The following is a 230,686-nucleotide window of genomic DNA, read 5'->3' on the forward strand; positions in this document are numbered from 1 at the left end:
AGCAGATATTATTCCCGAAAATCGCCGTGGTGAAGCCCAAGGAATGCTAGGTATTTTTACAGCAACTGGAATGTCTATCGGGCCAAGTATCGGTAGTTATCTTACCAGTTGGATATCTATCAATGGGATGTTTTTTACTTCTTCGGCTTTTGCTTTGCTCTCAATCTTAATATTGTTGAATATGCGAGAAACGCTTCCAACGATACAAAAAAAGGCTTTTTCTTTTAAATTATTTAGAATAGGATGGCAAGATGTATTTGAGCCAAGGGTAATTCCAGCCTTTATTGTGATGATTTTAGTGTCGTTCTCTTCGGGAGTATTGCTTACCTTAGTGCCAGATCAAACCAAACTGTTGGGGATTAGTAATAAAGGACTTTTCTTTACGGTTTATACCGTTGCATCTTTAACAGTAAGGTTATTTTTTGCGAAATCATCTGATAAATATGGTCGAATTCCTATTTTGATGATTTCCTCTATGATATTGGTTATCTCCATGATACTCTGTGCTTTAACTAGCTCTTTTTGGATATTTATTTTATCGTCTATCTTATTTGGTTTTTCTTGGGGATTCAATACGCCTACTTTAATGGCGTGGACAGTAGATTTATCTGACGAGCTTTACAGAGGAAGAGCCGTAGCCACTACTTATATTGCCCTTGAAGCAGGTATTGGTTTAGGAGCATTATTTGCAGGACAAATTTATAAAGGCAAAGTAGAGAACATTGTCATTCCATATTTTCTTGCTGCTTTTTTTGCATTTGCTTCTTTGGTATATTTATACTTTAAACAAAAAGAAAGACCTATTTTGATAGAATCTTAGTTATTAACTTAGAGTCTTTTAAAGATGCATAAAGATATATAGAATATTATTTTAGATTAAATGTGCGTAATTTTTTGAAATTCCGCTGTTTGAGCGAAGCGAGTTTCGGAATTTCTTGAATTTCTTTTGTTACTTTTCTTGTTTCAAGACAAGAAAAGTAAGTAGTGGCGAAAGGAAATTTTCTTTTTCCGATACAAACGAAATAAAATTCTTAAGCATATTATTAAAAATCAATAACCTTTTAGTATTTACATAAATATTCAACCAATTACCATGGTTTTTGAACAATATCTCGAGCAAAAAAACATAGATTCAGAAAAATTTCTTTGGGCAAATCCCGAGGATTTTCAAAGCCTGAAAGTGGTTTTTAATCAAGTAAATCCAGAGAGTTTTACAGCCCAAAAAAAGTTTTTAATTAACAAACTTCGTAGAAAATATCAGTTAAAAACCTTCTAAGTAAATACACTGACTTCGCTTAAATTAGTATCAATGAAATTTAACTGCAAATCAATAAATAGGAATATTTGTAGTATATTTATGATTATTAAAATAAAATAGTCTCACTCCATTTGCTGAAACTCCTTTCTTTTAAACTTTGCCAAGACAAAAATCTAAATCATTGTACTTTTTTAAGAATTAAAATTCATGTCATCTGTAAAAAACTTAGAAACTTTTTTTCCAACCGAAGCACAAATTCCAGCGGAATATAATCTCACAGAGCCAATTGAGCAACGTGAGTATTTAGTTAACGGCGAGATGCGTCAGTGGGCTGGAAAGACCCAAGATGTTTGGTCTCCTGTTTATGTTCAGACTGCCAACGGTTTAGAACAAAAAAGAATAGGTTCGTATCCTATCACCAATCCAGAAGATGCGATGGAAATTTTGGATGCTGCCGTAAAAGCTTTCGACCACGGTCGTGGCGAGTGGCCTTCAATGTCTGTAGCCCACCGTATAGAATGTGTTGAGAAGTTTACGCAACAGATGATTACGAAACGTGATGAAGTTGTGAAATTATTGATGTGGGAAATCGGTAAATCTTTGGGTGATTCACAAAAAGAATTCGACCGTACCGTTCAATATATTTATGATACTATTGGTGCGTTGAAAGACATCGACCGTAACTCTTCAAGATTTATGATTGAAGAAGGAATCATCGGTCAGGTTCGTCGTTCGCCATTAGGAATTGTTTTGTGTATGGGGCCATTCAATTATCCATTGAATGAAACTTTCACTACGTTGATTCCTGCGTTGATTATGGGAAATGTAGTAATGTTCAAGCCACCAAAACATGGTACTTTATTGCACTACCCATTGTTAGAAGCCTTCCGTACATCATTCCCTGCTGGGGTAATCAATACAATTTACGGTCGTGGAAATTCTGTAGTTCCTCAATTAATGGAATCAGGCAGAATTGATGCTTTAACCTTGATTGGTTCGTCGAAAGTAGCGGATAAGTTGAAAAAAATGCACCCGAAAGTTAACCGTTTGAGAGCTATTTTAGGACTAGATGCTAAAAATGCTGCCATCGTTACTGAAAGTGCAGATTTAGAATTAGCTGTGAAAGAATGTATGTTAGGTTCATTGTCGTTCAACGGTCAGCGTTGTACAGCCTTGAAAATGATGTGGGTACATGAATCATTAGTTGATGCTTTTAACAAACGTATGTCTGAAGAAATCGGTAAATTGAAATTAGGATTGATGTGGGAAAAAGGAGTAAACATTACGCCACTTCCTGAGCCTAACAAACCTGCTTACTTGAAAGAATTAATTGACGATGCTATCGCACACGGAGCAAAAGTTGTGAACGAAGGCGGAGGAGAATCATTCAAATCTATCGTTTACCCAGCATTGGTATATCCTGTAAACAGAGAAATGAAAGTGTGGCATGAAGAGCAATTCGGACCTCTTGTTCCAGTAGTAGCTTTCAGTGATATTCAAGAGCCAATTAATTATTTAATTGAATCGTCTCATGGTCAGCAAGTATCTATTTTCAGTAAAGATGTTCATCAGATTTCTGAATTAATGGATGTGGCTGTACACCAAGTTTCGCGTGTAAATATTAACTCACAATGTCAGCGTGGACCAGACGGTTTCCCTTTTACTGGTCGTAAAGATTCAGCAGAAGGAACACTTTCAGTAACGGCTGCTTTGCGTTCATTCTCTATCAGAACAGTAGTAGCCACGAAAGAGACTACAGAGAACAAAGCTATCGTCAACCAAATTGTAGAAAACCAAGAATCAACTTTCCTTTCTACTCGTTTTATTTGGTAGTTTTTTAGCTGTAAGCAGTCAGCCTTGAGCGATGAGCTTTGATTTTTAGATATAATCTCATCAAAAAAAGTAAACCCCTGCAAAAATCACTTTGCAGGGGTTTCTTTTTTCATACCGTGGTCTGTGGCACACAGAACACTCGGACAATTGAATTGTGTTCTGTGTGCCACAGACCACGGTATATTGGAAAAGTTGACAGCTCAAAGCTCATCGCTCAAAGCTAACAGCTAATTAAACTTCAACTCATGTTTCAAACCAGAATACTTTCTAAGGTCTAGTGCCAAAGCACCAATTTTTAAAGAAACCTCTGCTCTTACTGGAATTTTGTTTTCATCATCCGTTACCCACATTTTTACAGATTCCTCGTCTTGAAAGAAATTGTTTTTAGGTAATTGAGGAGTGATTTTGAAAGTACTGATTTTGCCAAACTTCGTATTGATAGTTTCTTTACCACGAAACTTCAATCGCATATTATACACTTCTCCTTCAAAAAAGAAAGTAACAGGTACAGAATCGCCGACATTCATTTTTGAAAAGTCAATCGTTCTGATAAAATAATAACCACTTACCACATCCTGAATATACTTAGGCAGATTATAAGTTTTCTTCTCTTGCGAATCATCCATTTCAAACAATTTCGCAGTATTGTTATTATGGTTAAAAATCACTCTTTGCTCTTTTTTATAACTTCCTTCCTGCTTCTTCATATAGAATTGCTGAGGTAAAATCATAGACGCATCAATGTAGGATGTCCAAGTATCACGTACTTTACTAATCCAATCGGTAACCCCCACAGTTCTAGCTACGATGCCAACTTTATAACAAGGTTTACCATTGGCATTTTGTAGTTTGTTATCTACATCCACAATGGCCTCTGCAGCATTCACAAAACCATAATGCACACGATATTCTATATGTTCGCCAGTAGTAAAACTATCTTGTTCGATTACCCTTTCTTGAAATGACGACTTGAAACTCATCGCCGTAATCAAGAGAATTAATATCAAAAATACTTTTTTCATATATGCGCAGATTACTGATTATGTTTTTTTTTCATGGACTTCAAAAAATGTTCGAAGTTCCCTTTAAATTGCCTTTGAAAGATTAACTCAAACTCATTTTGTTTTGAATTATAGGTTTTAAATCCTACAAAATAAGCATTGTTTGGTAAATCCTTCCTGTCAATTTTAGGTTTAGATAAAGCCGTTGGTTTTTTAAAAATAGTATCTTGACTTATTTCAATTTCTTCAATTAACGCATACTTCAATGAATCCTTGCGTGTGTCAGAAAGTTTTTTGCCTTCAAAAGTTTTATAGAGACTGTCCAATTTCAAAGTCCCTCTGTTTAAGTGCTTTATATATTTGTCTCGCACTTCTTTAGATTGATTTTTCTTTTGGAACTGCGGAGAATCTTTGCCGTATTTATAAATCAAAAAACGCTTGGCACCATAGTCGCCAACAAAATTGGCAAGATTCTCACTCGTCTCATGATCATCTTTTACAAAAATCGTTCCATGTGTCATTTCGTGGATAATCAGGCTCGCCAATTTGCCATCAGAGTAGTAAAGCATACTGCTTAAGATAGGTTCTGGTAGCCAGCCTAAGGTAGAGTAGGCAGCACCTTGTCCCATCTCTGTATCGTAGCCTTGCAATTTCCAAACGTTTTCTTCCTGATAAGCGGCCGTAGAATCAAAGAAACCTTTGTAAGTAAAGTTGCCAATAAAAGGGAAATTAAACATCACTGCTTCCATTTTATAACGCTCTGCTACAGTCAGCAAATATACCAAAGGTCGTCCTTGTTGGTCATACATGGTTTGGTATACCTTTGGGTTATCCTGTAAGCCCAAAGAATCAATGGCAAAACGCTTTATCTCACCAATCAACAAAATGCGTTTTTTTAATGAATCAGGAACACTTTTATCTTTTAGTACGTCGTCAAGCGGACGAGTATTGAAGGCAACATCCAACCCTCCGCTGGCTTGTTGGTATAGATAAACAACCCAAACTCTTTGCCAAAAAAGGACAATAACCAACACTACAATAAACAATAACCAAAAATTATATTTACGACGAATCTTTAATGACATGAATTATATGTTTTAATTTATGAGTGCAAGCAAAGGCAAATTATTGAAAATATCTTGGAATATACAGATAGTCTACGAATTTGCCCCTTACAAAAGTATCATGATTTGAATAAATGCCTTAAAACAGCTAATCATTTTGTAACTTGCACAAAATTTCGGGAAACCAATAAAGATACAAATCAACAATGAAACAAATCATCTTCACTGAAAAAGCACCCGCAGCCATCGGGCCATATTCGCAGGCAGTACTCTCTAACGGAACTTTGTACATTTCAGGGCAAATTGCCTTTGCTTTGGCAGAAGCTGGAGCAAGTATTCAGGATGAAACAAGTCAAGTAATGGAAAACCTAAAAGCCATTTTAGCAGCAGCCGATATGAGTTTCGCTAATGTGGTAAAAGCTTCTATTTTTGTAAAAGACATGAATAATTTTGCAGCCATCAATGCTGTATATGGTGAATATTTTTCAGAGAATCCTCCTGCACGCGAAACTGTAGAAGTGGCACGTTTGCCAAAAGATGTAAATGTAGAGATTTCTTGTATTGCTGTAATTTAATTTTCAAAAAATGTCAAATCAAGTAAGAGTACGTTTTGCACCAAGTCCAACGGGAGCTTTGCACGTAGGTGGTGTAAGAACAGCATTATATAATTATTTATTAGCCAGAAAACTGGGTGGTAAAATGTTACTTCGTATTGAAGATACAGACCAAAATCGTTTTGTAGAAGGTGCAGAAGACTATATCATAGAAGCCTTAGGGTGGGTAGGTATTACGATTGATGAAGGAATAAGCGTAGGCGGTCCGCATGCCCCTTACAGACAGTCGGAACGTAAGGATATTTATATGGATTATGCGATGCAACTCATCAATTCAGGAAAAGCCTATTATGCTTTTGATTCAAGCGAGGAGTTAGATGAAATGCGTCAAACTTTTGAAAGTCAAGGTTCGGCTTTTCAATACAATGCCGCTACGCGTAGTCGTTTAAAAAACTCTCTGACGTTTTCAGAAGAAGAAACACAGGCTAAAATAGTCGCAGGCGAGCCTTATGTAATCCGTTTGAAAGTACCAGCGAAAGAAGAAATTCGTTTTAAAGATATCATCCGCGACTGGGTACATGTACATTCATCAACGATGGATGATAAAGTATTGATGAAGTCGGACGGAATGCCAACATATCACCTTGCCAACGTAGTAGATGACCACTTGATGGAAATCACCCACGTGATTCGTGGAGAAGAATGGTTGCCTTCAGCACCTTTGCACGTATTATTATACCGTGCTTTTGGTTGGGAAGATACTATGCCCTTGTTTGCACACTTACCATTGTTGCTGAAACCAGAAGGCAATGGAAAGCTTTCAAAACGTGATGCTGATTTAGGTGGATTCCCTGTCTTCCCATTGGAATGGAAAAACCCTGACGGTACTATCGCAAAAGGATTCAGAGAAGAAGGTTATTTGAGTGATGCTGTTGTAAACTTCTTGGCTTTCTTGGGATGGAACCCAGGTACGGAACAAGAGTTATTTTCGATGGAAGAATTGATTGAAAGCTTTAGTTTAGAAAGAATCAATAAAGCAGGAGCTAAATTCGATATTAATAAAGCTAAATGGTTCAATCAGCAGTATATAAAATTACGTTCTGACGAAACGTTAGCCAAAGAATATTTACCTAACTTTGAATCAGACAAAGCTTTGAAAATTGTAAGTTTATTCAAAGAAAGAGTTACTTTCCCACAAGAAATTACAAACGAGGCCGAGGCATTATTCATTGCACCCGTTACTTATGACGAAACCATTGTAGCCTCTAAATGGAATGATGATGCCAAGAAAGGTATCACAGCTTTTAAAGATGCTTTACCTGCTTTAGATAATTTTGTAGCGAACGACATTAAACACGTTTTGCATGCAGAATTAGAAAAACTAGGCATTAAAATGGGAAAAGTAATGCAGGCTTTGCGTGTGGCTACCACAGGCGTAGGAGCAGGCCCCGACTTAATGTTATCGATGGAAATCATAGGTAAAGAAGCTGTAATTGCACGTTTAGAGAAGGCTTTGAATACCTTGTAAGTGATGAGTTGTGAATGGTGAGTAATGAGTAATTAATCTATTGAATGCACTAATTTTGAACCTCCAAATTTTCAAATTCAGACAATGGCAAAGAAAAAAGAAACTCCTAAAAAAGAACTCCCAAAAGTTCATAATGAGCTTGATGGATTCGATATTTCAATTAATTCTTTTGGTGAAATCAATAGAAGTATTGACATTGAAAAAATCAATGAGTTTTTGAACAAACACATGGACGATAAAAAATTGAGAGGGAGAGACGAAGCTTAATCTCTCTCAATACATGATAAAGATGAACATAGATAAAGAATTATTACAAAAGATTGCTCATTTGGCTCGTTTGGAAATGCCCGAATCTGCTGAAAAAGAGATGAGAGAATCGTTAGAGTCTGTACTAAACTGGATGTCGGAGCTAGATGAAATAGATACATCAAATGTAAAGCCATTGACCCACATGAGTTTGGAAGTCAATGCTTTGCGTGAAGACAAAGTGGTTCAAAGCATCAGTCGTGAAGAAGGTTTAAAAAATGCTCCAAAACAAGACGGAGAATATTTTAGAGTTCCGAAAGTGATGGAATAGTGCCTTTACAGAAAAACTACAAAACTTATTTGAGGTGGTTCTTCACGTTGATATAACATATTATATCAACGTGAAGAACCACCTCAAAGTGTTAAAAGCTAAGGTTTACTGATAAATGGGCTACCCTTTAAATAAAACCGATAAGGCAATTCAGCTCCTTGCGTAATACCGATTCTAGTAGTTGTAATAATGTCAGCATCGAAATAATCGCTAATAGGAGGGAGCAATCTTAAATCACCGTCCAAAACATGCCAATCGTTCATGCCTTTATGGATGCCCATTGCCTGAACCAACTTCCCTGGGCCAGAACATAAATTCTTCAAAATAGTAGTACTACGCCTTGCCTCCATTAGTGGAATGCCTTCAATAGGTTCTAAAGCTCTTATCAAAACAGCTTCGCCTATATCTTTCTTGTTGGTAGTAATATTTACACAAAAGTGCATGCCATATATTTGATACACATATACAGTACCTGGCACGCCAAACATGGGTGCATTCCGAACACTTTTTTTCCGATAAGTATGACTCGCAGGGTCATCTTGTAAATACGCTTCGGTTTCTACAATAATTCCTGCTGTTATGCCTTCCTCATTTTCATGCACTAAGCGATACCCCAAGAGACCTTTAGCAACTGTTAATGTATCTGATGTTAATAAAATCATTGTTTCTAAATGATATACGAATGATTATTGGTAAGTATTTAAAAATGAATGAATTATCACTAGCGAGGGACTTAAGTCCTTCGCTAGTGATAGGTTGAAATGTCTTATATAGTAGGGTTTGGGGAAACATTTTAAACCTTATCCCTTACAAGAAAAGTACTTCTAAATGTACTTATTAATCCTAATACAGGGCCTACTGCCAAAATTAAGTAAACGTATTCATTCGTAATATATTTGGTCGCAAATTGTAAAATTTGTAAACTAATAATGGTAATAGCGAAACCAATACAGTTTACAATGGTGATGGAAGATGCTCGATATTCAGGATTGGTATTTTGTGAAATTAAGGCAGAAAACTGCGGTGAGTCACCAGCTACGCTCATTCCCCAAACCAACATGATAGTAATGAAGACAAAAGGGCTGACTTGTGAAAAAGAAACAGAAAAAAGACAGCATATTAACGAAAGCGATAAGCAGTAAAAAGCCAATTTGGCACTCCCGAGTTTAGCAGAAAATTCACCTGTCATTACACAGGCTATCAACCCAGAGGCAATAATTAAGAATGACCACAACGAAATATTAAAAGAATGGCTACTATGCTGGTTGTATTGCTGAATGATGATAGGCACATAAGCCCAAAAAGTATATACTTCAAACATGTGTCCGAAATAGCCAAATGAATAGGTTTTAAATGAGGGATTTTTGAAAGAAGCTACAATGCTTCTAGGGTTGAATTGCCCTGCTTTTTTACGAAAAGGACCATCTTTAATGAATAAAAACAGTAATAAAGCCCCAGATGTAGCAATAATTGATGTTGCAATAATGACAGATTGCCAATGGATGCTAAGAGAGAAAAAAGCAATAAAATGTGGAAATGAAGTGCCCAATACCAAAGACCCTACTAAATATCCTAAGGCTCTTCCTAACCCTTTGTCATACCAATCTGCCATGATTTTCATCCCGACAGGATAGACACCAGCTAAGAAAAAGCCTACAACAAAACGAATGAAGAGCAATGTATTAAATCCAACAGGTATCCAGACAATCAACAAATTAAAGAACGCTGCTAAAAGGGTAGAAATAACAAATACCCTGACAGGCGAAAAGCGGTCGCTGATGGTTAAAATAGCATAGACTGCCGTACCAATTACAAAACCCAGTTGAACTGAGGAGGTCATGCTACTCAGAAAATTGGATATGTCAGGATATAATTGATGTAAGTCTTTCAACACTGCATTGAGGGCAAACCATAAGGATGTCCCTGAGAACTGTGCGAAAATGACTACTGGAAGCAAATATTTTGGTTTCAATGTAAATAAATCTAAAGGGTTTCAATGACGGCATAGGCTCTGACAGGGAAAGTCCCCATCCCTTTTACTTTGGGAGGTGTTGCCGAAAATTTGAAAGGAGTATCTGTAGGAATTTCGCCTAAATTACACAAATGTTCTACAATCAAGATTTCATTTTTGAGTAAAATACTATGTACTGGGCGAGCTTTTCCAGCTACATCATCGATATTATGAGAGTCGATACCGACTAATTTTACTCGTTGACTCACCAGATATTCAGCAGCATCAGCCGTTAAAAAAGGATTTCCACTATAATACTCGTCAGTTTTCCATTTTTCATCCCAACGAGTATGTACCAAAACGGCTTTATTTGTTAAATCTAACCCTTCAAAAAATGATTTATCAATGCTCAGTTGTTCGTAGTAGGGAATACTTATCAATACACCCTCTAATAAAGCTGTTTGTTCAATCAGGATTTGAGATAAATCTTTTCCATCCTCATATCGGTGGAAGGGCGTATCTAGGTAAGTACCCGTATTGGCTACCATTTCAATTTTTCCTATCTGAAAAGATGTTCCTTCTTCGTACCAACTTTTCGATTCTTCACGTGTCCAGAAATCACAAATAACAGGTGCAGGTAGACCTTTGTAAGTGACTACGTCCTCCTCAATAATATGGCTTAAATCGATAAATTTCATTTCTTTCTAGCTTTTATAATCGCAATAGCTGCAATAATTACCCAGACTACATTCACAAAAACAGAAGGGTAGGCCTTATGTTCAAGGGTATTAATGATAAAACAGATGGCTCCAAAAAGATTAGCCAATTGGTAATTTATGGAGGTAGACGAAATCTTATTCAAAGCGTTTAAAGCAAATGCTCCGACGATAAGAATGGAACCAATCCAACCAATAATTTCAACAAAGATTAAGTACATCAATTTTAGGTTTTCACAAAGATACATTGATTTATGAAAGCAAGTAAATGATATGAGAATATATCATCACTGCTTTTTAGGGAGAATGATTATACAAATACTATGGTGTATACACACTGTTTAAACCTTCAATAAAACGTTATTAACTTTATATTAAGGTATGTTATTTTGTGAATAATGATAGTATAATTTTAGTGTTTTTGTCTTGATTAGGAGGAATAATTACCAGATGAAAACTAAGTTTTCCATAAAAATTACGACCTTTACCGAAATTTTAAAAAATAATTGATAAAATGGCACAAGCAAAGGCGGGCGATAAAGTTAACGTCCATTACACAGGAAGATTAACGGACGGAACTGTATTTGATAGTTCGGCGGGACGTGAAACTTTAGAGTTTGAATTAGGTACGGGCATGGTTATCCAAGGCTTTGATGAGGGCATCACTGGAATGACTATTGGCGAGAAAAAAACTGTTCATATTCCTGCTGAACAAGCTTATGGACCAGTGAATGCTGACTATTTAGCAGTATTCCCTAAAGCTGAACTTCCTGCTGATATTCCTTATGAAGTAGGTATGCAATTAAATATGCACCAAGATGGTTCTGGACAAGTAATGCCAGTAACAGTAGTTGAAGTAACAGATATCAGTATTACTTTAGATGCTAACCATCCTTTGGCTGGGAAAGATTTGATTTTTGATATTGAATTAGTATCAATTGGATAATAATCATTGCTTAAATGTGAAACATGAGTCATCCCGAATTTTTCTTAAAATAGGAAGTTTAACAAAATAGCCTCATAGAGGCGATATATCGGTAGCCGCATTTGCGGTAAAATGTAAACAAAATTCTCTTCTAAGCCCCATCGGGGCGAAATATTTCGCCCCGATGGGGCTTAGAAGAGTTAATAGATGCTTCTTCTACCGATATAGTGTTCCTAACGGAACTATAATCTGTATCCATAAATCAAGAAAGCAGTCAAAATTAGTTTTTTGACCGCTTTCTTGTGATTTTAAAATTCGGGATGACTCATGTTTAATCGTAAAAATATATCTACAAATTCTTTAAATGCCTTTCTAGCGTTTCAGAGTCTTTTATCAATACTTCTCTTGCTTTAGATCCTTCAAACTGACCTACAATTCCTGCGGCTTCTAGTTGGTCAATTAATCTACCAGCACGGTTATATCCTAATTTTAATCTACGCTGAATTAAGGATGTTGAGCCTTGTTGATGCGTAACAATTAAGCGAGCAGCTTCATCAAAAAATTGATCACGATTACTTGGGTCAAAATCACTTTTTTCGTTACCTCCGCCGTCGCTATCACCTTCAAATTCAGGTAACATATAGGCAGAATCATAACCTTGCTGATTGCCGATAAATTCACAGACATCTTCCACTTCTGGTGTATCTACAAAAGCACATTGTAAACGAATGATATCAGAGCCCATCGAAAGTAACATATCTCCTTGACCCACCAATTGTTCAGCTCCACCCGTATCTAAAATCGTTCTGGAGTCAATTTTTGACGTAACTTTAAACGAAAGACGAGCAGGAAAGTTTGCCTTGATAGTACCCGTAATTACGTTTACCGATGGTCGTTGCGTAGCCACAACCAAGTGAATACCAATGGCACGGGCTAACTGGGCTAGACGAGCGATAGGTTGTTCTACATCTTTTCCTGCGGTCATCATTAAGTCGGCTAACTCATCGATAATCAATACAATATAAGGCATGAAATAATGCCCTTTGTCTGGATTAAGCCTTCTGTTAACAAACTTTACGTTGTATTCTTTCAAATTTCTACAACCTGCATCTTTCAAAAGGTTATAGCGATTGTCCATTTCTATACAAAGCGAATTCAGTGTATGAACCACCTTTTTGGTATCTGTAATGATGGCTTCGGCAGCGTTTGGCAACATTGCCAAGAAATGTCTTTCAATTTTATTGAAAAGTGTTAATTCAACTTTCTTTGGGTCGACCAACACGAATTTTAGTTGAGATGGATGCTTTTTGTATAGTAACGAAGTCAAAATCATATTCAACCCAACAGACTTTCCTTGTCCTGTAGCACCTGCCATCAGTAAGTGAGGCATTTTGGCTAAGTCGGTAATGAAAATATCATTGCTAATCGTTTTCCCTAACACAATAGGTAATTCGGCTGTTGATTTCTGGAATTTCTCAGAGCCAATCACCATTTTTACAGGCACCATCTCACGGTTTTTATTAGGTACTTCAATACCAATCGTTCCTTTTCCCGGAATCGGAGCAATAATACGAATCCCTAGTGCTGCCAGTGACAAGGCAATATCATCTTCAAGGTTCTTGATTTTAGAAATCCTTACCCCAGCATCTGGAATAATTTCATACAACGTAACTGTTGGGCCAATAGTAGCTTTGATAGAAGCAATGCCAATACCATAATTAGCCAATGTCTCCACAATTTTGTCGGAATTGGCTTTCAGTTCTTCTTGCGAAACATTAGGCTTGCCCATATCGTACTCTTTCATTAAATCAAGTGTTGGGTACTTGTAATGAGGTAAGTCTAACATTGGGTCGTATAAACCAAATTTCTTCAATAATTCATCATTCACCGAATCATTTACTTCCAATACTGGCGCGTCTTCCTCAGTATCTTCAATGACTTCTGGCAGATCCTCAATGTTTTCAATAGTCAATGCTACGGGCGCTTTGGCGAGATTACTTTTTGGAAGAGGGGTTTCGATGATAGGAGGAAGGTATGGACGAATATTAGCTTCGTCAAAATTGTCTTCTCGATTTACGACCAAATCATCTTCAGGTTCTTCTTCAGCTACTATCGTTTCAAAGTTTTCTCTAACTCTTTTGATGTTCTTGGCGTCTGCAATATTGTCTTTATCCTCTTCTACTTTACTCATAACCGTATCGTGCTCTTCATCAGTTGGTTTTGCTACCAAACTAGAGGTATCTACTTTGTAGTAATACACCACAAAAACAATCAGCACAAAAGTGATTACAAAAAAAGAAGCCCAACCAATGAATCCATACATATATTCATTGACAAAATATCCAATACCTCCGCAAAGGCTACTCCATTTTTCTTCTGCTTCAAGCATAAAAACAAAAAAGCCAAGGAAAGCACTTAGCCAAATCATATAGAATAATGATTGCCAAGTTAATTTTTCTAATGGAATAACTTCTTTTTTAAAGGCAAGCTTATAGCCAGCAGTCAATAAAATAGGGACAAGCAAAAAGGCAGACCAACCGAACAGTCTAAAAATTAAGAGGTATGCAAGCTTTGCACCATACAAGCCAAATGGATTTTTGGGTTGTTTTTTTAAAGGCTCAATCGATGATTGAAGTGGGTCTTCTACTTCACTTTGGTCAGCATCGCCTGTAAAAAGATGTGATGAAAACGAAAAAAACATAAATACTCCGAGGAGTATAAACAAGATGCCCAAAACGAAATGTAGTTGTTCGCTTTGGATTATTTTTTTTATATTAAAGTCAAACGAAATTTGCGGGGAAGGGTTTCGTTCTTTGGTTCTTTCTGTATTTTTTGGAATATTTCTTGCCATATTAAAATTGGTTCTCGGCGAGTTACAAATGGTTAAGTATTTGAGGATGGATAGTTTCGCTATTGAAGCTCAAATTTTCATAACCATTAGCCTTATGCCAAGTAACTGTATTATTCCAAAGTTCGCAATTTTGAGGTATTTTTTGCGAAAAAAATTAAAAATGTTATTTAAAATCCTGATTAACGCTTTTTAACCATGTATCTCTTCGTTAATTTTATTACTTCCTAAGCAATACTTTTTCGGTAACGATGCCTTTTCCCTCAGCAATTATTCTGATAAAATAAGTACCATTGCTATAATTACTTAAATCGAAAAATACATCTTCGTTCAAACTTGTACTATTTTTTCGAGAGAGCGTTCTGCCTGTAAAGTCGACGAGCTGATATTCTGCTAAATAATTATTTTTGATATAAACAAAATGATTGGTTGGGTTGGGATAAATAACCGCTGTTTTGCTTTCTTCGTTGCCCGTAACAGTAAATTTGGTAGTACCTTTCAAGAATTTCAAACCACCTGCATTGGTGCCAACAATAAAGTCGGGAATAACGTCTCCGTCTAAATCACCTACTGCAATCGAAAGCATACCTCCTAATTTTAAATGAGTATGCTTGCCTGTAAATTCATCTAATACACCTGAAGAATCCTCTTTGAAAAGGTCTTGGTTTTGTTCAATGATATTTTTGAAAACCTTGAATGTCCCATCTCTATTGCCCGTAATAAGCTCAACTTTTCCATCACCATTCAAATCTGCTACTGTCAATGATACATTTCCCGAAAGATAATCTGACGTAAGTCCGCCTAGTTCTTCTTTTGTCAAAGTATAAATTGGACTTGTACTACTTCCTGTATTTTTATAAAACTCAATTCTACCGCTACCTTTTCCAATCAATAAATCCTTTTTACCATCGTTGTCTAAATCAAAAAATAAGGGCGAATCGCCATTGGATAAATTATTGATTTTAGGAAGCGTAACAATTTCAGAAAGCTTTAATGAAAAGGCTTGGTTTCTGGCTGCTCTGTTTGGGATATATTGAATCGTCATGCCATTAAAAGTATTGGCCGTAAAACCAAAATCATCCGTACCATCTCCATTCATATCAGTAACAAATGGTTTGATTTCAAATAGCTGTTGAGATTTTGATAAATCCAGAAAGTCAGTTGTTTTCAGTTCAAAAGTATTGTTTCCTTTGTTTTCATAAAGGGTAATATTGGCTCTGTAGCCATTATCTCCTCGATTCCCTGCATTGCCAACCAACAAATCTTTATCCCCGTCACCATCAATGTCAGCCAGCACTGGACTAGCATTTTCTCCTAAATCCACCATGGTATTTTGTAGGAAATTAGCTTGTTGAAAGGTTAGATTTAGGTTATTGTTTTGCCCATTATTTTTATAAAACCATGCTGCATTCTGATAATCTACCGTTTGTAGCGCATTATCATAGCCATTGGGTGCGGCAATAATGTCTTTGATGCCATCAAAATCTACATCTTCATAGAATATCGCAGGGAAAATAGAGAAGTCAATAGGTTTTTGATTGGGGAAGAAGTAATCTGCTTTTGTAAAAATGGTTTGATTGCTAGTACCATTATTACTCAAAGCAGCTACTCTGTTTGCTGAGATGTGTCCATAAAGGGCATCCTTTAAACCATCTCCGTCTAAATCTAACACCAATAAAGCATTTCCTGAATGTTCAACTTTTTGACCATTCGCTCCATTGTTTGTACTACCGCCCACAGGAACATTCGCTCCACAGTCTTGATTGAAGCGTGCATCATCAAAATGCTCTTTGAAGAAATTTCCCCAACAATCGCCTATTCTTTTGAACTCTAAATGATTATTATCTTTGTAGTTTTCCTGACTAAAATTTTTGTGGAAGAGGAAGAAATTACCAGATGAATCAAATGCTACGATGTCATAATCGCCGTCGTTATCAATATCAACAATTGCTGGAATATCAGTTGAAGCCGTGTATAAATTTATTTTACCCGAATAACCAGTACTATACAATGGGTCGGTGATGAGTTCCCAAGCTATTTTGTTGGTAGAAACATTTCTGTAAACTTTAATCCCTGCGGGGGTATAAGTGAAAATATCTTTTTTGCCGTCGGAATCATAATCTACCAATAACATCCAATGTTGAATAGCTGGAAATGCTGTTTCGTATTCAGGGGCGTATTGCCAATAATATTTACCTGTGTTGTCTTTTTTAGCAAGAAAAGTGCTGAGTTTAGAAGAGGTTCTGTCGAAAACAACTAAGTCTTCAACACCATCATTATCTAACTTACATGTTGAAAATTGCGGAGCATTTAATCCACCCGCAAAGGTATTAGGTAAACTTTGTCCATTTTGGACTACTTTAAAACTATTATTGTATTGAAAGGTAAAATTTTGAGCAAAGCTTTTACCAAGATTTGACAGGAATAAAAGTAAAATTAATTTTTTCATGTAATATTTGTCGAAAAATCATGAATCTCGAATTTGAGACACATACATAACGAATAAAATAATGATTTCGCTTACTGAATTATATCAAAAGTATAAAGAATGTTCTAGTGTATCTACAGATACTCGTAAAATTGGAGAAGACTCAATTTTTTTTGCGTTGAAAGGCCCTAATTTCAATGCTAATGCTTTTGCAGAACAAGCATTAGCCAAAGGAGCAAAATATGCAGTAGTGGATGATGCCCTTTATGTAAAAAACGAGCAATATCTTTTAGTAGAAGATGGGCTAAAAGCATTACAGCAATTGGCTAACTTTCATCGTAAACAGCTCGATATTCCCTTTATTGGATTGACGGGCTCAAATGGGAAAACCACAACTAAAGAGTTAATAAATTGCGTTTTATCAAAAAAATATTGTACTTACGCCACATTAGGAAATTTAAATAACCACATTGGTGTTCCTCTAACCATTTTGGCAATTGATGAAACAATTGAAATTGCTATTATTGAAATGGGTGCCAATAAACAAGGAGATATAAAGGAATTAGTAGAAATTGCCGAACCCACTCATGGCTTTATTACTAACATCGGCAAAGCACATTTAGAAGGCTTTGGAGGAATGGAAGGCGTAAAGAAAGGCAAAGGTGAATTGTATGATTGGCTAAGTGCTAATAATGGAACAGTTTTCGTAAATGTAGCATCTGAACCTACCTACGACATGATTCAGAATTATACTTTTAAAGAAACAATTGTTTATACTTCTAATAAAAACCCAACTTTTGAAAATGTCGTAAATATTCTTGAAGAAAGCCCCTTTGTGATTTTTGAAGATTTATCGGAGAATACCTATACGTCACACTTAACAGGCATTTATAATTTCCAAAATATTTGTGCAGCCATCAGAATCGGACAATTTTTTAATATTGAAACTTCAATAGCTTGCCAAGCCGTTGCTGATTATGTTCCAAACAATAATCGCTCGCAATTTATTCAAAAAGGCACTAACATGGTTTTGATGGATGCTTATAATGCTAATCCTTCATCAATGTCGGCTGCTATTACTTATTTTAATGACCTGAAAGTGGGGAAAAAGATGGTGATTTTGGGTGATATGTTTGAACTTGGTGAAGAAGCAAGTGCAGAGCATGAAGCCATCGGAAAATTATTATTGGCTTGTAACTTCGATTATATCCTTTTGGCAGGACATTTAATGGAAAATGCAGTAAGAGTATTACCGATTATGAAAGTACATTATTTCCCAGATAAATTTGGTTTACACAATTGGTTACAGGACTATCCCGTTACTGATACTCATATCCTCGTAAAAGGTTCAAGAGGAATGGGCTTAGAAAGCGTCTTACAATTTCTAGGATAATCATTAGTAATGAAATATTTAGTGAAAATGTTGTATTATCTTTGACGGATTTTTAAAAACCACAACATTCTTTTAAAAATTTATCCATTTCATCATGAATAACTTATCAAGCGAAGAATTAACCCCAAAGCCCAATACAAATAATATTTTAAGGGCTGTATTAGCATTGGTAGTTTTGATTGCGGGTTGCTTAGCATACATGCTTTTTGAGTCTAAGGAAACATCAGCCAACCAACAAGAGGTAATCAATACTAAAGTAATGGAACTGGCCGAAACCCGTGTAAAGCTAGATTCAATTACGACGCAATTGGAAGCTCAGATTGAAGAAGTTGAAAAACTAGGAGGGGATGTTTCTGAGTTACAGAAAGCTAAAGTCGCTTTAGAAAAAGATAAAAGTGAGTTAACTAAACGTTATGCTACTTTAGAGAACATCAAAGAAAATTATGCGGATAAGATAAAAAATTATGAGTCGATACTTACTGCTAAAGAAGCAGAATTAGTTCAGTTAAGAGACGAAAATTCAAGTCTGACTAACGAAAACTCTACGCTTAAAAACGAAAAAAATGGCTTGACGAAGAGCGTTGAAGAAGCGAGAGCTCAGAACAAGGAAGTATCTTCTATCAATAAGATTCTTACTGAAAAGGTTACTCGTGCGGCTGCACTCAGGGCAGAGTCTATCAAAGTAATCGGTATAACCGAAAAAGGCAAGGAGTTTGAAGACGATCGATATAAGTCTAAAAAATTGGGCAAAATCAAAATTGCAGTTCAATTGAATAGAAATGACCTTACCGAAAAAGGTAAAAAAACGGTTTTAATCAGGATTCTTGACCCTGATGGTTATACGCTTTTTGATGCAGATTTAGGGTCTGGAAATTTTGACTACAATGGACAAGACTTGGCTTTTACCATCAGAAGGGATATGACATTTGATAATGAAAATCTACATGCTGAATTTTATTTTGACCGTGGTGCACCTTATCGCCCAGGAAAATATACCGTGGAAGTCTTTACAGAAGGCTTTAAAATCGGAACAGGAGGTTTTGAAGTAAAATAAAAATAGAGAGGCTGGAAGTACTTCCAGCCTCTTTTTTCTTTAGAGGTCAACAGATAAGTTGTATGCTTTCTTTTTATCTTTCCAGTATAAAGTCATCTGGTTATTTTTAAATGAAACTACTTTGAATACATCATTTTTGATTCCCTTTGCTTTACCTGTTACATATACAAATCCATTTTCCTGATAAAAATCTTCCACCGTAAAGCTTTCAGGTAAAAAAGGATTCCCCTCTACATCTGTACTATTTATTCCTGCATAAAAGTTAGCGTTCACTGCAAAGGTTTTCTTATTGTTTAACGTAGCAGTGATGTCTTCTACCTTAGGTATGTTATTGCTATAAACAATGCCCGTAAGGGTAGTTTCAGTAGCTTTGCCAGCCTGAAAATAAGAACCAGCCTGATTGCCCACCGTGTTTTGGTCTAGCATATAAATTACATTTCCACCTAACAATGCCGCTTGAATTTTTAGCTTTCTAAAAGCTCTTTCTTTCACGGTAGTAATGTTTGATAGGGTAGTAGTTCCCACCGCTTTTGCATATACTTCATCTAGTTTATAAAGTCCTTTGGTTTCAGATTCGAGATGCGTTAAATTAACTTTATCAAAATCATGCGCATAATTTACTTCATTAAGTGCTAATGATTCTTTGAAAAGCTGTACTCTGCCTGAATTAAATCTGATTTTTTGAACATTATTTTTGTAGATAGAATTCACTAACGTTTCAGTAGGAAAGGAATACTTGATGTAATCAGGAGCGATTTCCTTTACTTCTGCAAGGATCAATCCTTCACTAGTAAAGATAGAATCTAAAGGAGTTCGTTGTGCTAGTGATGCATTGCTAATACATGCAATGACTAAAAGGCTTAAGATTTTTTTTAACATAGCTTTATTTTAATGATTCATATACAAGACAAACTAAAAACTTTTTCCCCTATTATTTATTGCATAAAAACTTTTTAATCAAGCATTTTACGTATTCTTTAAAATGTGTAATCAACTATTAGTGTTTAATTATGTAGATAATATTTCTTCTTATTTAATTTAAAAAGATATATTATCTAATTTTATCGAATAAGCAGATAAATCAAAAAAGTTCTTCTTAATCATTTTTAGAATCAAGCATAAAGATGTTAATTTTGTGTTATTCTAAGAAAAAGACTCATAAAGAGTAAAAAACGAAATTTAAAACATAAGAAATAAATGTCAACTGGAACACAACAGTACGTGCCATACAAAGTAAAAGACATTGCTTTGGCAGAATGGGGTCGTAAAGAAATACGTTTGGCCGAAGCAGAAATGCCAGGTTTGATGGCACTTCGTGCAGAATACGGTGAAGCTCAACCTTTGAAAGGTGCTAGAATTGCAGGCTGTCTTCACATGACTATCCAAACGGCTGTATTAATTGAAACACTTACTGCGTTGGGTGCTGATGTTACTTGGTCATCATGTAATATTTTCTCTACACAAGACCACGCCGCTGCTGCTATTGCTGCTGCTGGTGTTCCTGTGTATGCTTGGAAAGGCATGAACGAAGAGGAATTCAACTGGTGTATCGAGCAAACACTTTTCTTCGGAGAAGACCGTCAGCCTTTGAACATGATTTTGGATGATGGTGGTGATTTAACAAACATGGTATTTGATGAATATCCTGAATTGATTGACGGCATCAAAGGTTTGTCAGAAGAAACTACTACGGGTGTTCACCGTTTGTACGAGCGTTTAAAAAATGGTACTTTATATTTACCAGCTATCAACGTAAACGACTCTGTTACTAAATCTAAGTTCGATAACAAATACGGTTGTAAAGAATCATTAGTAGATGCTATCCGTCGTGCTACTGACTTAATGTTGGCTGGTAAGGTAGCGGTTGTAGCAGGTTACGGTGATGTAGGAAAAGGTTCTGCTGAATCTTTACGTGGTGCAGGTTGCCGTGTATTGGTTACTGAAATCGACCCAATCTGTGCTTTACAAGCGGCAATGGACGGTTTTGAGGTAGTACCAATGGACGAAGCGGCTACGCGTGCAAACATCTTTGTAACAGCTACTGGTAACTTACGTATCATTCGTGAGCGTCACTTCAAAGCGATGAAAGATAAAGCTATCGTTTGTAACATCGGTCACTTCGATAACGAAATCGATATGGCTTGGTTGAACGGAGCTTATGGAGATACTAAAGAGCAAATCAAACCACAAGTAGACTTATACAACATCGACGGTAAAGACGTAATCGTTTTGGCTGAAGGTCGTTTAGTAAACTTAGGTTGTGCAATGGGACACCCATCATTTGTAATGTCTAACTCTTTCTGTAACCAAACATTGGCACAGTTAGAATTGTGGACTAATACAGATAAATACGAGAAGAAATTATACATCCTTCCAAAACATTTGGATGAAAAAGTAGCTCGTCTACACTTATCACACATCGGTGTAAGACTAGAAACTTTGGAAGCTGAACAAGCAGAATATATCGGTGTAACTGTTGATGGTCCATACAAAGCAGAACATTACCGTTATTAAGATTTTGCATTTGTTTTAAGATTAAAGCCTCCCTATCAGATTTTTCTGGTGGGGAGTTTTTTTTATTTTTTTGGCGAGAATGCTTTTCGAGATGTTATGCAGTGCATCTCGAATGATAGTAAGGATATTAATCCCTCGCTTGGTATATTGTTTACTACTACAGAGTTATATTAGGTATTCTTAAAACACAACCTATTTTAGGCCTACACTCAAAAGACTAAAGACCAGAGATTGGACATACAAAATTAGATTAAAAGATATGAAAGATATGGAAGAATTTATTAATAGGTGTTTATTAAACTCCTTTGTTGAAAGTTTTGGTATTTTTCACCAGATACTAACATTAGTATTTAGGACTAATGAAAGTAATGCAAAAGATTATAATTTATATTTTTTAGATGTGATTGTAGAGTCGAATATCAAAGACTTTGATAATTTAAGTAGTGATGAAAGAATTTTGTTAATCTTTCTGAAATTAAATTTAAAAACATTATCAAGTTTTAAGATTGAAGAGAATAATACACTTACACTTTACTTTAATGAGCTTTGGATAAAGCTTAGTGCAGGAAATGAGTATGAATTTTTACAAATTGGAATTGATTCAAATGAAAAGATAGATGTATTATTTGCTAATTCTGATGGTACTTGTACTATTTTTTAGGCTTTCTGGGTGATAGTTCATCAATAATAAGGGCGTCAGCAAATCATCAATTATATATTTTACCATATTTCGCAGGTTATTTAGAAGAACAGTAAGAATATTAATCCTCTTTTTCCACTCAGATTGTAAATCCTTTTATCTTTACTTAGACTTGGCATTCCGAAATGTCTTTCAGAAAATTAAGAAGAACAAGTTTACAACCCGATAACAAACACAAAATGAAAAAAGTAACAGGCATTGGGGGCATTTTTTTCAAATGTAAAGATACTAAGAAAATGAGAGAGTGGTATAACACTCACCTTGGTTTAAACACTAATGAGTATGGCGCAACTTTTGAGTGGAAAGAAGAATCAGACGCTACTAAAAATGGTTCTACACAATGGAGCCCATTTGCCGAAACAACAAAATATTTTGAACCTTCTACAAAAGACTTTATGATTAATTATAGAGTAGCTGATTTGGAAGCACTCGTTGAAGAACTAAAAAAAGAAGGTGTAACAATTCTTGATAGCATAGAAACTTATGATTACGGTAAGTTTGTCCACATTCTTGACATGGAAGGAAATAAAATAGAACTATGGGAGCCTATTGACTAGGACTGTAGACAAAATATAAACTTAAGGATTTCGGTTCTAGCTTTATAATTTATGTTTTAATCTAAAGTCAGTCTCAATTTTTCTCAATTGAGGTGCTTATACAAATCCATCCATCTATGTTCCTTGTAAAGTACTTTAAATTCAGGTTGTTTTTTTAATTGAGACTTACTTAGTGCTTGTCGTTGGTATAATAAATTCAAAAAATCAAGGGCAATATCTTTGTATTGCTGTTCATTATTTTGCGAGGCTATCTTTGCAAAGATAATAGCGGCGTTATAGTTGTCTTTGTTGAACATACCACCCAAAACAGTTGAAGCAGTGTTGTAGTAATCGTAAGTTTTTTGAAAATCACTTTTGGTATAAAAGTAATTAGCACTATCTATAAGCTGTTTGGTATAAGCTAAATCGGTAGAATCGTTTTTATATGCTTGTGTTGCCGTTAGGTTATTATATTCAAAGCCATAGGTCAAACTATATATGCTAAGAGGTAACAAACCAATTTCTTTTCTTCTTTTATCAACAAGGTCTTCATTTAGGATAGGTCTAAAACTAGTGGCTTTACCATTATTTACCCAATTGACCTGAGTGCCATAAAGTTGTTTGAAATTGAGATTACATTGAACCCTGTCGTACAGGAAAGCATAATTTTCTAAATTGATTTCATTAGACTTTTTAAGCTTTTTCATAACATTAAGTGCCTTTTGTTGGAAGATTACATCTCCATCAGCGTGTTGAACCATGAGCCAAAAATTATTTTGTCCATCCTTACCTATTTCTGAAAGTTTTGGCCAACCATATTTATTAATAATGGCTTTTGCTTGTACTAAATTGGTAGAGTCTGTTTTATGTATTGCTTGATTAACAAGTTTTCTTGCGTTTTTATCTTTTGTTTGTATTCTTTTATACCTAAGCCTTTGATCATTAATTGCTATTAAATTGATTTGTTTCCGCAAAGCGGGTAATCTTAAAGTTTTTTCATATTCTTTTTCTTTCAGTAAAGCTCGTTGTTTTATTATTTCCCATTTATCGGGTGCAGTGTTTTTTAAATAATCAAAATAATAATCTTCTGCTAACCAATCTGCTTCTGTCCAACCAGTATTCAACGCTAACTCCAAATAAAAAAAGGCTTTATTCGCATTACTATCTAATGAATATACGCCTGCTAATTTGTATGCTGTCAAGGCATCGGGCTGTTCTAGTTTAAACGCTTTTTCGTAAGTAATAATAGCTTTTTTATAATCTTTTTGAAGATGCAAGAGTCCAGCTTCAGCTAATAAAGTTTGATATAAGGTATTATTTGATTGACCTTTTACGCTGTTAATTAAAAATAATATCGAAAAGAGACTTAGCAGTTGTTTCATTGGTATTCAGATTTATATTTTCAGAATATACTTCTCTTTTGAATTAAAGATATTTTAGAAAGACGCCACAAGAAATATCAAAAATATAAATCTAAAGATTTTTCATATTTGTAAGTATAAAAAATGGAATTATTAATTATCTCTATAACAATTGTTTAATTTTTGCTTTTGTTGGTGTTTACTAAAGAGTTGATTACTCCAACATAAAAGTATATTACGTAACTTGCCAAATATCAAGATGGTTTGTTGCTGACGCTCATTTCATTGGAGATAATTCCAACGAAGGCGTAGAATAAAAACAGATGTAAATCGATTTAATATACCCATATGAACAAACACATTTGTACAAAACTAGCTTTTGGAATATTTACGATTGTAGGATTAATAATAAACTCCTTTGGGCAAGTTAATTCAAAGCCAACCATATCATTTACTTTTGATGATGGTTCTATTGATGATATAGGAGCATATAAGTTAGAGGTGTGGAATCAACTACTGCTTGATAATTTGAAAAAACATAAGCTGAAAGCAATTCTATTTTCGGCAGGAGGCAATAAATCAACTGCTAAGGGTAAATATGTATTATCTTCTTGGAATAATGCTGGGCATCTCATCGCTAATCATACCATTTCTCATCCAAATTTCAATAGTAAAAACGTTAGCCTCGAAAGCTTTAAGCTTGAACTCACTCAAAATGATGCAATCATCAATAAGTACTCAAATTACTTACCTTATTTTAGGTTTCCTTATCTGAAAGAAGGCAATACGCCAGAAAAGGTTAATGGCTTTAGGCAATTCTTAAAAGAAAAAGGCTATAAAAATGGACACGTAACAATTGATGCTTCTGATTGGTATATTGATAGTCGATTGGTTAAAAGGCTGAAAGAAAACCCCAAGGCTGATATTGTTGGATTTAGAGAGTTTTATAAAGAACACCTCTTTAACAGAGCCGTATTTTATGATTCGTTATCTTATCAGATGACTAATAGGCACATCAATCATGTGATACTATTACACCATAATTTAGCAGGGGCCTTATTTTTGGGCGACCTAATTCAACATTTTAAAGATAAAGGTTGGGAGGTAATTGATGCAGACAAAGCCTATAAAGACACGATTTTTGAAGCGGATGTTGACAATATTCCAGCAGGAGAGAGTTTAATTTGGGCATTAGCAAAAAAATCAGGAAAATTCAACATTGTATTAAGATATCCTGCGGAAGATGGGGATTACGAAAAACCCCTAATGGACAAATTAGGACTTTGATAAAACTATCTAACTAAGCAATTATCAAAACTAAAAGCGTTGTGAATATGATATTCACAACGCTTTTAGTTTAAAAATTAAATCTCTCCTAAATTATAATCTAGCTAATAATTCAGCTTTTTTGGCTGAGAATTCTTCTTCTGTTAAAACACCTTTTTTAAGAAGATCTGCCAAACGATCAATCTTATTGAAGATGTCATGGTCTTCTGATGTGGCAATTGGAGGAGTTGATGCAGTTGAATCTTTTGTCTCACTCTTTTGTGGTGCTGACTTTTCTTGCGACTGTTCAGTTGCCGCAGAAGTTTTTTCTTTTTTAGCGATGTCCACTCCAGCAATCAGTGGTAGATTCGATATGTCAACCTTCCCTAACTGACTGGTGAATGCAACAGAGAAATCTTTACCTTGTTGTTGAGATACACCAGATATTTGATGATTTAAGGTATCGTAAATTGATAGTTTCCCATTAATTTCAATCGCCAATCTATTGACAGGTGAAGGAAAAAACGCATATTTGATATTATTTTGCGAACCTGATGACGATGGAGAGCCTAAGTCTGCAGGCCACCAGTTCCCTGAAGTTGAAAAACTATTAGTCACCGTTTGTGAATCGTCAGTGGCTGTTTCTGAATCAAATAAGGGTACATCTTTATCTAAAATCAGGTTTGCTAAATCCTGACAAAGATTTTGTACGGTATTTTTTAATTTGTTGTTGAATATATCACCAACCATTGTCATACCCCCACGCATCCATTGTGCACTTCCCCCCAATTCACTAATATTAAATTGAGCCATATTTCCACCACCATTTACAACGGCTTGCAACACGGATAGTACAGTATCCTGACTAAGTTCATAACGTGATGCAATTGAATCAATATGTTGTTTGCCTTCTGGCGTAAGTTTTTTTATCGTGTTATTCATAATATTTGAGTAAGTATGCTATAAGTATACTATTTAACCTATGTGTTTAATCATTATTTACTAGTTATCAAAAAAACGTGCAAGTGTGTATTTTACTTGATTTTTGTTGAAATGAGTAGCATAAACTACAATAATGAGTATTAATAACTACAAGGAAAAACAGTTTTCCACCCTTTTGACATTACTGTAGTTTATTGCTTGGACGTCCAATCCAAGCCAGAGGCTTGAGCCAGTATTTTTTTTTACGCCTCTCACTTATCAGTTTTAGATGCTGATTCCTGCAATTCTTTGATTATTTTACTGTCCTTTGATGTTTCAATTGGGGCATTATAGTATTTCCAAAAATCAGGGTTAAATGGATTTGCTTGTCCTTCTACACTCTTGTTAATATTCATCCGCTGACCTATTGCTGTGTCAATATTATCTTTCACCACATTATTTACAAATAACTCCTTGACAAAGGATTGTCTTATGATAATTTCATTGGTCATTTTGTTGAACAGGTTGTATGAATCTTCCTCACGTTGGTACTTTAAATACATTTTATCATCTAATTTCTGAAATTCGAAGGTCATACCAAAAGATGTTTCTTGCAGTCCGTATGGATCGGGCAGATTAAGAAATCTCCTGTAAAACGCTCCATTGATCATTTGCATTTTCAACTCAAGTTTTAGAATCGAAAAGTCATCGCTGTCTATATACATAACAGTTGACACACTTGGGTTTTTGGTTCCTGATATTTTATAGGCGGTTTGTTTATTATAAGTTAAAACGCTATCAATCACAAACTTCCATCCTTTGATTCCTATAGGGCCAAAGCGGTGTTTTACATAGTTGTCTTCCATCAAGTCGATAATCGAATTTTGCCTGTCATACTTCCCGTTTATTGGATGCCGTTTATTATAGCTTCTCCTTACTTCAATTATTTCCACTTCTTCATAGCCAGGATTATAATCCTTGTACCTGAATCTTAATGCCGCTTCAAGTAATTCCACGGGCTTGTCATTTTCTCTTTGCATATCACGGAAAAAACCTTCCAAGATAAAGGGTTTCATTGGATAGTTTTCAGGAATCTTTGCAACGGCTTTTTTTACGATATCTTTTCCTGTCAGTGCCTTTTTGGGAGCCTGCACAGTTACTTCATTCAGCAGTGTAGTGCTTTGTTTCAATGCTATCACAGTTTCCTGTTGTGTCATAATGCTCACGATAGCCTTGAAGTGGTCGTAGCCAATGGCTGATATTATCAGCGTGTCTTTGCTAAATTGGGAGGGCACATGAAACAAAAATTTTCCTTCATCGTTAGTAGCTGTCCCAAACGATTTGCCTTTAATAAAAATAGAAGCAAAAGGAACAGGTTCTTTTGACTTATTATCAATAACCTTACCTGTTATTGAAATGAAATTCTCTTGACCGTATGTGTTAATTGTCAGAGCAAGGGCAAACAATAAAAGTATTCTCATGATAAGTTAAGAGTTGAGGGTTTAAAGTCTATGAGTTTCCGCCTTTCGCCTTCGTTAGAACTCCAACTAGGGCGAAAAGCTAAAAATCAATTCTTTTGGTTATATGGGATATAGTTTTCCCATTGCCAAGGTGTAAAAATATCACCAATAGCATAGCTCAGTAGCTCTTTAAAAATACTTTCTCCATTATCATTATTTGTCATAATAATGATGGCAATTTTTTTGTCAGGAAAACATACAGAATAATGCCCCCAGCCTTCATCGTGTCCTTCTTTAAAGAATGCTTTTCCATAAGGCGTAGAGAACACCCCAACACCTAATCCGTACCCTAATTGTATATTATCGTTTTGGGTGCTATCAACTTTTGAGAAAGGTCCAAATTGACTTTTAGATTTAATACGAACCTGTAAAGCCGTCATTTCTTGAAAGCTTTGCTTGGTCAAATTTTTACGATTGATTAAGGCACTATAAAATTTTGTAAAATCTGCTAAAGTAGTACTCATAGACCCTCCAGCACTTGCCTCTTTCCATTTCATTAGCTCATAAGGTTCTCCTTTGTCATTGTGTCCATAACAAATATTTTGGTCGAAGCGACTTTGCCAAACCTGACTTGTATTTGCCATTTCAAAAGGTATAAAAACTCTTTCTTTTGAAATCGTTTCGTAGTCTTTCCCCGTTACTTGCTCTATCACAAATTGTAATAAATACAATCCTTCCCCCGAATAACTATAACGTGTCCCTGGCTCAAATTGTATTTTTAGTTTTTTATCTGCTTCAAACCAACGCCAATTCGGAAAACCCGTTGTATGGGTCAGACACATTCTGGCGGTTATTTTTTTATAACGTTCATCATTTTTTATGTCTTGATACCCTCGTTTCCAACCAATAATTTTGTAGTCTGGCAGTGGCTTTGCAAGGTATTCTACCAAAGGTTTATCAAGGTCAATTGTTTTCTCTTGTACAAACTGCATGACAATATACGCAAAGACCATTTTTGCCAATGAAGCACCATACATGACAGAAGTTGTTTGTAAGGGTATGTCTTTTTGAACATTTGCTTTCCCAAATGTCTGGCTAAAAACTGGTTTGTTATTGTTGAAAACCGAAACAGCTACACCAGAAACATTGGCGACGGACATCAAATGTTCAATCTTTGTCTGTAAACTATCTGCACTAGTTTTTGAGCCATCAATTCTTTTTACCTGCTGTCCGAAGGAAATGATAACAGAGAAGAAAAATAGGATAGTTAATAGAGGTTTGAAGTTCATATGAATTGCTAATTATAGGTCTCTTGGTTATTTATACCGCTAATGTATAGCACAATAAAAAAGACAATCGCTATCAATAGCATACAATTGGCTATTAATGGAATTTTAGCTTCTTGTAGCTTTTTGGAAATACCCCCTAAGGTAATAATACCAATAAGAAAAAAGTTGATAAGAGTCAATACATGATTAATTGTATTGAATAGTTCTCTGATTTTCAGTGTCATAGTTTTTTATTTAAAGGTATTTAGAATAATCAGATGGTCAAAATTGAAGCTTATTTTTTTGAAATAACATTTTTCTTTTCATTCTCTGCATTTGTCACTTTTGTGGGTATTAGTAATGGTTTCCCCGAAATAACTCTAACAAGGGCGTAAACTCTTTAAAAATCTCCTTTATGCTCAGTACCATTCAGATTGGCCTTCATGGCATTGATTGGTTTTGTTAGCAAGATAGGAGGGTTGTTATGGTCAAAATTAATGGATTCATAGGTTTTCTTTGAGGTACAGACCGTCAGTTGAGCAATCATTGCACCGTCGTAATACGATTTTGTACTGGGTCTTTTCAACATTGAAATACGGCTTAATTTAACTTTCTCAAGCGTTTTTAGTATTTTCTTCCACTGACTAGCCTTGGTTTTATAACCATGCTTTTCGGCATTGATTGTTACAATAGTGCTATCCGCTGAGATGAATAAATGCTTTTGCGTACCTCTTGTTTGGTAGCTAAGTGCTAGTGATTTAATAGTTTCTTTGGGTAAACTATTCATGCCTAGCATGAAAAATATTAAGATGAGTTTGTTCATAGTATCAAAAGTAGTAAAAGGCTTTATGAAATATGAATATGAGTAACTATTATTTGAATTGTACGCTGCGTCTGTACCCTTCACGGAAGGAGTTTATACGATAGATTTAGGCAATTCAAGTAAAATATAAGTGCCATTTTCAGTTGCACCTTTTCCTTTTTCTTCAAATCCTTTCTTTCTATAAAACTCAACGGTATTGACATTGTTTAATAGGCATTTTAATCTGACAGGTAAACCAAATTTGTCAACTACGGCTTTTAGCAATTTACTTCCAACACCTTTATTTTGATGTTTTTCGTCAATATATAAATGATGAATAAAGTTATCTTCTACCCAAACCGAAATAAAGCCGATTACGATGTTTTCTTCAAGAGCGACTAGAATGTATTCTTCTTCGGTTTCTTCTTCAAAATCCGATAGCCTGAATGATGAAGTATCAAGCCAAGTAAAAGTGTTTCTTCGTTCTTTTAAGAATAAATATCTTAATGCATCAGTATCTATTCCCCTTCTTTCTACGATTGTTAGCATTATTCAATATTTTTTTTGAAACTTCGCCCTCGTGGATATTACATAACTCCACCAAGGGCGAAAGCTCTTTACTACTCCACTACAATCTCATCTACAAACAGCCAAGGCTTATCCCCTGCACCTGTTGAATTAGCAGGAATCGTACCAAACGAACGGGCAATAATTTTGAGATACCTAACCGATTTTTGATTGAAAGATAATGTTACTTTAGCAACCCCTTCTTTAGTAGGAATAGCGATATTCTGTGTTGAAATCTCTTCGAAATTTATGCCATCCGACGAGCCTAATATTTGTACTTGTGAGGGAATCCAAATCCAGCTAGATGGTTTATGAAAGAAACGGAAAGTAGCTTTTTGGATAGCGGTTTCTTTACCAAAATCTAACGTTCCTCCAAAATCTAGCCCATTCCAGCCCAACCATTCTTCATCGCCAAACTGACTTTCTCCGCCGAACATTCCATTCGTTAATGCCTGAGCACCTCCACGCGTGTAGCGTTTATCAGCAGGTATTGCTAAGTTTATCAATACGCCAGTAGCTTTGTTGTAGGTAATGGTTCGGGTTATTTCGTCAACCAGTTTCCCCTTCATTACTGTCGAGGCCTTCATGGTAGTACTATTGGTAATACTAATTGGTTCTTTGTAAACATTGGATGCCAATGTCGGGCTACTTCCATCTAAAGTATAATAAATAGGAGCGTTACCATTGTCACAGCTCAATGCCAACTGAATACTATTGTCTTTCCCTTTCAGCATCTTGGTTTTTATTTCAAAGAAATGCTTGGCATAATTTATTTGACGAATATCCATGCGATTAAGATAAGACCCCAGTCGATTTAAAAAGTCATCATAATTACGTGATGCTTTAGGCGACCAGTCTACTTCTGCCAACGCCACCGCTCTCGGAAATGTCATATATTCAGCATGCGAACCCACAGGAACTTGCTCTGTCCATAAATTTGCTTGTCCTCCTAAAATATAGCTTTCTTCTTCTTTGGTCAAGCCTTCAGGGATAGGTTCAAAACTGTAAATTTTAGGAAGATTAATAAACCCACTAAATGCCAAAGGTTCGTTGGGGTCTTCCGACTGATAATAATCTAAATAACAATGTGAAGTAGGCGAAATAATAGCATGATGCTTTAATTTAGCAGCCGTTCCTCCACTTTCTATACTTCTCCAAGCCATTACAGTGGCGTTCGGAGCTAAGCCACCATCCAGAATTTCATCCCAACCAATAATTTGTCTGCCTTTTTGATTAACGTGTTGTTCGATGCTTTTGATAAAATCACTTTGTAATTCATCAATACTTTTCAGCCCTTTATCTTTCATTCTTTGCTGACAATTTGGGCATTTATGCCAAGCTGTTTTCGAAGCCTCATCGCCACCGATATGAATATACTTACTCGGGAAAATCTCCATTACTTCATCCAAAATATCGTTTACAAAAGCGATAGATGACTCTTTCGGACAAAATTCTCCTTGTAATAACAATTGTTTGCCTGTGCTATCCAAACAAGCAAACTGAGGATAAGCCACTAAAGCAGCGTTTGAATGGGCTGGCACATCTATTTCTGGAATAATGGTAATGAATCGTTCAGCAGCATATTTTACGATGTCTCGCATTTCAGCTTGCGAATAAAAGCCTTCATTGGTTGGCCATTGGGGCGACTTTGCAGTGTGTAATAATGGATATTTCTTACTTTCAAAACGAAAAGATTGTCCGTCAGTAAGGTGCCAGTGAAAGCGGTTGAGCTTTAATGCCGCTAATTCATCAAGGTATTTTTTGATAAAAGTTACAGGCATAAAATGACGAGAAACATCTAGCATAATCCCTCGGTATGGAAATCTTGGCGCATCGTTGATGGTCAGGGAAGGTACTTTACAATCGATAGTTGGCACAACAGTACTTTGCTCAATATCAGTAGGTAATAATTGTAGAATACTTTGTACGGCATAAAATACGCCCGAAGCATTCACAGCTTTGATATTTATTTGGGAAGGACTAATTGTTAGGATATAACCTTCGGTATTTTGAAGACTTTTATCAAACTGAACAACAATACTATTCGTTTTGCTTATTTTTGATTGAAAACCTAACTGAATACCTGCTGATTTTTGTAGTTTTTCGATAAGTGGTTTTAGGGCTAATCTGGTTTCAGCGTGTTTTGTAAGGTCAATAATTTTTGTTGCTTTATTGATTTGAAAGAAACCTTGCCCTTGAGTAATTTGCTGTGGAGCTGGAATAATGTTAATAGGCTCTTGCGCCATTGTTTTACTAAAAATACAAAAGCACGCAAATAATAAAATAATACGATTCATTTTTAATTGGATTGAAGTATTGTTGATTGAACAATTTGGATAATAACTGAATTGAGAAGTAGAAATTATAAAAAAATACTTAAAGAGTTTTTCTTTCAAGCTAAAATTGTTGGCTTCTGACGATTATCTTTAATTAATTAAGATAGAATCGTATTTTTGTAAACTTTATTTTAATTAATCTATATTGAAAACAGACACTTTACATATTTTACCGCAAGTGAAATTTATTTCGCCCAATTTTGATATTAAGAAAATCAATCAATATCAGCTTGGTTGCGAATTATCGGAAACGCATTTTTATTTTTTTGTAAAAGATTCGCTTGATAAGTCATTAATTGCTTTAGAAAGTTATCACTTTCCTGTTGAACCACATTGCCATTCATTGATTGCAAATTTAGAAATGATTTTCGGACAACACGATTTCTTAAAATCTTTGAAATGGAAATCGATTAGTATTGCGATTGATAATCAGTCGTTTACGTTATTGCCAACAGCTTTATACAAAAAGGAATATATCAATAAATATTTACAATTAGCCAAAGGACAAGTGCTGGAGGCAGATGAAGAAGTAAGAACTAATATTCATTCAGACTTAGCGTTAATCAATATTTACAGTAGCAATCGCCAGTTATTTAACTGGTTTGAAGAGGCTTATCCACTCTTGAATTTACAATATCAACACCTTTCAAGTCAGTTGATTGATTTTGCTCTTACGTCAAGTAGAGCACAAACAGCTTTCTTACATTTTGGCGAAACGGCTTTTACTATGGTGGTTTCTATTAATGGTGTATTAAAGTTTTGTAATCGCTTTCATTATAAAACTTCTGAAGATTTAGTATATTTTGTGCTTTTCGTGATGAATGAGCTAGAAATAGAACCCGATGAAATATTTATTAGGCTTTATGGCAACATTGATAAAGAATCAGAAGAGTTTCAGTTATTAAATCAATATTTGCCTAAAGTAAAAATAGGAGATTCATTAAATGAAAATATTGAGGAAAGCCTGATAGAGAAACATCGTTATCTTTGGCTTCTGGTATAATTTTTTTCAGCCTGAATATTATTAAGCAATAAAAACATTATTGGGTAACTATGCATCCGTAATTGTATCCCAATCCCTAAACATAACTCACCAAACCAACAAGATTGTGCAAAAAAAAATCGCTTTCTTTCCTGGCTCATTTGATCCTTTTACAAAAGGACATGAAGATATAGTTGTAAGAGCACTCTCGTTATTTGATGAAGTGATTATTGGAATAGGACATAATAGCAATAAAGCGCGTTATTTCCCTATTGAAAAAATGATTAGTTGGATTGAGGAGACTTTTGAAGGAAATCCCGTAAGAGTTGTTTCCTATAATGGACTAACGGCCAATGTAGCTATTGAAATGGGTGCTAATTTCCTGTTGAGAGGATTGAGAAATACAACTGATTTTGAGTATGAAAACTCAATCGCTCAGGTAAATCGCTACCTAGTAGATGGACTAGAAACAGTATTCCTGATTACTTCTCCACATTTAGCACCCATTAGTTCAACCATTATTCGTGATTTACATCGCTATGGAACTAGCATCGACGCCTTTCTTCCTTATAATATTAATAACTAGAAGGATTAGCATCTGCCAGATTCAATTTCATTAAGCTTTTGTCTGCTGTTGATAGAAAGTTATTCTCGTAATTGGCAACAATAGTAGATAGCGTATCCTTTAGTTGTTCTACCTTTTCAGAACCAATTATTTCAGAAAATTTACTTTCAATATTATTTGTACATTCTTTCCAATGCAACATCGTATTGATGCCTCTATCGCTTAATTTTACAATTAGCGTTCTGGCATCGCTAGGATGTTTTTCAATCGTCACAAAGCATTCGTCTTGTAATTCTTTTACGAGTTTACTCATCGCCTGCTTGGTTACACCTGCCAAATGAGCCAAATTGTTAATATTAGAACCTTCTAAATCAATATGGATTAAAGCTACCATGTGCCCAACCCTAAAATTTGTATATCCTTTTGCCTGTAAAAACTCACCGGCTAATTCTCGTACTATTCTATGCGACTTTGCAATCAATCGCCCAAGATGACGATTTTTATTTTCCTTGAACTCATTGAGTTCCGACAATTTATTATCCATGATTTCCCCTTCAACACGGATTTAACGTGTTTTTGCTTAATTTTTATAATTTTTTGTATTTTCTGTATGTGTGTTAATAGAAATAAATCTACTAAATTTTATACAAAGATAATACAAAAAAAATAATTGTCAATAAACTTGACTAATTTAGTAAACTTAGTTTACCTTTGTGGCATCAAATGGCAAAATTGCTTGATTATCAGTAGAATTTTTTTGTAAAAATCAAATTATTCAACGAATTAACATTAATTATTACCCTAAAATTTTTATAAAAGTATGGCAACTCAGAACTCCATCAAAACTTATCTTCCCCGAATAATACTATTATGTGTTGTAGTACTAGGCTTATATTTCGGGTATACAAAATATAAATATGCACAGTCGCATGAAGATACAGACAATGCACAAGTAGAAACGTATTTTGTGCCAGTGTTACCAAGAATGGCAGGTTATGTAAAATCTGTATCAGTAAAAGATTATGATGTTGTAAAAAAGGATGAAGTAATCCTTGAGATTGATAGTGACGAAGCGAAATTAGCTTTAGACGAAATGGAAGCTGATTTATTCCAAGCACAGACAGATGTAGAGAATGCTAAGGCTAACATTACAAACTTGTCTATGAGTGTTAAATCTAATGAAGCCAATTTGAAAGCTACTTATTTACGTAGAGATAAAGCGAAAAAAGATGCTGACCGTGATGCCGCTTTAGTGGCAGAAAATGCGATTACTCGTAAACAAGGCGATGATAGCAAATCAGCGTATGAAGTGTTGGTAGCTCAATATGAAGCAGGTATCGCTGACATTTCCGCAACAAAATCAAGAATGCCAATTTTACAAGCAGCCTTACACAAAGCGGAAGCTACTTTGGCTGTAAAAAGAGTAAAGATTGAGCAACAAAAATTAAAACTTACTTATTCAAAAGTGTATGCACCAACATCTGGAAGAATTGGTAAGAAAAGTGTAGAACCAGGTCAGTTTATCCAAGCTGGACAGCCATTGATGACCATCGTTCAAGATTCTACTTTCTGGGTAGTAGCCAACTTCAAAGAAACACAAGTAGGTCGCTTAAAAATCGGAAGTGAAGCAGAATTAAAATTAGATGCTTATCCAGACAGAGTAATCAAAGGAAAAGTTATTTCTATTGCAGAATCTACAGGTGCTAAAACATCATTGTTGCCTCCTGACAATGCTTCTGGAAACTTTGTAAAAGTTACACAACGTGTACCAGTGAAAATAGAAATCCTTGATTTAGAAAAGAATAAAGACATTCTAAGAGCCGGACTTTCATTAGAGGTAAGTGTAATTGTAAAATAATTAGTGAATTAGTGATTGAGCGGATGAGTGATTTTTTTATTAAAGTATTATTCACTAATTCACTCAATCACTAACTCACTAATTTTCAAAAAAGTCGAAACATGGCTGCTAAAACAGGATTTGCAAAATATATAATCGTTATCACGACGGTTTCGGCAGCAATTATGGAATTGCTCGACACCACCATCGTGAACGTTGCACTCAATCAAATGGCGGGTTCTTTGGGCTCTACGATTGAGGATGTAGCTTGGGTGATTACTTCTTATGCCATTGCAAACGTAATTATCATTCCCATGACGGGATTTTTAGGAGAATATTTCGGTCGGAAAACCTATTATTTAACTTCCATGGTACTGTTTGGAATAGCCTCTTATTTTTGTGGTGCTTCCGAAGGTTTATGGGAATTGGTATTCTGGCGTTTTATTCAAGGGATAGGCGGAGGAGCATTGCTCTCAACCTCGCAGGCTATCTTATTTGATGCCTTCGAGCCAAAAGATAGAGGTATTGCCTCAGGGCTTTTTGGGATGGGTATCGTACTTGGACCAACATTAGGACCAGCATTGGGTGGTTATATTTTAGAGACCTATAACTGGTCACAAATATTTTATGTAAACATCCCGATTTGTGTGATTGCTACCGTACTCACATTAATTTATATTGATAGAAAGGAAGGAGAGGGAGAGCGGAAAAAAGAAATACAGATAGATTACATCGGTATCATGCTGTTGATTATGGGTATTGGTGCGTTGCAATTTGTATTAGAAAAAGGAGAGTCTGAAGACTGGTTTGAATCAAGAATGATTGTTACTGTAAGCTTAATGGCTGCGATTGGAATCATTGGCTTTGTCTGGCATGAGCTCACTACCGAACACCCCGTAGTAAACCTCAGTATTTTTAAACATAGAATCTTTGCTTTTTCTACTATGTTCAATCTGGTCTCTGGTTTAGGCTTATTTACTTCTGCCTTTGTATATCCCGTGTTAGTGCAAAGAGTAAACGGATTTACCCCTTTTGAAGCAGGGGTTTCGCTAGTAGCACCTACGTTGGCTGCCGTTGTGCTTTTTCCAATTATTGGTAAACGCATGGCTGGTGGAGCATCACCAATTCCTTTTATGGTGGCAGGTATTCTCTTTTTTGTATTTTTTGGTTTTTATAGTGGTACAGCTACGCCCGATATGGGTAAATGGGATTTCTTCCCTATGCAAATTTGTAGAACCATCGGGATTTCATTGTTGCAATTGCCACTTATTAATCAGGCTGTAGCAGGTTTAAAACCTAAAGAATATCCAGCAGGGATTGCCTTATCGAACATGATTCGTCAGTTAGGAGGAGCTTTCGGGATTGCATTGGCCAATAACTTTGCTACCAATCGTGCTGCTCAGCACCGTTCAGACTTAATGGCTAATATGAGTACTGATAATCCGCTATTTAATGAAAGAGTAGCCAATGCTACCAGAAATATGATAGCTTCAACTGGCGACAGTTTTAATGCAGCAGCAATGGCCTATAAACAGCTTGAAGCCGCTGTGTCTCGTCAGGCTTATTATTTGGCTTATTTAGATACTTTTAGATTAATTTCTATCTTCTTTATCTGCTTACTTCCTTGCGTGTTGTTGTTAAGAACTAAAAAACTAACACCAGAAGAAGCCGCAGCAATGGCTAAGGCCGCTGCTGAGAGCCATTAGGAGTGAGGAGTTTGGATTGCGGAGTGAGGAGTATTTTCCTTAAATTTTTCTATCATGAACTTGATTAATTTTTGAAACAATGAAAATAAAATATAATTATATCATTTCGCTTTTATTGCTTGCCGACCTCTTCGTTGGACAAGAAGTATTAGCTCAGGATAAAACCGATGAGTCGCTTAAACAGTTGGTACGTACTGCCATCGAGTATGCTCCTAAAATTAAGGAACAACAGCAAATGATTACCATTGGTGATTATCGTACTAAAATACAAGAGTCAGCTTTGAAACCTCAGATTCAGTCTGAAATTGGGGTAGTCAGAATCGACCCTGTAGCTAAAGCTTCCTTTGCTTTTGGCTCAACTACGACCAATTTGCAGTTTCAACCCAATATGAATTATAACGCTAACATTGGTGCCAACTATGTGTTGTACGATTGGGGCAAGCAAAATATCAATATCGAGAAGTCTAAATTAGAAACAGAACTTTCTAGAACTGGCGTTGAAGGATTGAAAAATATATATGCTTATCAAGTAGCCAATTTGTATTATGGCATCGTGTATACTCAGAAAGCCATTGAAGTACAAAAAGAGCAATTGAAATTGGTAGATGATAACGGAAAAATTATTAGCGACCGCCTAAAGCAAGGTGATGCGTTAGATTATGACCAAGTGTCGATTCAGGTAAGATATAAAAATGCTGAAACCAGACTATCAGACTTACAAAGTCAATTAGAACGTCAGTATATTTATCTTTCTTCTTTAATTGGTAAAGATGCACACGGGACTATTTCACCTAATGCTGATTTTAATTTAGGACTTACCGCATTGAGTGTAGACGAAGCATTGAATCAGGCACAGACTAGTAATACAGATTTGAAAACCTTGAAGGATAGAGATTTGATTGCTGAGCGTGAAGTGAAAATTGCAAAAATGGGTTCTGCCCCTTATATTGCAGCGAATGCTTCTTTAGGACTTAAAAATGGATATTTGCCTAGAATTAATGGCGAAGTTCCTCCCATTTCTGAAGATTTTAAGTTTGGTAGCACAGTAGGTTTAAAGCTTACTATTCCTGTATATTCTGGTAACAAAACGGCTCATCAGACAGAAGTAGCTAGACTAAACCGCGAGATGTTGAAATATACTGCGGAGGTGACGAATCAAAACTTAAAGAGAGATTTAGAAGCCGCTCAGAATGATTATAACGCTGCTAAAAACAAACTAGATTTATCAGAACGTAATGTTTTCCAAGCACAATATGCCTTGAAATTAGCAAACGCACGTTTCAAGAATGGCGTAATTACCAATGTGGAAATAGAGGCTTCGCAAACAGCCTTAAGAGAAACACAGTTAACACAATTACAGTATCAATACCAAATGGCCATTGCTCAATTAGAACTTAATCGTTTGACGGGCATTAAGTTTTGGTAAAAAATATGAGGCTGACTACCACGAATAGTCAGCCTCAATCTCAATGAAAAAACAACTACTCTATTACTTCTTCTTATTATCTTTTTTTCAGAGCCAAGCTGCTGAAACTGATTCTACATCCCTATCTAAAATTTCACAATCCAACATCGTAAAATTCTTTACTGGCCATAAATACCTTGTTTCTCCCTTTGTTTTTTATATGCCTGAAACCAGTTGGGTACTAGGCGGAGGAGTAAAACGCTTTTTTAATGGCGGAGGCGAGGGAGATTCGCTCACTAGGGTTTCTAATACTGCTATTTTCTTACAATATTCCTTGAACAGTCAGATAATGTTTGAGCATAATTATCAGATTTTTACGAACAAGGAAAAATATTATATCGTTGGTTATTATGGTTTTAGTCGCTTTCCTGTGCTTTTTTATGGCGTAGGGGCAGAGGCGAAACCTGAAAACGAAGAGGCTATTACTTTTGACTTAATCAGGTTTGATAATCTGACCTACCGCAAAATTGCTAATCATACTTTTGCAGGGCTAGGCTGGCGATATTTCAAAATGTACAATGTGCATGGTAAAAACAATGGAATATTAGAGACTGGGAAAGATGTTGTCGGTCGCGATGGGTCTACTGTTTCAGGGCTAAATGTCTCAGTACAGTTTGATAATCGAGATAATGTGTTGACTACGTCCAAAGGCTCTTTTGTGCAACTAGAATATTCAGCCCATGAGCAGTGGACAGGCAGTACGCAGTCATTTCATCGTTGGCAACTAGATGCCAGAAAGTTTTTGAAGCCATTTGCCCAACGCAAAGATGTATTGGCTTTTCAAGCCTTTGCCTTTCATTCAAATGGAAATGTTCCTTTTCATGAGCTAGGATTGTTGGGTGGAGATATGATTATGCGAGGATACTATGTGGGTTCACGCAGAGATAAAGATTTACTAGCTTTCCAAACAGAATATCGTTGGCAAGCCTTGAATCGGTGGGGGGTAGTAGGTTTTGGAGGTTTGGGCTGGGTAAACAACAAAATCGGAGACATGAATATCAACAATATTCTGCCAAGTTATGGTGCAGGCTTACGCTTTAAAATAAACCGTAAAGAAAACGTAAATGTTAGGGTAGATTACGGTTTTGGGAAAGGTCAGCAAAACTTGTATTTTTTTATTGCGGAGGCTTTTTAGGGAGTTTGGAGTTGAGAGTTTAGAGTGATGAATTTTCAATTTTAACATAAAAATACCTACTTCTTTACCTTCCAAACAAGAGGTATCGTTTAATTGCTTGGTGCGTTGCTTTCGCACGGGTTGTTGGTGAAAAATACCAATAACGGCAAAGTTGTCTAATCTTCTTCGAATCTCCTTTAACTTAAAAAGGATTTCTTAAAATATGTTAAATTACACCTAATATCTACTTACTTTAAAGCTTCCTGCAACGGTTCTTTTCTTTTGTCGGTCATAATGTTAAATGATTTTGGATGGTACGTCCATTAAAACACCAATATAACAATCATTAATTATGACCAAATACAAATTAATTTATCCACTATTAGTGCTTAGTACAATCGGATTTGTGACTAGCATCTTGTCTTGTAAGACAGCTTCTGAGGAAGAAGTCATTATCACTCCAGTTGTAATTGATGGAGACTTTGATACTAAAACGAAGGATACTACTTTTACCAATGCCGTAATAATTAAATATTCAGGCACTACTGCAACCGTTACAAATCCATTTGAAAGCTCAGGGGTAAAAGTAAGCGTGACGAATGGAAATGTAGTAGTAACTTCTACCACTACAACTACAGAAGTAAACTATGTAATCTCAGGCTCAACTACCGAGGGTAGCTTGAAACTTTACAGTGATTATAAGTTTAATCTTATCATGAATGGCGTTAGTATTATTCATTCGAGCGGACCTGCTATTAATATTCAGTCGGGGAAGAAAGTATCTGTTAATTTATTGAGCGGAACCAATAACCGTTTGGTAGATGGTACTGCTTATGCTACTAGTGCAGAAGACCAGAAAGGAGCTTTCTTTAGTGAAGGACAATTGAATTTTGCAGGTACTGGTGCTTTAACAGTAATTGCAAACTATAAACACGGTATTTGTAGCGACGATTATATCGCTATTAAAGAAGGGACAATTACGGTTACAAATGCCGTTTCAGATGGCATACATGCCAATGATTATTTCAAAATGGAAGGTGGAACATTATCAATAACATCATCTGGAGATGGAATTGATTGTGAAGAAGGCTATGTGGCATTGTCAGGAGGAAATATTACTGTAACGAGTGTTGACGATGGAATTACAGCATCTTATGAGGGAACAGATACAAGTATTACGCCTTATGTATCTATCACGGGCGGGACGATTAATGTAACAACTACAGGAGAGAAAGGCAATGCGATAAAAAGCGAAGGATATACAATAGTAAACAATAGCAGTGCTATTACCCTCAAAGTATCAGGCAGAGCTTCAAAGGGCTTTAAGACTACAGGAAATTTAACGCTTACTAATGCTAATGCCAGTATCACTACCTCAGGAAATGCCTTTTATGATACCAGCGATTCAGATATAGCTTCGGCAGCAGGAATTAATTGCGACGGTAATTTTGTCATGCAACAAGGAACTGTTACGATTAATAGTACGGGTACGGCAGGAAAAGGAATCACCGTTGATGGCACTTCGACGATTAATGGTGGTACAATCAATATCACTACTACGGGAGCGGCCTTTACTAGTAATAACCAAGATAGTGAGGCAAAAGGCATTAAAAGTGATGGAGCTTTGGTCGTAAATGATGGCACGATTACTATCTCGGCAGCGGATGATGGTATCAAGTCGGATGCTTCGATAACTTTTAACAAAGGAAATATTTCTATCACAAAATCAACGGAAGGAATTGAAGCGCCTAAGATTACGGTAAACAACGGTACTATCAATGTATTATCATCCGACGATTGTTTTAATTCAACCAATGGGAACGGCGGAGAATCTAATGATGGTAGCTTGATGACATTTACAGGTGGTTTGGTAATGGTAAGTTCAACAGGAGGAGACCCGCTTGATAGTAATGGAAGTATCAGCATGACAGGAGGAACTGTAGTGGTTCAAGGCCCACTATCACAACCAGAAGTAGCGATAGACTATAATGGAACGTTTAACATTTCTGGTGGTTTACTGATTGCATCAGGGCCAAGTGCTAGTAGGATGGCTCAGGCTACCAGCACTACCTCAGCACAAAATGCAGTATTTGTTAAGTTAAATAGTGTACAAGCTTCTGGTACTTTGTTTACCGTTCAAGATGCCTCTGGCAATAATTTGGTGACTTACGCACCTGCTCGTGCAGCGGGATATTTTGTATTTTCATCGCCTAGCCTTGCTACGAATGCTACGTATAAAGTACTTACAGGCGGTTCTTATGCCAATGGCACAAATACAGGAGGCTATTATTCAGGTGGTAGCTACAGTGGTGGTACACAAAAAGGCACATTTACAGTTTCTAGCAAATTAACCACGGTAACTTATTAGTGAATATACCTTTAAAAGGAAAATCCACTTTTACTTAGTTCATCAAGTAAAAGTGGATTTCTTTTAAAGGCATCTATAAATTATAAAACGCTTTCAAGCGGTGAAAACTCTAAGCCCCAAGCATCTGATACGCCTTTATAAACGATTTTACCAGCTACTACATTCAACCCTTTTTTCAATTCTTCATTATCAGCACAAGCTTTTTTCCAACCTTTATTGGCTAATTGAATAGCATAAGGTAAAGTAGCATTGGTTAATGCCAATGTTGAAGTATAAGGCACTGCACCCGGCATATTAGCAACGCAATAATGTACTACGCCATCGATTTCAAAAGTAGGATTTTCGTGCGTAGTAGGTTCACAAGTTTCAATACAACCACCTTGGTCAACGGCTACGTCTACTAATACTGTACCTTGACGCATTTCTTTTAACATTTCACGAGTAATCAAATGAGGCGCTTTAGCACCAGGAATCAACACCGCACCTATAATCAAGTCAGATAATTTAATAGCTTCACGAATGTTGTATTCGTTAGACATCACAGTATCTACATTAGCAGGCATTACATCTTCTAAATAACGTAAACGAGGCAAACTAATGTCCATAATCGTAACGTTTGCACCTAAACCTGCTGCCATTTTTGCAGCCTGTGTTCCTACAATTCCACCGCCTAACACTAGTACGTTGGCTGGCTTAACACCTGCAACGCCACCTAATAGAATACCTCTTCCACCCATAGGTTTTTCTAAGTATTTTGCCCCCTCTTGAATTGCCATTCTACCTGCTACTTCCGACATCGGTACTAATAAAGGTAAAGAACGATCTGTTTTTTCTACCGTTTCATAAGCCAAACAAATTGCTTTGCGTTCAATCATCGCATGCGTCAACGGTTCTGAAGAAGCAAAGTGGAAATAAGTAAATAACAATTGATTTTCTTTAATCAATGAATATTCAGAAGCGATTGGCTCTTTTACTTTGCAAATCATCTCTGCAATAGCATATACTTCTTCAATCGTGCCCAAAATACTAGCACCAGCTTTTACATATTCTTCATCCGAAAAGCCACTGCCCGTACCAGCTTGGGTTTGTATATAAACAGTATGTCCGTTTTTCTTAAATTCTGCTACGCCAGCAGGAGTTAATGCTACACGGTTTTCGTTATTTTTAATTTCTTTAGGGACACCGATAATCATGGCTTGTTGGGGTTTAATATCTGCTTTCCTGTTATTGAAAAATTTTATTCAATAACAGAGCCACAGATAGTGTTTGTAAATGAAGATGTACAAAGTTAGTAAAACAGGAAATAGTTTTAATTTTTAGAAATAAATAAGGAAAACGTATGTATATTTATACTATTAAAGGGAAAAATTCCTGTATTATGTGAATATTACTATTCTGTAAAGTAAATTTTTCTTTATGACTTTAGATGCGACAGATTTGCGGATTCTTCAATTATTACAGGAGAATGCCCAACTAACAATCAAAGAAATCTCTAAGCAGATTAATCTTTCTATGACTCCCACGCACGACCGTATCAAAAGATTGGAACAGGAAGAGATTATCGAGAAATATGTGACTATTCTGAATAAGAAAAAATTGGGTAATCCACTCGTGGTATATTGTAGCATTACGTTAGATAAGCAACAGAAAAATCATTTTGAAGAATTTGAAGAAGCCATCAAAGAGTTCCCTCAGGTAATAGAATGTAGTGTGGTATCGGGAAGCTATGATTATTTAGTGAAAATCATCGCACGGGATATGGAGGCTTATAATGAATTTTATCAAAAGAAGTTATCAGCCCTTCAAAGTGTTGCGCATATTAGTAGTTCCTTTGTCATGTCGGAGGTTAAGAATACAACTGTTTTACCAATTTGATAGTGGCTAAGTTTAACAGATATGAGTTATACAGATTTCTTCATTATTAATGAGTTATTTATTATTGTCTTGTCCTTACTTTTCTTCACTAGGCATGCCCGTCAGATACAAGAAAAGTAACCGCGCGGCGGACCGCAAAAGAAAATCAAGAATTCCTAATCGCAACGGCGACCCGTCTCGCTCCGCTCAAACAGTAGGAATTCGGCGTTCCCCAATCAAAAAAGCGGTCAAAATTAGTTTTTTAACCGCTTTTTTGATTTAAATTTAGGATGACACATGTTAGTTTAATATAATACTTTACAAAAGTGCTGCACCAAAAACCCCAGCACTATCACCCAATATTGGTTTTACAATAGGGGTTGATATTTTTTTATTATTAAAAATATACTTTTTGATTCTTTCATAGCCTTCCGTATAAAGCAAATCTATATTTCCAACGCCACCACCAATAATAATTAAATCAGGATCAAGTACGTTGATTAAAGTAGAAATTCCTTTGCCATAAAACTCCAGAAGTCTATCAATCGTAGCTGTCGCATAAGCATCACTATCAGCTAAATAACGTTCCAATATTTCTTTCAATCCCAAGGCTGTTCCACTAATTTTTTGATAATACTTTTCAAGGGCAGGGCCTGCAATTACTTTTTCTACACAGCCAGCTTTTCCGCAATAGCATGGCTCGCCACCTTCTTCAATAACGTTATGTCCCCACTCACCGCCAATGCCATGATGCCCTGCAATTACTTTACTGTGTACGACCAATCCTCCTCCGACACCCGTTCCCATGATTACCCCAAAAACTAATTCAGCAGTTGGATATTTTTTGCCAGCGCCCATCAATGCTTCAGCCAAAGCAAAGCAATTAGCATCATTTGCTAGTTTTACGGGTACTCCCAAAGCTTTTTCTAAATCTTCATGCATAGGCTGTCCGTTCATACAGACAGTATTACTATTTTTCATCGTAAGCGTGGCGGGGTCTAATACCCCTGGTGTTGCAAAGCCAATCTGAATCGGTTGTTCGCCTATTTCATCTACTACTAATGATACCAACTTAACAATCTGACTGATAATATGTTCATACCCTTTATCGGCCTCAGTAGGGATACGCTTTCTACATATTACAGCTAAGTCATTTTCCTTATCTAATACGGCACATTCAATTTTTGTACCCCCTAAATCAATACCCCAAAGGTGTGTAGGATTTGTAATTGATGGTTTCAAATTTTTGGATTTATTTAATTTACAGTTTACTAATTTTAACCACTGCAAATTAACTATTTATTCTTACTTTTGGAAGGAAATCATCTTTTGCACTTATTTACCCTGAGAACTGAACAATCTTCCCCAAATGAGTATTTTTTTACTCATAATTTATATTTTTTATTGATTTTTTGAGGAATTAAAATGAATTCCGACTTATTATTCGTGGTATAAGTTTTTTTAAGTTGTAAGAAAGAAAATCTTGTTCAACATTAAACATTTATAACTATGATACGCTGGTCAATCACATTCCTCGTTGTTGCTTTAGTTGCTGCCATTTTTGGTTTTGGTGGTATTGCATCTAGTGCAGCTTATTTTGCTAAAATATTATTTTTTATAGCATTAATACTCGCTGTTTTCAGTTTTCTAAGAGGCGATAGAAACATTTAATTTTAAAGATTACATTTTCAATTATCAGACTATTTTAATCAAATATCTAAACTTAGATTAGAATAAAAGGCTAAAATCATGAGACTTCAAATAAGTTGCCAACTTGATTACGAAGCTTACTCGTCTACTCCATTAATCCTGATGCTCAGGCCAAGAAGTGGCGCTGGGCAATGGATTATTAAGGAAGAGTATATTCTTGAACCAAGTGTACCTATTACTGAATACACCGACATCTATGGAAATTTATGTCAGCGTTTATTAACCCCAGTGGGAAAGTTTACCGTTTTAACTTCATCAATTGTGCAAACGGCTGATGAAATTGATGTGGCTCCTGGTGCTGACTTTGTATTAATTGAAGACTTACCTCCTGAAGAACTTATTTATTTATTACCAAGTAGATACTGCGAGTCTGACCAGTTAGGAAATCTAGCTTTTCAAATTGTTGGAAATGCCTATCCTGGTTATGACCAAGTAGAGGCAATCCGTAAGTGGATTCACCAAAATATATTTTACCAATATGGCTTTAGTAATGCTTCTACTTCTGCTAAGGATACTGCTGCCGCCAAAGTGGGCGTTTGTAGAGATTTCTCTCATTTAGGAATTGCCTTATGTCGAAGTTTAAGTATTCCTGCCAGAATGGTAGTAGGTTATTTACATGAGTTAAATCCGATGGATTTACATGCATGGTTCGAGGCCTTTATTGGTGGAAGATGGTATACTTTTGATGCCACACAAGATACACCAAAAGGTAATAGAGTAGTATTGGCCTATGGTCGAGATGCTGCAGATGTAGCATTAGCAACTCAGTTCGGAAGTATTTATTTATCAGATATGCGTGTTTCGGTGTCGATAGCAGAAGAAGTATCTTCTATTCTTTAGAAGATTATCTTCTGTTATCATCATCGCTCATCATGCTTAAATAACTGTTGTATCGGCTTTCGGCTATTGTTCCCTCAGCTACAGCTTCCAACACCGCACATTTTGGTTCGTTGATATGCTTGCAATTATGATATTTGCATTGACCCAACAATGCTCGCATCTCTGGAAAGAAATGTGATAGCTCTTGTTTTTCAATATCGATTAATCCCAATTCTTTGATGCCTGGTGTATCAATGATAAAAGTGTTTTCCTCTAATTCAAACATGGTTGCAAAAGTAGTGGTGTGCACACCCTTATTAGCAAACGTTGAAATTTCTGTTGTTTTTAAATCTAAGGTAGGGGCAATCTGATTTACTAATGTAGATTTGCCAACGCCTGAATGCCCTGAAACTAAAGAAATTTTGTCTTTTAGGATATCATTAAATGCCTTAATGCCAATATTGCCGACTGCCGATGTGAATACGCAGGGATAACCTATTTCTTCGTACATCGCCGCTAAATCGGCTAAGTAATCTTTTTCTTCTTCTGAAAGTAAATCTATTTTATTAAAAACAATCGTCGTAGGAATTCTAAAGGATTCTGCCGAAACCAAAAAACGGTCAATAAATCCTAAGGATGTTCTTGGGTAGTTTAAGGTAACGATAATAACAGCCTGATCAAGATTGGCGGCTAAAATATGTCCGTGGGCAGTTTTATGAACAGATTTACGGATAATATAATTTTCACGGGCATCTATCTTAAAGATGGTTGCCATGTTTTCTGTTTTATCTTCAATCTCAAATTCTACTCTATCTCCAACTGCAATCGGGTTAGAGGTTTTTAACCCTTGAATCTTAAATTTGCCCTTTAAACGACACTGCCATACGTGCTTGTTTTCATCGAGCACCTCATACCATGAGCCTGTTGATCGTAATACTAATCCTTTCATTCGTGTATCAGAATATTGATAATTCCTTGGTAAATGTTATTATTTTGTCCGTGCACCCCAAATTCTCTTTCACATACTTTTCAATAATTGTTGATTTCTCTTTTCTCAAATCAACATCAAAATATAATGGCTCAAAACTATTTTTAAATTGAGCGGTATCGGCTATGACAAATGCACCCCCAATACTAATTAAATCCATGGCTTCCTGAAATTTCTGATAGTTATTATTACCAAAAAAGATAGGTAAGCCAAAAGTGGCAGCTTCTAGTGTATTATGCAATCCTTTGCGATATGCACCTCCAACCCAAGCAAAATCTGCATATTGATACAAGGAAGAAAGCATACCGATATTATCAATAAAAACCGTATTGGCTGTTGCTATCTCAGTATCCGTCAGCTGTTGAATCTCTGAAAATTTGATAGAGGTCTTTTTCAACACTTTCTGCCAAGCTGTAATTTCCTCGTCATGAATTTCGTGTGGAGCAATAATTACTTTTAAATCATGCTCAAACTCATTTAACATAGGGGCTATTACTTCAAAATCTTGTTGCCAGCACGAACCTACAATAAGTAAAGGTTTTTTATCCTTAAATTTTTCGGCTACTTCAATTTCTTTTTTTGCATCCGCAATTTGTTTTACCCTGTCGAAACGGGTATCTCCACCAATGCTAATTTGTTGAATATTGATACTTTTTAGTAATTCGAAAGATTTTTTATTCTGTACAAATATATGGGTAAAATAAGAAAGGATGTTTCGATAGAAGCCTCCGTAGCTTTTGAAAAATACTTGGTTTGCTCTGAAAATAGTAGAAAATGAAATCACAGGAATTTCTTTTTCAGACAATATTCTCAGATAATTATACCAAAATTCGTATTTCACAAAAAAGGCAACTGAAGGCTGAAACATTTCGATAAACTCGCGTGCATTCTTTGCAGTATCGATAGGTAAATAACAAATAAAGTCTACTCCAGTATAATTTTTACGAATCTCGTAACCAGAAGGTGAAAAAAAAGTAAGTAGGATAAGATGTGACGGAAAGTTTTCTTTATACTTTTCTATGACTGGTCTGGCTTGTTCAAATTCACCCAACGAAGCACTGTGAAACCATGCAAGAGGTGCTAATGAAGTACTTCTTTTTATCCAAAACTGACTTGAATAAACTTGATTTTTAAAGTCTTTTCTGCCTTGAATCCAAAGTTTGGCTTTCGTGTTAAAAGGACTCACTAACCAGACAAAAAACTGGTAAGTATAAATTGAAATATGATAAAGTAGCTTTGACAAATGAAATTTGAATTAATTTTGAATCAAAATTACAGCTAATTAGTTTCATATTAAAACAACGTACTACCATTTACATCATCAGAATAAGCGAAAAGACGCTAAATAATTAAAATGAACTGGAATCAATTAACAGATTTATCTCAATTAGAGGTTATAAAAGAGGAATCGAAACAACAACCAATCTTGATTTTGAAACATAGTACAACGTGTTCAATTTCATCAACTGCCTTGAATCGCTTGGAAAGAAATTGGAAACAAGAAAGCGTAGGAGAATTAAAGCCTTATTATTTAGATTTATTAAAGTATCGCCCAATTTCTGGTGCTATTGCTTCAACTTTTGGAGTAGAGCATCAATCTCCGCAGGTATTAATTATTCAAAATGGCGAGTGTATCTATAATGCCTCACACTTTGATATTTCATTTGCTGAATTAGCAGAAACGGTAGCGTAGGAGTTTTGAGTTGTGAGTGATGAATTTTGAGTTAGTTATTTTTTAGTTGTGAGTTGGTAAATTAGTGAGTTAGTGAATTGTGATTGAGTGATTTTTATATGGTATAATAAATACTTAAAAAAGCACAATTATTAACTCGCAATTTACTAACTCACAACAACTTACTCATGGAATGACTTTTAGTAATCTGTCTATTATCAAGATAATTCCATAGTCATGCCATGAGTAAAGATTCACAACTCATCACTCACAACTCAAAACTCTAGTTGTTCCATTCAAAACTTACAACTTGTTCTAAGTCTGGGTGGAGGCTTAGTGAAACTGGGCATTTATGTGCCGTGTTTTCTAGTTTTTGAATTTGTTCTGCTGTCAGGACAATATTTGTCTTCATTTTTAAGTTAATTTCCAAACGAGCTACTTTTCTTGGAGGTGTTTGAGACATGATTTTTGAGACCTCTACGCTTGAACCCGACAATTCAATTTCATCACGTTGAGCAACAATTGCCATTGTCGTTAGCATACAAGTACCCGTAGCTGTAGCCAATAAATCTGTAGGAGAAAAGGCTTCTCCTTTACCCATATTGTCTGTAGGTGCATCAGTAAGTAATTGTGTACCAGATTGCAAATGTGTTGATTCTGTGCGGAGTTCGCCTAAATAAGTAGTTTTTACAGTTGGCATTATGTTGTTGTTATGTGTTAAAAATTTGATGATTTTTGTCCTAAATTTAAACAAATAGCATCATATTAAGTATTTTTATTGTAATTATATACTTTAAACCGAAAGTGATTCCTAATTGGTAAGCACTCAATCGGAATAGTTGTGTCAATATCAATATTCATTGTATGGTTATTTCATTCATATAAAATTTTTGATTAAAGCATTGTGAAAAAACTACTAAATACATTCTTATTCTTCATTTTTGCTTTGTTATCGTTTTATTCGATAGAAGCTCAGCGTAGAAATTCATCTCCTACTACTGCTACTAAGCCTGCGGCTAGCAGGACTACACAACAACCTCGTGAAGTAGTGGATGAAGAAAATTATCATTCTATTTTGTCATTTGGATTAACTACCAATACTAATTCTGGTTTACTAGGAGGGCTGATGGCTCGTAAAGAAATTTTGATTGAAAACAACTCTTTGCATCGTCAGTTTCATTATTTCAACCTTGAAATCGTGAATGTAAATCATCCTAGAGAAAACACTCTTAGCTTATTAGGAAACGGAGGAAGTTATGTAGAAGAAAAACAAAACTATCTTTTTGCTATTCGTCCACAGTATGGTCGAGAAATAAATTTATTCCATAAATCATCTGACGGAGGCGTAAATGTAAATGGTATTATAGCAGGGGGGCCAACTATTGGGGTTGTAAAACCTTATTATGTACAGGTTTTTTATGGCAGAGGAGTTATTAGAGACGAAGCTTATGACCCAAGCAAACATACTATCAATAATATTTATGGAAGCGGAGGTTTTTTTGAAGGCATTGGGCAGTCGACTATAGTACCAGGAGTAAATTTAAAAGCGGCCTTAAACTTTGAATTAGATGCTTTTCGCCAGTCGAACATTAGCTTAGAGATTGGTTTTTTAGCAGAAGCTTATACTAAAAAAGTAAATATTTTGGCAAAAGGAGATAATAAAAGTGTGTTTACTTCGGGCTATTTAACCATCTTCTTTGGTGGAAAAAAATAGTTAATGCAATGATTTTAGAAAAGATAAGCGTGTTATAAAGGCTTATTATTGATAAATAATACCCGTTATTAAAAAATAGCGTCAGGAAAATGTAAACCAATTTCATTTTCCTGACGTTTTTATTTTATTAGCATTTAACTTTGTAGTGTAATAGCGTTTTGTACAAGGAATAGACAGAAAATGATAGAACTTCCAGTAATAGCTCCGAAAGCGGAGACTGCCTCAAAGCATTCTAAAAAACCAAGTTGGTTAAGAGTAAAACTGCCGATTGGTCAGGAATATGCAAGGGTACGTAATATTGTAGATGAATATAAATTACATACCATTTGTCAGTCAGGAAATTGCCCAAATATGGGTGAATGTTGGGGTGCAGGTACGGCAACCTTTATGATTTTAGGAAATGTGTGTACTCGTTCTTGTACATTTTGTGCAGTAGCGACGGGTCGCCCGAATGAATATGACGCAGATGAACCACGCAGAGTAGCTGAAGCCATTAAATTAATGGGTGTAAAGCATGCTGTAATTACTTCGGTAAACCGCGACGAACTAAAAGACCGTGGAGCGGAGGTGTGGTATCAGACAGTAGTACAAGTAAAGGAGGCATCGCCAACTACAACGATTGAAACCTTGATACCTGATACAAAAGGTAACTGGGATGCGCTTTACAGGATGATTGAAGGAGGGCAAGAGGTAGTATCGCATAATATGGAGACGATAGAACGTCTTTACAGAAATGTTCGTCCACAAGCTAAATATGCGCGTTCTTTAGAACAAACCAAACGTACCAAAGAATTTGGAAAAAGAACCAAATCAGGTATTATGTTGGGCTTGGGCGAAACCAAAGAAGAAGTATTTAAAGCGATGGACGATTTAGTAGAAAATGGTTTGGATGTATTGACATTAGGACAATACCTTCAACCTACTAAAATGCACCATGAAGTAATAGAATGGGTACATCCAGAAACTTTTGCGATGTATAAAGAAGAGGGGTTGAGCCGTGGGTTGAAATATGTAGAATCTGGAGCGCTAGTTCGTTCTAGTTATCATGCAGAGAAACATATCTAAGGATAAAATCTTTTTAAATTTACTAAAGCCTCAGTTTTGCTGGGGCTTTGGTGTTTCTGGACTTATTTTTTGTTTTTTAGGCTGGAAGCCTGATAATAGTCGTCACTCGTTAGAAACGAGCGACTGCTTTAGAGAATAGGACAAATTAGTGTGTTTTACGATAAGTCTCTGAAAATATTTAGTAAATTCGTTTAATAAATGGATGGAATTATTTACTTGATATACAGTTTTTTATAAAAGTATTTTGTCAAGCTATGATTACCAAAATTTATTATCGGTTAGTTAAACATTATCTAAAATTTAACCTAAGTGTCTACCATGTCAAAGAATGTAAATATCACTCCTAGTGGAATAAAAAAAGTACTTAAAAATTATGACTCAAAACTCGCTATTGCTGAATTTATCTGGAATGGTTTTGATGCAAAAGCAGATACTGTTCACTTGAATTTTAAAATTAACGAACTTGGTACCGTTGAAACAATTGAGGTAGCAGATAATGGTTACGGTATTAATTTTGAACAATTAAACACCAAGTTCGATTTGTTTTATTCCTCTGAAAAAGCAATAGAGGTTAATTCAAGAGACGACAAACATATTTCTACTATCCACGGGAAAAATGGAGTTGGGAGATTAACCTTTTTTACTTTTGCTCAAATTGCTCAGTGGCACACAACTTTCCAGAAAAACAGGTTATTATTAGACGGGAATATTACCATCAACACAGAGAACATTAATAACTACAGTGCTTCTGAGGTAACGAAAAGCCAAAAAGATAAAACAGGTACAAATGTTATTTTCTACAATATTACTATCAGCAAAGAAGAATTAGAAGGAGACATTATTCCCTTTCTAAAAAGTGAATTTTGTTGGTTTTTGGAATTAAATAGACCTAAAGGCTTTTCAATTATCATTAATGGTACTCCTCTGGACTATCAGCCGTTTATAGAGGATTCGGAGAGCTTTACGCTTACTTATGAAGAAAGCAATACAAGTTTTTATTGTAAATACTATCAATGGAATAATAAACCGCATAAGGAACTATCAAAATTTTATTATCTCAATGCAAAGCACGAAGAAGTGTATAAAGATTACACTACGCTAAATAATAAAGGTGACGAGTTTTATCATAGTGTGTATATTACAAGTAGCTTTTTCAATGATTTTGATTTTCAATCTCAACAGGATAGCCAGCAAATGAACCTTTTTAGTAAAGCGAAATATTTGTCTGAATATAAATTTCTTCATAATAGTTTAAATGAATTCCTTCGTAAAAAAAGAAAGGATATTCTTCATAAAACATCAACTAAACTCATTGAAAAATACGAACAAGACGGAATTTTTCCAACATACAAAAACGATTTTGATAAGCCTCTGCTTGAAGAAACATTGATAAATCTTTATGAAGTACAACCAAAATTATTTATTTCGCTTAATGTTGAGCAGAAGAAATTTTTTGTACGACTTTTAAATTTACTATTAGCCTCAGAAGAGCGTGAACATATTTTAGAAACGTTAGAAGGAATTATTGAAATAGATAAAGAAGAAAGAGAAAGTCTTTCTCAGTTATTCCAAAAAACAAGCTATGTCTCGTAGGGGCAATCCCTTGCGGTTGTCGTTTTACCACAAGACGGTAACCGCAAGGGTTACCGCTACTTTTTTCAAGGTTCTTTTTTAGGTTGGAAGCCTAATGATAGTCGTCACTCGTTGGAAACGAGCGACGACGTGATGCCATCACTAGCGAGTGACTTAAGTCACTCGCTAATGATTTTTGGTATATTTGCTTAACGAATGATTGCTTCGATTTACTTTAAATGCTTATTTAAGAAAGTTATAATTTCTTTCCTAAGATACTCTGCATCAAACATTTCACCATAATGTGGTGCGTCTTTTACGATAAATACTTGATTGTCGATACCTGAAAGCTTTAACCAAGAACTTAGTAAAACAGATTGTGAATAAGGAACAGATTGATCTTTTTCGCCGTGAATGATTAAGAATGGAGGGTCATTTTTATCTACGTACGTCACTGGACTAGCCCATTTGGCTAAATCTGGTCTTTGTAAAGGGGTATCTCCTAATAAAATACTTTCAGAGGTTTTAACTGCACCTGCTGGTTCAAGGTTTTTGGGAATAGCCAGAAAGTCTGAAGGGCCATAAAAATCCACGACGCCCTTAATCTTGAAAGACATTTTATTGTCTTTGCCATAAAAATCCTTGACCTTGTTATTATTGGATAATGCGAGCAGGGAAGCCAAATGTCCACCAGCTGAAAACCCGACTAACACAATCCGATTTTTATCTAATGAATACTTTTCAGCATTTTGGTACAGAAATTCAATAGCCTGATTACAGTCTTGTATTTGTGCAGGAAATATTGCCTGAGTGCTATAACGATAATCGATAGATGCCAAAGCATAACCATTTTCTACAATAGTACGAATGGTATTTTTCATATAACTCATGTCTGCATACTTGTCATTCAGCATCCATGCACCACCATGTATCCAAACGACCAATGGCGTATTAGGCTTGGCATTAGCAGGCAGATAGATGTCTAAAAGATGATGTTTGGAAGTATCCTTAGCATAAGGCACATTTCCATAAAGTGTAGTATTGGCAGGAAAATAGTTTTGGACTCTATTGGTAGTTTGTCCAATAACTTGATTTGTAAAGTATAATAATATAAAGAAAAAGAGTGATGGATAATATTTATTTTTCATGTTATTAGGGAGGAAAATAGTAGCGTATAAGCTCTAAAGGTTTGGATAATAATCAAGTAAAATATTACTTAAAACTACTATAATTAAAAGAAGTGCTTATCCTTTTTAATCTGCTTTATGTTGAGTATGAGTAAGTGATATAAAATTAAGTGATAAATAAGGTAAGTAATTCAGGAAAACGTGCATCTTTGGTATTATAAAAACACCCTACGAGAAAAACCTAAAACAGCAAATAAATGTCTAATATCAAATTAATCATCGAAGAACGACCAAATAATATTGGGAATTTTATGGTGGGTCGGTTATTACCTTTCAGAGAAAAAAGAATGGTAGGTCCATTTTGTTTTATAGACCACATGGGACCTGCACAACTAAGCGACCATGAAAATTTAGATGTTGGGCCACACCCACATATTGGACTTTCAACGTTAACTTACCTTTTTGAAGGAAGCGTAATGCATAAAGACAGTCTGGGAACAGAAATGGAGATAAAACCTAATCAGGTAAACTGGATGACTGCAGGGAATGGCATTGTGCATTCTGAAAGAACTCCCGAATATTTGCGCCATTCAGATAAAACGTTGCATGGTTTACAAATTTGGGTAGCATTACCGAAAGAGCTAGAACAAATGCAACCAAGTTTTGCACACGTAACAGAAGAAGAGATTCCTACATGGGAAACGGATGGTATTGCCTTTAAATTAATAGCAGGCGAGGCATTTGGCAAAAAATCGGCTGTACCCGTTTATAGTCCTTTGTATTTTATAGAAATCAAAAATACAAGCCCTCAGACTGTAAATATTGGGAATGATTTATTTGGAGAAAGTGCCTTGTATATTTTAGAAGGAAGCATCAGTAGCGAAGGACATACCTATGAGCCAAAGCATATTTTGATAGCGAATGATAGCAAGCTGTGTAGCTTTGAAATGGCAGAAAATACAACAGTGTATATTTTTGGAGGAGAACCTTTTCCAGAAGAAAGATTCATTTATTGGAACTTTGTAGCCTCGACGAAAGAACTAATTGAAGATGCCAAGACTAGATGGATAGAGCAATCTTTCCCGAAAGTAGCAGGTGAAACAACATTTGTACCACTTCCACAACCTTATAGAAAATAATGGAAATAGTAAACGCACACATAGGCAAAGAACTGTATAAAACCACTATTCAGACAGCCACAAATACCATTATCTCGGATGAACCAGAAGAGGTTGGTGGAAAAAATTTAGGCTTTAGTCCTAAAGAACTATTAGCCGCGGCGTTATCAGCCTGTACTTCGGCTACTTTAAGAATGTATGCAGATAGAAAAGGTTGGGATTTAGCAGAGGTGAAGGTAGAAGTACAGCTTGAAAGAGATGTGAAAGAAAACAAGTCTTTTATCACCAGAAAAGTAGAACTTTTGGGTAATTTAGATGACGAGCAACGAGCAAAATTGTTGGTGGTAGCCAATAGTTGTCCTCTTCATAAAATATTGACAAACCCCATAGAAATTACTACGTCGTTGGTTTAAGATGGTTTATAAAAATTTTAGTATGTATCAAATAAGTATAATAACCAATTTTTATCTTCGAATATTAACTCAAATTTTACTATTAGCTGGCGACTTAAGTCGCCAGCTAATAGTAAAATTTGAGTTATCGTTTTTATACAATAACCTTTAGCACGTTTACTTAAAATAGTTTTGCAAACAGCTATTTTAAACAGATTATCCATATATTTATATGGATTTGATTTCATAAATAAAACCCAAAACCGTCACTACCTTTAATTAAAATCAACAAATGAAAAAACAAATACTAACGCTTGTAGGATTATGCCTTTTAAGTACAGCCTCTTTAGCTCAAAAAACACTTATCCATTGTGGAACACTTATCGATGGTGTTCAGAATGAAGCCCAAAGCCAAGTAACCATTGTTGTAGAAGGCAAAAAAATAACGGCTATTCAAAAAGGTTTTATAGCTCCATCTGGAACAGATAAAGTAGTGAATCTGAAAACTCAAACCGTAATGCCGGGACTTACTGATATGCACGTGCATTTAGAAACTGAAACCAGTAAAGGAGGGGAGCTAAAACGTTATCAACAGAATCAAGCTGATATTGCATTTGATGCAGCCAAATATGCTAAAACTACGCTGATGGCAGGTTTTACTGCTGTTAGAGATTTAGGAGGCTCAGGCGTGAATATTGCTTTGAGAAATGCTATTAATAAAGGAACTACTATTGGCCCAAGAATATTTACTGCTGGAAAAACCATCTCTACTACTGGAGGACATGGCGACCCATCGAATGCTTTAGCTGAGAAATTAACGCTTGACCCACAATTTTTAAATGCAGTGGCTAATGGAGTAGACGAATGTCGTCAGGCTGTTCGTCAACGGTATAAGGAAGGATCAGACTGTATCAAAATTACGGCAACGGGTGGCGTATTGAGTTTGGCAAAAAGTGGTAAAGCACCACAATTTACAGAAGACGAAATTAGAGTAATCGTTGAAACCGCTAAAGACTATGGTTTTCATGTGGCAGCGCATGCCCACGGAGCAGAAGGGATGAAAAGAGCCGTAAAAGCAGGCGTTACTACGATAGAACACGGTACATACATGGATGATGAAATAATAGAACTGATGAAAAAGAATGGTACTTATTATGTGCCAACCATTATTGCAGGTAAAACAGTAGGAGATTCTGCAAAAGTACCAGGTTATTATCATCCTTTAGTGGTTCCGAAAGCCTTAGAAATTGGCCCAATTATCCAATCAACATTTGCCAAAGCATATAAAGCAGGGGTGAAAATTGCCTTTGGTACTGACTCAGGTGTTTCTATCCACGGGTACAATGCTTATGAATTTCAATATATGGTAGAGGCTGGTATGCCTGCTATGGAGGCTATCAAGGCTGCTACGATGACTCCTGCTATCATTATGGGAACTCAGAAAGAAGCAGGTTCTATTGAAACTGGTAAGATTGCCGACATCATTGCTACTGATGGAAATCCTTTGCAAGACATTAAAGTAATGCGAAAAGTATCATTTGTGATGAAAGATGGTATAGTGTATAAAACGCTGTAAGCATAAACAAGGATTGAATAATTGACTAAAATGATTAATTTACGAGCCAAATAAAACAATACTATTATTTCAATTCACAAACATGAAAAACATTTTTATAATCATTACGTTGGTATGCACTTCGTTATCAACAATTGCACAGAAGCCTAATACGTTGACTTCTCAAGAAAAAAAACAAGGATGGAAACTTCTTTTTGATGGTAAAACCTTGAATGGCTGGAGAAATTTTAACAAGAAAGACCTTGGACCAGCTTGGAAAATTTCGGATAATGCCATTATGTTAGACAATAGCGAAATGGACGGTTGGAATACTAAAGGTGGTGGAGAGTTGACTACTGATGGTATTTATGAAAATTTTATCTTGGCTTGCGACTGGAAAATCTCTGAAGGAGGAAACTCAGGAATTATTTTCAATGCACAGGAAGACGATGCTACTAAACATCCTTACTCGTGGTATACTGGCCCTGAATTTCAGGTATTGGATAATGAGGGACATGCTGATGGTAAAATCGACAAACACAGAGCAGGTAATTTATATGATTTAATCAAATATGAGCCTGAAAATGTAAAGCCAGTAGGTGAGTGGAACAAAGTAATGATTGAACAAAAGAATGGTCATGTAAAATTGTATGTGAATGGCAGAATGGTCATTGAATATACTATTGGTAGCGAGGAATATAAAAAATTAGTTGCTGTGAGTAAATTCAAAGGAATGGAAAACTGGGGGACTTATACGAAAGGTCATATTGTGTTCCAAGACCACGGTAATAAAGTTTGGTTCAGAAATATCAAAATAAAAGAATTATAGTTTAATAATCTTGATAGTATCAAGCAAAAACTGTAAGTACATGAAAGCATGTCACTTACAGTTTTTTGCTTTATAACACTTTTATTTTCTGTATATTGCACCCTTATATACTAATGATATCACGTTTTCTAAACAATTATATAATGTTAAAATCAATGACTGGTTTTGGCAAATCGGTGATAGAAGCTCCGCATCTGACCGTCACTGCCGAAATAAAAACCTTGAACTCTAAGTTTACAGATATTTATTGTAGAATTCCTAAAAGTCTATCTTTCAGAGAAATAGAAATTAGAAACCTGCTGACACAGAATTTAGAAAGAGGTAAAATCGAACTAAACCTAAGTACAAACTATACAAACGTTGCTAGCTCAGGAACAAGTATCAACCGCCCTTTAGTGGATGCTTACATGAAGGATTTGCAGGATACGGGTAGTGGGTATGGTGTAGAGAATACGACTGAGTTGTTCAAAATAGCCCTTTCTTTGCCTAATGCTTATAATACTGAAACTGTTTCGGAAGAACAAGCAGAGGAGGAATGGAAGATAATTTTGTCGGCTGTAAATCAGGCAATTAGCGAATGTACAAAATTCCGTTTGCGTGAAGGCGATATCGTTACGAATAAATTCATTGAATACATTGATAAAATAGGAGAGTTACTAAAGGAGGTAGAAGTGCAAGATAAACTTCGTATTCCTGCTGTTCGTGAAAGATTGAGAAGGTCTGTAACTGATTTATTAGAAGCAGATGATTTTGATAAAAATCGCTTTGAACAAGAGCTGATTTATTACATAGAAAAATACGATATTTCAGAAGAAAAAGTACGTTTAGGAACACACTTAGTATATTTCAAAGAAGTATTGAAAGAAGGAAACGGCAAAAAGTTAAACTTCCTTTGCCAAGAAATTGGTCGTGAAATCAATACAATCGGTTCTAAAGCAAACGATGTAGTCATTCAAAGAATGGTCATTAATATGAAAGATGAATTAGAAAAAATCAAAGAACAGACTTCTAATGTTCTGTAATAATTAACTTACTCTTAGGGTGTGACTTAAGTCACACCCTAAGAGTAAAGCTACTTCATACTGACCAAAGTAACGCCCGCGCCTCCTCTATCAGCGTGTTCGTCTTGTGTACTCGCTACTTGTTTATACCCTCTGAGATGTTGACGAATTAAATTTCTTAAAATACCATCTCCCTTGCCATGCACAATCCGTAGTTCATTATAACCTACCATGATGGCATCGTTCATGAATTTATCTACTTCTACCAATGCTTCTTCGCCACGTTTGCCTCTTAAATCAAGATTGAATGAGAAATTCATCAACTTATCATTCATATCCACGCCCACAATTTTGGTAACCGACGTTGTTCTTTGTTTGAATTCTTTACGAGAAATTTTTTCTAAACGATTTATCTTCACCGTAGTTTTCAAATCACCAATCGCAATTTCAGCATCTTTTCCACGTAAACTCAATACTTCTCCCAAGGCTTCCTGACCCTTAATTCTCACTAAAGAGCCTACCGAAATTTCCCCCAAAATGACTTCAATCTCTTCGCGTTCTTCTTTCTCTTTTTCTTCTTTTGGACTTGGCTTTTTAGCTGCTACTTTTTCTAGGACTAAACTTTCCTGAAAATCGACTAAATCTTGTCTGATTTCTTTTGTAGCTAATTTTTCAGCGCCTTGTTCACGGATTTCCTTGATAGTCGCTTCAATCTTCTGGTTGGTATTCTTGATTAACTCCTTCGCTTGAACCTTCGCTGTATTTAGAATCGTTTTCTTTTCTGTATCCAGATACGTTTTCAAAGAGTTATACTGTTCTAGCAATTGGTCGAGCTTGCGTTGTTTCTGAGCATTCTCCACATTCTTATCAGCAAAAACTTTCTTCTCAATTTCTAGCTCTTTAATCAACTTCTCGAAACTAACCTGTTGATTACCAATTTTTTGCTTCGATTTATCAATAATTGCTTTTGGTAAACCAATTTTATAGGCAATCTCAATGGCAAAAGAACTTCCAGGCTTTCCTATTTCTAGCTCATACAAAGGCTCAAGGTGTTCGGCATCGTAGCGCATCGCACCATTTACCAAACCTTTGGTACGGTCAGCAAAAGTTTTTAGATTAGTATAGTGTGTATTGATGGCTCCGTACGCGCCTGAACGATTCAAATCTTCTAGGATACTCTCTGCAATGGCTCCACCCAAAGTTGGTTCTGTTCCTGTACCAAATTCGTCAATCAAAAACAATGTTTTTCTATCTGAATTAATCAGGAAATATTTCATATTGGTAAGGTGTGACGAATAAGTACTCAAATCATTTTCAAGACTTTGCTCATCGCCAATATCAATAAAAACACTTCTGAAAATACCAATAGTAGAGTGTTCAGCCATTGGCACTAACAACCCACATTGATACATATATTGCACCAACCCAAGGGTTTTTAATGTAACTGATTTACCACCTGCGTTAGGGCCTGATATTAATAAAATCCTTTGATCGGAATCTAACGTAATGCTAAGAGGCTGTACTTTTTTCCCTTGTTTTTTGAACGAAAGAAAAAGTAGGGGATGTACCGCATTTTTCCAATCGACAATTTGGCTATTCAAGCTCAATGGAGCTATTCCATTAATTTCGATGGCTAAACGTGCTTTGGCACGGATAAAATCAATAATCCCTAAAAATGTATAAGCTTTGCGTAATACTGGCACATGCGGACGAACTCGTGTCGTTAATTCCATCAAAATTCTGATGATTTCACGTCTTTCCGCCGATTCTAATTCCCTGATTTCATTGTTGGCTTCCAATACTTCGGTTGGTTCCATAAATACTGTTTTACCAGTATCAGATTCATCATGAACAAAGCCTTTTATTTTGCGTTTATGTTCGGCTGCGATGGGAATTACCATTCTTCCTCCACGTAAAGTCAACGAAAAGTCATCCGAAATCCAGCCATTTGAACGTGCCATTTTCAGGATACTTTCTAACTTTTTACGTAATTCTATTTCCTGACTTTGAATTCTGCGACGAATAGCCTGTAATTCTGGACTGGCATTATCTTTCAACTTACCGCGGTCGTCGATTACTTTATCCAGAGAGTCTAGAATCTGACGAAGGTTTAAGTCGGCTGAGAAAGCCGTACCAACTAATTCTCTTAATTGCGGATAAGCGTCAGGCTCTTTGTTATCAAAAAAACGTAAGCATTCTTGAATCGTTCTTAAAGAAAGTTTTAAATCAAAAAACTCTTCTTCAGTCAAGAATGCTCCTTCAATAGCAGCTTTAGAAAGTTGATGGTTGACATCAAGATAATTTTGAGCAGGGAAAGCCTGTGGCTCAAACTGCAAAATATCTTTCATTTCGGCTACTTGCCGAATCATCTTTTGAATTAAATCGTAATTATCGGCAAAACGAATTTTATTGACGAAGGCTCTTCCCAGTGAACTCACACACAACTCATTGAGGTGTTCTCGGATACGGTCAAAGCCTAATTTTTGCTCTATATTTTGTGGGTATAACATGTCATATTGATTGCGGAATTTAGAGTACGGATTGTAGCGCTAACAATTGGGTCGTCACATTGTTATTCGATTGATACTGTAGATTCAGCAGGATTACTAAATTTTTAAATAAATATATACTCTTTTATAAAACCCATGAACACAACACAAAGTTCGAAGGTTTAAATACATTGATAACTGACTATTGAGCCGTGAAAGTAAAGGTTCCGTCTGGATTGGGCAGTAATTCTTCAACTTTTAAGATAGCATCTTTGTTTAGCCTTCCGTATAAATGCGGAAAAGTATCGGCATTACGAACAGTTTCAAATCGAAGTTCAGCATTCAATTTGTCCATATCAAGATGAAGTAATAATAGCTGGGCTTTACCTACAAAATAATTGTTTAGGGTACCTTGTACTTGTCCTGAAGTAGAAAGATGAATAAATTTTTCTACTGAAAGTGTTTCTGATTCATAATAATCTAAATCCGAAAACTCAGCCCACCATTCTGGACTCACGATGTGATAAAGTGTTGGTTTCATTGTTTAAATTTACTACATTGTTGTGAGCTAATTGGTAAAAAAATAAAATTATGTATGATATCATCATCGTTGGCGGAGGCTTGGCTGGTTTGGTCAACAGTATTTTGCTCTCCAAAGCTGGCAAAAAAGTACTATTGATTGAGAAGAAACACTATCCTTTCCACCGTGTTTGTGGTGAATACATTTCTAATGAAACACGTCCGTTTTTACAGCAGTTAGGACTTGATTTTAGTCAGTTAGATACCAAAGAAATTACAAGATTTCAATTTACCTCGCCCTCAGGGAAAGTTTTAGAAACAACCCTTGATTTAGGAGGATTTGGCATTAGTCGCTATACTTTTGATGAAGCTTTATATCACTTAGCTCAACAAAATAATGTTCATTGTTTATTAAATAAAAATGTCGAAAATATTGATTTTCAGAATGACCAATTTACAGTAAATACCTCCAATCAAACTTTTCAAGCCCGTTACGTTATTGGGTCATTTGGAAAAAGAACAAAACTAGATGCTACTTTAAACCGTAGTTTTTTTAGTAAAAGAAGCCCGTATATTGGGGTGAAATATCACATCAAAACTGATTTTCCACAAGATTTAATAGCCCTTCATAATTTTAAAGATGGTTATTGTGGCATCTCTGCCATCGAAGGAGATAAATATTGTCTATGTTATCTTACTACCAGAGAAAACCTAAAAAAGCATGGTGCTATTCCTGAAATGGAGAAAAATATTCTTTGGAAAAACCCGCACATTAGAAAGATATTTACAGAATCAGTTTTCCTATACGACAAGCCAGAAGTAATCAACGAAATTTCTTTTACGCAGAAAACAACCATCGAAAATCATATTTTAATGGTAGGTGATTCGGCAGGACTAATTACACCTTTATGCGGAAACGGAATGGCTATGGCTATCCACGGTGCTAAAATTTTATCCGAACACATCCTACAACATTTCGACAACAGGCCATTGCTAGAACAAAATTACCAAAAAGCATGGAAAAAAACTTTTGCTCAAAGACTTTGGGTAGGACGAACAGTCCAACAATTATTTGGTAACGAAGTGCTTTCTGAAATAGCCTTATTAAGTTTGAAAAACTTCAAGTTTGCCCTAAAAGCCATTATCAAAGCCACTCACGGAGAGGTGTTTTAATCCAGAAATGTCATTCAAAAAATGCCTATTTCCTAAACACAATAGATTTGACAGGTTCGATACGGGTAATGACAAAAGTTGGAATAATTAATACGAACAATACCAAAGAAACAGTAGCTAAATTAAGTAAAAGAATCACGGGCCAATTCATCATTATCGGAACGGTATTCATGTAATAATTCACAGGGTCTAGCGGAATAATTTTGTAGTGTTTTTGCAATAAACAGATGCCGATGCCTAACAAATTGCCATAAACAAGTCCTCTAAATATCATAGAAAAGCCACTCCACAAAAATATTTTCCTAATTTGCCAATTACTTCCTCCCAATGCTTTTAATACGCCAATCATTGGTGTACGCTCTAGCATCAATACCAACAGAATTGAAATCATATTAAAGGAAGCTACAAACAAAATTAAGCTTAGGAAAATAACCATGTTTCTATCCAACATACCTAGCCAGTCGAACAAACCCATATAAGTAGCTGTTACTTTCTCTAATTTCATATCTGGCTGGATTTTACGCTGAATCTTCTTGGCAACTGCATCTATTTGCGTAAAGTCGCTGATATAAATTTCATAACTACCCACAGAATCCACTCCCCAATTATTCATTTTTTGAATAAGTCTGATGTCGCCAATGATTAAATTCTTGTCAAACTCCTCCATTTGGGTTTCATAAATACCTTTCACCACTAATTTTCTAGGGCGGTCGGGGGCATTCAAAAAATATATAATTACATCATTACCAACCGCTAAACTCAATTTATCGGCAATAACTTTACTGACAAGAATTTCCTTTGAATATCCACTTGTATCAAAGCTAATCTGTTTGCCTTGAATGATATTCGGTTCAAACCTTTTGAAATCAAAATCACGATTGATGCCTTTCAAAACCACGCCTAAAATATCCTGACGAGTCTTTAGAATGCCAGCCTTTAAAGCTGAGGTCTGGAAATGACTAATTTCCTTGATACTTTTATGGTTTCTGAACAAATCACTTTGTTGCGTAATAGGGTTTTCTTCATACGATTCATTAGCGGAAAACTTAGAAATTTTGATGTGTGGTGTAAGGCTAAATAATTTTTGATGGATGGCATCTTTGAAGCCAAATAACACTGCAAAAGCAATAATCATTACAGACAAACCAATTGCTATACTTCCCACACCGATTTTAGTAACCGTACCCGAAAAAGAGGTAGTTTTAGTATTTTGAATGCGCTGAGAAATGAAATAAGGGAAATTCATGCAGTATTTTGTAATTTTGTTTCTTGACTACAAATTAAGTAGTTTTTACTGGTAAATTGATTAATGAGTCTATTTTCGTGCGATGGAATTTGGTAAAGACCTTGCTTTTATGTCGAAGCTGTTTAAATTTTCCCTTTTGGGTTAAACTAAGTCTTTTAGAATAGCTTGTTCCAAAATTCACTTAACGTAGCGATGCTATGCTTCGTAAATTTTGAAAAAATCAATTCAAAAATACAATACTTTCACCTCAGAAACGGAAAGTTTAAACAGCTTCACCTTTTAAAATGAAATAACAAGTGCAAAAAAACAAAACTCATTACTCAAAACTCATAACTTGCTTTATGCTTCATTCAACAAAAATCTTTTTTATCCTTACAAACTTATTGCTTATTTCTTGTGTAAGCAGTAAAAAAAATACAATCGCTACCCTGCAAACAGGAGCAGAGCAGACAGCAATATACCTGCCCCTTTTGAAAGGCAAAACGGTAGCTTTGGTGGTAAACCATACTTCGGTAATAGGCAAAACACATTTGGCTGATTCGCTAATTAGTTTGGGAGTAAAGATAAAAACGATTTTTGCTCCAGAACATGGCTTTAGAGGAACAGCTGATGCAGGCGAACACATTGCGAATGGCATTGATAAAAAGACTGGTTTACCGATAGTATCCTTGTACGGTGCTAATAAAAAACCTAGCCCTGCTCAATTAGAAGGTATAGATGTCGTAATTTTTGATATTCAGGATGTAGGAGCAAGGTTTTATACGTACACCTCTACCATGCACTATGTGATGGAAGCTTGTGCCGAAACAGGGAAAGCGGTATTAGTGTTAGATAGACCAAACCCTAATGGACATTATGTAGATGGGCCAGTGTTAGATAAGAAATTTGCATCATTTGTAGGCTTAAATACCATACCAGTAGTACATGGTTGTACTGTGGGCGAATTAGCACAAATGATTAATCAAGAAGGTTGGCTAAAAGATGGCGTGAAGGCTAACTTAACTGTTGTAAAGTGTTTGAATTACCATCATTCAATGGTTTATGCACCACCCATTGCACCTTCACCTAATTTACCCAATTTACAATCAATTCTTTTGTACCCTTCCATCTGTTTTTTTGAAGGAACTGACGTAAGCGTTGGTAGAGGAACTGACAAACAGTTTCAAGTGATAGGTTCGCCTAATCAAGCTAACAGAGCTTTTACTTTTACACCTGAGGATAAGCCAGGGGCTAAAAACCCACCTCAAAAAGGTAAATTGTGTTATGGATTAGATTTAAGCCAAATTGATGCTCGCAAACAAGGCTTTACCTTAAAATATGTATTAGACTTTTATCAGCAATCAGTCGATAAAAATAAGTTCTTTAGTAATAACGCTTTCTTTAATCTATTGGCGGGATCAGATGTTTTAAAAAAGCAAATTATAGAAGGGAAAACAGAAGCAGAGATTCGTGCATCTTGGAAAAAAGACCTAGACCAATATAAAGCAATCAGGAAGAAATATTTATTGTATGCAGAGTAATATTTTGATGATTGATTCTAAAGCGATAACATTATAAAATCACATATTTTGAAATTATTAAAGTTTATACTAAAACTGTTTTTGATTGGTTTTTTGCCATTGTTAGCCATTGATAGTGCCAGAAAATTAGATTTGATTTTCGACCCACGCTCACAAAATGCTTACATAGCTACTATTATCGATAAAACAAAAATGCTAGCGACCGTACAAAGCCCTAGATTGGTTTTAATGAGTGGTTCAAGCATGGCATTTGGTGTTGATAGCGATATGTTAGAGAAAGAAATCGGTTTGCCAGTGGTGAATGCAGCATTGCATTTCAATTTCGGAAGTAAGTATATGATGGAAGAGCTGAAAACTTATTTGAAAAAAGGAGATGTGGTGTTGATAACGTTAGAATATATGGTTACGTCCGAAGGAAAATATGAAGAGCAACTGATAGCCGCAGATTTTTTTCCGCCTTCCCAAAAATGGATTCATTTTCCATCTATTACCGAAAAAATAGGCAATTATGCTACCCACCGATTGACTGATTGCAGATTGATGATTGGTGAAGCTTTGAACCATTCAAGAAGTAAACCAATAAGTATAGCTGATACAACTTCTATTTTTTACCGAAATTGTTTTTCACCCAAAGGAGATTTACTTTGCCATTTGAATAATCCTCCGACTAAAATTGTCTATCCAACAATACCATCTGACCAAGATTTCACTCAACAAATAAAGGATTTAAACGATTTTTATGCTTTTGCCCAACAGAAAGGAGCTAAAGTGTTTTTTACCTTCCCTTGTTTAGCACAAAAAAGTTTTGAAGAAAATGCCAGCATTATTAAAAAAATCAGTGGGCAGATAAAGAGCCAACTCAAAATCCCAGTATTAGGTACGCCCCAATATGCTTTGATGGACGATACTTTGTTTTATGATAATGCTTATCATCCAAATAATAAAGGAAGGGAAATATTTACCTCAAGGATTCTACAACTTTTTAAAAATGAAGGGGGTATATAATATTTTTTTATTTTCAATATTACATTAGAAGAACAATAAATCATTCTATAAAAATTTAAATCATTAAATAATGTCCCAATTTTTTAGTAAAATTACTTTATTAATTGTACTGATTGCGATAACTATTTTAGGAATCATATTCATATTCAGCAAAGAAATTCAACAGAATTTCTTTGCTGGAATTGCTGATAAACATAAATGGGCAGCATCTATCAAAGAACCTAAAATCATTTTAGTAGGCGGTTCAAATTTAGCGTTTGGGGTTGCTTCTGATTCAATAGAGAAAGCTTTACACCATCCTGTTATAAATTTAGGGCTTTATGCGGGTTTTGGATTAGACTTTATTCTGAAAGATGCTTTAACTGAAGTGAAAAAAGGAGACTGGGTAGTATTATGCCCTGAATATTATCTTGATAAAGCAGGAGATAACTATAGTAAACAGGCAGCGACTATGTCATATCCAGAGGCGAATAAATATATTAATTATGCAAATCTTAAAGATAAATTTGAAAAAAAAGCCCTTTTTTTTATTCGCTATGCAAGAAACTTGATTTTTTTTCCAAATCGTATTTCAAATCCTTCCATTGAGGATACCATTTCTGATTACTTTAGAAAAGGGTTTTCCGAGCGAGGTGATTTAGTATCTCATTTAAATAATGCCCCTCATAAATTGGATAAATTCGATAAAGTTGAACCACAGGATTATTCTCCTGAGATTGTTTTAATAAATCAATTTATTAAAACTGTAGAAAAAAAAGGAGCTATAGTCTATTGGACTTTTCCATCATATAGTTACAGTGCTTATAAGGGAAATTTACAAGGGTTATCTTTTTTTGAAAAACAAATTATAGAAAAGGTGAATTGTAAAAAAATTAGCCAAATTAAAGATGATATCTATCCAGATGATTGTTTTTATGATACTCATTTTCATTTAAATGGTGATTGTCGTATTCAGAGAACAAACAAATTAATAAGTGCATTAAAGAAAAATATCCACTAAACCTTACTGTTCCATCCTCAAGCTCTTAAAGAGAAATAAAGGGCAAAGAAATTTTCTCAGATATGTTATTTAATTCTATTGATTTTTTAATCTTTTTTCCCATCGTTACGGTACTCTATTTTTTAATACCCTATCGTTTTCGTTGGTTATTATTATTGGTAGCGAGTTGCTATTTCTATATGGCTTTCGTACCTATTTATATGCTTATTTTGGGTTTTACCATTGTAATAGACTACTATGCTGGTATTTATATAGAACAGTCGGAAGGTAAAAAAAGGAAATTATTCTTGACAATGAGCCTTATTGCAAACATCGGTGTTCTGGCAATTTTTAAATACTATAATTTCTTGAACGAAAATATAGGCTTTCTATTAAAAGGCTTTGCCCTTCAAAACCCTATTCCTTACCTCAAAATTTTACTACCCATAGGGCTGTCTTTTCATACTTTTCAGGCGATGTCTTACACGATAGAAGTATATAGGGGCAAGCAGAAGGCTGAACGACATTTTGGGATTTACTCGTTGTATGTAATGTTCTATCCACAATTAGTGGCTGGACCTATCGAAAGACCACAGAATGTATTACATCAATTCTATGAAAAATTTGATTTTGATTATCAGCGCGTAACTGATGGCTTGAAGCTAATGGCTTGGGGAATGTTCAAGAAAGTTGTGATAGCCGACCGTCTTGCGGTGATGGTAAATCAAGTATATGATAATCCTTTTGACCAAAAAGGAATACCGCTGATAGTCGCTACTACTTTATTTTCAATTCAAATTTTCTGTGATTTCTCAGGATATTCTGATATTGCCTTGGGTTCGGCACAGGTAATGGGCTTTGATTTGATGAAGAATTTCGACCGTCCTTATTTTTCAAAAACCATTTCTGAATTTTGGCGTCGCTGGCATATTTCACTTTCTACTTGGTTCAGAGATTATCTGTATATTTCACTAGGCGGAAATAGAGTGTCTAAATGGCGAAGAGAATACAATCTTTTTATCGTTTTTCTGGTTTCAGGTATTTGGCACGGAGCTAGCTGGAATTTTGTTATTTGGGGAGCTATGCATGGTTTTTACTTAATTTTTGCAAACCTTACCGTTGATTTTAGAAATAAAGTAGTTGATGTAATAGGTTTGAAAAAATTGCCATTTCTTTATAAAATTATTCAGATTCTTACCGTTTTCTGTTTGACTAGCTTCGCTTGGATTTTCTTTCGTGCCGTTGATTTCAAATCGGCATATTATATTGCAACACATTTGTTTTCTGGCGTCGGTGAACAACTTTCGCAACTTACTAACAGAAGCTTTATTAATAAAAATATTTTCTTAGGACAAGGCTTTGCCAATTTTGTTATGGTTGTTTTCTCTTTGTTAGTGATGGAAACGGTACATTTTTACCAAAGAGGTCAGCGTTTAAGAACCGTTGTAAGTCAAAAACCACTATTGTTTCGTTGGGTACTTTACTACGGAATAGTATTAGCGATACTCTTTTTAGGAATGTTCGACGCTCCAGCACAGTTTATTTATTTCCAGTTTTAAAAACACTGAAGATATATTTTATAAAAAAGTAAAATTTATTACTTCAAAACCGCAAATTTTCCCGAAATTTGCGGTTTATTTTTTAGCATAGTTTTCGGAAGGCTCAATTTTGCAATCCGAATTCAGCAATCCGAAATCGAAAAATGTCCGAAAAAATTCTTATCCTCGACTTTGGTTCACAAGTCACTCAATTAATTGCCCGCAGAGTTCGTGAACTTAATATTTATTGCGAAATTCATCCTTACAATAAAATCCCATCAATTGGTGAAGATGTAAAAGGCATAATATTGTCTGGTAGCCCATGTTCAGTACGTGATGAAGATTCGCCAAGAGTTGACATGAGTCTTTTCAGAGGCAAACTGCCAGTATTAGGTATTTGCTATGGTGCACAACTATTGGCTTATATGGGTGGTGGAGAAGTATATAATGCTGGACATCGTGAATACGGAAGAGCTAAATTGCAAAAAGTAGCTGAAAATCCGTTGTTGAATGATGTTTCTGAAAACAACCAAGTATGGATGTCGCACGGAGATACAATTATGTCGATTCCAGAAGACTTTGAAATCATTGGTTCAACTGAATCTGTGAAGATTGCTGCTTTTCATATCAAAGGAGAACAAACTTACGGCATACAGTTTCACCCAGAAGTGACGCATTCATTAGAAGGCAAAACGATGTTGAAAAACTTCGTTGTTGGCGTTTGTGGATGTTCGCAAGATTGGACGGCAGATTCTTTTGTAGATACTACAGTGGCTGAATTGAAAGCTCAGTTAGGGGATGACAAAGTAGTTTTAGGACTTTCAGGCGGTGTAGATAGCTCAGTAGCAGCGGTGTTGATTCATAAAGCAATTGGCAAAAACCTTTATTGTATTTTTGTTGACAATGGGTTGTTGAGAAAGAACGAATTTGAAGATGTACTTGAGTCATATAAGAACCTTGGCTTGAATGTAAAAGGAGTGGATGCTAAAGACCAGTTTTATACAGCATTAGCTGGTTTGACTGACCCAGAAGCAAAACGCAAAGCCATAGGTAAAGTATTTATTGATGTGTTTGATCAGGAATCACATTTGATAGAAGATGTAAAATGGTTGGGGCAAGGTACAATCTATCCAGATATTATTGAATCTGTTTCGATTAAAGGACCATCAGCTACAATTAAATCTCACCATAATGTTGGCGGTTTGCCAGATTATATGAAATTGAAAATCGTTGAGCCATTAAAAACACTCTTCAAAGATGAAGTACGTTTGGTAGGTAGAACGCTTGAAATCCCTCAGTTTATACTAGGACGTCACCCATTCCCAGGACCAGGTTTAGGAATTAGGATTTTAGGCGATGTTACTGCTGAAAAAGTACAGATATTACAAGAAGTAGATGCCATTTTTATCAATGGACTAAAAAACAAAGGCTTATACGATAACGTTTGGCAAGCAGGAGCAATGCTTCTACCAATTCAGTCGGTAGGTGTAATGGGCGACGAACGTACCTATGAAAGAGTAGTAGCATTAAGAGCGGTTTCGTCTGTAGATGGAATGACAGCCGATTGGTGCCATTTACCTTATGAGTTTTTAGCAGAGATTTCAAACGAAATTATCAATAAAGTAAAAGGAGTAAACAGAGTTGTTTATGATATTTCGTCGAAACCACCAGCAACGATTGAGTGGGAATAAGCATAGAAAACAAGTAAAGATAGAAAGCTCGGTTGTCAATCGGGCTTTCTATCTTTAATTTTATACCGTTTAATAAATTTTAAGCTTTATTATTTACCATATTTCTTACATTTAAGTCTTGAACGCTAAAAATTATCCTAATGAAAAAAATCGCCTTATTCATCATCACATTGATTTCTATCATTTCTTTTACTGCCTGTGAACAAAAGTTTGGTTCTGATGTTGTGCCTAAAGCACCAGTGAGCATTGTAGGGAAATGGACTGTTTCAGGTTTTGGAACCATTACAAATGCTAAAACGTATGAGGCAACATTACAAGAAATTAAAAGTGCCCCAAAAGCTGATACGACACTAGTTAGTGCATTGGCACAATCTTTTGCATTTGAATTTAAACAAGATGGTACGTTTGGTGGTGGTGCAGGAGGTACTTGGAAATTAAATGATAGTGCCAAAACAATAGATTTAACTAGTAAGGATAAAACTGGAAAAGAATCAGTTCAGACATTTTCTGTGTTGGAGCTAACTGAAAATAGTTTGGTATTAGGCAGTAAGAAATTTACAGCCAATGCTAGTGGTAATATTGAAATTACTAATTTCCAAGACTTACCATTCTATATAATGGGTACTCTAGCTGTTATGGTAAAAGGTAGCGAACAAGAATTGGATGATGCTACTTCTCTTCAAGGTACCCTGATTTTTAAACGATAATGTCAAAAAAAGAGAGTATTTAATTACTTCTACGTTTTGATAAATATACTTTCTTGCTAAGAAATCGTTATATTTCTTTAAGAAATGCGGTTATAATATTTTAACAACTCTAATAAAGCCCAATGAAGATTAAATTCCTGATGTTTTTGGCATTGATAACATGCCTTCCGACTTTCGCACAGAAAGTTACTCAAAATGCCAATTACCAGTTTTTTATTGATTTAACAAAAGTTCAAAACGATAAATTAGAAGTAATATTGACTACTCCTAAAATCTTGAAAGATGAAATAGTGTATAATTTTCCCAAAATTGTTCCTGGTACTTATGCCAACTACGATTTTGGCCGTTATATCACTGCATTAAAAGCTTTTGATGATAAAGGAAAAGAATTGACCGTCAATAAGATTGATGCAAACAGTTATAAAATAAAAGGAGCAAAAAAACTTAGTAAAATCACGTACTTAGTAGATGATACTTGGGATTCACCAGAGATTTCGGGTGAATATGTTTTTGAACCAGCAGGTACTGATATTGAAGAAAATAAGCTTTTTGCCGTTAATACGCATGGCTTTTTTGGATATTTTGATGATTTAAAACGCAGTACTTACGAAGTGACCTTTACCAAACCTACAGGTTTTTATGGTGCATCTTCATTAACGGCTATTAAATCAGATGATACAAAAGATGTTTTCAGTGTTTCAAATTACAATGATTTGGTAGATGCACCAATCATGTATTGCAAACCTGATACAACTATATTAAAAGTAGGAGGGGCAGATATTTTAATTTCGCTTTATTCGCCTAATAAAAAAGCTACTTCTGCTGAAATTGCTGAGAATGTAAAAACATTATTAGAAGCTCAGAAAGAATATTTAGGGGGAACTTTGCCTATTAAGAAATATGCCTTTGTGATTGTACTTTCAGATAATTTGAAAAATGGAAGCTATGGTGCTTTAGAACACTCATACTCATCTTTCTATTATTTGCCTGAATCTTCATCAGACGAATTGGCACAAACAGTAAAAGATGTTTGTTCGCATGAGTTTTTCCATATCGTTACGCCATTAAGTATTCATTCAAAAGAAATAGGTGAGTTTGATTTTAACCACCCCAAAATGTCTAAACACCTTTGGATGTATGAAGGAATTACAGAATATGCAGCGGGACACATGCAAGCAAAATATGGTTTGATTGAGTTGCCAATGTATATGAATATGCTTCGTTCTAAAATTGGCAATATGTATGACCATTATAAAGATGATATCCCTTTTACGGTAATGTCGGCTGATGTATTGGAAAAATACAAGGACCAATACCAAAACGTATATGAAAAAGGAGCATTGATAGGGCTTTGTTTAGATATTAAACTTCGTCAATTATCAGGAGGAAAATATGGAACACAGAATTTGATGAAAGATTTATCTAAATATTATGGTAAAGATAAATCGTTCAATGATGATGAACTTTTCGATAAGATTACTGAAATTACTAAATTCCCAGAGATTCGTCAGTTTTTTGCTAATTATGTGGAGGGGAAACAACCTTTACCTTTAATAGAAACCTTGAATAGTGTAGGTATCAACTTCCAAAAAACTAACAAGAAGCTAGAAAAAACGTTAGGCTTTTCAGTATATAACTTAGGAATCAATCCTGAAACAAAAGGAATTTTTATCATTGATGATGAAGGAATTGATGCTTTTGGTGCAAAAATTGGGTTTAAAGCAGGGGATGAGTTAGTTTCTTTAAACGGAAAACCATTAGACCTGAATACGTTCAGAAATACTCGTTCTGATTTTATCAACAACACTAAAGAAGGTGATAATGTTGAATTTGTTGTGCTTAGAAAAGATGGAGATAAAAAAGTAGAAACCAGACTTGTATCTAAAATCTTTATTCCAGAAGTAATTGAGAAAAACCTTCTTTCTCCAGCAGAGAATCCGACAGAAGCACAAATTGCTCTACGCAAAGCTTGGTTAGTACCAGCAGAAGAAAAATAAATCATTAATATTATTTAAAAGCCCGTCAGGAATAATTCCTGACGGGCTTTTAAATAATGCTATCATGCAACTGAAAATCACCTAAATTTGTCTAATTATTAGCTAACTATATCTGGTCAATAAGATTGAATAAGAACAAGTTTTATCATGAAGACTATGGAAAAGATGAATACCAATCACTTTAGTGTGAAAGTTATAATATTAAGTGTGTTCTTCGCTTTGAGTTTCCTAGTTCATCAATCCGCCAATGCTCAAACTTTGCCAGCAAAGTATCTTTTGGTTTTTAAAGATAAAAGCAATTCACCTTATTCGGTTTCACAACCTTTAGCCTACCTGTCCCAACGTTCAGTTAATCGTCGTCAGAAACAAAATATTGCTTTCACAACGAAAGATTTACCCGTAAATCCAGCTTACTTAGATGAAGTAAAAAAGAAAGGCGCAAAAGTAATTTATACTTCTCGTTGGATGAATGCTGCCTTGATTGAATGTACAGCTACCGTTTTAACAAGTGTTTTACAATTATCCTTTGTAAAAGGGTTAGAAATCAATACTTCAATTGATAATCCTAGCACTCGCACAGCCAGAAAAACAACTAAGTTTGAAAGTTTAGGTACCGAAGCTTTGAGTTATGGCTTGTCTAAAACTCAGATAGAAATGATTGGTGCAGATAAAATGCATGACCAAGGTTTTCATGGTGAAGGAATGATGATAGGCGTATTGGATGCAGGGTTCAATAACGCTAATAATATTGCTGCATTAAAACCACTTTTTGATGAAAACAGAATAGTGGGTACTTATGACTTTGTGAAAAATGAAAAGAACGTTTATGAAGACGATGCCCACGGAACAGCAGTTTTATCATGCATGGGTGCTTATCTAGACGGACAGGTGATAGGCACTGCTTATAAATCTTCTTTCTTATTATTACGTTCAGAAGATGCTGCTTCAGAATATCTTATCGAAGAAGCCAATTGGCTATTTGCCGCTGAATATGCAGATAGTGTCGGGGTAGATTTAATCAATTCATCTTTAGGTTATTCAGAATTTGATGATGCTAGCACCAGTCATAAATACGCAGATATGAATGGCAAAACTACCATAGCGGCTAGGGCTGCCAGTTGGGCAGCTTCCGTAGGAATTGTCTGTGTGATTAGTGCCGGTAATGAAGGAAATGCTGCATGGCGTTATATTTCTACCCCTGCTGATGCTGATTCTGTTATCACTGTTGGAGCCGTTGATGCGCTAAAATCGTATGTAAGTTTTAGTTCTATTGGCCCTTCGGCTGATGGTAGAGTAAAGCCTGATTTAGCCGTAATGGGTAGGAGTGCGGCCGTGGTTACGCCTAATGGTAATGTATCGACTAGTGATGGTACTTCTTTCTCTTCCCCTATTCTGTGTGGTATGGTAGCAGGTTTTTGGCAAGCCAACCCTACTTTAACAGCCATGGCTGTGATTGATAGAATGCGAAAATCGGGTAGTCAATATCAAAATCCCGATGTACGGTTAGGCTATGGGATTCCTGATTTTACTAGAGCCAATACCCTAACGGTATTATCGACTGAAAACGAAAATAATCAACTATTTAACGTATATCCTAATCCTACAACTTCAGAAATTACTATTCAGCTTAATGATGCTAAAGTCAACAATTACTTTACCAGTTTAATGGATATTTCGGGCAAAACACTTCTTTATCAGCCTATCAATAGTCTATCTTTCAAATTATCACTGACGAACTTAAATGCAGGCACTTACTTTTTGCGGGTTGGGAGTGAGCATAAAAGTGGGTTGGTGAAGGTGTTGAAAATAGAGTAAGGTTATATTTTGTAAACCAAACAGTAAGCGCAAGAGTTACCGCTACAAATTCTAACGCTAACGCTGGTCGTAGTTTTTCCTACGACCCAAAATATGAAAGAGCGTCACGCTCGTATTTATTCGGATTTTGCAGTAGTGGAGTTCTTTCGGGATTACTAAGTTGAATGAGCTGAGGCGCAGTAACTAACCTAACATCATTACAAAACTAATTCTAGGAATCAATTGATAATTTTGCTTCTTAACCCATTATCTTCGGTTCTTAAATCTTCAAACAAACACATCATTGATGAAAAACTTTTTAGCCTGTATTTTATTGGGTTTGATGACCATCCTACAAGCAACCGCCTATGCCAGTACCGATTTGGATTATCATTTTGACATAAAGCCCAAAGTGATGCACGTAACGTTGAATTATCGCCCAGTCCAGCATGATAGTACCGTTTTTCAATACGGAAACGAATATTATGGCGGTATGAAAGACTTACTAAAAGGCTTAATCAATATTCAGGCTTCTGTAACATTCAAGGTAGATTCAGCAAAAAGTCAACTTACTTTTTATCATCCTCAAAATGCCCCGATTCAGATACAATATGATATTATTGATACCCACACCGCCAAGCAAAAGGTAAGAGGCGAAATGTTTCGTCCGATAATTACAGATAGCTACTTCTTTTCGCTTTCACACTCACTCTTTTTGAATCCGCAAGTAGATGAAAAACGGCAGGCAAGTATGATGATGTCGGTAACCTTAGAGAAAAATCCAGCGTTTCCGATGTACTTTAGCTTTGCCCCAACACTAACAGCAGGCAAAACGGTAACGATAAAATTCTCAGAAGGAATGAATGCTTTGGTAACGGGAGCATCTGACCTCCACATTGTTAAACGAAAATTGGCAGGCATCCAAAACTATATAGTGCTACGCATCAACCAGAAAAATCCTTATAACCTCAAACGTTTTATGGACTATTTTGATAAATTTCTACCCGCCATGACCAACTTTTGGGGCAATCTCAACGGGACTTATTATTCATTAATAGCCTCGCCCTTTCTTGATATTAAGTACCATAATATATCAGGCACAGCCTTTAACTCAGGCTTTCATGTAAAGTATTCGGGCGATACCATTTTAGCCAATGAAGAAGTAGTTACTACGATTTCACATGAAATCATGCACTGCTATATTGGTGCGGGCTATGTATCAATGGGCGAAAACAATCAATGGTTTGATGAAGGATTTACTGATTATACCACTTGGTACTTGCTGGCCAAGGCGGGGATTTTCTCAGAACAGAAATTAGCCAAAATAGTAAAAGATACCTATCAACAATTATCAGCCAATCCCGTAAAAAATACAGCCAATGAAGACATCCTAAAGCACTTCTGGGAAAATCATAATTACGAAAAAATACCCTATCACCGAGGCGCATTGTTTGCAGCCTATATCAGCAAAAGGATTACCGAACAAAGCAAGGGGACTAAAAGCTATCAAGATTTTCTAAGAAGCCTAAAAGCCTTAGCTGAACGAAAAAAGCAATTGCTAACGATAGAAGACTTTATCGCAGTAGCCTCCAACTATATCCCAAAAGCCGAAATAGAAACCTCCATTGAACAGTATATTATTAAGGGAGAAATGATAGGGGAGGAGAGAGTTTGGTGAAAAACTTAAATAGAATAACGAGTTCTTTTGACCAGCTACATTTAATATAAGCTTGACTCTTGGGGATTAGCAATAAATTGCACAAGAAATATAAATACACAAAAAACTACAAAAAAATCGCATAGTTGCGAATGATAGCTAATTTTATGGATGATACACTCAACGACTTTAAAGTAACTAACAGACAAACTTTCATTAAGTTTCTTGACTTATTACACAAGGACTTTTTGGATAATCCAGAAAGTTGGGAAAACAAAACGTTGCCTGACTTTATTGAAGCGTTGAGTGCTTATACAGAAGACATACAGGGCTATTACGACAATACTAATCAAAACATAAATGCTGACAAAGCAGATTGGAAGACATTTGCAGACCTTTTTAAAGGGGCTAAAATATACGAATAAATTTTGCATGGATTACGCTCATTCAATTTGATTATATTCAGTTTCCTAACAAATGGACTAATATATTAGACCTAAGGTCGGCGATTGAATTATTTACTCCTTTCTATCAGCTTTTTTTAACGTCTAATGATTTCCTTAGAGCATCTAATTCACTTCAACTTGATGAGACGATTGCTATTTATACTTCTCAGATTTTAGGAACTCCTGCGCACTTAGGCTTAATAAACAATAAACACCCTATGGTTCCTGAAACTACCTATAGTGCAGCTTATCGTTTGGTACTACATGGATTGGCTGCTGAAACATTACATGAAGTATTAGTAAATATTAAATTGAACAAATCTTTGGATGGTGTAATAACTCCAAGCTAAATAAGAAAAGTAAATTACAACTATATTATTTTATTTTGACATTATTTAATAAATGTATTATGATTACAACGAAACGATTTAGATATAGTCCCAAAGAGCTATTTAGTCTTTTGATAACATTGTATTTCAGAAAAAACTGGTGGCTTTATGTGTTGATTTTGATTTTAGTTATAATAACGACTAAAGTTGATAATCAGGAATCTATGACTCTTTTTTTGGGTGTATTTGCTATCCTATTTCCTTTATTTAATACAGTACATTTATGGAAATTTGTTAACTCTAAGTCTAATAAAGTTTTGTCTTCCGAAAGATTATATGAGATAGATAATGAAAAAATACATGGTATATATGGTGAAGTAATTCAGTCTACAATAAAGTTAGATCACTTTATAAAAGTTGAATTTATTAGTAATACCTATTTGCTATTTGTATCAAAAAGTAATTTTATATACATACCTGCTGACTCATTTGAAAAAGAAGATGATAGAAAGTGGTTTGAGACAGAAGTGATAAGTAAAATAAAGAAGAACCAGTAGAACTAGCTTCTTGTTATTGGCTCGAAGCCTGATAAATAGTCGTCACTCGTTAGAAAACGAGCGACTGCTGGAAAATAACCTAAGCATATACTTTGATAAAAAAGACAAAACTATGAAGACGAATGCAAGCAATACCTTTTTTGCCCCAGAACTTTATATTAATAATGGGGTAAAGGACATATCGTTCTATAAAAATGCTTTTGGAGCAACAGAGAATCTATGTTTTAGAAATGAAGATGATACTATTCATGTAGTAGAACTTTGTATAGACGGTGCTATTTTTCATGTTCATGAAATAACCTCTAAGCTTTTTTTTCCTCCTGATAAACACAATGGCTGTACCTGTTGCATTGGTTTATTTGTGCCAGATGTAGATGCTGTAATGAATCAAGCAATCATTGCGGGTGCCATCGAAATAAGCCCTGCCCAAGATTATGATTATGGTTACCGACAAGGAACATTAAAAGACCCTTTCGGACATTATTGGCAAATTCAAAAAAAGATAGGATAAGGCTGATTTGCCCTGTTCGATTTATTTTGAGGAGTAAATTGAATGATTGATAACAACGTTCCTTGAATGTTAAAGCATTTATCTTTTTGAATTAAAAACTTTTTATTAAAGCTTCCACTTATCTTTCAGAAGGAGTAGAGCTAAAAATAACTTTAAACTCACAAAATGGATTCACGAGAGATTGACTTAAATGAAATAAAAAGGATTATCACCGAGAAAGACTATAAAGCAGTTGAGAATAATGGATATTTGTTGATAAGAAAATATCCAAGAGATGAAGAAATTTTGAAATTATTATGTGAAATTTTTGAATCAGATTGGCATACTGGACATGAAGACTTAGCAAGTAGTTTTCAAGTCATAAGAAATCCAATAGCAGCTAAATCATTGTTTAATGTTGCATTTTCAGATTTTGAATATTGCAGATGGAATGAATATTATCCTTTACAACGAAAATGTACTTGGGCACTTGCAGATATAGGCACTGTTGAAGCTAAGGAATATCTGGAAAAAATCAAAAAAAATACGAAGATAAGAATGATTTTTTTCTTTGCAGCAAAACGACTAAAATACTGGGATTCAGAACTAAGTAGAAAAGGGCAAAAGTAGGGACATCGCTGGTCTAAAGTCCCAAAATCTCCACTAGTTCATTGTTAAGCAAAGCGTCAATTGGACTAGTAAGAGTTAATGTTTTTTGGATTAAAGTCTATTTTATCCACCCTTCTTCCTTCTTAAAGTCCTACTTCTTGTTATCGGCTGGAAGCCTAACAATAGTCGTCACTCGTTAAAAAACGAGCGACTGCGGGAAGTCCCCCAATCCTAAGTCTTAAAATCCTAAGTCTTAAAGTCCCCCAATCCTAAATCCTAAAGTCCCCAAACACCCATCATTTACACTTTTTTACACTCTTTTTACATTTTTTTTGCCTGTATAGGGAGTATTAAAGATAGCTTTGTTCGCCCTTGGTGGTATTTCACCAACAAGGGCGGGAGTGTATCAACAGTATTTAAAGTCAAATCCTAACGGAAAGAGTTAATGTAAGATTTGATAATACAGAAATAATTTGACAAATGACGATGTGTAAACTTAAATATCCAATCTTCCCTTTATTGTTAGTATCCATATTTTTTACCTCTTGCAACGGACAAACAAAAAGTAAACGAACCAATGAAACGGTTGTAGAATACCTATCATTTACCAGTAAAAATACAAAGCTGACCAAAACACAAGGCACAGACCAATATCAGCAAGTTGGTTGTAGTTTAAAGGATAAGTCAGGAAATATTTGGTTTGGCACCACAGGCGAAGGTGTTTATCGGTATGATGGAAAAGTATTTACCCAGTTTACCCAAAAAGACGGTTTGTGTGGGAATGGTATCTTTTTTATCCTAGAGGATAGATTAGGTGATATCTGGTTCGGCTCGAAACAGGCAATATCCCGTTTCGATGGAAAGAAATTTACAAACATATCAATCCCCACCACTATTGGAAGCAATTTTCCATATAGTAATTCTTTCAACAATTACCCATCAACAAAGAATGAACTATGGAGTATGATGCAGGATAGAAATGGGAAAATGTGGTTAGGCACAACTGATGGTATTTATTGCTTTGATGGAAAATATTTCACCCGTTTTTTAAATAATAATATTCTAAATATAGGCAACGTAAGCCTCAAATGGACACAATGTATTTTTGAGGACAAATCAGGGAATATTTGGTTTGGGTCATGGGTGCTTGCCAATGAGGGTATTTGCCGTTTTGATGGAAAATCAATCACGCAATATAAACCTTATGGAGAAGGATGGGTTCGTTCTATATTAGAGGATAAAAATGGAGTTTTGCTGATTGTAACCAGACACAATGGTGTATGTAGTTTTGATGGCAGAAATTTTACCAATTTTACAGAAAAAGGAGGCATTCAAAATGGTTCTATTAATTTGACCTTTAAAGATAAAGTGGGCAATCTTTGGTTTGGAACAGAGTTAGGCAGCGGAGAGTTAAATGAGGATGGTGGACTATGGCGTTACGATGGTAAATCCTTTACTCGGTTTACACGAAAAGATGGCTTGTGTCACAATGGTGTATATTCTATTTTGGAGGATAATGATGGAAACATTTGGATAGGTAGTAGAAATACTGATTTATGCCGTTTTGATGGAAAAACCTTTACCCGTTTTTCAGAATAAATAAAGGCTACTTGAAAATATGACAACTTCGCTGGTCTAAGCGTTTGTTCACTTAGACCCCAAAATAAATGCACTTTTCGAAGAGTAAATTGAAATACAGATAACAACGTTCGCTGAACTTCTAAGTAATGATGTTTTTGGACTAAAAACTTTTTGACAAAATTTCTTAGTTCCTAAAGTCTTTCAGTCCTAAAGTCTCAAAATATTGTTTAAGCTTCATCTTTTATTGAACGTATTAGACTTATTCCTGAAGAAAAGAAAATAAAGCCAATAATTCCATAAGTGATAAGAGACTTCACATTGTGTCCACCTGATTTATTGACAAATAACGTGGCCGCATAAATAAGTCCGATAACACCTAATAGGGTGAGCAAAGCTCCAAAAATTCGTTTTATGTTCATAAAATTATGTTATTATATTGATAAAAATTATCTTGTAATATGTTTATTGGGTATTAAATAACATGATGCAATAAAGAATTTTATGTATCATCAAAGGTAAAATACTACTTTACCTAATATGTTAAATAATTGTGCCAATGACTTACACTGTTTAAGCTGTTCGATTTATTCCGAAAGGCAAATCGAACGATATATAACAACTAAAGTTTTCTGAATGTACAAATGTTTAGATTAAAAACCTATTTATCAAGGCTTTCACTTGTCTTTCAGTACAAGTGGAAGGGAAAATGTTTTTTGTTAACCTTATTTATTGTACGGCCAATAGTTTAAATCTGTACTTCCCTGATATGGTAGCCGTAGTTGTTCCTGGCAACTGTTGTCCCTTACAATTATATTCACCTTCTACCCAATATATTCTTTTGCCGTTTTCAATCTCAGCTTTAGTGATAGATTTTATAGTATGTTTATGAGTAGCTTCAGATGGAGCCAAGCTATAGAAATAATCGTTACTACCAGTAGTTTGAGGCACTTTTAAACTTAAGTGCAGAGGAGTAGCTGATGATGCTGGCATAAAGCTAGAATATGCTAATAAAGGATGATTACCAGCTTTTACTGTATCTAAGGCTGCTGCTGCACCATAAAAAGCAAAAGTGAATGTTGAGTTTGTAGAAGCAGAAGTGGCAACAACAAGTGTAACTGTACTACCCCCACTTGTAGCTTCAAACTTAATAGCACTACAATCGACATGCACGGCGGAGTTATTGTTAATCTTGTATTCAAAATACGGCTCCTCTGTTGTGGTAGGAGGAGTAACTGGGTTGGTAGGGTCATCTTTTTTAGTACAACTAATGAAACCCAGCACCAAAAGTGCTAAAAATAAAGTAGAGAGATTTTTCATAATAGAGCAAATTTGAATAGTATAATATTACGGCAAATTTTGTAAAAAACCATGATAAAAACAGGCTTTAAACGCCTAATTACTGTTATTTTTATTTTACGGCGATTATATAGTAAGGCTTGAAGCCTCCTAATAGTCGTTACTCGTTAGAAACAAGCGACTGCTGGGGAGGCTTCTTTCTTCTTAAAGTCCTCAAGTCTAAATATCTTTAAGTCTTGTTTCTTTTATCTTCCAGTCTTAAAGTCCTAAAATCCTAAAGTCTCCAACAAAAAAACCGTCATTTTGGCTTAAATAAATCAATTTTTTGCGAAAAAATATGCCATTTTTACCGCAAAACTAGCTTGGCTTAGCTTTTGATGAAATAATACTATCAACGATTGAAAAACAGAAAATCATTTATACGATGAATTTTAATAAATATACAACGAAGACTCAAGAGGTAATCCAACATGCCGCTTCGATTGCCTCAGCAAATGGCCAACAAGCTATTGAAACGGGCCATTTGCTAAAAGCCATCATCGACGAGGAACCCAATACTTCAGAGTTTTTGATGAAAAAGCTACAAGTTAATCAGGCAATTTTTTCATCGAAACTGGAAAGTATAGTGAATGGCTATCCAAAAGTTTCTGGTGGAGGACAGCCCTATTTAGCAAACGATGCTGCTGCGGCTTTTACCAAAGCAGAGAATTTATTAAAGGAATTTTCAGACGAATTTGTATCCATAGAATTATTAATATTGGGAATCCTGTTAGGGAAAGATGCTGTGGCAAGTTTGATGAAAGAGAGTGGATATAAGGAAAAAGAATTAAAAAGTGCCATAAAAGAACTAAGAGGAAACACAACCGTGAAAGACCAAAATGCAGAAGCAACCTATCGTTCATTAGAGCGGTATGCTCGAAACCTAAATGAATTAGCCAAAGCTGGGAAAATTGACCCTGTGATTGGTAGAGATGAAGAAATACGTAGAGTACTACAAATATTATCACGACGCACTAAAAATAACCCTATGTTGGTCGGTGAGCCAGGAGTTGGTAAAACTGCAATTGTAGAAGGCTTAGCACAAAGAATCGTAATGGGAGACGTACCCGAAAACCTGAAATCTAAGCAGATTTATACGTTAGATATGGGTTTATTGATTGCTGGAGCGAAATACAAAGGTGAATTTGAAGAAAGATTAAAAGCAGTTATCAAAGAAGTAACAGATGCAGAGGGAGAAATCATCATGTTTATTGATGAGATTCATACCTTGATTGGTGCAGGTGGTGGCGGAGATTCGGCGATGGATGCTGCTAACTTATTGAAACCAGCGTTGGCGCGTGGAGAATTGCATGCTATTGGTGCAACTACTTTGAAAGAGTACCAAAAATACATTGAGAAAGATAAAGCCTTGGAACGTCGTTTCCAGATGGTAGTAGTTGATGAACCAGATATTACTGATGCTATTTCTATCCTAAGGGGAATTAAAGAAAAATATGAACTACACCACGGTGTAAGGATTCAGGATGATGCCGTAATTGCGGCTGTTGAATTATCAAGCCGTTATATTTCAGACCGTTTTTTACCAGATAAAGCCATTGACTTGATGGACGAGGCTGCTGCAAAAATGCGGATGGAAATAGATTCTGTTCCTGAAGAGATTGATGCTTTGAAACGTAGAATCATGCAATTGGAGATTGAACGTGAGGCAATCAGAAGAGAAAATAACATTGAACGTGAAAATATTATCAGCCGAGAATTAGCAGAACTTACCGACAAGAAAAGTGGCTTGATGGCGAAATGGGAAGGTGAGAAGTCTGTCTTGGATGAAGTTCGTAAAGAAAAAGAAAATATCGATCGCTTGAAATTAGAAGCTGAACAAGCTGAGAGAGCTGGCGATTATGGTAAAGTAGCAGAGATACGTTATGGTAAATTAGTGGAGGCTGAAAATAAGCTGAAACAATTGCAAAACGAAAAAACTTCTGACAAAAATGGTGAAACGCCAATGTTGCAAGAAGAAGTAACTTCAGAGAACATTGCAGAAGTGGTAGCTAAGTGGACGGGCGTACCTGTATCTAAAATGATGCGTGCTGAACAAGAAAAATTGCTACATCTGGAAGTTGAATTAGGTAAAAGAGTAGCGGGACAAGAAGAGGCTATTGAGGCTATTTCAGATGCAGTTCGTCGTTCTCGTGCAGGAATGCAAGACCCTAAACGCCCGATTGGTTCGTTTATTTTCTTGGGAACTACGGGGGTTGGTAAAACTGAATTGGCAAAGGCCCTAGCAGATTATCTGTTCAATGACGAGAATGCGATGGTGAGAATAGATATGTCGGAATACCAAGAACGCCATGCGGTAAGCCGTTTGGTAGGAGCACCTCCGGGATATGTAGGGTATGATGAAGGTGGACAATTGACTGAAGCTGTTCGTAGAAAACCATATTCTGTCATTCTGTTAGATGAGATAGAAAAGGCACATCCAGATGTTTGGAACATTTTGTTACAAGTACTTGATGATGGACGTTTGACTGATAACAAAGGTAGAATTGCTAATTTCAAGAATACGATTATTATCATGACTTCTAATATTGGTAGCCATATCATCCAAGAAAAAATGGGAGAAATGGAAGGTTGGAACAACCATATCGTGATGGAGAAAGCCAAAGAAGAAGTAATGGTTTTATTGAAACAAGTAGTAAGACCAGAATTCTTGAACCGTGTGGATGAAATCGTGATGTTTGAGCCATTGTCTAAAGATAACCTTAGCCAAATCGTTAGAATTCAGTTTAAACAAATTCAAGAACGTTTACAAGAACAAGGCATTACTTTGGAAAGCACTGATGAGGCCCTTGTGAAACTTGCCGAGGAAGGTTATGAACCAACGATGGGTGCAAGACCTTTGAAGCGTGTCATGCAAAGAAGAATTTTAAATGAATTATCGAAACAAATCTTAGGTAATTACATTAATAAAGATTCTGTAGTAATGATGGAAGTGAACGACGAAGGAGCCATTAAGTTTGAAAATGTAGGGAAATTGGAAGTAGAATAAAACCCAACTACCGAATAATAAAAATAAGTTAAATTATTGTAAGCCAGCCTTTTAAAGGGCTGGCTTTTTTGTTAGGTTTGAGTGTAATATTAAAACCAATTTAACTTAAAACCAATGACTGCAATTTGTAATATTATCGCTGTGTTGATTGTCTTCGGAGCGATTTATCTTTCTATTAAAACTAAAATCTTAAAAGATGTTTGTGTGATTGATTCTGACATTGGGCCAGTGGAAACATATAGTTTTGCTCGCACCCAAGGATTGTGGTGGACTACCCTGATTGGAGCTTGCTTTGTGATTGGTTTTGGCAAGCGAGGAGAAGTTATTGAGCTTAATTCTACGTGTTTGGTTTTATTAGCAATCGGTGTAGGAACTACTGCTATTGCTAGCGTAATAGATAATAATACACCACCAGAAGAAACGCCGAAGGATAAGATTGAGACAGAAAAAGATTTACCCCCAAAACTCAGAAAACCAACCAATTTTTTTACTCAAATTCTTTCAGATTCCACAGGGATTACTGTCTATCGTTATCAAGCATTGATTTTCAATCTTATATTTAGCATGGTATTTTTGGTGACTTTCTTTGAAAAGTTATCACATGGCGATAGAGAATTCCCTAGTTTTAGTTCTGAAACACTGGGCTTGATGGGTATTAGTGCCACTACTTATTTAGGCATGAAAGCTACTGAAAAATAACAAAACTTACCTTAAACTTTACTACCATGAAAAGAATCTTAACTTTAATTTTAGCCCTCTTCTTTAGCGAAGATTGTATTGTTGGTCAAACTACTTGTGAAAAAGTTGATTTAAAACTTTCTTATCCTAAAAATCCAACTGCGAAAGTTTGGAAGATTAATAATGCGGTTATTGGCTATGTATCTGAAATGACGATTGATGTAGACGGTTCGCCTCAGGCTTATCATCCTCAGAATATAGGCTTGGATAATCTTTCTAGTGCTGGAGGAATTGGCAATTTAAGCCCAAGTGTGATTGTATTTGAGGGTAACAAACCATATATACAGAAATCATCTGACCCTTTTCCAGGATATTACCTTTCCCAAACTTCTTTGGTAGATGCTACTAAAAAAGTAACGGACTATAGAAAATATGTAAATTCTGAAGAAATTCCTTACATCGCTATTCCTCCTAATTTGATAGCAAAAGGTGTTGAGAAAGGAGATTTAGCCTATGTGTTTAATCGAAAAACAGGTAAAGGAAGTTTTGCAATCATCGCCGATACAGGTAATAACAAACACATAGGAGAAGGTTCTGTAAAGTTATCGGAGAACCTAGGCATTAAATTGATTTATAAGAAGAAGCTTAAACAAATCATAGGGTCTGATTCAAGCGGAGGAATTGTCTATTTGATATTCACAAAATCAGGTAATAAAAAACCAATGAGTTTGATAGAAATTGAAACCAAATCTCAACAATTTGATAAAGCTGAAATTAAGAAAATGATTGAGTGTTTGTAATAATAGTAGGGACGAATTGCATTCGTCCTATTGGTTCGTACACAAGGACGAATGCAATTCGTCCCTACGTGTTGTTTTGAGTCCAAGTGATGCTTTGCTTAACACGTGAACTATTGGGATTTATTTAGAAATTTAGGTAGCTTGCTTTTGAAAAATACTTAAACAATAATTGATGGTAACAACTGATAGACCAAATATTTTAGTGGTGTGTGGGCGTAATAAAAAACGAAGTAGAACAGCAGAGCATATTTTTAAAAATGATAATCGCTTTAATATTCGGTCAGTAGGATTGAGTCCCAAGAGTGTAAGGAAGATTTCTGAAAACGATTTGAACTGGGCTGATTTTGTTTTTGTGATGGAGACGGATCAAAAAGCGAAAATCAAGGAGGTTTATAGTTTTCTGGAATTACCAATTATTGAAAACCTACATATTCCAGATGATTATGAATTTATGGATAAAGAACTTGTAGAGATGCTCACTGATAAAATCAATGATACCTTAAAGGAAGTTTATGAATTATAATACTTCCGCAGTCGTTTATTTCTAACGGTGTAGCGGCAATCCCTTGCGGTTGCCACTACAGGTAGAAAACGGTTACTGCTACTTTTTAATGGCTTATTTTATATTATTGATTTTACGGCTGGAAGCCTTTTAATAGTGGTCACTCGCTGGAAGCGAGCGACTGCTGGACATATTAATCAATTTGTATACTATCAACTGCTTTTGCCATTGCGTGTTCCTTCACGTCTGGTACTTTTAATCCTTCTGCCCGAAAAACGGTTAAATCTGTCATCCCTAAACAACCAAGGAAAGCACTCAAATAGGGTGCGACAAAGTCGTTGGCTTTACCAGGACCTTCTGAGTAAATACCGCCAGATGACATGGCTACATAAACTTTTTTCCCTGTTACCATTCCAACAGGACCATTGGGACTATACCTGAAAGTTATTCCAGCCCTAGTGATATGGTCAATCCAAGCCTTTAGCGATGAATGGATAGTAAAGTTGATAAGCGGTGCACCGATTACAATGATGTCTGCCGCGAATAGCTGTTTTACTAGTCTATCAGACAAGCTAATAGCTTCTTTTTCTTCTTCGTTCAGTTTATCTTTAGGAATAAAGAATGTACGCAAGACAGCAGGAGTAAGATGAGGCATTTCGATATCTACTAAGTTTAATTCTTCAAGTTCACTGTCAGGATACTTTTCCTGAATTTTTTCGATAATAGCGTTACCTAGCTTAATGCTATAGGATTCTGTACCTAGTAGGCTAGATTTTAAATGAAGGATACGTTTCATAAATGTTTTATTGATTAATTTAAAATTCCGAGATTGCCAGACTTCCTTTTGTGTTAATAGTGAAAGGTTTTTCTCTCGAATTGTCAAGGACAAAGGTATTGCCTTGAAGTATACAAAAGTTAGCAGTTACCCAAAGGAAAGCGGTTACCTTTAGGAAAGTTTGTATCTTTGTACCAATGGAAACAATTGAAAATGAAATACTTCTGAGCAAGGCACAATGTGTTGGTTCGCTCAAAAACGTCATCGATGCGATGTACGTTCTTAATGGAAAGTGGAAACTTCCTGTGATACTTTGCTTGGTACAATCACCAAAACGTTTTAGTGAGATTCAGCATGAAATCACTGGTATATCGCCCAAGGTATTATCTAATGAATTGAAAGATTTAGAATTAAATTACCTTATAGCACGTAAAGTATATCCTACTACTCCAGTGACTATTATTTATGAAGCAACAGAATATAGTCGTACTTTAAAAAGTTTATTAAATGAATTGAGTGTTTGGGGAGAACAGCACAGAAAAAAGATTAAGGAACAGTAGTAGGCACGAATTGCATTCGTCCTATTGTTTGGGAATAAGGTCGTATGCAATACGACCCTACGCATGATAGCATGGTTTTAAATAGTTGGAATGGTTCCTCCATCAATAATATATTCAGTACCTGATAAATAACTGGCACGAGGTGAAACCAGAAAACCAACCAATTCGGCTACCTCCTCAGGTTTAGCGGGTCTGCCCATTGGTATTCCGCCCAATGCTTTCATTAAGCTTTCCAAAGCCTCTTCCTTGCTTGTATTTGCACTCTCTGCCAAGCGTTCTAGCATTCTTTCAGCAGCGGTTGTTTGAATGAATCCAGGGGATACTGTTAATACCCTTACACCCTTAGGGGATACCTCATTCGATAAACTTTTGCTATAATTAACTAATGCAGCTTTTGCGGCAGCATAAGGCAAAGTAGAATCGTATAAAGGTAATGTTCTTTGAATAGAGCCTATATGGATAATTACACCAGCTTTTTTTTGAAGCATAAAGGGCAAAAAACCTTTATCTAGCCTGACAGAGGCAAATAAATTAGCGTTAAATATTTCTTGCCAATGGTTATCTGTCAATACTTCAAAACCACCCCCAGGCGTTTCTGAGCCACCAAGATTGTTGATAAGTATATCTAATCCTTCGTATGTTTCCTTAATTTCCTGAATTACTTTTGCTGCACCTTCAATTTGGCTTAAATCGGCAGCAATAAAGTGGATATTTTTTTCAAGATTATCGGGCTTATTTCTGGCTGTTACTATTACTTTTGCTCCTGCTTTTACTAGTCTTTCAGCAATTGCTTTGCCCGTACCTTTTGTGCCACCCGTTACGAGTGCTATTTTTCCTGAGAGTTCGCTGTTGAAATTAAAATCTATGTTCATTGCTATTTTTTGTATTTATTTGATGACAAAATTCGACACTATGAACAGATAGTACAAGTAGGGGCAAAAGATTCAGATAGTGACAATTTTTTCCCTATTGCACCTTATACGTCAACTAATTACATTTGTATCATGTACGAAAGAAAGATTCCAATAACCTTAAATTGTGGGCTCGACCTAATCGCTGAAGTTTTGTATGGCAAATGGAAAATCAGGATGCTATATTTTATTTCGGAGGGCTGTATTCGTCCAAGCGACTTGCAAAGGAAAATACCTGATGCAAGTAGAAGAGTATTAAATATGCAGTTGAAACAATTGGAAGAACACGAATTAGTAACCAAAACTATTTATCCGCAATTGCCTCCTAAAGTGGAATATCGTTTAACTGATTTTGGTGCATCGTTGATGCCAATTGTCAATATGTTGGGCCAATGGGGTGACCAACACCAAGAACGATTGCGCAGTGTTATCGAAAAACAGCATCATAACCAACTCTTGGAAGCAGAAGAATAAGCATTAACAAAGTGTAAAAAGCATGATTTTTTCCTATTAGCAATCAATCAAAAACAACATCTCAATAAAATGAAAACAATATGCTCTTTTCTCTTTATTATCAGCTCATTTTCAACTTTTTCCCAAGCAAATTGTCATAATGATATTTTGAATGGGGAAAAGATTTATGAAGAAAACAAAAAAAATGTATTTCTTCCGTATGACTTTTCAGATTTGTGGAGCAAGACAGATAATTATAACGTATTGGGTGTGCTAGGAGATGATTTTCAACGTATTAAGGTAAAGGTTCTTGCTGTTGTTAAAAATACCAATAATCCAGAAGAGTATTTTGTTTATGGGAAATCAAATGTAAAAGGGAATGTCTGTGATTTTATTGGTAAAATAGTCATCGAGAAAATTCAAGAGACTAAGCGAGAGCAGTTCGGTGTTGATAATCAAGCAAAAGATGCTGGCATTAAAACACAAGGGCTATTAATAGCTAAATATGAATTCTTTGAAAATAAGAATCAACCGCATACTGGTATTTTTGCAGGACAATTACACACAAAATGGTACATTAATAAAGATAACCATATAAAATATGATGACATAAACTTGCTTTCAGATGGATATTTTAATAATGCTTTTGAAGGTACTTGGACAATGTATAATGCTCAAAAATCTAACATTTGTAAATGGGCAGATTATCGAGTACCTAATATTACCTGTGACTTTGATTTAGGAGCAGGAGAGTTTAGTCCCAACGAAAAATATTTTGATAAAGGATGGTCGAGTTATGCGAAGGCTTTTCTATCAAATGATGAGCAATATAAAAATGAAGAGTTTGCCGAATGGTGGAAATAAATGCTAAGCTAAGATGTTCAAATAATATAAATTGATAGTAAATTGTATTAACCTATTAAAACTTTAGTCATTACTCAGATGAGTACGTCTCTACTACAGCTCGATATTATTCACACTGTTGTTGCTACCTTAGCACTGCTTATTGCAGGTATCGCTTTGTGTAAAGAAGGATTTATTAAACCCTATCGTAAACTGGGCAAATGTTATAGTGTATTAACGGTAATTGGTTGTATTAGTTCTTTGGGGCTTTCTGAAACGAGAAGATTTACTCATATTGGTTATATTATATTTATTTTAATACTTGGTTTATTATCAATCGCTTACTTTTTAGGAGAAAATGTGCTTGCAAAAAGTAAAGCCATTTATCTACAAACTTTTTGTATGTCTACTACAGTTTTTCTATTATTTATTCCTACTGCCTATGAAATTCTTTCGCGATTACCTGTTGGTCAACCAATAGTCGATAGTCCTGATTCGCCCATTATACAGAGTTTGATAAAAGTTAGTTTTGTCTTTTTAATAACAGGACTAATCATTCAAGGTTTAAAACTAAATAAAGTTAGTTAATAGCCTAGCATCTTTAAATTTTCCTAAGAAAGTTTTACTTTATTCTTTTGATTTGAAGCTGTTAGCCTATTTAATTCCACTGTTTTTATTTAGTTCTTCCAGAATATCGTTAGCCATTATTGTCATGTTCTTTTTATTCATTGTTTCGTTGACAAAAATGATAATGCCTGTTTTATATTTGGGCGAAAACTTACAAATACTATTACAGCCCCAACCCATTCCTAAATGATAGATAGTGTTGTTTTGTTCATCCAATCGCCATGCTAATGCCATTGTATTATTGTTATCTTCAAAGGTTTTCTGGTGCGATAGTTTTATAGCCTTATTAATTTCTATAATATTTACTTGGATATATTTCACCATATCGTCGGTAGTACTACACAAACCTGGGCCTGTAGTCATGTCTTCAATACTTTTTGTATGGGTTACAATTGCTTCATCTTGCTTACCAAAAGCGTAACTTTCCCATTCCGTCGTATTCAGTAATTCTTTGGTAGTAGCAAGATTTAAAGGTTTATTGAAGTATTGGTTAATCAGGTCTTGAAAAGGCTTTTGATACACATTTTCAAGAATTAATTTCAAGAGTGTCATTCCACTTCCAGAATAACTGTATTTGTAGCCAGGTAAAGTGTCAAGTTTAACACTATGTAAATCTTTATAGAATTCCTCACGATTATATCGCTGTTTGAATACATATTTTTCCTCTTGATTCATGCTTTGCCAATTATTTGGAAATTTACAAAGCGATTCAGGTAGCCTAGCTGTATGGTTAGCCAGATGTACCAACGTAATAGGATAATTATTGAATTGGAGATTAGGATAATTACCTTTTAGGTATTTTCTAATATCATCCGTTAACTGTACTTTATTCTCCTTTACAGCTTGGGCTAGTAGTATTCCAACAAATGTTTTCGCAATAGAACCCATTGCATAAATGGTTTTATTAGTTGGCAATTCATTCACTCCCTTTTTTACAGTGCCATAATTATAAAAATATTTTTTCCCGTGTTGAATAATGCCAATGGATAATCCTACAGCAGTAGAATCATTCATATAAACATTTGCATATTTATTGACAATAGCGTCTAATCGATTTTTAGGTAGTTGGGCATTTACCCTAGCAAGACAAGCAATTAACAGCAGTATTATTAAAAATGTTTTTTTCATGATGTTGATTAAAGTAGTGAGATACATTATTTCCAAATAGGTACATTTATAAAGCTATCATTATACCATTTTATTTTTAGAGGTTCTTTGGCATCAGCTATTGTTTCATCACTCACATCTTTCCCTGTTCCATAATTGATTTGAGCAAAGGAGTTTTTATCAATATTTAATACTACTAGCAATCTACTACCTTTACTTAGCTGACGACTTACCAAGCGAGTATTGGAAAACGGAATGCTTTCTACTTTATTGGGCGTTAAAAGATTTCTAGAAGTAATATCTTTGGCATAGCTTGCTCGTCCTAAAAAATAGCTTAATTCAAAATATTCCCCATTTGGCATTACCTCGTATAGTACTACCCCGATATCCATGTCTTTCTTATTAATACTAGCTTTTATTTCTCCACTGAATGCCCCAGCAATTGAAATAGTTTCTTTGAATGGCTCACTAAAAAAGAAAAAACCATTTGAAGTATCAAGCTCTTTGCGGATAATTGGGTCGGGATAATAGTCGTTATTGCTGGTAGTTCTATCTGCTAAATCTACTTCCTGAGAAAGATAATTGTGTTGCTTAGGTTTTTGTTGTGTTAAAAGATAGTCTTTCCCTGATTTGATGTTGGTAAGATATAATTGTAGCGTATTATTACTCATTTTTTCTAATGAAGGTGCGTGTTTCCATTCATTCGCACCCATTACTTCATAATTTATTTTATCCTTTAATATGTCAGGCTTTTTACCATCTTTAAGAATATAATCAAACCATTCGTAAGTAATTTGTTTGGTATTAATTAATGCAACCGAGTCTACTTTATAACCTTGCAAAACAGCTTCACCACCTTTTTGTGCCCCAAAATGGCTATACGGACCAATAATTAAATAATGATTAGCATTTTTATTATATTTATAATGCTCTTTGAGGTAATACAATCCTGAAATCTGAGAGTCATTATAGTAGCCATCTATCGATAAAACAGGAATGTTAATATGGGCAAATTCATCTTTATAGGGTACCATATCTTGCCAATATTTATCATAAGCAGGATGTTGGAGCCATCGTTGTAAATGTTTGTTAGGAGTACCTTCTAAACTATCTATTTTTCGGTATGCCACACCGCTTTCCCACCATTTATTTTGCATGGCTCTCCAGCGAGGTCTGTTATTGCCTACAAGCGTATCAAGGTATTTGTTGTTGGAAACATAAAATGCCCACTCATAATTTGCATTTAAGAATACATTATTTTCCATGGGTAAGCCCATTCCTGGTCGGTTAGCTACATATGGCACAATGGTTTTTAAGGCTTGATGCATTTGTTTAGTAGCTGCCCATTGGCTAAAGCCATTATAGCTCCCTCCATACATTCCGATTTTACCATTGCACCAAGCTTGATGACTAATCCAATCAATTACATCATAAGCATCTCTACCGTCGTATTCATAAGGAGTTACTTCGTCGGGACTAAATCTTTTTCCCCTTGTATAAGCTATTACACCCACATAACCTTTATCTACTGCTTCTTTAACACTTTTAATATCTCTGCTACGGGCATAAATCGTGAATTGTAGAATAACTGGTTGTGGTTTGTCATTATCTTTTTTGCGCACAATAATGGCTGAAATAAAAGCGCCATCTCTCGTTTTTATCAGCACACTGTCCTCTATATGATATACGTTGTCTGCTAGATTTGTTTGAAATGCGGAGGATTTAGCACCTATTAATAGCAGGCAAAGGATGATAAAAATATGTTTCATCAAAATCGTCGGTTTAGGGAGGTAAGTGTTCATGTTACTATGTCTACTAAACAAATGATTCACATTATCACTGAAATGTTGCATTATTTAGCGTTGACTAACAAACTACTAATTATGAAAACTATCGTACAAAATTCAAATACTTTTTCAGGAATACAAATATGTCATCAAACCGAACAGTTGTGTACCAAAACCGTACACCTGTGGAAAAGGCATTAAGTTGTAAGTGTCTGATAGTTAATATTTTATATTTTTTGGCACAGTTCTGTTAATACTATTAGCATAATCGGAAAGATTAATCTCAGAAAATTTAATTTAAATAAACAGGAACTTTTAATTTCTAAACAACAAAAAAATGAAATCAATCGTAAAAACTTTCGCCATTGCTTTATGTTCAGTATTGTCATTCTTTGCTAATGCAACAGACAAAAACGAAGCTACAAATACTCAGAAAACTTTTGCAGTAGGGATGTATCAAACAATTAATACATTACAAATGAATATATTGATTGAAAAACTTGAAGGCAAAAATTTATCAATTTCTCTGAAAAATGAAAAAGGAGAATTATTGGCTAACGAGCGTGTGGGTAAAAAAGGAACTACCTATCGTGGTAAATTTGATTTAAGCGAATTGGAAGATGGTAAATATAGCTTTGAAATTACGGATGGTGCTACTAAAATTGTTAAGACTGTAAATGTAGGTACAGTATCACCAGAACCAGCAACAACAGATCGTTTTATTTCGATGAACTAATAGCAAAGCTTGAATAAAAGACATTGTTGAAACCTCTAAACTTCAATAATAAAGGGAAGATTAAAAAGTTTACTTTTTAATCTTCCCTTTTTATGTTAGATAACATTCATTTCTTCATCTTTCCTCCAGAATAACTCAATACTTCTTGCATGATTCTAATCAACTATTTGCAATTATTGCAAATAGTTGATGTTTTTAGTGTGAAATTATCTATTTTTCTGCTTTTATTGCGGTATTTTTAAGGAGGTTATGGTTTTAATATCGATTTCTTATAAAAAAGGATATAAAATCTGTATTTAATCACTATTTTTCCTACTCGATTCAATAATACTCTTCAACCAAAAAAATCATTTAATAAATGCTGGACTTTCAGATTAAAGAACAATCAACAGTATATGATGTCGTTATCATTGGCTCGGGTGCGGGCGGTGGTATGGCAGCTTATGAACTGACCAAAGCAGGAGCAAAAGTTTGTGTACTAGAAGCAGGTCAATATTATGACCCTGCCGACCCAAAATATATTACACAACTAAAAAGTCCTTGGGAATCTCCTCGCCGTGGAGCATCTTCTACGCGTGCTTTTGGTGATTTTGATGCTGCTTATGGTGGCTGGGATATTGAGGGAGAACCTTATACTCGTAAAGATGGCACTAAATTCGACTGGTTCCGTTCTAGGATGTTGGGAGGAAGAACCAATCACTGGGGTAGAATTTCCCTTCGTTTTGGTCCTGATGATTTCAAAAGAAAATCTATTGATGGTTTAGGAGAAGATTGGCCAATTGGTTATGACGACGTAAAACCTTATTATGATTATGTAGATAAACTAATTGGTGTGTTTGGTACGAATGAAGGAAGAAGAAATGACCCAGATGGTTATTTTTTACCTCCTCCGAAGCCACGTTTGCATGAATTAATGCTTAAGAAAAGCGCTACCAACATTGGTATTCCAGTAATTCCGTCGCGACTTTCAATCTTGACAAAGCCTATTAATAAAGACCGTGGACAATGTTTTTACTGTAGCCAGTGTAATAGAGCTTGTCAGGCGTATGCCGATTTTTCTTCTTCATCAGTATTGATGATTCCTGCCATTAAAACAGGAAACTGTACGTTGATTACCTACGCAATGGCTCGTGAAGTATTGACAGACCCGACTACGGGTTTAGCAACGGGCGTATCGTATGTAGATACTCGTACAATGACCGAGAAAGTTGTAAAAGGTAAAATAGTAATATTAGCAGCCAGTGCAGGCGAGACCGCACGTTTGTTATTGAACTCAAAATCTGCTCGTTTCCCGAATGGATTGGCTAATTCAAGCGGTATTGTAGGGCGTTATATCAATGACTCTACGGGTGCTTCTCGTTCGGCGATTATTCCTGCCTTGTTTGATAGAAAACGTTATAATGAAGACGGAGTAGGAGGGATGCATGTGTACACACCTTGGTGGGGAGATAACAAAAAATTAGATTTCCCAAGAGGTTACCACATTGAATATGGCGGAGGTATGGGTATGCCTGCTTATGGTTTTGGATGGGGTATTGAAGGAATCAATGAAAAATTCCCTACACGTGAAGGTATCAAAAAAGCAGCGGGTGGTTACGGGGCTTCATTGAAAGAAGATTATCGTCGTTTCTATGGAGCATATATCGGTATGGCTGGTAGAGGAGAACCTATACCAGATTATAATAACTATTGTGAAATAGACCCTACCGTTGTTGATAAGTACGGTATTCCTGTATTACGTTTCCATTACAAATGGTCGGACTACGAAATCAAGCAAGCTAGACACATGCAGGAGACTTTTGAACAGATAATTACTGAAATGGGTGGTACACCGCTTGGTAAAAAACCAGATGCAAGTACAAACTATGGCTTAGCAGACCCAGGAAGAATTATCCACGAAGTAGGAACGGCTAGAATGGGTAAAGACACTAAGACTTCTGTATTAAACGCAAACTGTCAGGCACATGATGTGAAAAACTTGTTTGTAGCTGATGCTGCACCTTTTGTTTCGCAAGGAGATAAAAATGCCACTTGGACAATCCTAGCTTTATCGGCTCGTACTTCTGAATTTATTATTAACGAGAAGAAAAAAGGGAATTTGTAATGGGGATAAGCTCCGCTATGTGATTTCCAAATTTTCAAATCATCAAATTTTCAAATTATTTTTATGAAAAGAAGAGATTATCTTAAAAATATAGGACTTTCATCACTCGGTATGGCCGTGATGAGCCAAGAAGCAGTAGCCATGGAGTTATTGCAAGGTCCAAAGCCTAAACCAAAAGCGAAAGCTACGGCTCCCGCAACGCCAAAATATAATTATGGCAGAACAGAAGATGAAATAGCTCGTGATGCTAAATTATTGGCTGAAAAATTCTTTACTGACCATGAAATGAAAACAATCACAGTGTTGTCGGATATTATTATTCCTGCTGATGAACATTCAGGAAGTGCTTCGCAGTCGGGTGTACCAGCTTTTATAGAGTTTATCGTAAAAGACCAGCCAACGTTTAAAACACCTATGCGTGGAGGTTTACGTTGGATGGACTCTGCATCTATTAAGCGTTTTGGAAAAGATTTTATTCTTTGTACCAAGAAAGAGCAGATTAGTTTAGTAGATGAAATAGCTTATCCTAACGAAGCAAAACCTGAAGTATCACAGGGCGTAAATTTCTTTTCTTTGATGAGAAACCTAACAGCATCAGGTTTTTATTCTTCTGAAATGGGGCATCACGATATGGGCTATGTAGGTAACAGACCTAACAATTGGGAAGGTGTTCCAGAGGAAGTTTTGAAGCAATATGGTTTAAGCTACGATTCTTAAAATAAAAAATGGACGAGGTTAAATCTCGTCCATTTTTATAAAAAAATAAGTAGGGACGAATTGCATTCGTCCTTATGGCAAAGGAATAGGACGAATGCAATTCGTCCCTACCTATTTATATCTCCACACTCACAAGGTTTCTCACAATATCATCAAAAGTTTCTCTTTTGCGAATCAACTTTGCTTCTCCACCTATCACCAACACTTCTGCGGGTAATAACCTTGAATTATATTGCGAAGCCATCGAGAAACAATAAGCTCCAGCATTTTTCATCGCAATAATGTCTCCTGCCTTTACTTTATTCATTAAGCGTTCGCCTTGTTTACCTTCTGGCGTCCATGAGAAAGTATCTGTTTCACAGATATAGCCCACCACTCTGTATTCATCCTGTTCAGATTCATCTTCGTTAGAAGCATTGAAAATATCATGATAAGATCCATACATCATTGGGCGACCAAGGTGATTTAGCCCCGAATTAACACAAACAAAAGTTTTGATTGGGTCTACCTTTACCGTATTGGCAGTCGTTAAGAATGTCCCTGCTTCACTTACTAAAAACTTGCCTGGCTCAAACCATAACTGTAGTTCACGTCCATATTTTTTAGAGAAATCCAAGAAAGCAGTGCTTAATACTTCTCCTACTTCTTCCATATTCGTAACAATGTCGCCGTCTTTATAAGCCACTTTAAAGCCTCCGCCCAAATCGATAATCTCTAAATCTTTAAAGCTAAAAGCCATTTCCAAAATAGCACTTGCGGCTTGTGTAAAAGCATCAGCATTTTTTACATCAGAACCCGTATGTTGATGTAAACCGATAATTTTCATATCGTATTTTTCAACAATCGCCAAAATTTCAGCCTTCTGATGGATAGAAATACCAAATTTAGATTCTGGGTGAGCCGTCATGATTTTTTCATTACCGCCTCCAAAAACGTGAGGTTTTAGGCGAATCAATGCCCCTTTGGTATTACCATAACGTTGCCCGAATTTTTCCAACACATCCAAATTGTCCAAATTGATTCTTGTTCCCAATTCAGCCGCCAATTCAATTTCATCAAATGACACCCCACTTGGCGTAAAAGTGATTTGAGAACCTTCATATCCAGCCATCATGGCCAAGCGCAATTCTTCAGGAGAAACCACATCGATTTCTACCCCATGCTTTCGCATTAATTTCAAAATCGCCAAATTGGTATTGGCTTTACAAGCATATTTTATTTTGAGATTAACATTCTTGAAAGAATCGCGAAGGATAGAGATTTTTTCGATAATTTTATCGGCATCATAGACGTATAATGGCGTACCGAATTGATTAGCTAAATCAGTAAGTTTGATGTTTTGGATTTGATAATAAGACATTTTTAGAATTAGGATTGCGGAAATCAGAAGGATTTATGGCTCTTTTAACTTCTCTTTTGTTTTTTTCTACGAAATAGAAGTGCAAAGATACGTAATACTCGCATTCAACCTTCTTGCCAATAGCTTAAATAAATCTTAACTTTGAACTTAATATTTTGCAGAAAAGTTAATATTTAAAGAGTGTCTCAGAAAATTAAAAATATATAATTAAGTTAAATTCTTGAAATCATGCAAGTAGAATTAGTTAGAATAGATGATGCCTTTCATTTTCAGGCAAATGGGATGTCGGGTGTGCCAGTTGATATTGATGCTGCCGAAAATATTGGGGGCCATAATGCGGGTTCTCGTCCGATGGAATTATTATTGATGGGCTTAGGTGGCTGTACTGCTATCGACGTGATTCTAATCATGAAAAAGCAACGTCAAGTAATCGAAGATTTAAAGATTTCTGTTTCTGGTGAACGTGAAAAAATAGAAGGGACAGAAATGACGCCTTTCCGTAAAATCAATATTCATTTTCAATTCAAAGGAAATATTGTAGAAGATAAAGCCAAAAAGGCAATAGAATTGTCGATGGAAAAGTATTGCTCGGCCACAGCACAATTTAGGGGGTCGGCAGAAATTACACATACTTACACTATTGAACCTGTTTTGGTAAATAATTGAGTGAGCGATTGAGTGATTAATTTACTAATAATAAGTAAATTCAAAGAATCAACATTATTTAAAGTGTTTTTAACTATCATTTGATTTCAAACATTTAATGCACATATATATGAAAAAGGTAATTTTAGGTTTATCATTATTAGCTTTTGTAGCTAATGTGTCTTTAGCCCACGATAAAGATAAGGGTTCAAAATGTTGTAGTGCTAAAATGGCAGCTTCACACAGTAAGTCAAAATCGAAATGCTGTGCAGAAATGACTAAATCTGCTAAAGTAGAGAAAGTGGTAGACAAAAAAGCAGTTAAGAAAACGGCTTAAGCTTATTACCAATTTCATTTCAAGACTCATCAATCCTATCAAAGGCTATTGATGAGTTATTTTTTTATGTAATTTTGAATTTGCAAGAATATTTCTTCATGTCAATCTTGTCTTTTATCACAAAACTAAAGCTCATTATTCATAGCTTACAGCAAAAAAATGCAACAATATCATACTCTTTTAAAACATATTCTTGAAAACGGAGCAGAAAAAACTGACCGTACAGGTACGGGTACAACCAGTATTTTTGGTTATCAGATGCGTTTTAATTTACAAGAAGGTTTTCCGTTAGTTACTACTAAAAAAGTACACTTAAAGTCGATTATCCATGAATTGCTTTGGTTTATCAATGGTGATACCAATATCAAATATTTAAAAGATAATGGTGTAGGCATTTGGGACGAATGGGCTAATGAAAATGGTGATTTAGGACCAGTGTATGGTAAGCAATGGAGAAGCTGGACGGCTCCTAATGGTAAAGTAATTGACCAATTGAAAGAGGTAATCGAGACATTGAAGAAAAGCCCCGATTCAAGAAGAATTATTGTAAGTGCTTGGAACGTAGGAGAACTTTCTGAAATGGCTTTAATGCCTTGTCATGCACTTTTTCAGTTTTATGTGGCTAATAATAAATTATCTTGTCAATTATACCAACGTTCGGCGGATGTATTTTTGGGTGTGCCTTTTAATATTGCCTCTTATGCTTTATTAACGATGATGATTGCGCAAGTGTGTGATTTGGAAGTGGGCGATTTTATCTGGACAGGTGGCGATACGCATATCTATTCTAATCACTACGAACAGGTAGCTACTCAGCTAGCTCGTGAACCACGTGCCTTACCAACCATGAAAATCAACCCAGCCGTTAAAAGCATTTTTGATTTTAAATTTGAAGATTTCACGTTAGAAAACTATCATCCATATCCTGGCATTAAAGCTCCTGTTGCGGTTTAGTATTAGTGGTAGTAAAGTATAACCTATATCTTTCCTAACCCCATCGGGGTGAAATATTTCGCCCCGATGGGGCTAAGAAAGGTTAATAGGGAGGATTTTTACTACCGATATTACGTTCCTAAAGGAACTATAAATCAATCAAAAAAGCGTTCAGAAAACTAATTTCTGAACGCTTTTTTGTAATGCTAAATTCGAAATAATACATATTTGATTATTTATGCCCCATAATGGTATGTCCCATTTTATCTCTTTTTGTAAGCAAATAACTTTCGTTATGAGGATTTGAAGCAATTTCAATCGGTACAGTTTCTACAATTTCTAAACCATATCCGAACAAGGCTGCTCTTTTCTTTGGATTGTTCGAGATTAATCTGATTTTGCTCAATCCCAAATCTCTTAAAATAGAAGCGCCCACGCCATAATCACGTTCATCCATTTTGAAACCCAATTCCAGATTGGCTTCTACCGTATCGCGTCCCATTTCTTGCAATTTATAGGCTTTTAATTTATTAATTAATCCTATTCCTCTTCCTTCTTGGAACATATACAGAATGACGCCTTTGCCTTCTTTTTCTACAATTTCCATTGCACGGTGTAGTTGTTGCCCACAATCGCAACGGCATGAGCCAAAAATATCACCCGTAACGCATGAGCTATGTACCCTCACTAAAACAGGCTCATCTTTTTCCCAAGTACCTTTAATCAATGCTAAATGTGTTTCGCCCGTATTGATTTGCTTGAAAGCAATTAGGTCAAAATGACCAAACTCAGTTGGCATATCAACGCCTATTTCACGTTTGATTAGGCTTTCATGTTTTAAACGATACTCTACTAAATCCTTAATGGTTACTAATTTCAAATCGAATTTATCCGCAATAGCTCTTAAATCAGCTAAACGAGCCATCGTTCCATCTTCATTCAATACCTCAATCAATACACCAGAAGGTTTAAAACCCGCTAGTTTAGCAAAATCCATCGCTGCTTCAGTATGACCTGTTCTACGAAGAACACCTTCATTACGTGCTTTCAAAGGGAAAATATGCCCTGGTCTGCCTAAGTCTTCTGGTTTGGTGTCTTCATCTACCAAAGCCTGAATCGTTTTAGAACGGTCGTGTGCTGAAATACCTGTCGTACAACCATGCCCTAGTAAATCTACCGAAACTGTAAATGGTGTTTCGTGCGTAGCAGTGTTAGAACCAACCATCATGGTTAATTCCAATTCCTTACAACGTTCCTCGGTAAGCGTTACACACATCAAGCCACGTCCTTCACGAATCATAAAATTGGCTAATTCTGGAGTCATCGCTTCAGAGGCACAAATCATATCTCCTTCGTTTTCACGGTCTTCATCGTCGGCTACGATGATAATTTTTCCTTGGCGAATTGCTTCAATCGCCTCTTCGATACTATCTAATTTTATCTTTGACATTGTTTTCTTGGTAAAATCTTGAATCTAGGCTCAGAGGGTGCTTCGTCATTACAATTCACTTGTATTTTTATAACCTCAAAGGTACGTTTTTTTGTTCCTTTGCGTTAAACATTAAAGCGACTATTGGCTAAAATATCTCTTGTCTTCCTTAAGAAATACTCTTTTTGGCATAAGTCAGTCGTGCTGTTATTTACTGTTCTAGCGTTTTTATTAAATTTAGGCTTGTTAATCAGTAAATAAAATCAATTTGTTATTCTTAAATTTTATAGCACAATTTTTGTAAATAGTTTTAATAAAAATAACCTTTTTAAATGAATCGAATTTTTAATAAATCAGCAAAAATATTGATTGCCTTAATCTTGCTAACAAAGATGGCTGTCAGTACGTATGCACAATGTAAAAATAAAGCTGAGCCTCCGGGAACGGTTTCAGGGCAATTCAGTATCAATGGTACAAAAGTACAAGTAGTGGGTGATGGCGATGGAAACACTGCAGCATCCAATAATATTCCAGTTAAAATTTGTGAAGGAGAAACGATTACGCTAAAAAATACAATTAGTGCTACCAGTACTACTGGTGTAAACTATTGGCTAATGCCAGCAACACAATATAATGCTCTAACAGCACCACCATCTACTCCCAATACTGCCAATGCCAGTTACATGACAATCAGTGGTGATGCTTCCATTACTGTCAATATCTCTTCTTCATGGTACACTGGTCCAGGCATCTATGTCATTACGCAAGGGGATAATTCTGGTAATGGAACTTCCAACGATTACCACCATGCTTGCCAAGTAATAGAAGTTATCAAGCCTAGCACTCCTGTAATTACTTACAGTGTGTGTAATGCTACTTTAATTAGGTTAAAATTAGAAGCCGACCCTAGCAATAATTATGATGAGTATGAAGTGAAGTTTTCATCAACGAGTAGTTTGTTTAATCCTACTTTTAGAGAGAAACCTACGTCGTATCCGCATACTGTTTCAAGTGGCCCTTTCCCCGATCAATCTGATAGAATAATTACCATAAAAGGGCAATCTAAAACAGGTACTTGTCCTGCTCCAGTGTATACTTCTCCGCCTATTTCGATGACGGGAACGATGATTAATCGTCCGTTAATTACTGCTATCGCAGGAACTGCTATCTCGAAAGAATACAAAATGACTGTTCTCGCACAAAAAACGATTCAACGTAAAGTGTATATCCGTGACCCATTAACGACGAGTACCTATGATTATACCAATCCATTGCTGACTTATACATCTACTGCCACTACGGTGTTTGATGATGTTACGGTAACTGTTCCTAATCAAGACAGGCAATATTGTTTTAGGACAGAAGCCTTGGATGCTGTTTGTCCTGCTACTATTTTTAATCCTGCCAATTTAAGTAATGAAGAAGTATGCACTACGCCAGCAAAAGTAGCCGTGATTAATAATGCCATTCAGGCTTCGTGGCTGAGAGCTTTGACAAACATTACAGGAGGCGTATTCACAGATTATCGTGTAGAACGAGTGAACGCTAATGGCACGATTGATAAAGTATTTCCACCTATCAGCAATATTTCGACACTGACTTTAACAGACCCTGATGTGGTTTGTGGAAAAGATTATATTTATAGAGTCATTACTAATTATGGACAAAAATCGACTTCCCAGCTTTTAAATATCCAAGCTACTTCTACAAAGAGTCTTACTAGAATAGCCAATGTTTTCGCAGATGTAGAAGCTACTGCTAAAACAATTAATATCAAGGGAACATTTTCAACAGGAACTGGCGAGCCGTCTCCCACTGATATGGTAGAATACCGTTATTATAAATCAACGTCTCTTAATGGAGCGTACCAATTATTGCAGTCAACTAGTCCTGCTATAAATTCGATAAAAGATAATAATGTTTCTATTGACAGCCAATCTTACTGTTATTACATGACTTGGAAAGATTTATGCAATAAAGAATCTGACCCTTCACAAAAGGTTTGTAGCATATTGGTGTCTTCGAGTGTTTCAGAGGTAGATTGGACTCCGCAATCTTCGTTTTCAATAGCGACAGATTATTATAGGGTAAACAAAGTTGACCCAAACACTGGAACTACCATGAAGACTTTGGCAGATAATCTTAAAAATGTTTATTCCTATAATACGATTGGTTTGCCAGATAGTGAGGGGCAAGAAATATACTTGCAGATAGAAGCCAAGCCTATTTCGGGAGGTATCTCACAAAATACACATTCAAACATTGTTCGTATTTATAGGTCATCACTACTGTTGAATCCAGATGCATTTACGCCTAATAATGATGGCATAAATGATAAATTTATCATTTATGGAAGATTCATCCAGAAACTGAAAATGACCATTTATGACCGATGGGGGAGTGTTGTGTTTTATGATGAAACCAATAGTTTTCCAAGTAATAGTCAAATAGGATGGGACGGGTTTTCTAAAAATGGGGAGAAGGCCTCGCAAGGAATGTATATTTATAAATTAGAAGTAGAAGATACTACTGGACAAGTAATTAATAAGGAAGGAACACTTTTTTTAACATATTAATTGCCTTACAATACATCAACACATTTAAGCGATTAGCTAGCTAAAACAAGCTTAATTTTTGTGTTAAATGAATAGTATTGTAACTTGCAAGACAAATTTATTAACAAAACCTAAAAGACTATGTTTGATATGATGGGAATGCTTGGCAAGGTAAAAGACCTACAAGCTAAAATGAAAGAGGCACAAGATTCATTAAGTTCAATTATTGAAACGGGTGATGCTGGTGCTGGCATGGTGGTTGCGACGGTGAATGGTAAAAAGCAGCTTTTGAAAATTGAAATTGATGAAGATTTAATTAAACCTGCTGACCGCGAAGTACTACAGGATTTAATTGTAGCTGCTACGAACAATGCTTTGGAAAATATTGAAGGTAAAATAAAAGAGCATCTTCAAAAAGCTACTCAAGGTTTGATGCCTAATATTCCAGGAATGGATTTAGGAAGCATGTTTGGACAATAACTTGTTCAGTTCAAAGAATTTAGGAATTTAACCAGTTTCCTTAAATTTTAATCACATTCCTAACTTCTATTTATGTCGTTAAAAATTCAGAATTTAGTAAAAGTTTACGGCACACAAAATGCGGTAGATAATATTTCTTTTGAGGTAAAACAAGGGGAAATAGTCGGTTTCCTTGGGCCAAATGGTGCTGGTAAATCAACTACCATGAAGATTGCAACTTGCTATCTTACTGCTACTAGTGGGAAGGTAGAAGTATGTGGTTATGATGTACAAAAAGATGCGATGGAAGTACGAAAAAACATTGGTTACTTACCAGAGCATAATCCTTTATATTTAGAAATGTATGTAAAGGAATTTTTGGCTTTCGTCGGAGGGCTTTATCAGATTAAAGGACAAAAACTACAGAATAGGATAGCGGAGGTAATTGATTTAGTTGGCCTACAACTAGAGCAAAAGAAGAAAATAGGTCAATTGTCAAAAGGTTATCGTCAGCGTGTTGGGTTAGCTCAGGCACTTATTCATGACCCTAAGGTATTGATTTTGGATGAACCTACTACGGGACTTGACCCTAATCAATTAGCTGAAATCAGAGGAGTTATCAGAAACATAGGAAAAGAAAAAACAGTCGTTTTTTCAACCCATATTATGCAAGAAGTAGAAGCTATTTGTGATAGGGTAGTAATTATTAATCACGGTAAAATAGTAAATGACAGTGAGCTGTCGGCTTTGAAAACTTCTGGAAAAACAATGGAAGAAGTATTCAGAAATCTTACAAACAGTTGAGTGATGGAATTATTTTCCATCACTCAATCTCGGAATTAACATCGGTACTTCTTGTTGATATTTTATATATTGCTTCCCAAATTCCTTTACTAATTTTTTCTCTTCAAAGTAAATTCCAATCCTGATATAAAATGTTAAGCTTATGGCAGTAACAAGGTACAAGGATGTACCAAAAAAGCCAAAAGTACCCCATACAAATATCAGTATACCCAAATAAAGCGGATGACGAACAATTGATGACAATTCATCAATCCTCAATACAGGTTTTTTAGGTGAACCTTTCAATGCATCCGTACCTACAAACTCGGATAAATCATATTGTTTCAAGGCTGAAAAACCAAGGAATATACCTGAACCCATCATTAAACCGCCCAATATTTGGTTCATGATTGATTTTTCTAACAGTACTTCGGAAGGAGCTTCTAGCTGATACTTGATGATTGGTATTAGCAATATCACAAATACGATGTTGTAAACAAGACGGTAATAAATAGAAAATCTTCCCAAAATAGGTTTGAGAAGATTTTTAAAGCTTTCAGAGGCTGTTAAGGTATGGAGTAAGCCATAGCTAAACCATAAAGCCATTAAAATAATTTCTGATTTCATTGTGTACTCAAACAAAATTTTATTTGTTATTCTTGAGGTTTACTTTCTGATTCTTCTGTAGGTTCTTCTTGGAAATCCGTGCTGTGGTTCTCAATATTGTCGCTACTGGTTGTTTTCTCTTCTTTATCAGCTGTTTCAGCGTTATTTTTTGGCTTTGGTTCTTCAAAAAATTGACCCTGAAAAATTAAAATCACCACAACACCACAGAATATAGAAGCATCGGCAAAATTAAAGATAGGGGTTGAATACCAAGTGCCTCCCCAAATAGGAACCCATTCTGGCAACCAACCTTGGTAAAGGTCAAAGAAGAACATATCAATTACTTGGCCATGAAACCAAGGAGTAGGCGAATCAGCAGGAGCATTATCGAAAATAACGCCATAGAAAGTACTATCTACCACATTACCAATAGCGCCTCCTAAGATAGCAGCAATACACCAAAGTAAGCCTGGATTAGCCTTTTTGCGTGCTAATGAAACCAGATATGCCCCGATTCCAAACATGGCAACAACCCTAAAAAGACTTAAAACAATTTTATCATATCCCTTTGGTAAAAAGTTGAGGGTCATTCCAAAGGCCATTCCCTTATTTAATACATAATGGAGTTTGAAAAAATCACCAATGATAGGTACTTCATTACCTTCGTATTCTAAATATTTATGAACAGCTACTTTAATAACTTGGTCAATAATAATAAGCAAAAAGGTAAGCCAGAAGTATTTATATGGGGAACGAAACATATTAAATTTGAACGATTGGTTTGATAAACTGATATAGATTGTTCGATATTACGTTTGCAATAATGTTTGCAAGTTACAAAATAAAAGTCACAAAGTCAGAAACCCTTAGGTTTAGTGCCTTTGTGACGAAATATTTAATCTAATATTATATATACAGCAAAAAAAATATTATTTAGTGAACATTAGTCTCTTTCTTCTCACGATTTCACGCTTAATCAATACAAACTCTCTGCTAGCTTGACCAGATACCGAAGTGTTTTCTGCCGCACGACGGAATAAATATGGCATTACTGCTTCAATAGGACCATAAGGCACATATTTAGCTACATTATAACCTGCTTTTGAAAGATTGTATGAAATGTTATCAGACATTCCTAAAAGCTGTGCGAAATAAAAATGTTTATCGGTAGGGTCGATTTGATTTTTTTTCATTAAATCTACCAATTGCTTACAGCTAAACTCATTGTGTGTTCCTACGCATAGTGAAATATTATCACGGTTTTCTACGCAGAAAACTACGCCTAAGTTATAATCATGGTCAGTAGCTGCTTTGGTTTCATGAACAGGCTCACAATAGTTTTCCTCATGTGATCTTTGGCGTTCTTTTTCCATATAAGCTCCACGCACCAATTTTACGCCTAGTGAAAAATGGCCATCTCGAGCTTGTTGAGTTGCCTCTTTTAAGTTTTGCAACATATCTTTTCTATACATCTGAAAAGTGTTGTAAACGATACACTGCTCTTGGTTGTATTTCTCCATCATCCCATAGGTAAGGGTATCGATGGTATCTTGAATCCAAGATTCTTCAGCATCCACAAAAATTCTAACATTCAAGGCGTGTGCTCTTCCACAGAGGATATTCATTCTTTCTCTTACTCTTTCAAAGGCTGCCTTCTCGTCGTTGCTTAATTCCTCTTCATTTTGGATTTTTTCCAATAAATCCATACTCGCAATACCTGTTACTTTAAATACTGCGAAAGGAATAGCAATATTCTCATTAGCTTTTTCAATCGTCAAGAGGACTTCTTGCGTAGTTTTGTCAAAACTTTTTTCGTTATCTTCCCCCTCTACAGAATAGTCTAAAATTGTGCCAATATGAGATTTGTCCAAATTTTCTATTGTCTTGTTACATTCTTGTAAGGTTTCTCCGCCACAAAACTGTTCAAATACAGTAACTCTTATGAGTTTTTTTATGGGAAAATGAAGAAAAATAAAGAGTTTGATAAAAAAAGTCCCTAACTTTACGAGCCAATTCTGGTTCATGCTTGCGAAGAGTAAATATATCTTCTTCAATTGTAAGTTAGATTTTGAAGAAAAAGCAATTGAGGTGTCTTCAAAACTAACTTTTGTGGACTCCATAAGGGTTGATGTGGCTGGCATTTTGGTCATGTTACAGACGAATAATCGTATATAAATTAAAACTGAATGATAATTTATTGATTGATAATCAGTTTAATATGATTTAGAGAGTCGTCAGTTGTTTTACTTAAACGTGCAAATATAGCATATTAGAATAATACAAAAACAAATTTTATCGGATTAAATTTTTTAATGTTATATTTTGATGAATTTTAATAACATAGACTGGGTTATATAAAATGAATCTTTCACAATGTTAAATAAAATTTTGATTAAGTCGATACGATTTGTTACAAAATAATGTTTTGAAAATTTGTTAATTGTTGTTTAAAAAATTATTTAATATTTTTTAGAAGATACATCAATCTGACTCATAAAATATTGATAGTAATTAATAGATAGCAGTTGATTTTACTTAATACTGTTTGCCAAATGAACGCAAATTTAGATGTAGTGCCGATGCAGGAATGGATTAAAACTGACGGCAAACCCTTGATTATCGCAGGTCCATGTTCAGCCGAGACGGAAGAACAAGTGTTGGAGACTGCTAATAGAATTAAAGCAGAAGGATATGCCCATATCATGCGTGCAGGTGTGTGGAAACCACGCACACGTCCAGGAAGTTTTGAAGGAATGGGAGAACCAGCTTTAAAATGGCTTGTTGAAGCAAAAAAACAAACTGGATTACCATTAGCTATCGAAGTAGCAACTCCAGAACATATCGAACTTGCTTTGAAGTATGGTGTTGATGTATTATGGATTGGTGCTAGAACAACAGTGAACCCTTTTAACGTACAAGATTTAGCTGACGCTTTGCAAGGTGTTGATATTCCTGTATTGGTTAAAAACCCTGTTAACCCAGACTTAGCGCTTTGGGTAGGTGCTTTTGAACGTTTGCAAGGTGCTGGTATTAAAAAATTAGGTGCTATCCACCGTGGTTTTTCTAATGCACAAGAAGTAAAATACCGTAACTCGCCAATGTGGCAAATGGCTGTTGAGATGAAACGTTTGTTCCCTCAATTACCAATCATCGGTGACCCATCGCACATGGCTGGAAAACGCTCGTTGTTGATGGAATTATCTCAAAGAATTCTTGATTTGAATTATGATGGGATGATTATTGAAACGCACCGTGACCCTGATGCTGCTTGGTCTGATGCTTCGCAACAATTAACACCAGAAGCATTAGGTACAATGTTACGCGAATTAGAAGTACGTCAAGCAAACTATGGTGCTGAATTTACAGACGAATTAGCTGCATTGCGTGCTAAAATTGACAACATCGACCGTGAATTAATGGAAGTGTTGGCTGCTCGTATGGCTGTTGTTGAAAAATTAGGCGAGTACAAACGTGATAACAACGTAGCAGTATTACAATTAGACCGTTGGAAACAACTACATACTGACCGTGCTAAACAAGCAACAGGATTAGGGTTGTATCCAGAATTTATTGAAGAATTATTCAAATTGGTTCACTTAGAATCAATTCGTAAACAAACAGAAGTAATGAGCACTACAGTAGCTTAATTGTTCTGAATAGATTTAGCAAAGGGGTTGTTTCAAATTTGAAACAACCCCTTTTTGTTTTTATCGTGTTAACCTGTAAATCAGGATGGCAGTTCTTTGAACCAATTTAGGAAATTCCTTGATGTTCATTGTTTCGCCTGGTGCATGAGCTCCTTTGCCCGATGCGCCAAGGCCATCTAAGCAAGCCATGTATTTAGCAATATATGAAATATCACCTGCACCTCTTGAACCTGGGTCACCCGCCTTTACTTCGCCCAAGCCTAAATCCAAACTTACTTTATTGATAATAGCAAGTAAGTTTTCGTTTGCTGGAGTAGGCTCCATCGCAGGAATGCCGTCTGAAAAAGTAATTTCCGCTTTGGTTTTATTCAAACTTTGCGAAACTATTTCTTTCATTCTGGCTCTCGCATTTTCTTTTTGGCTTTCTGTTAAGAATCTCAAATCTCCTGAAACCATCACTCTTGGCGAGATGATGTTATCCTTCCCGATGGTTTCTTTATTATCATTGATTTCAGAACCACCCATAATTAAACCAGGGTTGAAGGTGAGGTATTTTTCGGTACTTAATTTTTCTCTGAATTCGTTTAATATTCTAGCGGCCTCATAAATGGCTCCGTAACCAGATTGTTGACTAAATATAGTAGACGAATGTCCCATAACTCCCTTTACATTTAATTTCCATCCACTAGAGCCTCTACGAGCAGTAGCAACAGTGTTTAAATTGACAGCAGTTTCAAAAGCTAAAGCTATATCGTTGGTTTGGGCTCTCTCTATAAAGTCTTTTCTACTAACGCTGGTTGGGCGACCTGCGCTTTCTTCATCGCCTGTAAAGTAAGCCGTTAAAGTAGTGTTTTCAAGCAAGCCATTTTGATGAAGGGCTTTCAAGGCTGCTAGTAAAACGATGTCACCGCCTTTCATGTCGTTTACCCCTTGCCCTGTAACCGTAGAATCGTTTAAATAAGTATAGGGCGTAAAAGTCATTGCCTTTTCAAAAACAGTATCTAAATGACCAATCAAGAATAGTTTTTTACCAGCTTTCCCTTTTCGTTCTGCCACTAAATGCCCTGCTCTATTCAAAGAATCGGGCAAAGAAACCCATTCTGTTTTAAAACCCAAGTCATCAAATTCTTTTCTCAGGATATTTCCAACCTCTCTGACGCCTTCTTTATTAAGTGTTCCGCTATTAATATTGACAATCTTTTTAAGCAATGCCTCAGTTTGGGGCATTTGTTGCTCAATATATTCAGCAATTTTTTTCTCGGTTTTGTTTAGTTGCTGAGCATTCGAAAAATGACCAAACAGTGCTAATAAGCCAATGGTTAATACAATTTTTTTCATATTCTATATTTTATTTACCCTAAAGTATAGAATATTTGACGAAATCGGAAACGATAAAATGTGCTTGGAACGATTTTATACCCATTTTTTTTTAGATGTATAAGCCTAATTAGCTTTAATTTGGTTTCGGACTTACGATAAATATAAAATTTACCAATCTACAAATTGTCATATAATTAATTTAAGTCACTCTTCAAGGATACCAAGTAGAACTTATCAAATCTCTTGTTGACTTATTTTAAGATTAAGTTTTTTATAAACAAATTTTGAGTACTTGCAAGCTATTTTATGCTTGTAGTAAAGACAAATCATGACAATTATGTAATTTTTTTATAGTATTTTCGTTCCAAATTTTAATAAGCAATTAGCATAAAAACTAAAAGTATGAAAAAAATAATTTTGTTTGCCTCATCAATTGTAATCATGTCTTCGTGCGTGAGTAAGAAAAAATTCGCAGCTGCTCAAGCGGAATACGCTAATTACAAAGCGAGCACAGAGAGTACTCTTGCTAAAGCAAAAGCTGACTTAAATGACTGTGATAAGACAAGAGCAAGCTTAGAAACTGACTTAAAATCGAAAGACAGTGAATTGCAAGCTAAGATTAAGCAGTTAAAAGGGTTTGAAGACCAAATTGACTACTTGAAAAAAACTAATACTAATTTATTAGACAGAATGTCTGACCTATCAGTAGTTAGTAAAGCAGGTGCTGAGAGCATTAAAAAATCTTTGGAAACTTTGAACGATCAAAGCAAATATATCAAAGATTTGAACTCTTCAGTACAACGCAAAGATTCTTTAAATTTAGCTTTAGTAATGACGTTGAAACGTTCATTAGCTGATGTAAATGATGAAGATGTAACTGTAGAAGTGAAAAAAGGAGTTGTTTATATCTCAATTTCTGATAAAATGCTATTCCAATCGGGTAGTGCTGTAATCAACCAAAAAGCTGAAACAGTGTTAGAAAAAGTGGCTAAAGTTGTGAATGATCACAAAGAATTAGACATTTTAGTTGAAGGTCATACTGACAGTGTGCCTATCGCTACTGACTGTTTGAAAGATAACTGGGATTTAAGTACAAAACGTGCTACTTCAGTTGTTCGTTTATTACAAACTAAATTTAGCGTATCTCCTGAGCGTATGACAGCTGGTGGTCGTTCTGAATTTGCTCCAAAAGATTCAAACGAAAACAGTGCAGGTCGTAAGTTGAACCGTAGAACTGAAATCATCGTAACGCCTAAATTGGATCAATTCTTCCAATTATTAGCGAACGGTCAAGGTAAATAATTTGAAAGTAAAAATGTGAAAAGGTAACATAACAACCTCATTACATTTATATATTTCAACCATAAAAATAGGCTGTCTTCATCTCGAGGACAGCCTATTTTATTATTTATCACTTAGCATAATAGGGGTATTCCCTTTTCCACCTAATATGATTATTTTAGCATTAGGCGAAAGTGCAATGTCCTTCTGGGCTTTAATGGACTCGTATTGTAATTGTTTATCACTTAGTCCAGTAGAAAGAATTTTCTGATAATCTGCGATACCCTGTGCTTCTACGCGCTTACGTTCTGCTTCTTGCTTCTCTTTCTGAAGGACAAATTGCATTTTTTGCGCTTCCTGTTCTGCATTGATTTTCGATTCAATCGTTTGCTTTACTGAAGTAGGCAAGTTGATATTCCTAATTAATAATTGTTCAAGCAATAAGCCTCTTCGAGATAAATCTTTTTCGATAGATTTGAATATTCTCGTTTGAAATTCATCCCTTTTAGTAGAATAAAGTGCTACAGCGTCATAATAAACAGCATTGTCTCGGATTTTTGTTCTAGTGATTGGTCGCACTACTTTGTCGTTATAATCTAAGCCAATTTCTTTTAGAATTTTCGGCGCATCAGCTGGAATTACTCTGTATAAAACGGTTAAATCAATAACTACCTCCAGACCATCCGCCGTTAATACTCTAATGGCATCGTCACCTTCTTTACCTCCCTCATCATGCACTGCCGACATCGTGTAGTTTTGTGTCTTGATATCGAAAGTCTGAACTTCTGCCAGAGGATTCACAAAATTCAGTCCGCTCGATAATGTATTAGGATTTACATTTCCGAATATCGACTGTACGCCCACTTCGCCTGCATCAACTTGTTTAACTCCTGAACTAAGCATCCCAATAACAATGATTACGCCACCAATAACTTTTACAGGGCGAGAGAAACGAGCACTCGCTAACGATGGTGTATTAATGGCAAAGCCTACCACTAAAATAATAGCACCTAGAATAATTAAAAACATGGTTTTGGTTGATTTAAGTTTAATTTTTCGAGTTGTTTTCTAGGCAAGTATAAACGACATTATGTGAAGGGTAATTTGTGAGCGGTTTATCACCGCAGTTTAAAAGGACTAATCACTAAATCACTCAATGACTTAAATGCCTGAAAACAAAAACAGTATCAAATATTAACTACTTGATACTGTTTTATCCTGAAATAGTATGGATGGTAAGCTTGAAGGACAGAATGTATAATTGAGGTGCTGTAAAATAATTCAACATGTAATTGTTAATAATGGATACCTAAACGTTGATAAATGAAACTCATTAGCCAAGCAGGGCCAATCATCAGAAATAATAAATCTTTAAAAAAAGAAGGTTTTTTACCCTCTATTTTATGCCCCCAAAATTGCCCTAGCCAAGCTAACACAAAAATAGTTAGGCATACTTGCCACAAAGGAACGATGGCAGAATTTTCTATAAGGTAGCAAAGCAACACACAGGTAGTAGCAAATAAAAATAAGCCCGCCGATAAGGATTTCGACAAATTGAAGTAATAAATCATCGTAAGTGTTAATACAATCAGTGCAACATTTCCTTCGATGTCTCCGATACTGAAAAAAGAAAGCTTTATGCTATAGAGTAGTCCTAATAAACTAAAAAAAATAAGGGGTACACAAATCCAATGGACGGTTTTGTTTGTGGGGTTTTTATGGCTCTCTCCGTATTCGTCGAGCCATTGGTTAATTGTCTTCATATGTGTATTAGTGATTTAAGGTTAGTTGATTGCAATAATACTAAATATTCTCTAAATAAGACAATTTTATGTTTACTTTTTTGTATTATTCTTCTATAATCTAATTTACATTTTTTTGACATATAAAAGATAATTTCATTTCATCCATTTTAAATTCTTTATCTTCGTAAAAAGGATAATTTTTAACGCTAAAATTTTTTAACAAAGTGTTTATTGAACCGTATCATCACCAACATCAACTAAATGGGAAAAAGGCAGGCTGGATTGAAGTAGTCTGTGGATCAATGTTTTCTGGAAAAACAGAGGAGTTAATTCGTAGGTTAAATCGTGCAAGGATTGCTAAACAAAAAGTAGAAATTTTTAAACCAAGTATTGATACGCGTTATCACGACGAAGATATTGTTTCACACAATGCTTCTTCAATTCGTTCAACACCCATTCATTCGTCAGAGATAATGCTTTTGCTTGCGGGAGACTGTGATGTAGTTGGCGTAGATGAAGCTCAATTTTTTGATGATGGAATCGTTGAAGTAGTAAATACATTGGCTTTTAATGGTAAAAGAGTAATTGTGGCGGGTCTGGATATGGATTTCCAAGGAATACCTTTTGGCCCAATGCCAGCCTTGATGGCTATTGCAGAATACATTACAAAGGTTCATGCTGTCTGCATGGTTTGTGGTGATGTCGCTAATTATTCATATCGCAAAACTGCGGGACAAGAGCAAGTAATGTTAGGAGAAACAGATAGCTATGAAGCAAGATGTAGAAAGTGTTTTCATTCATAATTTAATGATGTATGTCCGTTCCCAGCTATAACACAGCTACTTTTACACTAAAAAATACACAAAGGGTTAGCTTCAACCTTTTTAGTATTGCTGTTTTAATAAGCATTATTTTAAGTTTTCAGACTTCAGTATTAGCCCAAGTGCCAATAGGCACTTGGCAAACATATTTCAATTATTCTACTGCCAAGGATGTCGTTATAGTTAAAGATAAGATTTATTGTGTGACCGAGAATGGCTTCTTCTATTATGATAAAGCTAATAATGAATCCATTAAATTATCTAAAATTGATGGATTGTCTGAAACAGGTATTGTGAAAATTGCTTACTCTGCCAATCAAAATACATTAATTGCTGCTTACCAATCTGGAAATATCGACTTAATCAAATTGAATGAACAGGCCGAGCCTGCTAAGATTTCGAATATTTCATTATTGAAAGAATCTAGTTCAATACAGGATAGCAAAATTGTAAATCATATCGCTATCAATGGAAATACCGCCTATTTGGCGTATGATTTTGGGTTGGTGATACTTGATATTGATAAAGAAGAGATTAAAGAAACCTATCAAAACTTAGGTGAAAGCGGAGCATCAATAAAAATATATAAAACTGAATTTTCAAGCGATTCTATATTTTTAGCTACTTCTGTGGGTATTCGTAAAGCAAAATTTGCCATAAATGTCAATTTGCAGTTTTTTGGTAATTGGTCTTCCTTAAATACAGAACGAAGTACGTTAGTTAATTGGCAAAATGGACTCATCATTGCTGCTGAAACAGGGAAAGTTTCGTCCTATCTCAATGGAAAATCCTCAGGGATTTTAATACTTCCCAATAAAATTGAAGTAATCGATAAGATTGTAGGTAACAAGTATTTTGTTATCACTAATGGAACATTAAATATTTTGGATATGGATTTGCTCACCTTTAGTAAAGTAGCAGATTCAAAAATCAAACAGCCTAAATACTTACGGGCAGATGCTCAAGGGAAGTATTGGTTAGCAGATTATCAGAATGGACTATTAAGTAATTTAGAAGGAAATTATAAAAGCTATAGTCCTACTAGTTTAGATACTTTGTATCAAACCCGAAAAGATTCTGTCGTAGTCGACGACGGAGGGAATACTTGGATTCGTGGCAGTGGGTTTGGTGGAATTATCGTAAAGAACACCGCCAATCAGCAAAAATTTATTACCACAGGCACAGGCTTTGGAAATTTACCTAGTACGAATGTAAAAACGTTGGCATTGGATAAAGACGGACAAATGTGGGTAGGTACTGATAAAGGAGTTGTCGTGTTTGATAGCCCTGCCTCAGTATTTTCAGGTAAAAATTTTGATGCTTATACACCCGTTTTTGAAAGAAGACGTTTGCTTGGTAATGAGACAGTCACCTCTATCGGAATAGACGGCGGAAATAGAAAGTGGATGGGTACATTGAATGGAATCTTTTTATTTAATTCAGACGGTACAGAACTAATCACAAACTTCACTGAGGTTAACTCCCCTTTGCCTTCTAATATCATAAATTATATCACGCCTGAACCACAGTCTGGTAATGTCTTTATTCGCACCTCAAAAGGCTTAGTTTCTTATAGAGGAACAGCAACAGAAAGCACTAACAGCCAATTAGATAATATAGTAAAAGTATTTCCTAACCCTGTTCGCCCAGATTTTGAAGGACAAATCGGTATTGAAGGATTAGTGGAAAATGCTTTTGTAAAGATTACGGATGTTGTAGGAAATTTGGTGTATGAAACAAGAGCAAACGGAGGGACTGCTGTTTGGAATGGAAAAACATTGGATGGAAAAAGAGCCGAGACAGGCATTTACCTAATTTTTTCTGCCAATACAAAAGGAGAGGAAACCTTAGTAAGTCGGTTGGCAGTAGTAAAATAGTTTTTATTGTAAAATTTTATCAAGCAAAGTCGCATTTATCTTCAGTAACTCCGTGAATTTTTTTCATATGTGCTTTTGCCATCTTTAGGAATAAGAATGCCCTATACAAAATGATTACTGATTTATTGATAGTTTGTAGTTTTGGAACTATTCCAATTTAATATACTATAAAACTTATTTAAATGAAAAAAGTAATCATTTGTTGTGTCTGGCTATTCGTGCCATGGCTATTGAGTGCCCAACAATCTGTAGATTTTTCAAAGTTCAATCGGCACGGAGATGCCAAAGCCACTACTGTGGGTGATTTATTGACTATCAATTGGCCAATAAATCAAACCGAGCAGGGGAGGATCGTGATGAATTTGAAGAAGGATGTTCCTTTATTCCAAAGTTTAGGGATTGGCTCAGCAAAAAAATACCATGAAATAGCCTCTTATCTAAACCCTGCCTTTGTACTTACAGTCGGTAAGCGTGATTTAGTATCACAAAACGGCTGGAATATTTTTTTCGACAAAGTCCCCCAAAAGCCTCATCAGTCACATCCTATAAAAGTTGATAAAGGTCAGACCAGCATCATTAGCGATGGCACACATACCATCGTGAGAATGCACGGGCTATCAGCCGAAACCTTTAAAGGTTACCTAGAACTTACACTTTATCATGCCTCATCGCTAGTCAATATCGCCGCTGTGATGGCTACCGAAAAAGATTCAACGGCCATCTTATATGACGCAGGACTACTTAGTAAAACCCCTGCATGGAAATCTTTGACATGGGCCAATACCGATAATACACTGCATACGGAAGCCGTCAACGAAACTTCCGAGAGTAAAAATGTTCCTGTAAAATACCGCACCATTATTGGCGAAGGCAAACAAGGTAGTTTAGCTGTTTTTCCTGCACCTCATCAATATTTTTATCCTTTAGACGAAGCCTTTAACCTAAAATTTGTTTGGCATGGCAACAACTATTTTAATGGATTATTGACAGGTTATGGAATAGGCATCAGACAGGATTTAGAAGGAGACCATCGATATGTTCCGTGGTTTAATGCACCCCCTCGCACTGAGCAGAGGCTGAATTTTTACTGTCTTCTTAGCAAAGATACGCCTGCAAATGTACTCTCTGAAGTAAAAAAATACACGCATGATGACGTCTATAAACCGCTTGCAGGTTATAAAACGATGGTCAGTCATTTTCATAATGAATTTGTCATGAACGTAGTATTAGCAGGTAAACCCGTCCCTGAAAATCCTACTTTTGTACAAGTATTCAAGAACACAGGCATCAATATTGTGCATTTGGCAGAGTTCCATTATACCGCTCACCCGAAGGGACCAGATGAACAACGCTTAACAGAATTGAAAACCTTGTTTGACCAATGCAAAAGATTATCAGACCGAGATTTTTTGCTATTGCCTGGCGAAGAACCTAATGAGTTTCTGGGGGGACATTGGCTAGACTTTTTCCCAAAGCCTGTGTATTGGATTATGGCAAGAAAACCCGACCAACCTTTTGTGACTGAAGACCCACGATACGGTAAGGTATATCGTATTGCTAATAAAAGCGAAATGCTACGATTATTAGAAGAAGAAAAAGGACTGGCATGGACGGCTCATGCCCGTACAAAGGGTTCAACAGGATTTCCAGATAAATATAATCAAGAGCCATTCTTTTTATCAGACCGTTTTATGGGTGCTGCTTGGAAAGCTATTCCTGCCGATTTATCGCAACCTCGTTTGGGAAAAAGAGCGTTAGATTTATTGGACGATATGAATAATTGGGGATTAAAAAAAACAATGATTGGAGAAGCTGATTTATTTACCATTGAGCCTGAAAATGAAATGTACGCCCACTTGAATGTAAATTATCTGCAATTGGATAAACTGCCCGATTATAACCAAGACTGGCAACCTATCTTAACGACGATGCAAAGAGGGAAATTTTTTACGACAACGGGCGAAGTGTTACTACCTTCGTTTACTGTCAATAATATAGGAAGTGGAGGAAATGTTTCGCTTGAAAAAAATGGAGAAGCAACCATTGCATTAAAGGCAAACTGGACATTCCCTTTAAATTTTGCAGAGATTATTTCTGGAGATGGCAACCAAGTATATCGTGAAAGGATTGATTTACATACAACCAAACAGTTTGGCAATCAGGAATTCAAATTTAAAACAAAATTAAAAGGTAGAAAATGGGTACGAATAGAGCTATGGGATGTTGCTGCAAATGGTGCATTTACACAGTCTGTTTATATTGAATAATAAAAGAAAGCAAAAGAATCTTATGTCATTTTTCTATTAGCTGGCGACTTAAGTCGCCAGCTAATAGAAAAATGACATAAATTCATTAAAACAATATCCTACCTCTGAACAGACCTAGAGGTTCCCATTTCGCCTTCTTTTCCATCGTTTTCAATAATACTGATGGCATAAATATAGGTCTGACCTTGCTCTATTTTTTCATCAGTAAACACAAATGAGTCAGAAGGCATCGTGTGTATTTTTGCAAAATCACCACCAGTAGCATTACGTCTGTAAATGGTATATGCTTTGCGGTTTGAATAAATAATTGTGGGTATGCTAACTTCTACACCAGCAGTAATATTACGGACATAAAACTCGTTAACAGTTTCAATTTTAGCCCTTTCAAGACTGAATTCTGTAGCAGGACTATAGGCACTAATATCACCTGAAGAAGACACCGACGCTACTCTGTACTGATAAGTTTCCCCTCTTTGGATAAGGCTATCCATCAAAAATGCGTTACCTGCTTCTTTAGGCTTCAGGGTAACATATTCTGTATTACCTTTCTTTCTCCTTTGTACCAAGAAGGTTTCAATCATATTATCTTGCGTTCTGGTATCATCCCATTGCACCCTCAATTTGCCATTGACATAATAAAAATCAATATTGGCTGGCGGATTAATCTCGAGTTTTTTAACAGGAGTAATCACCACTACGTTGCTATAGATACTGGTATCTTGTCGCAGGTTTTGATTTCTCACTGTATAATAATACTGACTTCTACCGCTCAATGATTCAGACGTATCGGTGTACTTTTTTTCCTTAATAGGACCAGCAATTAAGTGCATTTTTTTAGGCGAGGTGCCTCTGTACACAAAATAGCCATAGAATCCCGGTTCATCAGCGGCTTGCCATGTTAATGAAACATTGCTTCCTTTTGCCGAAACTTCCAAGTTGTACGGAGGTAATGGTTTCGAGAACTTGGTGTACGTGCCAACTCCTTGTGCTGGTACGGTTTGCTCAATCCCAATCCCCGGTAAAAATAAGGTTTTTACCTGATAACGATAATGCTCACCTACCTTGATGGCATAGTCGATATAAGTGGTATCTGTAACAGACAATGTTGCCAATTTTACAAAGTTATCCTGACTGTCGTATCTCGAAATATTTATTCCTGTTAGATAAGGTTTAATCGTTGGTTTATTCCAAGCAAGACGAATTCCATTTTCAATTTCACTTACTTTAATTGAATAAATCAAAGGCATTGTTCTAGCTTCTACCCCAAATACTACAGCAGTATCTGAATGAGCTCCCTGATTATAGATTTCATCTTCAGCCATCAAGTATGCTGTAAACTGTTCATCTTTACTGACGCTCCCAAAATAATGATAGGTGAGGGTGTCTTGCGTGCGATTTAAATTAGGAATTATCTTGATGCCCGCGATAGGTTTACCTGCTCTGGTAGGGACCACTCTTCCGCTAAGTGCCGTAAGGTTGAAAGGCACTGTTAGCAAATCTCCTTTAGGGTCAAAAGATGCACGTGTACTCGGTTTAGGAAGCGTATTTATCATGGCATCCGAAACCTTTAATTTCCAAGTAATACTTACGGTAGAATCACTCGAACTAACAAATGATACCTTAGGTTTAAGAAAAGGCAAGGCATAATTGCCTATTTTGCTTTGAGCAAGTGCCACGCCCCAAGGATATTCCGTTTTGTTTTTATCTACTCTGATGATTTGGTAATACATTACTTCATCCTCTTTTACGTCAGTATCCAAGTAAATATGCCCTAACATCATACGGGTCTCGGTAATTGAATACAGAAAACTATAATCGTTAGCTTTTACATGCGTCGCTACAAAATCAAGTAATTCCTTGTTTGTATTCTTACCTAAAAACTTTCTAACGTCGGCTAGGTCTTCCTCGTTAAATAGTTCTTTTAGTTCTTTCTCACTACTCGCTCTTTTAGCCTTGCCAATTGTTTTAAAATTTTTCAAGGGCGACTTCGCTTTCGTTGAGTCAGTAATCAGCACAAAGGGCATTCTCTTGATGATAAAATGGTCTGTAGCCTGCAAAATAGCAGTGTCTTTTCCCGCTACTTCATCCCTACCAGCTAGGTAAATATAATTGCCCAGTTTAGACGAAGCTACTTTTAGTACGCGTGGAGGTTGCATTGGCACTTGTTGGGCTTGTAAACTTACAGTTGCCCAACAAGTGATTAATAGCATAAATGTTAATATATTTTTCATAAGATTTTTCTATTCAAAAATTAGTATAAGCGAACGTTAACACTTGAACCATTGCTAGATACATTAAAGTCAGCTCCAACATTAAGACATATTTTAAACCCTGCACCACAAGGAACCCAGTTACTTCCGCACGAGCAATTGAAGCTACCGTTTGGATAAGGGATGCCGTAAAAATAACTAAAGCATGGGCAGACTGCTGGCGGAGAGCAATAAGTAATGTTGATTGAATTACAGCCTGCTCGCTCTTCTGAATAAAATTGAGTGGCTAAATTGGCACTACCTCTTGCATACCAAGAACCATCGAATCCTCCTTCCAAATTCATGCTAGCAGAACCCATAGCTCCCAACGTCATACCCAAAAGAGTAACCCTGAAATCGGATGCTGTACTGAATGCTGACTTGGCGAAAAATTTATTTTCAACGAACTTATAATACATCTCTACACCTCCTGAAGAAACATATTTATAATAGAAACCAAATGCTTTAAAACCAGCTATGTTGACATCTAATCGTGCATTGAAGTTTGGTACAATCAAGTCTCCTTTCAAATAAACAGCATTCATGGTACCATTATTATCAAGTCCGTTGCGACCTACTAACGTTAGTAAAGTTTTAGCTATGATAGGAGCACCAGGAGTATTACTATTAAAATTATAGCCAAATGCCATAAATGCGTTCCCGTTTAAGATAGCACCAGCATAAGCATCAGCATTAACTGCTAAGAACAAAGCCCCATCTCCCTGTGATGATGATGGCGCTAATGCATACAGCACACCATCTATTCTTGCATCTACACCTTCTATTAATCTTACATCATTTTTTGATTTAGAACTAACCGTAACTAGTAATGAATTTCTACAAAAATCTGCATTGAATTCCATCACACCCCAAAGTTTGTCTTTCATCATGAGTGACCCACTACCGTATATCACTGGGTTGTCATTACAATTGGTGTTATCAAACATAATCCCAACGGTAGCATCTTTTACCATCGCTACTGTTTTTGGCACGCCAAGTGGACCAAAACTTCCTTTTAAGAATACGTCGTATTTTTGTGTTCTAGTATCAATATCAAATCCACCACCTATGTTATGCCACATGATAGGCCCTGTAGCAACACCTGCATTGGTCGTCAGACTGGCTGCAATTTGGAAGCCACCTGCCGTATAATTATAATATTTAAAGGCTGCATCAAAATCCTTCGTCGCCATTTTTAGCTTGACGGCGGCCTCAAAACCTTGTTTTACATCATCAATCTGCAACTTTACTTTCCCATTCAGTTTGAATGAAGGAGTTTTCATTTCCAACTCAAAATCATTCAACATTATTTCAGGACCATTGCCAACATTACCCACTACAAATGAGGCAGAAGCAGTAGTGGTCATTCCTTCAAATGGAATAGTAATCCCGCCTGTCAGACCTATTGCCCATGTAGATTCTGCTGGTTTCATTTGCACATTGTTAACGACTTGCGCCGTAGCTGGCTTAGCTGCATCAGTGAGTGCTTGAGCCATGGCTTTCATCGAGATGCCGTTACCAATGTTCACTAAGATAGTCTTGATATTTATCCTAGCTACCTTTAAATCTACCACCGCATTGGGTGATGCAACGATGTATAAATCCCAATCTTTACTGCGTAACTGGAACTGATTTACCACAATTGGGAATACGCCTGTCAACGAGGACTTGATACCTGCGGAGCCTCCAGTACCAGCATAATCTAACGTGCCAGAAGTTTTGAATTCAAAGCTTCCTGCATCAAAGTTATAGCTCAAACTGATGTTACTAGTAGGACTAGGGGTCTTGAATGTTAACCCATTCATCGTTAACCCTGATGCAGGCAGTTGTACTACGCCCGCAAGGGTAGTTCCTGTGCCTTCTTTGGTTGTCAATGAAAGCGATTTGATAGTAAGCGTTCCGTTTTCTTCATTGGCTGCATCAAAAACAGTAATCTTTCCAGACATTGTTAAATTAGGGTTTGTTGTCCCTAATCCCGACAAATTCATCTTGCTGATAACTAGTCTGAAGTGTTGCATGGTGGCAACAAATGGCTTACCGCTTACCGTCATGCTACCTTGTGCTGATATGGCCGGCTTCATCGTAAACTGTTCGTAACTAGAGGACGTATTGGCAGGAATTACCAGTCCGGGTATGCTAGGTAACTGGAAGTAAGAACTTAAACTATATCCCGTACTGCTAAGGCTTGGATTACTTTTATTGATTAATAAACTACCCATGATACCCGCTTTTAATTCCAAATTCCCCGTTGCTGCTGGTACGAAGGAAATCGTTGACGAAAAGTTTTGACCTGTTTCTAGGAACTTCATCCTCAATTTTCTACTACTACTCAACTCAGGAATTTGAGATGAACTAAATACATAATTAAATGTTTGAGATAATGATAAACTATCCTTGACTACTACATCAGATAAATTAATCGGCATGTTATCAGTAGCACTAGATGAACTGAAACGAAGCACGAGCTGGTCACCACCAATGATGAAATTTGAACCTACCGTTTTAAGCTTGATAAAAGGATTACCTTGTACCTCAATGGAAGCAAAGCTAAATGCCTTTACGTTCATGACAGCCTCTTTAAAGACAACATCGCCCAAAGGCACTGCATTAATATCTGTTGCCTTAGCCTTGATAGGCACATCACTAAACGTTAGGGTTGCGTTCCTTCCTTCTATGGTATATAGGCTATTAGAGGCAACCGTTAATGAGCCAGTAATCTCAAAATTTCCTGCACTTATTTTCTTTATTTTAGTAATGGCTACAGGAAAACCTCCAAAAGTTTGTAGCCTCGGTGCGTCGGGGTCTATATATTGAAGAGGGAAATCTACTGTACTATTGACTCCTACTGGCACTTTAACTTCAGTCGGAGCAATAAACGTTGATTGTACTACACTAAGTACATATTCTCTATTATCCTTGGGAAGTGTGAGCGTATAATTTCCTTGAGCATCGGTTACGGCTTCATAAGGGAGACCATTAACATATATCTTGGCTCCTGCGACCGCCGCTCCAGTTTCTTTGTTACGTATTACACCCGTAATTACCATAGCAGGCGTTAATATTACTTTTAGGTCTAACCCACTAATTCCATTAACGATATTGAAAATTCCTGAAGCCTTCATGAATGATGCGCCTCCTACAATTGGCTCAATCGCAAAACTATGCGTTCCCGGTTTACCTGTGTAAAACCACGGAACACCATCTGTTGCAGTAAAAACTTCCTTACCATCTATGGTTACTTTTCCTCCAACTATCTCCTTGTTGCTCAAGCTAAAGAATAAAACAGCACTACCACTAGGTATAAGGGTAAGTTTTGTGTCAAGTTCAGATGTCACGTAAGAGCCCTTCACTTCTTCGCTTGCACTGAAATAAGTTGGAAAAATGTCCTTCACTTGTCCCGTACCAATTCCTAGAAGATCTGCAGTGATATTATTCTTAATCTGGTATTTCAACGGATCTAGACCCCATAGATAGGACTGCCAATTACTTGCAGTGTATCCACCCGATGGATATGTTGCCTGCAACATATAAAATGATATCTCTTTATCGACATATCCATCAGCATAGCAATCAAGTTTACTACCACGTGGAACTGGATAGGGAACCTTTAGGGTAAAATAGCCATCTTTTGTGGTACGCGCAGAGATATTAGTACCTCTTAGGGTTACTAGGGCATTTTCTATGCCATCACCAGTTGTCGACGCACTAAACTTTATTCGACCAATAATGGTTGCTACTAATTTTTTAAGGGCAATATTTTTGGTCTGAAGTTGTTGTCCGTCTTGTATCACTGCATCTACTTCCGTAGCGCTTTCCATAATACGAGTATCTGTAACGGATAATTTAACAATACCTCTCGGAAGAAGCCATGGTAACTCAGCGAACTTATAATAACCACTAGCATCAGTTATAGCCGTATATACAGTATTGACGTTCTTAGGTACGCCGGGTCTAAGGTCATACGTTTGAATAGTGGCTGTAACTTTTGAACCGCTTTGAGGAATGCCTGAGAAGGTAACAATACCATCTATCTGGTTTTTACTTACGTTAAAAACAAAGTTTTTTGTTACACGTGTAACGATTTTGGCAGTGTCTGATGTACTTCGTACAGGCAACGTTCCTAACGGATAATAGACCGATTCTGTTGATGGATAGCTTACTTGTACCAAGTAGTCATCAGGTGCAGTACTTCTGAACAATCGTTTAAACGTGTTTCCATTGCTACGTTTAGCAAGTACTACATAACTAACGTTATTGTAGGTTACAGTCTCGGGAGAGTTACCAAATACTGCCTTCATTACTGGTGATGCATTGTACTTGGCTTGATTTAATAAGAAATTGAGCGTCAATCCAGGATAACCAGTAGTCACTAATACTAGTGGTTTTACTTGCATAGAGATAATCTGTAAGACAGTCGTTCCAAGGTTGGTATCGTAGCTATTAGTGCTAGTTTTTACCAATTTTACCGTTTGCGTAACAGGGTAAAGTTGGTTATCGGTATGCTTAGCTATGATATAAAAACCTTGACACATATCAGCCGTAACGGTATTGAAGCTTATACTATAAGTACCATCCGAAGCCGTTTGGGCTGTACCCAGTACAATTGATTCTCCTGAAAACATTGTTCCGTACAATGTTACCTGACCATTATTTAAGTTGTATTTGGTTGTGCCTGGGGTAGGGTTATTAACAGGTAGACTTGTAATTGATTCTGCGGCGGCATTCGTTGCTAAGTCTGTTAATGTAGCCGTACCTGTTTCATCAGTTTGTTCTGAAGAAGCATACGCGAAGGTGACTTTCCCCTGTAATACGCTGTTTACAGGAACTACAGGAGTTGTAGTCTGGATTAGCGTTGATCCTGCTGATGATGTATTACCCATTCCTGCGGGTACACTAATACCTGTTACACCAGCGTTTATTACAACAGAGCTTTGTCCATATTTAAAATTAATAACTGTGCTTTGTCCATTATTCCTAAAATTGGTAAAACCATTAGGGTCAAAGGCAGTAACCATCATGGCATATCGTCTGCCAAGGGTTAATTGCGGATCAGCAGGACTATATATATACATATTTCCCATTACTTCTTTTTCAAAGAAATAAGGTTGAGTAGCACTCATAATCGCATCATTGGGATTACGATTTCCAATGATTTCTACGATACGGACTCTATACCATGTAGTAGGGGGTGCACCAGGAGGAGTTCCCCAGCTAAGTGATATTAGCTGAACGGAAGTATTGGTGATTTCCATCCCGTCCATGGGTGCAATTATCACAGGAGGCTCTAAGCTAGTTACACTAAAATTATTACTGCAACCAATAGGATCTTCGGCGCTTACTGGAACATTTGTATCATAATTATAGGCACGAATACACAATCGATAATTAGCTTCGGGAAGACCGTTACCACGGATAGCTTCCGCCGAAGTAATTCCGACATAATCAAGATGATCAAGATCAAAGAATGAAGTGAAATCTCCACCATTCAACACTTTCATCTCACCAGGTGACATCACAAGTGGTGAAGCGCTTCTAAAACTGGACTGTACTCGCATCTCGATTCCATTGTCGCCAGTTACAGTACCCCTAAGTTGAAGCCGTTGTTCACTAGTAGTAGTGTTTAAAACTGTAATAAGAATTTGTTCAGGATGCGAAGTATAGTCGGTAATGCGATACCGATATGGAGGAATAATTTGTATCGTTATTCTTATCTGTGCAAATGCACTATTAGTAAATGAGCATAGCAGTAAAAAAAACAGAAACCTCTTAATAAATACGCACTTAAGACCTGATTTAGGTAAGATTGAAATCATGTTAAAAACGGATTAGCTATTTAATACTCTTTCGGCTAGTCATCACCGAAACAATTAAAACAAATTTAAGCACATATTGCTGTCAATTTTAAAAAGGTATTCCAATGAGCTATATTTTGGATGTGAATAGTGTATTTATGTATGTAAGAAAAAGAATGGATTTTAGACCGAACTTTTCAAGCTCTGAAATAGCAATCCTCAGAAAACTTATAATATATTATGGAAAAATGCAGAAACCTTGCTGAACAAAGCTACAGTATCTTTCTTTAAATGACAAATCGCTCAAGAGCGTATCAGCGGATATCACCATGGTGACTCAAAGATTCTTTCAATTAGTATGAATACCCAAGTTGGAAAGTAAAAAGATAAGTATCTATAATAATGCTATATCATAGATTTTCGTTCTGGGAAATGTTGTGTCTGTTGGGGATGGGAGAAAAAAGAGGAGGTTTTACCCTTACTATTAACAGGTGACTTAAGTCATTTGTTAATAGTAAGGGTTTGAATAAGCTGAATTTATGATTTTGGTTGATCAGATGTAAAAGGCTGATTGTAATATCGTCTACCTGTTGTTTTATACAACGCATTCGCGACTGCTCCAAACACAGGAGGGAAGGGAGGCTCGCCAAGTCCAGTAGGGTCAAGATCGTTCAGCACAAAATGTACATCCACTTTTTTAGGAGCTTCGTTATGACGAATAATACGGTAATTATTGAAATTGCTTTGTTCTGCTACGCCGTCTTTGTGGGTTAATGCTCCATAAAAAGCATTTCCGATGCCATCAACCACAGCACCTTGCACCATATTGCTTGCAGCGTCTGGATTTACTACAATGCCACAGTCAATCGCACTGGTTACTTGTTCTACATAAGGTTCGCCATTGCGTTCTATCATATCCACCACGTGGGCGGCATACGAATTATGGCAGAAATAAGCAGCGACGCCACGTTTTTTATTTTTGTTTTCAGGTTTACCCCAATTAGATTTTTCTCTTACTAATTCCAAAACCCCTGCATATCTATCAGCGTCATATTCATTGTTTTTGCCTACTGGATTTTCCTTTGCTCGTTTTAATAATTCCAAACGGAAGGCAATAGGGTCTTTGCCCATAGCTTCTGCTACTTCATCTAAAAACGACTGTTCCGCTGCTGCATTAAAATTAGAACGAGGCGCACGGAAAGCACCAATCGTAATATTGGAAGGAATCTCCCAACCTTCGGCTAAGTAATTATCAACTGCACCCGCAGGGAAACGATTCGCATGAACAGGGTGCTCGGGAATGCCACCACCTTTTACATGAAAACCAATCAGGTTTTTATTGGCATCTAAAGCTGCACGATAAGTAGCCGTGTACATTGGGCGATAGATTCCATAGGTCATATCATCCTCACGGGTATAAATCAATTTGATGGGTGCCTTTATTTTCTGAGAAATGCGAGCCGCCTCATATACATATTGACCATACGCTCTACGACCAAAGCCTCCGCCCATGCGGGTCATTTGAATCTCAATCTTGTCGGCAGGGAGATTCAAAATCTTTGAAAGTGTAGGCTCTACCCAGCCCGGTGCTTGTAGTGGACCAGCCACTACGGCTTTATCTGCTGAAACATGGGCAAAGAAATTCATCGGTTCCATGCAGTTGTGTGCCAAAAACGGCGCATTATAAGTACGTTCGATAATCTGAGTGGCATTTTTGAAAGCATTTTCTGGGTCGCCATCTTTCCTTAATTGCTGGGCTGGTTTTTTAGCATATTCAGCCATTAATTCCATTTGACCACTCGTGGTTTCTAATCTGCCTGGCACAGTCACTTCTCGTTTTCCACCTCGCCCCATCATCGTATCTTTCACGTCGCCAGTAGGCTCCCACTGTATCTTTAGTTTCTTGCGAGCATTCATTACTTCCCAAGTAGAATTGCCCACAACAACCAACAAATCGTTGAATGTGCGGGTATCAAAACCACCTTGCTCGAAACCATCATCATATAATTTGAAGCTAAAAACATGTTTGATACCCGGCATTTTTAGGGCTTGAGTAGCATCAAAAGATTTTAATTTCATGCCAAATGCTGGCGGATGCTGAATCATGGCAATCAGCATACCATCAACTCGGTAATCCATTCCGAAAAGTGGTTTGCCCGTAACTACTTTTAAACCTTCTGTATTTTTCTTTGAATTTCTTACAATCGAAAAATCTTTGGGGACTTTCAACTTCACATCTTTCGGTACAGGTATGGTGGCTGCTTTACTAGCTATTTCGCCATATTTCGCTGATTTTCCGCTTGAATGAGAGAGAACACCTGCTTTTGTCGTGATTTCAGTAGCAGGAACGCCCCACGTTTGAGCCGCCGCTTCGATAAGCATTTGTCTGGCCGATGCCCCTGCATTTCTCAAAGGTTTCCAGTACATTCTCACTGAATTACTTCCTCCTGTAAATTGTGGGCCTAGTTTTACGTTATCGTGTGGTCCCATTTCTACTACCACATTCTTCCAATCTACGTCCAATTCTTCCGCTACCATCATAGGTAACGAAGTCATTACGTTCTGACCGAATTCTGGATTCGGACACATGATTTTGATGATATTGTCGGGCGTAATCTTGATATATCCATTGAGTTCACTCCATTGTTCTGGCAAGTTTATTAGAGCCATTTTGTCTGCCGACTTGAAGCTCGACAGCCAAGTAAAGCTCAGCATTAATCCACCACCTGTGAGAGCGGAAGACTTTAAAAATGAACGACGGCTTTGTGTATTATTATTTTCCATGTTGATATTTTTTTGCTATTGCTTTACAGATTTAATAGCTTCCTTAATACGTAAATAAGTTCCACAACGACAAATATTACCACTCATGGAAGCATCTATCTCTTCATCTGAAGGGTTAGGGTTCTCTTTTAATAAAGCTGCCGCACTCATCATTTGTCCTGCCTGACAGTAGCCACATTGAGCCACGTCGTGTTCAATCCATGCTTTTTGTACAGGGTGAGTACCATTCGCAGACAAGCCTTCGATAGTAGTGATGGCTTGCTTGCCAACTGCTGACACAGGCATACTACAAGAACGAATGGCAGTACCATTCAAATGAACTGTACACGCTCCACACATAGCCATGCCACAACCAAATTTGGTGCCAGGCAGATTAAGGTGGTCTCGTAAAACCCAAAGCATTGGAGTTGACGGGTCAACATCTACCTGTTGTATTTTCCCGTTTATTTTTAGTGAGTATTTTGCCATAGCGTTATATCTACTTTATTGAGAATTAAGCGAATTTATATAAATAAAACAATAAGAAATAATATTTTTCAAACAGAATCTTACGAGTTTCAAACATTGTCTTTGTAAGCTACAAATTATCGGTAAAGAGGTGTTGTAGATTGATATTTATATGTGAGAGAGATTAAATAGACATTCTTATATCGCTTTTAAACTTTTCTATTTAATCTCAATTTGTAAGCTAATTTCAGTCAAAAATATTCTTTTATTTGAACAAGAAAATGTATTAGGGATGATTTTAGACCAACACCACTTTATTCCCACCAACGACAAATAATATAATGGCTTGTGTGAATGAAGTTTTATAACATTTGTCTTTTGACAACGTAGTATTTGATTTATGTACTATTTCTTCTACTATTTCTTTATCTGATGAGTATCTCGTACACTACTAAAAGTCAAGGCTAATAGTTTCCAAGCCTTACCTTGTTTTTGATAGACCTCTGTTACTGTAAATTCAGTCTTGGCTTCCGTTCCTCGCACAATAGCCTCAAGCGTAATTCTGTTCCACACGATAGCAGTTTTACCAGAAACTTCTATAGCTGAATCATGCACTATGGCATTTTTATACCAAATACTTCCTGTTTTAATGATTTCAAGCTCTTCATCTTTCTTCCAAGTACCACTCATGTGTACAAATTTTGCTTTGTCATCGAAAAGAAGTGCAAGTTTGTCTACGTTCTTGTCTGCCATCCATTGCCATTTGTCTTTGGAAAGCTGCATGATTTCTTGTTTTGTCTTGTCGGAAGATTGGGTAAATCCAACTTGCCCAACACCTAAAAGAATCGAAACTACTAATATTATTGCTTTCATATTATTATTAAGTATGTTGTTTAATGTTATTGATAAAAGATACTACTGATGTTAATGTAAATTGCCTGACGTAACAGCCTTTTCAATTACATCAAGTCTTGCTTTTTTAGGGTCAGGTTTTCCTACTGCTTTTCCATCAGGTTGAAAATCAATCAATTTATTGCTTTTTGCATTATATATGGGCCATTCTGGTAGTCCTATTCCATTTGGATTACCTGTTTTTGCAAAATTTGCCCAATAGGCATTCATCATTTTAGCAACTGCTTCGTCTTCAGGCATTGTTTTGGGATTACCCCAACGGGCATTTAAGTTATTAAACACATAGGCAATTTCAGATGCATGTGGTGCTCCATATCTTGCACGCGCTTTCATGGCTTCTGGCACATAAGAGAACAAATAAATATACGCACTGTTGGCTTTTTTAGTAACTGCATTCGCTGTAAAACGAGCTGGTTCTGCCCAAACTTTGTCTGTATTTACCATCGTGAGCATTTCTGCGAGAGTTCTGGTAGTATCTGGAGCAAATACTTTTTGTGCCTCTTCTTTCATGTTACCAAATAAAGAAAAAAGCTCTTCTTTATTTAGGGCATTGACAAACCCTGCGGGTACTTCGGCACTATTTGAGCCAATAATGATTGGTACATTGTTTTGTCTGCCTGCCTTATAAGCACTCTCTGCTGTTTCTATCACAAGTTTTCCATCAAGAATTGGTCCCGAATAAATAGGCGTATTTCCTACGTTTTCTTCACCACTATCGATAATATCAGCCACAGGAAGCTCACGTAGTTTGGCAAGTGCGGCTGCATCTGTACCTTCGATGCCATGTTTTTTGGCGAAATTCAATCCAATTGTTTCGGCAGAAATAGGGTAATATTTATCAGCATTTTCTTGATTGATGGGTCTGCCAGTCAATACACCATCACGCCCACCACCCGATTCAATAATTGCTTTATGGAATAAGCCTTTCGCAGATGGGATAGTAAGTAATGATTGTACAGAAACACCCCCTGCTGACTCCCCAAAAATAGTCACGTTTTTAGGGTCTCCACCAAATGCAGCAATATTTTCTTTTACCCATCTGAGCGCTGCTATTTGATCCATGTAGGCATAGTTCCCTTTGGGTTCATTTGGGAATTCTTTACTCAAAGCAGGATGAGCAAAGAAACCCATTCTACCCAGTCGATAGTTAAAAGTGATTAAAATAACACCTTGTTTGGCAAAAGAAATACCTGAGTTTTCAGGACTTGAACCGCTACCAAACACAAAAGCACCGCCGTGAATCCAAACCATTACGGGCAGTTTGTCATTATTTTTAACTTCTGCGGGTTTCCATATATTCAACGACAAGCAGTCTTCGGCTGAATTAGGTGATATTTTTTGCCTTCCTGCCTGAGAAAAACCAGCCTGTCCACAGTCTTTACAAAACTGAGTAGCATCACGTTCTCCTTCCCACGGCTTCACTGCTTGGGGTGGTCGCCAGCGATATTCGCCTACGGGCGGAGCAGCGTAAGGAATCCCTTTAAAGATAGCAACATCTCCCTCCGTTACTCCGCGTACTATTCCTGATGCGGTACGAACTTTTGGAGCATTACTATCAGCATGCTGTGCTTTCAAAGAATACGTAATTATTAGTAAAAGAAAGATTAAGACTTCAGTCGATTTTTTCATAGTTGCTGTAAATGTTTCAAATTTGACTTCGTAATGTGAAGATTACCGATTACAAAGTTCATCTTATTTTGATAGATGAATAGTATAAAAAACACTGCTTTTTCTACCATTTTCACTGATTGAAATTCGTGCTTTGATATAGTTATCATAGAATTACTACTTTTGTTTCAAACAAGACGAACATGGAAATTTTATATCCGATAAATAATATCAGTAATTACAATGCTGATAATAATCATAAGACACTTCATCCTTTAGTAAGTGTTATCGACTTTTCAAAAGCTGATGAAAGAAATTGGGGTACTGAGGCTAAAACCATTAAGTTTCAGTATGGGATGTACTGTATTTATCTGAAAGATGTAAAATGTGGTGATATACGTTATGGGCGTGATTATTACGATTATCAGGCAGGTACATTGGTGTTTTTTGCCCCAGGACAAGTGATGGAAGTAGATAATCATGGAATAGCTTATCAGCCTGTAGGGTATGGATTGATTTTTCATCCTGACCTAATCCATGGAACCATTCTTTCAAAGACAATCAATGATTATAACTTTTTTAGTTATAAAACAAACGAGGCATTACACATATCCGAGGATGAACGGCAGTTGGTGTTAGACCTTTTCATGAAAATTGAATCAGAACTTAAACAGCCAGTTGATAAGCATAGCAAGAAGCTTATTGCATCCACGCTTGAATTGTTCCTTAATTATTGTGACCGTTTTTATGACCGTCAATTCATCACACGGGATAACGTTAATAGAGGGATTCTCTTAAAATTTGAAGACCTGTTGAATAACTATTTTTTATCAGAAAAACCTCAAAGTATTGGGTTACCTTCTGTCGCTTATTTTGCAGACCAACTTCATTTATCCGCCAATTATTTTGGCGATTTATTTAAAAAAGAAACAGGCAAATCAGCCAAGGAATACATTCAAGAAAAGATTATAGACATAGCCAAAGACAAGGTTGTTGAAAAAGATAAAACAGTCAATGAAATTGCCTATGAATTAGGCTTTAAATATCCGCAACATTTTACGAGACTCTTTAAACAACGGGTGGGGTGTACGCCAAATGAGTATAAAAATTTAAACTAACAAATTTCTATTTCTTAACAGTATGCAAACTGTAAAACTAAACAACGGCATCGAAATGCCCATTTTAGGCTTTGGCGTTTTTCAAATTCCAGATGCTAATGAATGTGAAAAATCGGTAATTGATGCCATAGAAACAGGCTACCGCCTTATTGATACTGCTGCCTCTTACATGAATGAGCAAGCTGTAGGGAAGGCTATCAAAAATAGTGGCGTAGCGAGAGAAGAACTATTTATTACTACGAAGCTTTGGGTACAAGACACAGGATATGAAAATACGAAAAAAGCATTTCAAAAGTCTTTGGAACGATTGCAATTGGATTATTTAGATTTATACCTGATTCATCAGCCCTATGGCGACATATTTGGTTCTTGGCGAGCGATGGAGGAACTTTACGAGGCTGGAAAAGTAAGGGCTATTGGCGTTTCTAATTTTCAACCAGACCGTGTGATGGATTTATTGATGTTCGGAGCAAAAACGCCTCCTGCAGTAAATCAGGTTGAAACACACCCATTTTGCCAGCAAATTGAAAATCAAGCTTTTCTTCAACAAAATAATATTCAAATCGAATCATGGGGACCATTTGCAGAAGGGAAAAACAACATTTTTCAAAATGAATTGCTTCTTTCGATAGCAAATAAGTATCATAAAAGCGTGGCTCAAATCATCCTAAGGTGGCTTACACAACGAGGAGTAGTAGTTATTCCAAAATCTGTACGTAAAGAAAGAATGGCTGAGAACTTTGATATTTTTGATTTTAATCTTGAATCGGATGAAATGGAAAATATTAAAAGCTTAGATACAAAAACCAGTCTCTTTTTTGACCACCGAAACCCTGAAATCATTCAATGGATGGGAAGTAGGAAATTGGATATTTGAGGGAAAAGAAGGTTAGCGAAAAATCCTTACTATTAGCAGGTGACTTAAGTCACCTGCTAATAGTAAGGATTTTAATTTAATCTTACTCTCTGAAGACAGCAGGATAGGGAATTGTGCTAAGGTTACAATTAATACCCAGGATTTTGCATCGCTTGCTTTTCAGCAGAAGTTAATGCAGCCCCTTTACTGTAAATAGCATCAAGGAATGTTTGAGGAATTGGTCTCAATACATGGTAATCTTTGATATACGTTACAGCCTCTGGATTATACGCTTTTGCTCTAGCCACTAGGGTTTTTGTTCTACTTAAATCTTCCCAACGGTGGAATTCACCACAAAGCTCTCTTGTTCTTTCATTTAATACTAAGCACAACATTTTGTCATACGTAGAACTATATCCCAACTTATTAATTACAGCTACATCTTGGGCTGGCAACGTGGTAGCACTTACAATGTCAAGTGCCGTAGCAGTAGTGGTGGTAGCGATATTATTCGATTCATAATAAGAGTTTTCGGTCATGAATGAATTCATATCAGGGTTCGGAACTAACGCTGAAACTACGTACGCAGCAGCACCATCAGTATAATATGAACGGTCTTCACCACTTTTATAAGCAGCTCTTTTTCTAACAGCATTGATATACGGAAGTGCAGCATCAAAAGAACCTTGTCCAAGGTTTGCTAAACGGATTTTTGCTTCTGCAGCCATTAAATACGTTTCGGCTGATCTTGCCAAAATCTCATCTCTTGTTCCTCTTGTTTCATTGATTGCCAAACGAGCGCCATCAAAATGCTTGCTCAATGATGGGAATCTAACATCAGTCATTAAACTTTTGCCATCAGAAGCGTGAGCAACAAATACTGATGGAATCGTTTTGTTCGTTTTTGAATAAACAATCTCATCCAAGTATTTTGTTTTTGTAAAACGGGTATCGCTTGGACTATTGATTACATACATAATCCCTAAATCACCGTTTACATACTTTCCACTTCCTTTATTAGTTCTGTGTTTGGTTCTGAAACTCTTCCAAAATCTAGAATCATTCACTTGGTCAAAAACATCGTAGGTGAAATAAGTAGGAGCCAAGCGACTATATGGTCTCATACCTGTTAAATCACGCTGCATATAAGGCATATCATCATAACGAGCCGTAAATACTAGGTGATTGAAATTGAAAGTAGTTGCTGTTAAATCACCCGTAAACTGAGCTGAAAGAATTAATTCAGATAGCGACTCATTCGTTCCATTCGGTTTATTGTATGCCCAAATGTCACCATAGTTGGTGGCTAATGGGTGTCTTGCGATTACTTCATCCGAAAGGCTTACCACCTTAGCAAGGTCAGAAGCTTTGGTGGATGTATTCCAAGCATCATTAATTTCACTTGCTCTCGAAAGATATGCTTTGGCTAAATAATGTGCAGCGGCATCTTTGGTAACCTTTGCAGGTGAAGCGCCTGTATTATCCAACAAGTCATAAGCTTTTGTTAAATCATCAATTACTTGAGCATATACTTTTTCAGCAGTCTCACGCGTAAATTCAAGTTCTACAGAAGTACTCACCGTCAATTTAAGAGGTACACCACCGAATTGACGAACCAATTTTAGGTAACTAAACCCACGGAAGAAATAGCCTTCGCCCAATGCCGTTTTTTTGATAGCATTGTTGGTTGAAGTTATCTCTGAGGCAGATTTAATAATCTGATTAGCCAAACCAATGCCAATATAAGAAGCATTCCATGAAGCATCTGCGGCAACAGTATTGGCATTTGAAACGGTAACGATAGATTTCAACCCACCGTCGTAATTATTCCAAGTACCATTAGAAGCATCTCCGCCTACGTGAAATTCGTCAGTACCAGAATTCGTTGTACTAAACTGCATTTCGGTACTGAATGGAACGCTCAATACTTGATTATAAGTTCCTACTACCAATGATTGAATACCTGCCTCTGTATCATAGTAGGCAGACCCTCTTCTGGTAGTAAGTTCTTCATCAAGAAATGTTTTATCACAGGATATGTTCGCAAAAGTAGCGACGATGAAAACACCTGTTTTTATATATTTTAGATATGTCTTATTCATTTTGAATTTGTTATAACGTTAAAAATCAACATTGATACCCATTGAGAAGCCTTTGTTCCAAGCTGAATTTCTTAAATCCATATCTATCCAGTCGATGTTATTGAAAATCATTCCTGGGTTCAATGCTTGTACATAAATTCTCGAATGGCTTAGCCCAATGCTTTTTGAAAATTTATCAGGTAGGTTATAACCCAATGAAATATTCCTGATTTTAAGGAACGACCCATCTTTATAGCCCAAAATCAACGAGTATGGGTCACCAGTACCTGCTGTATAAATAGGCTTTTGATAATCAGAAGTGGTGTTAACTTCTGTATAGTAATTTACCACACGTTGGTTGAAACGACCAGTCAATCCTTCGCCACCTGTGTTAAATAAGTAACTAAATCTTCCGTATAAGAATATTGAAAGCGAAAATCCTTTGTATTCAAAGTTGTTTGTAAAACCCACCAAGAATTTAGGGATAGTACTACCGATGATTACCCTGTCATTGTTGGCATCAATCTTATAGTCGCCATTTTGGTCAACTGGTCTTGACAAACCTGCTGAGAAATTCTGACCATTTGCATTAAATTTAGCCATCTCTGCTTGGTCAGACCCTTTCCAGATGCCATTTGATTGATAGCCATAAATCACCCCTTGACTTTGTCCGATAAACCAGTTGTTGTTGATATCGTCCACTTTTCCATTGGCCAATGTAACGATATGGTTATCCTGCCAAGAACCATTGAATGTTGAACTCCACTCAAAACCTCCTTTGCTAAAATTCAGCGTATTTAAGGTAAGGTCTATCCCTTGGCTGGCAGTTTCGCCTACGTTGGCATAGGTGTTAACAAAACCCGTTACCGAAGGAATCGTCTTTAACAACAATAAATCAGTTGTGCTAGATGTATAATAGTCTAAGCTACCACTAATTCTTCTTTTAAAAATAGAGAAATCAATACCATAATTGAACTGAGACGTTTTCTCCCATGTCAGATTTTGGTTTGCTAAGGTCGTTAGGTTGAGTACCCCAGAAGTAATTGTTCCTCCGAATGGATAAAAAATAGGATTCAAACCACCTTTAGTTGAATAGGGGTCAATCGCAGAGTTACCAGTAACACCCACACCCGCTCTTACTTTTAATTGGTCTATCCAAGTTAGATTAGACATAAAACGCTCGTTGTTCAATCTCCACCCCAAGGCTGTACTTGGGAAAAACGCCCATTTATTGCCTTCTGATAATTGTGAAGCACCATCATAACGTCCTGAAACGGTTACTAAGAATCTATTATCAAAGTCATAGTTGACACGCCCCATGTAAGAAAGGATTTGTCTTTGTGTCAACGTTGAATTCCAAGAGGTTAATGGCAAGTTGCTAGTTGACAAAGCATTCCATTTCTGACTTGAAAAAGGAACGTTATCAGCACCCATACTACTTTGTTCATAGTCGTATTGGGTCTGCGTTTGTAGCGCAGTAATACCAAGCTGATGCTTATTATTGAAGGTTTTGTTATAAGTCAGCATGTTGTCTAACGTATAAGACATCGACTGGTCTTTAATCAAAGCAGCATAACTAGACCCCGTTCTTACTACAGAGTTGGCGTCAAGATATACCCCATCTCTGTTCATTGAAATATCAGGACCAAAATTGATACGGAATTTCAAGCCATCTAGTGCTTTTGTGAATCCACCGAAATTAAATTCTGTATAAAAACTACCAAAAGCCCTTAAATTAATGCGTTGGTCTTGCGAATACTTCTCTTCATTAACAATCGTTTTAACGGCATCATCACCACCCGGCAATTCCACACGCTTTCCAGTAGCATCAAACGGCACGGCATAACTAAAAATAGCTCTTGAACTTTCATAAAGTCCTGCTGTATTTACGTTATTGTTTCTACCCACTGTTGACTGTCCGTACTCATTAATAGAATAAGCAGTATTTAAAGTACCTCCCATTGTAAACCACTCCGTAGGTTTTATATCAATGCTTAGTTTTCCTGAATAACGCTTATATCCTTGCCCTTTAACAGTACCTTGGTTATTAAGAAACCCAAACGAACCATAGGCTTTCATTTTTTCTGTACCACCACTAACACTCAACGTATGCTGAGCTGTCAAAGATGTTTGAGTAATCATTCCTACCCAATCAGTAGTTTCCACTTTCGAACCGTCCCATGTGCCACTAGCCCATCCTTTTTGAATGTTAGCAAAAGCAGAAGGGTCTGAAGTACCAAGGAAGATATCTTTGTCATTTGCTAGTGTCGGCTGGTCACCACGAGGAAACACTGCTGTATTTGAATAATACTTAGACCATCTTCTGTATTCAATATACTGACCAGCATCCATCAACTTAGATCTGTTCTGCAAGGTTTCTGTTGTATAGGCAGTACTAAGGCTGATGGTATATTTACCATTTTTACCTCTTTTTGTCGTAACGATCACTACACCATTAGCACCTCTTGAACCATAAATGGCTGTTGCAGAGGCATCTTTTAGGACGTCAATCGACTCAATATCATTTGGGTTAATATTATCAATACCTCCCGAAATCAATGGAATACCATCTACCACGTATAATGGTGAATTGGAAGCCGTAAGAGAACGAACCCCTCTAATCGACACACTCCCGATTGTACCCGGTCTGTCACTTGATGAAACATCTACCCCAGCAGCTTTACCTTGAATACCTTGCAAGGCATTACTGACAGGTCGTTGATTGATTTCTGCTGAACTTACACTTACAATAGAACCCGTAACATCAGATTTTTTACGCTCGCCATAACCAACAACAACAACTTCTTCCAATGCCTTAATATCATTCACTAACACCACATTAATCACGCCACGTGAACCTACCGCTACTTCTTGGGTTTCGTAACCTGTCGAAGAAATCACTAACACCGCATTACCATCTGGCACCTCAATTTTGAAAGAACCATCAGCACCTGTGATTGTTCCTTTGGCAGTACCTTTGATTTTGATAGCTGCTCCAGGTAGTGCTTCACCATCACTACTGGTTATCTTACCTGTCACTGGCAAAGCAACCGCTACTTTGTTTGGCAACCTTTCTGAATAGGCCAACCTAATACTTTTGGTAGATACCAGACGTGTTTTACCCTGCACCTGAGTATAACAACCAGCAAAAACCATTAGTACACTCACTCTTAGTAATTTTTTTAGCATTGATTTCGGATTTTAAAATGAAACAGTGAAAAAGAAGTGAAATACATAATTTATCTAATATTTTTTTGTCTTTTTCATAAAAGTATTGCCATGTAAATCCCAAACCTTCATGGTGCATCCTGTAGAAAAGGGGATTCTGAATATATATTTATTCTTTGTTAAGTACTGTTTAAACTTAATATACTTCAAAATGTGCAATTCTTGAGGAGGAACGTATAAGCTTAATTAGAAGCAGTTTTTTAGGGAAAGAATATTTTTAAAATCGCTTGAATGGTGGGTTAAATAGTTCAAAATTGACATGGGAAAATCCTATAATCATTAAGCACAACCAACCCATCATAGAGGTGTAATATATTGCACAAAAAAGACAAATCCTGTAGGAAATTAGCGTGAAAGCCTAGCACTTATGTAGTAGTTTTTGGAAGAAATTTACAAAGCATTAAGGAATATAAATACCTGAAAATTTAGCAGTTATTTATAAATTAGAGGTTCAATTACACTATAAAATATCCAAAAAAGGAAAGGTGAAAATAGAAGAAAAATTATAGGAGGGGAGGAGGAGTATTTAATGCGATTAATTAATAATATTTAAGGCATTTAACTAAAAGAACATGAGTAACTTGTTAAGCTAACAAGTTACTCATGTTCTTTTTAGGGTATATGAAATCTTAATAAACAGATTTATTGGTCATAACTATGATAAAAAGGTTGGAATGGTTTAACTGTATTTTTGCTATCTCCGAACAGATTTTTTAGAATAGTAGGCCATGTTTCAGCTGTAAAAGGCAATATCTTAAAATTTCCACTGAACCCTTTGGCATTTTTAAAAGAGTATAAATTATCTGGCCATTCATACTTATTAAAAGTGCTAGATACGTGGGCATTATGACTTACCACAATCCCCTTTTCTGTACGTTCAACGGCAATATTTGCTTTGTTGGCGAGGAGGGCAAACCCATTTCCTTTTGAATCTGTAAAAACTGCACAATCAACATGCTGACGGTTTCCTGCAAAATAAAGGTCATTGCTATTTAGGTGATAAATGCCATAATCGCTTAGTTTTTCTTTGCCAGGATAAGCTGCATAAGGACCTTTTCCTACCCATCTAAATTCGGTAAAGGTTGCTGGAATAAGCATCGAAACGCCTGTTTCTACAGCTTCTTCTTTCCCTATTGGAACAAAGTTGTAATCTACATTGATTTGTCCATTTTCAGCGAAAGTGTAGGCAATATCTCCCGATATTGAACGCTCTTTTGAACTATCAGGAAAAAATGTGTCATTGATAATCAATTGTTTTGCATCAAATGTTTTTACCTGTGTTGTTGGTTTGGATAACAAATACTCAGCCCAAAGTGTATGTTTCAGTTTTGACCTCTTGGAAGGAATCGTCGCATTTTGAGCCATAGAAGGTTTACGACCGACCCTCGCAAATAATCCTTCTGAAATGATTATTTCTCCTTGACTATTTTTAAGCTGAATGCCTCCCGTTTCTTTCACAAAGTCAAAACGATAGTTCTCTGATGTGATGCTTTCACCCGATTTGATAGGTTTTGATGCTTTCGGGGCTGAGATATTCGTTAACCTTTCGTTAAGTTCTTTGGCATGAATAGCATACGATTTTTCATAAAACTGATAGTGTGCGTTGTCTTCAAACATTAGTTTTAGGTAGTGTATCGTAGTCGTGGGCTTTTCGGGTAAACTAGTGGCAATATTCAACACTAAAGTATCGTGTGGCAAACAATTCATAGGAATTGTTCCTGAACTTAACAGACTATTGTCTCCCCAAACCTGCCATTTGCATTTGACGGCACTTAAATTTGTGAAATCATAACGGTTGACCACCTTTACTTGAAAGGTTTGCTTGCCTGATTTAAAGGTCAAATCGGTATCAAGTGCTCTTACAGGAGCATAAACTTTTCTCAGTTGAAAATAATCAACTTGCGGCGTTCTGTCTGAATATACTATACCATCTGTTCCTTGGTTGTCGGCAGTGTCATAAAAGGTGTTTTCTGTCGGCCAAACAAAAGTAGTTTTTTCATCTTTGTTTGGTTTTTTAGGCGATTTACGAAGGATTCCTTGGTCAACAAACTCCCATACTGCCCCGCCCGCTAAGGTTGGGTTAGTATACATAACATCATAAATCTCATCAGCTGAATTAAAATCAAGCCCTAATGCGTGGGCATATTCTGTCATAACCAATGGCTGTTTAATAGTCTTTGCTAATTCTCGTAATTCAGCAGCTACTAAATAATGAGGTGCAAGGATGTCTGAGACCATAGGGTGTTTTACCAACATTTCACGAAAATCTGTTGGTCCTTGTGGGAAACAATAGGGACGAGTGGGGTCTAGTGATTTTACATATTCTCCTGTTTTTAGCCCGATTTTTGTGACAGGATTTTCATTACCGACACTCCAAAAAATGATACTTGGATGGTTTTTGTCACGCCAAATGGTTGATTTTGCCCGTTGTAACAAATTAGGCAAGTAAGTAGAATCTTTCAAGTGTTCTTCTCCAAAACCATACGGTACTTCGTCGTCTACATAAAAACCTAAGGAATCGCATAATGCTAATAAGCGTGGATTAGGAGGGTAATGTGACGTTCTAATAAAGTTGATATTGGCTTCGCGCATCAATTTCAAATCGTGCTTTATTTCAGCTTCAGTAATTCCCCGTCCGTTGATTGGAGAAAGGTCGTGGTGGGTTGCACCCCTTAATTTAATCGGCGAACCATTTAATTTTAGCACACCATTTGCCCAAGAAATTTCTCTGATTCCCACGTGTTCACTATATTCTTGTAGGACATTCGACTCGTCTTTTAAAGTCAAGCGAAGCGTATATAGGGAAGGTTTTTCAGCAGACCAAAGGGCAGGGTTATTTATTTTAACTACTTGCGAAAAAGCAATGGTCGATTCCTCTGATGCTTTCTTATCAGGCAAGATTGTGAAAGTATTCACCGTCTTCCCAGCAGCGTTTATGAGTTGTCCGACCAACTTAATATTCTTAGAAAACGATGCGCTGCTTGTCTTTTCTACGTCGGCTTTTATATGAAGGTTGGCTTTCTCTGCCTGTAGGAATGTCTGCAAAAGAACATCTTTGATGTGTACAGGATTCAGACTAAATACCGTAACATCTCTATAAATACCCGACAGCGACCAGTCGTCATTGGTATCGAACTCCCAACCTTTGGGATGAGTTATCACCTTAACGGCTAAAGAGTGTGTTTTACCTGCTGTAACCAAAGATGAAATATCAAAGGTTTGACGGTTGAAAGCACTTGAAAACTCGCCTGCATATTTTCCGTTTACCCAAAAAGTATAGCCAAAGGCGACACCATCAAAGGCAATATAAATGGGACTTCCATTCCAGTTGGTAGGAATTGAAAAATTAGTACGGTATAATCCCGTTCCTTCTTTTAGTTTTTTGTGATAAATGGGTTCGGCAAAACCTTGCAATTCCCAATTGCCAGGGGTTTTAATGTTTTCCCATTGTTTATCATCAAAAGTAGTTTCGTGAAACAAGGAATCACCTTTTAGCTTAGACGAAGGGATGTACTTAAACTTCCATGTTCCATTGAGTGAAATACGTTTTGGAGAATCGCCCTTAGAAGGCATTTGTACCTGAGCCAATAAGCTATTGTAGGTACAAGACAAACACGTGAATGCGATTAAAATAGTGTACTTAAAATTCATAGAAATATTGTTAGCATTAACAAAAAGAAAAAATGAGCATTGTTTCTTCTTTGTCAGAAGAAGCAATACTCAAAATTATGTAGAACACCCTTTTGTTAACTTAAATGTAATTGACCAATCTTTGACCAAAATTATGGACAAGATAATTTGTTGATTATCAGTGAGTTTTAGGAAGATAGAAGCGTGTGTATATCACAGCATTTTAGCGAGTGATTAAAAATGATAAAGACTTTTGCCCTCATGAGTTTTCAAGTCACAGTTTTTAACAAAACCATTTCCTGCAAATTCAAGGAACAATCCTTTTATTTCACCGAGGGGTTGGGTATAAGTGCCTTCAAAAAGAAGTTTGTTATTTACAAACAATGAAACATGCTTGTGATGATTTATTAATTTAACGGTATTCCATTTTCTTAGGTCAATCACAAATTGTGAAAGATTGCTTTTGCTTCCATTAAATACTTGTTCACTAAGGTTGTTCAATACTCCAAAACTACAGCCTTGGTTTACAAACATAAAACGAATTATGCTATTGGTTCCAGCTATTTGAAATTTTGTACTATTACAGTAAATACCATCTTCGTGTAATTTATTCTTAAAGGTAGTTTCAAAAACAAAATCATCAGCATGGTAATTTGTCGGTGTATAATTACACAGTCTGATATACATTCTTCCCACTGTATCCATGCCAGTCTTATAGAGTTGACTGTTATTGATATGAAAAACACTGTCTGTCCCCGTTTTTATAGCAGGGAATTCGTAGTGTCGATTAGGTAAATCTCGTTGGTTATGAAACCCTAGACCAATCCATTTATCCGAACGCACATATACTTTTGTGGTTGCTATGGTTTTACTCTTTGTTTGTAAACTCACTTGAAATATTCCGGGGAATAAATAATTATGTGCCGAGCTTTTCTGTGTAGCATCAACATAAACCCGAGGAGATTTATCGCCAAAATTGACAAAAATACTATCTTTGGTAGAAGGCAATTGCAAATCAAAAAAAACTGTTTGGGGCAAGATTCCTTCTATACGGGCTAATTTAATACTACCAGAAAGGTCATCTGTTGAGGTTAAAATTTTGTATAGAAACAATCCACTAATAATTAAAGAGATGACTATAACCTGTTGATACTTTTTAAAAATAAAGGGGTTGTTTCTTTTGGGTGTATCTTCTACTTGGGGCAATGATATTGAGCTTATTTCTTGCGGAACATATCTGCCATATTTTTTAAGGGCATCAATGGTAGCTTGTTGAGGTAAGTAATCATCATCAACGGAAATTTTTCCAAAAATACGTTTGAGCGTATTTGGGCTGATATTCACACCTGTATCACGCATGATTTCGCGACTAAGATTTGCAAAATCACTATGTTTCCAATCAGTAGCTAAACCATGGTTAAAACGGTTTTGACAGTAGATAATAATATTATTTAACGTTGTTCTTTTATCCATTAAAATGAATAGTAAATAGTTGAGGAGGTCTGGGACTTTAAATAATTAAAAATATCCTCTTCCTTATAAAACGAAAGTACAAGGTACATTTGAATTACAAAAATAATTCAAATGCAAAATTAAGAATACCTCGACTACTGTTATAGGATGCTAATAAAGTATTAAGAACTGTAGCAACATTTGAAGGAGATTTTACTTCGAAAAGAACAAAGGAAGGAAAGCAAAAAAGAGAATTAAAGTAGATTAATCTGAAAGTATCACAAAATTAGTGATACTTTCGACCATATATGACCAAATTGTTTTAACCCAATAACCTAACATTTTTTACTCAGTCAAAAGTTTTACAGGGCCTAATAACCCTGACTTTTGTAAGGACGAGGTTGCACTCCACTTATTATTTTTCGATTGTACAATCCTTTTATTTTCAGGTAAACGGTGGTCGCCAATCAGGCGATTCATCCATGTATTTACGAGTTCAATCTCAATACTATTATTTCCTTTTTTAATCTTTCCAGTAACATTCACCTGATAAGGGGTTGTCCATACTCCGCCTACATATTCACCATTTACTTTTATTTTAGCCATGGCAGTAAGGTCTCCCAAATCCAAATATAACTGCTGACCCTTCAAGAGTTGGTCAATAGTCAATGTTGTTCTATAAATGGCCGTACCAGAATAATAACGTATTCGTTCATCATCGCTTTTCGTCCAGTCTTTCAATTCAGAGAATACCACTGGCTCAGAAGGACCTCGCTTTATTGAATCATGTTCAAATGTAACTTGCCACGGAGCATGAACGGTTGCAAGGGTAGTTTGATCAGGAAAATTTGCATGACGCCCATTCGCTGTAGATTTTCCCTGCTTGCGAAATACAATAAATGCACTACCATCAACACTTAAATGTAAGGGAATTTTTGTAGTACCATTGGCTTGTTCAAAGGCTGGCAAAGGCTTTATAGAGCCACTTAAAGCATCCCACAGTTCGGGTTGAAGTCCATTTACTCGAAATGTTGTTGTAAAATCTACCGCCTTGTCGCTAATGTTTGTTAGGAAATAAATTTCTTTTCCATTTACTGTACGGTGAGTATAGCGTATAGACTCGTTATCAGAAAAACAATCCGTTGTTGTATTAATGAGTTTTAGCACCTCCTCAAGTGGCAAGTCATTGATTATCATTCCCTTTCCATAAGCCCGCTGTTTTACCGAAAGGTCTCCCCACATTTTTTTGGCTAGTGCTTGGATTTTTTGGTCAGCACTCGGATAATCTTGCAAGCTTGGTGATTGGCTAGGAGGTGTCCCTACTATAATAGCGCCATCTGACACTAATTGTTCAATTTTAGCTAATACTTCAGGACGCATTGACTGTTGAGGAGGAAGCACTAGCATACGATAGGTTGTACCATGCGGTAGTACTAACTTCCCGTCTTTGACGGACATATTACGGATGATTACTTCAGCGTTCACATAATCATAATTATATCCTTTAGGCAACTCTGGTTTACGAATACCTGTCATTTTCGGGATATCTTCCCCAATAAAGTAAGCAATGTCAGCTACATTTAACCCCTGCTGTAGCATAAAATTACAACGTTTATGATACAAGGTAAATAAATCCATTTGACTGAACCATGTATTCTTACGATTGAATTCTGTACCAAACCATGCATCTATGCCGGGATAGTCATTTACATAAGGTTGTTGAATATATACATGCAACAAGGTGCTGTTTACTCCTTCAGTAAATGCCCAATCTCCCACTCTTTTTAATTTCTGAGGATAGCTTTTAAAGGATTCATTGTTCTCCCATGAGCCACTGGTAAAAGATTCTGCCCAAACTTTATTTTTTCCATAGATATGTGCTGCCGAAGATGCTCCACGATTTTCGTAGTATTTATCATTGATTGGTCTGTCCCAATATTCTCCACTTATCTCATCCGCCTGACCGCCGTATTGAAGGAATTCTCCTGCAAAACCCGAATGTCCATAATTCTCAAGCCATGTTGTCAAACCATGTTTATGACTTATTGCTGTCAATCCACCGACATAGTCATAAGAGATTTTATCAGCAATTAAACGACGCATATCCCAAAGAAAACGATTTGACAAGTCAATATTTCCGATAATATGTCCTTTCATAACTGGCAAGTACGCGGTAGCATCATATCCATAACGTTGCTTAAATTCGGCTAAAAAACCATCCGTGAAGTTTTGCCCTCCACGTTCATAGCTGTCTAATACTACTACTTTAAATGTTTGACGATTTTTTGCTGGGATACGTTCTAGTATTTGCCCCAGAAAAGCATTAAAATGGCTTTCAAGGTGCGTTTTATTGATTTTATCAATTTCTAAGCCTTCGGCTTCAAACGAAGCTGGACCATTTCGTACATCAATAAATCGCATACCTGTACGCATAATTATCCAATTGCCATTGGGTACATTCCAATTGAGTGTACCATCTGATGCCATATATTGAGAGATATCCAATACTTGGTCTGCTTGGGGCATCTTGATTGTTGTGTCATAGGGAGTTTGAGTTTTCCACATGGCAGCATCCCAAGCAGGGAGACCGCTGATTATTTTTGCCAGCTTTTTTTCCTGCAAATTTTTAATTGCTGGTGTTGAACTCAAAACAATATTGCTGATTTGACTGTCTGTTTCTCCATTTTTATTAAAAATCAGTCTGAATGCTTTCCCTCTCAATTCATCTATCGGTAGCGTAAATGGCGCATAAGGTTCGAATCCTGTTGCCAAATTCTCTACAGTCTGCGCAGAAAAGACGCTAAAAGTCTGTATACTTTTATATTCATTGTTTTCTTTTACCTGCAATTCAACCTTCATGTTGATTGTAGCTGTTGTATAAAATGTAAGGCTACGAATCGTTGAAATATCGGTTAGTTCAATATCAATCATACCCTTCTTTTCGGATAACACATACTTTGATGCGTTAAGAGCAGAAGATTTAAACACTTGAAGATTAGAAGCAGTCAGCTTTGTTTTGGGTAAATCCAATAAATTTTGCTCATAATCAGGTGCCACTGGAATAGCCAATACTTTTACATCTTGAAAAAATGTATCTGGTTTTACCAGTTGCTCTGATAGTTTAACCGGACCTTTTACACGTACTTCAGACGCTGCTAAATAACGCATAGCTTGTTCAGGTTTTACCCATGGTCCACCAGATTGGCTCCACCCTGGACAATTAAAAATACCAATCTCTATCTTTAAATCAGAAGCCGTTTTTAAAGCAGTTTCTAAAACACTCCACCATTCGTCAGAAAAAAACTTCACTTTCCCGAAATATTGTCCTGTAAGGTCTCTTGAAAAACTGGTTCGATTTCGGATATTGGTTCCAATAAATGCCCTATTGATCCCCGCCTTTTTCATTGCTTGCAAATCTTTAATTACTCCTTCCTTAGAAATATGGTCGTTTAGCCAATACCAATAGCAAGCCGTTTGAGTACTTTCTGAAGGGGTAGTAAAGCTTTTTTCAATGACTGTAAAATCGCCTGACTTTTGAGCTTGGCAATAGGTTAAATGGCACAGTATTGTTATCGTTACTAAAAAGTATTTTTTCATGCTGGCGTTTTTCACTGTTGGAAATTTATTGATATCTATTACAAGTCGATGATTATTAGTAGTTTATCGTGTAGAAGCTAGTGGATAAACGCTTAATTTTCTTCAACGATGAGTACTCCCCAAGGTTCTAATGTTAAACGTTCTCCTTTGTTTACTTTTCGGTCATTTGTCAATTCTTTAGCATCCGAATAGTCATAACTTACCGTCTGACTCTGAGCAGAATAATTATAGAAAAAGTGTACTTTTTTTCCGAAATCATTTGTACCCTCTTTGGTGATTAATGGCCAATGCAAATGCTGGTCATGTGTTTTGATACCTGCCCGTTGCATAGCATCTAAAAGAATTTTTTCTTGCAAAACATCCGAAGGACGAGTCCCTTCATAAACTAAAGAACCTTTTCCAAAAATATTACTGGTAATAGCAGGATATTTTCCGTAAAAAGGGTGGTCGTAATAGGCTAATGCCTTAGCAGTTTCTGGAATAATCAATTCAGCCCATTCTGAAACTTTATTATCATTGTCATTCACCCCAAAAGGATTTGTTTTAAGTTTTAATTCTTTGATATTGGCAAACTCCTGATAATAAAATCCACAAACTTTACGGAGTGGTCCTGGCGCAATTGCTGGACGAACCATCGAGTTTTGGTCACAGAAACCGCTTTTGAACATCATCACTACATGTCCGCCATTTTTTACATAATCAGCAATAACTGTTAGCAAGGAGTCAGACGCTACATACAGAGGAGGGACAATTACAAGTTTATAGTCATTCAAGTTTTTTGCATTATTGGCAAAAATATAATCAACCGCCACACTATTGTTATAGAGCGCTCGGTGCATTTGGTCGGTTTGTGAACGATAAGCATTGCTACCATCTTTATAAGGCATAATATTCAAGGCATGATTTGAATCGTAACTAAATAGTATCGCCACTTCTGGTTTAATCTTTAAATTGACTAGGTGTTTACCAATTTTTTTAAGTTCCAAAGCTGTCTTTTTCATTTCATTATACACACGATTGGTATCTAAATCGTGTGATAAAATACCTTTCCAATAGGTTTCTTGCCCATAATGTAAGGAGTGCCAATGCCAGTAAGCCACCATGTTTGCCCCCGAACCAATGTTGGAATAAACATTCAGGCGTACTTGCCCATTGTAGGGTGGAGCTTGCTCTTTTGAATCCCACCCTGTTGTTTGTCCCGTCGTTTCTGTAACGAGGTAGTTTTTATTTTTCACAGAACGCAGATAATCTCCCGCCATAGCATATTCTGCCCCAGAACATTTGTCTTGTGCAGGTGGATATTTGTTCAAACCCAGCAAATCCATACTCTTACTTGTAGCAGGTTTGTCAATTTCTGGAGTCGTCATAAAACAATGCATTACAAACTGGTCAGGGCGTTTGTATTCGCCTACAATGTTGGTTTGCCAAGTCAGAAAGTCTGCAATTACTTTCATTTTATAACGTTCCCATTCTAATTTATAGCCCGTATTGGTTACATCATCTCTTTTCGGAAATTCATCCCAGTTATTCATGGTCATTCCCCAGTAATTAAGTCCCCAAATCTTATTAAGGGTTTGCGTAGAACCGAATTTTTCTTTGATGTAATTAACAAAGCCCACATGAAATCCATGATTATTTGCTCCTCTTGTAAGAGTTTCATTATCTACCTGATAGCCGATAACGGCAGGATGTTTTGAATAATGACCAGCAATTTTTCGGATAATCCGTTCGGAATAAAATAAAAAAGAAGCATTGGTAATATCAATATTCTGACGGATGCCATAATTTGCTTTTCGACCTTCAGTATATTCTATCAATATTTCTGGGTACCGATGCCAAAGCCATGCTGGTATTGAATAAGTAGGCGTACCGACGATAACTTTGATATTAGCCTTGTGAAGCCTATCGATAATTCTATCCATCCAAGCAAACTCAAACTTACCTTCTTGCGGTTCAAAGCCACTCCATGAAGATTCTGCTAAACGAACTACCGTAACGCCTGCATCTTGCATCATTTGTACATCTTTTTCTAAGCGGTCTTCCGTAGGCATATACTCGTGGTAATACGATGCACCATAAAGGATATTATCAAATTTGATTTGAGCAACGATAGGCTGACTGAGCGATAATAGACTAAGAAAGGTAAATAGTCTTAACTTATTCTTGAAGATTGTTTTGAACTGGATGGACATATTAAATACTGTTTGAGTGTTAAATTTAATGAGTAGAAGTCCTCATTTTAATTCAGCAAAGAACAAGAAGAAGACAGTTAAAAGGCTTGCCTTATTGGTTCATTTTTTTGCCCTAATGTACATTTCTACTGTTTTCCTGCTGTAGGAGAGCATGAAACAAAAAAATAGTAGGATATTCACGTCATAATTTTACTTGCTCATGCTGTTAAGAATAATTTATGAATCACCCCTGAACAGATTTGTCAATCGGATAAGTCCTAAGTTCATTGTGTTAGGCTTATTATTTTTTCTTTCTTTATTTAGCAACGCACAACAAGTTCCTGTAAAATTCTCTCACTTAACGGTTGATAATGGCTTGTCGCATACCGATGCCAAAGACATTAAACAAGACAATTTGGGCTTCATTTGGATTGCTACACTTTTTGGATTGGATAGATTTGATGGATATTCAATAAAATCTTTTTACAATAATCTTGAGTCCAAAAACAATGCTTTTAGAAATAGGATAAGAAGTCTGTACCCCGATGAAAACGGAAATGTTTGGTTAGTCACGGATGATGGGATTCAATGTTTTGATGCCAAGCATGAACGATATTTGAACTTGAAAACCAATACGCTACAAGCTCAGAACTTAGGCTATAGCAAAATAATCAAACGGAAAGATGGCACCTTGTTTACCCTTAAATCAAATATACCCTTGATTCATTATATCACTAATGAACAAGTAAAGATCTTGCCTATAAAATATCCAGAAAAAGAAAAGTTTCATGATGCCGTTATGGATACTCAGGGGAGAATCTGGCTTTGTAGTAATCGGGACATTTGGGTATTAAGTACAGATAATAAATTTCGTCAAGTTGTCAGTTTTTCAAGTTTACAGGAAAAAGGACCTATTGCTCAACTGTTTATTAATACAAAAGGAATGTTATCGTTTGTGTTCGGACAAACAATAGGTACTACTAATTTATCTGTTCGTCAGCCTGATAATGATATTATCAAAAACGATGTTAAGGTTATCAACCAATTTAAGGCAACTCAATCCCTCATAATTAATGATGTGGTACAAGATGCATTTCAACACTATTGGGTGAGTACAGACGAAGGACTTCTTTTATTAGATGCTTCTTTAAAACCTTTACAGGAAATTCATGCGACTAGTCTTCCAAATGGATTGAACACGAATCGACTTGCTAAGTTATTAATTGACCGCACACAATGCTTATGGGTTTGTTCCATAGGAGGTGGAGTGAATTATATTGATTTAAACGCCAAACGTTTTTATACCTTACAACATAATCCTGAACTAAAAAATACGCTCTCTGGGAATCATATTCGAGCCATTTTGGAAGAAAATGAGCATATTCTTTGGATTGGCACGCATGAAAATGGACTAAATCGTTATGACCTTCGCACAAAAAAGTTTAGCACAATTGATAAAAAATCAACACCTTTAGCTCTTCGTAGTGATGTAATTAATGCGCTAACACTTGATAAAAAGGGGAATTTATGGATTGCGACTGATAAAGGTATTGAAATTCTGGCAAAAGATAGAACAACACTACTCATTCCAAAAGGGGCTCAGAACTTTCCTACCTACAGCATCCAAAGCCTTGCCACAGATATTTTTGGAAATATATGGTTTGGGGCTTTAGAAAGAAATATGGGCAGAATTACCTTAGATAGTCTGGGAATCTATCGAGTGCAATATTTTAGCCCAGCTCATTTTATTTTTGCCGATGCTAATAGCCCTCAGGTATTTGCGGCAAGTATGCACGGCATTATTCATTTTGTGCTTAATCAGCAAGGAGGAGTCAGTCGTGTATTTAGGTATAAAAACGAAGGAAGTGTAAACCCTATTAGTTCAAACTACGTGTGGCCTATCAGAAAGAGTTCAAAGAATGTTTTGTGGGCAGGGACACTAGGAGGAGGATTGAACCAAATCATCATAGATTTAAAAGGCAATTATCGTGCTGTTTCATATAGTACAAAACATGGTATTTTTAATGATGTAGAGTGCTTAGAAATAGATAATAATGGAAATATTTGGCTAAGTGGACGAGGTTTGGAAAGATTTGACCCAAAGACCAAAACAACAACCAACTATGATTATTATGATGGACTCCAAGGTAATAGTTTCAAAGTCGGAGCATCATTGAAAGGGAAAGACGGACGTTTGTATTTTGGAGGAATTAATGGGCTCAACTATTTTTATCCAGACAGCATTTATACCAATTCCATTCAGGCAAACCCTGTTTTTACAGGGCTATTAATCAATAATGTAAAACAAGAAGATACTATTCTTTCAGAGGGTATCTATTTTAGTAAAAAAATCGCACTCAATTACCTACAGAATAACGTGGTAGTTTCGTTTTCGGCAATGCATTATGCTAATCCACTTAAATGTAAATTCCGATACAAATTAGAAGGACTTGATAAAGCATGGATACAGACCGATGGGAAAAATCCAAAGGCAACCTATAGTAATTTAGCGTATAGTGATTATACGTTATTGTTACAGGCGACAAACAATGATGGTATTTGGTCTTCAAAGGTAGCAAGCTTACCTATTTCAGTGACTCCTCCGTGGTGGAAATCATTTATTGCCAAATGGATTTATGCATTGCTGATACTGGCAATACTTATCAGTATTTATCGCTATCAATTAAAATGGTATAGCCTAAAGCGAGCAATTGAAATTAGAGATATAGAGGAACAAAAACGAACTGCAATACATCAACATAAAGAAGAGTTATATCAGCAACAAGTACAATTTTTTACCAATATTTCACATGAATTTAGAACACCTCTTTCTCTTATTATTGGCCCACTAGAAAAACTAAAAAAAGAAAATAAAATAGCAGACTGGGGCAATACCTTTCATGTTATGTACAAAAATGCCTCAAGGTTGTTAAGCTTAATTAATGAATTAATGAACCTACAAAAGGTGTCAGATAATATAATTCAGTTACAAGTTCAACCGATACAGACGAGCGATTTTGTAAGTGATATTGCTAATGAATTTGAAGATTTGGCAGAAAATAAGGGAATAACATTTAGGTATAAAAACGACAGTCCAGATAGCCCTCAATGGTTTGACCTCCAGATTGTAGAAAAAATAATACTTAATTTATTGTCAAATGCCTTCAAATATACAGCTGAAAATGGCGAAGTTACTTTTTCCATTTTTTCTGATGCAACAAATATTAAACAACGGTTTAATAATAGTATTGCAATCGAGAGTCCAGTCAAAGCGAAAAAATATACCTATTTCTATATTCAAGATACAGGTATAGGAATATCTGAAGAATTTATGCCCAACATATTTGAACGATATTATCGAGTAAGTAATGAACATACAGGTTCGGGAGTAGGGTTAGCATTAGTAAAGAGCTTAGTATTGTTGCATAAAGGAAATATTTATGTCAGTAGTGAAATCGACAAAGGAACAAATATTCTAGTGGCCTTACCTTGTGATGAAGATGATTATACCACAACTGAAAAGAAAGACACTAAGCCCAGACAAGGCTTTTTAGAAAAAACAGAGCTTGATACTAGCTTATTAAATGTTACGATTACCACAAACTTGGATGATATTCAACAAGAACAGGTTGAGCAAATTTTAATCGTTGAAGACAATGAAGAATTAAGGTTGTTTATGCGTTCGGTTTTATCACAAAAATATATCGTTCATGAAGCTCCAGACGGGCTTTCTGGGTTTGATTTAGCCAAGGAACTAATCCCTGACCTGATTATCAGTGATGTAATGATGCCTTTATTAGATGGAATTAGCCTTTGTAAAATGATTAAAGATGACTTTGAAACCAGTCATATTCCTTTTATAATTCTTTCTGCAAAAGATGCCCTAGAAGCTAAAATTCAAGGGTTGAACTTTGGGGCAGATTATTATTTTGCCAAGCCTTTAAGTATAGAATTGCTTTTATTAACGATTCACAATGTTTTTGAGCAAAAAAGAAAACTTAAACATAAATACACTACCGATTATTACGCAAAAGCATCTGCCTTGACACAATCTACCAAGGATAAAGAATTTTTAGATAATTTTCTGAAATTGATAGAAGATAATATTCAGTCAGAAGAAATCGATGTAGAATACATCTGCGAACATTTTTGTATTAGCAGAACCGCCTTGTACAACAAAATAAAAAGCATTTCTGGACAGTCTGTTGGAGAATTCATCAGAACGATTAGGCTTAAAAAAGCAATTCATATTATGACACATGAACAAGTAACCATCAATGAAGTAGTAGAACGCATAGGTTTACAGAGCGTATCTTATTTCTCTAGGGCTTTCAAAAAAGAATTTGGGAAGTCACCTTCTGTATTTATTCAAGGATTGAAAGGTAATTGAGATTGAAGTAAAAGAAGGTAATTGTAATATTGACAAGAGAGAAGATTTACTTTTCTGTACAATAAACAGAATATGAAGGTAATAAAACAAAAAAATCTACCTTTTGTGGTAGATTTCTGTTCAAATATCATTTATTTGATTGTGTAGAGAGTGAGGGTCTAATTGAGTGTCTGAGAATGAGCGGGTTACATCTTTGTGTAACGTCCTGCCTCCAGAAATGCCACCAGAAATTTCAAAAAAAATATCGCATTATTATTTATGCAAAAATTTTTCCTGTTATTTCTGGGTAAAAGAAAATTATTCTTCCCTTTTCTGCATTTTGCTCTACTGGAACAGGTCTAAGCTTTTTTCCGTTAAAATTGTTGCTTTCCACTAAATTCCATAACCGTTCCTGATTCTTTAATAACTCTTGATTGTTTCTCAGAAGAATTTCATTTTCTCTTACTACAAATTGATACAATTCATCAATTTTTTCATTAGTTGTAATTACTAAATCTTTTTGCATTTCTCCTTTTCCGCTGACTAGCCAAAGTGCATCAATTTGTGGGTATGCTTCTAAAGTGTCTGCCAAGATTTCTGCACCTGGTTTACTTCTTCCAGAAACAATTGAAGCAATCGTTGCTGTAGGTCTGTTAATTTTCCTAGCAAATTCAGTAGCATTTTTTGATAGTTTTTCAATCACTAGTTCATACCTTTGATTAATTGTCATTTCCATAACATATTGATTTTTAAGTATTTGTAAATTATATTTTAAATATTACAAAAAATAATATGTAATATTTTGTTTTTATTTGTAAATGTTTTCTATATTTGTATAGAAATAAATCATTTAAGCATTATTTATACATCAAATATAACGTAATGACAACTTAAAAATACATCACCCCTACATTATTTTTTAATATTTTTTTTAAATGTTGAAAAAATTATTTTTTGGGAGATGCAATAATTTGTAAATAATTGAATTTTATGAAACAAATAGATGTGCTTTTGCAAATAAAATCGCTTCAAAACTCTGATAAGAGAAGGGTTGAGAAAGCATATTATGCTCTTTTCAAAGAGGCTTCTCCATACAGATATAGGAATATTGTATCAATTGGGTCTCAAGAATTTGATTCTTTAGAACGAGCAGCTCTTTCAAATTTGTTTATTGAAATTAACGGAAAGTGGCAATTAAATGCCTCACCTGAGTTTTTCGAACTAATTGGTGAAGAAATACCGATGACTGTGCAATGAAACAAGATTTAGTACCAATCAATGAAAATACGCAACTAATTGTAGGTAAAATTTACCATGATTTAATATACTAGAAAGATAGTTTAAATATAAAATTTGAGAATTAGTTGGTATAATATATAGGCTGAGCCCAATTGAATATTAATAAATGCCATAAAAGTAGAGTTAGAGATTATTTTTTGCGGAATTATAAAGAGTTTGGAGCAATGATTAAGTATAGATATATTGCTTGAAAACCTTTAAAATATCGTATATGGAAGACTTATTAAAATTTGTATCCTCGGCGTCCTCAACTCGTTCCAAGGCTTTTATGTTTATCTGGCGAATACTTATAGCTATAATTTTGACCAATAGATATATGAATAATAATCATTATTATTTTACCTATGCTGATATTTCTCTTAAAGAAGTCATAAGGTTTATATACAGCTTAGAGTTTGTCATTGTTGTCTCAGTTTATCTTATAATGATATTTATATTCTTTTTGCTTATTAGGTTTGCGGTAATTATATTTTCTTTGATATTTAACAAATCTCCTAGTGAGCAATATTTAAATAAGATTTTCATCTTTTATATACATTCCATAGATTCGAAAGCTTATTTTAAGGATAAAGAATCTTTAGAGACTGTCCAGCAATTAGCAGAAGAAGTTAAACATATAAAAAATCCAATATTTGAATTTTTTGAAGACAGATTAAACGTCTTATTAGCTAATTCATTTTTGATTCATAGTTTAAGTGATATAATAAAATCACATGAACTTTATAAATGGTGGTTAGGTTTGTTGTTTGGCTTAAATGATTTGTTGCTAATTATTGGAATAATTATATTTCTAGTTTTAATATATTTAAACACTGCTTATGAAGCAATAATTAGATGGATTGTAACTGTTTCAAATAGGGGTTTTTTATAAAATAATATTAATACCAAAGCCCACAATGTGAGAGTGGGCTTTGGTAAACTTACTAACCAATAGAAATATTGATAGTAGGTTTTGTAACGAGCTTGTCGATTACATACAGTCCAAGTATTACAATAATTCCTGTAACTACTAAGGCTGGAATTCCTACAAGAGTAGTACTAACACCTGCGATAGATAGTTGTACTACTTTGCTTTGGGCTAGTTTACCCATGTTATGAAAAACAATGTCTTTATAGTAGGGAGTTAGATTCCCTACTAATGCCTTTGTTAGTACAAAATTAGGCTATTTTTTATTGTATCTCTAGTAAGAAATAAGGGTTACATTTTGATTTTTTATCCAGCAGATTAGAGCAGTGGTAGCTCGCAGGGCTCATAACCCTGAGGTCACAGGTTCGAGTCCTGTATCTGCAACCTAGGTGTAGAACATAGAATATAGGTGGCGGGATGCCTATCATCCCGCCCACATTGTGGAACGCACTCATAATATGAATTAACAAAGGGGCTTAGCCCGATTTAGAGAGGAAGTGGAAAGCTATATCCACATGATGATAAATCAATCAAATGAGGGAGAGGATAGCACTCCCTCAAAACCGATAAACCATGAACATATCGATTGATTTCCCTGACAATGCAGCTAGCTTTTTAGTAGGCTTATTACCTGTTTGCTTGATTTTGATGGCTTTTTTGGCTGGTGTTGCACTAGCAGAAAAACATTTTTCCAAAGAGCTAACCCATGACTTGGATGATTAGAGAGATATTCAACTTTTTAGGTTATCTTATTTTAGCCTTTATGATGGGCTATATCTGTACAGCTTTATATCATTCAAATAAACGAAATTTTTGACACATGAAATACTTACTAGGTATCATAATCATTTTTCTTTTGATTGGTTCACTTTTTAGTGAATCCTTTATGTTGGCTGTAGGCTGTTTAATCACAGCATTTTGCTTGATGATTTACGCTATCATCAAATTTACACCCATGCAATAAGCGATATTGTTAAATAGGTTTAGAGGTAAGATTGTAAATCCCCTGATTCTGTCGGGGGTATTTATCCTCTACGAATAAACCTTCAAAAATAAATTAGTGGTTAATAATATCAAATTACTCCCGATGTATTGTCGGGAGCTAATTTTCACCACGAAAGATTGATTTTATTTGATAGGACATAAACTGTACAAGGTTTATACTGTAAAATCCCCTGACAATGTTGGGGGTATTTTTAAAAGTAAAATAATATTAAAAGGTGATGTCTAGGCAGGTGCACTTGCTTAGTCTGGGAACATGAAATGGCGGTTTCATTTAGGGGAGTTCGATTCTTACCCATCACCACAAAGGCAGTAGAGTAAGTAACAGTAGTTTGGGTACAAAGGGAGGTGTGAGAAGCCTCCCTGAGTTAATTTTCAATTTTCAAACACATTTTTCAATGACAGTTAAAGCAAAGTTTAAATGCAATTCTGTGACCAATTTTGGTACTCAGAAACAAGCAAAATTAAGTGCCATTTATGGCAAGGATGGTGAAAACAAAGATTTTACCAATTTTACTCCAGCAGGTGAGCTTAGTATTACAATTCAGTCAGATGCACCTGCATCAGAGTTCTTTGTTCCGAACAAGGACTACTATTTGACATTCTCTGAAGCAGATAACCCAGCTAACAAAGAAAATTAAGATTAACGCAATGTGAGGTGTATGGGAGTGTATTGTAGCACTCCCTTCCTTTTGCCTTATTGATAGCAGGGATTCACCGCAAACCTAAATTTTTGTAAAATGTTAGCATCACAACAAAATATAACAATTTTACCAACTTCTAATTTTAAGAATAAGGCAAAATCTGTTAAGACTGGAAACTCGTATTCGCTTTCTCCAATACACGAGCGGTATCGTGAGTTCAGGGAAACGTATAATTCAACACGTTCGGATTTAAAGACCAAAATACGGCTCACTAGAGATAGTGTTGCTAACAAGATTTTGTACGCATTTTACAATAAGTTTTATACCGCAGAAATCAAGCGATGGGGAGATAAAAACCCCGAAATGTTGCCATTTTTATCGTTAAACAACATTGATTTAAAGGAACGTGTAGGCGTAGAAGCCAATTCAACCGCATGGAGAGCTCTTTCATTTTTGACAAAGGTTGACCTTGGTGAAGGAAAAGGTGTACTTATCAAGAAGATTTTCAATGGTTATTACCAAGACTACACAATTTTCATAAACCCATGGATTTTGACTGGTCAAATTATCGAAAATTGGGGTACAAAAGCGGAAAAAAGGTGGCAAAAATCTCAGAATTTTGGAACAGAAAACCAAGCCCCCCTTTCCCCTCTGGTTGCAAATTGCAATCCTCCTTTTATTAAAGGAACAATCCTAAAGGATAATACTACTACTAGTCCTAGTGGAAAAGCGGATAACTTTACAGTTGCAATGGAACAAGAAACAGGAACAAAGGCAGAGAGTGAAACTCCTACGATGAATCCTTACCTAAAACGCTATTTGCAGGGCCAAAAAGACCCAAAAAGTACACAAACGGCGGGTGATTCTCAAAATGATATAAAGCCCCGTAGCGAGCAAATAAAGGGCAAATACTTTGATAAGTCCTCTTCAACTCAAAAGAATGGTGTTGGAGTTCCAGACAGCAAAAATGTGGAAAACTCTGTGGAAAACGCTAAAAGGCAGGTAGTTAGAGCGAAATCTATCGAATTGACCGTAGATTTTTACCGTTTTGCCATGCCGATTTTGTATCCAAAACACCGTGACAGCTCAAAAGCACAGCAAAAACTAATTCTCAACACGATATGGATTAACTGGTTTAAACCTTATGTTGATAATCCTCTTTGTACCTCTAGCATTTTGGACGCATTGTTTGAAGATTTGAAAGAATTGGTGGTAATAACACAACAAGAACTTGATAGTAAGCCAGATAGCTACATACATGCTAATCCAGCAATCTTCTTTGATAAGCAAGAATTTAAGCATGGATTAAATAGAGCTTATGAAAAATTCAAACAACTAAAATGGAATAAGGACAGGAAGATTTTAAGAAAAGCACAGTTATCTGTCAAATCAGGAAAAGTCCCTCCAGGAATAAAGAGTATCAAATCGATGATCGATTTAATTAATTACTGGAAGATTCACATTGATAAAATTTGTGTCAACAAACAATTGATACTTAAATCTTTCAATGTGTTTTTGACAAACCCTAAGAATCTTTCACCAACAGGGTTAAAATGACGATTTTGGAATAATTAACCACCAATCAAACAAAATGAGTGCCTCAACCAAAGAAAGACAACCAAGCCCTGAAAATTCACTATACAGAGTTTGGTTAATACTAAAAAATAACGATACAAGGACACATTACAGTTTTATCAATCGCCTGAATCCTAAAAAATCGAAAGCATACATAAAAACAATTCATGAAAGAATGAAAAAAGTTGGGGTTGGGTATGCTTGGCTGATAGATAACCAAACTGATGAACTGCTCGAAGTATTTGACGAAGACCACTGGCGACAACCTAATGAATATGAACATTACCTTTTTACCACTAACAAGAAACCATGACAAGTGTCCGTAATAAAATAGACCAAGAAGCAGTTTTTGCCCTATTCGCTAAAGGCAAAACAGCGGCAGAAGTAGCGAAAGAATTATCGTATCCATCATCGACAATGCGACAATATCGCTCAAAATGGCAACTAGAAATATTAGACAAAGCAAAGAACCTATCAAACACCAAAACGGACGAAACGACAGTAGCACAAGATGAGCAGATTAGTAGCGATAATTTGACATTAACACCTGATAAAGAACTGGTTAATCCTATAATTAGTAGCATTTTAGTATCGCAAGATGAGCAAAAAAAAGATAAATCATGGTTGATATTAATTAACATAGGATTGATGAAAATCTACAGTATTAGTAGCGTTTTTAGTGTACTGATACAAATGCACGACATTCATATTGTCGCTTTTTGTGTCGCTATCGTCGTAGTTTTTGCACCGCTAATCATGCTGATACAAAACGTTAGTAGCACGCTAAGAATTTATGCTATACTGATAATGTTGATAGTGTTTGCGATACAAGTGTTGTTCTCAGCCATCAACTTTAATCTAAAAGTTTCATCAGATTTTATGGCTTCAGTAACGCAAGTAACGACACTCCAGAAGCCCAATTTTGTATTAACGATGGCATTGCTGATGCCAACCTTGGAGTTACTTTTTGAAGTGGTTTATCTTAAAATTAAATATCCTGCTAACTAAAACTATCATCATATTTTAATCTCCAAAATTATGCTGAAAAAAGATATTACAATGGTTGAGTTATTCGCTGGTACTGGAGGGTTCTCCTTAGGTTTTAAAAATGCTGGATACAATATCAAGCAACATTATTTTTCAGAAAAGAATAAAAATGCCATTGCCAACTTTAAATATAATTTCAATGAATCTGAATTTATCGGCTCAGTTGCCAGTGTTTCCTCCAGAAACTTTTTCAAACCCGACGTTCTCACTTTTGGAAGCCCATGCCAAGATTTCTCAATGCTTGGAGGAAGAGATGGGATTGACGGGAAACAGAGTGTTCTTATCTTCGAAGCAATTAGAATTATTACTGAAACCCGACCAAGCGTTTTTATCTGGGAGAACGTTAAAGGAGCTTTCTCCAGCAATTCTCGCAGAGATTTCTTCGCAATCCTACAAGCGTTTGCCAACATTGGGGGTTATCGGATTGAATGGCAGTTGCTTAATACAAAGTGGTTATTACCCCAAAATCGAGAGCGAATCTACCTTATCGGACATCTTGATGGACGAAGTTTCCCCGGAGTATTTCCTATCACAGAGTCAGATTTTGGGTTTACTGAAGGGGCAGCAGACACCCCAATTATTAGAACGATTGCGGCAGGAGCCAAATCAGGAGGACACCACTCTTCTATGACATTAATCAAAGAGCTTTCCAATAAAGGGAATTTTGGCTTAAAATCAACCAAACAACAAGATAGAGTTTATGACCCGACAGGGATTATTGGAACATTAGCAAGTAGTAGATTGGAAGATAAAGCAAAAATATTGACAGTTGGTCGTGGATTTACCAAAGACAATCTTAAAGATTATGTGGGTACAATAACTTCTAATTCGTTTGAGCAGAATAGTCATATTTATCATCACAATACTATTAGAAGATTGACAGAGATAGAATGCGAGCGATGTCAAGGATTTCCAGACGATTGGACAAAATATGGATTGTACAGAAAAAGAGGAAAAGAGTTTGTACAAGAAGTAGCAAAGACCAATCGCTACCAAATGATTGGTAATGCAGTTTCTCCCGGTATTGTAAAATTAATTGCCGAACGATTAAACATTATTAAGTAGCATGAGCGGGAATAAATCAACCATTCATTGAAAAAATTAAAACCAATGGCAACAAAACAATGGCTAACTGCCTATCAGGTAAAGCATTTGCAGTTAGAAGGAAAACTACCAAAAGAGGACTATCCAAGAGCAATTGAAACCTACCAGAAGAAAATTGATTTTTTGGATGAATGTTTGAAAGAGGCATCACCCTTTGATTATCAAACACTATTTGAAGATAAAGAACGCTTCATTTTGCTTCAATCAATGCTCAAAGCTTCAGTAAATCGAAATACGGATGAAATTGTATTCTCCAAATTGCAAGTCAACATAGATTTCATCAGAACTCAAAAATAATTAGAGAAATGAAAATTGGACAAATATTTTATTCAAAATGGCTAAATGACCAAATAGATAAGACAAGTATCCCAATTGAAGTAAAAAGAATTGATGAAGCCAATGACGTAGTGATTGTTGATTGGAATTCTGGTGCTGGTTACGATGCATGGGTTTTATCACACTGCCAAACAGCATTTAAAATAGGAGAATATTCAAACAAACCATTCAAGTAGAAGAACAAATGAAGAAAATTAGTGACGTATTCGTCAACCTTGCAATCGTATTGCTATGTTTTGTATTTGTTATGAGAATTATCCAAGGTTGTGTTTCAGAGAGTAAGAAGGATGAAACACAATTGCCTAATTCAAATCAAACTGTAAAAAAGTATGAATCACTATACTATATTTTAGCTCAGCGAGATAGTATAAATCGCTTGATTTTGAAAGATAATTATACAGATGGCTTACATCAAATCATAATAAAAGACCCTAAATAATAACATCATGGCATTTATACAAGAATCACAAACACACGAGGATTTGATAACTATCTCAGTACTTGAAAGAGAAAAAGATGAGACTGTAGAACCTTGGGAAATAATCTATTTAGAAACATCTTTTAAAAGAAGTACTTGTACCCCAAGAGAACTCAGAAAGCTAGGTAAATGGCTAATTAACGAAGGTAAAAGAATAGGGCGTGAGTATAATTCCAATGGCAAAAAAAAGAGAACCAAAGATGCAAAAATCTGAAGTAATTAAAGGTATGTGGGTTACCTACTTTCCAATCATAAAAGCAGATGGCACCAAGTTAAATGAATTTAATACAAGGATAACGTCTGACGTATTTGAAACCAAAGATGGAATATCAGTTGTGATGATTGAAGGCAGAAGAGGTTATGTATAAATTTCCCATCTTGAAAGCGTTGAACCATCAGAATCAGAAAACCTTTTAGAATTAAGTAAAATGAATAAAACTCCCAATTTTGGTGAATGGATTCCCATTTCAGACAATATCCAACCCAAAGATAAAACAGCAGTAATTGTTGCTACCAAAAGTAATAGTGTGATGGAAATGTATTTTGTGGAGAAAGAATTTATGTATCTAGATTCTAAAGGAGCATACACATTTAAAACTAAAGAAGTTACCCACTGGATGCCAATGCCAAACCTGCCTAATCAATAATCAGATGCCAAAAGTCAAAATATTTTATCCGCAATACTCAAGTACGCTACTCATCCATCTCCATTTTTCTTATTGTTGTCATATTTGCAATCGAACGAGCCGCTTCATCAACAGTCATTAAGTTAGCTCTGCCATTTGGAGTATTTTTAACATTAAATAATCCTTTAACAGCCCTCCTTGTTTGGGGGGAAAATGATATCAGTCCTTGTCTCATTTGCTCAGAAAGTACATGCATATTGTATTCAAATTCTTTACGACTATTCGGCATTAGCTTTCTTGTTAAATCTTTCTTGTTCAAACATATTCAATGTGTTTGCTAATAATCTTGTCGATTCGTCAATCGTCAAAAAATCTATTCTCCTATTTGGAACGTATTTTAGGTTTAAAAGCCTATTTATTATTTTTCTATCAGGAGGTATTTTAAACGTTTGTTGTATAATCCCTTCCGAAAGCAAATTGATATGCTTTTCAAACTCTCTTCTGCTTTTTGGGGTAATAATCATAATATTTCTTTTTGCTCCAATACATCAATATACTTAACATCATTTCGATTCGAAACTTGCCAAATTAATTTATAATTAGTCTTGAGAGTAATGAAATCCACTGATGAAACACTTAGCGTATAACTTGATTTCAGAGCAACTCCAAATTTATATTGTTCCCAATTTCTCCCTCTTCTCCAATAATTTAGTTTAACATTATTATTGGCTTTAGGCGATAATAATGTTATTGTATCAAGTGGAATAGAGGGAATGAGCTCTCCACCAATTACGTTCATTGTATCTTCGCATTGCGCAATAAGAGGAATTACATCATCATCCATTTCCTCTAATACAGAATTAGGATAACTATTTGCTTTGAATCTAATCCAAGGGTAATACTGGTCACTGTTCCAAAAACTCTTAATTGGAATTAAAAAAGCTTCAAGTTCCAACACATTATCAAAATCTCTCCGATTCTTTGAAAACTCTGAACTATAATAGTTTATTAATAACTCTTCATCTGCTAACAATTCTGTAATTTTAATCTCCCCTGTTTTAAAGAATTCTTTAATAGTATTTTCGATTTTTTCTCCTTTATTATCAGTTATATTAAGACTTAACCTGTTCTCTGCAAAGGTTGGCTGATAGAACCTTAAAATTGAGGAGACCTTTTCTCTATCCTCCCATATTACACATGACATAATTGCCACATTCAAAGAATACCGTAGAATTGTATCAAAATCAGATACTAATTGAATATCATTATAGTTATTAAAGGTTCTATCAATATATTTACTTGCTTTTTGGGAGTCCTCTATTGTTATAGGTACATTAATTTTTACCTGTTTCAAAATAGTTTCACAGAATTGTTTCGTCAAAATGCCTAAGGCATTTAATTCATATAAATAATCCTCAATAGGTTCTAAATATTCTTCTTCTAAAAATACTTCGCCTCCATTTTTTTTGTGTTTCGAAAAAGTTAATTTAAATTTATCTAACCAAATATCTGCCTCTTGTATACCATGACTTTTAACTCCATGTAATGATTCTAAAAGTGATTGACGAATCATAAAATGAGGTATTTCAATAACTTTATTTCCTTCCTTTTCTAGACAAATTTTGAATTCTTTCCAATAAACACTTGGATTCAAGGTTGAAATTTGGTGAAGTATTGAAGCTGAAATTTCTTTGGAAATCTTATATCCTTCAGTAAGGATTTCACGTACAAGAGTCGGTATTACAGTAGCTGGCTGTTTAATTCCAAGCCAAACAATAATTTCAATAGTTCTATTTTTTAATATTAAAGATGGATGATTCAATAACCAAATTAAGAAATCTAAAAGAATCTCTTCTTGAACGCAAGAATCTGAAAGATTTCCACTTACAGCAAGCCAATTATAATCATCATATTTGTCTTTTGGTGTTCGAACCAGCAAGTCTATGTGTTCAAGAACAGCAGAGAGAATATCCTGTTTTTCTCCTTCATCTTTAATATTTTTGAGTAAGCGAATTATATTATTTGCGATAACCCATTCTTCACTATAAGGCTCATTTATGATTAAACTGCTTATATTAGTTATTAATTCGCTTGAATTTGTATAAGTTTTTGATAAAAGACTCCGTAACTCATCAATTTTGTGACTATAATTTGAAGACCATATACCATATTTTTCTTTTTGAACGATAGTAAGTGCACTAATAATTACTTTTCTCGCTCCTGATATATTATCCATTTCAAGGTGCATAAGAGCTTCTTTTTTAGCAATCATAAGTTTGTCTAAAGGATCATCCTCATCTTTGTAATTACTTTCACTTCTACTTTCATCTTGTGGATTATTTGGTTTCATCCCTGCGGTTTCCAAATACACTTTTAATTTTTCAAAATTAGTGTTACTTAAATGATGAAATAATGCTCGTAAGTATTCAAACCTAAATTCATCTTCTACCTCAGTTATCACAAATCGGACAACTCTTTTAAAAAGATTATCCAACTGTGACACATTATGAATTTCAGAATGATTTAACATTTTAGCTTGTATTTTGGCAAACTTACTTAAGTATCTATCATCTCCTACAATAAATAGCTCCGTTAATCCCCATGCAACTAATGATGAGTTACAATCAATATTAGACAGTAAATTTAATACACCTGATTGTTCTTCAATAGCTCTTGCTCCTAATATATACCCTTCTCCTTTAATCGGCATATCAACCATATCAGACTCCGCATTTTTAATGATTGTTGCATAATCTGGTAGTAATAGATATTTTAAATAACTTATTGCTTTCTTTAAAAAACCACTTTTAGCTAAATCTCCAACAAAACTTTCTTTTTGCTGCTTCACATATCTCTGAAAAGTCATTTCACCCGAAGCATGATGAAGATGAACGGCAAATTTTTGTAAATAGGAATGGTCTCCATTACAAGGTATAATATTTGACACTACTGAATTAATAATACCTAATTGATCTTCCTTATACCATGAGGGTCCCATCGAGGTATCTAACATTTCTTTAAATATTTGAGTAGCTTTATCTTCATTCTTTAACATTGCATAAAGCTCAACCAACTTAAGCAAATATTCATTTCTTTCTAATCTATTTTCTACGGTATTAATCACATGATTTTCTAATACTTTAACAACTTTGTAGGTATTTAGCTCTTGATTGGAAGCTCTCGCCAATAATCGAGCAGTGGCAAAAAGACAATCTGTGTACCCTTCTGTATATAATCCTAATTGATATTTGTCTTGATTGGTAATTAATTGAACAAAATAAGGAATCTGTGTTGGAAAAAAATCAAGCAGTAAGGTTACTAAATCAGTATAGATTAGAGGAAATATTTTCTCTGGTATAGAATAACTCCTTTCCCAATACATTCTGTCACTCAAATTTGGTATCAAAACATTAAGAAAATGATTCAGTTGAGGTATTACATGAAGAACTTGGTCTTCATTTCCGTCCACAGTAAATCTTTTAACTTTTCCTCTTAAAAAATAGAAGTACTCCAATAAATCTTTTATATTACTCTCCCAATTTGAGTAGCTAAATTGTTTTATTTTAGGGTATTTATCTGCTGTGTCTAAAAAGCCTATGCATTCATAATAAATTGCTGTGCGTCTAATACCTTGATGATTTATATCAACTCCATTTTCTTTTCTTAGTTTAAACACTTCTTTATTTTGATATTCATTTTTGAATATTTTTTCAATAATATCAACTCTCTTTGACCTTCCTAAAAGAACAAAAAGAGTTACAAAAAAATAATCAGAGTGAATATTATATTTATCAATCGAATATTCTAAATCCTCAACCCAAGTTAGAATACTCTCATTTTTTCCAAAAATAGGGCTTTGATTCTCAAATTCCAGAGCATTTAAAATACTTAATGCAATAAATCCAGTTGAACGATTATCACAATTAAAGCTTTTTAATTCCTCCAATAGTTTTGTTACGGGTGTGATTTTGAATCTCCATAGTAAATACCCATATCTATATGACCCGAAGTCATCTCTAAATTTATTAGTAATAGTTTTGTTTTCCGGTTCATTAAGAATTTCTATAGCTTTACTTTGAAAATAAATAAAATTCTCATGAGCCTGTTCAGAATCTGAATTATATGATAGTGTAATAGAGTTCAATTTTAGACTTATAAAACGATTAAATGTCCTATCATTAATCTTTTCCTCTAAAATTTTGGAAGAAGTATACTCTATTGCCTTCAATAATTTTTCTGCTTCTTCGATAGCTTCATACTCATAAAATCTTTGTAATAAATATAGCGCGTCGTTATCAGATACCATTAAAGTATCATTCCTAACGACATATTTAATTGCATCACAAGCTTTATTCAAAGCCAGTAAAGCATTTACTAAGAATATAGTATTATCATTGAAGAGTACATTATATCTAAAGTTTACTCGTTGCGCTAATAATAACAAGGATATAACCTTATATGAAATACCCTTCTTAGCAGCAAGTTCAATTGTAGCTCGTATATCGGATAGTACAACATCTGGATTTAATCCGTTGATGGTACATTGATCTACCCAATCTTGATTACACTCATCTAACGATTGTCTTTGATAGTCTTCATTTGCATTTGAAAAGTGAAATATTTTTTCAGAAATGCTAAAATATGATGTTGGTTGCTTATTACAATAATTGGAAATGTTACATTGAACATTGGTATTTAGTCCTTGTGTTTTTAAATTCACAAAATCAGAAAATGATGTATGATAAATGCTTATTTTCTCATTAACTCTAAGTAAATGTTGTATTGTCTTATATATTGGCTCAAAAGCATATTGTGTTTGTGGTGGTAGTAAATGGCAAAGCAAATCTCTTTCCACATCAACACGAAGCCTTGATAAGGTTGCTACTAACCATATTGTATCTGCTTGCTCATCTAACTGTAACCAAATATTTTCATAATATTTTTCAATATCACCTCCAATTACAGGCACTGAATTAATCCATTCACCTATTCCTGTGTTCTCTTCAAAATTTAATACATACTTAGTTAAATACCTTAAATATAAAGGATGCCCCTCTGATTTTTGAGCTAATTGAGTTATCTGAGATAAGGTTAGTCCTTTACTTCTCAAACGTTCCTCTAAAAATTCTTCCGTAACTTGGCTAAGTAAAGGTGTAACTTTAACTTCTAAAGATTGTGTGATGATAGCTTGTAATCTTTTGGGCAATATATTACTTCCAGTACAACTTAGAATTACTTTTAAGTTAGAGGGTAAGCTTGTAGGTAAAACTGATAAGAAATCATCTATTTTATCTGGACTTACATCATTCAATCCATCAATAATTAAATACCCAATTTGATTATTGCGACGGTAATAATCTGATAAATCATTTAAACCCTGAAGAACTCTTTGTACTCTTTCAAAATGTTTTTCATCCGATTTCTGCTTAGGAGGCAAAGTATTATATAAGATTTTATAATATACTTCTTCCAACCACTTCATAAAATATTCAGGTGAAGCTCTAATTTGAGTTGGTATTGCATCGTCTTCGGGTACTTTTACGAAGTATCTACCGCAGATAACATGAATATGCTTCAATTTAATTTGAGCTGCAATAGTGGTTTTTCCAGAGCCTGGACTACCGCTTATCAGAAAATAACCATTATCGCTGTGTTGTTCAATAACTGTATGAATATTTTTTAAAACTTCTTCATTAGGAAATAATTCTTCAATATCTTGCTCCAATGATTTGGGGATTGTATTTGTGTCCTTTTGGAATACCTCAACCTCATACTTTTGCAGTATCTCTACAATACTAAATATACTGGTTGCACCAAAAGTTCCTTGCAAATCATATCCAATAACCCCAACAACGAAGCCGCCAATAATGAGTGGAGAGCCCGATAACCCTTCAAAGTCGGATAGTTTATTATATTGCTCACAATCTAAATCTATATCCCAATTTCCTTTGTTTTCGTTTAACCGAGATACTATACCAGAATATTTTCCACCATTAATCACACGCTTGGCAGGAAAGCCATAAGTTTCCCAACTATCATTAACTGTAATTTGCGAAGCAAATAAAGGAAGTGTAGTAATCCCTTCAACCATTTGATTTTTAACACGCAGTATTGCTATGTCTTTTGATAATATCTTCTCAACGATTTCTAACTCTATTGGCTCTTCATTAAACTTATTTATATGAATTAGGCTATTATCTGAACTTGATAAAGTATGTTCTGATGTGAGTAAAAGCTGCTCTGATTTATTCACATTGATGAAAAATGCTGTACCTGATTTACTACCACATATAATCGTAAACGTGGCACTTTCAACCTCACTAAAATTTATTATTTTTTCCATTAAATGCTTATTACAGGATTTTCTTGTGTTAAATAGTTTATCGAATAACCATATTTCTCAATCCAGTCTTTTCTATTAAAAAAATCAGAATTTTCTGTTTGATAATTAAAATACAAGTTACGTTTTACCTCTGGATCTCTCCCAATAATATTTGCGATTGTAACATTATCAGGATGGTGATGTATTTTTCCATTAGTTGAGAACACGTACTTATCTGAATCAATCTTGGAAAGTAGTTCTTTACTAATATTATTTTTACACCCATGATGTGAAACCTTGATTAAATCAAAAAAAACTTTGCCCTCTGCTTGATATTCGTGTAGAGAACGTGTAATAAGTGATGGGTGTGCATCTCCAAGAAAAAGCATTTTTTTGTCCAAAATTTCCAAAATGAAAGCGATAGAACTTCCGTTAGTTATACTATTATCTTCATCTAAGGATTCTTTTAATAATCCTTCAACATTTTTATATTCAGCAGAAATTTTTTGTTCTCCTTTTTTAATACTATTCTTTTCCCAAGACATTAGCATTTCAAACGCATCATCATATAGATTACTATCTCCGTAATTATAATTTGCCCCAAATTTTCGTAATTCAGTCATCCATAAACCTTTAAGTTTATTGAGCTTTTCCGTATTGGGCGATAATAGATAAACGCGGGAATCTTCACTTAATTCAATACATTTCCTACTTTCAACACAGATTGCTTTATTGTCAAAATCTTTATTCCATGAATAATTACCTTTCAATAATAATGCACCAAGCGTAGTACCTTGTTCAGCAGAAATCTCTATTTCTCCATATTTTTCATCATGCTTTACATGACCTCTCTGAATAATTCTCCTCATTAAATATTCGTTGACTTTATTCTCCTCAGTAAAGTCTCGTTTATCCAGATGTCTAAATGAATTATGCCAAACCTCTTTTATTTCAATAATTTTATTCTGATTATTTTCCTTAAGAAAATTGATTATTCCATTTATATGGTCACTATCAATGTGAGTAACAATTAACTTTTCTAGGCATTCGCCAATTGACGATATTTGTAGTAAATCTTTTTTTAAATATTTTTTATAGGTATCTGTATATCCTCCATCAATTAATAAATGTTTTTTATTATCTATTCCATAACTTATTAAAAAGCTATCTCCATTTTTAGCAGGATAAGATTTAACATGTATATTCATTATCAATTTTTAAAATTTTGAATTAATTGTTAATGCCAAAGGCGATTTTAGGCTTTGAAATAATTTTACCGCAAAATACTTTTATTGAAGTCATCTTGACTTTTAAATCTTCTTAATTGCCATGTTACTAAAGGCGATAAAGTTAAATCCCATCCAACTTGAAAGCATTGTATCAAATCGATTTAACAAAGACCTATAACTATCTATTCATGCGTTAGTTCTTTCAATAGAATAAAGTTCTTCGTCAATGATTCGATACCAATTATCATCAGTAGTGTTCCTTTTGTTAGGAGCAATATTGGCGATAATTTGTTTTTGATGACATAATTGATGTAAACTTTCCGCTTCAAATCGCATCGGCGAACCGCCCTGTGTCAGCATTCATAAATAGTCCATCAAGTGAAATCGTAGCATCCTCCAACATCGTAGTGAGTTCTTCAAAAGTCTGCTCAATATTAAATAAATCATTGTGATTACCTGAAACTGGCGTTTGTATAGCTAATACAAGTCCTTGTCTATCAGTTAAATAAAGAGCATTAGTTGTTTTTCGCTTCTTTCTGCCTTGATAAGCAACTTCTTCGCCACCTCGAATACATGAAGAATGACTTCCATCTAAATTTACCATTGAAAGGTCGAAAGAAGAATTATACTTTTTCAAAAGTTCTATCCAACATTTCTTCCAAATACCTTCCTTATACCAACGACGATAATGTCCGAAAACAGTTTTGTAATTAAGAACATGAGTGCTAAATGAACTATCGACAGGTAATAAATGCCATTGAATCTCAGGCTTGAGCTAGTAAAGAATATAGTTAATGATTTCACAAGTCGAAGCTTGTGGCTTAAAGCCCTGTTTTCTCAGATTTAAATGACAAATTATATCCGATTCTATTATAAATTTGCTAAGTACGTAATACATAAAAAGGTTGCTTTGGTATGGTTCGCAAAACAAATATCAGCAACCTTTTTTATTTTTAAACAAGGCTCATGATAATTTTAAAACCCTCACCAAAAAACTTTATGACTTTATTAATTTAGGTGAAGACGAACTTATGCTGAATCTTTCTACTAAAAAGCTATTATTACAATGAAAAAGGTCATATCTGGTAAAACTATCTTACTTAACAACGTCACTAATTGTACTTTTATAGCCAATGATGACGATATAGAAATACTAAAAAAAAGATTTCAAACATATCGAGTGAGCTGGTGAATTGGATATAGCAGTAACTCAACATCAATACAGAACAATTGCAGAACAACTATGGAGTGTTCTGGATGATATTGATACGTTTTCAGATGTGTGTAAACCATCTGACAAAAAAGCTTGGAATGCTGTTACAAAAAAGTGATTGAAAAACAGTCAAAAAGGCATTTGTTTCTCGGTAACGATTGGATAACTTTATATGATGAACTTGTAAGTTTAAAATAATACACAATAGTTATTTTCATAAAAACAAAAAGAATTATAACTTATATTAGTTATAATCAGCAATTTATGAAATAAATTATAATCAAAAAAAGTTATATTTTATTTCAAATTGTATGAAAATAATACAAATAAGTTAATATTTTGTTTTTATTTTTTTAGCTTATATAATTGCACCATAGTCACAATAAAGACTATGCAAAATTATGAATTCAAAATTTAAGGAGAATCAATGGGTAATACTCACTGGAGGACAACAAAAAATGCGTGTTGTTGAAAATTTAACCCATAAGAATCACCGTAGTGATGCTTTTGGATTTAAAAAACGTGAAATAGACACAGGAGTATCATCAGGTCAAGTAAGATGTGTTTGGATTGATACCAAAACAAATACAGAATGTTACGGTGAATTTGATGAACGCAATTTAGAAACTTGTGATTAGTTTCTAAATGTAGTATTATCAATACAATCAAAATGCACTAAAAATCATATTGATATGGAAAAGACAACCAAAAACGCCCAAGATTGAGTAATGGGTGACATTATGATATTATCCGACTTAAAGGGATTCATGCTACTTATCTACATTCCTTCGATGAATCTGAAAATGTAGACCGACCTAAAGAGCATCCAGTAAAAATCAGGCGAAAAGATAGATGGAAATGATGAACTAGAAAATATGAATTTTAGGAGTGAAAGTATCTCAACAAAGCCACTTATTTTACGATAAGTGGCTTTGTTGATTTAGTTAAAGTGCCAAATCCTTAAACAAACTTGAGGTTAAAGATTTTCTCCAATTGTTCAATTTCACCTTCAAAGAAATTATTCTTTGAGAAAAAGAAATCGGGTAACTTTTCCTTTATACCTGAGTTAGTAAGATGGCTATTAAAAGTCTTTCTACTTGAATAACCAAGATAAAATCTGATCTGTTTTTTACTTATTATACGTCCCATTTACTAAAAGCAGCATTTATCGTTACCAAAGTGTTTCAGTATCGTTACCAAAGCGTTTCGGCTATTTTAGGCTAATTAAATTTTAAACAATTTTGAGAAAATAAAGGGACGTAGGGGTATGCAATCTAAAGTATTGTTTTTGGGGAAAATCAATAGCTTAAAATTACATATTTCCTACGCTTTTTCACTATAAAACTCAAGAAAAAATGTTTGGATTTGATTTAGAAAGTTTCAAAGCAAAACTTGATGTAGTAAATACTACACTATCTGAGAGTACATTTGATTTCACAGTGGATGATGTTCATATCATCGTCTCACCAAGAAGGATTGTAAGTCTTAATTGGAAAGTAGAGCCAACACCTGGAGAGCTCATGGCTGCCATCAATGAATCCTTTGAGCTTCTTGAAGCACAAATTGTAGAAGAGCGTGAAACAGCTATTAATCATCTTTTAGAAGGTGTAAAAGAGCCAGTAAAGTCAATGATAATATCGCAATTTTCAACCTTGCTAAACTAAAAATACTATGGCTTCTCTTGCTATTAGAGTAGATGATGACTACAAAGAAAAATTCAGGAATGAATGGATAGCCAAAGGTTATCCCGATGAATCGACATATTTGAAGGAAATCATTGATGCTAGGCATGAAATTCAATTTTTAAAAGAATCTGAAGGTGTGATTGTATTTTTACCCCATCATGAGCAAGTTAAGTATGAAGCGTTATCAGCATTGAAGAGACTAGAATTGAATGATTGGATACTTTTTGTTTTAAGAAATTCCCAGTATGATTCTCATGGAAATCCGTTTACAGATACTTCTATTTTTGAAAATGCTGTAAACACTACTCAACGAGCTGGTTTACATGTGTTTACAAATATTAACGAGGGTGTAAACAACCCTGTAAACGCCTGTAAACAAGAAAATGCCCCAAAAACGTCCGATTGTGTAAACACACATATCGATGAATTATTCAAAGCATTTTCAAGGCAACCACGAGAAGAACTATTTTCCTATAATTACATTACAACGCTTATAGAAGAGCTCGCGGCAATGTCCTACGATGAGGCTTTAGATTATCTAAATACCTTCAAACAGTCACTCAAAAATGCTGAGAATGTAATTAACTACTATTATCAAAACGGCGGGTTAGCCATGACAGCTTTGAATAAATTAAAGCTAAATCTGATGCTTTATGAAGGGATTAAGGCTGAGGAAGTTCAAGCAACTGAATCTATTTTTGTGATATTAAATTCTTACCAATGAAATACCTAGCCATCGTGGAACACCTACCCGATACTAGCTACAAGGTAGAGGCTATCATTGGAGAAGGTGATAAAGAGTTTTGGCAAAAGCAATTTGAAATTGCTCAGTCAGCCATTCAATTTCAAGCATCAATCACAGAACTTGAGGAGTTTAATACATTGCATATAAATCTATTGCTCAGGCATTGTATTAAGTCTGGAGTAATATCAGCTCAAGAAGTAAAACTTGACCCACTTATACGACAAGTGGTAGAAAAAGAAGTAGCTAAAACCTCTTGGAGATTGTCTCGCAGAAAGCGATTGATGAAGCAATACGAGATTGAATATCAAAAATTGGCAGGTACTTACAAACGTTCAGTTTTCGCAAGACTAAGCAATGAAGCTATATCGTGGGTTAAAACTTTTTGCTTTAATCTTATTCCCAAAGGACTACAAAACTTAATTAAGGCACTCAACCAACTAACCAAATAGTACGATGTCATTATTCTCAAATATTAGAAAAGCTACAAATGCCGTAACTAGCACGTCAGATGCACTGAAAACTGCATCCCAAGCCTTTGGGGCTTTTGGGGGCAATTCTAATCCGCATCCCTACCAAAGCATGATGGGAAATCCAACCAGTTCCCGTGGAGCTGAAGGATATTTATCAAACTATCAAAATCAGCAAAGCCAAGAAGAAGAGGATGAAGAAGAATTGTATCATCCTGTTCAGGTAGAACGAGAAGTTACAGAAGCACTCATGGACTCATTCCGCAAGCGAGCTACCATGAAAACGGACATGATAATTTTGAAGCTACAAAAGAATTATCTATATCAAAAAGTACTGGCAAAAATTATCATTCAAAGCAAAGGGGATGATGTCATTGCCAAAACACACGAAGATAAAGAGGATGACGAACTAGCAGAATTACCGAAAGAAGTCCAAAAGATAATCCGAAATCAAAAGCACCTTCAGGCAATTGAAAGCGTCAGCATTGATGATTATTTCAAAGATTCATGTATAGAATACTTTATGATGGAGTTTGAAGAAGACTATCGAAATGGTTTAACACCAGACTTCAAAGGCATCAATCCTATTGAGCTATTGACCATGAAAATGCAAGAGCCATTTTTAAAATTAATCGCTGATTATACCGTTGATATTGCCCTTGATATGAAACCAAATATTGTCAAAGGAGCATTAGCCATGAAGCGTAAGTATATAGATAAACCTATCAACAAAGTAACAGAGCCAAACAATACTACTGAAGTTCTCCCAACACAAGCAATGCCAGAAGAAACAAGTACTTACACAAATCCTTTGCTAGATGATTGGAATGACCCTGCTAATGACCATTGGGATAAATTTAATCCACAGGTTCAAACAGAGAAGAAGGACATTAATGACGAATGGTCTGAAATGGAGCTAAAAAGGCAACAAAAATTAGAAGAAACAAAAGCTGAAAAATTTGAAGAAGAAAAAAGTGAATTTCAGCAAGATGAAGAAGGAAATCAGCATGATTCAGAACAGGAGTAATTATGGCAAAGCCAAAAGAAATTCAATCGTTCAACTGGTTGATAGTAGGTAGCCAGCGAACGGGAAAGACTGTTTCCGCACTATTTTTAGCAGCCATGTTACAACGAATAGCGTTTGAAAATGGTAAAACAAAACGAGTAATCATTTTCAATCCGTTGGAATATAATCCTACTTTTAAAAAAAAGTCATCTATTCAAGAAGCAGTGTCTCTGATTCAACCAGGTTGGAAGATGCCCGGTGTATTTCACAAAATTACCTGTAGTCAAATCTTACCTGTAGCCCATGCAAAATCTAATCTATTTGATTGGTCAGTGGTAGTAGATGGCAATTTAGAAGACTTTACAAAGCAAGCTCATAACTTACTAGATTACATTATCATTTTTGATGATTTGAATAATATAGTAAGAGGTAACCTAGCATCAAAAAAGTTTAAGGATCTTCTTTCAATCGTGGCAGGAAATAGGATAAAATCTAATGAAGTGATGTTTACTTACCACACCTTTCATCAAGTCCCACCAGCTCTTTGGACATATTTTCAAAAAGCGATTGTAAAGGAAACGGATGATGCAGAAGGTGGCATAGGCTTCAAAAAGATTGAGAAAGGTCAAGAGGTACTTACAAAGACACAAATGCAGGTAAGAGCTATGAATAAAGTAGCGAACCACCCCAATCGGTTAAGGCTTTCTGAATTAATTGTCTGGATAAACGAGGCATATATCTTTACACCAACCAATGGTGAGCTAGTTACAAAACTAGGTAACGTATATTACAAGGCGGTCGGTGATGATATAGAACCTTTAACCCCTTAAATACCCTTACATAATGTTTCCAGAGCAAACTGTTACCATCGCCTTACTATTTAGTGTAGTAGTATTTTTATCCATCTCAATCTTTCAATACTGTGTCCAAAAAGTCAGAGAATTATACCAATAAGATTTACCTTAAAACCTTAGCGAGGGAGCATCATTTGCATAGTGATACTTATATATCCATCATGGAGCAATATGATAAATTTCTGATGGAAACCTATAATATTACCATCCAAAAGCTAAAAGGTAAGCCATTGATGGTTTGGCAGGTAGATTTATTAAGAAGGCTGAATCCCACTGATTTTGAACTCACCACGATGAAAGAGTTAGATGAATTCTATGAATGGCATGAATGGATTTCTAAGGTTTTGCTACGTTGTAAAGTTCAACTCGAAGTAACAGAAGACTGATTTAGTCTAATCCAGCACAAAAGTAAACGAGCTGAGTTCAAAGGCCTTACAGCATCTTTATTTCAAGCAATAGATTTGGGCATTCAAACGAACAAACGAATTTGCAAATCTTAAAAAAGAAAATACAATGGCCGTTAAAAAATTCCTATTCGTCAAAGCCAGCATTGGAGATTTACTTTCTATCAATGGCGAGACATTAACATCCGCTACCAAGATTCATGCTTTCAAAGAAGCTGATACAGAAAATTACCTGTATGGCTGGGAAGGAGATGTCAAAGGTAACTTCCATATCTTTAACAAAACGAGTTATAACCTAACTCCAAAGAAAACCATCAATGGCTCGGTAACTTTCACCGCATCGCTGACGGATACAGTGTACAATGCTGAGAAGCTAACAGCAACGGCTTATGCTTATGACGCTGCTACAGGACAATTCCAATGGGATGCTATTAAAGCAGAGGACATTTCAGACGTGCCTACAGACATTGACCTTAAAACAGGTAAATTGAAAACAGGCACAACCGCTGAAGACCCGACAACGACTCCGAAAACTGCCAACGCTGCTTTATCTGCATTACCAACTTGGTCATGGTTTTTGATTGTTCCTGCGGTAGCCTATGTTGGTTATTTGGCTATCAAATCCCTTACCAAGAAGAAAAAGAAAGTAGTCTCAAAGTAAGACCTGTAATCATTTGAATGAGAAGGAGTATAACCACGTAAGCGTGGCGAAGACTCCTTTTTTTCTTTAACAACATGAAATGATGGAAAATACAGCAGTAACCATTACGACCACAGACAAGGAAGTAAAGACCGAGCAAGTAAAGAATAGGGTTTATTCAGCCATCGATTATTTCTTTGGTGCTTTGCTATTAGGGCTTTTTTTGGGCGTTGTTATCGTGATTGCCAATGGGACAATCAATCTTTTTAACAAATGGATACCATCCACTAAAAAGAAGGAGGTAAACTAATGAATGTACTTGATTTTATTACTTCTCTCACGAGTGCAGAAGCACGAAGTGGTCAGAACAGCAAAGTAAGGACGAATAAAGCAACCGTAGGCAAAAGTTACATCATACAATCAGGGAGTTTAGTTGGTGGCGTTTTTAAAGTTAATACACTCAAAAAGCTATCTTTAGGAGCTAATGTTGAAGTAGGTGTATTAGACCAAATTTCTACCATCACTGAAAAGGTAAATGGTGCAAATGTACTGGTTCGCTATGCTAAAGTATTGTTAGATGAACCCTACCTAGACGATGAAGAAAAGCTTATTTCATACCTGTGGTTTAAAATAGAAGATTTAGACTTTGTAGCATCTTCTAACACGGTTGTTAAGCCAGTTGCCAATAATAAGGAGCTGACTGTTTTATATTCAACCACTGTAGGAGGAACAAGATTAAGAAGTACAGCCAGTACGCTTAATTTAAAGAATGTTATCAGAGAAGTTCCTTATGGTGATATTGTAGGTTATACAGACAATCAAACTCAAAAGTATTTGACAGTTACCTTTATTAAGGTGTATAATGCAAAAGGTGTAGCACTGGGCTGGGTAGGTAAAAACAATGTATCACAGGTAAAGCCACAATCAAAAGCACTACCAAAGGACAATGCAACAGGCATTACTGAAGCAGAAGACCCACAGTCAGGTAATACAAGTGAGGGGTTGTCTTTTATGACTATTTTGTCCTGGTTTTTGGGATTTGTAGCAGTCATATTCTTTATTGTATTTGGATACCGTTGGTATAAGCAAAAAAACAGAAAGGAGGTTAGCCATGGAAGAGAAAGACAAAAAATGGTTGACGTTTGAAGGTACAAAGTCATGGTTTAAATCACTGTTATTTACCAAACCAGTGTTAGCGATTTCATTTATCGTAGTTCCTTTAGGCTTACTTATTTGGTGGATTTATGCTCGTGGCAAGAAAGACAATGAAACCAGACAGCTCAACGATGTAAAATTCACGCCTGCATCACCAGTTACCCCCTTACAAGACGCTGAATTTCAACGGTGGGTGAATGAAAGACTTGTCAACCTTGAATTAGACCTGTTTACGAGCTTAGATAGTTGGTTGAATGGTAGTTGGACAATGTCAGAGCTACTCTTTGAAGTAAATTCATTGGATGATAGAAAGCTCATCACGCTTAATAACTACTATCAAAAGAAAAGAAAGCGGTCATTACGCAATGATTTAAACGACAAGTTTTTATCATGGATAGGGCCACCAAGCTCGGATAATTATAGAGATAGTATTGTAAAACGTTTAGAAGGTTTTGGAGTTCAATAAAAAATGGCAAACGTACTAGAAAATATATTAGGAGCACTTAACTCCGAAACACTCAATAACTTTATTTCAGGCAAAGCCAAGCCTGAAATCAATGTAAATACTAATGTGAGTATGGAAACAGAAACGATCAAAACGATGGGATTATACATCTTTTTAGCGTTCTCAGGTTCATTTCTGATATTAGCATTTTTAATGTATTGGGTCATTAAATGGGCATTAATTAGTTATAAAAATTATTAGGACACATGAAAAATCAAGATAAGATTAAAAACGCACAAGAGAACCTTGAACTAGCCAAAAGGGAATTAGCTATCGCTTTAGGTACAGACAATGAGGATAGCCAAGTCAAACTAGATGATTTTAGAAGTGGCTCAAAAACAAAAATGATTTCTTTTTTTGCTTTGATTGGCTTATGCATCACTTGCATCTATTGCTATTTAAACGAAGCTATTCTAGCCATGTATCCTGATGCAGGGGTTCATGCCTTGGTAACGATTCACAAAGTGTTTGCGGTGATACTGTTCCTGTCTTTCATAGAAATTTGGCTAGCTATTACCGAAAAGCTAAAGGATAATTATCTATCTAGGTATGGAGACAGCAAACAGTTTTTACAGATTGATAAAATACAAGATTTTTATAATGCTAAACCAGAAACAAGACTATGGTTAAGATTCGCATACTTTGCCTTACGCTTTTTTTGTGCCATCACCTTGGCTTCGGGCAATCTGATTTAGATTCAACTAGGAACTTCAGAGCTATCCAGAAAAAAGTAATACTAGCTCAGCTAAACGTTAGGGAGGAAACAGGGCATAATGATGGCTATCAAATAGACTTATATCGTGCCTCAGTGGCAAAGTGGCTAAACGAAATGAAGCCAAAGCCTGCTTGGTGTGCCTGCTTTTATTATTTTCTGTTTTATTCAGTTAATACTAAATTAACGATACGCTCACCGAGGGCAAGAGAATATTTTTCTGATAAGCTAGGCAGTTATAATCCAAATGTAAGGATAGAGCGACCTCCTGCGTATGGATGGCCAGTAGGTTATAAGTTTGGCAAGAACGCAGAGATTAGGCACATCGGATTTGTCTATGAGTGGAATCCAGACCCCAAAGTGCTAATGTGCCGAATATTAGAAGGAAATACATCAAGCAAAGGTGTAACAGGAATAGATAGAGAGGGGGATGGCGTTTATATCAAATGGCGACCTAAATCTTCAATCTACCGATGTACACCATTAAAAAGTTTAATAAACAATGGGAAATAGCATTAATGATTTTCTTTCGGTATATATAGCAATTGTCAGTAGTGGCTTTGTAGGACTCGTAGTATATGTTTTTACTTCTCATTCCAACACAACTACCAAGCGTATCGATTCTAGGTCAAAGGAAAGTGAAGAACACTCACTTGAGATTTCAAATATTAAAATTACGCTCAAGGGTTTTGAACAAAAATTGATTTCCCTTGAAAAAGGTCAATCACAATTAGAGAAAGGTCAGGAAAAGAACGAACTCCTTATTAATGAGAAATTTGATAGACTTGAAGGTAAAATTGATAAGATTACAGATAAGCTAATTCCCTCCAATTCTTTTTCTAAAAAATCTGACTGACCATGGAGGAAAACAAAGTAACACCCAAAATGGAGTACTGGGGCTGGGTGCTTTCCTTAATTGCCACTATTATTACCATCATCTGGATTGGCTATAATGCGACGAAAGAGTACAAGAGAAGACACAAAATAAAGCTCTCATAATATGCTAGTATATCTTGATAAATTGCCCATAGGCATCAATAGGACTGAGTTTGAAGCTAAGGTTAGACAAATCTGTAAGGATAGAAAAATCATCAATCCAAATTGGTTAATGATTATCATGTATGCAGAGTCCAACTTAAAGCTAGTAACCAATTCAATTGGAGCCTATGGTTTTATCCAGATTACTCCTGGAACAGCTAAGAACGATTTAGGTATTTCGATAGAACAGTTGAAGTTATTAAGTTGGCAGCGCTATATGGATTATGCCAGTACGTATATTAAAAACCGTATCGCTGAGCAAAAAGGTGTAATCCCTCAAAATGCCTACGAATTGTATGCCTTAATTCATTATCCAGCATCTTATCAAAAGCCAGAGAGTTATGTATTGTATTCAAAAGGTTCAACAGCTTACAATGGTAATAAAGGCTTAGATTATAATAAAGATGGACAGGTAATTAATGCAGAAATTAGGCAATTTATTGATGCTAAATGCCCGCTATTTTTCGACAAAACTACCCTTTTAAAAGCAGAAGATGCTAGTAATTACTACTATCAAAATTATAGAATAGGTGAAATACTCATTGCTTTTGCAAGCACCGTCCTATTCATTTTTATCATGTTTAAAATCTTTCAACAATCAATTGTAAAACGATGGAAATTTTCGGTTTAGGCAAAAAAAGAACTTATAAATTTAAAAAAGGTGATTCGGTTGAATACCAAGGAGCCATTAAAAAGTACCAAGGCAAAGTGTTTAAAGTGTTGTCAACTGATTATGATGCTTCAATTGGTAATCATTACAATGTAAAAGGTAGTGACGGGAAAGTTCATGTTTTCACTGAAAAAGTCATGAAGAAACATACCAAAAAAGGACTTGGAGAAACTGTAGGTTTAGGTGATGGCTTAGGCAAAGGACAAAACTATACTATTCAACAAGTTGATGAAATCGCCAAACAAATTCAGCATGATAGTGGAGTAAAGAAAAGAGTAACAGTCAAGCACTACAATATTTCCCATAAAGAAGCCAAAAAGATGGCCTTTGAAAAGGTGAAAACCATGTCAAAGAAGGTTATCCTTAAATCCGTAAAATAAATACATTACAGCTAATAAATCCTTTGCTTTTGCCAAGGATTTATTCCTATTTTTATTACGCACATGAAAGCAACTAAGTATATTTTAATCTTTGTTTTATTCATTTTTCTGCTGTTTGGAGGTTATTATTTTCTAAATTATAATCCTCAGCAAGTAAAGACAAAATTGGATTTAGCAAGCTATGAGCCAAATGCTAGTTATCAGGCACAATTTGAGGAAAGAGACTTAAACTTTGCCAGCAAAGCCATCAGGTATAAAAACGCTAATGGTGATATACTATTCTCCTTCACAGAAAGCTCAGTACCTAGCGATGCGACCAAGCTATCATTTTATCCCATGACAGCCTTGTCCTCAACGAGTAAATGGACATTAGCCAATCGAGAGAAAAACAGAGAACGGATTAAAAATCTTTGGGATACCTATGGTTCAATCATCCAAGAAGCATCTGAAGTGCATAGAATACCCTCTCATATTATTCTGGGCATTTTATCCGTGGAGCATGATGATTCTGTGAGTGTTAAACAAGCAGCCGCTAGTTCTTCAGGTATTTATTTAGGGTTGGGTCAAATTGCCTTAAAAACTGCCAAAGACAGTGTTCTACGCTATCCAACAATTGGCTGGATAACCAAATCACAATTAAAGCCCTTCTTAGACAAAGGACTCATTAAGAACAACGAAATCATTTTAACCAAAAAAGACCTACTAAAGCCAGACGTTAACATCCATGCAGTAGGGGCAACCCTATCAGGTTTAGCCTTCAAATTTGGTTTTATTAATACCTATCGTTGGATTTTTGCCTACAACAGAGGAGAAGGAAGAATGTTAAACGATGGCACACAGGATTTAAAAATGGATGAGCTAGTCAAATATTACAGGAAAATACCTGCTCATGCCGTTGGAGCCAATTACATCACCAATGTGCTTGGCCCAAATGGTTCAGTCGACATCATTTTCAACGATTTAAAAATAGAGGGCTGATGTATATACTCTTTGAACACTACAAAAACATTGACAATTACTTTAAACAAAGGATGATGTTACTAGGGGGCAAAGGTGACTGGGTACATTGCGAATTAGTGTTTGATGAGGTCAGTAATGTAAGGGCTTCTTCTTGGGGAAGTATGGGAATGGACTTTGAACCATGGGAAAACATTAAAAAGCCACAGTACTTTGAATTGTATCCATTGCCCTCTCAAAACTGGAAACAGGTGTATGATTTTATGCAATCTTACCGAGGTAGTCCTTATGATAAAATTGGCGTATTGGGCATGGTGTATGGACTAGCATTTCAATACAAAGAAGGCAAGTTTTGTTCTGAGATATGCTACGAAGCCCTTCAGCTAAGTAATACCTTACAACTACCTATCGTCAGACCCTCATCCGTAAGCCCCATGATGTTAAGAAGATACCTAATCAATGCAGGTCTAAAACCAGTATCATCAACTGTACTCAATAAATAACCAATATGGCAACAGTAGGACAAAAACTATATGTGAATCAGGATGTAGATTCAGTGGAATATTATGATGCTCCAAGCATTAGCTCAAGGAGTTATTGGGCGGGTTATGGTGCTTATTTAGGAGAAGTAACCAAAGAGAAAGTAGCAGGCGTTTCGGATAATAATACCTTTATGGAAGTGGAGAAAGACGGAGATAAGTTCTATGTTATCTTTAATACCAAAGACTTTTATCTTTCGGATACAGCAGTTACTAACACCTCAACAGGTACTACAACAACGAATACTACCACCAAGAAAAGTTTTTTAGACAAAGCCTTAGATTTATCTAAATCATTGTTTGGCTTTTTAGGTAAAGCAAAAACATCGGGAGTAGGTACAACTACATCCACGAATGTTGAGAAAAATTCATCAGGTACATCAGATGAAGGCAGTACACCAGACCCCGAACAATCAACCAATCCAGTGCTTGATTTTTTGAAGAAAAATTGGTTTTGGTTTTTACCCAGTATTATTTTGATACCTTTTCTGATTTACCTAGCCATCAAAAAGTTAAGTAAACCAAAGATAACCACTTTAAATAACCCGATGTAATGGCTGAAATGATTAAACGGAAAATAGCCTACATTGATACGACAGGCAATGTAAGCTATGAGCGACTAAAAGAAATTGCCGCAGCAGCACAAACGCAAATTAACCGTGATGTGGCTCCGCATTGGGGATATGAAGCTACTGTCAATGCTTACAGGTATGTAGAAGATATTCCAAGCGACTTCTGGCCAGTCTCCATTGTGAATGCTATTCCTGAAAGAACAGGCATTAATGGAACACACTCTTTTACGGGTACTGGAGATACTAGAAAACCTTATGGGAAAGTAATTTATCAAAACTGGACGAACTTCGATTTTACCGAAAGTAGATTTACCAAGGTAATGCTTGAAGAGACGATTGAGATGGGTAATAATCCATTTTTAGAAAATCGTATTCAAGGACAGGATCCACAGTATGCCGATAAGACAGTTACTTTTTTAGTGGAACTGGGCGACCCCACGAACCGACTAGACATAGGGTATTACATCAATGATGTGTTTGTACCTAACTTTATTTATCCATCATATTTTAATGCCATCCACGTCGAAGGGACTAAATATGACCATTTGGGTTTAATCACTAGACCCTATAGCATTGAAGATGGAGGTTATCAAATCTTTCAACGGGCCCAGCAGTGGTATAATGCCCTGAAGATAAAAGGCAAGTTATATTTTGTAAAACAGGGAGATGCTTTGCCTGAAACAGCCAATCAGGACAATCCACTTATTTACTGGGTGATTGGCATTTTGTATGCAATAATCATCCTGATAGTACTCTTTAAAAACTTCTTTCAAAAAAATAAAAGATAATGGCAGCAATTACCAAAGACACCGAATGTTATGCTAAATTACCTGGTGAAACCAGAATTTATGAAACAACCGATTTTCCACAAACCAAACATTTTGTACAATCATTTTATGGGGATGATGATGGGGCTGCAACACCAAGAACTGATATGATTTATCATATAGGTGATTTATTTGGTACTGCTATGGGAGAAGTTGTCGTCGATCATGGAGAGGAATATCAATTAATCAGTGGAGATGTTACGGTTAGAGACGTTGGTTCACCAATTTTTATGTTTAGGGGTGCTGGTACCTATCGCACTGAAAAAAGACCTTTATATGTAAAGTCTTCAGATATTTCAATTGATAAGCAACTTGCAGGAGAACAAAAATATCAGCGAGAAAACAAAGATAAAATTGCAAAGGAGTTAGAAGTTAAGAAGAAACAAGATTTAATAGATTCATTATCTAACAATAATTCTTCTCCTCAAACAGGCAATCAAGCTGGAACAGGAACAGGCTTAAATATTACTTCAATCATTGTAATAGTGTTTTCCTTCCTAGGGTTGATTATTGGAGGCGTTCTTTGGTGGAAGGGTAAACAAAATAAGAAGGCACAAAGTATTCAGAACACCAATACACCCTTAAACAATACTAGCAATGGGTCTATTTAATAAATCAAGTAATAGTACAACTTCAGCAAACACTGAAACAACTGGCACTACAACTCCTACTACTGCTACTAAAACCCCTGAAACGGCAGATTCGACAGAAAGTCAATCTACTGGTAGTTTTTTAGATGTCATAACAGGAATATTTGGAGGAAGTACGAGTTCTGGGTCTAGTCGAGCGAATACTGGTTCAGGTGACCCTGTGACGAGTATTGTATCCAGTATTTCGAATGTAGCTTCAGCTTGGATAAATGGAGATGCGAAAAAAGAAGTCGCAAAGCTTCAAATCGAAGCCAATAAGTTGACCGCTGAAGCAGAAGCCAGTAAAGCAGACCAAGCATTATATGCAGCACTCAAGGCAAAAGCTGACACTAAAACCAATGAGGCAACGCAGTTAGCCAACCGTGTAAAATCTGAGAATATAACCAATTGGCTGATTGTCGGTTCAGTATTGCTGTTAGCATTTGGCATATTGTATTTAGTATTTAAAGCAGTTTTTGGATGGACTAGGAGTACAAGCAAGCAAGGAAATCCAAATGCTTCTAACCAACCAATGTAATGGTATCTTTTGACCCTATATCGTTAGTCGTAGAAGGTATTTCACAGCTCGCTATTTTTTTCATTGATGATCATACCAAAAATCAACTAGAAGAAAGTAAGAAGAAAGCTGAAATGTATGCTCAGCAAGCTGAAGAGAGTAAGGAGGATGCCATATTATACCAATTATACACTCAAAAAGCCAAGAAGCAACAAGAGCAAACAAACTTATTAACCAAGCAAGCCATCAAGCAAAATGCCAGTATCGTATATACACTATGGTTGGTGTTTTTGCTGGCAATGCTCGTGCTTTTTTTAGCCTTTAAAATGGCTTTTGGATGGTTTAAAAAATCAGTATAAAACAATGAATAAGAGAAATATCATCATTTTTATCATCGGTATTGTGACAGTACTAGGAGGTTTTTTCTGGTTTTTTTATCAATACCTGAAGAAAAACATCAACACTAATTCACCGCAAACAGGGAATATCGCTCAAGTTTCAGATAGTGGATTATCTGAAAAAGTACAATCATTGGACTCTGAACTAAATTCAATTGAAGATAGGATAGAGGGTTTAGAAGGTCTTTCGGATGAAGTGTTAGGAGAAAAAGTGCAGCAGTTAGATGCCACTTTGGATGCCATAGAAGAGAGACTAGATGATTTAGAATATGTTCCAATGGCTATTACTGCGTTTACTAACGATGTGAATACTATTGAAAAAGGAAGTACCATTACTAGTATCACGTTTAATTATACCACCAATAAAGTTCCTACCAATTTAAGTATCAACACTGGAATTGGTACTGTAAATGGAACAACAGTTACTAAAGCTGTTAATATTTCCAATAACACCATCTTTGAGTTAACAGCCACGGATGGCAAGACCACCGTAAAAGCTACTACAGCAATCAACTTAATCAATAGAATTTTCTGGGGAGTTCTTGATGCGAGTACTCAACCCACTAATGAAAAGGTTATTTCACTACCCAATAGCGTGTTGAGTGGCAGCAGAGTAAGAAATTTTACACTTGCTGGACAAAGTAAGTATCCTGCTTACTGTTATCCTTCAAGTCTAGGAGTTGCAAACTATAAGGTTGGAGGGTTTGCTTACAATGCCTTTAACAGATTTACGATGAATGTGACCAATGCTAGTGGTTTCACAGAATCGTATTTTGTTGATGTCTTTACACAAAATCAATCAGGAACAATTACGATAGAAATTTCATAAAAATGGCTATAAACACAAAAGGAACAAAAATTCCAGCCCGATTAGCTTCGGATGACGAGTTTCCCTACATAGAAGATACCGACCAGCTTGGAGGCTTCCAGATAGTTGCTACCATTGCTGACAGGAATAATATTTTACAAAGCAAAAGGAAACCCTGTATGCAAGTTTATGTACAAGCAACGAATCTTATCTACGAGCTTTCAATAGACTTAACAACATGGAGCGAAGGAAAAAGACTAACAAGTAATGATTATACCAATACAGAAAAGACACTTCTTTCTAGCTTCAATGCTTCAAATGTAATCGATAAGCATTTTTTCGATAAAAGTTTTTGTGTTTCAGATTTCCGTAAAGAAATATATGCACATCAGGCTTATTGTGTAACGGTAGGACAATATCTCTACACGGTATATATGTGCAATGAAGGAGGTTATGATGCTAATGGTAATTTTGTAGGTACAGCAGAGGGTGAAAAATACCAAATCATCAGAATGTCAAAAACGCATCTAATTGATAACCGTGATATTACTTTCTTCACTGTTGCGACAGAAACATCTAGTTGGCCAGATAATAATTTAACGCTTAAGTTTAGACCACAAAGTCAAAATATTTTAGTCATTGATGCTAATACGATACGTGTCTTCTTTATTGCACTGACAAATTTTGGTTTTAGCACTTTATGCTACATAGATTTTAATGTAAGCACAGCCACGTTTGGTAATGCCAATAGGTGCAGAATGTTTTTTAAAGGCAGTAATGTATGGCAATACGCTGACCTGCCATTAATTTATGACCATTTCGCTTGGGTGCTGGCAGGAAGACCTGCTGCTGATGTTAGCTACCCTAGTAACCCCATTAACTATACGGTACAGGATATATACATAGGAGACTTTTTTAGAGCATTCAATAATGCCATATTTTGTATAATGACAGTGGGTTCTGGAATTGATAAAAACATTGGTTCAATTTTCATGAAAACTGTGGACAATGGAGCGAATTGGCAATTATTTTGTTGCTTTAATCCAATGCTCTTGCCCGGTACAAATGGTGTTGATAAGAAAAGTCTTTGGGAAGGGACAATTAATGAAACACCAACCGATTATGTAGTATTACATAGAGGTTCTCCACAGACAACACCCGCCAACCCAGCGGCAGGTACTTGGAGGTGTGTCATTCCGAAAAATGATTTATTCACGACTAGTTTGCCTACCAAAATTTCTGACTTGAATAATGAAAAGATGCATATGTTCAAGGCAAACAACAAATATTATTTGATACTTCGTGAAGATGACCGATACCAAGGACCCAACTATACAGTACGAACGCTTCACGGTATTTATCTCTGCAATGCAGACTTTTCAACACTCACTAGAGTTCTGGGTGTGGCAAATAGCAATGGAGCACATACGTTTGGTTCAACGATTTTTGGTGATTTAGTTCCTTTGGTGTACTCAACTAGTGATTTAAGATTAGCACAGATTAGAAATGGCGTTCCAAGCTGGCAGAATACAAGTAATATCAGATGTTTACTGATGTCTTTTGCAAATCTTTTTTAAACTTTAAAGCCAAAAAAATGGAAAACGTAATCGTAGTCAATCCACAAGCTGTAAAAGCAAATTATTCGGTGCAAGTTATGGCTAAAGACCTGTATGTGTTAGGATGGGATTTTGAGAGTAGTATTCAGAATATAGTGGATACACAAGGGATTCCTTATAATTATGCCAAAATACGAGTACTATCCCGTTCCGTTAGGTTGTATTTTGAAACCAATCAGGAGGGACAAATTGAATTCTTCTGGTATTTTGCCATCGATGAGGCGGTGCGTAATAATACAGGGTTTGCGAATCCACCTATTGAAGACCTACTGACTTTAGTGAATAACGGATTGTATTTATTGAACTCAATCGTTGATTATTCGGAAGATGCACAAGGTCAATATTGTAGTTTTTTAATAGCTGTAACTAGCTAAAAACCTTGACCAAGTTAAAGGTTATTCTGCCATTCTTTAAGTGATATTAAGATGAAAAAAGTCCTCTTGTTTTTTACTATTATACTGATTCTACTAGGATGCGTAACCGAGAAGAAAGCTCGGTTACGTGCCATTGATTTTTATAGGGAACACCCATCTGAATTAGCTCAGACCTGTGCGGATAAGTTCCCCATCAATGCTCAGTACATTCAAGGAATTACGATTACTCGAAAAGATTCAATTATTCAGCGAGGAATTGTATTGAATTGTCCCGAAGCAATCAACCCAACTACCAAATTATCTTACATTCCGAAGGTAAACTGTCCAGACCAAAAGATTATCTATATCAATCAAGTTCGTGTAGATACGTTTAAGATAGAGAACAATGCTCGTGTTGAGCAATATCGATTAGAGAAAGAACAAGCGAGCAATCTTTTAGCAGCTTCCAATTCATCTTATGAGCGTGAAAAGAAATTATCACAACAACGGCTTTATTTAATCATTATTCTTGCAGTGTTACTGTTCTTGGCACTATTTCTTAGGCTCAAACAACTATTTTAATGAAATTAACCCTCAAGAGAATCATAAAAACGGACAAAAGCACCATTGGCGAACTGTACGTCGATGGCTCATTTGAATGTTATACCTTAGAGGATACTGATAGAAATCTAAGTAGTTTAATGAGCCTTGAGCAAATTAAAGCTATCAAGGTTTATGGTAAAACTGCTATCCCACGAGGTACTTATCAGCTAGTAGTTCAACAATCGACCTCTAATGGGAAACGCTATTTTTATTTAAAAGACGTAAAAGGTTACTCTGGAGTACGTATCGAATGGGGCAATACGCAGATGGATACGCTTGGTTGCATTTTGGTTGGAACTATCTACGATATAAATAAAGTCAGCAATTCGGTAGTTGCTTATAATGCTCTTGTCAAAAAGATGAATCTTACCAAAGGACATACCATTACCATCATGGATGATACTGAGGCTGTTTCTAATACATTTAGGGTTGTTTTAGCAGGAACAATTGTCTTGATTACTTTCCTATTCAGAAGCACCATTATTGATTTTTTTAAAAAACGATTCAACCAACATGGATAATTATTTTTGCAAACCAACAAGCAAAGACTACCTCAAAAAGCCTGTAGCGATTCATACAGAAGATACGTTCAATGATATTTGTAAAATGTATATTCCAAATGCTGTCAAGCAAACAGCTAAGATTGCACCCACTTTAAGGAATAAGAAAAGCACCGCAATTACCGCAAAAAATATCTTTGATTTTGTCAAGACGTATATCAAGTATCGTGCGGATAAAAAAGGCTTTGAAGAAATCAAATTACCCAACAAACTTTGGGCAGATAAAAAAGGAGATTGTGAAGATTTTACTATTTTTTGTTCATCAATTTTGTGTAATTTGCGAGTAAATCACATCGTTAGGATGGCTGATTATGGCAAAGGATGGCAACATATCTATGTTGTAGTAGGCAAAACCGTATTAGACCCTGTACAAGACACATTCAATTTTGAGGACAAAGGGAAATATCTTGACTATAAATTCGATTTTGAAGGATTAGGTAAATTACCTGTAAGCCTTTTCTCCGCTCGTGAAAAGTTTATCATGGAGCTTTGGAAAAGCTTCCAAAAAGATGGGGTAGTTTATCATAAACAAACAGAGACCAACACCTTGCCTACGGTAAATGTTGAAAGCTTAGTGGGGTATTTGAAAGACAAACTGGGCGTAATCGCTACTTATTTACCTGCCGAAGAAAAAGAAGTCAGATTTGGAGGAAGAACCGATACCGTAAAATTTGCAGAACGGATTAGGGTCAACTTAGAGAATACAACGGTCACTTTTGACCCTACAACCATCTCTCTTTTAGTGATTAAAATTGCAGGGAACGAAGCCTTAAAACCGCTAAAGACAGAGAAAACAGCAGGTTTTCAGCCCGATAATGCTGAATTCATGAATCTTTTTAAAGATTTTATCAAAAAGAATGATGGTATTGCTGATGTCATATTTACGGGTGTAAATTTCTCTGAAAATGGTATTGCTGCAACCAATACGTATTCTTTTTTATACTTTAAAGCGGATACAGATTTTAGAGGTACTTACACACTTGATGGGAAACCAATCAACTCTAATAAGGAATTTGTAGATTATCTATCATTTATTCGGAGTAATAATGGCTCTAGAGTAAAGATAACACCTACTATAAAAGAGTTTGATACTTTTTTTCAGTCAGCCATGAAGCTTTCAAATTATGGTGATAAAACATCCAAACCAATCATTCTTAGGTCGAGTGTAAAGCCTTATGAATTTGAAATTAATACTGAAAACGTAGCTTATGATGTTAAAAAGAAGGAATTAGTCGTTCAGGAGTTTAAGACAAAATTAGTTTCCAAAACATCCTTTGAACCCTTCATCGTATTTATAGAAGGCAATTTTTTTAAGCATATTTTAAAGTTGTTAGGCAAACTACAGGTCAAAGCATTTACACTGAGTATTTCAACAATGACCGAGCGAGTAAGACCAATTATCTTACAATGTGATACGAAGTATGGCGAATTAATTTATTTGCTTCAGCCAATGAACCGCATTGATAACACTAAAATGACGATACTAAAACAAGAAAGTGATTTTAGGAAATTACTTATTTTATACCAACAAGCACTACAACATATCTAACATGGGCTATACAGGTAGTAAATACAATTCGAGACTAACTTCTTCCGAAGTAACAAAATTAGTCAAACAAGATATTCAAAATAAATATCCTACTATTGATATTTCTGTCACCAAAAGTAGATATTCGGGCGGTTGGTCATTGAGGTTAGAAATAAAAGATTGTGGTTTTAATCCTTACGAAGAGGGTTATGATGGGTGGGAATCTAATTGGTATGAAAAACATCCAGATAGAAAAAGCATCTTCAATGAAAAAGCTCAAGCATTAATTAAAAGTTGTAAAGTTATCATAGCAGAGTATAATTATGATAATTCAGATGTGTCGACAGATTATTTTGATGTTGGCTTTTACAGTACTGTAGAGCTAGTTGAATGGAGCCATCTTTTATTGTATTTGAAGGAATCCAAGATGGCAGATTTTTATAAAAGGAACAATCCTGAATATGTCAACTGGGCTATCAAGCGAATTTCAACCAAGAAAAATGTTTCAATAGCGGTCAATAATGATAACAAAAGTGATTTGAAAAATCATGAGTTTATGGTGATTCATGATATCCGTAAAAATGTAATTAATGTCTCTTTTTCTCAAACCCCTGCTAAAACCAAAAAATCAATTGAATGGTTAGCAGCAAAAGGTTTTGAAAAGGGTAGCTATGAACCGATATGGTTCATAAAATACAACCCAACACTATTGGAAGAAGTACTTAAATATTTCAATCTCAGAAGGGCTCATAATTGGAAACTAAATCTTTTGTGGTTTGAAGAACAACTCAAAAAAGTATGAATTGGAAAGAAGTGCTATTAGGGTTTAAAGAACGATTAGCCAATATCTCTACAAAAAAATCCTACCTTGAAAGTATCACTGAGCGGTTTTTGCAAGGAGATAAACTGAATAAAATTTCGCTAGAAAAAGAAGCCAAGAAATTCGGAATTACCAATGTCAGAGAGGTAAAAGAACAAACAGAATATGCCTTGGTAAATATTTATCGAAACTTGGCCCATGATGAGACTAAAACAATTGAAGGACGTTTTAAATCGATCATTGATTTTTATAAGCGACAAGTAAATTTATCCTTACGAACCAGTACCTCAGTTTTATTGCAACAATACAGTACTGCTGCACCAATAGCATATTTGATGGGGCTGTATTGTGCGATTGACAAACCCCTTAAAAGTAGTTTGTATTTTGAGCCATCCGCAGGGAATGGATTACTTACGATTGCAGGTTATGCAGAGAATTTTGAAGTCAATGAACTAGATGATATTCGAGTAACTAATCTTCAAAGAGATAGCTACAAAAGCATCACTCACAAGGATTCATCCAAACTTGATTTCTTTAGAGACAAAGTCAAGAAATATGATGCCATCATCACCAATCCACCCTTTGGAGCTTTAGAAAAGTATGAGTACCAAACCTTTGATGGCTATACCATAAAAGACCTTGACCATGTAATGGCAATACTCGCATTATCAGCGATGAAGGATACTGGTAAAGCAGCTATCATCATTGGTGGACATACAAACTATGATGAAGTAGGAAGAATACAAGCAGGGAAAAACCGCATATTCCTAAATTACTTATACAGTCATTATCATGTCGAAGATGTCATTAACATCAACGGAGATTTATACAGCAGAATGGGTACTTCTTTCAACATTCGATTGATTCTAATCAACGGTCGTAAAAGTACAGTATCAGGATTCGCACCACTCAAAGCCGAAACACAATCAACACAAATAAATACATTTCAAGAACTATATCAAAGAATAATCTTTTAATGAAAAAATCAATTTTGTTCAACGGTTTAGGAGTACCATACACTCCATTGAGTCATTCAAAATCCTTACAAGTTGACACTCCAGATTCAATGGGTGGAGAAACAACCAAAGCCTTAAAAAATCTTAAATCAACCATTGGTGACGTTGATGATTTTTTGTGTAAAAAGTTACAGTACACTAGTAAAAGCAGTTTATACAACGCCTTTGCTGCCGAACAAATTGATGCCATTGCCTTAGCCATCTATAATATCGAATACCGAAATCAGGGACTAATCATCGGTGACCAAACAGGCGTAGGAAAAGGACGTGTTGCAGCGGGTTTAATTCGTTATGCCATTGCTCAAGGAATCCTACCCATATTCATTACAGAAAAGCCAAACTTATTCAGTGATATTTACCGAGATTTAATTGATATTGGTTTAGAGGATGCCTCGCAACCTTTAAAGATTAAGCAAAACGAAACCAAAAAGCTTATCAAATACAAATCTTACTCAAGTCTTAGTGAGGAAGAAAAGATTGAGTATGGAAGCGAACAAGACTATAAATTATTCCAGGAACAAAATCCTTATGAAGTAGTTGTTGGCTACACCGAAAACAAAAACCGTGACCTTACCAAAGGTAGTCATGTAGTCCCCTATATTTTAAATGCACGTGCTAGTGCATCCGATGTCAAGGATACAGAAGGAAATATTTTGTATCAAGCAGCTGACTCCATTTTGCAAAAGCAGGTACTCGAAAAAATGAAACTACCTGCTGGTTATGACTTTGTCATGCTAACGTATTCACAAATACAAAATGGGAATTCGGTAGTAGCGGGAGCATTACAACTATCACCCAAAGCAACATTTCTAAAAAAACTAGCAGAGAATAATTTAGTGATTTTAGATGAATCACATAACGCTTCGGGCGAGAGTATCAGAGGGATGGCTTTGCAAATCGTTTTAAAGAATGCCTATGTAGCTTTCTTATCAGCAACCTTTGCCAAGCGACCAGATAATATGCCTATTTACGCTTCAAAAACGGAAATTTCAGAAGCTAATCTTACTTCTACGGAGCTTTCAGAAGCAATTCTAAAAGGTGGAGTAGCCTTACAGGAAATTGTATCATCGCAACTCGTAAGTCAAGGCCAGATGATTAGACGAGAGCGAAGTTTTGAAGGCATAGAAGTAAACTACATTACCCTTGAGGAAAACGGAGGCAATGAAGTAAAAGTCAAAGATAAGTTTGAAAAGATGTATCAAGACTTTTACTGTACATTGGAGAATTCCAAGGCAGATAAAAAGAAATCTGATGCGGTGACAGAAGTAATCCGAGCCATCATTGATTTTCAGGAAATGTACATCATGCCAGAAGTAAAGGCACTTGATAAAATAGCCGCTAAAGAGCAAGGAGAAGTTGAAATTAGACGAGGAACAAAAGGAGCTGGCGTTGACAGTACACCTTACTTTTCAAAATTGTTCAATGTGTTCAATCAATTGCTATTTGCCATTAAAGCAGAGGCGGTAGCCGATAGGGCCATCATGAGGCTAAAACAGGGAAAGAAACCTGTTATTGCTTTTTCAAGTACGATGGGCAGTTTTATAGAATCGATTGCTAACGAATCAGGTGGAGAGGATTTTGAGGAAAATAGTTTAATCAATGCAGATTTTACAACAGTTTTACTCAAAGGCTTAAAAGGCGTATTAAGATATACGGTCATTCGTGCAGATGGTGAAAGAGAACACAGATCCTTTGACATCAATCAATTTTCCGAAGAAGCTATTTCGACCTATAAGTTTATTGAAAACATGATTAAGACCACCTCTTCAGGTGTTGTGTTATCACCCATCGATTTGGTGAAGATGCGGATTGAGAACGCAGGATACAAAGTGGCTGAGGTAACAGGTAGAAAATTAGCTGTTGAATTGGAGCAAAAGGCACTCTCTCATTCAGAAGCCGCTAAATTAATGCGAACTGGAGGGGATAATTTTAACAATGGGTTAACAGTCATACCAGACATCGTTAAAAAGTTTATGCCGGGCTTTCAACAAAAGATAGTAAGTAGCTCAGATGAGTTTATTGATATTGTGAAGCAGCTTGAGAAGCAAATAAAGGCTATTCCCAACATAGGGCATTATTCAGCAGCTTTTAGAAAGGCAAAAGATAAAGCGAATTGGGTAAATCCACAGGAAGTGGTAGTGGCTCATCTGCATTATTTTTATGCTGGTTCAGATTGGTATATTGCTGAATTTGATGGTAAAGATAGATTGTATGGATATGCCGTATTGAATGGAGATACTGAAAATGCAGAGTTTGGATACGTTTCCCTAAAGGAACTCACATCGACAGTTACCAACAATCGTTATGGCGGAATTGAATTAGATTTTCATTGGACACCACAAACTATCAGAAAAGCACTAGATGAGCCAGATAGAGGATTGGGTAAAAGAAAAAACGAAATCAAAAACAAAAGCAAAAGAGGGCTAGGAAAAGTTGAAGCCCCAACTTTACGTTGGTTAGGTAGAATCGTCAAGCGACCTAAAGAAAATGCGACGGATGCTTTTCGCAGATTCAACGACAACGAAGTTGATGTGTTGATGATTAATCAAAGTGGTTCTACGGGTGCTTCAGCTCATGCGATTCCAACCAAGAAAGTACCTGCAAACCAAGTAAAACAGCGTGTGATGATTGTATTACAGTCGGAGTTAGACATTAATACAGAAGTTCAAAAGCTTGGAAGAATAAAAAGGACTGGTGAAATCTTGAAGCCTATCTATGATTATGTGACGAGTTCAATTCCAGCCGAAAAGCGATTAATGATGATGCTTCAAAAGAAGCTAAAATCACTCGATGCCAATACAGCTAGTAATCAAAGAAACTCAGAATCCATCCTAAAGTCAGCCGACTTTCTCAATAAATATGGTGATGAAGTAGTAGCACAGTATTTAGAAGAAAATAAAACGATTAACACAAGAATTGGTTCTCCCTTAAATAAAATTGACACTGATAAAGCTGTACCTGAAAATGCAGCTCAGAAAGTTACTGGTAGAATCGCCTTGTTGAAATGTGCTGACCAAGATAAATTCTATAATGAAGTACTAGACCTTTACAGAACAGCCATTGAAATAAAGCTTGAGTCGGGGGATTATGACTTAGAAGTGCAAGTAGTCGATTTACAAGCCAATACGATTGACAAAAAAGTACTAGTTCAAGGAAAAGGAGGTAAATCACCTTTCAGCACATCAACTTTTGTAGAAAGATGCGATGTAAGGGAAATCAAAAAGCCTTACACGGTAGATGAGCTTGAGAAAATTATCAAAAGAGAACTGGGAGATAATAGTCCAGAAGGCTATGCTGAGGCATTATCCAATACTTGCAAAACAAAACTACTTCAAATAAAAGACCAACGGGTAAAGGACATTCAGCAGCAGTATAGCGATAGAAGAGAAAAACTACCCAATAGAAAGGACATCAAAAAAATCGAAGATGCAGCAATTAAAGCCTCAGCGATTGAAGTTGCATTAAATACACTGAATACCGAAGAGCAAAAGGATATCGATACTGAAACAGTTAACGTCCAAAAGCAAATCAATTACTTTAATGATAATATTTTCAGGTTTTTTAAAATAGGGATGGTTATCCAACTTCCAGACATTGAGTCAGCTCCACATCGAGGGAATACCCTTGGTATTTTTACAGGTTTTCAAATCAATGAAAAGAAAGATAATCCGTTTACACCTGGCAACATCAAATTGAAGTTTGCGATTGCTTCAGGGAAAAGAAGTAGGACATACAATTTATCGGGAGAAGGGTTAAAATGGGTTAATGGGATAAAATCCATTTCAAGAAGCCCTTCATTCGTCAACATCAACAATTCCTTTGACAGATGGAAAGAAGCATCTAAACAGAATTATTCGGAAAGGACTACTCGCTACATTTTGACAGGTAATTTACTGCAAGCTTTTGGTAGTCCTTTGATTGCAGAGTACAAATTAAAGTTGATTGAATACACGACCATTACGGGAGAAATAAGGAAAGGTATTTTGATGCCTGAGTACTATGATGCTGGCAAAAATAGTAATGGTAGTTCAGAAAGTTCGGTGGCTATTCCAATTGGCAATGCCTTGCAGGTGATTAGAGGTGTTTACAGAAATACCATATTAACGACCAGTATTGGCATGACTATCCAAAAGATGTCGGATTACTATTTATTCCTTTTACCAATCAAAAGTAAAATGAGTGAAATCTATTTAGATGCTTCGTTGAGGAATCTAGCCATAGACAGAGAATTTATCAAACAAGGTAGTGCCTTTAAGGCAAAGGTTGTTGATAGCAATCTCCCTAAATTCTTAGAAATGCTACAACAGAATTATAGCCTATCGCTAGTAGTGACCGAGCGAAACTTAAAAATGACTGGGTATGAATTTGAAGATAGTAGTTCAACTGAAAGCACCGATGCTAAAAAGCCATTGCCTAGGAAAATTACTTTTAAGAACGAGATTTTAGCTTTTAAGCTCAAGTTGACACAACTCTAGTATCCCAATCAATTATCAGATGAATACTTCTTTTGAAAGAACAAAGCAAAATGAAGATTGGCTAACGCCACCTTATATTATTAAAGCTCTAGGCAGTTTTGACCTTGACCGATGCAGTCCCATCAAACGGCCGTGGGACACAGCAAAAAAGCATTATACCAAAAAGCAAGATGGATTAAAGCAAGATTGGCAAGGCAGAGTTTGGTGCAATCCACCTTACGGGTCTGAAACTTCCAAATGGCTTGAAAAATGTGCAAAGCACAAAAATGTAATTGCCTTAACTTTTGCCAGAACAGAAACCAAGATGTTTTTTGAATCGGTCTGGAGTAAAGCTTATGCAGTACTATTCATCAAAGGACGATTAAGTTTTTATACACTAAAAGGATTAGAAGGCGATAGTGCGGGTTCTCCATCAGTATTAATTGCATTCAATAGAAGAAATGCCACAGCTCTTAAAAATTGTGGAATAGAAGGAAAGTTTATTCAACTAAAATAGAAAACAGAAAATGATTTCAGCCAGTAATTACATTCAGCAATCTTCAAAAATTCCTTTTGATTCATTGCCACCTGTCTTAAAAGACTTTGATAAAGTTTACAGACCCAACTTCAATGAGGCAAATGATGACCCTAATTTATCGATTGTCATATCGCTTTATTATCAAAAGCTGAATGCTTATGTCACCAAGGAGCAACCAGTGCAAACCGTAAAATCGGATAATTCGGCAGCTAAACTAAAATATAAATATCGTCTAAGATTGCAGTTGCAGGAAGAGGCAAGATTGTCAATAAAATAATCTTAATTAAAATGAAAGAAAACATCGCATTCATCAAACAATTTGATGCCAACAACTTGTCAAGATTAGACAAAGTATCTCAAGAGAATTATCGACTTCTTAAGGAAGATACCGAAAACTTTACTGACTTTTCAATTTTTGAAGTTGTACCAGACGCAGAGGCAACGCTTGCATCTTGGGTTAAAACGGTAAAGGGAACCATTAAAGAGGTTGAACCTCCTAAATCTTTACCTATAAAAGCTGAAAAGAAAGAAAGTAAGGTTTCAGCTCTTAGAAAAACTACTCAGAAAAAGGAAGTAGCTAAACCTGAAAAGGTAGCATCAGAAAAGCCTAGTGAGAAGTCGGATAAAAATGAACTGTTAAAACAAACGCTTAGAGATGAAATCAAGCAAATGTTGGAACAGCTAAGGAGTAATTCAAAGTTCGAAAAGAAAATTGCTTCAGAACTAACTAAATACCTTCAAAAAAATCAGATAGGTTTAGGAGCCTCTAAGGATGATGAGTTAACTAAACTAAAAGCTAAGCATAAGTTTTACAAAAAGCTTTTGGCAGGTGATACAGCAGACTTTAAAGCAATTGCCAAACGTGTTGGTTTATCATACACAATTACAACGCCTAGGAAAAAGAAAGGATTGTCTGGAGTTACGAAACCTAAGAAGGAAAAAACTTTAGGACAAAAAATATCAAGTTTCTTCGGATTTTAAAACAACAACTATTATAATAACAATGGGAACAATATTAAATCTTTTCAACATAAAAGCGACCTATAATAGATGGAAAGCAAAACAGCTTGTTTATTCAGGCTCTAAATGTCAAATTGTAATTGAGAACCTTGAAATTAAGGGAATTACTTATAGTCAGCAAGACCCACCAAGTCCAGAGGAGAGTAAGAATTTACTTAATAAATCTGTTCGAGAAATGACAACTCAAGTATTAGAAGAGTTTGGGTTTTGATGGTTTTTGCGTTTCATTATCTTAAATTGGTTACCTCTACCTTGCAAAGCATTGTAGAGGTTTTTAATCATAATAATACTTTATGAGAAATGTATTTAACTTTTTGGGAGAATAAAAATTAATCTTTTCTCCAACTCAGTGAAGATAAAAATCTATACCTTTACACGATATGAGTCTTTATTAAAAATAAAATTAATAGATTGAAAGGTTTAATTCCAATCAAAAATTTAGAAATAAATGTATTAGATAAAAATTTGATAAGAACTAAAAACTATCTTAAAAGAAAAAAGTCGAGATAATGCACTTAATCAATAATAATGAACTCTAATCATGGATAATTCAAATAAATTGTTAGAGCTAAAACGTAGATTAGCAGAAGAAGCTCAAAAGGACAGCTCTGATACTAATCTTATTATTACTTTATCTAATGAAATCGCTCGTTTAGACGATAATGAAGTTCGATTTTCGGTTGATGCTGGTATAATAAATAGGCTAGGTAAGGAACTTGTAGGTAAGCACGAAACAGCTGTTTCTGAGTTAGTTAAAAACTCATATGATGCTGATGCAACAGAAGTTAATCTGATTTTTGAGAATGCATGGAATTCTGGAGGAATATTAATTATTGATGATAATGGACATGGGATGAATAAGGAACAACTTCTCAATGGTTTTATGCGTTTGTCATCCTCCGATAAAATACATAATCCCATTTCAAATAAATATAAAAGACAAAGAGCTGGTAAAAAAGGAATAGGAAGATTTGCAACTCAACGGCTAGGTGATAAACTTACAATTATTACTCAAACAGAAACCTCTCAGGAAGCTCTTAAAATTATAATTAATTGGGAAGAATTTCAAACAGATAGAGATTTACTTACGATATCTAGTAGAATTGAATTTATTTCTAAGCAAAAAGAAGAAGGTACAACTTTAATAATTGAAGGACTTAGAGAAGGATGGTCTGATGCAATGATTAAAAGAGTTTATAGATATACATCTGAACTTCTACAACCTTTTCCTTTGGCAAAGAAGAAAAAAGAAAATAAATCTTCTTATGATTTAGGGTTTAAGAGTAATTATTTTAGGAAAAATGAAGATGAATTAATACCAATAATAGACGAGGAAAAAGCAATTTTTCAACATGCGCTAGCAGAAATTGAAGGCTATGTATTAGATGATGGTCAAGGTTGTTGGGCATTAAAAAGTGACAAGTTAAACTTTCCTCAAGAAGTATATGCTATAGGTAATAACGACAAGAATAAAGAAGATATTAGTACACCTTTTAATTTAATTAAACGAGTGCATTTTAAAGCATATTACTTTGTATTTGATTCTTCTCTTTTTGCTCCGGGAACATTTACTTTTATTCGTGATTTAGGATATGAAAAGGGGGGCATAAAATTATATAGAAATGGTTTTCGAGTATTGCCCTATGGAGAACAAGGTGATGATTGGTTAGGACTAGATAAATCTAATAATAGAAATATTATTTTGGCTCAACATCCTAATAGAAACTTTTTTGGTTTCGTTGAACTTGAAGATAAAAGTGGAGATTTTGAAGAAACTTCTAGTAGGGAAGGTTTAATTGAAAATGAGTATTTAAAAGAATTGGTAAACTTTGTTTATCGTTCAATAACAAGTGCTGTCATGAAGGTTTCAGAATTGAGGGGAAGAAAAGTAACAGCATCTCAAAAAGGATTTACCAAAAGAGAAGAAGATCCTTCAGAAAAAGTAGACAGAAGTCTTGAAAAAATTCAGGAATTTTTTGAATCAGAAGAAGATTCAAGTGAGCTAAAAAGTAATCACTCTTCAAATTATGAGAAAAAGGAAAGAGCTAAACAAATTTTTGATGAACTACGACGAGCAAGAGATGAAGAAAAGCAGAAAACTCTCTCTTTAATTGATGAAAATAATATGCTAAGGATATTAGCAGGTTTAGGTCTCGTAATTGGAGAATTTGTACACGAAGTTCAAAGATTTTTACCAGGGTTTGATGCTGATATAAAATTTCTTAAAAAGGCAGTAAAAGAATATAAAGAAATCTATGAGCGCACTGAATTATTAGAAATAAATGTTAAATCTTTTACTGCATATACTTCCTATTTTGATAAAGCTATATCAAGAAATGTGCACAGAGAACTAGAGCCAATAGAATTAAGAGATGTTGTAAGAAGCTTTGAAACTGTAATAAAAAATGATCTAAAAAGAGCTGACATACAGTTTACTCCACCTTTATTTGATGGATATGATTTGTTTACAGTCCCTATGCATCCATCTGAATGGGCGTCTATTTTATTTAACTTGTATACAAATTCAAAAAAGGCAATAAAAAGAGCTAAATCTAAAGGAGAAATTTTTATTAAATGTGGAAGAGATGAAAATATTGTTTTTTTGGAATTTTCAGATAATGGAGATGGAGTAAATAAAGAAAATGAGGAAATTATTTTTAATGCATTTTACACTACTTCTACTGTAGCAAATCACACCGCGGATGATGCAACATCACTTACTGGAACTGGTTTAGGGTTAAAAATTGTAAAAGATATCATAGAATTTTATAATGGAGAGATATATGTGACAACTCCATATGAAAATTATAAGACAACAATTAAAATTGAAATTCCTAAAAATAAGATAAAATAAAATATGGATACTCCAAAATACATATACATTGATGATGAAAACGATACGTCAATTAAATCTTTGATAAATGGATTTAATGATACTAATTCGATAAAAGTTGAAAGAGTGCCAATCGAAAGAGGTATGGACTTTTCTATATTGAAAAAATTAATTATCAATAAAATTGAAAAAGAAGATTTTAGTGGTCTTTTAATTGATTTAAGGTTAGATGGAGAAGGGCCAGATAGATTAGAATATAGTGCTATATCATTAAGTTCTGAATTAAGAACATTAAGTGCAAGAAAAGAAATTTCCTCTTTTCCAATAGTATTATGTTCAACAATAGATAAGATAAAAGAAACTTATAAATCTGATAAAACAAGTCATGATTTATTCGATTATACATTTAAGAAAGCCGAAGCACCCAATTACGAAAAATTTTCTTCGAAACTATGTTCGTTAGCTAGAGGATACAAATATTTGATTTCTAGAGACTTTAGTTTAGAAGAAATTTATAATCGTCCAGATTTAAATAGTCTTGATCAACGAATATTTGAACGTTTTTTCAATCAAGACATAATTGTGCCCTATGATTATGCACACTTTGCTGTAAAAACACTTTTTCATTGTACCAATCCCTTAATTAAAGAAACAACACTAGCTGCAAGATTAGGAATCGATATCTCGAAAAGTTGTGATTCTTGGAGACTACTTCTAAATAAGTTTGAAAAATGCAAATATTCTGGACTATTTTCTGATGGTTGGAATAGGTGGTGGGCAGATAGTCTGAATATTGAACTAAAAGAAATTTCGGGTAAAAATTTCTCATTTTTAAAAGCACAGGAGCGAGTGAAAATATTGTCTGATGCTTTTGAAATAGATAATTTATTTCCTGCTATACCAATTCCGAATAATACCAGCAGTGAATTTTGGACTATATGTGAAGCTTTAAAATTACCTCTTGATCCGTTAGAAGGTGTGAAAATAAAATTATCACACGAACTAAAACCATGGCAAGAACCAAAATATATGTCATTGTATGCTGTAGTTGAAAGATTAGGTATTGAAAAAGGTATAGAACCTCATTATACAGAATTGGAAAGAGTTGAAGAATTCAAAAAAGGTTAGTAATATGGCAGTAAAATCTAAATATATGAGCTTTCGAAATACAAGAGCTCAAGAAATGAGGCAAATGGCTGATTTGTTAGAAAAAAAACTTGGAGATGTAGTTACACACCCGATACATAATGCTATAGCAGACCTCGTTAATGCTGAAAAAATACCTTTGTTGAAAAATGGAGATGCAAAGGAAAATATATGGGGATATGACATTGAGAATTTTATTTTGCCACTTGATACCTTGAAACATGTTATACCAAATGATATCAAAAAAGGTGAGATTGTTTTAAATATGAAATTAAGAGGTAATATTGATGATTGGGATTCTTTTAATGATCCATTTGTAGAGTTAGCTTTTAAAGTGTTAATAAAAGGTATAGGTAAAGATAGAGTCTATCATTTTGGTTTTCATATTGATAAGCATACTGGGGGCACTCCTGTGGAACCTCATCCTCTATATCATTTACAATATGATTTCAATCCAACAGGTACAGTAATACCTAATTTAGGAGATTTATTCTATGTTGACACACCAAGGATAATGCATAAACCCATAGATTTTATTCTAGGGATAGGTTTTCTAACTTCAAATTTCTATCCAATTGGATTTCAAGTACTATGCGAACAAAGAGAATTTGTTAAGTTAAATACAGCATATCAGCAATCTGTTTGGCGTCCTTATTTTCATACTTTAGCTAGTCAATGGCAACCTTTTAATGGGAGTAATATTATTTGGAATCCCATTACTCAAATTTGCCCAATATTTATATGAGAAATATATTTGGATATTTACAGACTTATTCATTAATTCCATTAGAAGTGGATAAGCTTATTGTATCTGCTTTTATAAAATTTAATGAGTTGAGCGTTATAAATAATAAGTTATTACAAGATTATTTGATTTTAGAAAATCAAGAAAATACTTGGGAAAGTTTATTAGATTTTATTAAGGTTATTCAGAGAGAAATTGAACAATTTGATATTGAAAAACTCATAGAGATATTTGAGTTCGTTATTTCACCCTCTGACAGAATAGTAAATGGAGCAATATATACACCTTCAGATATTAGAGAATATATTATTTCTCAAGCTTTCAGTAGAGAAAGTAATAAACTTGAAAATGCTAAAATAGCAGATATAGCTTGTGGGTGTTCTGGTTTTTTATATACAGCTGCTAGAGAATTAAGAAGAAGAACAGACAATAATTATCAATATATCTTTCAAAATCAAATTTTTGGTTTAGATATACAGGAATATTCAATTACTCGTAGTAAACTTTTATTGAGTTTATTAGCATTGGCCGAAGGTGAAGACATAGAAGAATTTCATTTTAATTTATATCTAGGAGATGCATTAATTTTTAAATGGGAAGAATATTACGAGGGTTTTGAAGGATTCCAAATTATAATTGGAAATCCACCCTATGTGTGTGCGAGAAATCTAGAAGATAGCGTAAAGGAAAATTTACAGAATTGGTCTGTATGTAATTCTGGTAATCCTGATTTATACATACCATTTTTTCAAATAGGCTATGAAAATCTTTCAAAAAATGGGATTTTAGCATTTATTACAATGAATACTTTCTTTAAAAGCTTAAATGGAAGAGCATTAAGAAAATATTTTGAAGATAATACAGCTACCATAAGAATCATCGATTTTGGCACACTACAGATATTTAAATCAAAGAGTACTTATACCTGTATATGTTTTTTAGAAAAAACAAAACAAGATTATATTGAGTATTACAAATCACTTAAAAAAGAACTACCTACTAATAAATATCAATTTGATAAAATTTATTATAGAAATCTTGATGCTAATAAAGGTTGGAATCTAAATAAAAACGAAATTATATCAAGGATAGAATCTATAGGAAAAAGTTTTGGAGAACTCTACAAAACTAGACATGGTATTGCCACATTAAGGAATGACCTTTATATATTTAAGCCGGTATCTGAGGATAATGATTTTTATTACCTTCAAAATGGTAGTTTATATCCCATAGAAAAAGGTATTTGTAAAGATATTTTAAATTCAAATAAGTTAAGCAGGAGGATTGAATTTAATGAAGTTGTAGAAAAAGTTTTGTTTCCATATAATGATGAAATAAAACCTAAGGCTCTTCAAGAGGAACATTTAAAAGAAGCATTTCCCTATGCTTATAAATATTTGAATAAGAAAAAAGATGAATTAGCCAAGCGAGATAAAGGGAAAGGTAATTATGAGAAATGGTTTGCTTTTGGAAGAACACAATCGTTGGAGAAAGTAGGTAATAAATTGTTTTTCCCGAAGTTCTCAAACCAGATACCGAATTATTTGATTAGTAATGATGATAATCTGTTATTTTACAATGGACAAGCAATTGTAGGTCACTCAGAAGAAGAAATGTCTCTAATAAGGAAAATTATGAAATCTCGCTTATTTTGGTTTTATATTAAAACAACTAGCAAACCATATTCATCAGATTATTACTCATTGAATGGCATATATATAAAGAATTTTGGCATTCCAAATTTTGTGAAAAGTGATGTTGATTTTATTTTGAATGAATCAAATCAGAACACAATTGATATTTTTTTAGAGGATTATTATAATGTTAATCTAAATGAACTAATATTAGATTAATACAAAAATCTTTCCTGAAAAGCTCTATTATAAATACTCACAAGTACATTTTTAGAATTTAATATAAGCTGTATAGTTATAAAAAGTAAAATCTTTCATTAATGTATGGCTTTTCTTGAAATTTTTTATTCGATATTTATTTATAATAAAATTCATTCAGAATGATAAGTGGATTTTTGATGATTTACTTGAAAAATATAATTTTAATGTACTTATTACTGTTCATTTATAATTATTTTAGAGACTGGTTAACAATTTAACACACTATCATCGAGACTATTCATTAAACTGTGAAAAGTAAAAATAAAATTTTTTATTAAATTTCTATCTGACACAGTTTAATGATTAGTCTCTTGTATTTTAATAAGATCAATAAAATAATAGCCACTTTTAAAGTGGCTATCATAATGATTTTACTACATAGTTAAAGCTTACTAATTAGTCAACTTTTTTATCTCAATACTTTAATTTCCTAAGAAATAACATTTAAACCCTCATAACTTAGAAAAAAATCATCGGTGGAAAGCACTGGTATATTTTCAAGAAGAGCTTGTGAGATTATTAATAAATCAAAAGGGTCTCCATGAGGTTTTGCTTTTGATATAAATACTTTTGGCACTTTGGGAATGTTAAAATAGAACTCCTCTTTTGAACCCAAAAGCTTAATTGTAAATTCTAATCCCCCAACTTTATAATTTTGCAACTCCCAGATTCAACTTGTGTATTAAAATCCCAAACATAAGTTTTTGCCATATTTTCAACATGTACTTTATATGTTCCAGCTTGGACTTTCCAAATATTTGTATCTGTAATCCCAGCACAACTGCTCGGGTTGCTAGTATTTCTAGTATTAATATAGAAGTATTGATATATTCCATTTCCAGAAATTGTACAAAAGAATGAAGGAGATAAAACGCTACCAAAATCACCTTCTCTGTATAGACCAAGTCGACCAGAAACATTTGTAATATTTACCTTTTCTGTTATGCTACTAGATTTACTACCATTAAATGCTTTTAAGGTTACTGAATAAGTGCCATTTTTTGAATAAGTATGATACTTTGTATCTGGTGAATTTCCAATTGGAGTATTTGGTGTGTTATCCCCCCAACTTATCTCTGCATTTTGTGACATTGTAGATCTATTACTAACCTCAATAACTCCTTCATCAGGAAGCTTTGTTGCAATATCAAAAGAAGGAATTGGCTCCAAATCAGATTTACAAGCTGAGAGAAATAGAATTGATAAATAGATTAGTGTAAAAAGTAGTTTTTTCATTTGTGTATTACGAATTTAAGTTTTACTATAAAATTACTATGTGTCAATATTATTATTAAAACCAAGAAGAGTATTTTTATTAAAATAGGGTATTTATACCTGTTATTTACAGTAAACTTTTTGGCAACATCAACAAATAAGGCATTGCATTTTTGTAGTCTAATTCGAGATATTCCAAACCCAATGTTCTAATATTTTGATAATATGTAGCGAGTTGTAGGAAATAATTTTTTTCTGATTGGATATACCATGTTTTTTCACCTAAAAAATGAGCTAAAAACCATTTTTCAAGTAATCGGGCAGTTCGTCCATTGCCATCATTCCAAGGATGGATTTTTACAAAAACTAAGTGTATCATACTTGCAAAATAAAAGGCTTCTTCTATAGATAAGGGTTTAGCTAAAAGTGTTTGGAGGTCTTGGTAAAATTTATCCATTTCAACCTCAAGTATAAAAGGCGAAGTTGCTACATATTCAATTTTACTATCTGGCGTAGTTACATACATATATTGTGTGCGCAGTTTTCATTGGTACTGTTTCGAAATAATATGTTTACTAAGAAGTTTATGTGCTTTCACAATATTTTGGCGATTTAAAGTATTCTTTTTGGCAAAAGAATAGGCATCGTACAAATCATCAATCTTTTGGGTATACTCAGGCAAAAATTCAATACCAAATCTTTTGTATTTGATATATGAATCAAGTTCAATTTCTTCTCCTTCAATCTTACTAGAATATACTGAAGCAACAGCTGTATAAAAGCAGAAATTATCTGTCGAGAGTTCGGCATCATATAAATCAATAAAAGCAGATTTTGTCTGAGCTTTCCAGCTCAGACAAAATTCTGATAACAAAAAGGAAGGGATTATTTTTAATTGATAGTCCATGTTAAGGTGTTTTAGTATAATAAATTTACAGTCCCATATTTGAAAATATACCACTTATATTGGTAATTTTTAAGTTTTCTAAATCTTGAGCTTCTAGGAATGCCCTGTATTTCTTACTTTTCTGAATTTCAATTACAACCCTTCTTTCATCAGCTTTTCCATACTTACTTAAATATCTAAGGTTTTTAATTCCTAGTAAAACCATAACACCGTCTGTACTCCAACCTTTGTCATTCAATAACCAATCGACTAGGGTTTTTCTACCAGCTTTAATACTAATTTTTTGGACAAGCATTTCAGGAAATTCTAATTCTGCTGCGATAAGTTTAAGATGATCATTCATTGTTGCATTTGATTTTATAGGTAAGTTGGCCCATCCATCGTACTTATTTAGAATTTCTTCTACCTCGGCAAAATACGGTACTTTAGCTACTACTTTTGTTTTAATTCTGGATTTGTAAATCCACATTTTTCCATCTATACCTAATTTGTAGTGCTTTTCTTTTACCTTTTCATCTTTAGCAGTCTTTATAATTTCAATTAAATCAGCATAGTGAAAGCCCGTCTTACAAAAAATGATAAATAAATCTGCTACTTCTTGTTTAGCTTGTGTTCTAAATTTGTGATTTTTAAGTTGTTGAAACTGAAATTCGGAAAGGTAAATAAAATCATCAGCCTCTGGTTCAATAAATGTTATGTCAGCAATAGGATTAATGTGGCAGCCATCTACATTATTTGCCCCCCAAGTTGCAATTTGTTTGACTACTTGACATCTCTTGTGCACAGTTAGCGGAGCATATTTTTCATGGGTTTCCATCCAAAACCTAAACGACTTTAAGTAAGTAGGAGTAAATTCTGAAATTGTTAATTTAGGAGCTTTCTTATATAGGAAAAAATTAAGTAAACTATCCCTTACATTTCTATATTTTGTTAAAGAACCCAAACTTAATTTTTTTCCGTACAATTCAGGGTCTTTTACAAATTTTTGCCAAGCATCTGCTACCTCGATAAAACTCGGTTCTGCTATAATTTTTTCTTCAGGAAGAGGTTTCCCGAAATCCAAAATTGTTTGTTTTAATTTCTTAACATCAAAAGGTTCATTTTTTCTTTTTAACAAATTGTAAGCAAAGTGGATGTCCGATTCAATTTGGGAAAGCGTTTCATTTTTTAAACTTGCTAAAGGGTCATCATTTTTAATCCTTTTATTTAAAGTATCCCAATTATCTGAAAGAATCTTAATGTTTGTTGAACCAAGCTCGATTCTTTCTCCATTGTAACTGATTTTGGTGTAAATTTTTGAGTAGGACGGATTGCTACAACTGTGACGCATAAATAGAATTTCCATACGGTGTCCTAGGATTTTTTTTTCATGTGGTAGATATTAAATTAAGTGTTGAACATTTAATCTAAAAAAATCCACTTGTTGCTAAAAAGTTATTTGTTTAATGCCGAAAAGTGCCACCAGACGTTTTACAAGTGCCACCACTTTTGCCACCAGAATAATTTTGGCTGAGATATATTTCTTTTGAATTGTAGGAGCTTAAGACAGGGAAAAGGCTTTAAAATGCCCAAAAACAAAAAATCCTACCTTTTTTGAGGTAGGATTATGCTCATAATCAGACAAATATGTGACCTTGTAGAGAGTGAGGGTCTTTGTTAAATCGATTTGATACAACGCTTTCAAGTTGGATGGAATTTAACTTTATCGCTTTTATTATCATGGCAATTAAGAAAATAAAAAAGTCAAGATGACTTCGAAATTAAAAGAGGTAGAAGTTATTAAGGAATTTAGTAAAATTCAATAAGTATAAATCTTTTTCTAAAAGCAGGTTGAATTCATTTCGACCTGCTTTTGTGTTTTAAAGGGATTCAATGGGATACATGAATACGCAATGACTTTTGGGAGTGTTTATTAAATTGTGTCAGGTTTTTTTAGCTAACTAAAAGCCCTGACATAGTTCATTGGGCACTCCTGAAATAAATGCTATTTTAAATTTATTTATTAGTCTTAAATACCTTAAACTCTTCTTGTTTAGTGAATGTTGTCAGTCTTAAAAAATAAATACCAATATTTTCATCTCTAATATCTAGTGTTTCTTTATTTCTCCCTTTTGAAGATTTTATAATCGATTCTTTTATTAGCTTACCTTGTATATCATATAAAGAAATAGTTACATTTTGATCTGTATCAAGATAATACTCAATTGTAATATTTTCCTCAGCAGGATTCGGATATATTAAAGTTTGAATTTTATCACTGCTTTCTTTCGTAGTTAATTTTATTTGATTGGTTCCAGTAGTCGTTGTACTGTTAGAAAAAGGCATTGGTAATAGAGTTACTTCTCGTCCTCTCCCTTGTGTAACAGAGACTGTTAGTGTAATACCGCCCCCGCTAACAGTTACTGTTCCACTCCTACTTGATTCACCAGTATTTTCAGTTACAGAAATCCAAAAACTACCATTATTGCTACTACCACTCGAACTTAAAGTAAGCCAAGAAGGATTGCTTGTATTCAATGTCCAAGCTATGGTAGAGCTAACATTTATTTGTAAGCTACTAGCAACCGAAGTAGGTTCCCAAATATTCTGAGATATTGTTAATGTAGGGTTTCCTGCTTGTGTAACCGTAATAATTCTTGTAAGTCCACTTGAATTAACCACATTAAAATTAACTGTACGAGAAGGAGTACCAGTATTCGCAGTGGCCGTTACAATAAAATTATCATCTTCATTTCCAGTTGTTTTATTGAAACTAATCCATGTTGCTTCATAAGGATTAGTAACTGTCCAAGTTGTATTGGAAGTAACACTAAATGTTTGACTTGCTGCTGCTTGGCTAATATTCCACGATTCTGGAGATACCGTTAAGGTGGTTGTCTTATCTTGATTTACGGTGATTGTTCTTGTAATCCCTCCACCAGTAACAGTTATTGTACCAGTACGAGCATAAGTATTAAAGTTACTAGCAGTACTAATAGTAAAGCTACCATTATTAGTACCTGAGGATGAATTAACAGTTAACCAAGAATCATTTGAACTGACATTCCAACTTAGATTTGAAGTAACATTGATAAGTTGACTATTAGCAAGTACGCCAGTATTCCAAGTAGGAGGTGAAACTGTTAATAAAGGAGTGGCACCTTGTGTTACGCTGATTGTTAAGGTTATCCCTCCTCCTGTTATAGTAATAATTCCAGAACGACTGATATAGTCAGGGTTCGCAGTAGCATTCATAGTAAAGCTACCATTGTTACTACCCGATGTTGGCGTTGTTGTTAGCCATGATTGATTACTGCTAATATTCCAATTGATATTAGATGTTACTAAAACTGTTTGACTACCACCAGTATAACCTGTTGACCAAGAGTTTAAGTTAACAGAGAGTACTGGTGGTGCAGCTTGCGTTACAGTAACGGTTTGACTAGGTACTCCATTTCCAGAGACAGTTATTGTTGCTGATCTTGCGATTCCAGTATTAGCAGTAGCATTAATGGTAAATGAGCCATTATTACTACCTGAGCTAGCTGTAGCTGTAAGCCAACTAGCACTACTACTCACATTCCAACTTATATTTGAAGTTACAGTGATGAGTTGACTACTGGTACTTGAAGAAGTATTCCAAGTAGGGGGAGAGACTATTAATGTAGGGTTTCCTGCTTGTGTAACCGTAATAATTCTTGTAAGTCCACTTGAATTAACCACATTAAAATTAACTGTACGAGAAGGAGTACCAGTATTCGCAGTGGCCGTTACAATAAAATTATCATCTTCATTTCCAGTTGTTTTATTGAAACTAATCCATGTTGCTTCATAAGGATTAGTAACTGTCCAAGTTGTATTGGAAGTAACACTAATTGTTTGACTTGCTGCTGCTTGGCTAATATTCCAAGATTCTGGAGACACAGTTAAGGTAGTTGTTTTATCTTGATTTACGGTGATTGTTCTTGTAATCCCTCCACCAGTAACAGTTATTGTACCAGTACGAGCATAAGTATTAAAGTTACTAGCAGTACTAATAGTAAAGCTACCATCATTAATACCTGAGGATGAATTAACAGTTAACCAAGCATTATTTGAACTGACATTCCAACTTAGATTTGAAGTAACATTGATAAGTTGACTATTAGCAAGTACGCCAGTATTCCAAGTAGGAGGTGAGACTGTTAATAAAGGAGTGGCTGCTTGTGTTACGGTAATTGTTCGAGTTATCCCACCTCCTGATATAGTAATAGTTCCATAACGCTGACTATATTCAGTGTTTGCAGCAGCATTCATGGTAAAGCTACCATTGTTACTACCAGATGTTAGCGTTGTTGTTAGCCATGCTTGATTACTGGTAATATCCCAATTGATATTAGATGTTACTAAAACTGTTTGACTACCACCAGTATAACCTGTTGACCAAGAGTTTAAGTTAACAGAAAGTATTGGTTGTGCAGCTTGGGTTATAGTTACAGTTCGACTAGTTACTCCATTACCAGACACGGTTATAATACCTTGTCTTTCTTCGCCAGTATTAGCAGTGGTATTAATGGTAAAAGAACCATCATTATTACCCGAAGTAGCAGTAGCAGTAAGCCAAGCGACATTGCTTGCCACATTCCAACTAGTATTTGATGTTACAGTGATGAGTTGACTACTAGCACTTGAGCTAGGAGACCAAGTAGTAGGAGATATTCCTAATATAGGGTTTGCAGCTTGGGTAATAGGAATAATTTGACTTACTCCATCAGCATTAGTAACAGTAATATTGGCAGTTCTTATTGTTGTTGCAGTATTAGCAGTGACAGTAGCAGTAAAAGAACCATTCCCAGACCCCGAAGGAGTGTTGATAGTAATCCATGATACAGGGTTGGTTACGGTCCAAGTGGGAGTTGTTGTAACAGTAAATATTTGACTTACCGTATTATAACTTGGAGACCAAGTACTTGGAGTTACGGTTATAGGAGATGGTGGTGCAGCTTGGTTTACAGTTACAGTTTGACTAGCTACTCCACTCCCCGAAACAGTTATAGTTGCTGATCTTGCGACACCAGTATTAGCTGTTGCATTAATGGTAAATGTACCATTATTACTACCCGAGCTAGTAGTAGCGGTAAGCCAAGTTGCACTGCTTGCCACATTCCAACTAGTATTTGATGTTACAGTGATGAGTTGACTACTAGCACTTGAGCTAGGAGACCAAGTAGTAGGAGATATTCCTAATATAGGGTTTGCAGCTTGGGTAATAGGAATAATTTGACTTACTCCATCAGCATTAGTAACGGAAATATTAGCAGTTCTACTAGTTGTTGCAGTGTTAGCAGTAACAGTTGCAGTGAATGAACCATTACCAGATCCTGAAGGAGTATTGATAGTAATCCATGATACAGGGTTAGTTACATTCCAAGTAGCAGTTGTTGTAACAGTAAATATTTGACTTGCCGTATTATAACTTGGAGACCAAGTACTTGGCGTTACGGTTATAGGAGATGGTGGTGCAGCTTGGTTTATAGTTACCGTTTGACTAGATACTCCATTCCCTGAGACAGTTATTGTTGCAGATCTTGCGATTCCAGTATTAGCTGTTGCATTAATGGTAAATGTACCATTATTACTACCCGAGCTAGTAGTAGCAGTAAGCCAACTAGCACTACTACTCACATTCCAATTGATATTTGAAGTTACAGTAATAAGCTGACTATTAGCACTTGAAGAAGTATTCCAAGTAGGGGGAGATACTGTTAATGTTGGAGTTGGGTTTTGTGTAATAGGAATAATTTGACTTACTCCATCAGCATTAGTAACGGTAATATTGGCAGTTCTACTAGTTGTTGCAGTGTTAGCAGTAACAGTAGCAGTGAAAGAACCATTACCAGAACCCGAAGGAGTATTGATGGTAATCCACGATGCAGGGTTAGTTACATTCCAAGTAGCAGTTGTCGTAACAGTAAATATTTGACTTGCCGTATTATAACTTGGAGACCAAGTACTTGGAGTTACGGTTATAGGAGATGGTGGTGCAGCTTGGGTTATAGTTACCGTTTGACTAGATACTCCATTCCCAGAGACAGTAATTGTTGCAGATCTTGCGACTCCCGTATTAGCAGTGGTATTAATGGTAAAAGAACCATTATTACTACCCGAGCTAGTAGTAGCAGTAAGCCAACTAGCACTACTAGTCACATTCCAATTGATATTTGATGTTACAGTGATAAGTTGGCTATTAGCACTTGAGCTAGGACCCCAAGTATTTGGTGACACTGTTAATGTTGGAGTTGGGTCTTGTGTAATAGAAATAATTTGGCTTATTCCTCCACCATTAGTAACGGAAATATTGGCAGTTCTACTAGTTGTTGCAGTGTTAGCAGTAACAGTAGCAGTGAAAGAACCATTACCAGACCCCGAAGGAGTATTGATGGTAATCCACGATGCAGGGTTAGTGACATTCCAAGTAGCAGTTGTTGTAACAGTAAATGCTTGATTTGCCGTATTATAACTTGGAGACCAAGAGTTTGGCGTTACAGTCATTGGAGGCGCCGTTTGGTTTACAGTAACTGTTTGACTTACTACTCCATTTGCAGAGACGGTTATAATACCTTGTCTTGCTCCTCCCGTATTAGCAGTAGCATTAATGTTGAAAGATCCATTATTACTACCCGAGCTAGCTGTTGTAGTAAGCCAAGCGACGTTGCTTGATACATTCCAATTAGGAACATTTGAAGTAACAGTAATGGGTTGGTTGCTAGCTCCCGAAGAAGTATTCCAAGTATTCGGCGATAAACTTATAGTAGAAGCAGTTATCGTACATACATTACTTAATTGCAACCCTGCATAGTTCCCAGTACCAATAGCACCTCCATGCCATAGCGTTGTTATATCTCCATCTAAGGCTTGTCCATCTCCAATAACAGTTCCTGTTAATTTGGTTGAACCATTATAAAACTCTAATTCAAGTAATTCTCCATAACCATTTGGGCTAGCCTCAAAGCGGACATACTGATAAGGAGTAGTATTACTTAGTGGATATTCTTGCCAAGTAGTTGATGCATTACTAGTAAAAGTGTAAATATCTGTCCATGTGCTATTGTTATTAGAGCCTCTAATTTTAGCACCTACCAGACGATCCACACAGCAATTTCTAAATAACAATCTTACTTTATTGACAATACAAGGTGCAGCATTTACATAAATTGCTTGGTTTACAGTTATCGTTTGAGTAATTCCACCTGCTGTTACAGTTATGACAGCATTCCTAGTATCTCCAATATTAGCTGCAGTTGTTAGAATAAGTGTTCCATTATTACTTCCTGTTCCTGGACTTACAGTTAACCAACTTGCATTACTAGTTGCTGTCCAAGCTACATTAGAGCTGACACCAACATTTAAAGTATTAATAGCATCTGAAGGAGACCAACTATTTTGTGATAAACTTAGCGTAGGAGATGTTATCGTACATGCATTAGTTAATTGTAACCCTGCATAGTTTCCAGTACCAATAGCACCTCCATGCCATAAAGTTGTTATATCCCCATCCAATGCTTGTCCATCTCCAATAACAGTCCCTGTTAATTTGGTTGAACCATTATAAAATTCTAATTCAAGTAATTCTCCATACCCATTTGGACTAGCTTCAAAACGTACATACTGATAAGCGGTACTATTGTTTAAAATAAACTCTTGCCAGCTAGATGTTGCATTACTAGTAAAAGTGTAAATATCTGTCCATGTGCTATTGTTATTAGAGCCTCTAATTTTAGCACCTACCAGACGATCCACACAGCAATTTCTAAATAATAATCTTACTTTATTAACAATACAAGGTCCAGTAATTGTAGAGACTGCTTGATTTACAGTTATAGTTTGAGTAATCCCACCCCCTGTTACAGTTATGATAGCAGACCTACTATAGCCTGTATTAGCCGTTGTCGTTAAGGTAAGAGTTCCGTTATTACTGCCTGTTCCTGGACTCACGGTTAACCAACTTGCACTACTAGTTGCTTTCCAAGCCACATTAGAGCTGACACTAACATTTAAAGTATTACTAGCATCTGAAGGTGACCAACTATTTTGAGATAAACTTAGAATAGGAATTATCGTACATGCATAACTCAGTTGTAACCCAGCATAGTTTCCAGTACCAACAGCACTTCCATGCCATAATGTTGTTATATTACCATCCAATGCTTGTCCATCTCCAATAACAGTACCTGTTAATTTGGTTGAACCATTATAAAATTCTAGTTCGAGTAATTCTCCGTACCCATTAGCACTAGCCACAAAACGTACATATTGATAAGTTGTAGTATTACTAAAGGCAAACTCTTGCCAGCTAGATGTTGCATTACTAGTAATGGTGTAAAGATCCGTCCATGTACTGTTGTTATTAGAACCTTGGATTTTAGCTCCTACCAGACGGTCTACACAACAGTTTCTAAATAATAATCTTACTTTGTTAACAACACAAGGAACACCATTTAAAGGAGGTTCTTGATTTACGGTAACAGTCTTTGTTAAACCATTTCCAGATACAGTAATTACTCCAGTTCTAGTTGCACCAGTATTAGCTGTAGTATTAATTGTAAAGCTACTATTATTTACTCCTGAGCTGACTGCTGCTGTTAGCCAACTTGCATTACTAGATACGGTCCAGTTAATATTCGAGCTTACTGTAACTATTTGACTACTTGCAACACCTTCTGGTGCCCAAGTACTTGGTGATACTGTTAAACTATTTGCATCTTCTATGACGAAATATACTCTTGCTTGGTTAGTAACAGCAGTAAAATCTGGATACACTTGTTCCCCATCTGAAATCACTTTAGACCAAATTAGTACACCATTTGAATACAATTTAGCTGTTTTGCCCTGTACACCATTTGGCATATCTATTCTATATGGAAATGGTACAGCATTTATTGGCAGTAGCATGTCATTTGTGCCTTGAGGATAGACAACACTACCAGGTTGTCCAGCTCCACTTTGAATAAACCACGCATTTCCATTAAAAGGAGGACTTCCTCCATCTAAACTTGACTTTGGTCCAGAGACTTGAGTTGGTATATATGATCTATACAAAAACCGATTTTGAGGAATAGCAGTACTCCAACAGTAGTTTTGCGGAGTATCACCACAGGCTGGGCTACCATCTTGTACAATTGTAATGTTTTGTCCATTTACTACAATAGTAGCTATCCGAGCCGTAGTGCTAGGATTGGGAGATAGATTTACTACAAAACTCCCATTGCCTGTACCACTACCATTAGTAATAGTAATCCATGAGGTTGTATTTGTTACTGTCCAATTTGTGTTTGAACTTACTGTAAATGTCTGGTTAATTGCCGAATAATTTGGTGACCAAGTAGTTGGTGATACGTTTAGTGTAGCACTTCCTACTTGTGTAACTGTAATAGTTTGCGTTGTACCACAAGCAGAAACCGTAATTGTTCCAGTTCTTGTTTCAGCAGTACTGTTAGCACTTGCATTAATAGTAAAGCTCCCATTGTTAGTACCTGAACCGTTTGTTACAGTAAGCCAAGAACTTGCGTTTGAAGTAGCTGTCCAAGTTCCAGTTACCCCCGTCACTGCTACTAATTGGCTTGCTCCTGTAGTGATAGGCGCCCATATACTTCTATCTAAGGCTAATAGACAACTACTTACACAGTATTTATACGTTGGCCCCGCTGTTTTATCAAGGCATGTTGCTGTAACATCGATTAAACTTTTGCCATTTTCAATACCTGAAAAAGAGTTAGCATCACTAGAACTAAATGCATAAATCTGATACGTTAAATCACTATTTTGTGCCGTAAAACTTGCTGTAGCACCATTACTGACAATCTTTTGACTATTTTTTTCTACCAAAACATACTTTGTAGTAGTATTACTAGGCAAGTTGGTAAATGTAGTACTCCATGTTGTAGTAGAACAAGCAGGCTTTACCTCAAGTCTTTGACTGACAGATGGTGTATAAGCTAATGTTGAAAAAACACTTCCGATTGTTATCGTAGGTACTTGTCCAACAGTAGGATAAATTAATAACTGCCCTGTATAACTGCCAGAAACAACATTATTAAAGGTATAGTTATCTGTACTGGTACTACCAGAGCTGTACTTAATTTTACCATCAGCCTCATTAACTAATAGGAAAAGATACGTTGAGCCCGCTGGTGCTGAAGTTACCTTTAAATTAATAGGTTGACCAACATCAATGCTTAATTGTCCAATGGCTTGTACCACTGAAAATAACATTAATAATAGGGGTAGATACAAATTTTTGTTGATAATACTTTTGGAGAAAGTTTTGCCCCAAAAACCATCGCTTTGTATATTCTCGTTTGATAAAATGTAGGGTATAGATTTTTTCATTGCTATATTTTTTATGATACTGATGTTAGCATTGTTAGTGTTTTGTAAAATAGAACAAATGATAGTTAAAGGCATGATGATATTTATATTAAATACCTTTAACTATCATTTATTGATAAAGAGCCTCTAGTGCTTAATATCGTGAATTGCCATTAACAGAGTTAATTAAATCAAAAATAATTTTAACGAATTCCAAAACTATAATAATCTTCAAAATAGTCCTTAGACTGAAATAGTAACACTCTATTTACTCTAGGAAACTTTGAGAAATAAATAAAACTCTTGCTCATATCCACATTCTAGTGAGATGCTCTTTTATTTTGAGGTCTTAGGTGAACTCATAACTAGAGAAAGCCAACATCCTGACCAACTAGTATAAATGAATATGTCATTAATAATCAAATATTTAAGGTTTACATAAAGAATAAATAGAGGTAATGTATTTTCCTATTGCTTGAGTCTTTACTATTACTGATCTTTTCTTATCCATAATTACCCAAACCGATAAGTGATAAATATTATTATTATCATGGAATTCACTTACTTTCATAGATGAAATATCCCATAAAAAATATTTCAAAACATTGTTGACATAGTCGCTAATAATTGTATTATCGACAGGATAATAGCGCTTATACTGATAATAATAAATAAAGCGACCTAGTGAATCTACATTAATATCAATAGAAAAATGTTTTTTATCATTATATGCAAACTTGACCTTCGGAATAAGAGTAGATTTTTGAAAAAAAAGCTTTGTTTGATTACAAAATAGTTCTTCTTTAAACGGGCAGACTTGTGGTTCAAAAGAAAATTCATTCATTTCTACTTCACAATTGCAATTTTGTGAAGTAATTTGCCCTCGTGAAAAATTGAAACTAAAAGATAAAATAATTAATAAACATATTCTTTTCATGTCTGCTATTTTTTAATTTGTACAGGATTTGTAGAATCATTTAATATAATTTGAGATATTTTCTTTTGAATCTGTCCTTGAACTATATGGTTCCAGTAAGCTCCAATAATATAATGTTCAGAATTACTCAAAGGTTCAAGATGCATATTTCCAATAGCTATTGCGGGACTACCAGGAGGTTTGAATCTCCATATAGTAGTAAATCCACTAAATGTATACATATTGAATCTATTTCCAGAAAGTTTACCTAAATGTTCAGCAAAGTCAAAGTCTGTACAACTTTCAGTTTGACCTAAATAACATACTGCAAAAATAAAATTACCCCTATCAGCCACTTTACTCATCATTTTTTGCAACATATCAATGCTAGCATTAGATTTTATGCCTTCATTATGATCTTTTAAATCTGATATAGTGAAAAAATCTTTACTTATATCGTCTGTTCTAAACTTAAAACTTTCTATTTCGGTAGAGTTGTACTTTCTTACCCGTACACCATGGGAACCAAATACTAAATTTTTAATGCTTTTATCTCCAAATGTACTTAATACATCTTTAGCGAGAAATATATTTGAAACTGTAAACATTGCCCAATGAGTATAATTAACTTTTCTGTCAGCTTCTGCATAACCTAAATGACCATGATCGCCATTAATGTCAATAGCTACATTTACCTTACTTCCTCTAAATACTTCGAGAAATTCTCTTGCATCATTACCCGTAAACTCTACTCCTCCATTGATAGAACGTATCTCCATGCCATTAGGATCAGTAAATTTTAATGGATTATTAATAGAATAGCTATAAGGTGAGTGTCTTCTATATTTGTCTGCTAATAAGTCAATAGACATCCATCTTCCTAACTCTGGTTGAAACATTCTAGCTCCAAAGTCAATAATATTTAAATTATAATCATTTTGTCTTTCTTTACCAGTAAAATCAAATTTATTTGTATTACTAGGGTTAGAATTATAGGTTAAATTCTTTAATATAAGTCCCCAAGGATCAGTAACTGTTTCAGTTACTACAGTTGCTAATCCATTTACTTCTTTAAAGCTTAAACGTAAATTACCCAAATGGTCAGTATAATAATATTCGTAATCATATCCATTAGAACTATTAGGAATAACTCTTCCTTCATCTGTAGCTGCTTGAGATAAAGATATTATATTATTTGTTTTTTCAAATACCAAAGCTACCATATAGCTTGTTGTAGCCCCATCTGATGTTGTTTTTTTTTGTTTTGCACCTGCAGCATCATACCAATACATGACCGATTTGCCTGAAGTAAGAGTAATTTTGGTAGGCAAGTTTAAATAAGTATCATATAAAATCTCGCTTATCCCCTTATTTCTGTCAACAATTAGATTTCCATTAACATCGTATTCGTAATCAGTATCAGTAGTATTTAAACCTCTAAAATCTCCTACATCAGGATTTGCCACCCCTTCTAAATCAGATACTTTTTTAAGCTTATTGCTATAGCTATTAAGGTAGGTATAGTCAAGGCCATCAATACGTCCCCAAGTAATCTGTCCACTTTGAGGAGTTTTATCTCCCTTTCTTTGCATGGTCATTATATTCCCATTTTTATCATAACTGATTCCACTAACGCTATAATCCATTGGAGCACAATCCCCATTTTTATATGTAAAAGTAAATTTAGCATCGGTTAATCGGCTAATAGGGTCATAAGTATATATATAAGATTTAGTCAAAGGCGAAACCTTAGATAACCATTGTTGTGAGCTTATATTTCCATCATAATATCGTCCATCTTCATGAGTTGTTAATTGTAGTGCAAAAAGATCATTCTGAGTGGCATCTAATGTATTGCCGCCGTTGATACTTCTTAGTCCCCCCCTGATATTGTGCTCATAATCAATAGTTTGTAATGCATCAATCGTCCCGTTTGTTGTATTAGATTGTGTAGAAGCTATGCCATTGACTGTTAATTGAGCTCCATTCACAGAAGCATTATAACTACCAGGCTTAATTTTCTTTACAATCATTCTTCCTACAGCATCATAGCTATACCGTGCTATTTCCTGAACTGTTATAGAAGCTGTAGCACCAATACCATAACTATATATGGTTTTTCTTCCGATATGGTCATAACTATATTCAGACTTTGTAAATATTGTTTGACTTGGGTTCGATCTACTATATCTACTATGATTTTTTAATATCTCTCCGACAAAAGAATATTGAGTATCATTTAATAGACTTCTATTATCTCCATCTTCAGTGTAATTAGTTTTAACTTGTATTACCCTAGCTTTATTATCATAATACATAACCGTTTTTTTCCATGTATTATCATCCGTTTTTTTTAACCAAGTACCTGTAATGAACCCAGGAGCATTATCTTGCTTATATCTTTGCTCTGAAATATTAGTATTATTTTCAAAAGAGAAATTAGTGTCTCCGTTTGCCCAAGAATAATTATCATAATAATTAACAGTCCGAACATTACTTTCTGTAATTGAGCTAGGGAAAGCAGAGTTCGTGTAACCTAATAAGTTTGTTCCTGTAGACTCTATTTGAGTGGTAACAGCATCAGCTGCCGCTTGTATTGATGACAAGGTACGAGTATCGTTTATTTCACCTGTTAGAATAATTCTATTAAGGGCATCATATTTATTGAAAGACCATTTATTACTGGTTCTTTGTAATTCAGACTGAGTTAGAATTAGTAAGTCTCGTTTATTATACACCATTTGTACCCATCCGCCACCCGGTGTATGTCTTTCTATAATTCTTCCTTGAGAATCATAACGATATCCGTAAGCACCTTCTTTAAAGGCATCTAGACTTTCATCAATAGTAGCCATGCTGTCATAAACTTTAGGAGGAATTACATAAGCTACTTGTCCTAAATCATTGTAAACATAGGCTATCTTGAGAATTTCGCTACCATTATAAATATGTCTTTCTAGAATTCTTCCTTGCCTGTCAGTGAACTCAATTGTCTTACTCCCTTGTTCTGAAATACTTTCTTTTCTATATAGTGTATTTGCATCATAGCTAGTTGAAGTAACAGAATTAGCGTTGAATGTGTATTTTCTAACTTGATTGCTTGTATTACTTCCATAAGTATTGCTGATAAAATGACCAGACCCTGTTCGCCATGCCTGTCCAACTCCATAGCTTTTTAAAGGTGTATTAATTGGAGAGTCTTCAAAAATAACCTCTGAATATGGATTAGCATCATTATAAAAAGTATTGGCAACTGAGCTAGCATTGTTAAGGAATGTACCAAGGTTTGCTGTACTTGGAGCACTCATAACGGTTTGATATGGACGACCAAAAGCATCATAGAGTTGCGTACTAACAATATCATTAGGAATAGTGCCAGTTCCTCCTCCTCGATGTAGAATAGTTTGAGTAGGTCTACCTAATCCATCAAAGTAATTAATTGTTGATTGAATACTGGTATGGTCACCTGAAAGGGATGTCATAGGTATTCTTGGATTATATTCAACAAGAGAGTTTTTATCTGGGCTGACTATTACAGATTGGGCTAATATAACATTAGAAATAATTGTCGCTAAAACAAATATTGCCAATTTTAATAATATAGTTTTTTTCATGGGTTGTAGCGATTATTAGTTTCCAGAGAATTTATAGGAGTAGGATTTAATTATATTACCGTTATTATCTTTGATGAATTGTAACCTACCAAAGGCATCATATTCATAAGTAGTTTTAAGATTATTAACGTCTATTATTTGACTAATTCCAACAAGGGGTTTGTAGTCAAATTGAATAGATTGAGAAAGATTATTTGTTTTGGTTTTTAACAAGTTAATTTTTCCTGCAGTATCATAATACGATAAAGTTGTTACTACTCCATTTTTTTCAGTGTATGTCATTAAATTTCCTTCAGTATCATACGTATTATACGTTACTTGTGTTTGTTCTGGATCCGAGGCTTTTAACTGAGTAATAACTGATTTGGGGATATAAATTTTTCTGTTACCTGTAATAATCCAAGAATCAAAATTAGTGCGTGTTTTACCAATTTGAGTATTTGATAGCTTTACAGTCTGTTCAACTACTGGACTAATAATATTTTTAGTGACCATTTCTGCATAAACTGTATTTGAAGAAAAATCATAAGGATATTTATATTCAGTAGCTAAAATCTCTCCTTTGCTTGTAGTAGTACTTTGTTTGGTTAATTGTGTATAGGCAGTGTTGGTATATTCATAATCTGTTATTACTTCATTAGGATTTAAACCTGCCTGATCGTAGCTTCTTTCGGTAGTTTTTGTTTTATTGACTTGCTCTGTTGATAGTAAAGGGATAGAATAAGCAATTCCACAATAGCCATAAACATTATTACATAATGATAAGAGTAAAGACCCTTCACCACTTCCTGAAGCTGCCAAACACGCGCTATAGGTTTTTAAAATCCCAGCCTTAACTCCAGAAATAGAAGCAATAGGTACAAAGTTGTACTCATTTGTACTTTCTGTTACTTTTGAACCATCTTTTCTAAAAACAGTTTGCGAAGTTAAAAGCCCTCTACGTTGATCTCGTGGATTAGTTGACGGATAAGGAAATATTTTTGACTCAGCTACCCCATCATCAGGGACGTTACTAAAGACAGAAACGGTCTTACCATTATTACCAAGTGGATCAGTCATAGTAGTTACTTTCCCATATCCAATTGCTCCTCCTTGAATTGATCCTAATGAAAATTTACTATTAGAATTCCGAGAAAATATGGTATAAGTGGGATTCGATGCCGCTGCAGATACCCCACACAAAAGCTCATAAGTAGTCTCTATATAATCGGATAAACTGATAGGGTTAAGTACTAAAGGGTCTTCATAAGTAAAGAGTTTTTCTGAAGCCTTTTGTGTAGCATTCTCATACATTGACATTTTTGCAATTCGAACTCCACCAGCATATTTCGTAGTTTTTGGGGTTACATCTTGTGTTTCATAATAAATAGTTCCTGAAACGTGAATATCGTCAATATTATAACTTTCACTAATCGTTGAAATCCTGAAAGTATAATTCCCTATATCTTGAAGGTTAGCATATAAATTATTGGGATTTATGTCAAAACTATTACCAGTTAAATTAGCTTTTTTTATTCCATAGGACCATACAGGAACACCATTAGAATTTAAAATATCAATTCCACAAAGAGGAGTATTATCTCCAATATCACTAAGAAAACTACTAGTAAATTGTCCCTGAAAACTAAATCGAATATACTGCGGTTTAGTAATGGGAACAGTAATTGTTTTAAGAGAAATAAAAGGCAATTCACTTGAACTGGCTGAAAGCGTTTTAGACGCAGGAATATAATTAGGCTCTACAAAAGGATAGGAGTTAGGTTCAAATTCAAATTTGGTAGTTCCTCCTGTTGGGTATTGAATACTTTGTAATATCTGAGCTTGAGATGATACCTTGTCAGCATCGCGATTACTACCTAAAGTGTAAATTGGAGGAAAAAATCCATAACCTACTGTAGATATACCCGCAGGTCTCAAAACATCTTGGGGAAGTACCACATGTAGTTTAGGCAACAATGTAACATTATCGGTTGCTCCGTTATAATAGCCCCAATGATCTTGCGCAAAAGATTTTCGAGATGGTAACCGTAAAGGATTATAGGTAAATACCCAAGGTTCATATAATTGATTATTGACTTTTCGAGATAATTTATCTAATTGTAATCTTTTACGATATTCACTTTTATTTAATGGATTATTCTCTATACCTGCTTGAGCATCGATATATTGATAAGAAAATTCATATTCTTCAGTTGCTATTGTGCTATTTTTAGGCGTAATTTTAATTTGTGATAAGGCATAGTCTCCTAGTAAGTCTTGTCTTGCTGTTGATTCTTTGATAAAATCAATTTTTTCGTTATTGGATTCAATACTACTGAGTTTTAGAATAGTTATGTTCTGATTTTTATCTATAGTCTTCATTGGGGGATCACCCACTATAATTGTATTGAAAGGATAAAGAAATTGATCAATAATCCTAATATAATCACTTTGAGCAAAAGCAACCATATTTTCAATGGTAGAATATGTATAGGTAAAAGAGACTACGTCTCCTTGTGAAGAGGTAATAGTCTTTAGATACCAAGATGAATCAAATGTGTAAAATTCAGGACTTACCGTTAAGTCTGATATTTCAGTGGCATTCGTACCTCCAAACGATAACTTTGTACCATCTTCTAGAATGATTTCCCATGTATGGTTAGCAAAATCAGCCGTAATTTTTAAGTCACTATGTGGAATAGTGAGAATAGTACCATTAGACTTGAATAATAATTTATAAGAACGCCCCATTGCATTAAGCATATAAATATCCTGTTCAAAGTCTGTACGACCTTGTGCCGCAAAAACTAAATCTTGTTGCCAAATGTCGGGGCTAACGCCAGAAAATCCGATATTATCGGGATTAGGATAATGAGTACGGGTTTGAAAAAAACCTGCAACGCTAGTTTCATCAGGTAATCCTCGTACAGTACGAGTAATCACTCCACCCGCATCTAAGCTAAAACCAAGCCCAACCCACGATGCTACTTCACCAACCTTAATTCCTGAAGCATGATAGTTGAGCGTGATAGGAACCGTTATATTTCTACTTTTTAGTTGATGAATAGGGATTGAAATAGAAGGGATGCCATTGTACAAATTCACAGGAAAATCTGCATATTTTCCCAAACTAGCAGCAGTGGGAGAAGGAGGAACTATATTGCCGATAAAAGCATCTGCGGCACTAAGATTCGCTGTTGTACTGCTAGTAACAGCAGTCGCAGATTTTCGAGCATTAGTACTTACAGTATTTGTCTTTTTTTTCCATGCAGCTCTAAGTGCATTTTTGATTGAGTCAATAGAAGATACGGATTTTTGAGCTAATCCATTAAACCCAATTGTTAATAACATTCCTAAGAGGAAGGTTTTT

196 protein-coding genes, 1 tRNA gene and 1 pseudogene (2 of these 198 cut by a window edge) are annotated in these 230,686 nt (G+C 35.4%); 130 read left to right on the forward strand and 68 right to left on the reverse strand.

Going from position 1 to position 230,686, the window contains the following annotated elements:
- Both AC1RNE_RS18170 and AC1RNE_RS18175 read left to right on the forward strand, forming a co-directional pair.
- Window positions 1-820, forward strand: partial view of an MFS transporter gene (locus AC1RNE_RS18170; RefSeq protein WP_492802843.1) — the 3' portion only. It extends 365 nt beyond the left edge of the window; 820 of the gene's 1,185 nt are visible here — the last part of the coding sequence; its start codon lies off the left edge, out of view; its stop codon occupies window positions 818-820.
- A 645-nt stretch (window positions 821-1,465) separates the two neighbouring features.
- Window positions 1,466-3,091 carry an NADP-dependent glyceraldehyde-3-phosphate dehydrogenase gene (locus tag AC1RNE_RS18175; RefSeq protein ID WP_492802844.1) on the forward strand — a complete coding sequence of 542 codons (1,626 nt, stop codon included), beginning with the start codon at window positions 1,466-1,468 and terminating at the stop codon, window positions 3,089-3,091.
- 227 nt (window positions 3,092-3,318) lie between these two features.
- Here AC1RNE_RS18175 and AC1RNE_RS18180 read toward each other — a convergent pair whose 3' ends face one another.
- Entirely contained in the window at window positions 3,319-4,113 is a 795-nt protein-coding gene (locus tag AC1RNE_RS18180) for a DUF3108 domain-containing protein (RefSeq protein WP_492802845.1), read from the reverse strand.
- Between the two features lie 11 nt (window positions 4,114-4,124).
- Window positions 4,125-5,177 carry an aminopeptidase gene (locus tag AC1RNE_RS18185; protein ID WP_492802846.1) on the reverse strand — a complete coding sequence of 351 codons (1,053 nt, stop codon included), beginning with the start codon at window positions 5,175-5,177 and terminating at the stop codon, window positions 4,125-4,127.
- A gap of 185 nt (window positions 5,178-5,362) precedes the next feature.
- Here AC1RNE_RS18185 and AC1RNE_RS18190 point away from each other — a divergent pair, with 185 nt between their 5' ends.
- The 4 genes from AC1RNE_RS18190 to gatC all read left to right on the forward strand — a co-directional run bounded on the left by AC1RNE_RS18190 (window position 5,363) and on the right by gatC (window position 7,815).
- Complete coding sequence (locus AC1RNE_RS18190; RefSeq protein ID WP_492802848.1) at window positions 5,363-5,731, forward strand: Rid family detoxifying hydrolase; 369 nt, start codon at window positions 5,363-5,365, stop codon at window positions 5,729-5,731.
- Window positions 5,732-5,741: 10 nt separating this feature from the next.
- On the forward strand, window positions 5,742-7,238 hold the full coding sequence (gene gltX / locus AC1RNE_RS18195; protein ID WP_492802850.1) for a glutamate--tRNA ligase: 1,497 nt from the start codon (window positions 5,742-5,744) through the stop codon (window positions 7,236-7,238).
- Window positions 7,239-7,322: 84 nt separating this feature from the next.
- A complete protein-coding gene (locus tag AC1RNE_RS18200) occupies window positions 7,323-7,505 on the forward strand; it encodes a hypothetical protein (protein ID WP_323248051.1) in 183 nt (60 codons plus the stop codon).
- A gap of 22 nt (window positions 7,506-7,527) precedes the next feature.
- A complete protein-coding gene (gatC, locus tag AC1RNE_RS18205; RefSeq protein WP_492802852.1) occupies window positions 7,528-7,815 on the forward strand; it encodes an Asp-tRNA(Asn)/Glu-tRNA(Gln) amidotransferase subunit GatC in 288 nt (95 codons plus the stop codon).
- A 98-nt stretch (window positions 7,816-7,913) separates the two neighbouring features.
- Here the strand turns inward: gatC and AC1RNE_RS18210 are convergent, their stop codons facing one another.
- The 4 genes from AC1RNE_RS18210 to AC1RNE_RS18225 form a co-directional block, all read right to left on the reverse strand.
- Entirely contained in the window at window positions 7,914-8,477 is a 564-nt protein-coding gene (locus tag AC1RNE_RS18210; RefSeq protein WP_492802854.1) for a DNA-3-methyladenine glycosylase, read from the reverse strand.
- Between the two features lie 131 nt (window positions 8,478-8,608).
- On the reverse strand, window positions 8,609-9,787 hold the full coding sequence (locus AC1RNE_RS18215) for an MFS transporter (protein ID WP_492802856.1): 1,179 nt from the start codon (window positions 9,785-9,787) through the stop codon (window positions 8,609-8,611).
- Window positions 9,788-9,798: 11 nt separating this feature from the next.
- Window positions 9,799-10,464, reverse strand: coding sequence for a cyclase family protein (locus AC1RNE_RS18220; protein ID WP_492802858.1), 666 nt, complete (start codon window positions 10,462-10,464; stop codon window positions 9,799-9,801).
- Window positions 10,461-10,703, reverse strand: coding sequence for a CBU_0592 family membrane protein (locus AC1RNE_RS18225; RefSeq protein ID WP_492802859.1), 243 nt, complete (start codon window positions 10,701-10,703; stop codon window positions 10,461-10,463). Before AC1RNE_RS18225 ends, AC1RNE_RS18220 begins: the two co-directional genes overlap by 4 nt.
- A gap of 293 nt (window positions 10,704-10,996) precedes the next feature.
- On the opposite strand from AC1RNE_RS18225, the gene AC1RNE_RS18230 reads away from it, so the two are divergent.
- On the forward strand, window positions 10,997-11,428 hold the full coding sequence (locus AC1RNE_RS18230; RefSeq protein WP_492802861.1) for an FKBP-type peptidyl-prolyl cis-trans isomerase: 432 nt from the start codon (window positions 10,997-10,999) through the stop codon (window positions 11,426-11,428).
- A 328-nt stretch (window positions 11,429-11,756) separates the two neighbouring features.
- Here the strand turns inward: AC1RNE_RS18230 and AC1RNE_RS18235 are convergent, their stop codons facing one another.
- Both AC1RNE_RS18235 and AC1RNE_RS18240 read right to left on the reverse strand, forming a co-directional pair.
- Window positions 11,757-14,258 carry an FtsK/SpoIIIE family DNA translocase gene (locus AC1RNE_RS18235; protein WP_492802862.1) on the reverse strand — a complete coding sequence of 834 codons (2,502 nt, stop codon included), beginning with the start codon at window positions 14,256-14,258 and terminating at the stop codon, window positions 11,757-11,759.
- Between the two features lie 217 nt (window positions 14,259-14,475).
- A complete protein-coding gene (locus AC1RNE_RS18240; protein ID WP_492802864.1) occupies window positions 14,476-16,704 on the reverse strand; it encodes an FG-GAP-like repeat-containing protein in 2,229 nt (742 codons plus the stop codon).
- Between the two features lie 61 nt (window positions 16,705-16,765).
- On the opposite strand from AC1RNE_RS18240, the gene AC1RNE_RS18245 reads away from it, so the two are divergent.
- Both AC1RNE_RS18245 and AC1RNE_RS18250 read left to right on the forward strand, forming a co-directional pair.
- Window positions 16,766-18,076 carry a UDP-N-acetylmuramoyl-tripeptide--D-alanyl-D-alanine ligase gene (locus AC1RNE_RS18245; protein WP_492802866.1) on the forward strand — a complete coding sequence of 437 codons (1,311 nt, stop codon included), beginning with the start codon at window positions 16,766-16,768 and terminating at the stop codon, window positions 18,074-18,076.
- Window positions 18,077-18,170: 94 nt separating this feature from the next.
- Complete coding sequence (locus tag AC1RNE_RS18250; RefSeq protein WP_492802868.1) at window positions 18,171-19,130, forward strand: DUF8428 domain-containing protein; 960 nt, start codon at window positions 18,171-18,173, stop codon at window positions 19,128-19,130.
- Between the two features lie 39 nt (window positions 19,131-19,169).
- Here AC1RNE_RS18250 and AC1RNE_RS18255 read toward each other — a convergent pair whose 3' ends face one another.
- Window positions 19,170-20,009, reverse strand: coding sequence for a hypothetical protein (locus tag AC1RNE_RS18255; protein WP_492802870.1), 840 nt, complete (start codon window positions 20,007-20,009; stop codon window positions 19,170-19,172).
- A gap of 318 nt (window positions 20,010-20,327) precedes the next feature.
- On the opposite strand from AC1RNE_RS18255, the gene ahcY reads away from it, so the two are divergent.
- From ahcY to AC1RNE_RS18270, 3 genes are all read left to right on the forward strand, one after another.
- Window positions 20,328-21,644 carry an adenosylhomocysteinase gene (gene ahcY / locus AC1RNE_RS18260; RefSeq protein WP_492802872.1) on the forward strand — a complete coding sequence of 439 codons (1,317 nt, stop codon included), beginning with the start codon at window positions 20,328-20,330 and terminating at the stop codon, window positions 21,642-21,644.
- 259 nt (window positions 21,645-21,903) lie between these two features.
- The gene (locus tag AC1RNE_RS18265; protein ID WP_492802874.1) at window positions 21,904-22,305 is read left to right on the forward strand and encodes a hypothetical protein; all 402 of its coding nucleotides are present in this window, start codon (window positions 21,904-21,906) and stop codon (window positions 22,303-22,305) included.
- Window positions 22,306-22,469: 164 nt separating this feature from the next.
- Window positions 22,470-22,901 (forward strand): VOC family protein, encoded by a 432-nt coding sequence (locus AC1RNE_RS18270; protein ID WP_492802875.1) that lies wholly within the window; start codon window positions 22,470-22,472, stop codon window positions 22,899-22,901.
- Between the two features lie 83 nt (window positions 22,902-22,984).
- Here the strand turns inward: AC1RNE_RS18270 and AC1RNE_RS18275 are convergent, their stop codons facing one another.
- Window positions 22,985-24,262 carry a DUF6624 domain-containing protein gene (locus AC1RNE_RS18275; protein WP_492802877.1) on the reverse strand — a complete coding sequence of 426 codons (1,278 nt, stop codon included), beginning with the start codon at window positions 24,260-24,262 and terminating at the stop codon, window positions 22,985-22,987.
- Between the two features lie 327 nt (window positions 24,263-24,589).
- On the opposite strand from AC1RNE_RS18275, the gene AC1RNE_RS18280 reads away from it, so the two are divergent.
- Complete coding sequence (locus AC1RNE_RS18280; protein WP_492802878.1) at window positions 24,590-25,528, forward strand: polysaccharide deacetylase family protein; 939 nt, start codon at window positions 24,590-24,592, stop codon at window positions 25,526-25,528.
- 93 nt (window positions 25,529-25,621) lie between these two features.
- Here AC1RNE_RS18280 and AC1RNE_RS18285 read toward each other — a convergent pair whose 3' ends face one another.
- The 7 genes from AC1RNE_RS18285 to AC1RNE_RS18315 form a co-directional block, all read right to left on the reverse strand.
- Window positions 25,622-26,449, reverse strand: a complete 828-nt coding sequence (locus tag AC1RNE_RS18285; protein ID WP_492802880.1) for an SHOCT domain-containing protein — start codon at window positions 26,447-26,449, stop codon at window positions 25,622-25,624.
- Between the two features lie 251 nt (window positions 26,450-26,700).
- Complete coding sequence (locus AC1RNE_RS18290; protein ID WP_492802882.1) at window positions 26,701-27,909, reverse strand: carboxypeptidase-like regulatory domain-containing protein; 1,209 nt, start codon at window positions 27,907-27,909, stop codon at window positions 26,701-26,703.
- A gap of 86 nt (window positions 27,910-27,995) precedes the next feature.
- Window positions 27,996-29,177, reverse strand: a complete 1,182-nt coding sequence (locus AC1RNE_RS18295) for a serine hydrolase domain-containing protein (RefSeq protein WP_492802884.1) — start codon at window positions 29,175-29,177, stop codon at window positions 27,996-27,998.
- Window positions 29,178-29,185: 8 nt separating this feature from the next.
- A complete protein-coding gene (locus AC1RNE_RS18300; RefSeq protein ID WP_492802886.1) occupies window positions 29,186-29,401 on the reverse strand; it encodes a hypothetical protein in 216 nt (71 codons plus the stop codon).
- A gap of 155 nt (window positions 29,402-29,556) precedes the next feature.
- Complete coding sequence (locus tag AC1RNE_RS18305; protein ID WP_492802888.1) at window positions 29,557-29,979, reverse strand: hypothetical protein; 423 nt, start codon at window positions 29,977-29,979, stop codon at window positions 29,557-29,559.
- A 93-nt stretch (window positions 29,980-30,072) separates the two neighbouring features.
- Window positions 30,073-30,507 (reverse strand): GNAT family N-acetyltransferase, encoded by a 435-nt coding sequence (locus AC1RNE_RS18310; RefSeq protein WP_492802890.1) that lies wholly within the window; start codon window positions 30,505-30,507, stop codon window positions 30,073-30,075.
- Between the two features lie 71 nt (window positions 30,508-30,578).
- Window positions 30,579-32,822: a beta-N-acetylhexosaminidase gene (locus AC1RNE_RS18315; RefSeq protein ID WP_492802891.1), complete on the reverse strand. Its 2,244-nt coding sequence runs from the start codon at window positions 32,820-32,822 to the stop codon at window positions 30,579-30,581.
- Window positions 32,823-33,006: 184 nt separating this feature from the next.
- Here AC1RNE_RS18315 and AC1RNE_RS18320 point away from each other — a divergent pair, with 184 nt between their 5' ends.
- Together AC1RNE_RS18320 and coaD are read left to right on the forward strand one after the other, a co-directional pair.
- Entirely contained in the window at window positions 33,007-33,864 is an 858-nt protein-coding gene (locus AC1RNE_RS18320; protein ID WP_492802893.1) for a DUF3822 family protein, read from the forward strand.
- Window positions 33,865-33,970: 106 nt separating this feature from the next.
- Window positions 33,971-34,429 carry a pantetheine-phosphate adenylyltransferase gene (gene coaD, locus AC1RNE_RS18325; RefSeq protein ID WP_492802895.1) on the forward strand — a complete coding sequence of 153 codons (459 nt, stop codon included), beginning with the start codon at window positions 33,971-33,973 and terminating at the stop codon, window positions 34,427-34,429.
- Here coaD and AC1RNE_RS18330 read toward each other — a convergent pair.
- On the reverse strand, window positions 34,419-34,952 hold the full coding sequence (locus AC1RNE_RS18330; RefSeq protein WP_492802897.1) for a MarR family winged helix-turn-helix transcriptional regulator: 534 nt from the start codon (window positions 34,950-34,952) through the stop codon (window positions 34,419-34,421). The two genes, coaD and AC1RNE_RS18330, sit on opposite strands and share 11 nt — an antisense overlap.
- A 276-nt stretch (window positions 34,953-35,228) precedes the next feature.
- Between AC1RNE_RS18330 and AC1RNE_RS18335 the strand changes: the two genes are divergently transcribed.
- The 5 genes from AC1RNE_RS18335 (at window position 35,229) to AC1RNE_RS18355 (ending at window position 42,898) form a co-directional block, all read left to right on the forward strand.
- Window positions 35,229-36,266, forward strand: a complete 1,038-nt coding sequence (locus tag AC1RNE_RS18335; protein ID WP_492802899.1) for an HlyD family secretion protein — start codon at window positions 35,229-35,231, stop codon at window positions 36,264-36,266.
- A 101-nt stretch (window positions 36,267-36,367) separates the two neighbouring features.
- A complete protein-coding gene (locus AC1RNE_RS18340; RefSeq protein ID WP_492802901.1) occupies window positions 36,368-37,951 on the forward strand; it encodes a DHA2 family efflux MFS transporter permease subunit in 1,584 nt (527 codons plus the stop codon).
- 79 nt (window positions 37,952-38,030) lie between these two features.
- Window positions 38,031-39,377: a TolC family protein gene (locus tag AC1RNE_RS18345; protein WP_492802903.1), complete on the forward strand. Its 1,347-nt coding sequence runs from the start codon at window positions 38,031-38,033 to the stop codon at window positions 39,375-39,377.
- A gap of 43 nt (window positions 39,378-39,420) precedes the next feature.
- Window positions 39,421-40,551 (forward strand): BamA/TamA family outer membrane protein, encoded by a 1,131-nt coding sequence (locus tag AC1RNE_RS18350; protein ID WP_492802905.1) that lies wholly within the window; start codon window positions 39,421-39,423, stop codon window positions 40,549-40,551.
- 331 nt (window positions 40,552-40,882) lie between these two features.
- Window positions 40,883-42,898, forward strand: a complete 2,016-nt coding sequence (locus tag AC1RNE_RS18355; protein ID WP_492802906.1) for a carbohydrate-binding domain-containing protein — start codon at window positions 40,883-40,885, stop codon at window positions 42,896-42,898.
- Between the two features lie 80 nt (window positions 42,899-42,978).
- Here the strand turns inward: AC1RNE_RS18355 and ald are convergent, their stop codons facing one another.
- Window positions 42,979-44,091, reverse strand: a complete 1,113-nt coding sequence (gene ald, locus AC1RNE_RS18360) for an alanine dehydrogenase (RefSeq protein WP_492802908.1) — start codon at window positions 44,089-44,091, stop codon at window positions 42,979-42,981.
- 223 nt (window positions 44,092-44,314) lie between these two features.
- Here ald and AC1RNE_RS18365 point away from each other — a divergent pair, with 223 nt between their 5' ends.
- The gene (locus AC1RNE_RS18365; RefSeq protein ID WP_309920610.1) at window positions 44,315-44,773 is read left to right on the forward strand and encodes an Lrp/AsnC family transcriptional regulator; all 459 of its coding nucleotides are present in this window, start codon (window positions 44,315-44,317) and stop codon (window positions 44,771-44,773) included.
- Window positions 44,774-45,070: 297 nt separating this feature from the next.
- Here the strand turns inward: AC1RNE_RS18365 and AC1RNE_RS18370 are convergent, their stop codons facing one another.
- A complete protein-coding gene (locus AC1RNE_RS18370) occupies window positions 45,071-45,994 on the reverse strand; it encodes an ROK family protein (RefSeq protein WP_492802910.1) in 924 nt (307 codons plus the stop codon).
- 267 nt (window positions 45,995-46,261) lie between these two features.
- Here AC1RNE_RS18370 and AC1RNE_RS18375 point away from each other — a divergent pair, with 267 nt between their 5' ends.
- Both AC1RNE_RS18375 and AC1RNE_RS18380 read left to right on the forward strand, forming a co-directional pair.
- On the forward strand, window positions 46,262-46,423 hold the full coding sequence (locus AC1RNE_RS18375; protein ID WP_492802911.1) for a DUF1328 domain-containing protein: 162 nt from the start codon (window positions 46,262-46,264) through the stop codon (window positions 46,421-46,423).
- A 78-nt stretch (window positions 46,424-46,501) separates the two neighbouring features.
- A complete protein-coding gene (locus AC1RNE_RS18380; RefSeq protein ID WP_492802913.1) occupies window positions 46,502-47,302 on the forward strand; it encodes a transglutaminase domain-containing protein in 801 nt (266 codons plus the stop codon).
- A gap of 4 nt (window positions 47,303-47,306) precedes the next feature.
- On the opposite strand, the gene rsgA is transcribed toward AC1RNE_RS18380, so the two are convergent.
- Together rsgA and AC1RNE_RS18390 are read right to left on the reverse strand one after the other, a co-directional pair.
- On the reverse strand, window positions 47,307-48,230 hold the full coding sequence (rsgA, locus tag AC1RNE_RS18385; RefSeq protein ID WP_492802915.1) for a ribosome small subunit-dependent GTPase A: 924 nt from the start codon (window positions 48,228-48,230) through the stop codon (window positions 47,307-47,309).
- Between the two features lie 7 nt (window positions 48,231-48,237).
- Complete coding sequence (locus tag AC1RNE_RS18390; RefSeq protein ID WP_492802917.1) at window positions 48,238-49,512, reverse strand: 3-deoxy-D-manno-octulosonic acid transferase; 1,275 nt, start codon at window positions 49,510-49,512, stop codon at window positions 48,238-48,240.
- Between the two features lie 111 nt (window positions 49,513-49,623).
- On the opposite strand from AC1RNE_RS18390, the gene ytxJ reads away from it, so the two are divergent.
- Window positions 49,624-49,962, forward strand: a complete 339-nt coding sequence (gene ytxJ, locus AC1RNE_RS18395) for a bacillithiol system redox-active protein YtxJ (protein ID WP_492802919.1) — start codon at window positions 49,624-49,626, stop codon at window positions 49,960-49,962.
- Window positions 49,963-50,224: 262 nt separating this feature from the next.
- On the opposite strand, the gene AC1RNE_RS18400 is transcribed toward ytxJ, so the two are convergent.
- Entirely contained in the window at window positions 50,225-50,641 is a 417-nt protein-coding gene (locus AC1RNE_RS18400) for an OsmC family protein (RefSeq protein ID WP_492802921.1), read from the reverse strand.
- A gap of 204 nt (window positions 50,642-50,845) precedes the next feature.
- Here AC1RNE_RS18400 and AC1RNE_RS18405 point away from each other — a divergent pair, with 204 nt between their 5' ends.
- The 3 genes from AC1RNE_RS18405 (at window position 50,846) to AC1RNE_RS18415 (ending at window position 54,313) form a co-directional block, all read left to right on the forward strand.
- A complete protein-coding gene (locus AC1RNE_RS18405; RefSeq protein ID WP_492802923.1) occupies window positions 50,846-51,655 on the forward strand; it encodes a hypothetical protein in 810 nt (269 codons plus the stop codon).
- 180 nt (window positions 51,656-51,835) lie between these two features.
- The gene (gene lipA / locus AC1RNE_RS18410; RefSeq protein ID WP_492802925.1) at window positions 51,836-52,720 is read left to right on the forward strand and encodes a lipoyl synthase; all 885 of its coding nucleotides are present in this window, start codon (window positions 51,836-51,838) and stop codon (window positions 52,718-52,720) included.
- Window positions 52,721-53,038: 318 nt separating this feature from the next.
- Window positions 53,039-54,313: an ATP-binding protein gene (locus tag AC1RNE_RS18415; RefSeq protein WP_492802927.1), complete on the forward strand. Its 1,275-nt coding sequence runs from the start codon at window positions 53,039-53,041 to the stop codon at window positions 54,311-54,313.
- 209 nt (window positions 54,314-54,522) lie between these two features.
- On the opposite strand, the gene AC1RNE_RS18420 is transcribed toward AC1RNE_RS18415, so the two are convergent.
- Entirely contained in the window at window positions 54,523-55,440 is a 918-nt protein-coding gene (locus tag AC1RNE_RS18420) for an alpha/beta hydrolase fold domain-containing protein (protein ID WP_492802928.1), read from the reverse strand.
- Between the two features lie 236 nt (window positions 55,441-55,676).
- Between AC1RNE_RS18420 and AC1RNE_RS18425 the strand changes: the two genes are divergently transcribed.
- The 5 genes from AC1RNE_RS18425 to AC1RNE_RS18445 all read left to right on the forward strand — a co-directional run bounded on the left by AC1RNE_RS18425 (window position 55,677) and on the right by AC1RNE_RS18445 (window position 60,335).
- Window positions 55,677-56,558 (forward strand): pirin family protein, encoded by an 882-nt coding sequence (locus AC1RNE_RS18425; protein ID WP_492802929.1) that lies wholly within the window; start codon window positions 55,677-55,679, stop codon window positions 56,556-56,558.
- Complete coding sequence (locus tag AC1RNE_RS18430) at window positions 56,558-56,950, forward strand: OsmC family protein (protein WP_492802931.1); 393 nt, start codon at window positions 56,558-56,560, stop codon at window positions 56,948-56,950. The genes AC1RNE_RS18425 and AC1RNE_RS18430 overlap by 1 nt, the downstream gene beginning before the upstream one ends.
- 271 nt (window positions 56,951-57,221) lie before the next feature.
- Window positions 57,222-58,505, forward strand: a complete 1,284-nt coding sequence (locus AC1RNE_RS18435) for an amidohydrolase family protein (RefSeq protein WP_492802932.1) — start codon at window positions 57,222-57,224, stop codon at window positions 58,503-58,505.
- A gap of 82 nt (window positions 58,506-58,587) precedes the next feature.
- Window positions 58,588-59,313 carry a 3-keto-disaccharide hydrolase gene (locus tag AC1RNE_RS18440; RefSeq protein ID WP_492802934.1) on the forward strand — a complete coding sequence of 242 codons (726 nt, stop codon included), beginning with the start codon at window positions 58,588-58,590 and terminating at the stop codon, window positions 59,311-59,313.
- 143 nt (window positions 59,314-59,456) lie between these two features.
- Window positions 59,457-60,335: a YicC/YloC family endoribonuclease gene (locus tag AC1RNE_RS18445; RefSeq protein ID WP_492802935.1), complete on the forward strand. Its 879-nt coding sequence runs from the start codon at window positions 59,457-59,459 to the stop codon at window positions 60,333-60,335.
- Between the two features lie 50 nt (window positions 60,336-60,385).
- On the opposite strand, the gene AC1RNE_RS18450 is transcribed toward AC1RNE_RS18445, so the two are convergent.
- A complete protein-coding gene (locus AC1RNE_RS18450; protein ID WP_492802936.1) occupies window positions 60,386-62,824 on the reverse strand; it encodes an endonuclease MutS2 in 2,439 nt (812 codons plus the stop codon).
- A 181-nt stretch (window positions 62,825-63,005) separates the two neighbouring features.
- Window positions 63,006-63,344 (reverse strand): DUF952 domain-containing protein, encoded by a 339-nt coding sequence (locus tag AC1RNE_RS18455; RefSeq protein WP_492802938.1) that lies wholly within the window; start codon window positions 63,342-63,344, stop codon window positions 63,006-63,008.
- A 50-nt stretch (window positions 63,345-63,394) separates the two neighbouring features.
- Here AC1RNE_RS18455 and AC1RNE_RS18460 point away from each other — a divergent pair, with 50 nt between their 5' ends.
- A complete protein-coding gene (locus AC1RNE_RS18460; protein WP_492802940.1) occupies window positions 63,395-64,495 on the forward strand; it encodes an NAD(P)/FAD-dependent oxidoreductase in 1,101 nt (366 codons plus the stop codon).
- A gap of 25 nt (window positions 64,496-64,520) precedes the next feature.
- On the opposite strand, the gene AC1RNE_RS18465 is transcribed toward AC1RNE_RS18460, so the two are convergent.
- On the reverse strand, window positions 64,521-65,741 hold the full coding sequence (locus tag AC1RNE_RS18465) for an ABC transporter permease (RefSeq protein WP_492802941.1): 1,221 nt from the start codon (window positions 65,739-65,741) through the stop codon (window positions 64,521-64,523).
- A gap of 341 nt (window positions 65,742-66,082) precedes the next feature.
- Here AC1RNE_RS18465 and AC1RNE_RS18470 point away from each other — a divergent pair, with 341 nt between their 5' ends.
- The 15 genes from AC1RNE_RS18470 to AC1RNE_RS18540 all read left to right on the forward strand — a co-directional run bounded on the left by AC1RNE_RS18470 (window position 66,083) and on the right by AC1RNE_RS18540 (window position 82,659).
- Window positions 66,083-67,261 carry an exo-beta-N-acetylmuramidase NamZ family protein gene (locus tag AC1RNE_RS18470; protein ID WP_492802943.1) on the forward strand — a complete coding sequence of 393 codons (1,179 nt, stop codon included), beginning with the start codon at window positions 66,083-66,085 and terminating at the stop codon, window positions 67,259-67,261.
- A gap of 48 nt (window positions 67,262-67,309) precedes the next feature.
- Window positions 67,310-68,266: a hypothetical protein gene (locus AC1RNE_RS18475; protein WP_492802945.1), complete on the forward strand. Its 957-nt coding sequence runs from the start codon at window positions 67,310-67,312 to the stop codon at window positions 68,264-68,266.
- A 70-nt stretch (window positions 68,267-68,336) separates the two neighbouring features.
- On the forward strand, window positions 68,337-69,266 hold the full coding sequence (locus tag AC1RNE_RS18480; RefSeq protein WP_492802947.1) for a hypothetical protein: 930 nt from the start codon (window positions 68,337-68,339) through the stop codon (window positions 69,264-69,266).
- 62 nt (window positions 69,267-69,328) lie between these two features.
- Window positions 69,329-70,804, forward strand: a complete 1,476-nt coding sequence (locus tag AC1RNE_RS18485; RefSeq protein WP_492802949.1) for an MBOAT family O-acyltransferase — start codon at window positions 69,329-69,331, stop codon at window positions 70,802-70,804.
- A gap of 143 nt (window positions 70,805-70,947) precedes the next feature.
- Window positions 70,948-72,474, forward strand: coding sequence for a glutamine-hydrolyzing GMP synthase (gene guaA, locus AC1RNE_RS18490; protein WP_492802950.1), 1,527 nt, complete (start codon window positions 70,948-70,950; stop codon window positions 72,472-72,474).
- 140 nt (window positions 72,475-72,614) lie between these two features.
- A complete protein-coding gene (locus tag AC1RNE_RS18495) occupies window positions 72,615-73,181 on the forward strand; it encodes a hypothetical protein (RefSeq protein ID WP_492802952.1) in 567 nt (188 codons plus the stop codon).
- Between the two features lie 122 nt (window positions 73,182-73,303).
- On the forward strand, window positions 73,304-75,178 hold the full coding sequence (locus tag AC1RNE_RS18500) for a M61 family metallopeptidase (RefSeq protein WP_492802954.1): 1,875 nt from the start codon (window positions 73,304-73,306) through the stop codon (window positions 75,176-75,178).
- A gap of 147 nt (window positions 75,179-75,325) precedes the next feature.
- Window positions 75,326-76,993, forward strand: coding sequence for a S8 family serine peptidase (locus AC1RNE_RS18505; protein ID WP_492802956.1), 1,668 nt, complete (start codon window positions 75,326-75,328; stop codon window positions 76,991-76,993).
- Window positions 76,994-77,279: 286 nt separating this feature from the next.
- Window positions 77,280-78,650, forward strand: coding sequence for a M1 family aminopeptidase (locus AC1RNE_RS18510; RefSeq protein WP_492802957.1), 1,371 nt, complete (start codon window positions 77,280-77,282; stop codon window positions 78,648-78,650).
- 146 nt (window positions 78,651-78,796) lie between these two features.
- The gene (locus AC1RNE_RS18515; RefSeq protein ID WP_492802959.1) at window positions 78,797-79,054 is read left to right on the forward strand and encodes a DUF7660 family protein; all 258 of its coding nucleotides are present in this window, start codon (window positions 78,797-78,799) and stop codon (window positions 79,052-79,054) included.
- Window positions 79,055-79,089: 35 nt separating this feature from the next.
- Window positions 79,090-79,425 carry a DUF6999 family protein gene (locus AC1RNE_RS18520; RefSeq protein WP_492803674.1) on the forward strand — a complete coding sequence of 112 codons (336 nt, stop codon included), beginning with the start codon at window positions 79,090-79,092 and terminating at the stop codon, window positions 79,423-79,425.
- A gap of 59 nt (window positions 79,426-79,484) precedes the next feature.
- On the forward strand, window positions 79,485-79,961 hold the full coding sequence (locus tag AC1RNE_RS18525; RefSeq protein WP_492802961.1) for a YcxB family protein: 477 nt from the start codon (window positions 79,485-79,487) through the stop codon (window positions 79,959-79,961).
- 112 nt (window positions 79,962-80,073) lie between these two features.
- Window positions 80,074-80,472 carry a VOC family protein gene (locus tag AC1RNE_RS18530; RefSeq protein WP_492802963.1) on the forward strand — a complete coding sequence of 133 codons (399 nt, stop codon included), beginning with the start codon at window positions 80,074-80,076 and terminating at the stop codon, window positions 80,470-80,472.
- 165 nt (window positions 80,473-80,637) lie between these two features.
- Entirely contained in the window at window positions 80,638-81,081 is a 444-nt protein-coding gene (locus AC1RNE_RS18535) for a hypothetical protein (protein WP_492802965.1), read from the forward strand.
- Window positions 81,082-81,546: 465 nt separating this feature from the next.
- On the forward strand, window positions 81,547-82,659 hold the full coding sequence (locus AC1RNE_RS18540; RefSeq protein WP_492802966.1) for a ligand-binding sensor domain-containing protein: 1,113 nt from the start codon (window positions 81,547-81,549) through the stop codon (window positions 82,657-82,659).
- A 209-nt stretch (window positions 82,660-82,868) separates the two neighbouring features.
- Here the strand turns inward: AC1RNE_RS18540 and AC1RNE_RS18545 are convergent, their stop codons facing one another.
- Window positions 82,869-83,060 carry a hypothetical protein gene (locus AC1RNE_RS18545; RefSeq protein ID WP_492802968.1) on the reverse strand — a complete coding sequence of 64 codons (192 nt, stop codon included), beginning with the start codon at window positions 83,058-83,060 and terminating at the stop codon, window positions 82,869-82,871.
- 307 nt (window positions 83,061-83,367) lie between these two features.
- Window positions 83,368-83,958, reverse strand: a complete 591-nt coding sequence (locus AC1RNE_RS18550; RefSeq protein ID WP_492802969.1) for a hypothetical protein — start codon at window positions 83,956-83,958, stop codon at window positions 83,368-83,370.
- Between the two features lie 403 nt (window positions 83,959-84,361).
- Here AC1RNE_RS18550 and clpB point away from each other — a divergent pair, with 403 nt between their 5' ends.
- The 4 genes from clpB to AC1RNE_RS18570 all read left to right on the forward strand — a co-directional run bounded on the left by clpB (window position 84,362) and on the right by AC1RNE_RS18570 (window position 88,984).
- Window positions 84,362-86,983 (forward strand): ATP-dependent chaperone ClpB, encoded by a 2,622-nt coding sequence (gene clpB, locus AC1RNE_RS18555; RefSeq protein WP_492802971.1) that lies wholly within the window; start codon window positions 84,362-84,364, stop codon window positions 86,981-86,983.
- 114 nt (window positions 86,984-87,097) lie between these two features.
- Complete coding sequence (locus tag AC1RNE_RS18560; RefSeq protein ID WP_492802972.1) at window positions 87,098-87,682, forward strand: hypothetical protein; 585 nt, start codon at window positions 87,098-87,100, stop codon at window positions 87,680-87,682.
- Window positions 87,683-87,708: 26 nt separating this feature from the next.
- A complete protein-coding gene (locus AC1RNE_RS18565; protein WP_492802974.1) occupies window positions 87,709-88,461 on the forward strand; it encodes a hypothetical protein in 753 nt (250 codons plus the stop codon).
- 172 nt (window positions 88,462-88,633) lie between these two features.
- Window positions 88,634-88,984, forward strand: a complete 351-nt coding sequence (locus tag AC1RNE_RS18570) for a protein-tyrosine-phosphatase (RefSeq protein WP_492802976.1) — start codon at window positions 88,634-88,636, stop codon at window positions 88,982-88,984.
- A gap of 172 nt (window positions 88,985-89,156) precedes the next feature.
- On the opposite strand, the gene AC1RNE_RS18575 is transcribed toward AC1RNE_RS18570, so the two are convergent.
- Window positions 89,157-89,759 carry an FMN-dependent NADH-azoreductase gene (locus tag AC1RNE_RS18575; protein ID WP_492802978.1) on the reverse strand — a complete coding sequence of 201 codons (603 nt, stop codon included), beginning with the start codon at window positions 89,757-89,759 and terminating at the stop codon, window positions 89,157-89,159.
- 176 nt (window positions 89,760-89,935) lie between these two features.
- On the opposite strand from AC1RNE_RS18575, the gene AC1RNE_RS18580 reads away from it, so the two are divergent.
- Window positions 89,936-90,298: a winged helix-turn-helix transcriptional regulator gene (locus AC1RNE_RS18580; protein ID WP_492802979.1), complete on the forward strand. Its 363-nt coding sequence runs from the start codon at window positions 89,936-89,938 to the stop codon at window positions 90,296-90,298.
- A gap of 77 nt (window positions 90,299-90,375) precedes the next feature.
- On the opposite strand, the gene AC1RNE_RS18585 is transcribed toward AC1RNE_RS18580, so the two are convergent.
- Window positions 90,376-91,170: an SDR family oxidoreductase gene (locus AC1RNE_RS18585; protein WP_492802981.1), complete on the reverse strand. Its 795-nt coding sequence runs from the start codon at window positions 91,168-91,170 to the stop codon at window positions 90,376-90,378.
- 132 nt (window positions 91,171-91,302) lie between these two features.
- Between AC1RNE_RS18585 and AC1RNE_RS18590 the strand changes: the two genes are divergently transcribed.
- The 3 genes from AC1RNE_RS18590 to AC1RNE_RS18600 all read left to right on the forward strand — a co-directional run bounded on the left by AC1RNE_RS18590 (window position 91,303) and on the right by AC1RNE_RS18600 (window position 93,093).
- On the forward strand, window positions 91,303-91,683 hold the full coding sequence (locus AC1RNE_RS18590; RefSeq protein WP_492802982.1) for a winged helix-turn-helix transcriptional regulator: 381 nt from the start codon (window positions 91,303-91,305) through the stop codon (window positions 91,681-91,683).
- Window positions 91,684-91,752: 69 nt separating this feature from the next.
- The gene (locus tag AC1RNE_RS18595; protein WP_492802984.1) at window positions 91,753-92,526 is read left to right on the forward strand and encodes a hypothetical protein; all 774 of its coding nucleotides are present in this window, start codon (window positions 91,753-91,755) and stop codon (window positions 92,524-92,526) included.
- Window positions 92,527-92,604: 78 nt separating this feature from the next.
- Window positions 92,605-93,093, forward strand: a complete 489-nt coding sequence (locus tag AC1RNE_RS18600) for a hypothetical protein (protein ID WP_492802986.1) — start codon at window positions 92,605-92,607, stop codon at window positions 93,091-93,093.
- Between the two features lie 66 nt (window positions 93,094-93,159).
- Here the strand turns inward: AC1RNE_RS18600 and AC1RNE_RS18605 are convergent, their stop codons facing one another.
- Both AC1RNE_RS18605 and AC1RNE_RS18610 read right to left on the reverse strand, forming a co-directional pair.
- The gene (locus AC1RNE_RS18605; protein WP_492802988.1) at window positions 93,160-94,260 is read right to left on the reverse strand and encodes a serine hydrolase domain-containing protein; all 1,101 of its coding nucleotides are present in this window, start codon (window positions 94,258-94,260) and stop codon (window positions 93,160-93,162) included.
- Between the two features lie 26 nt (window positions 94,261-94,286).
- The gene (locus AC1RNE_RS18610) at window positions 94,287-96,008 is read right to left on the reverse strand and encodes a CocE/NonD family hydrolase (protein ID WP_492802989.1); all 1,722 of its coding nucleotides are present in this window, start codon (window positions 96,006-96,008) and stop codon (window positions 94,287-94,289) included.
- A 355-nt stretch (window positions 96,009-96,363) separates the two neighbouring features.
- On the opposite strand from AC1RNE_RS18610, the gene AC1RNE_RS18615 reads away from it, so the two are divergent.
- The 3 genes from AC1RNE_RS18615 (at window position 96,364) to AC1RNE_RS18625 (ending at window position 99,583) form a co-directional block, all read left to right on the forward strand.
- Window positions 96,364-96,762 (forward strand): T9SS type A sorting domain-containing protein, encoded by a 399-nt coding sequence (locus AC1RNE_RS18615; RefSeq protein ID WP_492802990.1) that lies wholly within the window; start codon window positions 96,364-96,366, stop codon window positions 96,760-96,762.
- Window positions 96,763-97,120: 358 nt separating this feature from the next.
- Window positions 97,121-98,866, forward strand: a complete 1,746-nt coding sequence (locus AC1RNE_RS18620) for a GMC family oxidoreductase (RefSeq protein ID WP_492802991.1) — start codon at window positions 97,121-97,123, stop codon at window positions 98,864-98,866.
- Window positions 98,867-98,929: 63 nt separating this feature from the next.
- Entirely contained in the window at window positions 98,930-99,583 is a 654-nt protein-coding gene (locus AC1RNE_RS18625; protein WP_492802993.1) for a gluconate 2-dehydrogenase subunit 3 family protein, read from the forward strand.
- Between the two features lie 115 nt (window positions 99,584-99,698).
- On the opposite strand, the gene lysA is transcribed toward AC1RNE_RS18625, so the two are convergent.
- Window positions 99,699-100,943 carry a diaminopimelate decarboxylase gene (lysA, locus tag AC1RNE_RS18630; protein ID WP_492802995.1) on the reverse strand — a complete coding sequence of 415 codons (1,245 nt, stop codon included), beginning with the start codon at window positions 100,941-100,943 and terminating at the stop codon, window positions 99,699-99,701.
- Window positions 100,944-101,171: 228 nt separating this feature from the next.
- On the opposite strand from lysA, the gene AC1RNE_RS18635 reads away from it, so the two are divergent.
- The 3 genes from AC1RNE_RS18635 to AC1RNE_RS18645 all read left to right on the forward strand — a co-directional run bounded on the left by AC1RNE_RS18635 (window position 101,172) and on the right by AC1RNE_RS18645 (window position 102,879).
- Window positions 101,172-101,609, forward strand: coding sequence for an OsmC family protein (locus tag AC1RNE_RS18635; protein ID WP_492802997.1), 438 nt, complete (start codon window positions 101,172-101,174; stop codon window positions 101,607-101,609).
- Window positions 101,610-101,718: 109 nt separating this feature from the next.
- A complete protein-coding gene (locus AC1RNE_RS18640) occupies window positions 101,719-101,925 on the forward strand; it encodes a hypothetical protein (protein WP_492802999.1) in 207 nt (68 codons plus the stop codon).
- Between the two features lie 159 nt (window positions 101,926-102,084).
- Complete coding sequence (locus AC1RNE_RS18645) at window positions 102,085-102,879, forward strand: thymidylate synthase (protein WP_492803001.1); 795 nt, start codon at window positions 102,085-102,087, stop codon at window positions 102,877-102,879.
- 211 nt (window positions 102,880-103,090) lie between these two features.
- On the opposite strand, the gene AC1RNE_RS18650 is transcribed toward AC1RNE_RS18645, so the two are convergent.
- Window positions 103,091-104,308, reverse strand: a complete 1,218-nt coding sequence (locus tag AC1RNE_RS18650; RefSeq protein WP_492803002.1) for a bifunctional 3,4-dihydroxy-2-butanone-4-phosphate synthase/GTP cyclohydrolase II — start codon at window positions 104,306-104,308, stop codon at window positions 103,091-103,093.
- Between the two features lie 311 nt (window positions 104,309-104,619).
- Between AC1RNE_RS18650 and AC1RNE_RS18655 the strand changes: the two genes are divergently transcribed.
- From AC1RNE_RS18655 to gldA, 3 genes are all read left to right on the forward strand, one after another.
- The gene (locus AC1RNE_RS18655) at window positions 104,620-106,863 is read left to right on the forward strand and encodes a T9SS type B sorting domain-containing protein (protein ID WP_492803004.1); all 2,244 of its coding nucleotides are present in this window, start codon (window positions 104,620-104,622) and stop codon (window positions 106,861-106,863) included.
- Window positions 106,864-106,983: 120 nt separating this feature from the next.
- The gene (locus tag AC1RNE_RS18660) at window positions 106,984-107,322 is read left to right on the forward strand and encodes a YbaB/EbfC family nucleoid-associated protein (protein WP_309920443.1); all 339 of its coding nucleotides are present in this window, start codon (window positions 106,984-106,986) and stop codon (window positions 107,320-107,322) included.
- Window positions 107,323-107,394: 72 nt separating this feature from the next.
- Complete coding sequence (gene gldA / locus AC1RNE_RS18665; protein WP_492803007.1) at window positions 107,395-108,105, forward strand: gliding motility-associated ABC transporter ATP-binding subunit GldA; 711 nt, start codon at window positions 107,395-107,397, stop codon at window positions 108,103-108,105.
- A 9-nt stretch (window positions 108,106-108,114) separates the two neighbouring features.
- Here gldA and AC1RNE_RS18670 read toward each other — a convergent pair whose 3' ends face one another.
- The 3 genes from AC1RNE_RS18670 to AC1RNE_RS18680 form a co-directional block, all read right to left on the reverse strand.
- Entirely contained in the window at window positions 108,115-108,711 is a 597-nt protein-coding gene (locus AC1RNE_RS18670) for a methyltransferase family protein (RefSeq protein ID WP_492803008.1), read from the reverse strand.
- Between the two features lie 26 nt (window positions 108,712-108,737).
- A complete protein-coding gene (locus AC1RNE_RS18675; RefSeq protein WP_492803010.1) occupies window positions 108,738-109,451 on the reverse strand; it encodes a lipoprotein signal peptidase in 714 nt (237 codons plus the stop codon).
- Between the two features lie 168 nt (window positions 109,452-109,619).
- Entirely contained in the window at window positions 109,620-110,810 is a 1,191-nt protein-coding gene (locus AC1RNE_RS18680) for a proline dehydrogenase family protein (protein WP_492803012.1), read from the reverse strand.
- 432 nt (window positions 110,811-111,242) lie between these two features.
- Between AC1RNE_RS18680 and AC1RNE_RS18685 the strand changes: the two genes are divergently transcribed.
- Window positions 111,243-112,337 carry a chorismate mutase gene (locus tag AC1RNE_RS18685; RefSeq protein WP_492803014.1) on the forward strand — a complete coding sequence of 365 codons (1,095 nt, stop codon included), beginning with the start codon at window positions 111,243-111,245 and terminating at the stop codon, window positions 112,335-112,337.
- 60 nt (window positions 112,338-112,397) lie between these two features.
- On the opposite strand, the gene AC1RNE_RS18690 is transcribed toward AC1RNE_RS18685, so the two are convergent.
- The gene (locus AC1RNE_RS18690) at window positions 112,398-113,675 is read right to left on the reverse strand and encodes a M20/M25/M40 family metallo-hydrolase (RefSeq protein WP_492803016.1); all 1,278 of its coding nucleotides are present in this window, start codon (window positions 113,673-113,675) and stop codon (window positions 112,398-112,400) included.
- 384 nt (window positions 113,676-114,059) lie between these two features.
- Here AC1RNE_RS18690 and AC1RNE_RS18695 point away from each other — a divergent pair, with 384 nt between their 5' ends.
- A complete protein-coding gene (locus AC1RNE_RS18695) occupies window positions 114,060-114,959 on the forward strand; it encodes an OmpA/MotB family protein (RefSeq protein ID WP_492803017.1) in 900 nt (299 codons plus the stop codon).
- A 102-nt stretch (window positions 114,960-115,061) separates the two neighbouring features.
- Here the strand turns inward: AC1RNE_RS18695 and AC1RNE_RS18700 are convergent, their stop codons facing one another.
- Both AC1RNE_RS18700 and AC1RNE_RS18705 read right to left on the reverse strand, forming a co-directional pair.
- Window positions 115,062-115,967 (reverse strand): prohibitin family protein, encoded by a 906-nt coding sequence (locus AC1RNE_RS18700; RefSeq protein WP_492803019.1) that lies wholly within the window; start codon window positions 115,965-115,967, stop codon window positions 115,062-115,064.
- 266 nt (window positions 115,968-116,233) lie between these two features.
- Complete coding sequence (locus tag AC1RNE_RS18705) at window positions 116,234-116,701, reverse strand: Mpo1 family 2-hydroxy fatty acid dioxygenase (RefSeq protein ID WP_492803021.1); 468 nt, start codon at window positions 116,699-116,701, stop codon at window positions 116,234-116,236.
- Window positions 116,702-116,907: 206 nt separating this feature from the next.
- On the opposite strand from AC1RNE_RS18705, the gene AC1RNE_RS18710 reads away from it, so the two are divergent.
- The 3 genes from AC1RNE_RS18710 to AC1RNE_RS18720 all read left to right on the forward strand — a co-directional run bounded on the left by AC1RNE_RS18710 (window position 116,908) and on the right by AC1RNE_RS18720 (window position 121,648).
- A complete protein-coding gene (locus AC1RNE_RS18710; RefSeq protein WP_492803023.1) occupies window positions 116,908-117,486 on the forward strand; it encodes a thymidine kinase in 579 nt (192 codons plus the stop codon).
- Window positions 117,487-117,497: 11 nt separating this feature from the next.
- Entirely contained in the window at window positions 117,498-119,381 is a 1,884-nt protein-coding gene (porZ, locus tag AC1RNE_RS18715; protein WP_492803024.1) for a type IX secretion system anionic LPS delivery protein PorZ, read from the forward strand.
- A gap of 182 nt (window positions 119,382-119,563) precedes the next feature.
- Entirely contained in the window at window positions 119,564-121,648 is a 2,085-nt protein-coding gene (locus AC1RNE_RS18720) for a CehA/McbA family metallohydrolase domain-containing protein (protein WP_492803026.1), read from the forward strand.
- A 98-nt stretch (window positions 121,649-121,746) separates the two neighbouring features.
- Here AC1RNE_RS18720 and AC1RNE_RS18725 read toward each other — a convergent pair whose 3' ends face one another.
- The 6 genes from AC1RNE_RS18725 to AC1RNE_RS18750 form a co-directional block, all read right to left on the reverse strand.
- Window positions 121,747-123,879 carry a fibronectin type III domain-containing protein gene (locus tag AC1RNE_RS18725; RefSeq protein ID WP_492803028.1) on the reverse strand — a complete coding sequence of 711 codons (2,133 nt, stop codon included), beginning with the start codon at window positions 123,877-123,879 and terminating at the stop codon, window positions 121,747-121,749.
- Between the two features lie 20 nt (window positions 123,880-123,899).
- The gene (locus tag AC1RNE_RS18730) at window positions 123,900-129,710 is read right to left on the reverse strand and encodes a carboxypeptidase regulatory-like domain-containing protein (RefSeq protein ID WP_492803030.1); all 5,811 of its coding nucleotides are present in this window, start codon (window positions 129,708-129,710) and stop codon (window positions 123,900-123,902) included.
- A gap of 516 nt (window positions 129,711-130,226) precedes the next feature.
- Window positions 130,227-132,473 carry a xanthine dehydrogenase family protein molybdopterin-binding subunit gene (locus AC1RNE_RS18735; RefSeq protein WP_492803032.1) on the reverse strand — a complete coding sequence of 749 codons (2,247 nt, stop codon included), beginning with the start codon at window positions 132,471-132,473 and terminating at the stop codon, window positions 130,227-130,229.
- Between the two features lie 15 nt (window positions 132,474-132,488).
- Window positions 132,489-132,941: a (2Fe-2S)-binding protein gene (locus AC1RNE_RS18740; protein WP_492803034.1), complete on the reverse strand. Its 453-nt coding sequence runs from the start codon at window positions 132,939-132,941 to the stop codon at window positions 132,489-132,491.
- 396 nt (window positions 132,942-133,337) lie between these two features.
- On the reverse strand, window positions 133,338-133,793 hold the full coding sequence (locus tag AC1RNE_RS18745) for a nuclear transport factor 2 family protein (protein ID WP_492803035.1): 456 nt from the start codon (window positions 133,791-133,793) through the stop codon (window positions 133,338-133,340).
- Window positions 133,794-133,844: 51 nt separating this feature from the next.
- Entirely contained in the window at window positions 133,845-135,461 is a 1,617-nt protein-coding gene (locus AC1RNE_RS18750) for a carboxylesterase/lipase family protein (protein ID WP_492803036.1), read from the reverse strand.
- 182 nt (window positions 135,462-135,643) lie between these two features.
- On the opposite strand from AC1RNE_RS18750, the gene AC1RNE_RS18755 reads away from it, so the two are divergent.
- A complete protein-coding gene (locus AC1RNE_RS18755) occupies window positions 135,644-136,558 on the forward strand; it encodes a helix-turn-helix domain-containing protein (protein ID WP_492803038.1) in 915 nt (304 codons plus the stop codon).
- 22 nt (window positions 136,559-136,580) lie between these two features.
- Complete coding sequence (locus AC1RNE_RS18760) at window positions 136,581-137,435, forward strand: aldo/keto reductase (protein ID WP_492803040.1); 855 nt, start codon at window positions 136,581-136,583, stop codon at window positions 137,433-137,435.
- Between the two features lie 128 nt (window positions 137,436-137,563).
- On the opposite strand, the gene AC1RNE_RS18765 is transcribed toward AC1RNE_RS18760, so the two are convergent.
- The 6 genes from AC1RNE_RS18765 to AC1RNE_RS18790 all read right to left on the reverse strand — a co-directional run bounded on the left by AC1RNE_RS18765 (window position 137,564) and on the right by AC1RNE_RS18790 (window position 153,594).
- Entirely contained in the window at window positions 137,564-139,516 is a 1,953-nt protein-coding gene (locus tag AC1RNE_RS18765) for a RagB/SusD family nutrient uptake outer membrane protein (RefSeq protein WP_492803042.1), read from the reverse strand.
- Between the two features lie 18 nt (window positions 139,517-139,534).
- Window positions 139,535-142,684: a SusC/RagA family TonB-linked outer membrane protein gene (locus AC1RNE_RS18770; protein ID WP_492803044.1), complete on the reverse strand. Its 3,150-nt coding sequence runs from the start codon at window positions 142,682-142,684 to the stop codon at window positions 139,535-139,537.
- Between the two features lie 681 nt (window positions 142,685-143,365).
- Window positions 143,366-146,374 carry a glycoside hydrolase family 2 TIM barrel-domain containing protein gene (locus tag AC1RNE_RS18775; protein ID WP_492803046.1) on the reverse strand — a complete coding sequence of 1,003 codons (3,009 nt, stop codon included), beginning with the start codon at window positions 146,372-146,374 and terminating at the stop codon, window positions 143,366-143,368.
- A gap of 213 nt (window positions 146,375-146,587) precedes the next feature.
- Window positions 146,588-147,826, reverse strand: a complete 1,239-nt coding sequence (locus AC1RNE_RS18780) for a hypothetical protein (protein ID WP_492803048.1) — start codon at window positions 147,824-147,826, stop codon at window positions 146,588-146,590.
- Between the two features lie 324 nt (window positions 147,827-148,150).
- On the reverse strand, window positions 148,151-151,402 hold the full coding sequence (locus tag AC1RNE_RS18785) for a glycosyl hydrolase (RefSeq protein ID WP_492803050.1): 3,252 nt from the start codon (window positions 151,400-151,402) through the stop codon (window positions 148,151-148,153).
- Window positions 151,403-151,494: 92 nt separating this feature from the next.
- Window positions 151,495-153,594 (reverse strand): beta-galactosidase, encoded by a 2,100-nt coding sequence (locus AC1RNE_RS18790; RefSeq protein ID WP_492803052.1) that lies wholly within the window; start codon window positions 153,592-153,594, stop codon window positions 151,495-151,497.
- A gap of 199 nt (window positions 153,595-153,793) precedes the next feature.
- Between AC1RNE_RS18790 and AC1RNE_RS18795 the strand changes: the two genes are divergently transcribed.
- Window positions 153,794-157,963: a hybrid sensor histidine kinase/response regulator transcription factor gene (locus AC1RNE_RS18795; protein ID WP_492803054.1), complete on the forward strand. Its 4,170-nt coding sequence runs from the start codon at window positions 153,794-153,796 to the stop codon at window positions 157,961-157,963.
- 256 nt (window positions 157,964-158,219) lie between these two features.
- Here the strand turns inward: AC1RNE_RS18795 and AC1RNE_RS18800 are convergent, their stop codons facing one another.
- Window positions 158,220-158,678, reverse strand: a complete 459-nt coding sequence (locus tag AC1RNE_RS18800) for a hypothetical protein (protein WP_492803056.1) — start codon at window positions 158,676-158,678, stop codon at window positions 158,220-158,222.
- A 254-nt stretch (window positions 158,679-158,932) separates the two neighbouring features.
- Between AC1RNE_RS18800 and AC1RNE_RS18805 the strand changes: the two genes are divergently transcribed.
- Both AC1RNE_RS18805 and AC1RNE_RS18810 read left to right on the forward strand, forming a co-directional pair.
- Complete coding sequence (locus tag AC1RNE_RS18805; protein WP_492803057.1) at window positions 158,933-159,199, forward strand: hypothetical protein; 267 nt, start codon at window positions 158,933-158,935, stop codon at window positions 159,197-159,199.
- A 358-nt stretch (window positions 159,200-159,557) separates the two neighbouring features.
- Window positions 159,558-160,112, forward strand: coding sequence for a hypothetical protein (locus AC1RNE_RS18810; RefSeq protein ID WP_492803059.1), 555 nt, complete (start codon window positions 159,558-159,560; stop codon window positions 160,110-160,112).
- A gap of 52 nt (window positions 160,113-160,164) precedes the next feature.
- Here AC1RNE_RS18810 and AC1RNE_RS18815 read toward each other — a convergent pair whose 3' ends face one another.
- Window positions 160,165-160,332, reverse strand: a complete 168-nt coding sequence (locus AC1RNE_RS18815) for a hypothetical protein (RefSeq protein WP_492803061.1) — start codon at window positions 160,330-160,332, stop codon at window positions 160,165-160,167.
- Between the two features lie 128 nt (window positions 160,333-160,460).
- Here AC1RNE_RS18815 and AC1RNE_RS18820 point away from each other — a divergent pair.
- From AC1RNE_RS18820 to AC1RNE_RS18880, 13 genes are all read left to right on the forward strand, one after another.
- Window positions 160,461-160,532 (forward strand) — tRNA-Met (locus AC1RNE_RS18820).
- A gap of 189 nt (window positions 160,533-160,721) precedes the next feature.
- Window positions 160,722-160,871, forward strand: coding sequence for a hypothetical protein (locus AC1RNE_RS18825; protein ID WP_492803063.1), 150 nt, complete (start codon window positions 160,722-160,724; stop codon window positions 160,869-160,871).
- Window positions 160,872-161,548: 677 nt separating this feature from the next.
- On the forward strand, window positions 161,549-161,791 hold the full coding sequence (locus AC1RNE_RS18830; RefSeq protein WP_492803065.1) for a hypothetical protein: 243 nt from the start codon (window positions 161,549-161,551) through the stop codon (window positions 161,789-161,791).
- 99 nt (window positions 161,792-161,890) lie between these two features.
- Window positions 161,891-163,351: a hypothetical protein gene (locus AC1RNE_RS18835; protein WP_492803067.1), complete on the forward strand. Its 1,461-nt coding sequence runs from the start codon at window positions 161,891-161,893 to the stop codon at window positions 163,349-163,351.
- 34 nt (window positions 163,352-163,385) lie between these two features.
- Window positions 163,386-163,682 carry a hypothetical protein gene (locus AC1RNE_RS18840; RefSeq protein WP_492803069.1) on the forward strand — a complete coding sequence of 99 codons (297 nt, stop codon included), beginning with the start codon at window positions 163,386-163,388 and terminating at the stop codon, window positions 163,680-163,682.
- On the forward strand, window positions 163,679-164,377 hold the full coding sequence (locus tag AC1RNE_RS18845) for a hypothetical protein (protein ID WP_492803071.1): 699 nt from the start codon (window positions 163,679-163,681) through the stop codon (window positions 164,375-164,377). The genes AC1RNE_RS18840 and AC1RNE_RS18845 overlap by 4 nt, the downstream gene beginning before the upstream one ends.
- A gap of 30 nt (window positions 164,378-164,407) precedes the next feature.
- The gene (locus tag AC1RNE_RS18850; protein ID WP_492803072.1) at window positions 164,408-165,481 is read left to right on the forward strand and encodes a DNA cytosine methyltransferase; all 1,074 of its coding nucleotides are present in this window, start codon (window positions 164,408-164,410) and stop codon (window positions 165,479-165,481) included.
- Window positions 165,482-165,526: 45 nt separating this feature from the next.
- A complete protein-coding gene (locus tag AC1RNE_RS18855) occupies window positions 165,527-165,817 on the forward strand; it encodes a hypothetical protein (RefSeq protein ID WP_492803074.1) in 291 nt (96 codons plus the stop codon).
- Window positions 165,818-165,825: 8 nt separating this feature from the next.
- A complete protein-coding gene (locus AC1RNE_RS18860) occupies window positions 165,826-166,032 on the forward strand; it encodes a hypothetical protein (protein WP_492803076.1) in 207 nt (68 codons plus the stop codon).
- An 8-nt stretch (window positions 166,033-166,040) separates the two neighbouring features.
- Window positions 166,041-166,295: a hypothetical protein gene (locus AC1RNE_RS18865; protein ID WP_492803078.1), complete on the forward strand. Its 255-nt coding sequence runs from the start codon at window positions 166,041-166,043 to the stop codon at window positions 166,293-166,295.
- A 7-nt stretch (window positions 166,296-166,302) separates the two neighbouring features.
- On the forward strand, window positions 166,303-166,548 hold the full coding sequence (locus tag AC1RNE_RS18870; RefSeq protein ID WP_492803079.1) for a hypothetical protein: 246 nt from the start codon (window positions 166,303-166,305) through the stop codon (window positions 166,546-166,548).
- Window positions 166,535-166,702 carry a hypothetical protein gene (locus AC1RNE_RS18875; protein WP_492803080.1) on the forward strand — a complete coding sequence of 56 codons (168 nt, stop codon included), beginning with the start codon at window positions 166,535-166,537 and terminating at the stop codon, window positions 166,700-166,702. Before AC1RNE_RS18870 ends, AC1RNE_RS18875 begins: the two co-directional genes overlap by 14 nt.
- A gap of 60 nt (window positions 166,703-166,762) precedes the next feature.
- The gene (locus AC1RNE_RS18880; protein WP_492803082.1) at window positions 166,763-166,981 is read left to right on the forward strand and encodes a DUF551 domain-containing protein; all 219 of its coding nucleotides are present in this window, start codon (window positions 166,763-166,765) and stop codon (window positions 166,979-166,981) included.
- 46 nt (window positions 166,982-167,027) lie between these two features.
- Here the strand turns inward: AC1RNE_RS18880 and avs1c (AC1RNE_RS18885) are convergent, their stop codons facing one another.
- The 5 genes and pseudogenes from avs1c (AC1RNE_RS18885) to AC1RNE_RS18905 form a co-directional block, all read right to left on the reverse strand.
- Window positions 167,028-167,279 carry an AVAST type 1 anti-phage system protein Avs1c gene (avs1c, locus tag AC1RNE_RS18885; RefSeq protein WP_492803084.1) on the reverse strand — a complete coding sequence of 84 codons (252 nt, stop codon included), beginning with the start codon at window positions 167,277-167,279 and terminating at the stop codon, window positions 167,028-167,030.
- On the reverse strand, window positions 167,239-167,484 hold the full coding sequence (gene avs1c, locus AC1RNE_RS18890) for an AVAST type 1 anti-phage system protein Avs1c (protein WP_492803086.1): 246 nt from the start codon (window positions 167,482-167,484) through the stop codon (window positions 167,239-167,241). Before avs1c (AC1RNE_RS18890) ends, avs1c (AC1RNE_RS18885) begins: the two co-directional genes overlap by 41 nt.
- Window positions 167,481-173,303 (reverse strand): hypothetical protein, encoded by a 5,823-nt coding sequence (locus tag AC1RNE_RS18895; RefSeq protein WP_492803088.1) that lies wholly within the window; start codon window positions 173,301-173,303, stop codon window positions 167,481-167,483. Before AC1RNE_RS18895 ends, avs1c (AC1RNE_RS18890) begins: the two co-directional genes overlap by 4 nt.
- The gene (gene avs1a / locus AC1RNE_RS18900; RefSeq protein ID WP_492803089.1) at window positions 173,303-174,490 is read right to left on the reverse strand and encodes an AVAST type 1 anti-phage system MBL fold metallo-hydrolase Avs1a; all 1,188 of its coding nucleotides are present in this window, start codon (window positions 174,488-174,490) and stop codon (window positions 173,303-173,305) included. The genes AC1RNE_RS18895 and avs1a overlap by 1 nt, the downstream gene beginning before the upstream one ends.
- A 102-nt stretch (window positions 174,491-174,592) precedes the next feature.
- Window positions 174,593-175,409, reverse strand: a pseudogene (locus AC1RNE_RS18905) (transposase family protein).
- Window positions 175,410-176,125: 716 nt separating this feature from the next.
- On the opposite strand from AC1RNE_RS18905, the gene AC1RNE_RS18910 reads away from it, so the two are divergent.
- The 42 genes from AC1RNE_RS18910 (at window position 176,126) to AC1RNE_RS19115 (ending at window position 210,317) form a co-directional block, all read left to right on the forward strand.
- On the forward strand, window positions 176,126-176,362 hold the full coding sequence (locus AC1RNE_RS18910; protein ID WP_492803091.1) for a hypothetical protein: 237 nt from the start codon (window positions 176,126-176,128) through the stop codon (window positions 176,360-176,362).
- Between the two features lie 717 nt (window positions 176,363-177,079).
- Window positions 177,080-177,388 carry a hypothetical protein gene (locus AC1RNE_RS18915; protein WP_492803092.1) on the forward strand — a complete coding sequence of 103 codons (309 nt, stop codon included), beginning with the start codon at window positions 177,080-177,082 and terminating at the stop codon, window positions 177,386-177,388.
- 7 nt (window positions 177,389-177,395) lie between these two features.
- Window positions 177,396-178,133 (forward strand): hypothetical protein, encoded by a 738-nt coding sequence (locus tag AC1RNE_RS18920; RefSeq protein ID WP_492803093.1) that lies wholly within the window; start codon window positions 177,396-177,398, stop codon window positions 178,131-178,133.
- Window positions 178,130-178,603, forward strand: a complete 474-nt coding sequence (locus AC1RNE_RS18925; protein WP_492803095.1) for a hypothetical protein — start codon at window positions 178,130-178,132, stop codon at window positions 178,601-178,603. Before AC1RNE_RS18920 ends, AC1RNE_RS18925 begins: the two co-directional genes overlap by 4 nt.
- A 4-nt stretch (window positions 178,604-178,607) precedes the next feature.
- The gene (locus AC1RNE_RS18930; RefSeq protein WP_492803097.1) at window positions 178,608-179,648 is read left to right on the forward strand and encodes a hypothetical protein; all 1,041 of its coding nucleotides are present in this window, start codon (window positions 178,608-178,610) and stop codon (window positions 179,646-179,648) included.
- Between the two features lie 2 nt (window positions 179,649-179,650).
- Window positions 179,651-180,457, forward strand: coding sequence for a hypothetical protein (locus tag AC1RNE_RS18935; protein ID WP_492803099.1), 807 nt, complete (start codon window positions 179,651-179,653; stop codon window positions 180,455-180,457).
- Between the two features lie 92 nt (window positions 180,458-180,549).
- Window positions 180,550-180,867, forward strand: a complete 318-nt coding sequence (locus AC1RNE_RS18940; RefSeq protein WP_492803100.1) for a hypothetical protein — start codon at window positions 180,550-180,552, stop codon at window positions 180,865-180,867.
- Window positions 180,868-180,994: 127 nt separating this feature from the next.
- Window positions 180,995-181,546, forward strand: coding sequence for a hypothetical protein (locus AC1RNE_RS18945; RefSeq protein WP_492803101.1), 552 nt, complete (start codon window positions 180,995-180,997; stop codon window positions 181,544-181,546).
- Window positions 181,547-181,628: 82 nt separating this feature from the next.
- Window positions 181,629-181,835, forward strand: coding sequence for a hypothetical protein (locus AC1RNE_RS18950; RefSeq protein ID WP_492803102.1), 207 nt, complete (start codon window positions 181,629-181,631; stop codon window positions 181,833-181,835).
- On the forward strand, window positions 181,835-182,671 hold the full coding sequence (locus AC1RNE_RS18955) for a hypothetical protein (RefSeq protein WP_492803104.1): 837 nt from the start codon (window positions 181,835-181,837) through the stop codon (window positions 182,669-182,671). Before AC1RNE_RS18950 ends, AC1RNE_RS18955 begins: the two co-directional genes overlap by 1 nt.
- A complete protein-coding gene (locus AC1RNE_RS18960; protein WP_492803106.1) occupies window positions 182,637-183,146 on the forward strand; it encodes a hypothetical protein in 510 nt (169 codons plus the stop codon). The genes AC1RNE_RS18955 and AC1RNE_RS18960 overlap by 35 nt, the downstream gene beginning before the upstream one ends.
- 3 nt (window positions 183,147-183,149) lie before the next feature.
- Window positions 183,150-183,386, forward strand: coding sequence for a hypothetical protein (locus tag AC1RNE_RS18965; protein WP_492803108.1), 237 nt, complete (start codon window positions 183,150-183,152; stop codon window positions 183,384-183,386).
- Between the two features lie 5 nt (window positions 183,387-183,391).
- Window positions 183,392-183,880 (forward strand): hypothetical protein, encoded by a 489-nt coding sequence (locus AC1RNE_RS18970; protein WP_492803109.1) that lies wholly within the window; start codon window positions 183,392-183,394, stop codon window positions 183,878-183,880.
- Window positions 183,808-184,410 carry a hypothetical protein gene (locus tag AC1RNE_RS18975; protein WP_492803111.1) on the forward strand — a complete coding sequence of 201 codons (603 nt, stop codon included), beginning with the start codon at window positions 183,808-183,810 and terminating at the stop codon, window positions 184,408-184,410. Before AC1RNE_RS18970 ends, AC1RNE_RS18975 begins: the two co-directional genes overlap by 73 nt.
- Entirely contained in the window at window positions 184,400-184,753 is a 354-nt protein-coding gene (locus tag AC1RNE_RS18980) for a hypothetical protein (protein WP_492803113.1), read from the forward strand. The genes AC1RNE_RS18975 and AC1RNE_RS18980 overlap by 11 nt, the downstream gene beginning before the upstream one ends.
- 2 nt (window positions 184,754-184,755) lie before the next feature.
- Window positions 184,756-184,896 (forward strand): hypothetical protein, encoded by a 141-nt coding sequence (locus AC1RNE_RS18985; RefSeq protein WP_492803115.1) that lies wholly within the window; start codon window positions 184,756-184,758, stop codon window positions 184,894-184,896.
- A 1-nt stretch (window position 184,897) separates the two neighbouring features.
- Complete coding sequence (locus AC1RNE_RS18990) at window positions 184,898-185,566, forward strand: transglycosylase SLT domain-containing protein (protein ID WP_492803116.1); 669 nt, start codon at window positions 184,898-184,900, stop codon at window positions 185,564-185,566.
- Window positions 185,548-185,985 carry a hypothetical protein gene (locus AC1RNE_RS18995; protein ID WP_492803118.1) on the forward strand — a complete coding sequence of 146 codons (438 nt, stop codon included), beginning with the start codon at window positions 185,548-185,550 and terminating at the stop codon, window positions 185,983-185,985. Before AC1RNE_RS18990 ends, AC1RNE_RS18995 begins: the two co-directional genes overlap by 19 nt.
- 63 nt (window positions 185,986-186,048) lie before the next feature.
- Window positions 186,049-186,963 carry a hypothetical protein gene (locus AC1RNE_RS19000; protein WP_492803120.1) on the forward strand — a complete coding sequence of 305 codons (915 nt, stop codon included), beginning with the start codon at window positions 186,049-186,051 and terminating at the stop codon, window positions 186,961-186,963.
- Window positions 186,963-187,445 (forward strand): hypothetical protein, encoded by a 483-nt coding sequence (locus AC1RNE_RS19005; RefSeq protein WP_492803122.1) that lies wholly within the window; start codon window positions 186,963-186,965, stop codon window positions 187,443-187,445. The genes AC1RNE_RS19000 and AC1RNE_RS19005 overlap by 1 nt, the downstream gene beginning before the upstream one ends.
- 5 nt (window positions 187,446-187,450) lie before the next feature.
- On the forward strand, window positions 187,451-188,035 hold the full coding sequence (locus AC1RNE_RS19010; RefSeq protein WP_492803124.1) for a hypothetical protein: 585 nt from the start codon (window positions 187,451-187,453) through the stop codon (window positions 188,033-188,035).
- Window positions 188,035-188,841, forward strand: a complete 807-nt coding sequence (locus AC1RNE_RS19015) for a hypothetical protein (protein ID WP_492803126.1) — start codon at window positions 188,035-188,037, stop codon at window positions 188,839-188,841. Before AC1RNE_RS19010 ends, AC1RNE_RS19015 begins: the two co-directional genes overlap by 1 nt.
- Entirely contained in the window at window positions 188,841-189,491 is a 651-nt protein-coding gene (locus AC1RNE_RS19020) for a hypothetical protein (protein WP_492803127.1), read from the forward strand. Before AC1RNE_RS19015 ends, AC1RNE_RS19020 begins: the two co-directional genes overlap by 1 nt.
- On the forward strand, window positions 189,478-190,047 hold the full coding sequence (locus tag AC1RNE_RS19025) for a hypothetical protein (protein WP_492803129.1): 570 nt from the start codon (window positions 189,478-189,480) through the stop codon (window positions 190,045-190,047). The genes AC1RNE_RS19020 and AC1RNE_RS19025 overlap by 14 nt, the downstream gene beginning before the upstream one ends.
- A complete protein-coding gene (locus AC1RNE_RS19030; RefSeq protein WP_492803131.1) occupies window positions 190,047-190,385 on the forward strand; it encodes a hypothetical protein in 339 nt (112 codons plus the stop codon). Before AC1RNE_RS19025 ends, AC1RNE_RS19030 begins: the two co-directional genes overlap by 1 nt.
- 4 nt (window positions 190,386-190,389) lie before the next feature.
- Window positions 190,390-191,253 carry a hypothetical protein gene (locus AC1RNE_RS19035; RefSeq protein WP_492803133.1) on the forward strand — a complete coding sequence of 288 codons (864 nt, stop codon included), beginning with the start codon at window positions 190,390-190,392 and terminating at the stop codon, window positions 191,251-191,253.
- Between the two features lie 2 nt (window positions 191,254-191,255).
- Entirely contained in the window at window positions 191,256-192,809 is a 1,554-nt protein-coding gene (locus AC1RNE_RS19040; RefSeq protein ID WP_492803135.1) for a hypothetical protein, read from the forward strand.
- A gap of 17 nt (window positions 192,810-192,826) precedes the next feature.
- Window positions 192,827-193,222, forward strand: a complete 396-nt coding sequence (locus tag AC1RNE_RS19045) for a hypothetical protein (protein WP_492803137.1) — start codon at window positions 192,827-192,829, stop codon at window positions 193,220-193,222.
- 51 nt (window positions 193,223-193,273) lie between these two features.
- Entirely contained in the window at window positions 193,274-193,783 is a 510-nt protein-coding gene (locus AC1RNE_RS19050) for a hypothetical protein (protein WP_492803139.1), read from the forward strand.
- Window positions 193,783-194,325 carry a DUF5675 family protein gene (locus tag AC1RNE_RS19055; protein ID WP_492803140.1) on the forward strand — a complete coding sequence of 181 codons (543 nt, stop codon included), beginning with the start codon at window positions 193,783-193,785 and terminating at the stop codon, window positions 194,323-194,325. The genes AC1RNE_RS19050 and AC1RNE_RS19055 overlap by 1 nt, the downstream gene beginning before the upstream one ends.
- Window positions 194,318-195,913, forward strand: a complete 1,596-nt coding sequence (locus tag AC1RNE_RS19060) for a transglutaminase-like domain-containing protein (protein ID WP_492803142.1) — start codon at window positions 194,318-194,320, stop codon at window positions 195,911-195,913. Before AC1RNE_RS19055 ends, AC1RNE_RS19060 begins: the two co-directional genes overlap by 8 nt.
- Before the next feature lies 1 nt (window position 195,914).
- The gene (locus AC1RNE_RS19065; RefSeq protein WP_492803143.1) at window positions 195,915-196,694 is read left to right on the forward strand and encodes a hypothetical protein; all 780 of its coding nucleotides are present in this window, start codon (window positions 195,915-195,917) and stop codon (window positions 196,692-196,694) included.
- Window positions 196,691-197,689, forward strand: a complete 999-nt coding sequence (locus tag AC1RNE_RS19070) for a hypothetical protein (protein WP_492803145.1) — start codon at window positions 196,691-196,693, stop codon at window positions 197,687-197,689. Before AC1RNE_RS19065 ends, AC1RNE_RS19070 begins: the two co-directional genes overlap by 4 nt.
- The gene (locus AC1RNE_RS19075) at window positions 197,689-202,203 is read left to right on the forward strand and encodes a strawberry notch-like NTP hydrolase domain-containing protein (RefSeq protein ID WP_492803147.1); all 4,515 of its coding nucleotides are present in this window, start codon (window positions 197,689-197,691) and stop codon (window positions 202,201-202,203) included. Before AC1RNE_RS19070 ends, AC1RNE_RS19075 begins: the two co-directional genes overlap by 1 nt.
- A gap of 19 nt (window positions 202,204-202,222) precedes the next feature.
- A complete protein-coding gene (locus AC1RNE_RS19080; protein WP_492803149.1) occupies window positions 202,223-202,699 on the forward strand; it encodes a DNA N-6-adenine-methyltransferase in 477 nt (158 codons plus the stop codon).
- A 10-nt stretch (window positions 202,700-202,709) separates the two neighbouring features.
- Window positions 202,710-202,997, forward strand: coding sequence for a hypothetical protein (locus tag AC1RNE_RS19085; protein WP_492803151.1), 288 nt, complete (start codon window positions 202,710-202,712; stop codon window positions 202,995-202,997).
- A gap of 11 nt (window positions 202,998-203,008) precedes the next feature.
- The gene (locus AC1RNE_RS19090; RefSeq protein ID WP_492803153.1) at window positions 203,009-203,701 is read left to right on the forward strand and encodes a hypothetical protein; all 693 of its coding nucleotides are present in this window, start codon (window positions 203,009-203,011) and stop codon (window positions 203,699-203,701) included.
- A 22-nt stretch (window positions 203,702-203,723) separates the two neighbouring features.
- Window positions 203,724-203,951, forward strand: coding sequence for a hypothetical protein (locus AC1RNE_RS19095; protein WP_492803155.1), 228 nt, complete (start codon window positions 203,724-203,726; stop codon window positions 203,949-203,951).
- A 330-nt stretch (window positions 203,952-204,281) separates the two neighbouring features.
- Window positions 204,282-206,594, forward strand: coding sequence for an ATP-binding protein (locus tag AC1RNE_RS19100; RefSeq protein ID WP_492803157.1), 2,313 nt, complete (start codon window positions 204,282-204,284; stop codon window positions 206,592-206,594).
- 3 nt (window positions 206,595-206,597) lie between these two features.
- Complete coding sequence (locus AC1RNE_RS19105) at window positions 206,598-207,701, forward strand: hypothetical protein (RefSeq protein ID WP_492803159.1); 1,104 nt, start codon at window positions 206,598-206,600, stop codon at window positions 207,699-207,701.
- 4 nt (window positions 207,702-207,705) lie between these two features.
- Window positions 207,706-208,464 carry a hypothetical protein gene (locus AC1RNE_RS19110; protein WP_492803161.1) on the forward strand — a complete coding sequence of 253 codons (759 nt, stop codon included), beginning with the start codon at window positions 207,706-207,708 and terminating at the stop codon, window positions 208,462-208,464.
- Window positions 208,461-210,317 (forward strand): Eco57I restriction-modification methylase domain-containing protein, encoded by a 1,857-nt coding sequence (locus tag AC1RNE_RS19115; protein WP_492803163.1) that lies wholly within the window; start codon window positions 208,461-208,463, stop codon window positions 210,315-210,317. The genes AC1RNE_RS19110 and AC1RNE_RS19115 overlap by 4 nt, the downstream gene beginning before the upstream one ends.
- Before the next feature lie 675 nt (window positions 210,318-210,992).
- On the opposite strand, the gene AC1RNE_RS19120 is transcribed toward AC1RNE_RS19115, so the two are convergent.
- The 8 genes from AC1RNE_RS19120 to AC1RNE_RS19155 form a co-directional block, all read right to left on the reverse strand.
- Window positions 210,993-211,595 (reverse strand): hypothetical protein, encoded by a 603-nt coding sequence (locus AC1RNE_RS19120; protein WP_492803164.1) that lies wholly within the window; start codon window positions 211,593-211,595, stop codon window positions 210,993-210,995.
- Between the two features lie 106 nt (window positions 211,596-211,701).
- The gene (locus AC1RNE_RS19125; protein WP_492803166.1) at window positions 211,702-212,100 is read right to left on the reverse strand and encodes a Fic family protein; all 399 of its coding nucleotides are present in this window, start codon (window positions 212,098-212,100) and stop codon (window positions 211,702-211,704) included.
- An 18-nt stretch (window positions 212,101-212,118) separates the two neighbouring features.
- Window positions 212,119-212,481 (reverse strand): hypothetical protein, encoded by a 363-nt coding sequence (locus AC1RNE_RS19130; RefSeq protein WP_492803167.1) that lies wholly within the window; start codon window positions 212,479-212,481, stop codon window positions 212,119-212,121.
- A 25-nt stretch (window positions 212,482-212,506) separates the two neighbouring features.
- The gene (locus AC1RNE_RS19135; protein WP_492803169.1) at window positions 212,507-213,826 is read right to left on the reverse strand and encodes a phage integrase SAM-like domain-containing protein; all 1,320 of its coding nucleotides are present in this window, start codon (window positions 213,824-213,826) and stop codon (window positions 212,507-212,509) included.
- 650 nt (window positions 213,827-214,476) lie between these two features.
- A complete protein-coding gene (locus AC1RNE_RS19140) occupies window positions 214,477-222,828 on the reverse strand; it encodes a BACON domain-containing protein (protein WP_492803170.1) in 8,352 nt (2,783 codons plus the stop codon).
- A 406-nt stretch (window positions 222,829-223,234) separates the two neighbouring features.
- Window positions 223,235-223,744: a hypothetical protein gene (locus tag AC1RNE_RS19145; RefSeq protein ID WP_492803171.1), complete on the reverse strand. Its 510-nt coding sequence runs from the start codon at window positions 223,742-223,744 to the stop codon at window positions 223,235-223,237.
- A 5-nt stretch (window positions 223,745-223,749) separates the two neighbouring features.
- Entirely contained in the window at window positions 223,750-227,337 is a 3,588-nt protein-coding gene (locus AC1RNE_RS19150) for a DUF6443 domain-containing protein (protein ID WP_492803173.1), read from the reverse strand.
- A gap of 15 nt (window positions 227,338-227,352) precedes the next feature.
- Window positions 227,353-230,686: the 3' portion of a hypothetical protein gene (locus AC1RNE_RS19155; RefSeq protein ID WP_492803175.1), read on the reverse strand. 26 nt of this gene lie beyond the right edge of the window; only the last 3,334 of its 3,360 coding nucleotides appear in the window; the start codon falls outside the window, past its right edge; the stop codon is at window positions 227,353-227,355.

The sequence above is a fragment of the Arcicella sp. GW822-FHT02H01 genome, from assembly GCF_058802005.1.

What these genes read in the sequence shown, in the direction of transcription:
- AC1RNE_RS18175 (WP_492802844.1), top strand. Translation starts at nt 1,466, where the DNA reads ATGTCATCTGTAAAAAACTTAGAAACTTTTTTTCCAACCGAAGCACAA.
- AC1RNE_RS18180 (WP_492802845.1), bottom strand. Translation starts at nt 4,113, where the DNA reads ATGAAAAAAGTATTTTTGATATTAATTCTCTTGATTACGGCGATGAGT.
- AC1RNE_RS18185 (WP_492802846.1), bottom strand. Translation starts at nt 5,177, where the DNA reads ATGTCATTAAAGATTCGTCGTAAATATAATTTTTGGTTATTGTTTATT.
- AC1RNE_RS18190 (WP_492802848.1), top strand. Translation starts at nt 5,363, where the DNA reads ATGAAACAAATCATCTTCACTGAAAAAGCACCCGCAGCCATCGGGCCA.
- gltX (WP_492802850.1), top strand. Translation starts at nt 5,742, where the DNA reads ATGTCAAATCAAGTAAGAGTACGTTTTGCACCAAGTCCAACGGGAGCT.
- AC1RNE_RS18200 (WP_323248051.1), top strand. Translation starts at nt 7,323, where the DNA reads ATGGCAAAGAAAAAAGAAACTCCTAAAAAAGAACTCCCAAAAGTTCAT.
- gatC (WP_492802852.1), top strand. Translation starts at nt 7,528, where the DNA reads ATGAACATAGATAAAGAATTATTACAAAAGATTGCTCATTTGGCTCGT.
- AC1RNE_RS18210 (WP_492802854.1), bottom strand. Translation starts at nt 8,477, where the DNA reads ATGATTTTATTAACATCAGATACATTAACAGTTGCTAAAGGTCTCTTG.
- AC1RNE_RS18220 (WP_492802858.1), bottom strand. Translation starts at nt 10,464, where the DNA reads ATGAAATTTATCGATTTAAGCCATATTATTGAGGAGGACGTAGTCACT.
- AC1RNE_RS18225 (WP_492802859.1), bottom strand. Translation starts at nt 10,703, where the DNA reads ATGTACTTAATCTTTGTTGAAATTATTGGTTGGATTGGTTCCATTCTT.
- AC1RNE_RS18230 (WP_492802861.1), top strand. Translation starts at nt 10,997, where the DNA reads ATGGCACAAGCAAAGGCGGGCGATAAAGTTAACGTCCATTACACAGGA.
- AC1RNE_RS18235 (WP_492802862.1), bottom strand. Translation starts at nt 14,258, where the DNA reads ATGGCAAGAAATATTCCAAAAAATACAGAAAGAACCAAAGAACGAAAC.
- AC1RNE_RS18240 (WP_492802864.1), bottom strand. Translation starts at nt 16,704, where the DNA reads ATGAAAAAATTAATTTTACTTTTATTCCTGTCAAATCTTGGTAAAAGC.
- AC1RNE_RS18245 (WP_492802866.1), top strand. Translation starts at nt 16,766, where the DNA reads ATGATTTCGCTTACTGAATTATATCAAAAGTATAAAGAATGTTCTAGT.
- AC1RNE_RS18250 (WP_492802868.1), top strand. Translation starts at nt 18,171, where the DNA reads ATGAATAACTTATCAAGCGAAGAATTAACCCCAAAGCCCAATACAAAT.
- AC1RNE_RS18255 (WP_492802870.1), bottom strand. Translation starts at nt 20,009, where the DNA reads ATGTTAAAAAAAATCTTAAGCCTTTTAGTCATTGCATGTATTAGCAAT.
- ahcY (WP_492802872.1), top strand. Translation starts at nt 20,328, where the DNA reads ATGTCAACTGGAACACAACAGTACGTGCCATACAAAGTAAAAGACATT.
- AC1RNE_RS18265 (WP_492802874.1), top strand. Translation starts at nt 21,904, where the DNA reads ATGAAAGATATGGAAGAATTTATTAATAGGTGTTTATTAAACTCCTTT.
- AC1RNE_RS18270 (WP_492802875.1), top strand. Translation starts at nt 22,470, where the DNA reads ATGTCTTTCAGAAAATTAAGAAGAACAAGTTTACAACCCGATAACAAA.
- AC1RNE_RS18275 (WP_492802877.1), bottom strand. Translation starts at nt 24,262, where the DNA reads ATGAAACAACTGCTAAGTCTCTTTTCGATATTATTTTTAATTAACAGC.
- AC1RNE_RS18280 (WP_492802878.1), top strand. Translation starts at nt 24,590, where the DNA reads ATGAACAAACACATTTGTACAAAACTAGCTTTTGGAATATTTACGATT.
- AC1RNE_RS18285 (WP_492802880.1), bottom strand. Translation starts at nt 26,449, where the DNA reads ATGAATAACACGATAAAAAAACTTACGCCAGAAGGCAAACAACATATT.
- AC1RNE_RS18290 (WP_492802882.1), bottom strand. Translation starts at nt 27,909, where the DNA reads ATGAGAATACTTTTATTGTTTGCCCTTGCTCTGACAATTAACACATAC.
- AC1RNE_RS18295 (WP_492802884.1), bottom strand. Translation starts at nt 29,177, where the DNA reads ATGAACTTCAAACCTCTATTAACTATCCTATTTTTCTTCTCTGTTATC.
- AC1RNE_RS18300 (WP_492802886.1), bottom strand. Translation starts at nt 29,401, where the DNA reads ATGACACTGAAAATCAGAGAACTATTCAATACAATTAATCATGTATTG.
- AC1RNE_RS18305 (WP_492802888.1), bottom strand. Translation starts at nt 29,979, where the DNA reads ATGAACAAACTCATCTTAATATTTTTCATGCTAGGCATGAATAGTTTA.
- AC1RNE_RS18310 (WP_492802890.1), bottom strand. Translation starts at nt 30,507, where the DNA reads ATGCTAACAATCGTAGAAAGAAGGGGAATAGATACTGATGCATTAAGA.
- AC1RNE_RS18315 (WP_492802891.1), bottom strand. Translation starts at nt 32,822, where the DNA reads ATGAATCGTATTATTTTATTATTTGCGTGCTTTTGTATTTTTAGTAAA.
- AC1RNE_RS18330 (WP_492802897.1), bottom strand. Translation starts at nt 34,952, where the DNA reads ATGGATAATAAATTGTCGGAACTCAATGAGTTCAAGGAAAATAAAAAT.
- AC1RNE_RS18335 (WP_492802899.1), top strand. Translation starts at nt 35,229, where the DNA reads ATGGCAACTCAGAACTCCATCAAAACTTATCTTCCCCGAATAATACTA.
- AC1RNE_RS18340 (WP_492802901.1), top strand. Translation starts at nt 36,368, where the DNA reads ATGGCTGCTAAAACAGGATTTGCAAAATATATAATCGTTATCACGACG.
- AC1RNE_RS18345 (WP_492802903.1), top strand. Translation starts at nt 38,031, where the DNA reads ATGAAAATAAAATATAATTATATCATTTCGCTTTTATTGCTTGCCGAC.
- AC1RNE_RS18350 (WP_492802905.1), top strand. Translation starts at nt 39,421, where the DNA reads ATGAAAAAACAACTACTCTATTACTTCTTCTTATTATCTTTTTTTCAG.
- AC1RNE_RS18355 (WP_492802906.1), top strand. Translation starts at nt 40,883, where the DNA reads ATGACCAAATACAAATTAATTTATCCACTATTAGTGCTTAGTACAATC.
- ald (WP_492802908.1), bottom strand. Translation starts at nt 44,091, where the DNA reads ATGATTATCGGTGTCCCTAAAGAAATTAAAAATAACGAAAACCGTGTA.
- AC1RNE_RS18365 (WP_309920610.1), top strand. Translation starts at nt 44,315, where the DNA reads ATGACTTTAGATGCGACAGATTTGCGGATTCTTCAATTATTACAGGAG.
- AC1RNE_RS18375 (WP_492802911.1), top strand. Translation starts at nt 46,262, where the DNA reads ATGATACGCTGGTCAATCACATTCCTCGTTGTTGCTTTAGTTGCTGCC.
- AC1RNE_RS18380 (WP_492802913.1), top strand. Translation starts at nt 46,502, where the DNA reads ATGAGACTTCAAATAAGTTGCCAACTTGATTACGAAGCTTACTCGTCT.
- rsgA (WP_492802915.1), bottom strand. Translation starts at nt 48,230, where the DNA reads ATGAAAGGATTAGTATTACGATCAACAGGCTCATGGTATGAGGTGCTC.
- ytxJ (WP_492802919.1), top strand. Translation starts at nt 49,624, where the DNA reads ATGAACTGGAATCAATTAACAGATTTATCTCAATTAGAGGTTATAAAA.
- AC1RNE_RS18400 (WP_492802921.1), bottom strand. Translation starts at nt 50,641, where the DNA reads ATGCCAACTGTAAAAACTACTTATTTAGGCGAACTCCGCACAGAATCA.
- lipA (WP_492802925.1), top strand. Translation starts at nt 51,836, where the DNA reads ATGATAGAACTTCCAGTAATAGCTCCGAAAGCGGAGACTGCCTCAAAG.
- AC1RNE_RS18415 (WP_492802927.1), top strand. Translation starts at nt 53,039, where the DNA reads ATGTCAAAGAATGTAAATATCACTCCTAGTGGAATAAAAAAAGTACTT.
- AC1RNE_RS18420 (WP_492802928.1), bottom strand. Translation starts at nt 55,440, where the DNA reads ATGAAAAATAAATATTATCCATCACTCTTTTTCTTTATATTATTATAC.
- AC1RNE_RS18425 (WP_492802929.1), top strand. Translation starts at nt 55,677, where the DNA reads ATGTCTAATATCAAATTAATCATCGAAGAACGACCAAATAATATTGGG.
- AC1RNE_RS18430 (WP_492802931.1), top strand. Translation starts at nt 56,558, where the DNA reads ATGGAAATAGTAAACGCACACATAGGCAAAGAACTGTATAAAACCACT.
- AC1RNE_RS18435 (WP_492802932.1), top strand. Translation starts at nt 57,222, where the DNA reads ATGAAAAAACAAATACTAACGCTTGTAGGATTATGCCTTTTAAGTACA.
- AC1RNE_RS18440 (WP_492802934.1), top strand. Translation starts at nt 58,588, where the DNA reads ATGAAAAACATTTTTATAATCATTACGTTGGTATGCACTTCGTTATCA.
- AC1RNE_RS18445 (WP_492802935.1), top strand. Translation starts at nt 59,457, where the DNA reads ATGTTAAAATCAATGACTGGTTTTGGCAAATCGGTGATAGAAGCTCCG.
- AC1RNE_RS18450 (WP_492802936.1), bottom strand. Translation starts at nt 62,824, where the DNA reads ATGTTATACCCACAAAATATAGAGCAAAAATTAGGCTTTGACCGTATC.
- AC1RNE_RS18455 (WP_492802938.1), bottom strand. Translation starts at nt 63,344, where the DNA reads ATGAAACCAACACTTTATCACATCGTGAGTCCAGAATGGTGGGCTGAG.
- AC1RNE_RS18460 (WP_492802940.1), top strand. Translation starts at nt 63,395, where the DNA reads ATGTATGATATCATCATCGTTGGCGGAGGCTTGGCTGGTTTGGTCAAC.
- AC1RNE_RS18465 (WP_492802941.1), bottom strand. Translation starts at nt 65,741, where the DNA reads ATGAATTTCCCTTATTTCATTTCTCAGCGCATTCAAAATACTAAAACT.
- AC1RNE_RS18470 (WP_492802943.1), top strand. Translation starts at nt 66,083, where the DNA reads ATGCTTCATTCAACAAAAATCTTTTTTATCCTTACAAACTTATTGCTT.
- AC1RNE_RS18480 (WP_492802947.1), top strand. Translation starts at nt 68,337, where the DNA reads ATGTCCCAATTTTTTAGTAAAATTACTTTATTAATTGTACTGATTGCG.
- AC1RNE_RS18485 (WP_492802949.1), top strand. Translation starts at nt 69,329, where the DNA reads ATGTTATTTAATTCTATTGATTTTTTAATCTTTTTTCCCATCGTTACG.
- guaA (WP_492802950.1), top strand. Translation starts at nt 70,948, where the DNA reads ATGTCCGAAAAAATTCTTATCCTCGACTTTGGTTCACAAGTCACTCAA.
- AC1RNE_RS18495 (WP_492802952.1), top strand. Translation starts at nt 72,615, where the DNA reads ATGAAAAAAATCGCCTTATTCATCATCACATTGATTTCTATCATTTCT.
- AC1RNE_RS18500 (WP_492802954.1), top strand. Translation starts at nt 73,304, where the DNA reads ATGAAGATTAAATTCCTGATGTTTTTGGCATTGATAACATGCCTTCCG.
- AC1RNE_RS18505 (WP_492802956.1), top strand. Translation starts at nt 75,326, where the DNA reads ATGAAGACTATGGAAAAGATGAATACCAATCACTTTAGTGTGAAAGTT.
- AC1RNE_RS18510 (WP_492802957.1), top strand. Translation starts at nt 77,280, where the DNA reads ATGAAAAACTTTTTAGCCTGTATTTTATTGGGTTTGATGACCATCCTA.
- AC1RNE_RS18515 (WP_492802959.1), top strand. Translation starts at nt 78,797, where the DNA reads ATGGATGATACACTCAACGACTTTAAAGTAACTAACAGACAAACTTTC.
- AC1RNE_RS18525 (WP_492802961.1), top strand. Translation starts at nt 79,485, where the DNA reads ATGATTACAACGAAACGATTTAGATATAGTCCCAAAGAGCTATTTAGT.
- AC1RNE_RS18530 (WP_492802963.1), top strand. Translation starts at nt 80,074, where the DNA reads ATGAAGACGAATGCAAGCAATACCTTTTTTGCCCCAGAACTTTATATT.
- AC1RNE_RS18535 (WP_492802965.1), top strand. Translation starts at nt 80,638, where the DNA reads ATGGATTCACGAGAGATTGACTTAAATGAAATAAAAAGGATTATCACC.
- AC1RNE_RS18540 (WP_492802966.1), top strand. Translation starts at nt 81,547, where the DNA reads ATGTGTAAACTTAAATATCCAATCTTCCCTTTATTGTTAGTATCCATA.
- AC1RNE_RS18545 (WP_492802968.1), bottom strand. Translation starts at nt 83,060, where the DNA reads ATGAACATAAAACGAATTTTTGGAGCTTTGCTCACCCTATTAGGTGTT.
- AC1RNE_RS18550 (WP_492802969.1), bottom strand. Translation starts at nt 83,958, where the DNA reads ATGAAAAATCTCTCTACTTTATTTTTAGCACTTTTGGTGCTGGGTTTC.
- clpB (WP_492802971.1), top strand. Translation starts at nt 84,362, where the DNA reads ATGAATTTTAATAAATATACAACGAAGACTCAAGAGGTAATCCAACAT.
- AC1RNE_RS18560 (WP_492802972.1), top strand. Translation starts at nt 87,098, where the DNA reads ATGACTGCAATTTGTAATATTATCGCTGTGTTGATTGTCTTCGGAGCG.
- AC1RNE_RS18565 (WP_492802974.1), top strand. Translation starts at nt 87,709, where the DNA reads ATGAAAAGAATCTTAACTTTAATTTTAGCCCTCTTCTTTAGCGAAGAT.
- AC1RNE_RS18570 (WP_492802976.1), top strand. Translation starts at nt 88,634, where the DNA reads ATGGTAACAACTGATAGACCAAATATTTTAGTGGTGTGTGGGCGTAAT.
- AC1RNE_RS18575 (WP_492802978.1), bottom strand. Translation starts at nt 89,759, where the DNA reads ATGAAACGTATCCTTCATTTAAAATCTAGCCTACTAGGTACAGAATCC.
- AC1RNE_RS18580 (WP_492802979.1), top strand. Translation starts at nt 89,936, where the DNA reads ATGGAAACAATTGAAAATGAAATACTTCTGAGCAAGGCACAATGTGTT.
- AC1RNE_RS18585 (WP_492802981.1), bottom strand. Translation starts at nt 91,170, where the DNA reads ATGAACATAGATTTTAATTTCAACAGCGAACTCTCAGGAAAAATAGCA.
- AC1RNE_RS18590 (WP_492802982.1), top strand. Translation starts at nt 91,303, where the DNA reads ATGTACGAAAGAAAGATTCCAATAACCTTAAATTGTGGGCTCGACCTA.
- AC1RNE_RS18595 (WP_492802984.1), top strand. Translation starts at nt 91,753, where the DNA reads ATGAAAACAATATGCTCTTTTCTCTTTATTATCAGCTCATTTTCAACT.
- AC1RNE_RS18600 (WP_492802986.1), top strand. Translation starts at nt 92,605, where the DNA reads ATGAGTACGTCTCTACTACAGCTCGATATTATTCACACTGTTGTTGCT.
- AC1RNE_RS18605 (WP_492802988.1), bottom strand. Translation starts at nt 94,260, where the DNA reads ATGAAAAAAACATTTTTAATAATACTGCTGTTAATTGCTTGTCTTGCT.
- AC1RNE_RS18610 (WP_492802989.1), bottom strand. Translation starts at nt 96,008, where the DNA reads ATGAAACATATTTTTATCATCCTTTGCCTGCTATTAATAGGTGCTAAA.
- AC1RNE_RS18615 (WP_492802990.1), top strand. Translation starts at nt 96,364, where the DNA reads ATGAAATCAATCGTAAAAACTTTCGCCATTGCTTTATGTTCAGTATTG.
- AC1RNE_RS18620 (WP_492802991.1), top strand. Translation starts at nt 97,121, where the DNA reads ATGCTGGACTTTCAGATTAAAGAACAATCAACAGTATATGATGTCGTT.
- AC1RNE_RS18625 (WP_492802993.1), top strand. Translation starts at nt 98,930, where the DNA reads ATGAAAAGAAGAGATTATCTTAAAAATATAGGACTTTCATCACTCGGT.
- lysA (WP_492802995.1), bottom strand. Translation starts at nt 100,943, where the DNA reads ATGTCTTATTATCAAATCCAAAACATCAAACTTACTGATTTAGCTAAT.
- AC1RNE_RS18635 (WP_492802997.1), top strand. Translation starts at nt 101,172, where the DNA reads ATGCAAGTAGAATTAGTTAGAATAGATGATGCCTTTCATTTTCAGGCA.
- AC1RNE_RS18640 (WP_492802999.1), top strand. Translation starts at nt 101,719, where the DNA reads ATGAAAAAGGTAATTTTAGGTTTATCATTATTAGCTTTTGTAGCTAAT.
- AC1RNE_RS18645 (WP_492803001.1), top strand. Translation starts at nt 102,085, where the DNA reads ATGCAACAATATCATACTCTTTTAAAACATATTCTTGAAAACGGAGCA.
- AC1RNE_RS18650 (WP_492803002.1), bottom strand. Translation starts at nt 104,308, where the DNA reads ATGTCAAAGATAAAATTAGATAGTATCGAAGAGGCGATTGAAGCAATT.
- AC1RNE_RS18655 (WP_492803004.1), top strand. Translation starts at nt 104,620, where the DNA reads ATGAATCGAATTTTTAATAAATCAGCAAAAATATTGATTGCCTTAATC.
- AC1RNE_RS18660 (WP_309920443.1), top strand. Translation starts at nt 106,984, where the DNA reads ATGTTTGATATGATGGGAATGCTTGGCAAGGTAAAAGACCTACAAGCT.
- gldA (WP_492803007.1), top strand. Translation starts at nt 107,395, where the DNA reads ATGTCGTTAAAAATTCAGAATTTAGTAAAAGTTTACGGCACACAAAAT.
- AC1RNE_RS18670 (WP_492803008.1), bottom strand. Translation starts at nt 108,711, where the DNA reads ATGAAATCAGAAATTATTTTAATGGCTTTATGGTTTAGCTATGGCTTA.
- AC1RNE_RS18675 (WP_492803010.1), bottom strand. Translation starts at nt 109,451, where the DNA reads ATGTTTCGTTCCCCATATAAATACTTCTGGCTTACCTTTTTGCTTATT.
- AC1RNE_RS18680 (WP_492803012.1), bottom strand. Translation starts at nt 110,810, where the DNA reads ATGGAGTCCACAAAAGTTAGTTTTGAAGACACCTCAATTGCTTTTTCT.
- AC1RNE_RS18685 (WP_492803014.1), top strand. Translation starts at nt 111,243, where the DNA reads ATGAACGCAAATTTAGATGTAGTGCCGATGCAGGAATGGATTAAAACT.
- AC1RNE_RS18690 (WP_492803016.1), bottom strand. Translation starts at nt 113,675, where the DNA reads ATGAAAAAAATTGTATTAACCATTGGCTTATTAGCACTGTTTGGTCAT.
- AC1RNE_RS18695 (WP_492803017.1), top strand. Translation starts at nt 114,060, where the DNA reads ATGAAAAAAATAATTTTGTTTGCCTCATCAATTGTAATCATGTCTTCG.
- AC1RNE_RS18700 (WP_492803019.1), bottom strand. Translation starts at nt 115,967, where the DNA reads ATGTTTTTAATTATTCTAGGTGCTATTATTTTAGTGGTAGGCTTTGCC.
- AC1RNE_RS18705 (WP_492803021.1), bottom strand. Translation starts at nt 116,701, where the DNA reads ATGAAGACAATTAACCAATGGCTCGACGAATACGGAGAGAGCCATAAA.
- porZ (WP_492803024.1), top strand. Translation starts at nt 117,498, where the DNA reads ATGTCCGTTCCCAGCTATAACACAGCTACTTTTACACTAAAAAATACA.
- AC1RNE_RS18720 (WP_492803026.1), top strand. Translation starts at nt 119,564, where the DNA reads ATGAAAAAAGTAATCATTTGTTGTGTCTGGCTATTCGTGCCATGGCTA.
- AC1RNE_RS18725 (WP_492803028.1), bottom strand. Translation starts at nt 123,879, where the DNA reads ATGAAAAATATATTAACATTTATGCTATTAATCACTTGTTGGGCAACT.
- AC1RNE_RS18730 (WP_492803030.1), bottom strand. Translation starts at nt 129,710, where the DNA reads ATGATTTCAATCTTACCTAAATCAGGTCTTAAGTGCGTATTTATTAAG.
- AC1RNE_RS18735 (WP_492803032.1), bottom strand. Translation starts at nt 132,473, where the DNA reads ATGGAAAATAATAATACACAAAGCCGTCGTTCATTTTTAAAGTCTTCC.
- AC1RNE_RS18740 (WP_492803034.1), bottom strand. Translation starts at nt 132,941, where the DNA reads ATGGCAAAATACTCACTAAAAATAAACGGGAAAATACAACAGGTAGAT.
- AC1RNE_RS18745 (WP_492803035.1), bottom strand. Translation starts at nt 133,793, where the DNA reads ATGAAAGCAATAATATTAGTAGTTTCGATTCTTTTAGGTGTTGGGCAA.
- AC1RNE_RS18750 (WP_492803036.1), bottom strand. Translation starts at nt 135,461, where the DNA reads ATGAAAAAATCGACTGAAGTCTTAATCTTTCTTTTACTAATAATTACG.
- AC1RNE_RS18755 (WP_492803038.1), top strand. Translation starts at nt 135,644, where the DNA reads ATGGAAATTTTATATCCGATAAATAATATCAGTAATTACAATGCTGAT.
- AC1RNE_RS18760 (WP_492803040.1), top strand. Translation starts at nt 136,581, where the DNA reads ATGCAAACTGTAAAACTAAACAACGGCATCGAAATGCCCATTTTAGGC.
- AC1RNE_RS18765 (WP_492803042.1), bottom strand. Translation starts at nt 139,516, where the DNA reads ATGAATAAGACATATCTAAAATATATAAAAACAGGTGTTTTCATCGTC.
- AC1RNE_RS18770 (WP_492803044.1), bottom strand. Translation starts at nt 142,684, where the DNA reads ATGCTAAAAAAATTACTAAGAGTGAGTGTACTAATGGTTTTTGCTGGT.
- AC1RNE_RS18775 (WP_492803046.1), bottom strand. Translation starts at nt 146,374, where the DNA reads ATGAATTTTAAGTACACTATTTTAATCGCATTCACGTGTTTGTCTTGT.
- AC1RNE_RS18780 (WP_492803048.1), bottom strand. Translation starts at nt 147,826, where the DNA reads ATGGATAAAAGAACAACGTTAAATAATATTATTATCTACTGTCAAAAC.
- AC1RNE_RS18785 (WP_492803050.1), bottom strand. Translation starts at nt 151,402, where the DNA reads ATGAAAAAATACTTTTTAGTAACGATAACAATACTGTGCCATTTAACC.
- AC1RNE_RS18790 (WP_492803052.1), bottom strand. Translation starts at nt 153,594, where the DNA reads ATGTCCATCCAGTTCAAAACAATCTTCAAGAATAAGTTAAGACTATTT.
- AC1RNE_RS18795 (WP_492803054.1), top strand. Translation starts at nt 153,794, where the DNA reads ATGCTGTTAAGAATAATTTATGAATCACCCCTGAACAGATTTGTCAAT.
- AC1RNE_RS18800 (WP_492803056.1), bottom strand. Translation starts at nt 158,678, where the DNA reads ATGGAAATGACAATTAATCAAAGGTATGAACTAGTGATTGAAAAACTA.
- AC1RNE_RS18805 (WP_492803057.1), top strand. Translation starts at nt 158,933, where the DNA reads ATGAAACAAATAGATGTGCTTTTGCAAATAAAATCGCTTCAAAACTCT.
- AC1RNE_RS18810 (WP_492803059.1), top strand. Translation starts at nt 159,558, where the DNA reads ATGAATAATAATCATTATTATTTTACCTATGCTGATATTTCTCTTAAA.
- AC1RNE_RS18815 (WP_492803061.1), bottom strand. Translation starts at nt 160,332, where the DNA reads ATGGGTAAACTAGCCCAAAGCAAAGTAGTACAACTATCTATCGCAGGT.
- AC1RNE_RS18825 (WP_492803063.1), top strand. Translation starts at nt 160,722, where the DNA reads ATGAACATATCGATTGATTTCCCTGACAATGCAGCTAGCTTTTTAGTA.
- AC1RNE_RS18830 (WP_492803065.1), top strand. Translation starts at nt 161,549, where the DNA reads ATGACAGTTAAAGCAAAGTTTAAATGCAATTCTGTGACCAATTTTGGT.
- AC1RNE_RS18835 (WP_492803067.1), top strand. Translation starts at nt 161,891, where the DNA reads ATGTTAGCATCACAACAAAATATAACAATTTTACCAACTTCTAATTTT.
- AC1RNE_RS18840 (WP_492803069.1), top strand. Translation starts at nt 163,386, where the DNA reads ATGAGTGCCTCAACCAAAGAAAGACAACCAAGCCCTGAAAATTCACTA.
- AC1RNE_RS18845 (WP_492803071.1), top strand. Translation starts at nt 163,679, where the DNA reads ATGACAAGTGTCCGTAATAAAATAGACCAAGAAGCAGTTTTTGCCCTA.
- AC1RNE_RS18850 (WP_492803072.1), top strand. Translation starts at nt 164,408, where the DNA reads ATGCTGAAAAAAGATATTACAATGGTTGAGTTATTCGCTGGTACTGGA.
- AC1RNE_RS18855 (WP_492803074.1), top strand. Translation starts at nt 165,527, where the DNA reads ATGGCAACAAAACAATGGCTAACTGCCTATCAGGTAAAGCATTTGCAG.
- AC1RNE_RS18860 (WP_492803076.1), top strand. Translation starts at nt 165,826, where the DNA reads ATGAAAATTGGACAAATATTTTATTCAAAATGGCTAAATGACCAAATA.
- AC1RNE_RS18865 (WP_492803078.1), top strand. Translation starts at nt 166,041, where the DNA reads ATGAAGAAAATTAGTGACGTATTCGTCAACCTTGCAATCGTATTGCTA.
- AC1RNE_RS18870 (WP_492803079.1), top strand. Translation starts at nt 166,303, where the DNA reads ATGGCATTTATACAAGAATCACAAACACACGAGGATTTGATAACTATC.
- AC1RNE_RS18875 (WP_492803080.1), top strand. Translation starts at nt 166,535, where the DNA reads ATGCAAAAATCTGAAGTAATTAAAGGTATGTGGGTTACCTACTTTCCA.
- AC1RNE_RS18880 (WP_492803082.1), top strand. Translation starts at nt 166,763, where the DNA reads ATGAATAAAACTCCCAATTTTGGTGAATGGATTCCCATTTCAGACAAT.
- avs1c (WP_492803086.1), bottom strand. Translation starts at nt 167,484, where the DNA reads ATGATTATTACCCCAAAAAGCAGAAGAGAGTTTGAAAAGCATATCAAT.
- AC1RNE_RS18895 (WP_492803088.1), bottom strand. Translation starts at nt 173,303, where the DNA reads ATGGAAAAAATAATAAATTTTAGTGAGGTTGAAAGTGCCACGTTTACG.
- avs1a (WP_492803089.1), bottom strand. Translation starts at nt 174,490, where the DNA reads ATGAATATACATGTTAAATCTTATCCTGCTAAAAATGGAGATAGCTTT.
- AC1RNE_RS18910 (WP_492803091.1), top strand. Translation starts at nt 176,126, where the DNA reads ATGAATTCAAAATTTAAGGAGAATCAATGGGTAATACTCACTGGAGGA.
- AC1RNE_RS18915 (WP_492803092.1), top strand. Translation starts at nt 177,080, where the DNA reads ATGTTTGGATTTGATTTAGAAAGTTTCAAAGCAAAACTTGATGTAGTA.
- AC1RNE_RS18920 (WP_492803093.1), top strand. Translation starts at nt 177,396, where the DNA reads ATGGCTTCTCTTGCTATTAGAGTAGATGATGACTACAAAGAAAAATTC.
- AC1RNE_RS18925 (WP_492803095.1), top strand. Translation starts at nt 178,130, where the DNA reads ATGAAATACCTAGCCATCGTGGAACACCTACCCGATACTAGCTACAAG.
- AC1RNE_RS18930 (WP_492803097.1), top strand. Translation starts at nt 178,608, where the DNA reads ATGTCATTATTCTCAAATATTAGAAAAGCTACAAATGCCGTAACTAGC.
- AC1RNE_RS18935 (WP_492803099.1), top strand. Translation starts at nt 179,651, where the DNA reads ATGGCAAAGCCAAAAGAAATTCAATCGTTCAACTGGTTGATAGTAGGT.
- AC1RNE_RS18945 (WP_492803101.1), top strand. Translation starts at nt 180,995, where the DNA reads ATGGCCGTTAAAAAATTCCTATTCGTCAAAGCCAGCATTGGAGATTTA.
- AC1RNE_RS18950 (WP_492803102.1), top strand. Translation starts at nt 181,629, where the DNA reads ATGGAAAATACAGCAGTAACCATTACGACCACAGACAAGGAAGTAAAG.
- AC1RNE_RS18955 (WP_492803104.1), top strand. Translation starts at nt 181,835, where the DNA reads ATGAATGTACTTGATTTTATTACTTCTCTCACGAGTGCAGAAGCACGA.
- AC1RNE_RS18960 (WP_492803106.1), top strand. Translation starts at nt 182,637, where the DNA reads ATGGAAGAGAAAGACAAAAAATGGTTGACGTTTGAAGGTACAAAGTCA.
- AC1RNE_RS18965 (WP_492803108.1), top strand. Translation starts at nt 183,150, where the DNA reads ATGGCAAACGTACTAGAAAATATATTAGGAGCACTTAACTCCGAAACA.
- AC1RNE_RS18970 (WP_492803109.1), top strand. Translation starts at nt 183,392, where the DNA reads ATGAAAAATCAAGATAAGATTAAAAACGCACAAGAGAACCTTGAACTA.
- AC1RNE_RS18975 (WP_492803111.1), top strand. Translation starts at nt 183,808, where the DNA reads ATGGTTAAGATTCGCATACTTTGCCTTACGCTTTTTTTGTGCCATCAC.
- AC1RNE_RS18980 (WP_492803113.1), top strand. Translation starts at nt 184,400, where the DNA reads ATGGGAAATAGCATTAATGATTTTCTTTCGGTATATATAGCAATTGTC.
- AC1RNE_RS18985 (WP_492803115.1), top strand. Translation starts at nt 184,756, where the DNA reads ATGGAGGAAAACAAAGTAACACCCAAAATGGAGTACTGGGGCTGGGTG.
- AC1RNE_RS18990 (WP_492803116.1), top strand. Translation starts at nt 184,898, where the DNA reads ATGCTAGTATATCTTGATAAATTGCCCATAGGCATCAATAGGACTGAG.
- AC1RNE_RS18995 (WP_492803118.1), top strand. Translation starts at nt 185,548, where the DNA reads ATGGAAATTTTCGGTTTAGGCAAAAAAAGAACTTATAAATTTAAAAAA.
- AC1RNE_RS19000 (WP_492803120.1), top strand. Translation starts at nt 186,049, where the DNA reads ATGAAAGCAACTAAGTATATTTTAATCTTTGTTTTATTCATTTTTCTG.
- AC1RNE_RS19005 (WP_492803122.1), top strand. Translation starts at nt 186,963, where the DNA reads ATGTATATACTCTTTGAACACTACAAAAACATTGACAATTACTTTAAA.
- AC1RNE_RS19010 (WP_492803124.1), top strand. Translation starts at nt 187,451, where the DNA reads ATGGCAACAGTAGGACAAAAACTATATGTGAATCAGGATGTAGATTCA.
- AC1RNE_RS19015 (WP_492803126.1), top strand. Translation starts at nt 188,035, where the DNA reads ATGGCTGAAATGATTAAACGGAAAATAGCCTACATTGATACGACAGGC.
- AC1RNE_RS19020 (WP_492803127.1), top strand. Translation starts at nt 188,841, where the DNA reads ATGGCAGCAATTACCAAAGACACCGAATGTTATGCTAAATTACCTGGT.
- AC1RNE_RS19025 (WP_492803129.1), top strand. Translation starts at nt 189,478, where the DNA reads ATGGGTCTATTTAATAAATCAAGTAATAGTACAACTTCAGCAAACACT.
- AC1RNE_RS19030 (WP_492803131.1), top strand. Translation starts at nt 190,047, where the DNA reads ATGGTATCTTTTGACCCTATATCGTTAGTCGTAGAAGGTATTTCACAG.
- AC1RNE_RS19035 (WP_492803133.1), top strand. Translation starts at nt 190,390, where the DNA reads ATGAATAAGAGAAATATCATCATTTTTATCATCGGTATTGTGACAGTA.
- AC1RNE_RS19040 (WP_492803135.1), top strand. Translation starts at nt 191,256, where the DNA reads ATGGCTATAAACACAAAAGGAACAAAAATTCCAGCCCGATTAGCTTCG.
- AC1RNE_RS19045 (WP_492803137.1), top strand. Translation starts at nt 192,827, where the DNA reads ATGGAAAACGTAATCGTAGTCAATCCACAAGCTGTAAAAGCAAATTAT.
- AC1RNE_RS19050 (WP_492803139.1), top strand. Translation starts at nt 193,274, where the DNA reads ATGAAAAAAGTCCTCTTGTTTTTTACTATTATACTGATTCTACTAGGA.
- AC1RNE_RS19055 (WP_492803140.1), top strand. Translation starts at nt 193,783, where the DNA reads ATGAAATTAACCCTCAAGAGAATCATAAAAACGGACAAAAGCACCATT.
- AC1RNE_RS19060 (WP_492803142.1), top strand. Translation starts at nt 194,318, where the DNA reads ATGGATAATTATTTTTGCAAACCAACAAGCAAAGACTACCTCAAAAAG.
- AC1RNE_RS19065 (WP_492803143.1), top strand. Translation starts at nt 195,915, where the DNA reads ATGGGCTATACAGGTAGTAAATACAATTCGAGACTAACTTCTTCCGAA.
- AC1RNE_RS19070 (WP_492803145.1), top strand. Translation starts at nt 196,691, where the DNA reads ATGAATTGGAAAGAAGTGCTATTAGGGTTTAAAGAACGATTAGCCAAT.
- AC1RNE_RS19075 (WP_492803147.1), top strand. Translation starts at nt 197,689, where the DNA reads ATGAAAAAATCAATTTTGTTCAACGGTTTAGGAGTACCATACACTCCA.
- AC1RNE_RS19080 (WP_492803149.1), top strand. Translation starts at nt 202,223, where the DNA reads ATGAATACTTCTTTTGAAAGAACAAAGCAAAATGAAGATTGGCTAACG.
- AC1RNE_RS19085 (WP_492803151.1), top strand. Translation starts at nt 202,710, where the DNA reads ATGATTTCAGCCAGTAATTACATTCAGCAATCTTCAAAAATTCCTTTT.
- AC1RNE_RS19090 (WP_492803153.1), top strand. Translation starts at nt 203,009, where the DNA reads ATGAAAGAAAACATCGCATTCATCAAACAATTTGATGCCAACAACTTG.
- AC1RNE_RS19095 (WP_492803155.1), top strand. Translation starts at nt 203,724, where the DNA reads ATGGGAACAATATTAAATCTTTTCAACATAAAAGCGACCTATAATAGA.
- AC1RNE_RS19100 (WP_492803157.1), top strand. Translation starts at nt 204,282, where the DNA reads ATGGATAATTCAAATAAATTGTTAGAGCTAAAACGTAGATTAGCAGAA.
- AC1RNE_RS19105 (WP_492803159.1), top strand. Translation starts at nt 206,598, where the DNA reads ATGGATACTCCAAAATACATATACATTGATGATGAAAACGATACGTCA.
- AC1RNE_RS19110 (WP_492803161.1), top strand. Translation starts at nt 207,706, where the DNA reads ATGGCAGTAAAATCTAAATATATGAGCTTTCGAAATACAAGAGCTCAA.
- AC1RNE_RS19115 (WP_492803163.1), top strand. Translation starts at nt 208,461, where the DNA reads ATGAGAAATATATTTGGATATTTACAGACTTATTCATTAATTCCATTA.
- AC1RNE_RS19120 (WP_492803164.1), bottom strand. Translation starts at nt 211,595, where the DNA reads ATGAAAAAACTACTTTTTACACTAATCTATTTATCAATTCTATTTCTC.
- AC1RNE_RS19125 (WP_492803166.1), bottom strand. Translation starts at nt 212,100, where the DNA reads ATGTATGTAACTACGCCAGATAGTAAAATTGAATATGTAGCAACTTCG.
- AC1RNE_RS19130 (WP_492803167.1), bottom strand. Translation starts at nt 212,481, where the DNA reads ATGGACTATCAATTAAAAATAATCCCTTCCTTTTTGTTATCAGAATTT.
- AC1RNE_RS19135 (WP_492803169.1), bottom strand. Translation starts at nt 213,826, where the DNA reads ATGGAAATTCTATTTATGCGTCACAGTTGTAGCAATCCGTCCTACTCA.
- AC1RNE_RS19140 (WP_492803170.1), bottom strand. Translation starts at nt 222,828, where the DNA reads ATGAAAAAATCTATACCCTACATTTTATCAAACGAGAATATACAAAGC.
- AC1RNE_RS19145 (WP_492803171.1), bottom strand. Translation starts at nt 223,744, where the DNA reads ATGAAAAGAATATGTTTATTAATTATTTTATCTTTTAGTTTCAATTTT.
- AC1RNE_RS19150 (WP_492803173.1), bottom strand. Translation starts at nt 227,337, where the DNA reads ATGAAAAAAACTATATTATTAAAATTGGCAATATTTGTTTTAGCGACA.